This is a genomic window from Streptomyces sp. NPDC004284 (genome assembly GCF_042874035.1).
In the GTDB taxonomy this organism is placed as follows: domain Bacteria; phylum Actinomycetota; class Actinomycetes; order Streptomycetales; family Streptomycetaceae; genus Streptomyces.
The window spans coordinates 224,732-447,792 of sequence record NZ_JBIAMJ010000001.1 but is presented as its reverse complement, the minus strand read 5'-3'; the positions used below and the strand labels follow the sequence as shown (position 1 = coordinate 447,792).

213 protein-coding genes (2 of these 213 running past the window's edge) are annotated in these 223,061 nt (G+C 72.4%); 96 read left to right on the top strand and 117 right to left on the bottom strand.

What is annotated here, in order from left to right; all coding sequences use genetic code 11:
• The 3 genes from ACFYUS_RS02125 to ACFYUS_RS02115 form a co-directional block, all read left to right on the top strand.
• Positions 1-1,185, top strand: the 3' portion of a protein-coding gene (locus tag ACFYUS_RS02125; RefSeq protein WP_388844614.1) for a class II fumarate hydratase. The gene continues 216 nt to the left of window position 1, outside the view; the window shows 1,185 of its 1,401 coding nt (coding positions 217-1,401); its start codon lies beyond the left edge, outside the window; its stop codon occupies positions 1,183-1,185.
• 102 nt (positions 1,186-1,287) lie between these two features.
• Positions 1,288-1,953 (top strand): DUF402 domain-containing protein, encoded by a 666-nt coding sequence (locus ACFYUS_RS02120; RefSeq protein ID WP_388844612.1) that lies wholly within the window; start codon positions 1,288-1,290, stop codon positions 1,951-1,953.
• Positions 1,954-2,264: 311 nt separating this feature from the next.
• Positions 2,265-4,280: a SpoIIE family protein phosphatase gene (locus ACFYUS_RS02115; RefSeq protein ID WP_388844611.1), complete on the top strand. Its 2,016-nt coding sequence runs from the start codon at positions 2,265-2,267 to the stop codon at positions 4,278-4,280.
• A gap of 61 nt (positions 4,281-4,341) precedes the next feature.
• Here the strand turns inward: ACFYUS_RS02115 and ACFYUS_RS02110 are convergent, their stop codons facing one another.
• A complete protein-coding gene (locus ACFYUS_RS02110) occupies positions 4,342-6,561 on the bottom strand; it encodes a transglycosylase domain-containing protein (protein ID WP_388844609.1) in 2,220 nt (739 codons plus the stop codon).
• A 286-nt stretch (positions 6,562-6,847) separates the two neighbouring features.
• Here ACFYUS_RS02110 and ACFYUS_RS02105 point away from each other — a divergent pair, with 286 nt between their 5' ends.
• From ACFYUS_RS02105 to ACFYUS_RS02095, 3 genes are read left to right on the top strand one after another with little or no spacing between them, the layout of a single operon-like run.
• Positions 6,848-7,372, top strand: a complete 525-nt coding sequence (locus ACFYUS_RS02105) for a PadR family transcriptional regulator (RefSeq protein WP_030692793.1) — start codon at positions 6,848-6,850, stop codon at positions 7,370-7,372.
• Positions 7,369-8,052, top strand: coding sequence for an ABC transporter ATP-binding protein (locus ACFYUS_RS02100; protein ID WP_388844608.1), 684 nt, complete (start codon positions 7,369-7,371; stop codon positions 8,050-8,052). Before ACFYUS_RS02105 ends, ACFYUS_RS02100 begins: the two co-directional genes overlap by 4 nt.
• The gene (locus ACFYUS_RS02095; protein ID WP_388844606.1) at positions 8,049-10,418 is read left to right on the top strand and encodes an FtsX-like permease family protein; all 2,370 of its coding nucleotides are present in this window, start codon (positions 8,049-8,051) and stop codon (positions 10,416-10,418) included. Before ACFYUS_RS02100 ends, ACFYUS_RS02095 begins: the two co-directional genes overlap by 4 nt.
• Positions 10,419-10,445: 27 nt before the next feature.
• On the opposite strand, the gene ACFYUS_RS02090 is transcribed toward ACFYUS_RS02095, so the two are convergent.
• The gene (locus tag ACFYUS_RS02090; RefSeq protein ID WP_388844605.1) at positions 10,446-11,396 is read right to left on the bottom strand and encodes a LysR substrate-binding domain-containing protein; all 951 of its coding nucleotides are present in this window, start codon (positions 11,394-11,396) and stop codon (positions 10,446-10,448) included.
• Positions 11,397-11,527: 131 nt separating this feature from the next.
• Between ACFYUS_RS02090 and ACFYUS_RS02085 the strand changes: the two genes are divergently transcribed.
• Both ACFYUS_RS02085 and ACFYUS_RS02080 read left to right on the top strand, forming a co-directional pair.
• A complete protein-coding gene (locus tag ACFYUS_RS02085) occupies positions 11,528-12,082 on the top strand; it encodes a peroxiredoxin (RefSeq protein ID WP_388844604.1) in 555 nt (184 codons plus the stop codon).
• Between the two features lie 13 nt (positions 12,083-12,095).
• The gene (locus tag ACFYUS_RS02080; RefSeq protein WP_388844602.1) at positions 12,096-12,629 is read left to right on the top strand and encodes an alkyl hydroperoxide reductase; all 534 of its coding nucleotides are present in this window, start codon (positions 12,096-12,098) and stop codon (positions 12,627-12,629) included.
• Positions 12,630-12,681: 52 nt separating this feature from the next.
• On the opposite strand, the gene ACFYUS_RS02075 is transcribed toward ACFYUS_RS02080, so the two are convergent.
• The 5 genes from ACFYUS_RS02075 to ACFYUS_RS02055 all read right to left on the bottom strand — a co-directional run bounded on the left by ACFYUS_RS02075 (position 12,682) and on the right by ACFYUS_RS02055 (position 18,431).
• Entirely contained in the window at positions 12,682-13,365 is a 684-nt protein-coding gene (locus tag ACFYUS_RS02075; RefSeq protein WP_388844601.1) for a hypothetical protein, read from the bottom strand.
• Entirely contained in the window at positions 13,362-14,804 is a 1,443-nt protein-coding gene (locus ACFYUS_RS02070) for an AI-2E family transporter (RefSeq protein WP_388844599.1), read from the bottom strand. The genes ACFYUS_RS02075 and ACFYUS_RS02070 overlap by 4 nt, the downstream gene beginning before the upstream one ends.
• Before the next feature lie 115 nt (positions 14,805-14,919).
• Positions 14,920-15,642 carry a lytic transglycosylase domain-containing protein gene (locus tag ACFYUS_RS02065; RefSeq protein ID WP_388844597.1) on the bottom strand — a complete coding sequence of 241 codons (723 nt, stop codon included), beginning with the start codon at positions 15,640-15,642 and terminating at the stop codon, positions 14,920-14,922.
• A 376-nt stretch (positions 15,643-16,018) separates the two neighbouring features.
• A complete protein-coding gene (locus ACFYUS_RS02060) occupies positions 16,019-17,344 on the bottom strand; it encodes a PhoH family protein (RefSeq protein ID WP_388844596.1) in 1,326 nt (441 codons plus the stop codon).
• Between the two features lie 325 nt (positions 17,345-17,669).
• A complete protein-coding gene (locus ACFYUS_RS02055) occupies positions 17,670-18,431 on the bottom strand; it encodes an isoprenyl transferase (RefSeq protein WP_388844594.1) in 762 nt (253 codons plus the stop codon).
• A gap of 111 nt (positions 18,432-18,542) precedes the next feature.
• Between ACFYUS_RS02055 and mgrA the strand changes: the two genes are divergently transcribed.
• A complete protein-coding gene (gene mgrA, locus ACFYUS_RS02050; RefSeq protein ID WP_388844593.1) occupies positions 18,543-19,580 on the top strand; it encodes an L-glyceraldehyde 3-phosphate reductase in 1,038 nt (345 codons plus the stop codon).
• 292 nt (positions 19,581-19,872) lie between these two features.
• Here the strand turns inward: mgrA and ACFYUS_RS02045 are convergent, their stop codons facing one another.
• On the bottom strand, positions 19,873-21,357 hold the full coding sequence (locus ACFYUS_RS02045; RefSeq protein WP_388844591.1) for a DUF2079 domain-containing protein: 1,485 nt from the start codon (positions 21,355-21,357) through the stop codon (positions 19,873-19,875).
• A 25-nt stretch (positions 21,358-21,382) separates the two neighbouring features.
• Positions 21,383-22,120: a prepilin peptidase gene (locus ACFYUS_RS02040; RefSeq protein WP_388844589.1), complete on the bottom strand. Its 738-nt coding sequence runs from the start codon at positions 22,118-22,120 to the stop codon at positions 21,383-21,385.
• 40 nt (positions 22,121-22,160) lie between these two features.
• On the opposite strand from ACFYUS_RS02040, the gene ACFYUS_RS02035 reads away from it, so the two are divergent.
• Positions 22,161-22,547 carry a DUF192 domain-containing protein gene (locus ACFYUS_RS02035; RefSeq protein WP_388844588.1) on the top strand — a complete coding sequence of 129 codons (387 nt, stop codon included), beginning with the start codon at positions 22,161-22,163 and terminating at the stop codon, positions 22,545-22,547.
• 27 nt (positions 22,548-22,574) lie between these two features.
• On the opposite strand, the gene ACFYUS_RS02030 is transcribed toward ACFYUS_RS02035, so the two are convergent.
• Both ACFYUS_RS02030 and ACFYUS_RS02025 read right to left on the bottom strand, forming a co-directional pair.
• On the bottom strand, positions 22,575-23,738 hold the full coding sequence (locus ACFYUS_RS02030) for a hypothetical protein (RefSeq protein ID WP_388844586.1): 1,164 nt from the start codon (positions 23,736-23,738) through the stop codon (positions 22,575-22,577).
• A 31-nt stretch (positions 23,739-23,769) separates the two neighbouring features.
• Complete coding sequence (locus ACFYUS_RS02025; RefSeq protein WP_388844584.1) at positions 23,770-24,114, bottom strand: hypothetical protein; 345 nt, start codon at positions 24,112-24,114, stop codon at positions 23,770-23,772.
• 176 nt (positions 24,115-24,290) lie between these two features.
• Between ACFYUS_RS02025 and ACFYUS_RS02020 the strand changes: the two genes are divergently transcribed.
• The 3 genes from ACFYUS_RS02020 to ACFYUS_RS02010 all read left to right on the top strand — a co-directional run bounded on the left by ACFYUS_RS02020 (position 24,291) and on the right by ACFYUS_RS02010 (position 28,047).
• Positions 24,291-25,211 carry a hypothetical protein gene (locus tag ACFYUS_RS02020; RefSeq protein WP_388844582.1) on the top strand — a complete coding sequence of 307 codons (921 nt, stop codon included), beginning with the start codon at positions 24,291-24,293 and terminating at the stop codon, positions 25,209-25,211.
• 114 nt (positions 25,212-25,325) lie between these two features.
• A complete protein-coding gene (locus tag ACFYUS_RS02015) occupies positions 25,326-25,766 on the top strand; it encodes a hypothetical protein (RefSeq protein WP_388844580.1) in 441 nt (146 codons plus the stop codon).
• Entirely contained in the window at positions 25,744-28,047 is a 2,304-nt protein-coding gene (locus tag ACFYUS_RS02010) for a tetratricopeptide repeat protein (protein ID WP_388844578.1), read from the top strand. The genes ACFYUS_RS02015 and ACFYUS_RS02010 overlap by 23 nt, the downstream gene beginning before the upstream one ends.
• A 480-nt stretch (positions 28,048-28,527) precedes the next feature.
• Here the strand turns inward: ACFYUS_RS02010 and ACFYUS_RS02005 are convergent, their stop codons facing one another.
• The 12 genes from ACFYUS_RS02005 to ACFYUS_RS01950 form a co-directional block, all read right to left on the bottom strand.
• Positions 28,528-29,157 (bottom strand): OmpA family protein, encoded by a 630-nt coding sequence (locus ACFYUS_RS02005; RefSeq protein ID WP_388844576.1) that lies wholly within the window; start codon positions 29,155-29,157, stop codon positions 28,528-28,530.
• 9 nt (positions 29,158-29,166) lie between these two features.
• Positions 29,167-29,751: a hypothetical protein gene (locus ACFYUS_RS02000; protein WP_388844574.1), complete on the bottom strand. Its 585-nt coding sequence runs from the start codon at positions 29,749-29,751 to the stop codon at positions 29,167-29,169.
• 28 nt (positions 29,752-29,779) lie between these two features.
• Positions 29,780-30,400, bottom strand: a complete 621-nt coding sequence (locus tag ACFYUS_RS01995; protein ID WP_388845959.1) for a pilus assembly protein TadG-related protein — start codon at positions 30,398-30,400, stop codon at positions 29,780-29,782.
• Positions 30,401-30,405: 5 nt separating this feature from the next.
• A complete protein-coding gene (locus ACFYUS_RS01990; RefSeq protein ID WP_388844572.1) occupies positions 30,406-30,618 on the bottom strand; it encodes a Flp family type IVb pilin in 213 nt (70 codons plus the stop codon).
• Positions 30,619-31,004: 386 nt separating this feature from the next.
• Positions 31,005-31,895 carry a DUF5936 domain-containing protein gene (locus tag ACFYUS_RS01985; protein WP_388844570.1) on the bottom strand — a complete coding sequence of 297 codons (891 nt, stop codon included), beginning with the start codon at positions 31,893-31,895 and terminating at the stop codon, positions 31,005-31,007.
• 11 nt (positions 31,896-31,906) lie between these two features.
• Positions 31,907-32,851 carry a type II secretion system F family protein gene (locus ACFYUS_RS01980; RefSeq protein ID WP_388844568.1) on the bottom strand — a complete coding sequence of 315 codons (945 nt, stop codon included), beginning with the start codon at positions 32,849-32,851 and terminating at the stop codon, positions 31,907-31,909.
• Between the two features lie 256 nt (positions 32,852-33,107).
• Positions 33,108-34,454, bottom strand: coding sequence for a CpaF family protein (locus tag ACFYUS_RS01975; RefSeq protein WP_388844567.1), 1,347 nt, complete (start codon positions 34,452-34,454; stop codon positions 33,108-33,110).
• Positions 34,451-34,849: a TadE/TadG family type IV pilus assembly protein gene (locus ACFYUS_RS01970; protein WP_388844565.1), complete on the bottom strand. Its 399-nt coding sequence runs from the start codon at positions 34,847-34,849 to the stop codon at positions 34,451-34,453. Before ACFYUS_RS01970 ends, ACFYUS_RS01975 begins: the two co-directional genes overlap by 4 nt.
• Positions 34,846-35,211: a TadE/TadG family type IV pilus assembly protein gene (locus tag ACFYUS_RS01965; protein WP_388844563.1), complete on the bottom strand. Its 366-nt coding sequence runs from the start codon at positions 35,209-35,211 to the stop codon at positions 34,846-34,848. Before ACFYUS_RS01965 ends, ACFYUS_RS01970 begins: the two co-directional genes overlap by 4 nt.
• A gap of 3 nt (positions 35,212-35,214) precedes the next feature.
• On the bottom strand, positions 35,215-36,465 hold the full coding sequence (locus ACFYUS_RS01960; protein WP_388844562.1) for a CpaE family protein: 1,251 nt from the start codon (positions 36,463-36,465) through the stop codon (positions 35,215-35,217).
• 6 nt (positions 36,466-36,471) lie between these two features.
• Entirely contained in the window at positions 36,472-37,179 is a 708-nt protein-coding gene (cpaB, locus tag ACFYUS_RS01955; RefSeq protein ID WP_388844560.1) for a Flp pilus assembly protein CpaB, read from the bottom strand.
• A gap of 70 nt (positions 37,180-37,249) precedes the next feature.
• Entirely contained in the window at positions 37,250-38,191 is a 942-nt protein-coding gene (locus ACFYUS_RS01950) for a hypothetical protein (RefSeq protein ID WP_388844558.1), read from the bottom strand.
• 355 nt (positions 38,192-38,546) lie between these two features.
• Between ACFYUS_RS01950 and ACFYUS_RS01945 the strand changes: the two genes are divergently transcribed.
• Positions 38,547-40,253, top strand: coding sequence for a chitinase (locus ACFYUS_RS01945; RefSeq protein WP_388844556.1), 1,707 nt, complete (start codon positions 38,547-38,549; stop codon positions 40,251-40,253).
• A gap of 155 nt (positions 40,254-40,408) precedes the next feature.
• On the opposite strand, the gene ACFYUS_RS01940 is transcribed toward ACFYUS_RS01945, so the two are convergent.
• A complete protein-coding gene (locus ACFYUS_RS01940) occupies positions 40,409-41,692 on the bottom strand; it encodes a serine/threonine-protein kinase (protein ID WP_388844554.1) in 1,284 nt (427 codons plus the stop codon).
• A gap of 156 nt (positions 41,693-41,848) precedes the next feature.
• Between ACFYUS_RS01940 and ACFYUS_RS01935 the strand changes: the two genes are divergently transcribed.
• Positions 41,849-43,201: a M14 family metallopeptidase gene (locus ACFYUS_RS01935; protein ID WP_388844552.1), complete on the top strand. Its 1,353-nt coding sequence runs from the start codon at positions 41,849-41,851 to the stop codon at positions 43,199-43,201.
• A gap of 55 nt (positions 43,202-43,256) precedes the next feature.
• On the opposite strand, the gene ACFYUS_RS01930 is transcribed toward ACFYUS_RS01935, so the two are convergent.
• From ACFYUS_RS01930 to ACFYUS_RS01920, 3 genes are read right to left on the bottom strand one after another with little or no spacing between them, the layout of a single operon-like run.
• A complete protein-coding gene (locus tag ACFYUS_RS01930; protein WP_388844550.1) occupies positions 43,257-43,664 on the bottom strand; it encodes a RidA family protein in 408 nt (135 codons plus the stop codon).
• Positions 43,661-44,434 (bottom strand): IclR family transcriptional regulator, encoded by a 774-nt coding sequence (locus ACFYUS_RS01925; protein ID WP_388844548.1) that lies wholly within the window; start codon positions 44,432-44,434, stop codon positions 43,661-43,663. The genes ACFYUS_RS01930 and ACFYUS_RS01925 overlap by 4 nt, the downstream gene beginning before the upstream one ends.
• Positions 44,431-45,525, bottom strand: coding sequence for a sugar kinase (locus ACFYUS_RS01920; protein ID WP_388844546.1), 1,095 nt, complete (start codon positions 45,523-45,525; stop codon positions 44,431-44,433). Before ACFYUS_RS01920 ends, ACFYUS_RS01925 begins: the two co-directional genes overlap by 4 nt.
• Before the next feature lie 122 nt (positions 45,526-45,647).
• On the opposite strand from ACFYUS_RS01920, the gene ACFYUS_RS01915 reads away from it, so the two are divergent.
• Both ACFYUS_RS01915 and ACFYUS_RS01910 read left to right on the top strand, forming a co-directional pair.
• Entirely contained in the window at positions 45,648-46,922 is a 1,275-nt protein-coding gene (locus ACFYUS_RS01915) for an alanine racemase (RefSeq protein ID WP_388844545.1), read from the top strand.
• Between the two features lie 17 nt (positions 46,923-46,939).
• Positions 46,940-48,523, top strand: a complete 1,584-nt coding sequence (locus tag ACFYUS_RS01910; protein ID WP_388844544.1) for an amidohydrolase family protein — start codon at positions 46,940-46,942, stop codon at positions 48,521-48,523.
• Here ACFYUS_RS01910 and mptB read toward each other — a convergent pair.
• Positions 48,497-49,954 carry a polyprenol phosphomannose-dependent alpha 1,6 mannosyltransferase MptB gene (gene mptB, locus ACFYUS_RS01905; RefSeq protein ID WP_388844542.1) on the bottom strand — a complete coding sequence of 486 codons (1,458 nt, stop codon included), beginning with the start codon at positions 49,952-49,954 and terminating at the stop codon, positions 48,497-48,499. The genes ACFYUS_RS01910 and mptB overlap by 27 nt on opposite strands.
• 73 nt (positions 49,955-50,027) lie before the next feature.
• Positions 50,028-50,513: a hypothetical protein gene (locus tag ACFYUS_RS01900; protein WP_388844540.1), complete on the bottom strand. Its 486-nt coding sequence runs from the start codon at positions 50,511-50,513 to the stop codon at positions 50,028-50,030.
• A 126-nt stretch (positions 50,514-50,639) separates the two neighbouring features.
• Here ACFYUS_RS01900 and ACFYUS_RS01895 point away from each other — a divergent pair, with 126 nt between their 5' ends.
• Both ACFYUS_RS01895 and ACFYUS_RS01890 read left to right on the top strand, forming a co-directional pair.
• Positions 50,640-51,851, top strand: coding sequence for a pyridoxal phosphate-dependent aminotransferase (locus ACFYUS_RS01895; protein ID WP_388844538.1), 1,212 nt, complete (start codon positions 50,640-50,642; stop codon positions 51,849-51,851).
• Between the two features lie 90 nt (positions 51,852-51,941).
• A complete protein-coding gene (locus ACFYUS_RS01890) occupies positions 51,942-52,337 on the top strand; it encodes a hypothetical protein (protein WP_388844536.1) in 396 nt (131 codons plus the stop codon).
• A gap of 68 nt (positions 52,338-52,405) precedes the next feature.
• Here ACFYUS_RS01890 and ACFYUS_RS01885 read toward each other — a convergent pair whose 3' ends face one another.
• Complete coding sequence (locus ACFYUS_RS01885; protein ID WP_388844534.1) at positions 52,406-52,828, bottom strand: hypothetical protein; 423 nt, start codon at positions 52,826-52,828, stop codon at positions 52,406-52,408.
• Positions 52,829-52,930: 102 nt separating this feature from the next.
• On the opposite strand from ACFYUS_RS01885, the gene ACFYUS_RS01880 reads away from it, so the two are divergent.
• The 4 genes from ACFYUS_RS01880 to ACFYUS_RS01865 are packed head-to-tail and all read left to right on the top strand — an operon-like array spanning position 52,931 to position 57,543.
• Positions 52,931-54,067 (top strand): hypothetical protein, encoded by a 1,137-nt coding sequence (locus ACFYUS_RS01880; protein ID WP_388844533.1) that lies wholly within the window; start codon positions 52,931-52,933, stop codon positions 54,065-54,067.
• A complete protein-coding gene (locus ACFYUS_RS01875; protein ID WP_388844531.1) occupies positions 54,064-55,275 on the top strand; it encodes a toxic anion resistance protein in 1,212 nt (403 codons plus the stop codon). Before ACFYUS_RS01880 ends, ACFYUS_RS01875 begins: the two co-directional genes overlap by 4 nt.
• Positions 55,272-56,966 carry a substrate-binding domain-containing protein gene (locus tag ACFYUS_RS01870; RefSeq protein ID WP_388844529.1) on the top strand — a complete coding sequence of 565 codons (1,695 nt, stop codon included), beginning with the start codon at positions 55,272-55,274 and terminating at the stop codon, positions 56,964-56,966. Before ACFYUS_RS01875 ends, ACFYUS_RS01870 begins: the two co-directional genes overlap by 4 nt.
• Positions 56,953-57,543 carry a hypothetical protein gene (locus tag ACFYUS_RS01865; protein ID WP_388844527.1) on the top strand — a complete coding sequence of 197 codons (591 nt, stop codon included), beginning with the start codon at positions 56,953-56,955 and terminating at the stop codon, positions 57,541-57,543. The genes ACFYUS_RS01870 and ACFYUS_RS01865 overlap by 14 nt, the downstream gene beginning before the upstream one ends.
• Before the next feature lie 127 nt (positions 57,544-57,670).
• Here the strand turns inward: ACFYUS_RS01865 and ACFYUS_RS01860 are convergent, their stop codons facing one another.
• Positions 57,671-59,488, bottom strand: coding sequence for a phosphoenolpyruvate carboxykinase (GTP) (locus ACFYUS_RS01860; RefSeq protein WP_388844525.1), 1,818 nt, complete (start codon positions 59,486-59,488; stop codon positions 57,671-57,673).
• 198 nt (positions 59,489-59,686) lie between these two features.
• Here ACFYUS_RS01860 and ACFYUS_RS01855 point away from each other — a divergent pair, with 198 nt between their 5' ends.
• Together ACFYUS_RS01855 and ACFYUS_RS01850 are read left to right on the top strand one after the other, a co-directional pair.
• Positions 59,687-60,373: a hemolysin III family protein gene (locus ACFYUS_RS01855; protein ID WP_388844523.1), complete on the top strand. Its 687-nt coding sequence runs from the start codon at positions 59,687-59,689 to the stop codon at positions 60,371-60,373.
• Between the two features lie 18 nt (positions 60,374-60,391).
• Positions 60,392-60,997, top strand: a complete 606-nt coding sequence (locus tag ACFYUS_RS01850) for a TetR family transcriptional regulator (RefSeq protein ID WP_388844521.1) — start codon at positions 60,392-60,394, stop codon at positions 60,995-60,997.
• Here the strand turns inward: ACFYUS_RS01850 and ACFYUS_RS01845 are convergent.
• From ACFYUS_RS01845 to ACFYUS_RS01835, 3 genes are read right to left on the bottom strand one after another with little or no spacing between them, the layout of a single operon-like run.
• Complete coding sequence (locus ACFYUS_RS01845; protein ID WP_388844519.1) at positions 60,960-61,982, bottom strand: glycoside hydrolase family 26 protein; 1,023 nt, start codon at positions 61,980-61,982, stop codon at positions 60,960-60,962. The two genes, ACFYUS_RS01850 and ACFYUS_RS01845, sit on opposite strands and share 38 nt — an antisense overlap.
• Position 61,983: 1 nt before the next feature.
• Positions 61,984-62,631: a vitamin K epoxide reductase family protein gene (locus ACFYUS_RS01840; RefSeq protein ID WP_388844517.1), complete on the bottom strand. Its 648-nt coding sequence runs from the start codon at positions 62,629-62,631 to the stop codon at positions 61,984-61,986.
• A gap of 18 nt (positions 62,632-62,649) precedes the next feature.
• The gene (locus tag ACFYUS_RS01835; protein ID WP_388844515.1) at positions 62,650-63,153 is read right to left on the bottom strand and encodes a DUF5949 family protein; all 504 of its coding nucleotides are present in this window, start codon (positions 63,151-63,153) and stop codon (positions 62,650-62,652) included.
• 150 nt (positions 63,154-63,303) lie between these two features.
• On the opposite strand from ACFYUS_RS01835, the gene ACFYUS_RS01830 reads away from it, so the two are divergent.
• Both ACFYUS_RS01830 and ACFYUS_RS01825 read left to right on the top strand, forming a co-directional pair.
• Positions 63,304-63,720: a tyrosinase family oxidase copper chaperone gene (locus tag ACFYUS_RS01830; RefSeq protein ID WP_388844513.1), complete on the top strand. Its 417-nt coding sequence runs from the start codon at positions 63,304-63,306 to the stop codon at positions 63,718-63,720.
• On the top strand, positions 63,704-64,570 hold the full coding sequence (locus tag ACFYUS_RS01825; protein ID WP_388844511.1) for a tyrosinase family protein: 867 nt from the start codon (positions 63,704-63,706) through the stop codon (positions 64,568-64,570). The genes ACFYUS_RS01830 and ACFYUS_RS01825 overlap by 17 nt, the downstream gene beginning before the upstream one ends.
• 64 nt (positions 64,571-64,634) lie before the next feature.
• On the opposite strand, the gene ACFYUS_RS01820 is transcribed toward ACFYUS_RS01825, so the two are convergent.
• The 6 genes from ACFYUS_RS01820 to ACFYUS_RS01795 all read right to left on the bottom strand — a co-directional run bounded on the left by ACFYUS_RS01820 (position 64,635) and on the right by ACFYUS_RS01795 (position 68,852).
• Positions 64,635-64,922 carry a chaplin gene (locus tag ACFYUS_RS01820; RefSeq protein ID WP_388844509.1) on the bottom strand — a complete coding sequence of 96 codons (288 nt, stop codon included), beginning with the start codon at positions 64,920-64,922 and terminating at the stop codon, positions 64,635-64,637.
• Between the two features lie 299 nt (positions 64,923-65,221).
• Positions 65,222-65,698: a hypothetical protein gene (locus tag ACFYUS_RS01815; protein ID WP_388844507.1), complete on the bottom strand. Its 477-nt coding sequence runs from the start codon at positions 65,696-65,698 to the stop codon at positions 65,222-65,224.
• A gap of 140 nt (positions 65,699-65,838) precedes the next feature.
• Positions 65,839-66,741 (bottom strand): hypothetical protein, encoded by a 903-nt coding sequence (locus ACFYUS_RS01810; protein WP_388844505.1) that lies wholly within the window; start codon positions 66,739-66,741, stop codon positions 65,839-65,841.
• A 234-nt stretch (positions 66,742-66,975) separates the two neighbouring features.
• Positions 66,976-67,257 (bottom strand): hypothetical protein, encoded by a 282-nt coding sequence (locus tag ACFYUS_RS01805; RefSeq protein ID WP_388844503.1) that lies wholly within the window; start codon positions 67,255-67,257, stop codon positions 66,976-66,978.
• A 224-nt stretch (positions 67,258-67,481) separates the two neighbouring features.
• Positions 67,482-68,336 (bottom strand): hypothetical protein, encoded by an 855-nt coding sequence (locus tag ACFYUS_RS01800; protein WP_388844502.1) that lies wholly within the window; start codon positions 68,334-68,336, stop codon positions 67,482-67,484.
• 276 nt (positions 68,337-68,612) lie between these two features.
• Positions 68,613-68,852 (bottom strand): chaplin, encoded by a 240-nt coding sequence (locus ACFYUS_RS01795; RefSeq protein WP_352023774.1) that lies wholly within the window; start codon positions 68,850-68,852, stop codon positions 68,613-68,615.
• Positions 68,853-69,436: 584 nt separating this feature from the next.
• Here ACFYUS_RS01795 and ACFYUS_RS01790 point away from each other — a divergent pair.
• From ACFYUS_RS01790 to ACFYUS_RS01755, 8 genes are all read left to right on the top strand, one after another.
• Positions 69,437-70,573, top strand: a complete 1,137-nt coding sequence (locus tag ACFYUS_RS01790) for a glycosyltransferase (RefSeq protein WP_388844500.1) — start codon at positions 69,437-69,439, stop codon at positions 70,571-70,573.
• Complete coding sequence (locus ACFYUS_RS01785) at positions 70,570-72,021, top strand: exopolysaccharide biosynthesis polyprenyl glycosylphosphotransferase (protein ID WP_388844498.1); 1,452 nt, start codon at positions 70,570-70,572, stop codon at positions 72,019-72,021. Before ACFYUS_RS01790 ends, ACFYUS_RS01785 begins: the two co-directional genes overlap by 4 nt.
• 2 nt (positions 72,022-72,023) lie before the next feature.
• Positions 72,024-73,331, top strand: a complete 1,308-nt coding sequence (locus ACFYUS_RS01780; RefSeq protein WP_388844497.1) for an O-antigen ligase family protein — start codon at positions 72,024-72,026, stop codon at positions 73,329-73,331.
• A gap of 505 nt (positions 73,332-73,836) precedes the next feature.
• Positions 73,837-75,549, top strand: coding sequence for a lipid II flippase MurJ (locus tag ACFYUS_RS01775; protein WP_388845956.1), 1,713 nt, complete (start codon positions 73,837-73,839; stop codon positions 75,547-75,549).
• The gene (locus ACFYUS_RS01770; protein ID WP_388844495.1) at positions 75,449-76,249 is read left to right on the top strand and encodes a polysaccharide deacetylase family protein; all 801 of its coding nucleotides are present in this window, start codon (positions 75,449-75,451) and stop codon (positions 76,247-76,249) included. Before ACFYUS_RS01775 ends, ACFYUS_RS01770 begins: the two co-directional genes overlap by 101 nt.
• Positions 76,246-77,379 carry a glycosyltransferase gene (locus ACFYUS_RS01765; protein WP_388844493.1) on the top strand — a complete coding sequence of 378 codons (1,134 nt, stop codon included), beginning with the start codon at positions 76,246-76,248 and terminating at the stop codon, positions 77,377-77,379. The genes ACFYUS_RS01770 and ACFYUS_RS01765 overlap by 4 nt, the downstream gene beginning before the upstream one ends.
• Positions 77,380-77,392: 13 nt before the next feature.
• Positions 77,393-78,070, top strand: a complete 678-nt coding sequence (locus ACFYUS_RS01760; RefSeq protein ID WP_388844491.1) for a lipopolysaccharide biosynthesis protein — start codon at positions 77,393-77,395, stop codon at positions 78,068-78,070.
• The gene (locus ACFYUS_RS01755) at positions 78,067-79,191 is read left to right on the top strand and encodes a GNAT family N-acetyltransferase (RefSeq protein WP_388844490.1); all 1,125 of its coding nucleotides are present in this window, start codon (positions 78,067-78,069) and stop codon (positions 79,189-79,191) included. Before ACFYUS_RS01760 ends, ACFYUS_RS01755 begins: the two co-directional genes overlap by 4 nt.
• Positions 79,192-79,218: 27 nt before the next feature.
• Here the strand turns inward: ACFYUS_RS01755 and ACFYUS_RS01750 are convergent, their stop codons facing one another.
• The gene (locus tag ACFYUS_RS01750) at positions 79,219-80,766 is read right to left on the bottom strand and encodes a glycoside hydrolase family 26 protein (protein WP_388844489.1); all 1,548 of its coding nucleotides are present in this window, start codon (positions 80,764-80,766) and stop codon (positions 79,219-79,221) included.
• Positions 80,767-80,923: 157 nt separating this feature from the next.
• Here ACFYUS_RS01750 and ACFYUS_RS01745 point away from each other — a divergent pair, with 157 nt between their 5' ends.
• Positions 80,924-82,234: an ATP-grasp domain-containing protein gene (locus ACFYUS_RS01745; RefSeq protein ID WP_388844487.1), complete on the top strand. Its 1,311-nt coding sequence runs from the start codon at positions 80,924-80,926 to the stop codon at positions 82,232-82,234.
• Positions 82,235-82,355: 121 nt separating this feature from the next.
• Here the strand turns inward: ACFYUS_RS01745 and ACFYUS_RS01740 are convergent, their stop codons facing one another.
• A complete protein-coding gene (locus ACFYUS_RS01740) occupies positions 82,356-82,589 on the bottom strand; it encodes a chaplin (RefSeq protein WP_388844485.1) in 234 nt (77 codons plus the stop codon).
• Positions 82,590-82,765: 176 nt separating this feature from the next.
• Complete coding sequence (locus tag ACFYUS_RS01735) at positions 82,766-83,179, bottom strand: rodlin (protein ID WP_388844483.1); 414 nt, start codon at positions 83,177-83,179, stop codon at positions 82,766-82,768.
• Between the two features lie 219 nt (positions 83,180-83,398).
• Between ACFYUS_RS01735 and ACFYUS_RS01730 the strand changes: the two genes are divergently transcribed.
• Positions 83,399-83,809, top strand: a complete 411-nt coding sequence (locus tag ACFYUS_RS01730) for a rodlin (protein ID WP_388844481.1) — start codon at positions 83,399-83,401, stop codon at positions 83,807-83,809.
• A 69-nt stretch (positions 83,810-83,878) separates the two neighbouring features.
• Here ACFYUS_RS01730 and ACFYUS_RS01725 read toward each other — a convergent pair whose 3' ends face one another.
• Entirely contained in the window at positions 83,879-84,028 is a 150-nt protein-coding gene (locus tag ACFYUS_RS01725) for a hypothetical protein (RefSeq protein WP_388844479.1), read from the bottom strand.
• Between the two features lie 174 nt (positions 84,029-84,202).
• Between ACFYUS_RS01725 and ACFYUS_RS01720 the strand changes: the two genes are divergently transcribed.
• Positions 84,203-85,243: an LCP family protein gene (locus tag ACFYUS_RS01720; RefSeq protein WP_388844477.1), complete on the top strand. Its 1,041-nt coding sequence runs from the start codon at positions 84,203-84,205 to the stop codon at positions 85,241-85,243.
• A gap of 94 nt (positions 85,244-85,337) precedes the next feature.
• Positions 85,338-85,745: a rodlin gene (locus ACFYUS_RS01715; protein ID WP_388844475.1), complete on the top strand. Its 408-nt coding sequence runs from the start codon at positions 85,338-85,340 to the stop codon at positions 85,743-85,745.
• Positions 85,746-85,820: 75 nt separating this feature from the next.
• On the opposite strand, the gene ACFYUS_RS01710 is transcribed toward ACFYUS_RS01715, so the two are convergent.
• From ACFYUS_RS01710 to mca, 3 genes are all read right to left on the bottom strand, one after another.
• Positions 85,821-87,842: a thioredoxin domain-containing protein gene (locus tag ACFYUS_RS01710; RefSeq protein ID WP_388844473.1), complete on the bottom strand. Its 2,022-nt coding sequence runs from the start codon at positions 87,840-87,842 to the stop codon at positions 85,821-85,823.
• 97 nt (positions 87,843-87,939) lie between these two features.
• Entirely contained in the window at positions 87,940-88,179 is a 240-nt protein-coding gene (locus ACFYUS_RS01705; protein ID WP_388844471.1) for a hypothetical protein, read from the bottom strand.
• The gene (gene mca / locus ACFYUS_RS01700; protein WP_388844469.1) at positions 88,172-89,053 is read right to left on the bottom strand and encodes a mycothiol conjugate amidase Mca; all 882 of its coding nucleotides are present in this window, start codon (positions 89,051-89,053) and stop codon (positions 88,172-88,174) included. The genes ACFYUS_RS01705 and mca overlap by 8 nt, the downstream gene beginning before the upstream one ends.
• A gap of 98 nt (positions 89,054-89,151) precedes the next feature.
• On the opposite strand from mca, the gene ACFYUS_RS01695 reads away from it, so the two are divergent.
• The 4 genes from ACFYUS_RS01695 (at position 89,152) to ACFYUS_RS01680 (ending at position 95,100) form a co-directional block, all read left to right on the top strand.
• Positions 89,152-89,553: a DUF4307 domain-containing protein gene (locus tag ACFYUS_RS01695; protein ID WP_388844467.1), complete on the top strand. Its 402-nt coding sequence runs from the start codon at positions 89,152-89,154 to the stop codon at positions 89,551-89,553.
• 190 nt (positions 89,554-89,743) lie between these two features.
• Positions 89,744-90,241 carry a transcription elongation factor GreA gene (greA, locus tag ACFYUS_RS01690; protein WP_388844465.1) on the top strand — a complete coding sequence of 166 codons (498 nt, stop codon included), beginning with the start codon at positions 89,744-89,746 and terminating at the stop codon, positions 90,239-90,241.
• A 106-nt stretch (positions 90,242-90,347) separates the two neighbouring features.
• Positions 90,348-92,807 (top strand): protein kinase, encoded by a 2,460-nt coding sequence (locus ACFYUS_RS01685; RefSeq protein ID WP_388844463.1) that lies wholly within the window; start codon positions 90,348-90,350, stop codon positions 92,805-92,807.
• Positions 92,808-92,811: 4 nt separating this feature from the next.
• The gene (locus tag ACFYUS_RS01680) at positions 92,812-95,100 is read left to right on the top strand and encodes a protein kinase (RefSeq protein WP_388844461.1); all 2,289 of its coding nucleotides are present in this window, start codon (positions 92,812-92,814) and stop codon (positions 95,098-95,100) included.
• 16 nt (positions 95,101-95,116) lie between these two features.
• Here ACFYUS_RS01680 and ACFYUS_RS01675 read toward each other — a convergent pair whose 3' ends face one another.
• Positions 95,117-95,971, bottom strand: coding sequence for an ABC transporter permease (locus ACFYUS_RS01675; RefSeq protein ID WP_388844459.1), 855 nt, complete (start codon positions 95,969-95,971; stop codon positions 95,117-95,119).
• Positions 95,968-96,987, bottom strand: a complete 1,020-nt coding sequence (locus ACFYUS_RS01670; protein ID WP_388844457.1) for an ATP-binding cassette domain-containing protein — start codon at positions 96,985-96,987, stop codon at positions 95,968-95,970. The genes ACFYUS_RS01675 and ACFYUS_RS01670 overlap by 4 nt, the downstream gene beginning before the upstream one ends.
• Before the next feature lie 212 nt (positions 96,988-97,199).
• Here ACFYUS_RS01670 and ACFYUS_RS01665 point away from each other — a divergent pair, with 212 nt between their 5' ends.
• Positions 97,200-97,736, top strand: coding sequence for a helix-turn-helix domain-containing protein (locus tag ACFYUS_RS01665; RefSeq protein ID WP_388844455.1), 537 nt, complete (start codon positions 97,200-97,202; stop codon positions 97,734-97,736).
• Between the two features lie 145 nt (positions 97,737-97,881).
• On the opposite strand, the gene ilvA is transcribed toward ACFYUS_RS01665, so the two are convergent.
• Entirely contained in the window at positions 97,882-99,111 is a 1,230-nt protein-coding gene (ilvA, locus tag ACFYUS_RS01660; protein ID WP_388844454.1) for a threonine ammonia-lyase, read from the bottom strand.
• Between the two features lie 149 nt (positions 99,112-99,260).
• On the opposite strand from ilvA, the gene ACFYUS_RS01655 reads away from it, so the two are divergent.
• From ACFYUS_RS01655 to ACFYUS_RS01645, 3 genes are all read left to right on the top strand, one after another.
• Positions 99,261-99,788, top strand: coding sequence for a MarR family winged helix-turn-helix transcriptional regulator (locus ACFYUS_RS01655; protein ID WP_388844452.1), 528 nt, complete (start codon positions 99,261-99,263; stop codon positions 99,786-99,788).
• 31 nt (positions 99,789-99,819) lie between these two features.
• Positions 99,820-100,305, top strand: a complete 486-nt coding sequence (locus ACFYUS_RS01650) for a sigma factor-like helix-turn-helix DNA-binding protein (protein ID WP_388844450.1) — start codon at positions 99,820-99,822, stop codon at positions 100,303-100,305.
• 162 nt (positions 100,306-100,467) lie between these two features.
• Positions 100,468-100,719 carry a hypothetical protein gene (locus ACFYUS_RS01645; protein ID WP_388844448.1) on the top strand — a complete coding sequence of 84 codons (252 nt, stop codon included), beginning with the start codon at positions 100,468-100,470 and terminating at the stop codon, positions 100,717-100,719.
• 34 nt (positions 100,720-100,753) lie between these two features.
• Here the strand turns inward: ACFYUS_RS01645 and ACFYUS_RS01640 are convergent, their stop codons facing one another.
• Positions 100,754-101,908, bottom strand: a complete 1,155-nt coding sequence (locus ACFYUS_RS01640; protein ID WP_388844446.1) for a cystathionine gamma-synthase — start codon at positions 101,906-101,908, stop codon at positions 100,754-100,756.
• 72 nt (positions 101,909-101,980) lie between these two features.
• Here ACFYUS_RS01640 and ACFYUS_RS01635 point away from each other — a divergent pair, with 72 nt between their 5' ends.
• On the top strand, positions 101,981-103,090 hold the full coding sequence (locus ACFYUS_RS01635) for a hypothetical protein (RefSeq protein ID WP_388844444.1): 1,110 nt from the start codon (positions 101,981-101,983) through the stop codon (positions 103,088-103,090).
• A 165-nt stretch (positions 103,091-103,255) separates the two neighbouring features.
• Positions 103,256-103,915 carry a peptide-methionine (S)-S-oxide reductase MsrA gene (gene msrA / locus ACFYUS_RS01630; RefSeq protein ID WP_388844442.1) on the top strand — a complete coding sequence of 220 codons (660 nt, stop codon included), beginning with the start codon at positions 103,256-103,258 and terminating at the stop codon, positions 103,913-103,915.
• Between the two features lie 64 nt (positions 103,916-103,979).
• On the opposite strand, the gene ACFYUS_RS01625 is transcribed toward msrA, so the two are convergent.
• From ACFYUS_RS01625 to ACFYUS_RS01605, 5 genes are all read right to left on the bottom strand, one after another.
• Positions 103,980-104,648, bottom strand: coding sequence for a hypothetical protein (locus ACFYUS_RS01625; protein ID WP_388844440.1), 669 nt, complete (start codon positions 104,646-104,648; stop codon positions 103,980-103,982).
• Between the two features lie 12 nt (positions 104,649-104,660).
• Positions 104,661-106,379 (bottom strand): Hsp70 family protein, encoded by a 1,719-nt coding sequence (locus ACFYUS_RS01620; RefSeq protein ID WP_388844438.1) that lies wholly within the window; start codon positions 106,377-106,379, stop codon positions 104,661-104,663.
• A gap of 4 nt (positions 106,380-106,383) precedes the next feature.
• A complete protein-coding gene (locus ACFYUS_RS01615; RefSeq protein WP_388844436.1) occupies positions 106,384-107,529 on the bottom strand; it encodes a hypothetical protein in 1,146 nt (381 codons plus the stop codon).
• A 119-nt stretch (positions 107,530-107,648) separates the two neighbouring features.
• Complete coding sequence (locus tag ACFYUS_RS01610; RefSeq protein WP_388844435.1) at positions 107,649-108,029, bottom strand: DUF1330 domain-containing protein; 381 nt, start codon at positions 108,027-108,029, stop codon at positions 107,649-107,651.
• Between the two features lie 74 nt (positions 108,030-108,103).
• Positions 108,104-109,156 carry an NAD(P)-dependent alcohol dehydrogenase gene (locus tag ACFYUS_RS01605; protein ID WP_388844433.1) on the bottom strand — a complete coding sequence of 351 codons (1,053 nt, stop codon included), beginning with the start codon at positions 109,154-109,156 and terminating at the stop codon, positions 108,104-108,106.
• Positions 109,157-109,284: 128 nt separating this feature from the next.
• Here ACFYUS_RS01605 and ACFYUS_RS01600 point away from each other — a divergent pair, with 128 nt between their 5' ends.
• Positions 109,285-110,151 (top strand): helix-turn-helix transcriptional regulator, encoded by an 867-nt coding sequence (locus tag ACFYUS_RS01600; protein WP_388844431.1) that lies wholly within the window; start codon positions 109,285-109,287, stop codon positions 110,149-110,151.
• 54 nt (positions 110,152-110,205) lie between these two features.
• Here the strand turns inward: ACFYUS_RS01600 and ACFYUS_RS01595 are convergent, their stop codons facing one another.
• Together ACFYUS_RS01595 and ACFYUS_RS01590 are read right to left on the bottom strand one after the other, a co-directional pair.
• Positions 110,206-111,474 (bottom strand): Ig-like domain-containing protein, encoded by a 1,269-nt coding sequence (locus tag ACFYUS_RS01595; protein WP_388844429.1) that lies wholly within the window; start codon positions 111,472-111,474, stop codon positions 110,206-110,208.
• A gap of 182 nt (positions 111,475-111,656) precedes the next feature.
• A complete protein-coding gene (locus tag ACFYUS_RS01590) occupies positions 111,657-111,995 on the bottom strand; it encodes a hypothetical protein (RefSeq protein ID WP_388844428.1) in 339 nt (112 codons plus the stop codon).
• Positions 111,996-112,106: 111 nt separating this feature from the next.
• On the opposite strand from ACFYUS_RS01590, the gene ACFYUS_RS01585 reads away from it, so the two are divergent.
• A complete protein-coding gene (locus ACFYUS_RS01585; protein ID WP_388844426.1) occupies positions 112,107-112,376 on the top strand; it encodes an LAETG motif-containing sortase-dependent surface protein in 270 nt (89 codons plus the stop codon).
• A 72-nt stretch (positions 112,377-112,448) separates the two neighbouring features.
• Here ACFYUS_RS01585 and hutH read toward each other — a convergent pair whose 3' ends face one another.
• The 5 genes from hutH to ACFYUS_RS01560 form a co-directional block, all read right to left on the bottom strand.
• Entirely contained in the window at positions 112,449-113,990 is a 1,542-nt protein-coding gene (gene hutH, locus ACFYUS_RS01580) for a histidine ammonia-lyase (RefSeq protein WP_388845953.1), read from the bottom strand.
• 80 nt (positions 113,991-114,070) lie between these two features.
• Entirely contained in the window at positions 114,071-115,240 is a 1,170-nt protein-coding gene (locus ACFYUS_RS01575) for a diguanylate cyclase domain-containing protein (protein ID WP_388844424.1), read from the bottom strand.
• Between the two features lie 101 nt (positions 115,241-115,341).
• Positions 115,342-116,130 (bottom strand): enoyl-CoA hydratase/isomerase family protein, encoded by a 789-nt coding sequence (locus ACFYUS_RS01570; RefSeq protein ID WP_041130938.1) that lies wholly within the window; start codon positions 116,128-116,130, stop codon positions 115,342-115,344.
• Positions 116,131-116,192: 62 nt separating this feature from the next.
• The gene (locus tag ACFYUS_RS01565; protein ID WP_388844422.1) at positions 116,193-117,341 is read right to left on the bottom strand and encodes an adenylate/guanylate cyclase domain-containing protein; all 1,149 of its coding nucleotides are present in this window, start codon (positions 117,339-117,341) and stop codon (positions 116,193-116,195) included.
• Positions 117,342-117,509: 168 nt separating this feature from the next.
• The gene (locus ACFYUS_RS01560; RefSeq protein ID WP_388844420.1) at positions 117,510-118,355 is read right to left on the bottom strand and encodes a biotin--[acetyl-CoA-carboxylase] ligase; all 846 of its coding nucleotides are present in this window, start codon (positions 118,353-118,355) and stop codon (positions 117,510-117,512) included.
• Between the two features lie 134 nt (positions 118,356-118,489).
• Between ACFYUS_RS01560 and ACFYUS_RS01555 the strand changes: the two genes are divergently transcribed.
• Positions 118,490-120,082, top strand: coding sequence for an acyl-CoA carboxylase subunit beta (locus ACFYUS_RS01555; RefSeq protein WP_388844418.1), 1,593 nt, complete (start codon positions 118,490-118,492; stop codon positions 120,080-120,082).
• 30 nt (positions 120,083-120,112) lie between these two features.
• Positions 120,113-120,325, top strand: a complete 213-nt coding sequence (locus ACFYUS_RS01550; protein WP_388844416.1) for an acyl-CoA carboxylase epsilon subunit — start codon at positions 120,113-120,115, stop codon at positions 120,323-120,325.
• A gap of 80 nt (positions 120,326-120,405) precedes the next feature.
• On the opposite strand, the gene ACFYUS_RS01545 is transcribed toward ACFYUS_RS01550, so the two are convergent.
• Entirely contained in the window at positions 120,406-121,800 is a 1,395-nt protein-coding gene (locus ACFYUS_RS01545) for an MFS transporter (protein WP_388844414.1), read from the bottom strand.
• A gap of 37 nt (positions 121,801-121,837) precedes the next feature.
• Between ACFYUS_RS01545 and ACFYUS_RS01540 the strand changes: the two genes are divergently transcribed.
• The 3 genes from ACFYUS_RS01540 (at position 121,838) to ACFYUS_RS01530 (ending at position 123,388) form a co-directional block, all read left to right on the top strand.
• On the top strand, positions 121,838-122,506 hold the full coding sequence (locus tag ACFYUS_RS01540; protein ID WP_388844412.1) for a TetR/AcrR family transcriptional regulator: 669 nt from the start codon (positions 121,838-121,840) through the stop codon (positions 122,504-122,506).
• 103 nt (positions 122,507-122,609) lie between these two features.
• A complete protein-coding gene (mmpB, locus tag ACFYUS_RS01535; RefSeq protein ID WP_093874383.1) occupies positions 122,610-122,738 on the top strand; it encodes a morphogenic membrane protein MmpB in 129 nt (42 codons plus the stop codon).
• Between the two features lie 44 nt (positions 122,739-122,782).
• Positions 122,783-123,388, top strand: a complete 606-nt coding sequence (locus tag ACFYUS_RS01530; RefSeq protein ID WP_388844410.1) for a nucleoside triphosphate pyrophosphatase — start codon at positions 122,783-122,785, stop codon at positions 123,386-123,388.
• A gap of 2 nt (positions 123,389-123,390) precedes the next feature.
• On the opposite strand, the gene ACFYUS_RS01525 is transcribed toward ACFYUS_RS01530, so the two are convergent.
• Positions 123,391-123,828, bottom strand: coding sequence for a hypothetical protein (locus tag ACFYUS_RS01525; protein WP_388844408.1), 438 nt, complete (start codon positions 123,826-123,828; stop codon positions 123,391-123,393).
• Positions 123,829-124,224: 396 nt separating this feature from the next.
• On the opposite strand from ACFYUS_RS01525, the gene ACFYUS_RS01520 reads away from it, so the two are divergent.
• Complete coding sequence (locus ACFYUS_RS01520) at positions 124,225-125,979, top strand: acetyl/propionyl/methylcrotonyl-CoA carboxylase subunit alpha (protein ID WP_388844406.1); 1,755 nt, start codon at positions 124,225-124,227, stop codon at positions 125,977-125,979.
• 76 nt (positions 125,980-126,055) lie between these two features.
• Positions 126,056-126,601 (top strand): TetR/AcrR family transcriptional regulator, encoded by a 546-nt coding sequence (locus tag ACFYUS_RS01515; protein WP_388844404.1) that lies wholly within the window; start codon positions 126,056-126,058, stop codon positions 126,599-126,601.
• 166 nt (positions 126,602-126,767) lie between these two features.
• On the opposite strand, the gene ACFYUS_RS01510 is transcribed toward ACFYUS_RS01515, so the two are convergent.
• Both ACFYUS_RS01510 and ACFYUS_RS01505 read right to left on the bottom strand, forming a co-directional pair.
• A complete protein-coding gene (locus ACFYUS_RS01510; protein ID WP_388844403.1) occupies positions 126,768-127,694 on the bottom strand; it encodes a DeoR/GlpR family DNA-binding transcription regulator in 927 nt (308 codons plus the stop codon).
• Positions 127,695-127,928: 234 nt separating this feature from the next.
• The gene (locus ACFYUS_RS01505) at positions 127,929-129,368 is read right to left on the bottom strand and encodes an NAD(P)H-quinone dehydrogenase (protein WP_388844402.1); all 1,440 of its coding nucleotides are present in this window, start codon (positions 129,366-129,368) and stop codon (positions 127,929-127,931) included.
• 217 nt (positions 129,369-129,585) lie between these two features.
• Between ACFYUS_RS01505 and ACFYUS_RS01500 the strand changes: the two genes are divergently transcribed.
• The 4 genes from ACFYUS_RS01500 to ACFYUS_RS01485 all read left to right on the top strand — a co-directional run bounded on the left by ACFYUS_RS01500 (position 129,586) and on the right by ACFYUS_RS01485 (position 134,344).
• Positions 129,586-130,023, top strand: coding sequence for a gamma-glutamylcyclotransferase (locus ACFYUS_RS01500; protein ID WP_388844400.1), 438 nt, complete (start codon positions 129,586-129,588; stop codon positions 130,021-130,023).
• Between the two features lie 253 nt (positions 130,024-130,276).
• A complete protein-coding gene (locus tag ACFYUS_RS01495) occupies positions 130,277-131,080 on the top strand; it encodes a purine-nucleoside phosphorylase (RefSeq protein ID WP_388844398.1) in 804 nt (267 codons plus the stop codon).
• Between the two features lie 334 nt (positions 131,081-131,414).
• The gene (locus tag ACFYUS_RS01490; RefSeq protein ID WP_388844396.1) at positions 131,415-133,067 is read left to right on the top strand and encodes a phospho-sugar mutase; all 1,653 of its coding nucleotides are present in this window, start codon (positions 131,415-131,417) and stop codon (positions 133,065-133,067) included.
• Positions 133,068-133,192: 125 nt separating this feature from the next.
• Positions 133,193-134,344 carry a mannosyltransferase family protein gene (locus ACFYUS_RS01485; protein WP_388844395.1) on the top strand — a complete coding sequence of 384 codons (1,152 nt, stop codon included), beginning with the start codon at positions 133,193-133,195 and terminating at the stop codon, positions 134,342-134,344.
• A 6-nt stretch (positions 134,345-134,350) separates the two neighbouring features.
• Here the strand turns inward: ACFYUS_RS01485 and ACFYUS_RS01480 are convergent, their stop codons facing one another.
• The 12 genes from ACFYUS_RS01480 to ACFYUS_RS01425 form a co-directional block, all read right to left on the bottom strand.
• Positions 134,351-135,163, bottom strand: a complete 813-nt coding sequence (locus ACFYUS_RS01480) for a phosphate ABC transporter ATP-binding protein (RefSeq protein ID WP_388845950.1) — start codon at positions 135,161-135,163, stop codon at positions 134,351-134,353.
• Between the two features lie 131 nt (positions 135,164-135,294).
• Positions 135,295-136,170, bottom strand: a complete 876-nt coding sequence (locus ACFYUS_RS01475) for a sortase (protein WP_388844393.1) — start codon at positions 136,168-136,170, stop codon at positions 135,295-135,297.
• The gene (locus ACFYUS_RS01470; RefSeq protein ID WP_388844391.1) at positions 136,167-137,399 is read right to left on the bottom strand and encodes a hypothetical protein; all 1,233 of its coding nucleotides are present in this window, start codon (positions 137,397-137,399) and stop codon (positions 136,167-136,169) included. The genes ACFYUS_RS01475 and ACFYUS_RS01470 overlap by 4 nt, the downstream gene beginning before the upstream one ends.
• Positions 137,400-137,515: 116 nt before the next feature.
• Positions 137,516-138,490: a hypothetical protein gene (locus tag ACFYUS_RS01465; protein ID WP_388844390.1), complete on the bottom strand. Its 975-nt coding sequence runs from the start codon at positions 138,488-138,490 to the stop codon at positions 137,516-137,518.
• A 130-nt stretch (positions 138,491-138,620) separates the two neighbouring features.
• Positions 138,621-141,167, bottom strand: a complete 2,547-nt coding sequence (locus ACFYUS_RS01460) for a hypothetical protein (RefSeq protein ID WP_388844388.1) — start codon at positions 141,165-141,167, stop codon at positions 138,621-138,623.
• Positions 141,164-142,963 (bottom strand): phosphate ABC transporter substrate-binding protein PstS, encoded by a 1,800-nt coding sequence (gene pstS, locus ACFYUS_RS01455; RefSeq protein WP_388844386.1) that lies wholly within the window; start codon positions 142,961-142,963, stop codon positions 141,164-141,166. The genes ACFYUS_RS01460 and pstS overlap by 4 nt, the downstream gene beginning before the upstream one ends.
• Positions 142,960-144,162: a phosphate ABC transporter permease PstA gene (pstA, locus tag ACFYUS_RS01450; protein WP_388844385.1), complete on the bottom strand. Its 1,203-nt coding sequence runs from the start codon at positions 144,160-144,162 to the stop codon at positions 142,960-142,962. The genes pstS and pstA overlap by 4 nt, the downstream gene beginning before the upstream one ends.
• A 13-nt stretch (positions 144,163-144,175) precedes the next feature.
• Positions 144,176-145,183, bottom strand: coding sequence for a phosphate ABC transporter permease subunit PstC (gene pstC / locus ACFYUS_RS01445; protein WP_388844383.1), 1,008 nt, complete (start codon positions 145,181-145,183; stop codon positions 144,176-144,178).
• 385 nt (positions 145,184-145,568) lie between these two features.
• On the bottom strand, positions 145,569-145,940 hold the full coding sequence (locus ACFYUS_RS01440; RefSeq protein WP_388844381.1) for a DUF1508 domain-containing protein: 372 nt from the start codon (positions 145,938-145,940) through the stop codon (positions 145,569-145,571).
• Between the two features lie 142 nt (positions 145,941-146,082).
• Positions 146,083-146,754: a PH domain-containing protein gene (locus tag ACFYUS_RS01435; protein WP_388844379.1), complete on the bottom strand. Its 672-nt coding sequence runs from the start codon at positions 146,752-146,754 to the stop codon at positions 146,083-146,085.
• Positions 146,755-146,788: 34 nt separating this feature from the next.
• Positions 146,789-147,406: a class F sortase gene (locus ACFYUS_RS01430; RefSeq protein ID WP_388844377.1), complete on the bottom strand. Its 618-nt coding sequence runs from the start codon at positions 147,404-147,406 to the stop codon at positions 146,789-146,791.
• A 206-nt stretch (positions 147,407-147,612) separates the two neighbouring features.
• Positions 147,613-149,091, bottom strand: coding sequence for a hypothetical protein (locus tag ACFYUS_RS01425; protein WP_388844375.1), 1,479 nt, complete (start codon positions 149,089-149,091; stop codon positions 147,613-147,615).
• 256 nt (positions 149,092-149,347) lie between these two features.
• Between ACFYUS_RS01425 and deoC the strand changes: the two genes are divergently transcribed.
• The 4 genes from deoC (at position 149,348) to ACFYUS_RS01405 (ending at position 154,115) form a co-directional block, all read left to right on the top strand.
• Positions 149,348-150,307 carry a deoxyribose-phosphate aldolase gene (gene deoC, locus ACFYUS_RS01420; protein WP_086831825.1) on the top strand — a complete coding sequence of 320 codons (960 nt, stop codon included), beginning with the start codon at positions 149,348-149,350 and terminating at the stop codon, positions 150,305-150,307.
• Positions 150,308-150,312: 5 nt separating this feature from the next.
• Complete coding sequence (locus tag ACFYUS_RS01415) at positions 150,313-151,749, top strand: aldehyde dehydrogenase family protein (RefSeq protein WP_388844373.1); 1,437 nt, start codon at positions 150,313-150,315, stop codon at positions 151,747-151,749.
• Positions 151,742-152,632: an aldehyde dehydrogenase family protein gene (locus tag ACFYUS_RS01410; protein ID WP_388844371.1), complete on the top strand. Its 891-nt coding sequence runs from the start codon at positions 151,742-151,744 to the stop codon at positions 152,630-152,632. Before ACFYUS_RS01415 ends, ACFYUS_RS01410 begins: the two co-directional genes overlap by 8 nt.
• A 79-nt stretch (positions 152,633-152,711) precedes the next feature.
• Positions 152,712-154,115: a TerD family protein gene (locus ACFYUS_RS01405; RefSeq protein WP_388844370.1), complete on the top strand. Its 1,404-nt coding sequence runs from the start codon at positions 152,712-152,714 to the stop codon at positions 154,113-154,115.
• 15 nt (positions 154,116-154,130) lie between these two features.
• Here the strand turns inward: ACFYUS_RS01405 and ACFYUS_RS01400 are convergent, their stop codons facing one another.
• Entirely contained in the window at positions 154,131-154,529 is a 399-nt protein-coding gene (locus ACFYUS_RS01400) for a hypothetical protein (RefSeq protein ID WP_388844368.1), read from the bottom strand.
• A 52-nt stretch (positions 154,530-154,581) separates the two neighbouring features.
• Here ACFYUS_RS01400 and ACFYUS_RS01395 point away from each other — a divergent pair, with 52 nt between their 5' ends.
• Complete coding sequence (locus ACFYUS_RS01395; protein ID WP_388844366.1) at positions 154,582-155,271, top strand: uridine kinase; 690 nt, start codon at positions 154,582-154,584, stop codon at positions 155,269-155,271.
• A 155-nt stretch (positions 155,272-155,426) separates the two neighbouring features.
• Here the strand turns inward: ACFYUS_RS01395 and ACFYUS_RS01390 are convergent, their stop codons facing one another.
• Positions 155,427-156,149 carry a SigE family RNA polymerase sigma factor gene (locus ACFYUS_RS01390; RefSeq protein WP_388844365.1) on the bottom strand — a complete coding sequence of 241 codons (723 nt, stop codon included), beginning with the start codon at positions 156,147-156,149 and terminating at the stop codon, positions 155,427-155,429.
• Between the two features lie 168 nt (positions 156,150-156,317).
• On the opposite strand from ACFYUS_RS01390, the gene afsQ1 reads away from it, so the two are divergent.
• The 5 genes from afsQ1 (at position 156,318) to ACFYUS_RS01365 (ending at position 160,014) form a co-directional block, all read left to right on the top strand.
• A complete protein-coding gene (afsQ1, locus tag ACFYUS_RS01385) occupies positions 156,318-156,995 on the top strand; it encodes a two-component system response regulator AfsQ1 (protein WP_017239746.1) in 678 nt (225 codons plus the stop codon).
• Positions 156,992-158,524: an ATP-binding protein gene (locus tag ACFYUS_RS01380; protein WP_388844363.1), complete on the top strand. Its 1,533-nt coding sequence runs from the start codon at positions 156,992-156,994 to the stop codon at positions 158,522-158,524. Before afsQ1 ends, ACFYUS_RS01380 begins: the two co-directional genes overlap by 4 nt.
• Complete coding sequence (locus ACFYUS_RS01375; RefSeq protein ID WP_388844361.1) at positions 158,521-159,120, top strand: hypothetical protein; 600 nt, start codon at positions 158,521-158,523, stop codon at positions 159,118-159,120. Before ACFYUS_RS01380 ends, ACFYUS_RS01375 begins: the two co-directional genes overlap by 4 nt.
• Positions 159,121-159,189: 69 nt before the next feature.
• Positions 159,190-159,723 (top strand): VanZ family protein, encoded by a 534-nt coding sequence (locus ACFYUS_RS01370; protein WP_388844359.1) that lies wholly within the window; start codon positions 159,190-159,192, stop codon positions 159,721-159,723.
• A gap of 90 nt (positions 159,724-159,813) precedes the next feature.
• A complete protein-coding gene (locus ACFYUS_RS01365; RefSeq protein WP_388844357.1) occupies positions 159,814-160,014 on the top strand; it encodes a PspC domain-containing protein in 201 nt (66 codons plus the stop codon).
• A gap of 77 nt (positions 160,015-160,091) precedes the next feature.
• Here the strand turns inward: ACFYUS_RS01365 and ACFYUS_RS01360 are convergent, their stop codons facing one another.
• Entirely contained in the window at positions 160,092-160,472 is a 381-nt protein-coding gene (locus ACFYUS_RS01360; RefSeq protein WP_388844355.1) for a hypothetical protein, read from the bottom strand.
• Between the two features lie 181 nt (positions 160,473-160,653).
• Positions 160,654-161,808, bottom strand: coding sequence for an adenosine deaminase (locus ACFYUS_RS01355; protein WP_388844353.1), 1,155 nt, complete (start codon positions 161,806-161,808; stop codon positions 160,654-160,656).
• Positions 161,809-161,900: 92 nt separating this feature from the next.
• Between ACFYUS_RS01355 and ACFYUS_RS01350 the strand changes: the two genes are divergently transcribed.
• Together ACFYUS_RS01350 and ACFYUS_RS01345 are read left to right on the top strand one after the other, a co-directional pair.
• Positions 161,901-162,674, top strand: coding sequence for a GNAT family N-acetyltransferase (locus tag ACFYUS_RS01350; RefSeq protein ID WP_388844352.1), 774 nt, complete (start codon positions 161,901-161,903; stop codon positions 162,672-162,674).
• Positions 162,675-162,762: 88 nt separating this feature from the next.
• Positions 162,763-163,539: an alpha/beta hydrolase gene (locus tag ACFYUS_RS01345; protein ID WP_388844350.1), complete on the top strand. Its 777-nt coding sequence runs from the start codon at positions 162,763-162,765 to the stop codon at positions 163,537-163,539.
• Here the strand turns inward: ACFYUS_RS01345 and ACFYUS_RS01340 are convergent.
• On the bottom strand, positions 163,525-164,496 hold the full coding sequence (locus ACFYUS_RS01340) for a LysR family transcriptional regulator (RefSeq protein WP_388844348.1): 972 nt from the start codon (positions 164,494-164,496) through the stop codon (positions 163,525-163,527). The two genes, ACFYUS_RS01345 and ACFYUS_RS01340, sit on opposite strands and share 15 nt — an antisense overlap.
• A gap of 62 nt (positions 164,497-164,558) precedes the next feature.
• On the opposite strand from ACFYUS_RS01340, the gene ACFYUS_RS01335 reads away from it, so the two are divergent.
• From ACFYUS_RS01335 to ACFYUS_RS01325, 3 genes are all read left to right on the top strand, one after another.
• Complete coding sequence (locus tag ACFYUS_RS01335) at positions 164,559-165,818, top strand: MFS transporter (protein ID WP_388844346.1); 1,260 nt, start codon at positions 164,559-164,561, stop codon at positions 165,816-165,818.
• An 82-nt stretch (positions 165,819-165,900) separates the two neighbouring features.
• A complete protein-coding gene (locus ACFYUS_RS01330; protein ID WP_388844345.1) occupies positions 165,901-166,608 on the top strand; it encodes a L,D-transpeptidase family protein in 708 nt (235 codons plus the stop codon).
• 84 nt (positions 166,609-166,692) lie between these two features.
• On the top strand, positions 166,693-167,664 hold the full coding sequence (locus tag ACFYUS_RS01325; protein WP_388844343.1) for a sigma-70 family RNA polymerase sigma factor: 972 nt from the start codon (positions 166,693-166,695) through the stop codon (positions 167,662-167,664).
• On the opposite strand, the gene ACFYUS_RS01320 is transcribed toward ACFYUS_RS01325, so the two are convergent.
• Positions 167,653-167,928: an STAS domain-containing protein gene (locus ACFYUS_RS01320; RefSeq protein ID WP_388844341.1), complete on the bottom strand. Its 276-nt coding sequence runs from the start codon at positions 167,926-167,928 to the stop codon at positions 167,653-167,655. The genes ACFYUS_RS01325 and ACFYUS_RS01320 overlap by 12 nt on opposite strands.
• Positions 167,929-168,143: 215 nt before the next feature.
• Here ACFYUS_RS01320 and ACFYUS_RS01315 point away from each other — a divergent pair, with 215 nt between their 5' ends.
• Entirely contained in the window at positions 168,144-168,800 is a 657-nt protein-coding gene (locus ACFYUS_RS01315; RefSeq protein ID WP_388844339.1) for an HAD family hydrolase, read from the top strand.
• 33 nt (positions 168,801-168,833) lie between these two features.
• Here the strand turns inward: ACFYUS_RS01315 and ACFYUS_RS01310 are convergent, their stop codons facing one another.
• The 11 genes from ACFYUS_RS01310 to ACFYUS_RS01260 form a co-directional block, all read right to left on the bottom strand.
• The gene (locus tag ACFYUS_RS01310) at positions 168,834-170,111 is read right to left on the bottom strand and encodes a thymidine phosphorylase (RefSeq protein ID WP_388844337.1); all 1,278 of its coding nucleotides are present in this window, start codon (positions 170,109-170,111) and stop codon (positions 168,834-168,836) included.
• 82 nt (positions 170,112-170,193) lie between these two features.
• Positions 170,194-170,589 (bottom strand): cytidine deaminase, encoded by a 396-nt coding sequence (locus ACFYUS_RS01305; protein ID WP_388844336.1) that lies wholly within the window; start codon positions 170,587-170,589, stop codon positions 170,194-170,196.
• Positions 170,586-171,848: an ABC transporter permease gene (locus tag ACFYUS_RS01300; RefSeq protein WP_388844334.1), complete on the bottom strand. Its 1,263-nt coding sequence runs from the start codon at positions 171,846-171,848 to the stop codon at positions 170,586-170,588. Before ACFYUS_RS01300 ends, ACFYUS_RS01305 begins: the two co-directional genes overlap by 4 nt.
• Entirely contained in the window at positions 171,845-172,960 is a 1,116-nt protein-coding gene (locus tag ACFYUS_RS01295) for an ABC transporter permease (RefSeq protein ID WP_388844332.1), read from the bottom strand. Before ACFYUS_RS01295 ends, ACFYUS_RS01300 begins: the two co-directional genes overlap by 4 nt.
• The gene (locus ACFYUS_RS01290) at positions 172,957-174,669 is read right to left on the bottom strand and encodes an ABC transporter ATP-binding protein (RefSeq protein ID WP_388844330.1); all 1,713 of its coding nucleotides are present in this window, start codon (positions 174,667-174,669) and stop codon (positions 172,957-172,959) included. The genes ACFYUS_RS01295 and ACFYUS_RS01290 overlap by 4 nt, the downstream gene beginning before the upstream one ends.
• A gap of 117 nt (positions 174,670-174,786) precedes the next feature.
• On the bottom strand, positions 174,787-175,848 hold the full coding sequence (locus tag ACFYUS_RS01285) for a BMP family protein (protein ID WP_388844328.1): 1,062 nt from the start codon (positions 175,846-175,848) through the stop codon (positions 174,787-174,789).
• A gap of 373 nt (positions 175,849-176,221) precedes the next feature.
• Positions 176,222-177,442, bottom strand: a complete 1,221-nt coding sequence (locus tag ACFYUS_RS01280) for an amidohydrolase (protein ID WP_388844327.1) — start codon at positions 177,440-177,442, stop codon at positions 176,222-176,224.
• A 116-nt stretch (positions 177,443-177,558) separates the two neighbouring features.
• On the bottom strand, positions 177,559-178,647 hold the full coding sequence (locus ACFYUS_RS01275; protein WP_388844325.1) for a hypothetical protein: 1,089 nt from the start codon (positions 178,645-178,647) through the stop codon (positions 177,559-177,561).
• Entirely contained in the window at positions 178,644-179,537 is an 894-nt protein-coding gene (locus tag ACFYUS_RS01270; protein ID WP_388844324.1) for an N-acetylneuraminate synthase family protein, read from the bottom strand. The genes ACFYUS_RS01275 and ACFYUS_RS01270 overlap by 4 nt, the downstream gene beginning before the upstream one ends.
• Positions 179,538-179,548: 11 nt before the next feature.
• Positions 179,549-180,733, bottom strand: coding sequence for a cytidylyltransferase domain-containing protein (locus tag ACFYUS_RS01265; RefSeq protein WP_388844322.1), 1,185 nt, complete (start codon positions 180,731-180,733; stop codon positions 179,549-179,551).
• Positions 180,733-182,022: a DUF6716 putative glycosyltransferase gene (locus ACFYUS_RS01260; protein WP_388844320.1), complete on the bottom strand. Its 1,290-nt coding sequence runs from the start codon at positions 182,020-182,022 to the stop codon at positions 180,733-180,735. Before ACFYUS_RS01260 ends, ACFYUS_RS01265 begins: the two co-directional genes overlap by 1 nt.
• 220 nt (positions 182,023-182,242) lie before the next feature.
• Here ACFYUS_RS01260 and ACFYUS_RS01255 point away from each other — a divergent pair, with 220 nt between their 5' ends.
• Together ACFYUS_RS01255 and ACFYUS_RS01250 are read left to right on the top strand one after the other, a co-directional pair.
• Positions 182,243-183,262, top strand: a complete 1,020-nt coding sequence (locus tag ACFYUS_RS01255) for a glycosyltransferase family 2 protein (RefSeq protein ID WP_388844318.1) — start codon at positions 182,243-182,245, stop codon at positions 183,260-183,262.
• Positions 183,259-184,584, top strand: a complete 1,326-nt coding sequence (locus tag ACFYUS_RS01250; protein WP_388844317.1) for a polysialyltransferase family glycosyltransferase — start codon at positions 183,259-183,261, stop codon at positions 184,582-184,584. Before ACFYUS_RS01255 ends, ACFYUS_RS01250 begins: the two co-directional genes overlap by 4 nt.
• An 81-nt stretch (positions 184,585-184,665) precedes the next feature.
• Here the strand turns inward: ACFYUS_RS01250 and ACFYUS_RS01245 are convergent, their stop codons facing one another.
• From ACFYUS_RS01245 to ACFYUS_RS01235, 3 genes are read right to left on the bottom strand one after another with little or no spacing between them, the layout of a single operon-like run.
• Entirely contained in the window at positions 184,666-185,487 is an 822-nt protein-coding gene (locus ACFYUS_RS01245) for a MerR family transcriptional regulator (RefSeq protein ID WP_388844315.1), read from the bottom strand.
• 37 nt (positions 185,488-185,524) lie between these two features.
• Complete coding sequence (gene leuE / locus ACFYUS_RS01240; RefSeq protein ID WP_388844313.1) at positions 185,525-186,178, bottom strand: leucine efflux protein LeuE; 654 nt, start codon at positions 186,176-186,178, stop codon at positions 185,525-185,527.
• A gap of 60 nt (positions 186,179-186,238) precedes the next feature.
• Positions 186,239-187,819, bottom strand: a complete 1,581-nt coding sequence (locus tag ACFYUS_RS01235; protein WP_388844311.1) for a methylmalonyl-CoA mutase — start codon at positions 187,817-187,819, stop codon at positions 186,239-186,241.
• A 153-nt stretch (positions 187,820-187,972) separates the two neighbouring features.
• Between ACFYUS_RS01235 and ACFYUS_RS01230 the strand changes: the two genes are divergently transcribed.
• Complete coding sequence (locus ACFYUS_RS01230) at positions 187,973-188,809, top strand: L,D-transpeptidase family protein (RefSeq protein WP_388844310.1); 837 nt, start codon at positions 187,973-187,975, stop codon at positions 188,807-188,809.
• Positions 188,810-188,974: 165 nt separating this feature from the next.
• Here the strand turns inward: ACFYUS_RS01230 and ACFYUS_RS01225 are convergent, their stop codons facing one another.
• Together ACFYUS_RS01225 and ACFYUS_RS01220 are read right to left on the bottom strand one after the other, a co-directional pair.
• On the bottom strand, positions 188,975-190,126 hold the full coding sequence (locus tag ACFYUS_RS01225) for a hypothetical protein (protein ID WP_388844308.1): 1,152 nt from the start codon (positions 190,124-190,126) through the stop codon (positions 188,975-188,977).
• Positions 190,126-190,815 carry an RNA polymerase sigma factor gene (locus tag ACFYUS_RS01220; RefSeq protein ID WP_388844307.1) on the bottom strand — a complete coding sequence of 230 codons (690 nt, stop codon included), beginning with the start codon at positions 190,813-190,815 and terminating at the stop codon, positions 190,126-190,128. The genes ACFYUS_RS01225 and ACFYUS_RS01220 overlap by 1 nt, the downstream gene beginning before the upstream one ends.
• Before the next feature lie 438 nt (positions 190,816-191,253).
• On the opposite strand from ACFYUS_RS01220, the gene ACFYUS_RS01215 reads away from it, so the two are divergent.
• Positions 191,254-191,994, top strand: coding sequence for a Clp protease N-terminal domain-containing protein (locus tag ACFYUS_RS01215; RefSeq protein WP_388844305.1), 741 nt, complete (start codon positions 191,254-191,256; stop codon positions 191,992-191,994).
• 249 nt (positions 191,995-192,243) lie between these two features.
• On the opposite strand, the gene ACFYUS_RS01210 is transcribed toward ACFYUS_RS01215, so the two are convergent.
• From ACFYUS_RS01210 to ACFYUS_RS01200, 3 genes are all read right to left on the bottom strand, one after another.
• Positions 192,244-192,804, bottom strand: a complete 561-nt coding sequence (locus ACFYUS_RS01210) for a hypothetical protein (protein WP_388844303.1) — start codon at positions 192,802-192,804, stop codon at positions 192,244-192,246.
• A gap of 66 nt (positions 192,805-192,870) precedes the next feature.
• Complete coding sequence (locus ACFYUS_RS01205) at positions 192,871-193,515, bottom strand: DUF4328 domain-containing protein (RefSeq protein ID WP_388844301.1); 645 nt, start codon at positions 193,513-193,515, stop codon at positions 192,871-192,873.
• A gap of 87 nt (positions 193,516-193,602) precedes the next feature.
• Positions 193,603-195,234, bottom strand: coding sequence for a glycoside hydrolase family 20 protein (locus ACFYUS_RS01200; RefSeq protein ID WP_388844299.1), 1,632 nt, complete (start codon positions 195,232-195,234; stop codon positions 193,603-193,605).
• A 138-nt stretch (positions 195,235-195,372) separates the two neighbouring features.
• On the opposite strand from ACFYUS_RS01200, the gene ACFYUS_RS01195 reads away from it, so the two are divergent.
• From ACFYUS_RS01195 to ACFYUS_RS01170, 6 genes are all read left to right on the top strand, one after another.
• On the top strand, positions 195,373-195,966 hold the full coding sequence (locus ACFYUS_RS01195) for a 2-oxo-4-hydroxy-4-carboxy-5-ureidoimidazoline decarboxylase (RefSeq protein ID WP_388844297.1): 594 nt from the start codon (positions 195,373-195,375) through the stop codon (positions 195,964-195,966).
• 192 nt (positions 195,967-196,158) lie between these two features.
• Positions 196,159-196,539 (top strand): succinate dehydrogenase, cytochrome b556 subunit, encoded by a 381-nt coding sequence (sdhC, locus tag ACFYUS_RS01190; protein WP_041130883.1) that lies wholly within the window; start codon positions 196,159-196,161, stop codon positions 196,537-196,539.
• An 8-nt stretch (positions 196,540-196,547) separates the two neighbouring features.
• Positions 196,548-197,024, top strand: coding sequence for a succinate dehydrogenase hydrophobic membrane anchor subunit (locus tag ACFYUS_RS01185; RefSeq protein WP_388844295.1), 477 nt, complete (start codon positions 196,548-196,550; stop codon positions 197,022-197,024).
• Between the two features lie 25 nt (positions 197,025-197,049).
• The gene (gene sdhA, locus ACFYUS_RS01180; protein WP_388844293.1) at positions 197,050-198,804 is read left to right on the top strand and encodes a succinate dehydrogenase flavoprotein subunit; all 1,755 of its coding nucleotides are present in this window, start codon (positions 197,050-197,052) and stop codon (positions 198,802-198,804) included.
• On the top strand, positions 198,804-199,562 hold the full coding sequence (locus tag ACFYUS_RS01175; protein ID WP_388844291.1) for a succinate dehydrogenase iron-sulfur subunit: 759 nt from the start codon (positions 198,804-198,806) through the stop codon (positions 199,560-199,562). Before sdhA ends, ACFYUS_RS01175 begins: the two co-directional genes overlap by 1 nt.
• A gap of 120 nt (positions 199,563-199,682) precedes the next feature.
• Positions 199,683-200,168, top strand: coding sequence for a hypothetical protein (locus tag ACFYUS_RS01170; RefSeq protein ID WP_388844289.1), 486 nt, complete (start codon positions 199,683-199,685; stop codon positions 200,166-200,168).
• A gap of 6 nt (positions 200,169-200,174) precedes the next feature.
• On the opposite strand, the gene ACFYUS_RS01165 is transcribed toward ACFYUS_RS01170, so the two are convergent.
• Genes ACFYUS_RS01165 through ACFYUS_RS01155 form a run of 3 tightly spaced genes read right to left on the bottom strand, consistent with a single transcriptional unit; the run spans position 200,175 to position 203,503 of the window.
• Positions 200,175-202,619 carry a DUF4132 domain-containing protein gene (locus ACFYUS_RS01165; protein ID WP_388844287.1) on the bottom strand — a complete coding sequence of 815 codons (2,445 nt, stop codon included), beginning with the start codon at positions 202,617-202,619 and terminating at the stop codon, positions 200,175-200,177.
• A gap of 4 nt (positions 202,620-202,623) precedes the next feature.
• Positions 202,624-202,920, bottom strand: a complete 297-nt coding sequence (locus ACFYUS_RS01160) for a hypothetical protein (RefSeq protein ID WP_388844285.1) — start codon at positions 202,918-202,920, stop codon at positions 202,624-202,626.
• Positions 202,921-202,969: 49 nt separating this feature from the next.
• Positions 202,970-203,503: a MarR family winged helix-turn-helix transcriptional regulator gene (locus ACFYUS_RS01155; protein WP_388844284.1), complete on the bottom strand. Its 534-nt coding sequence runs from the start codon at positions 203,501-203,503 to the stop codon at positions 202,970-202,972.
• 85 nt (positions 203,504-203,588) lie between these two features.
• Here ACFYUS_RS01155 and ACFYUS_RS01150 point away from each other — a divergent pair, with 85 nt between their 5' ends.
• Together ACFYUS_RS01150 and ACFYUS_RS01145 are read left to right on the top strand one after the other, a co-directional pair.
• The gene (locus tag ACFYUS_RS01150) at positions 203,589-204,812 is read left to right on the top strand and encodes an MFS transporter (protein ID WP_388844282.1); all 1,224 of its coding nucleotides are present in this window, start codon (positions 203,589-203,591) and stop codon (positions 204,810-204,812) included.
• Between the two features lie 32 nt (positions 204,813-204,844).
• A complete protein-coding gene (locus ACFYUS_RS01145) occupies positions 204,845-207,322 on the top strand; it encodes a DUF4132 domain-containing protein (RefSeq protein ID WP_388844280.1) in 2,478 nt (825 codons plus the stop codon).
• Here ACFYUS_RS01145 and ACFYUS_RS01140 read toward each other — a convergent pair.
• Positions 207,297-208,088 (bottom strand): alpha/beta fold hydrolase, encoded by a 792-nt coding sequence (locus ACFYUS_RS01140; RefSeq protein ID WP_388844278.1) that lies wholly within the window; start codon positions 208,086-208,088, stop codon positions 207,297-207,299. The two genes, ACFYUS_RS01145 and ACFYUS_RS01140, sit on opposite strands and share 26 nt — an antisense overlap.
• A gap of 133 nt (positions 208,089-208,221) precedes the next feature.
• Here ACFYUS_RS01140 and ACFYUS_RS01135 point away from each other — a divergent pair, with 133 nt between their 5' ends.
• Genes ACFYUS_RS01135 through ACFYUS_RS01125 form a run of 3 tightly spaced genes read left to right on the top strand, consistent with a single transcriptional unit; the run spans position 208,222 to position 209,838 of the window.
• Positions 208,222-208,653: a hypothetical protein gene (locus ACFYUS_RS01135; RefSeq protein WP_388844276.1), complete on the top strand. Its 432-nt coding sequence runs from the start codon at positions 208,222-208,224 to the stop codon at positions 208,651-208,653.
• 17 nt (positions 208,654-208,670) lie between these two features.
• Positions 208,671-209,096, top strand: a complete 426-nt coding sequence (locus tag ACFYUS_RS01130; protein WP_388844275.1) for a thiol-disulfide oxidoreductase DCC family protein — start codon at positions 208,671-208,673, stop codon at positions 209,094-209,096.
• Between the two features lie 10 nt (positions 209,097-209,106).
• A complete protein-coding gene (locus ACFYUS_RS01125) occupies positions 209,107-209,838 on the top strand; it encodes a TetR/AcrR family transcriptional regulator (RefSeq protein ID WP_388844273.1) in 732 nt (243 codons plus the stop codon).
• 138 nt (positions 209,839-209,976) lie between these two features.
• On the opposite strand, the gene ACFYUS_RS01120 is transcribed toward ACFYUS_RS01125, so the two are convergent.
• The 3 genes from ACFYUS_RS01120 to ACFYUS_RS01110 form a co-directional block, all read right to left on the bottom strand.
• Positions 209,977-210,387: a hypothetical protein gene (locus ACFYUS_RS01120; protein WP_388844272.1), complete on the bottom strand. Its 411-nt coding sequence runs from the start codon at positions 210,385-210,387 to the stop codon at positions 209,977-209,979.
• Positions 210,388-210,629: 242 nt separating this feature from the next.
• Positions 210,630-211,397, bottom strand: a complete 768-nt coding sequence (locus ACFYUS_RS01115) for a GntR family transcriptional regulator (RefSeq protein WP_388844270.1) — start codon at positions 211,395-211,397, stop codon at positions 210,630-210,632.
• Positions 211,397-211,942, bottom strand: coding sequence for a UTRA domain-containing protein (locus ACFYUS_RS01110; protein WP_388844268.1), 546 nt, complete (start codon positions 211,940-211,942; stop codon positions 211,397-211,399). Before ACFYUS_RS01110 ends, ACFYUS_RS01115 begins: the two co-directional genes overlap by 1 nt.
• Positions 211,943-212,701: 759 nt before the next feature.
• Between ACFYUS_RS01110 and ACFYUS_RS01105 the strand changes: the two genes are divergently transcribed.
• Complete coding sequence (locus ACFYUS_RS01105; RefSeq protein ID WP_388844266.1) at positions 212,702-214,690, top strand: transposase; 1,989 nt, start codon at positions 212,702-212,704, stop codon at positions 214,688-214,690.
• 15 nt (positions 214,691-214,705) lie between these two features.
• On the opposite strand, the gene ACFYUS_RS01100 is transcribed toward ACFYUS_RS01105, so the two are convergent.
• On the bottom strand, positions 214,706-216,259 hold the full coding sequence (locus ACFYUS_RS01100; RefSeq protein WP_388844265.1) for an ABC transporter substrate-binding protein: 1,554 nt from the start codon (positions 216,257-216,259) through the stop codon (positions 214,706-214,708).
• Between the two features lie 194 nt (positions 216,260-216,453).
• Entirely contained in the window at positions 216,454-217,695 is a 1,242-nt protein-coding gene (locus ACFYUS_RS01095; protein ID WP_388844263.1) for a metallophosphoesterase, read from the bottom strand.
• A 116-nt stretch (positions 217,696-217,811) separates the two neighbouring features.
• Between ACFYUS_RS01095 and ACFYUS_RS01090 the strand changes: the two genes are divergently transcribed.
• Positions 217,812-218,048 (top strand): SCO4848 family membrane protein, encoded by a 237-nt coding sequence (locus tag ACFYUS_RS01090; RefSeq protein WP_388844261.1) that lies wholly within the window; start codon positions 217,812-217,814, stop codon positions 218,046-218,048.
• Positions 218,049-218,096: 48 nt separating this feature from the next.
• On the opposite strand, the gene ACFYUS_RS01085 is transcribed toward ACFYUS_RS01090, so the two are convergent.
• On the bottom strand, positions 218,097-219,017 hold the full coding sequence (locus tag ACFYUS_RS01085) for a hypothetical protein (RefSeq protein ID WP_388844259.1): 921 nt from the start codon (positions 219,015-219,017) through the stop codon (positions 218,097-218,099).
• A gap of 263 nt (positions 219,018-219,280) precedes the next feature.
• Between ACFYUS_RS01085 and ACFYUS_RS01080 the strand changes: the two genes are divergently transcribed.
• Positions 219,281-220,618 (top strand): D-alanyl-D-alanine carboxypeptidase family protein, encoded by a 1,338-nt coding sequence (locus tag ACFYUS_RS01080; RefSeq protein WP_388844258.1) that lies wholly within the window; start codon positions 219,281-219,283, stop codon positions 220,616-220,618.
• Here ACFYUS_RS01080 and ACFYUS_RS01075 read toward each other — a convergent pair.
• From ACFYUS_RS01075 to ACFYUS_RS01065, 3 genes are all read right to left on the bottom strand, one after another.
• Positions 220,590-221,450, bottom strand: a complete 861-nt coding sequence (locus tag ACFYUS_RS01075; protein ID WP_388845947.1) for a YihY/virulence factor BrkB family protein — start codon at positions 221,448-221,450, stop codon at positions 220,590-220,592. The two genes, ACFYUS_RS01080 and ACFYUS_RS01075, sit on opposite strands and share 29 nt — an antisense overlap.
• 64 nt (positions 221,451-221,514) lie before the next feature.
• Positions 221,515-222,438, bottom strand: a complete 924-nt coding sequence (locus tag ACFYUS_RS01070; RefSeq protein WP_388845944.1) for a decaprenyl-phosphate phosphoribosyltransferase — start codon at positions 222,436-222,438, stop codon at positions 221,515-221,517.
• Between the two features lie 23 nt (positions 222,439-222,461).
• Positions 222,462-223,061, bottom strand: the 3' portion of a protein-coding gene (locus ACFYUS_RS01065) for a phosphatase PAP2 family protein (protein WP_388844257.1). It continues 3 nt past the right edge of the window; 600 of the gene's 603 nt are visible here — the last part of the coding sequence; its start codon lies beyond the right edge, outside the window; its stop codon occupies positions 222,462-222,464.

The following is a 223,061-nucleotide window of genomic DNA, read 5'->3' as shown; positions in this document are numbered from 1 at the left end:
GCGGAGGCGATCGGATCGGCCGCCGAGGAGGTCGCGGAGGGGCGCTGGGACGAGCACTTCCCCGTGGACGTCTTCCAGACCGGCTCGGGCACCTCGTCCAACATGAACACCAACGAGGTCATCGCCACCCTCGCCACCGAGCGGCTCCCCGAGGGCCGCGAGGTCCACCCCAACGACCACGTCAACGCCTCGCAGTCCTCGAACGACGTCTTCCCCTCCTCCATCCACATCGCGGCCACCGCCGCCGTCACCCGCGACCTGATCCCCGCCCTCGATCATCTGGCCGCCGCCCTGGAGCGAAAATCAGCCGAATTCGCGACGGTGGTGAAGTCCGGCCGTACGCATCTGATGGACGCCACCCCGGTCACCCTCGGCCAGGAGTTCGGCGGCTACGCGGCCCAGGTCAGGTACGGCGCCGAGCGGCTGCGGGCGGCGCTCCCCCGGCTCGCCGAACTCCCCCTCGGCGGCACGGCGGTGGGCACCGGCATCAACACCCCGGCCGGCTTCTCCGCGGCCGTCATCGCCGAGGTCGCCCGCGCCACCGGACTGCCGCTGACCGAGGCCCGCGACCACTTCGAGGCCCAGGGCGCCCGCGACGCCCTGGTGGAGACGTCCGGGCAGCTCAGGACCATCGCCGTCTCCCTCACCAAGATCGCCAACGATCTGCGCTGGATGGCCAGCGGCCCGCGCACCGGCCTCGCCGAGATCAACCTCCCCGACCTCCAGCCCGGCTCCTCGATCATGCCCGGCAAGGTCAACCCGGTGATCCCCGAGGCGGTCCTGATGGTCGCCGCGCAGGTGACCGGAAACGACACCACGGTGGCGGTGGCGGGCGCGGCCGGGAACTTCGAGCTCAACGTGATGCTGCCGGTGATGGCCAAGAACCTCCTGGAGTCCGTACGGCTCCTCGCCAACGCCTCCCGGCTGCTCGCCGACCGCACGGTCGACGGGATCACCGCGAACGTGGAGCGCGCCCGCGAGTACGCCGAGTCCTCGCCGTCCGTCGTCACCCCGCTGAACAAGTACATCGGGTACGAGGAGGCCGCCAAGGTCGCGAAGAGGTCCCTCGCCGAGCGGAGGACCATCCGCGAGGTGGTCCTCGACTCCGGCTACGTCGAGCGGGGCGACCTCACGGTCGAGCAGCTGGACGAGGCGCTGGACGTGCTGCGGATGACGCACCCGTAGCGGCGGCGGTCCAGGTGACCGGCCGGTAGCGACCGGCCGGTAGCCGTCCCCTCCGTGACCTGTGCCGCAGCGGTCGTGGGAGCGCGCCCCTAAGATCTGCGCATGACAGGATCGGACGGCTCTCAGCACTGGGCGCCGGGGGATCACATCCTCTGGCGCTACCGCGGCAACGGCACCGGCGCGGTGCACATCTGCCGGCCGGTGACGGTCGTGCAGGACACGCCGGAACTGCTCGCGGTCTGGATGGCGCCCGGCACCGAGTGCGTCCGGCCCGTGCTCGCCGACGGCACGCCCGTCCACGACGAGCCGCTCGCCACCCGCTACACCGCCCCGCGCACCACCGAGCGCGCGCGCTGGGCCGGCAGCGGGGTGCTGAAGCTGGCCCGGCCCGGCGAGCCGTGGTCGGTCTGGCTGTTCTGGGAGCGCGGCTGGCGCTTCCGCAGCTGGTACGTGAACCTGGAGGAGCCCCGGGTCCGCTGGTCCGGCGGCTTCGACTCCGAGGACCACTTCCTCGACATCTCCGTCTACCCCGACCGCAGCTGGCTGTGGCGGGACGAGGACGAGTTCGCGCAGGCCCAGCGGTCCGGCCTGATGAGCCCGGAGCAGGCCGAGCGGGTGCGGGCGGCCGGGGAGCGGGCGGTGGAGCGGATCAAGGCGTGGGGGACGCCGTTCGCGGACGGCTGGGAGGACTGGCGGCCCGATCCGGAATGGCGAGTTCCCGAACTGCCGTCGGACTGGGATCGCACTCCGGCGCACACGGCGCCGTGAGACCCTTGATACGCCCCCGGGGTTCAAACGTAGGATCGTCCTCCGCACGGCACAGACGCACCGAACACCACGTCAGACCGACCGAACAGCACGTCAACGACTCAGCACAGCGCAGGACCTGACCAGAAGTCATCCACGAGGGGGAGAGCAGTGCCGGACGTGCGCCCGGGTGTTCCGACCCCTGCCGTTGCCGCAGCTCGCGGAACGTCGACATCCGCTGCATACGAGGGGTTTACCCCCGCCGAAGGCGCGGCATCGGCGAGAAGAGCGAGTGCATCGCACCACCGGCCCGGACGGACGGAACCCCACGCGTGACGGAGCATCCCACCTCCCACGAAGGCCGGCAGCCCCTGGCTGCCCGGTCGCAGGAACGCGCGCGCCCTCGCCAGGAGGCGGCGGCCGGCCTGCCCTCCGACCTGCCCGCCCAGCCGGGCGGCCCGGCATCCCCGGCCCCGGCGCCGGCCCCGGAAGTCCCCGCCCAGCCGACGGGCCCGGACGCCCCCGGCGGCACCGACCACCCGGCCACGCCCGGGGGTACGAACCACCCGGACGCTCCCGGCGCCGGCCACCCCGGCGGGCCCGGTGCCGTGGCCGTGGCCGTCTCTCCGCAGCACCCCGGCGGCGGGGACGCGACGGCGCGGCGGGAGGGTGACCGGCTGCGGTTCGTCGGGGCCGCGACCCGGCGGATCGCGCGCGGCATCGACCTGGACGAGATCGTCCTCGGGCTGTGCCGGGCCACCGTGCCGACCTTCTCCGACGAGATCCTGGTCTACCTCCGCGACCCGCTCCCGGTGGGCGACGAGCGGCCGGTGGCGCCGTTCGTGCTGCGGCTGCGCCGCACCGACCGGCTGCGGTTAAGCGATCTGGAGGGCGAGGAGCTGGTCCTCGTACCCGATCCGGATCCGACCCCCGCGGCCGAACTCTGCGAGGTGCGGAACGGCGGGGCGCTCGCCGAGGTGCTGCGCGGGGTGCGGCCGGTCTTCGGCGACTCCGCGGCCGCCAAGGCGGCGCTGACCGAGCTGCTCGGCCCCGAGCACCCGCTGCCCGGCGGGCTGCGCGCGGTGCTCGCGCCGCTGCGCGGCCGGCGCCGGGTGATCGGCGCCGCCGTGTTCCTGCGCCGCCCCGAGCAGCCCGCCTTCGAGCCGAACGACCTGCTCGTCGCGGCGCAGCTGGCCACGCACACCGCGCTGGGCATCGACAAGGCCGTCCTCTACGGCCGCGAGGCGTACATCGCGGACGAGCTCCAGCGGACGATGCTGCCGGACTCGCTGCCGCAGCCGACCGGCGTCAGGCTGGCCTCGCGCTATCTGCCGGCGGCGGAGACGGCGCGGGTCGGCGGCGACTGGTACGACGCGATCCCGCTGCCCGGCAGCAGGGTCGCCCTGGTCGTCGGCGACGTCATGGGCCACTCCATGACCTCGGCGGCGATCATGGGCCAGCTGCGCACCACCGCGCAGACCCTCGCCGGTCTCGACCTGCCGCCGCAGGAGGTCCTGCACCACCTGGACGAGCAGGCGCAGCGGCTCGGCCAGGACCGCATGGCGACCTGCATGTACGCGGTGTACGACCCGGTCTCGCACCGGATCACCGTGGCCAACGCGGGCCACCCGCCGCCGATACTGCTCCACCTGGGCGGCCGTGCCGAGGTGCTGCGGGTGCCGCCCGGCGCCCCGATCGGGGTCGGCGGGGTGGACTTCGAGGCGGTCGAGCTGGACGCCCCGGCGGGTGCCACGCTGCTGCTCTACACGGACGGTCTGGTCGAGTCCCGGCTGCGGGACGTGTGGACCGGGATCGAGCAGCTGCGGGAGCGCCTCGCGGCGACCGCGCAGCTGACGGGCCCGGACCACTCGCCGCCGCTGGAGGCGCTCTGCGACGACGTCCTCGACATGCTGGGTCCGGGCGACCGGGACGACGACATCGCGCTGCTGGCGGCCCGCTTCGACGGGATCGCGCCGAGCGACGTGGCGTACTGGTTCCTGGAGCCGGAGGACGCGGCCCCGGGGCGGGCCCGGCGGCTCGCCCGGCGGGCGCTGGCCCGCTGGGACCTGGAGGAGCTGACGGACTCGGTCGAGCTGCTGATCAGCGAGGTCGTGACGAACGCCGTGCGGTACGCGGAGCGGCCGGTGACCCTGCGGCTGCTCCGTACGGACGTGCTGCGCTGCGAGGTCGGCGACGACTCGCCGCAGCTGCCCCGGCAGCGGCGGGCGCGGGACACGGACGAGGGCGGGCGCGGGCTCTTCCTGGTGAACCGGCTGGCACGGCGGTGGGGGGCGACCCGGCTTTCGGGCGGCAAGGTGGTCTGGTTCGAGCTGGCGACCCGTAGCTGAGCCCCGTCCCGTACGGCAGAAGGCCGGACCCCTGCGAGGGGTCCGGCCTTCTGCCGTGTCGTCAGCCCTTCGGTCCTGCGGCGCTGTTCGCGCCCGGGTCGCCGCCGGCGTCCGGCGGCTGGACGGACGTCGGCGGGGCCGTCGGGACCGTGGGGGGCGTCGTCGGCTCCTGGGTGGACTCCGGCGGCGTGGTGACGGGGTCGCTGGTCGGCGGCGGCGTGGTGCCCGTCGTGGTCGGCGGGGCCGTCGGGGCGGTGGTGGCCGTGGTCGGCTCCTGGGACGGCTCCTCGGTCGCCGGGGCCTCGGTGGTCGGGGTGGGGTCCGGCAGCGTGCCGTCCGGGGCGGCGCCGTCGGTCTCCAGGTCGAAGGTGGCGTCCGAGCCGCCGTCGAGGGCGCGCTCGGTGTAGTCGCCCCAGATCTCGGCGGGCGTCTTGCCACCGTTGGCACGGCCCTGGTTGATGGTGTCGGTGAGGGTGACCTGGTTGCCCTTGGCGTCCTCGCCGAAGAGGCCGACGGCGGTGACGAGCTCGGGGGTGTAGCCGACGAACCAGGCGGAGCGGTTGTTCTCCGAGGTGCCGGTCTTGCCGGCGGCCTCGTAGTCGCCGGCGGCGCGGACGCCGGAGCCGCTGCGGACGACGCCCGTCATGGCCTGGGTGGCGGTGTCGGCGGCCTCGCGGCTGATGACCTGGTCGCCGATCGCCTGGACGCCCTTGACCGTGCGGTCCTTGTGCTCGGCGGTCTTCACCAGGGTCGGGGTGACCTTCTTGCCGTGGTTGTCGAGCGTGGCGTAGGCGCCGGCCATGTCCATGGTCGAGGCGCCCATGGTGCCGAGGGAGATGGCGGGGGTCTCGGGGAAGCCCGCGCCGTCCTTCATGCCGAGGGCGAGGGCGGTCTTCTTGGCCTTGGCCGGGGTGACGTCGACGATCATCTGGGCGTAGACCGAGTTGATCGAGCTGTTGGTGGCCTTCTGGACGGTGACGGGACCGTAGCTGCGGTCGTCCTCGTTCTCCGGCGCGAACTCGATGGGGCTGCCGACGACCGGTCGCTGGCTGGTGCCGTCGTAGACCGTGCCGAGGCCGATCTGGCGGCCGTCCTGGGTGACGGCGTGGTTGTCGACGGCGGAGGCGAGGACGATCGGCTTGAAGGTGGAGGCGGGCTGGTAGTCGCGGCGGGTGGCGTTGGACATCCAGTGCTCGGTGGCGCCGACGCCGCCGTACAGGGCGACGACCGCGCCGGTCTTCGGGTCGACGGAGGTGGCGCCGGCCTGGACGGTGGCCTGCTTCTTGTCGCCCTTGCGGTCGAGCTTGTCCTCCAGCTGCTTGTCGACCGCCTTGACGAGGTCCTTCTGCTTCTTCTCGTCGATGTTGAGGGTGATCGTCCAGCCGCCGGCCTTGATGTCCTCCTCGCTGATGCCCTGGCGCATCAGCTCCTGGTTGGCGGCCTCGACGATGTAGCCGGTCTGGCCCTCCATGCCGGGGAGCGGCTTGGGCTTCTGCGGGACGGGGAACTTCATGCCGGCGCGCTCGGAGGGGCTGAGCCAGCCCTCGCCGACCATGTTGTCGAGGACGTAGTTCCAGCGGTCCTCGACGAGCTTGCGGCCGGTGGCGTTGGCGGAGGTCCAGTCGTACTGGTTGGGGGCCTGGAGCAGCGAGGCGAGGTAGGCGCCCTGGGCGGTGGTCAGCTGGGTGGCGTCGACGCCGTAGTACGAGCGGGCGGCGGCCTGTATGCCGTAGGCGCTGCGGCCGTAGTAGCTGGTGTTGATGTACCCGGCGAGGATCTCGCTCTTGGACGACTTCTGGTCGACCTTGATGGCGATGACCATCTCCTTGAGCTTGCGCGTCGCGGTCTGGTCCTGGCTCAGGTAGAAGTTCTTGACGTACTGCTGGGTGATCGTCGAGCCGCCCTGCTTGCCCTTGCCCGTGATGGTGTTCCAGGCGGCGCGGGTGGTGCCCTTGATGTCGACGCCGTGGTCCTTGTAGAAGGTCTTGTTCTCGGCGGCGACGAAGGCCTTCTGGACCGGCAGCGGGATCTTCTCCAGGCCGACGATCTCACGGTTTATCTCGCCGGTGCGGGCGAGGATCTTGCCGTTGGAGTACTTGTAGATGTTGCTCTGCATCGTCGCCTCGGCGTTGGCCGACGGCACCGGGACCATCAGGTAGACGACGTAGAGAGCGCCCATGCCGAGCAGGCAGAACACGAAGAAGGTGCCCAGGATCTTCTTCCAGGTGAAGAGGCGGCGTATGCCGCGCTTCTTCGCCTTGCCGTTGTCCGGTCGGCCCATGTGTCCCGTCGCTCCTCGTCGTGTGTCCGGCGCCCTCGGTGCTGAGCCCGTTCGCGCCGGATCAGCTCAGACAGCTAACACCGGCGAGACGGACAAAGGACAACCGATCACGTCTTTTCCGGACGTGAGAATCAGCACCCACGCCCAGAGGAACCGACGCTCGGACAGACCGGATGGTTGCGTGAGAGCTGGATTCCGCTTAACGGGCGGGAGCAGGCCCATGGGCGGCCGACCCGGCCGGGCCCGGCTATACATTGCGCGTATACACCCCGTGTATAGTGAGGTCATGTCCATCGGTCACACCCTCCTCGGGCTCCTGGAGTCCGGACCGCGCCACGGCTACGACCTCAAGCGCGCCTTCGACGAGAAGTTCGGCCAGGACCGGCCGCTCCACTACGGCCAGGTCTACTCGACCATGTCCCGGCTCCTGAAGAACGGCCTGGTCGTCGTCGACGGCATCGAGGCCGGCGGCGGCCCGGAGCGGAAGCGGTACGCGATCACCGAGGCCGGCATCACCGATGTCGCCCAGTGGCTCGCCACCCCCGAGAAGCCGGAGCCGTACCTCCAGTCCACGCTCTACACCAAGGTCGTCCTGGCCCTGCTCACCGGCCGCGGGGCCGCCGAGATCCTCGACACCCAGCGCGCCGAGCACCTGCGCCTGATGCGCGAGCTCACCCGGCGCAAGCGGGACGGCGACCTCGCCGACCAGCTCATCTGCGACCACGCCCTCTTCCACCTGGAGGCGGACCTGCGCTGGCTGGAGCTGACCGCCGCCCGCCTCGACGCGCTCGCCGAGGAGATCCGCCGATGAGCTCCACCCCGCTGCTGAGCGCCACCGGCCTCGACAAGGCCTACGGCCCGACCCCGGCGCTCGCGGGCGCCGACTTCGCCCTCCGGGCCGGCGAGGTCGTCGCCGTCATGGGCCCCTCCGGCTCCGGCAAGTCGACGCTCCTGCACTGCCTGGCCGGCATCGTGCGCCCCGACGCGGGCACCATCACCTACGACGGACGCGAGCTCACCGCGCTCTCCGACGGCGCGCGCAGCTCCCTGCGCCGCACCGACTTCGGCTTCGTCTTCCAGTTCGGCCAGCTCGTCCCCGAGCTGACCTGCGTCGAGAACGTCGCCCTCCCGCTCCGCCTGAACGGCGAGAAGCGGAAGGCCGCCGAGGCCAGGGCCGCCGAATGGCTCGCCCGCCTGGAGGTCGACGCCGTCGCGGCCAAGCGCCCCGGCGAGATATCCGGCGGCCAGGGCCAGCGCGTCGCCGTCGCCCGCGCCCTCGTCACCTCCCCGCGCGTGATCTTCGCCGACGAGCCGACCGGCGCGCTCGACTCCCTCAACGGCGAGCGGGTCATGCGGCTCCTCACCGACGCCTCCCGGGACACCGGCGCCGCCGTCGTCCTCGTCACCCACGAGGCCCGGGTCGCCGCGTACTCCGACCGCGAGGTCGTCGTCCGGGACGGTTCCGTACGGGACTCGGAGTGGGCGGCATGAGCCTCGGCACCTGGGCCCGCGACCTGACGCTCGGCGCCCGGTTCGCGGTCACCGGCGGCCGCTCCGGCCTGCTCCGCACCCTGCTGACCGCGACCGGCGTCGGCTTCGGCGTGGCCCTGCTGCTGCTCGCCGCCTCCTTCCCGAACATGCTCTTCCAGCGGGAGGTGCGGGAGGCGGTCCGCGCCGTCGACGGCAGCGAGCAGATCGACTCCCCGCGGCCCGACAGCTTCCTCCACCTCGGCCAAACCACCGTCTACCGGGACGACGCCGTCAGCGGCCTGCTGCTGCGCCCCGAGGGCGACGCGCCCCCGGTCCCGCCGGGCGCCGCGAAGTTCCCCGGGGCCGGCGAGATGCTCGTCTCCCCCGCGCTGGGGGAGCTGCTCGACTCCCCCGAGGGCGCCCTCCTCAAGAAGCGGCTGCCCTACAAGACCGTCGGGACGATCGGTCCCGCCGGACTCATCGGACCGGCCGAACTGCGCTACGTCGCCCACGTCGACTTCCTCGACACCGAGAACTACGACGGGCGCGGCACGCGCTACGGCTGGTCGGTGCCCGGGGAGCCGATGAACGCGTTCCTCATCCTCCTCGTCGTCGTCGCCTGCGTCGTCATGCTCCTGCCGGTCCTCGTCTTCATCGCGACCGCCGTCCGCTTCGGCGGCGAGCAGCGCGACCGGCGGCTCGCGGCCCTCCGGCTGATCGGCGCGGACACCGCCATGACCCGGCGGATCGCGGCCGGCGAATCCCTCGCGGGCGCGCTGCTCGGCCTCCTCGTGGGCCTCGGACTCTTCATGGCGGGCCGGCAGTTCGCGGGGGCCTTCACCATCTGGGACGTCAACGCCTACCCGTCCGACGTCGTGCCGATGACCGCGCTCGCCGTCCTCGTCCTCGCCGTCGTCCCGGTCGCCTCGGTCGTGGTCACCCTCTTCGCGCTGCGCGGGGTGGCGATCGAACCGCTCGGCGTCGTACGGGCCTCCACCCCGCGCCGCCGCCGGCTGTGGTGGCGGCTGCTGCTCCTCGCGGTCGGCGCGGCCTTCCTGGTCCCGCTCATCGGCGAGATCCAGATGGCCCAGACCAGCATCGACACCGTGGGGGTCGTGGCCGGCACCGCGCTCTCCCTGATCGGCCTCACCTCGCTCCTGCCGTGGCTCGTCGAGGCGGGTGTGAAGCGGCTGCACGCCGGTCCCGTGGCCTGGCAGCTCGCGGTCCGCAGGCTCCAGCTGAGCAGCGGCACGGCGGCCCGCGCGGTCAGCGGGATCGTCGTCGCGGCGGCCGGGGCGATCGCGCTCCAGATGATGTTCCAGGCGATGGAGAACGACTTCACGCTGCCCACGGGCGAGGACACGTCCCGCGCCCAGCTCGTGGTCGACGCCGACACCAGGACCGCCGACGAGGCCCGCGGGGTGATCGACCGCATCGGGCGGACCGAGGGCGTCGCCGGCGTGAGCGGCGTCGTCGAGTCCACCGTGTGGCGGCCCGGGCCCCTCAAGGGCGGCGAGGAGTTCTCCCCGATGGCCTCGCTCCGGGTCGGCGACTGCGCCTCCCTCCGGGAGTTCGCCACGCTCCCCTCCTGCGCGGACGGCGACGTCTTCGTCTTCCTCGCGCGCGGCAAGCAGGGCAACCCGGACGACTCCTTCGTCGAGAAGGTCGCACGGCCCGGCGCCGCGGTCGCCCTGCGCGACCCGCATCCGTACCCGGGGGCGCCGAAGCCCCCGAAGGGGCCGCTGCCGCAGTGGCGCATCCCCGCCGACGCCCGGATCGTGGACTCCCGGCCGGACCCGACGGGCATGTACGAGTACGGGGTCCTCGCCACCCCGAAGGCGATCGGCACCGCCCCGCTCGACACGCCCGAGGCGCAGGCCATGGTCCGGCTCGATCCGGCCGTGCCCGACGCCGCCGACCTCGTACGGAACACGGCGGCGGCCATCGACCCGACGTCCATGGTCCGCACCCTGAAGGACACCCAGCGCGACGCGGCGTTCTCCAGCGTCCGCACCGGCATCCTCGTCGGCTCCACCCTGACGATGCTCCTGGTGGCGGCCTCGCTCCTGGTCGCGACCCTGGAGCAGCTCAGGGACCGCAAGCGGCTGCTCTCCTCGCTCGTCGCCTTCGGCACCCGGCGCTCGACCCTGAGCTGGTCGGTGCTGTGGCAGACGGCGGTGCCGATCGTCCTCGGGCTGGTCCTCGCCGTGGCGGGCGGTCTCGGCCTCGGCCTCGTCCTGCTGCAGACCAGCGGGCAGCCGGTCACCGACTGGTGGGTGTTCCTGCCCGTCGTCGGGATCGGCCTCGGTCTGATCGCGGCCGTGACGCTGCTGAGCATGCCGGTGCTGTGGCGGCTGATGCGGGCGGACGGGCTGCGCACGGAGTAACCCTCCGTTCGCGTGTGCGAGGGGGTCTCAGATCCCCTCGCACATCCGTACCGGAAGCTCCTCCATCGCCCCGCGCAGGGCCTCCGCCAGCTCCTCGAACTCGGCGTGCCGCGCCGCGCCCGTCCGCATCGCGAGGGCGATCCGCCGGGAGGGCGCCGGCTCGGCGAACCCCCCGGTCCACAGGGCGGTGTTACGGGCGGTCTCGACGGTCACGGCGGTGCGGGGCAGCAGGGTCACCCCCAGGCCGCCGGCGACCAGCTGGACCAGGGTGGCGAGCCCGGCGGCGGTGGTGGTGACCTCGGCGCCGTCGGTGCGCCCGGCCTCGCGGCAGATGTCGAGGGCCTGGTCGCGCAGGCAGTGCCCCTCGTCGAGGAGCAGCAGCCGCAGCTCCCTGAGGGCCTCGCGCGGGATGTCGTCCCGCCCGGCCAGCGGGTGCCCCTCGGGGGTGACCAGGACGAAGTCCTCGTCGAAGAGCGGGATTTCGGTGACTCCGGGCACACCGAGGGGCACGGCGAGCAGCAGCAGGTCCAGCCGCCCGGCGGCGAGCCCCTCCAGGAGCGAGGAGGTCTGCTCCTCGTGGACCTGGAGGTCGAGCTCGGGATAGCGGCGGTGGACGAGCCGCAGGACGGTGGGCAGCAGATACGGCGCCACGGTGGGGATCACGCCGAGCCGGAGGACCCCGGTGAAGGGCGCCTGGGCCGCCTCCGCCTCCTCCATCAGCTCCGCCACCGCGTCGAGGACCGTCCGCGCGCGGACCGCGAGCCGCTCCCCGGCGGGCGAGAGCAGCACTTTTCTCGTCGTACGCTCGAGGAGCTGGACACCGAGTGCCTCTTCGAGAGCCGAAACCGCGCCCGAGAGCGCGGGCTGGCTCATGCCGATGGCGGCCGCCGCATCACGGAAGTGCAGATGCTCGGCCACCGCCGCGAAGGCTCTGAGCTGCGAGAAGCTCGGCTGCTTCGTGCGCCGGACGGAAACCACTGATAACCACCTTCGATCAACACGACCGAGTCTAGCTATTTCACTGATCAATGCACCCCGTGCCAGTATGTGAGACGTCCAACCCCCACGGAAGCCCCCAAAAGGGACCCTTCCTGTTGCAAGGAGAGCGCGTGCTCACTGTCGGTGACAAGTTCCCCACCTACGACCTGACCGCCTGCGTGTCGCTGGAGAGCGGCAAGGAGTTCGCGCAGATCGACCACAAGGCCTACGAGGGCAAGTGGCGCGTGGTGTTCTTCTGGCCGAAGGACTTCACCTTCGTCTGCCCGACCGAGATCGCCGCGTTCGGCAAGCTGAACGACGAGTTCGCCGACCGTGACGCCCAGATCCTCGGTGTCTCCGGCGACTCCGAGTTCGTCCACCACGCCTGGCGCAAGGACCACGCCGACCTGCGTGACCTGCCCTTCCCGATGCTGGCCGACTCCAAGCACGAGCTCATGCGCGACTGCGGCGTCGAGGGCGAGGACGGCTTCGCCCAGCGCGCCGTCTTCATCGTGGACCCGAACAACGAGATCCAGTTCACCATGGTGACCGCCGGCTCCGTCGGCCGTAACCCCAAGGAGGTCCTGCGGGTCCTCGACGCCCTGCAGACCGACGAGCTCTGCCCGTGCAACTGGAACAAGGGCGAGAACACCCTCGACGCGGCCGCGCTCCTCGCCGGCGAGTAAGGGCTGACCTGACATGGCTCTCGACGAACTGAAGTCCGCCATACCGGACTTCGCCAAGGACCTGAAGCTGAACCTCGGTTCGGTCATCGGCAACAGCGACCTCCCGCAGCAGCAGCTGTGGGGCACCGTCCTCGCCTGCGCGATCGCCTCGCGCTCGCCGAAGGTGCTCAAGGAGCTGGAGCCCGAGGCCCAGGCGAACCTGAAGCCCGAGGCGTACCAGGCCGCCAAGTCCGCCGCCGCGATCATGGCGATGAACAACGTCTTCTACCGGACCCGGCACCTGCTGTCGGACCCCGAGTACGGGACGATGCGCGCCGGCCTGCGGATGAACGTCATCGGCAACCCGGGCGTCGAGAAGGTCGACTTCGAGCTGTGGTCGCTGGCCGTCTCCGCGATCAACGGCTGCGGCCAGTGCCTGGACTCGCACGAGCAGGTCCTGCGCCAGGCCGGTGTCGACCGCGCCACGATCCAGGAGGCGTTCAAGATCGCCGCGGTGATCCAGGCGGTCGGCGTCACGCTCGACGCGGAGGCCGTGCTCGCCGAGTAGGGCCGCGCCGCACGAGAAGGGCCCCGGGGTGTCACACCCCGGGGCCCTTCCGTCACTTCTTGAGCGCCTCCATCAGCGCCAGCACGTCCTGGGTCATCGGGACGTCGATCCCGGAGAGGTCGACGGGTTTGGCCTCCTCGAGCGGTTTCCCGTTCTCGTCGGTGTTGACGTACCGGTAGAGGCGGAACTGGATCTCGACCTGGCCGTCGAGGACCCGGAGCTCTCCGCCCTCGCCGCCCACGTCGTCGAAGAGGGCCCGCTCCCCCAGACCGCCGATCGGCGTGGTGATCTCGGCGTGCTCGGCCCGCGCCGCGAACTCGGGCTCCGGGTCCGTCACCTTGTGCAGGGTGTACGTGAGGTCGGCGCTGTACCCGGTGTTCGGACCGCCGAAGGTCATCGAGCAGGACGCCTCGTACACGGCCGGATCGTCGATCTCGGGCCCGTGGCCGTCCTCGCTCCGCCTGCCGAGGATCCCGCCGAGCGCCTTCAGCTTCGCCGTCCTGCAGAGCTCGCCTTCCTCCTTCAGCGTCCGGTACCCGCCCAGATCCGGGCCCGGGTCCTCCCGCTGCCCGTACGCGTACAGTCCGCCGCCCCACACCGCCGAGGCGAGCACCGCGCCGCCCAGCGCCCACAGCCAGGGCCGGGGGGCCCGGGGCGGGCGCGGCGGCGGGGCGTCGGTGAGGACCTCGGGGGCGTCGAACTCCACCCCGCCCACGAGCTCCGGCTCGGATATCACGCGCGGTCCCCCTCGACGCTGCCCGGCGCCGGTACGGGTGCCACGGCGAAGGCCGTGGCACCGCGCGGTTCCGGCGTGCTGAGGAGGGCCTGTTCGGTGCTGTAGGCGCGCAGGTAGCCGACGACCGTGTTGGCGACGGCGACCAGCGGGACGGCGACGACGGCTCCGCCGATGCCGGCGGTCAGTCCGCCGGCGGCGACGGCGAGGACGACGGCGAGCGGGTGGACGCGGACGGCCCGGCCGAGGATGAAGGGCTGGAGGATGTGGCCCTCGATCTGCTGCACGGCGAGGACGACGACGAGCACCATCAGGGCGGTGAACACGCCGTTGGTGACGAGGGCGACGACGCAGGCGAGGGCGCCGGAGAAGACCGCGCCGACCAGCGGGATGAAGGCGAAGAGGAAGATGAAGACGGCCAGCGGCACCGCCATCGGCACGTCGAGGAACCAGAGTCCGATGCCGATGAAGACGGCGTCGATGAGGGCGACGAGGACCGTGCCGCGCACATAGGCGGTGAGGGTGCGCCAGGCGCGCGGGCCGGCGCCGGCGACGCCCGGCCGGGCCTGGGCGGGCACCAGCTTGAGCGTCCACTCCCAGACCTTCTTCCCGTCGTAGAGCAGGAAGAGCGTCGAGAACATGGCGAGCAGGATGCCGGTCATGGCCTCGACGACGACGGTGACGCCCTGGAGTCCGACCTGGGTTATCTGTTCGGCGTTGGCTCCGACGGAGTCGCTGAGGTTCTTCGCGATGCCGTTGATCTGCTGCTCGGTGACGTGGAAGGGGCTGTTGAGGAGTCCTCGCTTGAGCTCCTCGATGCCGTTCTTGATCTGGTCCGACAGGTTGTCGATGTTGTCCATGACCTGCCAGACCACGAACCAGCCGACCAGGCCCATGACGACGAAGCCGGAGACGGCGGTGACGGCGGTGGCGAGTCCGCGGGGCAGGCCCTTGCGGCGGAGCAGGGCCACGGTGGGCTGGAGCAGGGCGGTGACGAGGAGCGCGGCGACGAAGGCGAGGACGACCAGCTGCACGGAGCTGATCACCTTCATCAGCACCCAGACCGTGCCGGCGAGGACGAGCAGCCGCCAGCCCGCCTCGGCGGCCACGCGCATGCCCCAGGGGATGGCGGCGACGGGGTCGGGGCGGGCGGCGACGGCCGGCGCGTACGAGGGGGGTGCGGGGACGGAGCGGCCCGGCTCGGCGGCCTCGGCCCCCGGGAGGGGCGCGGCGGTGTCGGCGGGGGCGGCGGCCGGCCGCGCGGGGGCGGCGGCCGTGCGCGGTGCCTCGTACGGGACCTCGTAGGCGGCCTCGTAGGCGGGCTCGTACGGCGGTCCGAGCGGATCGCCCCGTTCCGCCTCGGCCCGGCGCTCGTCGAGGCGTTCGCCCATGCGGCTCAGGCTCGCGCCGATACCGGACAGCCATCCCGGCACTCTGGACATCGCTTTCCCCTTCCCCCGCAGGTCCCGCCCCGCCGTTTCCTCCTCGCGAACCTACACGCAAGAAGCCCCCCACCGTAGGACGGTGAGGGGTTCTCGGAGGTTGAGCGCGCTGGGACTAGTACCAGCGGTTGGCCTGCCAGAACGACCAGGCGCCGCACGGGCTGCCGTAGCGGCCGTCCATGTAGCTGAGACCCCACTTGATCTGGGTGGCGGGGTTGGTCTGCCAGTCGGCGCCGGCCGAGGACATCTTGGAGCCCGGGAGGGCCTGCACGAGGCCGTAGGCGCCCGAAGACGGGTTGGAGGCGCGGTAGTTCCAGCCGGACTCGTGGTCCACGATGTTGCTGAAGCACTGGAACTGGTCCGAGGCCATCATCGACCGGGCCATGGCCTTGATCTCGGAGACGCTGTAGGAGCCGCCACCCCCCGCGGGGGCCGAGAAGGACGAGACGTCGCGGGCGGCGGAGCGGTTGGCGCGCTCCTCGGCCTCCTTGCGCTCCTTCTCGGCCTTGGCCTCGGCGGCGGCCTTGTCGGCGGCCTCCTTCTTCGCCTCGGCGTCCTTGGCGGCGCGGATGCGGGCCGTCTCCTCCGCGGACTTCTTCGCGGCGGCGTCGGCGGCGGCGGCCTGGACGTCGGCCTGCTCCGAGAGGGACGAGACCTGTACCTGGGCCTGCTCGCCCGCGGGGATGTCCGCGAGCAGCGTGGTGTCGGCCGCGGTGGCTTCGAAGTTGGCGTCCGAGGCCTGGGCGGCGTTGCCCGTGGCAACACCGGCGATGGCGCCGACAGTGGTGACCGCAGTGGCCGAAGCCACCGCGAATCCCCGGACCGAGATCCGGCTCACACGGTTTCCTTCCAGCACGTCCGCACAGGTGACCACGCGGGCGAAATCTTGCCCCTGGCACTGGTCTCCGACGTACGGGGTCACAGAAGACACGGGCCCGTGGTGCTGTGGGCGGCATACGGCTACGGCTGTGGAGTTGTGTGGTGCGGTGCGCACCCCTGAGGGTGCACGTGTGCCGTATGCGGGGCCTGACGGAAGCAAGACTCTGCCGGACGGCGGCGGCGCAAGGCAATTCTGGGCCGCGTGTGAAAGCTCACACCTGGGTGGACGCAGGTGTTTTGACGGATACGAGGACAGCGCGACGCCGCCCGGCTAAGCTCCTGCGCTTTGCCGGGCGGCGCCAACTGCCTTACCCGTACAGACGGGTACGAAGCGGTCAGATCTGGCCGTCCTCCAGCATCTCCGTCACGAGCGCGGCGATCTGGGAGCGCTCGGAGCGGGTGAGGGTGACGTGGGCGAAGAGCGGATGCCCCTTCAGCTTCTCGACGACGGCGACGACTCCGTCGTACCGGCCGACCCGGAGGTTGTCGCGCTGGGCGACGTCATGGGTCAGCACGACCCGCGAATTCGCCCCGATACGGGACAGAACGGTCAACAGGACGTTCCGCTCCAGGGACTGGGCCTCGTCCACGATGACGAAGGCGTCGTGGAGCGAGCGGCCCCGGATGTGGGTGAGCGGCAGGACCTCCAGCATCCCGCGCCCGAGCACCTCCTCGATGACCTCGCGGCTGGCGACCGAGGACAGGGTGTCGAACACCGCCTGGGCCCACGGGCTCATCTTCTCGGACTCGCTGCCCGGCAGGTATCCGAGCTCCTGGCCGCCGACCGCGTACAGCGGACGGAAGACCATCACCTTCTGGTGCTGCCGGCGCTCCAGGACCGCCTCCAGGCCCGCGCAGAGCGCGAGCGCGGACTTGCCGGTGCCGGCCCGGCCGCCCATGGAGATGATGCCGACGTCCGGGTCGAGGAGCAGGTCGAGCGCGATCCGCTGCTCGGCGCTGCGGCCGTGCAGCCCGAAGGCCTCCCGGTCACCCCTGACCAGCCGTACGTTCCCCTCGGCGGTGACCCGGCCGAGCGCCTTGCCGCGCTCGGACTGGAGCACCAGGCCCGTGTGGACCGGAAGCTCGGCGGCCTCCGGCACGTACAGCGTGTGCTGCTCGAAGAGCAGGTCCACCTGCTCGCCGGAGAGCGCGAGCTCGGACATCCCGGTCCAGCCGTTGGAGTCCGTGATGGCGAGCTCGGCGCGGTACTCCTCGGCGAGGAGCCCGACCGAGGAGGCCTTGATGCGCAGCGGCAGGTCCTTGGAGACGACCGTGACGTCGTACCCCTCCGCCTGGAGGTTGCGCGCGACCGCGAGGATCCGTGAGTCGTTGTCCCCCAACCTGTAGCCGGCGGGCAGGACGCCGGGGTCGGAATGGTTGAGTTCGACACGCAGGGTGCCGCCCAGGTCCCCGATGGGGAGCGGGGCGTCCAGGCGCCCGTACCGGACCCGGAAGTCGTCGAGCAGGCGCAGCGCCTGCCGGGCGAAGTAGCCGAGTTCGGGGTGGTGCCGCTTGGCCTCCAGCTCCGTCACGACGACGATCGGGAGCACCACCTCGTGCTCCTCGAAGCGCGAGAAGGCGTTGGGGTCGGCCAGCAGGACGCTGGTGTCGAGAACATAGGTGCGCCGGTCGGAAAGGCGGCGCTTCGTGCTGGTCACCACGGAAGGACAGACCCCCTTGAAAGACCCCTGTGAGGTCGGGGTGCGACGGAACCGGTGTCGCTGCGGAATGGGACCGGGCTCAGGCCGCGATGCGCGGGCCGAACCACGGCCCTCCGCTTCTCCCGTACGTGTCCCGCACGGTCGTCCTGGTGCAAGGGGCCTCCCGGGTGGCGGTCTCCGTGCCGCTCACTTCACCAGGGGTATGCCCTCGAACGCCCCTTGCCATGCCATGGCATATGACGACGTGTTCATGAACACGAGGTGATCGGTTCCGACCGGGAATGTCCGGGTGGGGTCTCGGGGGTCTCGGGGGTCTCGGGAAGGGTCAGGCCCCGTAGCGCCGGTGCCGGGCCGCGTAGTCCCGCAGCGCCCGCAGGAAGTCGACCTTGCGGAAGGCCGGCCAGTGGACCTCGCAGAAGTAGTACTCGGAGTGGGCGCTCTGCCAGAGCATGAAGCCCGACAGACGCTGCTCGCCGCTGGTGCGGATCACCAGGTCCGGGTCGGGCTGCCCGCGCGTGTACAGGTGCTCCGAGATGTGCTCGACGTCGACGATCTCGGCGAGCTCCTCGAAGCTCGTCCCCCGCTCCGCGTGCTCCAGGAGCAGCGAGCGGACCGCGTCCGCGATCTCCTGCCGGCCGCCGTAGCCCACGGCGACGTTCACGAGTATCCCGGTGTTGGTGCGGGTGGCCTCCTCGGCCTCCTTGAGCACCGTCTGCGTACGGGAGGGCAGCAGGTCCATCGTGCCGACGTGGTGGACCCGCCAGCGGCCGTCGGCGGCCAGCGACCGCACGGCGTTCTCGATGATGCCGAGCAGCGGGACGAGCTGCTCCTCGGGGCGGTTCAGGTTGTCCGTGGAGAGCATCCAGAGCGTGACGACCTCGACGTCCGTCTCGGCGCACCAGCCCAGCAGCTCCTGGATCTTGTCCGCTCCGGCCTTGTGTCCCTGCTCGGGGGTCCCGCCGGACGCCTTGGCCCAGCGACGGTTCCCGTCGAGGATGACCCCGATGTGCTTGGGCACCTGGGTGTGGTCGAGGCGGCCTTCCACCCGGCGTGCGTAGAGCCCGTACACCAGGTCGCGCAGGTTCACTGTTCTTTACCCCTCCATGCAGTGTCGGCCCCCCGAAGCCGCCACATTACTGCGGAGGGGTAACGAGCTCCCAGCCCGGGACTGTCACAAGTCCGTGATAAGCAGAGATACGTGACTGATTCCCCCCTCTACCGCGCCGCAGCGGAGCGATACGACTCCATGGAGTACCGCCGCTCCGGCCGCAGCGGTCTCAAGCTCCCCGCGATCTCCCTCGGCCTCTGGCACAACTTCGGCGACGACCGCGCGCTCGACACGCAGCGCGCGATCCTGCGCCGCGCCTTCGACCTCGGCGTGACCCACTTCGACCTGGCGAACAACTACGGGCCGCCGCCCGGCTCCGCCGAGCTGAACTTCGGCAAGCTCTTCGCCCAGGACTTCGCGCCCTACCGCGACGAGCTGATCGTCTCGACCAAGGCCGGCTACGAGATGCACCCCGGCCCGTACGGCGAGTGGGGCTCCCGCAAGTACCTGATGTCCTCGCTCGACGCCTCCCTGAAGCGGATGGGCCTCGACTACGTCGACATCTTCTACTCGCACCGCTTCGACCCCCACACCCCGCTGGAGGAGACGATGGGGGCCCTGGCCTCCGCCGTCCAGCAGGGCAAGGCGCTGTACGTCGGCGTCTCCTCGTACGACAGCGAGCAGACCGCCGAGGCCGCGCGGATCCTCCAGGACATGGGCGTCCGGCCGCTCATCCACCAGCCCTCGTACTCCATGATCAACCGGTGGACCGAGGAGGACGGCCTCCTCGACACCCTGGAGGCGGCCGGCATGGGCTGCATCTCCTTCGTGCCGCTGGCGCAGGGGCTGCTCACCAACAAGTACCTGAAGGGCATCCCGGAGGGCTCGCGGGCCACCCAGGGCAAGTCCCTCGACCCGAACCTGCTCTCCGACGAGGTGCTGCGGCGCCTGCGCGGCCTCGCGGACATCGCCGAGCGGCGCGGGCAGTCCCTCGCCCAGCTGGCGCTGTCGTGGGTGCTGCGGGACGAGCGGATGACCTCGGCGCTGATCGGCGCGTCCAGCGTCGCCCAGCTGGAGGAGAACGTGGCCGCGCTCGCGGGCGCGCCGCTGACGGACGAGGAGCTCAAGGAGATCGACTCGTTCGCGGTGGACACCGCCGGCGCGAACATCTGGGCCGGCCGGGGCTGACCCGTTCCCGGTGGAAAGAAAACGGGCCGGTCCGTGGGGGGGATACGGACCGGCCCGAGGGGGGGTTTCCACCATAACCCTTCGATAGTCGTGTTGCGTGCCACGTGCGCCGAACAAAGCGTGTCGGATGCGCCGGATCCCAAGCGACACAAGGGCTCCGGGGCCCTGTGGCGGGTTTGCGCCCCGGCGTGGCGGCGGGGTTCCGTCCCTCCCAAGGGGGACCGGCCCGCAGGGGCGCGGCGTTGACGTCCGCGGGCGGCTTCCCGGCAGGTGCGGGCGGCTTCCCGGCAGGTCAGGCGTCGGATCGCCGGTGCAGCAGCGTGATGCCGTCACGCCGGGCGACGACCTCGTAGCCGTACGTCCGGACCGCGGCCTCCAGCTCGGCCCGCTGCCGCTCCAGGGGGTAGGGCCAGTGCCCGGAGGGGTACGGCCAGGCCTCGGGCGCCCGCTCGTCGTGGACGATCCATTCGGCGGTCGGCGCCGGGATGCGCGGGACGTCGTAGCGGTAGAGCTCGCCGCCCACCGGGAACGTGGGGAAGAGGACGACCGTGCAGCGGGCCGTGAGCTGCGGTGCGAGCCGGTTGGAGGCGGCGACGGTGGTGCCGTCGGGGATCCGGGCGAGCAGCGCGCGGGCCGCCTCGATGTGCGGCGTGGTGTGCCAGGTGGCCCGCTGGGCGAGCTGGGCCAGCGGGAAGGACGGGAGCAGCACGACGGTCACGGCGAGGACGGTCGCGAGGACGGCCCTCAGCTCACGCCTTTCGGGGGCCCGCCGGCCGAGCGCGTCGACGAGACCGGCGAAGACGACCGGCATGAGGATCGCGCTGTAGTGGAAGGCCGTGCCCCAGTGGAAGCCGTTCTCGGAGAGCAGCCGCCAGCCGAGCGTGGGGACGGCGGTCAGCGCGAGCGGTGACCGGAGCGCCAGGAACGCCGACGGGGCGAAGACCAGGACCAGGGTGACCGCCTTCACCTCGGGGCGCAGCAGGTCGAGCGGGGCGTGCGCGAGGGCGGAGAGCAGGGAGCCCTGCGCGTCGGCGAGGTTCCCGCCGTGGGCGTATCCCCCGCCGGGATTGAAGGCCGGCAGCAGGACCTTCACCTCCAGGAGCGAGCCGAGGACCCCGGCGGCGGCGGTGACGAGCCCGAGGCGGCGGGGCCCCTTGATCGCGACGTACGCCCCCACGGCGGCCAGCGTGAACCCCAGGTCCTCCTTGACCAGCAGCAGCGGCGCCGCCCAGCCGACGGCCTGCCGCCAGCGCCGCCCCGCCAGCGCTTCGAGGGAGAAGGACAGCAGCGGGACGGCGAGCGCGACCTCGTGGAAGTCGAAGGCGGCGGCGGAGGCGATCCCCCAGCTCAGCCCGTACCCGGCGGCGACGGCATGCGCGGCCGCCGGTCCGAGGACGACCCCGGCCCGGCGCGCGAGCGGGACCACGGCGAGGGCGAGCAGCGCGGACTGGGCGAGGAGCAGACAGAGCGGGGACGGCCAGATCCGGTAGAGGGGCGCGAGGACCGCGAGCAGGGGGTGGAAGTGGTCGCCGAGGAGGTCGAACCCCTCTCCCCGCAAGGGGACGACGGGCGCCCGCAGTTCGGCGTAGGCACGGACGGCCTGCTCGAAGATGCCGAGGTCGTAGCCGGTGGTCCGCAGGAGCTGGTGGCGGCGCACGGCGACGGTCGCGTAGAGGAGGAAGAGCCCGAGGGCCCAGGCCCAGGGGACGAGGGACCGGCGGGTCGGGGGCGCGGACGCCTTGCCCTTTACGGGTGCTTCGCTCGCAATTGTCAGCATGTGCGGCGATGCTAGGGGCGGGCTTTCAGGGAATCGCGGTGAACGCGCCGAGGAGGAGGCCGAGCAGCGCGCCGGCGAGCATGAAGGGCCCGAAGGGGATCGCCGAGGAGCGGTCGGCCCGGCGCAGCAGGACGAGGCCGAGACCGTACAGCGCGCCGAGGAGGAACCCGGCGAAGGCCCCGGCGAAGAGCACCCCCCAGCCGTACCAGCCGAGCGCGGCGCCCAGCGGGACCGCCAGCTTCACGTCGCCGAAGCCGAGCTGGCTCGGGCTGATCAGGAACAGCACCAGATAGGCCCCGCCGAGGACGAGCCCGCCGAGCAGCGCGTGGATCCAGGATCCACCCTCGTACGGGAGGAGTTCGGCGCCGCCGAGGAGCAGCGGGACGGCGACGGCCAGCGGCAGCGTCAGACCGTCCGGAAGCCGGTGCACGCGCGCGTCCACCGTGGCGAGGAGGACGGCGAAGGGCGCGCCGAGCAGCCAGACCGCCAGCTCGGGCCGGGGCCCGCCGGTGGCGGCGGCGAGCGCGGCGCAGACCAGGGCGGTGAGCAGCGGCGCGAGGAGCGGGCTCCCGGTGGTCGCGCAGTCCTGCCTCCCGGGGCCACCGAGCCAGCCGCGCCCCGGCCCGGCGAGCACGTGCCCTGCGGGGCAGCGGTCCCGCCACGGCTCCTCCGGCTCCACGGAGAACCGGTACGCGGCCCGGGGCACGAGCAGCCCGACGGCGGCCCCCCACAGGGCGGCGACGGCGATCAGCGTGACGTACACGGACGAGACCCTAGGCGCCGGGGCCGCTACGGTCTGCCGCATGGGAGAACGGGCGGGGAAACGGGCGGGGAAATGGGTGGACGGGACGGGGACGTTGGCGGTGGGCGCGCCCGCTCGGGAGGTCCCGCTGGAGGTGGCGGCCTCGTACCGGGCACGGCGGCGGGGACTGCTGGGCCGGGACGGCATCACGGGGGCGCTGCTCATCGTGCGGACGAACAGCGTGCACACCTTCGGCATGCGCTTCCCGATCGACGTGGCCTACCTGGACGGCTCCCTCACGGTCCGGTCCGTGGTGACGATGCGGCCGGGGCGGCTCGGCATGATCCGGCCGCGCGGCCGGCACGTACTGGAGGCGGAGGCGGGCGCGATGGCGGGGTGGGGACTGGAACCGGGGGTACGCGTGCGCGTGGACCTCACGGGGGACTGAAACCGGGGGTACGCGCGCGTGTGGACCTCACGGGGGCCCCGAACCGAGCAGGGTGAAGGCCCCGTAGACGCCGGAGGCGAGGGCGAGCCCGGCGAGGACGGGAACGGCGGTGCGGGTCCGCACGCGCGCGAGGGCCGCGGCGGGCGGGAGGAGCAGCCCGAACGCGGGCATCATCAGGCGCGGCCGGGAGCCGAAGTAGGCGGCGCCGACGAGCGAGACGAACACGACGCCGATCGTGTACACGAGCAGCGGCAGCGGCTGCCGCTGCCGCACGCACAGCGCGACCAGCCAGCCGAGCAGCGCGAGCGCCGCGCACAGCCCGAGGGCGGCGGGCCACGGCAGGCCCGCGATGAACAGGGCGAGGGCGACACCGAAGTCGATGGAGTTGCCCCAGGCGGCCTGGACGTCGAAGTAGGCGGTCGGGCCGCCCTCGCGGACCCCGACGTAGGCGACGTACGCGAGCCAGCCCAGCGGCGCGATCAGCACCCCGGCCACCGTCCGCGCGGGCAGCCGCCGTTCCCGTACGAGGGTGACGAGGGCCGTGATGCCGAGGGCGGCGATCAGCGCGGCGGCCGTCGGCCGGGTGAGCCCGGCGACCGCGCACAGGACCCCGGCGAGGATCCAGCGCCCGCGCAGCACCGCGTACAGGGACCAGGCGGCGAGCGCGGTGAACAGGGTCTCGGTGTACGCCATCGACTGCACGAAGGCGGTCGGGTACACCCCCCAGAGGACGGCGAGGAGCACGCCGGCCCTTCTTCCGGCGACGTGGGCACCGCACGCGTGGATCCCCCAGGCGGCGGCGAGCCCGGCGGTCCAGGAGACGAGCAGCCCGGCGGTGGGCGCGTCGACGGGGAGGAGGGCGGAGAGGCCGCGCTCCAGGGCCGGGAGGAGCGGGAAGAAGGCGAGGTCGGAGTGGACGTCGCCGTTCGGCAGGGTGACCTGGTACCCGTAGCCGTGCTCGGCGATGCGGACGTACCAGACGGAGTCCCAGCGACCGTTGAGCCGGTGCAGCCCGTCCTTCCCGGTGGCACCGGCCGCGACGGCGAGGACGACGAGCCCGACGAGTCGGGTGGCGGCGTACCCGCCGAGGGCGGCGAGGACGGAACGGTCGGGCCGCAGGGGCAGGGCGGATCGGCCGGGTCGATCGGGCCGGTCGGGTCGGTCGGGTCGGTCGGGCCTGGTCAGGGGCATGCGCCCGATTATCCGGGGCCGCCCCCAGGGCTCATCCGAGGGGCCTTATCCGGACGAACTTCGCGGCCATGACGGGACCGAGCTGCTCGACGATGGCGTGCCCGGGCTCGTGCGGCGAGGGCAGGTCGCCGAGGAACGACGTGACGATGACCTCGTCGATGCCGATGACCCCGCGCGCGCTCTGCTCCTCCAGGAAGTCGAGCGTGCGGCGCCAGTCGGCCGCGCCGGGGGCCTCGCCGAGGAAGGACCGGACGGTGTCCTGGACGACGTCCCAGAAGAACACGTGCGGCAGGACTCCGCCCTGATGGAAGACATGGGTCTCGTACGCGCCCCGGAACTCCGGGATGCGGGTGACGAGGTCACTGACCAGTTGCACGCTGGGAGTCGCGCCGGGATTCACGCTCGGGGTCGCGCTCGGGCTCGCCGTCATCTGTCCAGAATGCTCCTGCCCGGAGCGTACGTCTCGCCATATTTACGCTTTCCTGGCGACACCTTTCGGGAGGTTTTCCACAGGGGGTGCGAAGTGTCCCTCTTCCGTGGATCGTTGGGCGTATGTACGAGTTGGCGATCCTCGCCAGGGGCGGGGTACTCCTGACGGTCTGGGCGGTCGCGGCGGGCTGGCCCCCGGGCCGCCTGGCCGGCCGCCTGCGCCGTGACGGCTGGCAGCGGATCTGCCGGGGCGCCTGGGCGGCCCCGGGGAGGGAGCTGGACTGGCGGCTGAGAGCGACCGCCCTCCAGTTCCTGCGCCCTGAACTGGTCTGCAGCCACGGCACGGCGGCGCGACTGCACCGCATCGAGCGGCTGGGAACGGCGGCCGCGGACGACCCCCTGGAATTCACGGCCCCGGCCCCGGCCCGGTCCGCGCCCGGCGCGGCCGTACGGATCCACGGCACCACATTCCTGACGCCCCACGACCGGTCGATACGGCGCGGGCTGCGGACGACGACCCCCGCACGAACGGTCGGCGACCTGATACGAACCTCCGCGACCCGCGAGGAGGCCGTGGTCGTCGCGGACTCGGCCCTCGCCCACCGGGCCGTCGCAGGCGTACGGCGCGAGGCCGTCGTCCGCTACGAGGAACTGGCCGCGGAACTCGCCGCACCCCGGCGAGGCGGAGGTCGCGCCCGCGCCTGGCTCCCCCTGACCGAACCGGCATCCGGCTCCCCTGCCGAGACGGTGGCCCGCCTGCGGATGGGCGACGCCGGCCTCTTCGCCGAGTCCCAACCGGCGGTCCGGACACCGGAGGGCCGGACCCTGCGCCCGGACTTCCTCTTCCGGGCGGCGGGTCTGGCGGTCGAGATCGAGGGATACGCGTTCCACGGCACCCGCCGGGCCCACGAGCGGGACGTCGCCCGTTTCAACGCGCTCCAGTCGTGCCCGGAGGTCCGCCGGGTGCTGCGGTTCACGGCACGGGAGGTGTTCCAGCACCCGGCGCGGATGGTGGCGACGGTGAGGGCGGCGCTGAGCCTCTGACGGCGCGGAACCCGGCGTGCGAGAAGGCCTGTTACGGGGGCGCGCGAGCGGGAAAGAGGGGAACTACGTACGGGGCCCAAGGGGGAACCACGTACAGGGACCAAGGGGGGTCGGATGTCGTCTCGTCCGATGCGGTGGACGGTGGCCGTGGTGGCGGCGGCCGTGACGTTCTGGGTGTGCTTGTGGGCGGCCCGGGCGATGTCGTGGGGGTGGCTGCCGAAGGGGGAGGAGACGCGGTTCGCGGTGGCGATCGCGTTCGCCACCGTGGCGGCGACGGTGGTGGCGGCGGGGATCGGCTGGTGGGCGGGGCGGGAACAGCCGCCTGCGCCCGCACTCACGCCTGCGCCCGGGCGCACGGTGACGCAGCGGGCGACGGCGACCGGCGACGGCCAGGTCATCCAGGTCGGCGGCAGCCGGACCCCCACCCCCGCGTCCGCCGCCCCTGACCGGGTGGAACAGCAGGCGGAAGCATCCGACCGGGGAAGCGTCACCCAGGTCGGCGGGGATCAGCACGTCAACGGAGCGGGGGCCGATGACCAGTCGACACGACCCTGAGCACGTCACACAGCAGGCCGACGCCTCCGGCAACGCCCGGATCATCCAGGCCGGCCGCGACGTGCACTACTGGGAGTCGGGCGGCGGGCCCGCGCCGCAGGCCCTGGACGCCCTGCCTCCGGCGCCGGAGCTGATCGGTCGTACGGCGAAGACCGACGAACTCCTCGAGGCGCTCGCCCCCGGCGGAACGGGGTCGGGCGTGACGGTGGTGACGGGCCTCCCGGGTGTCGGCAAGACGGCCCTGGCCCTGCACACCGCCCACCGGGCCGTCGCTCTGGGCCACTTCCCCGGCGGAACGCTCTTCGTCCACCTGCGCGGCTACGTCCCGACCGGCGCGGTCGGCCCCGACCAGGCGCTTGAGGCACTGCTGCGGGCCCTGGGCGTACGGACCGAGGACCTGCCGCCGACGGTCGAGGAGCAGGCCGGCCTGTACCAGTCGGAGCTGGCCCGCCGCGCCAGGGACCACGGCCCGGTCCTGATCCTCGCCGACGACGCCTCCTCCCCCGCCCAGTTGCTCCCCCTGGTCCCGGCACACCCGGGCCACCGGCTCCTCGCCACGTCCCGCGACGCCCTGACCGCGCCCGACTTCCGGCCCCGACTCGTCCCCCTGGACGAGCTGGACACCACGTCGGCCATCGCGCTGATCGCCGACTCCCTCACCCAGGTCCACTCGGACGACGAGCGGGCCAGGGCGGAGCCCGAGGCACTGGAGCAGGTGGCCGGCCACTGCGGCCGCCTGCCGCTGGCCCTGACCATCGCCGCCGCCCTGCTGATCGACGACCCAGGACTCCGGATCGCCACACTGGCGGACGAACTCGCCGACGCCCACACCCGGCTGGAGTCGCTGCAGCACGAGGACGTCACCGGACGCACCTTGGCGGTCCGCGCCGCGTTCGACCTGTCGCACCGGCGTTTGAAGGAACGGGAGGCCCGACTCTTCGCGCTGCTTCCCCTCAACCCGGGCCCCGACCTGTCGACCGAGGCCGCCACCGCCCTGAGCGGCCGACCCGTCCGAGAGACCCGCAGAAGTCTGGCCTCCCTCACACGGTCCTGCCTGATCAGCGAAGATCCGGTCGGCTCCGACCGCTGGCGGATGCACGACCTGATCCGCCTGTACGCCGTCGAACTCCCCCCTCAGCAGGACGAGAGCCAAGCCCTGGAACGACTCCTCACGCACTACCTCGTCACCTGCGACGCGGCCGACGACCACCTACGCGCGCTGCCGGGCCACCCGGTGCCCGAGCTCTTCCCCGACCGGGCCGCCGCCCTGACCTGGCTGGACGCCGAACGCGCCAACCTCATCGCCACGGTCTCCCGCACCACTGCCGACGCCCCCTCCACGGCCCTGCGCCTGGCCGAATGCCTGAACGTCTATCTGCATCATCGCCGCCGCTTCCACGACATGCTCGCCATCGGCGAGCACGCCCTCACCGCGGCCCGCCAACTCGGCAACCGTCACAGCGAAGCCATGGCGCTCAGCGCACTCGGCAGCGCCCTGCGGGAAGTCCGACGCTTCGACGAAGCCATCACCGCCCACACCCGAGCCATCGCCATCTGCCGCGAACTCGGCGACCACCGCAACGAAGGCCAGTGCCTCACCAACCTCGGCAACGACCTGGAGGAAGTCCGACGCTTCGACGAAGCCATCACCGCCCACACCCGAGCCGCCCACATCTTCCACGAACTCGGCGACCAGCACCGCGGAAGCCAGGCACTCGGCAACCTCGGCAACGCCCTACAAGCAGCACAACGCTTCGACGAAGCCATCATCGCCCACGCCGCAAACCTCACGATCTGCCACGAACTCGGCGATCGCCACGGCGAAGCCATGGCGCTCGGCAACCTCGGCATCGCCCTGTGGAAAGTGCAACGCTTCGACGAAGCCATCACCACCCACACCCGAGCCGCCCACACCTTCCACGAACTCGGCGACCACCACAGCAAAGGCCAGGCACTCGACAACCTCGGCGTCGTCCTGTGGGAAGTACGACGCTTCGACGACGCCATCACCACCCACACCCAAGCCGCCCACACCTTCCACGAACTCGGCGACCACTACCGCGAAGGCGCGGCACTCAACAACCTCGGCAACGCCCTGAGAGAAGTACGACGCTTCGACGAAGCCATCATCGCTCTCACCACGGCTGTCGGCTTCTTCCGAGCGCTCGGCGACCAGCACAACGAAGACCTCGCCAAGGCAAACCTCGACGACACCCTGCGCGAGAAGCGAGAACAGCGGCGCTGGTTCCGGCGCGGCGGAACAGGTCGACCCGAAGCTTGAGCCGCAAGCTTCGAGCCCTGCTCCTACGGAAGGGGCATCGCTGACGCCGATCTCAGTGATGCCCTCCCCCTCGCCGGCCCGGGATACGGAAAGCACTGCACACCGCACCAGGAGCCGCGCGACCCTCAGGACTTCGCCCACCTTCCGGCCCGCGACGCCGCCATCACCGCGCACACCGACCGGTTGCCCGAGGACAGCGACCCCTCGGTGAAGACGCCGGCCACGCGGACGCCGCGCAGACGCCGTACGGCCAGTGCGTCCTGGGCACCGCGCTCGACCGCATCCAGTGGGCCGGTCGTCTGCGGCGCGGACGCGAGTGCCTGGGCGGGCGACGGACGCCCTCAAGGACGGCGACCGCGCCCCCTGCCGGGGCGCACACCCCACGCCCCCGGGTCCGCGCACCCTCCCCGTCTCCCAGACCCGGGCCCGAACCCCCGCCGTCCGGGAGCCGCTGGAGGAGCTACGCCGCCAGCCGAACGCTCACGGCGTGCTGGGTGCGCTGGACGTGGTCCGGGGGAAGGAGATCTCCACGCGCCGGTTCTTCTTCCGGCCCTCCTCGGAGCGGTTGTCAGCGATCGGATAGTCCTCGCTGTACCCGCGCACGTCGTAGCTCGTACCGGGATCAAGCGTCCGCGCCAGCACCTGCTGCACGGCCACCGCCCGCTCCTTCGACAGCTTCAACCCGTGCTCGTACGTCCCCAGGTTGTCGGTGAACCCGAAGACCCGCACCCGCCCGGACCCCATCTTGTTGATCTCTGCGGCGATCGCGGCGATACGGCTCGTCGCGTCGGGCGACAGCTTCGCGCTGTTCTTCGGGAACAGCACCTCGGCCTGCAACGCGAACGTCACGTCCACGTTGGTGTCCTGGCGGCGCTCCTGCCCGCCCTCGTCTTCGACGATCTGCTTGATGTCGAGGACCTTGGCGGAGGCAAGGGTGGCGCCGTCGGGCAGCATCAGCCCCGGCGAGTTCGGGTCGATGACGGGGGCGGGCGAAGAGGTGCCGGCGGGCCCGGGCGGGTTGTCGGCGTAGGCGGTCGGGGCGGCGAGCGGCCAGAGCGCGACGGAGGCGAGGGCTAGGGCGGCGAGGCGGCGGTTTTTCGTCGTCGTCATGTCGTCGCCTCAGGAGAGCTTGAGGGTGGCGGGTTCGAAGGTGGGGAGTTGGAAGGAGACCTCGGTGGTGGAGGCGGGGGGTGCGGGGAATTGCATGAAGACGTCGACCGAACTGCCTGCCGAGACGATCCCCAGACCCGTAGTGGTCAAAGGTCTCCCGTCCGTGTCCCGCAGAACGTAGTAACGCTTCTTCCCCACACCGTCCACGAGGGTGGCTCCGCCGAGAGATGTGCCGTGCTTCAGCACCTCCGTCTCGTCTCCTCTCACGATGTCGGGAACAGCACGCCCCTTGTCAGAGGTGTTCTTCAGAGCCCCTTTGAGAGTCAAGAAGCCACCGGCATCGCGCACTGCCGAATTGATGACCAGCTCAAACCCGTCCTGCCCCTTGACGACCGCCAGTGTCTCTGTAGGTTCCTCGGCCGCCGGCGAGCCCTGGGTGGCTGATGCTCCTTGCTGGGGCGCGGCACTCGTTGAGGCGGGCTTGTTCTCGCTGGGCTTCTCCTCGGCGCCGCACCCGGCCACGAAGAGTGCCACGGACGCGATCGCGACGGCGACCACCCCTCTGCGGGTCTTCCTTGTGTAGCGCGCGTTCATGAAGCGTGCTTCCTTTGCTCGTCGCGGGTCAGTTCAACAGTCGGACTCTGAAGAGATCTGCGGCACTGGGAAGGCTCGGGTTTTCCATATCGATCACCCACGGCTCGCCACCACACATGAGGTCAACCTCGGGATCCTCGTCGTCAGGCTCCTCTTCGCCCTCGCCGGGGCTCGGGGACGGAGACTCTGGAGGCACCGGCGGATCGAAGGAGCAACGCGATTCGATCACGGCTTCAGCCGACGCCGTTGCACGATACGACTCTCGGCCCGTTGTACGTACGGTCACCTTGAAACCGTGCTCCCCTGTAGCGAGAGGCACACATCCATTGTCGCCCGCTAGCGACGCCTCGTTCCGAGCCGCAAACTCCTCCGCCTGCTGGCACGGGGAGTCACCGGTGTCCACCTCGCCCTGAAGGAACCTGTTCCACTGCCCTGGATCGAGGATCACTTCGATCCAGCCGTCACGCAGCTGCTCTCGGGCATCCTGAGCCGCTGCTAGGGCTGCTGCGTCCGCAGCAGTCTGGGCGCTGTTCCGCGTCAATGCAGCCTGGCCCACCAAGAAGTAGGCGAACGCCAGAAACAAGAGCCCGGCAATGACCGCGATGTAAACAGGGAACGCTTGCCCTGCGTCACTGCCTCTTTCGCCCAGCAGAACTATCCGGTCAACTCGGCGATCTTGTTCTTGATCGCCGTCATGATCGTGCTCCCGATGTCCGTACCCGTGATCGCAATGACAATCGCCACCACCACCACAATGATCCCCAAATACTCCACCGCCGTCTGCCCGCGGTCCCGCGCCTGCCCCTCCAACCGGTCGGCAAGCTGCATACGTACCTTGGTCAGGGCCTTCAGCATCGCGTCGTTCATCGTGGTCCCCTCCGCGTTCAGACGCCTGCGCTTGGGCACGGTACGCCGACGGGCGGGTCGGCGGACAGGGCCCGTGGGGCCTGGTGTGGGCCCCGGTCATCGGGTGGGCCTGGTGCCCAGGAAGGAGGCTATGGCCTCGGTGCGAGTGGGGGGGGTGGAGTTCGGCGAAGATGCGGCTGGTGTGGTGGTGGGCCGTCGTCTTGGTGAGGACGTAAGTCGCGGCGACCTGCCGGTTGTTCGGGCCTGTGGCGGTCAGGTCCATCACACCACCCCTCTCACACTCGGTTCGCACTCTGTCACATGCGGTTGTGTGAGCGAAGGGGGATCCTCAACATGAGGTGAGATCGAGACAGTTGTGGACGTCCGTCGCGGAAGGGCCGGGGTGTTCACTGTCCGCCCGTCACCGAGCCGAAGTCCGTGCCCGTGCCCAGGAAGAGGCCCGCGCCGAGGAGGATCATCGTCGCCGGGACCATGAGGGTGGTGATCACCATCGTGGCCTTCGGGACCGCCTTCGCGGCCTTCCTCCGTGCGTTCTGGGCGTCCGTGCGGCGCATGTCGTTGGCGATCTGGATGAGGGTGTCGACGATGGGGGCGCCGAGTTCCTCGCCCTGTTGGAGGGCTGTGACGAACTGGGCGACCTGTTCGGAGTCGTTGCGGCGGCGGAGTTCGTCGAAGGCTTGGCGGCGGCTGACGCCCATGTCCATCTGGCGGAGCGTGATGCGGAGTTCGTCGGCCCAGGGGCCCTCGTACTTCTCCGCGACGCGTTCCAGTGCCTGTCGGAAGCCCAGGCCTGCCGACACGACGACCGCCAGGACGTCGAGGAAGTCCGGGAGGGTGCGTTCGATCTGGTCCTTGCGGATGCGGACGGCGGACCAGATGCCGACCTCCGTCCAGAAGGCGCCGAAGGCGAGGAGGAGGAGGGCCGTCACGTACGAGCCCTTGCTGAGCATCACGAGGCCGCCGAGACCGCCGAGGAAGCCGTAGACCGCTCGTCTCGCCCCGTAGCGGTCGATGGTCAGGCCTCCCGGGTTGCCTGCCAGGTCGATGCGGCGGCGGACCGCGTTGACGCGCTTCGGGCCCATCAGGCGCAGTACCGCCGGGGACCAGCGCATGCCCAGGCGGTCGACGGCCGAGTCGACGGCGCCGGTGCGGGTGGCGCCGACTTCGAGGGCGAGTTCGAGGTCGTCGGGGAGTTTGGCGTCGGCGCGGTAGAGGCGTAGGCCGTAGGCGAAGCCCGTGACGGCGAGGCCGGCCAGGAGGGCGAGGAGGAGGTCCACGGCGGCGGTCCCTATACGTCGATCTTCGAGAAGCGGCGGATGGCGGCGAAGCCGACCACGTACAGCGCGAACGCGGCGATGACGGCGAACTGTCCGATCGTCGAGCCGGTCATGCGGTCGAGGGCGCCGGGCTGCAGGTTGTCGATGAGGAGGAGGGAGCCGACGCCGATGACCGGGACGGAGTACGCGGTCATGCTCACCTGCGAGAGCTGGGTGCGGACCTCGCGCCGGGTCTCCTTGCGCTCCTCCAGGGTCTCGGTGAGGTTGCGGAGGGAGGAGACGACCGTGCCGCCGGCCCGGTTGGCGAGGACGAGGGTCGTGACGAGGACGACGAGTTCGCGGGAGGGGAGGCGTTCGGCGAGCTCCCCCAGGGCGTCGTCGAGGGACGTGCCGACGGCCAGCTGCTGGGCCACCTTCTCCAGTTCGTCTCCCGCCGGGGCCTCCAGCTCGTCGGCGGCGAGGCTGAGGGCCATGCGGAGGGCGAGGCCGGCCTGCGTGGCGTTGGCCAGGATGCGGGAGAGCTCCGGGAGCTGGTTGATGAAGCGTTCGATGCGCTTCTGGCGCTGCCAGTTGAGGTAGCCGAGGGCGACCCAGATGCCGAGGAGTCCGCAGATCGGGCCGAAGAACGGGGACAGCGCCGCCTGCCCCACCACCCAGAGGACCGCCACGGTCGCCGCGAGCGCCACCGTGAACTCGCCGGGCGTGACGTCGAGGCCCGTCGCCGCGATCCGCAGCTCCAGTCTCCGGCCGAGGGCGGTCTTCCGTACGCGCTTGTCGACGCCCCGGAAGCGGCGCCTGCGGCGGCCTGTCACGGCCTCCGGCTCGCCGCTCTCGTCCAGGCGGGCGACGAGGGCCGCGTGGCGGCGGGCCCCGTTCGCGTACGTCTGCACGCCGACGACGCCGAGGACGCAGGCGAGCAGCGCCACGCCGGTCGTCAGCCAGAAGGGGTCCGTCATCGCTGTGCCCCCTCGGCGTTCCGGGTGGGGTCGTCCGTCATCGCTGTGCCCCCTCGGCGTTCCAGGTGGGGTCGTCCGTCATCGGTGTGCCTCAGGGGTCCAGGTCGGGGCCGTCATCGCTGTGCCTCAGGGGTCCACGTCGGGTCCGTCGTCGCCGCCCGCTCCGTGCCCGGTCGCCAGGTCGGGTCGGCGGCCGCCGTCGCTCCGCCTCCCGGGCGCCACGTGGGATCGGTCGTCGCCGTGCGAGCGTTCGTCATCATTCCGCCTCTCGGGTGGCCAGGTGGGCGTCCGTCGCCGCCACTCCGAACGCCTGCGGGATGGGCTGGCCCGCCAGGTAGAGGCGTTCGGCGACGCGCCGGGGCAGTGGGTGGTACGTGAACCGGCCGTACACCCGCCCGTCGGCCGCGACCGGCTCGGCCTGGAAGCGGCAGACCGTGGCGAGCAGGAACCGTTCCCGGCCGTGCGAGGCCAGGACGGAGATCTCGGTGATGCGGCGGGTGCCGTCCGGATGCCGGGTGAGCTGGACGAGGACGTCGACCGCGCTGTTGATCTGGTCGCGGAGCGCCTCGAACGGCACCTTGACCTCCGACATCGACGCGAGGGTCTGGAGCCGCATCAGGGCGTCCTCGGCCGAGTTCGCGTGGACGGTCGCCAGCGAGCCGTCGTGGCCCGTCGACATCGCCTGGAGCATGTCGAGCGTCTCGCCGCCGCGGACCTCTCCGACGATGATGCGGTCGGGGCGCATGCGCAGGGAGTTGCGGACGAGGTCGCGGATGGAGATGGCCCCGCGGCCCTCGATGTTCGGCGGGCGGGCCTCCAGGCGGATCACGTGGGACTGCTGGAGCTGGAGTTCGGCCGAGTCCTCGATGGTGATGATCCGCTCGCCGTCCGGGACGAGGCCGGACAGGGCGTTGAGGAGGGTCGTCTTCCCGGTGCCCGTGGCGCCGGAGACGATCAGGTTGAACTTGGCTTGAACCAGTCCCGACAGCAGGAGCAGCATCTGCTCGTCGAGGGAGCCGAGGCCGATCATCTCGTGGAGCGTGTACGCGCGGGGGAAGCGGCGGATGGTGAGGGTCGCGCCCGTGAGCGAGAGCGGCGGGATGATCACGTTGACGCGCTCGCCGGAGGGGAGCCGGGCGTCGACCATCGGGTTCGACTCGTCGACGCGCCGGTTGACCGTGGACACGATCCGCTCGATGGTCTGCATCAGCTGCTCGTGGGAGGCGAAGCGCAGCGGGAGCAGTTCGACGCGGCCGCCGCGCTCGATGAAGATCTGGTCGGGGCCGTTGACCATGATCTCCGTGATGGAGGCGTCTTCGAGGAGCGGTTCGAGTACGCCGAGGCCGAGGGCCTCGTCGACGACCCGGCGGATCAGCTGGGACCGCTCGGCGGTGGAGAGGACCGGGCCCTCGCGGCTGATGATGTGCCCGAGGACGCGCTCCAGGCGGGCCCTCCGCTCGGCCGCCGCGAGCGCCGACATCTCGGTGAGGTCGATCTCCTCCAGGAGCTTGGCCCGGAAGGCGGCGACCAGGTGGCCGTCCTCCCTGGCGGCCGCGCTGCCGCCCTTGTCCTCGGGGGCGTTGATCCGGGCGCGCAGGCTCATGGCAGGTCCTCCTCGTCGGGCGTCTCGGGCAGTGGCATGGTGGCGGTCTTCTGGACGGATCCGAAGTCGTTCCAGAAGGGCACGACGGAGGGGATCTTGACCGTGACGGTGACGGTCGCTTCGCCGGCGCCCTCCTGAGGGCCATCGACCTGGGGCTTGATCCAGCCGCTCACCGCCGCGTCGGCGGCCGCCGCCGGACTGGGCCCGTCCTCGTCGTCGCTGCTCGCCGCCCGTGCGGCCGCCCGCGCCGCCGTGCCCGCCTGCTGGGCCGCGTACGCCGCGATGCCGAGCTGGAGGCCGGCGAGGCCGACGATGAGCAGGATGGGGAGGAAGCCGAGGTACTCGATGGCGGCCTGCCCGCGGTCGCGGGGCCCCTTGCCCGTACGCGTACTCATGAACTCGGCACCTCCAGCACCGCGCCCGCGTCCGCCGTGACCGGGAACAGGCCCCCGAAGCCCGGGACCAGGGCCGGGACCTCGACCTTCACCTGGACGTGCACCATGCCGCCGCCCTGGACGCACCCTCCACCCGAGACGCTCCACGCCCCGTCGATGTGGCGTCGGGCGGCCGCTTCCCCGTCGTCGCCGACGGCGCACGCCCGCGCCGCCTCGTCCGCCGCGTTCCCCGCCAGCGTGAACGTGTACCCCACCAGGACCACCTGCCACAGCAGGGCCAGCGTCAGCAGGATCACCGGCACCATGCCGAGGAACTCCACCGCCACCTGCCCCCTGTCGTCGTCCCGGTACGCCGCCCGCATCGGTCAGCGCCCTCCCCCACGCCGTCGGAGTCCCAGGGAGCCCCGGTCGCTGGCGCGGGTGAGTTCCTTGCCGGGCTGTGCGGCGGCCTGGACGAGGCCCAGTTCGCCGGCGAGGGCCCACAGGGACTGTTTGACCGTGGACTTGGCGTCGAGTTCGTGGAGGCGGCCGGCGTCGACGACCGCGGCGAGTTCCTTGAAGTTGGCGGGGACGGCGGTGCCGGCGATGCGGGTGCCGGTGATCTTCTGGACGAGGGGCGGCTGGATCTCGCTGGTGCGGTGGTGGCGGTTGACGAGGGTGACGATCTCCTCGGCCTTGCGGACCTGGAGCCGTTCCCACATCCGTACGGTTCGTTTGGCGGCGCGGACCGCGATGACGTCCGGGGTGGTGACGAGGAGCGCGGTGTCGGCCATCTCGATCGCGGCGGCGTTGGCGCTGTCGAGCCGGGAGCCGCAGTCGAGGACGACGACCTCGTGCCGGCCGCGCAGGGCGCTGACGACCTGGCGGGCGGAGCGGTCGGTGACCTCCTCGCCGCGCTCGCCCTCCGCCGGGGCGAGGAGCAGGGAGAGGCCGGTCTCGTGGACGTACACGGCGTCCTGGAGGACGCGGGGCGAGATGTCGGTGATGGTGGCGAGGTCGGCGACGGAGCGGCGGAACTGGACGTCGAGGTAGGAGGCGATGTCGCCGCTCTGGAGGTCCATGTCGACGAGGGCGACGGTCCGTCCGGAGGCGCGGGCCGCGAGGGCGAGGTGGACGGCGGTGACGGTGGTGCCGACGCCGCCCTTGGCGCCGCTGACGGTGACGACGGTGCCGCCGGGGCCGGTGATCCGCTCGGCGCCGGTGCCGAGGTGGCGGCGGACGCCCAGGGACCACTGGGCGGCGGCCTGGACGCGGCTGGCGAGTTCCTCGTAGCCGAGGGGGAGGGTGACGAGGCCCCGGGCGCCGGAGTCCATGGCGGCGGAGAAGAGGACGGGGCTGGCGTCGGCGGTGATGAGGACGACGCCGACGGCGGGGAAGCGGAGGGCGACCTCGCGGACGAGTTCGAGCGCGGGGACGGGTCCGATCCGCTCGTGGACGAGGACGACCTCGGGGAGTTCGTCGAGGGAGGCGGCGGCGAGGCGCGCGAGGGTGTCGACGAGCTGGGTGGAGTCGGTGACCGGCTGGGCGGGTTCGGCGTCGGGGAGCTGGCTGAGCAGCGTGCTGACGGACCGGGCCGCGTCGGGGTCGCCGACGGCCGGCAGGATCCTGGTGGTCATCCGGCCTCACTTGTCCTTGTCGAGCGTGTAGGTGCGGTCGCCCTTGTCGGCCGGGGAGCCGGCCGTGGTCGGGGCGACGAGGGCGAGGCGTACGTGCTCGGCGAAGGACTCGGCGTACGCGACGCGCTGGGTGTCGAGGGTGGAGAGCGCGAAGGTGACGGGGACGGTGGTGGTGGCCCGGCCGGCGCGGTCGTTGCTCTCGGCGGCCGGGGTGAGCTTGCCGATGTCGAGGACGCGGGCGCCGGCGACGATCATCCGGGACTGGTCGGGGTCGCCCTTCTTCTCGCCGGCGAAGGTCGCGTAGATGTTGACGGTGGCGCCGGGGGTGATCTTTCCGGCGACGCCGGTGGCGGCGTCGATCATGATGGCGATCTCCTGCTGGCCCGGCTGGAGTTCGGGCTGGTCGACGATCATGTCGGTCTGGAGGAGGGAGCCGGACTTGAGCGGGGTGACGGCGGTCTTGCCCTCGATCTGGCGGAGGTCGGTGACGGCGGTCGACGGGAGCCAGCGCTTGGGCATGGAGATCTTCTCGAAGTCGCCCGCGTTCAGGTTCCTGTAGGGGACCACGTCCCTCTTGAGCCGGTACGCCGTGGTCTCCGGGCCGACCTTGGAGTTCACGTCGCTGATGACGGCGAGCACGCCGGCGAAGGCGCCGAGGGCGCACAGGACGGAGAGCAGCAGCAGGATCACGCCGCGGCGCTGGCGGGAGTTCATGGCCGTTGTTCCTCGATCGGAGACGTGGGTACGAGCGGGCGGAAGCGGGCGGTCGGCGGCGCGGGGTCGTTCACGGCAGGGTGGCGCGGGCCGCGTGCGCGCCGGGTCCGAGGGCGCGGGTGCCGTGCGCGCCGGCCTGCGCGCCCGGACCGAGGGCGCGGCTGCCGGGACCGGGGGGCGGCGGGCCCCCCACGGTCAGCGGCGCGGCGCAGAAGCCGCAGCGGTCGCCGATGAGTTCCATCCCGCACCAGTGGCAGGTCTCCCGGCGTACGGAGGAGACGAGTTGGTGGAGGACGGGCAGGTCGGGCAGGTACGCGGCGAACTCGACGAGTTTGCCGGTGCCCCACCAGCCGGGCGAGGACGCGGGCAGCGGCGCCTCGTGGACGGGGCCGGGGATCCGCCACCGGGGTACGAGGGCGGTGGTGGGCCAGTCGGTCTGGAGCTGGCCGCGGGCGAGGAGGAGTTCGGTGGCGAACTCCGGTCCGGCGAGCGCCGTTTCTCCCGTGCCGACCCGGACGATCTGCGGTGTCGGTCCGGCGAGGACGGCGAAGTGGGCGCCGGGGAGCCAGCTCTTGAGGTGGGAGCCGAGGCTGACGGGGACGCGGTCGAGCCGGGAGACGGAGCCGAGGACGGCGCCGGCGTAGATGTAGTGGGCGAGGAGCCGGGCGGCGGAGGCGAGGACTCCGGGGCTGAAGTCGCAGCCGGCGAGCTGCCGCAGCTGGCGGACGAGGACGGCCGCGCCGAGCGGCGGCAGGTCGGTCCTGACCAGGGCGATCCGGTCGCTCTCCAGGAGGGCTCGGACGGCGTGCAGGCGGTGTTCGACGGCGGTCGGCGCGGAGGTGGGGCAGACGACGACCACGTGTCCGTACCGGGCGAGGAGCTGCTGCATGTCGGCGAGGGAGGCGTCGAGCGGGCGGGTCTCGGGGGGCGGGAGCACGGCGGCCTGCGGGGTCCCGGGATCGGTCGGCGGCAGCACCAGGTCGGCGCTGGTGACGGCGATCGCTGTCGGCACGTCGGACCCCCCGTCCCCTCCGGCCTCCGGTGTCCCGGGGGCCGCGGATCACTTACCGCGTTCGCGGCGTCACCGCAGGGTGCCGCCGTCTCTGCACCTTATCCACGTCCCCCGGGGTGGTGAACACACAATCCGCCAAGCTGCCGCCATTAATTCGGGTCCCGCGATCCGGGTTCCGGGCGGCTCGGCCGAACGCCCTTCGCCGCGCGGGGTATTGACAACGCGATTGGTCTGGACCAACTTGTTGCGACAGCGGTGGCCGCCGCAGGTACCCCCGTACCCGCACCCCCTCCGTACGACGGCGTACGGCACCTCCACATCCCCACTTCCCCCACTCCCCCACCGGAGGATGCACGTGGACCGCACCACCACCCGCCCGCACGGACGCCGCACGCTCGGCGGAGCCCTCGCGCTCGCCGTCGGCTCCGGGCTCGTCCTCGTCGGCGGAGCCGGCACCGCACAGGCGGCGGACGTCAACGTCGCCAAGAACGCCGGATTCGAGAACGGCCTCACCAACTGGTCCTGTTCCGCCGGGAGCGGCGCCGCCGTCTCCTCCCCGGTCCGCACCGGGACCGGCGCGCTCAAGGCCACCCCGGCCGGTCTCGACTACGCCCAGTGCGCGCAGACCGTGGCCGTCAAGCCCAACTCGACGTACATGCTGAGCGCCTGGGTCCAGGGCGGCTACGCCTACCTCGGCGCCGACCACACCGGGACCGGCACCGGCACCGTCTCCACCTGGACGCCCGACAGCCCCTCCTGGAAGCAGCTCACCACCACCTTCACCACCGGCGCGAGCACCACCTCCGTCGAGATCTGGACCCACGGCTGGTACGGCACCTCCCCCTACCTCGTCGACGACGTGAGCGTCTTCGGGCCCGACGGGGGCGGCGGCCAGGACCCCGACCCGACCGCCCCGGCCGGCCTCGCCGCCGGCACGGTCACCACGAACTCCGTCGCCCTGAGCTGGGGTGCGGTCACCGGCGCCACCGCCTACAAGGTGTACCGGGACGGCGCCAACCCGCAGACCGTGACCGGCACTTCGACCACCGTCACCGGCCTCGTCGCCGACACCGCGTACCAGTTCCAGGTCTCCGCGACGAACTCCGCGGGCGAGTCCGCGAAGTCCGCCGCCGTGACGGCCCGCACCTCCAAGGCCACCGACCCGGGCCCCGGCCCCGCCGTGCCCAAGCACGCCGTCACCGGCTACTGGCAGAACTTCGACAACGGCGCCGCCAAGCAGAAACTGCGCGACGTCCAGGCCGCGTACGACATCATCGCCGTCTCGTTCGCCGACTCGACCGCCACGCCCGGCCAGATCACCTTCAACCTCGACCCGGCCGTCGGCTACGCCTCCACCGCCGACTTCAAGGCCGACATCGCCGCCAAGAAGGCGGCCGGCAAGTCCGTGATCCTCTCCGTCGGCGGCGAGAAGGGCAACGTCACCATCAACAGTGACGCCACCGCCACCGCCTTCGCCGACAGCGCGTACGCCCTGATGCAGGAGTACGGCTTCAACGGGATCGACATCGACCTGGAGCACGGCGTCAACGCCACCTACCTCACCAAGGCGCTCCGCCGGCTCTCCGCCAAGGCGGGCTCCTCCATGGTCCTGACGATGGCCCCGCAGACCATCGACATGCAGAACACCGGCTCGGAGTACTTCAAGACCGCCCTCGCCGTGAAGGACATCCTCACGGTCGTCAACACCCAGTACTACAACAGCGGTTCGATGCTCGGCTGCGACGGCAAGGTCTACAGCCAGGGCTCGGTGGACTTCCTCACCGCGCTCGCCTGCATCCAGCTCCAGGGCGGCCTCGACCCCTCGCAGGTCGGCCTCGGCGTCCCCGCCTCCACCCGGGGCGCGGGCAGCGGCTACGTCGACCCGCAGATCGTGAACAACGCGCTGGACTGCCTCGCCAAGGGCACCGGCTGCGGCACCTTCAAGCCCGCCCAGACCTGGCCGACGCTCCGCGGCGCCATGACCTGGTCGACCAACTGGGACGCGACGGCCGGCAACGCCTGGTCGAACGCCGTGGGCGCGCACGTACACGCCCTCCCGTAACCCCTCGGGGTCCCGTCCCGCAGCGCCGCCGCTCCCCCGGCGGCGCTGTGCCGTCTCCTCAGACGGGTCTCACACGGGGCCCGGCGGGTCTCACACGGGCCCAGGTGGGTCTCACGCGGACCCCACGCGGGCCTCACGCGGACCTCACCCGGGTCTCACGCGGGCAGATAGTGCCGCAGCACCCAGTCCAGCAGCCGGATCCACTCGTCGACCCGGCCCGCCCGGCGGCCGTCGACCTCGCAGTCGTAGGCCGAGCCGTCGTAGAGGGTGACGACGACGCGCAGCACCCGGTCGCGCCGGATGCGCTCGTACCGTACGGCCCCGATCTCGCTCCAGAGGAAGTCGGCCTCCTCGCCGTAGAAGTGCAGGGACACCCCGCTCCCGTCCACGGCGATCCCGGAGTTCCGGTCGGCGGCGGCGAAGTCCGGCGCGGGCACCGGCGGCGCGAGGGGAGGCGGGGGTACGTAGAGGGTGGCGGGGTGCGGGGGTCCGAAGGCGGGTACGGCGTCCTGGACGTCGGCGGGCGCGGGGACGACCGGTACGGGCACGGCGTCGGCGGGCGTGTCCCGAGGGGCCGGAGCCGGGGCCACCGGAACCGGAACCGGAACCGGAACCGGAGGCACAGACGCAGACACGGACACAGGCGCGGGCCCGAGCTCCTGCGGAGCCCCCGTCAGCTCGTCCATGAGGGCGTCCGGAGTGGGTCGTTCGGCCGGGTCCTTGGCGAGGCAGCGTCCCACGAGGTCGCGCAGGGCCTCCGGTACGGCGCCGAGGTCGGGGGGCTCGTGCACCGACCGGTACATGAGGCCCATCGGCGTGCCCTCCCCGAAGGGCTTCCCGCCGGCCGCGGCGACGAGGACGGCGCCGAGGGCGAAGACGTCGGCGGCGCCGGTCACCTCCTCGCCGAGGGCCTGTTCGGGGGCGAGGTAGCCGGGGGTGCCGAAGGCGTTGCCGGTGGCGGTGAGCCGGGTCGACTCCAGGGCGCGGGCGATCCCGAAGTCGAGGACGCGGGGCCCGTCGGAGGCCATGACGATGTTGCCGGGCTTGAGGTCGCGGTGGACGAGCCCGCAGGCGTGGATCGCCTCCAGGGCCTCGGCGAGCGCGGCCCCGAGGGAGCGGAGCCGCGGCTCGTCCATGGGGCCCTGGGCGCCGAGGAGTCCGGAGAGGGTGGGGCCGGGGATGTAGGCGGTGGCGAGCCAGGGGGCCTCCGCCTCGGGGTCGGCGTCGACGACCTGCGCGGTGTGGAAGCCGCCGACCTGCCGGGCCGCGGCGACCTCGGCGCGGAAGCGGGCGCGGAAGGACGGGTCGGAGGCGAGTTCCGGCCGGGCGACCTTGACGGCGACGGCGCGCCCGCCGCGCGATCGGGCCAGATAGACGGTGCCCATGCCGCCTTCGCCTAGCTTGTGCTCGATGACGTATCTACCGATGAGGGTCCCCACGCGGGACAGTATGGCCGAACTCCCCACCTTGACCGGTCCATGACATAGCCGGACCATGTGCCCCGGACGCTCATGTGCCCGGACAGCGCCATGTGCCCGGACACCCGCACGACTCGACTCGGTCGCACTCCCCCACACTCCCACCCAGGAGACAGCATGCGACGTCCCCTCCGCGGCAGAAGGTCCGCCACCCTCGCGGCCCTCGTGGCGTTCGCCCTCGCGGCGCCCCTCTCCGCCCTCACCACCCCCGCCGGGGCCGACCCGGCGCCGACCGCCGCCCGTATCGCCTCGGGCGCCGAGGAGGTGATCCGGCAGTACGAGATCGCCGGACCCTCCACCGTCGCCGCCCGCAACGCGCTGACCGCCACCGGCGTCTCGATCGACGAGGTCGACGCCCGCTCGGTCGTCGTCAGCGCCAACACCGCACAGCTCGCCCGCCTCAAGGCGCTCGGCTACAGGCCGGTCGCCCTCCCCGGCCCGCCGGACCGCCGCACGGACGCCGACAAGACGGCCGGCCCGCTCGACTTCCCCTCCGCGGACGCGAAGTACCACAACTACGCCGAGATGAACGCGGAGATCGACCAGCGCCTCGCCGCCTACCCCTCGATCATGAGCAAGCAGGTCATCGGCAAGACGTACCAGGGCCGGGACATCGTCGCCATCAAGATCAGCGACAACGTCGCCACCGACGAGAACGAGCCCGAGGTCCTCTTCACCCACCACCAGCACGCCCGCGAGCACCTCACCGTCGAGATGGCGCTCTACCTGCTGCGCGAGTTCGGCGCGGGCTACGGCACGGACTCCCGCATCACCAACATGGTGAACAACCGCGAGATCTGGATCATCCCCGACCTCAACCCGGACGGCGGCGAGTACGACATCGCCGGCGGCTCCTACCGCAGCTGGCGCAAGAACCGCCAGCCCAACGCCAACTCCTCCTACATCGGCACGGACCTCAACCGCAACTGGGACTTCAAGTGGGGCTGCTGCGGCGGCTCCTCCGGCACCAAGAGCTCCGAGACCTACCGCGGCGCGGCCCCCGAGTCCGCCCCCGAGGTGAAGGTCGTCTCCGACTTCGTCCGCTCCCGGGTCATCGGCGGCAAACAGCAGATCACCGCCGCCATCGACTTCCACACGTACAGCGAACTGGTCCTCTGGCCCTTCGGCTGGACCACCGCCGACACCGCCACCGGCATGACCCAGGACGACCGCGACGCCTTCGCGACCGTCGGCCGCTCGATGGCCGCGAGCAACGGCTACACGCCCGAGCAGTCCAGCGACCTGTACATCACGGACGGCTCGATCGACGACTACCTGTGGGGCACCCAGAAGATCTTCGCCTACACCTTCGAGATGTACCCCTCGAACGGCGGCGGCGGCTTCTACCCGCCCGACGAGGTCATCGACCGCGAGACGGCGCGCAACCGGGACGCCGTCCTCCAGCTCCTGGAGAACGCGGACTGCATGTACCGCTCGATCGGCAAGCAGGCGCAGTACTGCGCGGCCTGACGGTCCGTACGCGAAGAGGTGCCCCGGCGGTCGTCCGCCGGGGCACCTCTTGTTCCTACAGGACCGCGAGCGCGTCGATCTCGATCAGGAGCCCGGCCGGGAGGCCGACGTAGACCGTCGTGCGGGCCGAGGCCGGGGCCTTGAGGTTCTGGTCCTCGAAGTACTGGTCGTAGATCTCGTTCATCTCGGCGAAGTGGTCCACGTCCGTGAGGTAGACGCGCATCATCATCACGTCGTCCCAGCTCGCGCCGCCCTCCTCCAGGATCGCCTTGACGTTGGCGAAGGTCTGGAGGGTCTGCTCGCGCAGGGTCGGGCCCGCGACCGTCGGGGCCTGGCCCTCGACGGCGGGCAGGAAGCCGACCTGGCCGGCGACCTGGAGGATGTTGCCCTTCCGCACGCCGTGCGAGAACTTCGCGGGCGGGGCGGTGTGGGTGGCGGGGGTGAGGGCGGTCTTCTCGGTCATGCGGTCGGTTCCTCTGTTTCCTTCGTCGGGGCGGTACCGGAGTAGTCGCGGCTGATGGCGTCCGCGGTGCTGCGCACCTGCGGGAGGAGGGTGAGGAGCTCCTCGGCGGTGACGACCACATTGGGCGCCGAGACCGACATGGCGGCGACGACCCGCCCGTCGGCCCCGCGGATGGGCGCGCCGACGCAGTTGATGGACTCCTCGTGGCCGCCGAGGTCGGTGGCCCAGCCCTGTTCGCGTACGGTCGCCAGCTCCTTGAGGAAGGCGGCGGCGTTCGGTGTCGAACGGGGCGTGTACGGGGGGTAGTCCAGCCTCGCGGCGACCGCGCGCCGCTCCGGCTCGGGCAGGTCGGCGAGGAGCAGCTTGGCGACGGCGGCGACGGTGATCGCGACGGGCTTGCCGATGCGCGAGTACATGCGGACCGGGTAGCGGCTCTCGACCTTGTCGATGTAGACGACCTCGCCCTCCTCGTACACCGCGAGGTGGATCGTGTGCCCGATCCGCTCGTTGAGGGCGGCGAGGTAGGGGTGGGCGATCTCGCGGACGTCCAGGTTCTCCACGGCCTCCTGCGCGAGCGCGAACAGCCGCGCGCCCAGGCGGTAGCGCTGGTCCTGCTGCCGGTGCACGAGCCCGTGCTCGTGCAGCGTGCGCAGCAGCCGCAGCGCCGTGGACTTGTGCACGCCGAGCCGCTCGGCCACCTGCCCGAGATCGGCCGGCCCCCGGGCCAGCAACGGCAGGATGCTGAGCGCCCGGTCGACGGTCTGGCTCATGGCGTACGTACCTCCTGGTCGTCCCCCGTCCAGCCGGGGGCGAGGTGAAGTGTGCCCCAGGCCGCGGTGTCGAGTGCGGCGAGCCGGTCGGCGCGGGCCCGCTGCGGCGGCGTCGCGATGTCCCCGGGGACGGTGAGCGCGGCGGCGGCCACGAGATGCCCGTGCCTCAGCCGCGCCCTCATGTCGAGGCCGCGGAGGGTCCCGGAGAGGAAACCGGCGGCGAAGGCGTCGCCGGCGCCGACGGGGGAGACGACGGTGACGTGGGGGGCGGGGGCGTGGGTGAGGGTGTCGGGGACGCCGGAGACGCCGGTGTCGGGCGCGGAGCCCCGTGCCGGTACAGGCCGGGTTTCAGCCGCGCAGCGCTCGAACGCCACCGCCCCGTCCCCGCCCAGCTTCACCACCAGTACCGCCGGCTCCCCCAGCACCGCCCGGATCGCCTCCGGATCGGCCGCTCCCCACAACCGCTCCGCCTCGTCGGCGCCGACGAGGACGAGGTCCGCCCGGCGGGCGAGTTCGAGGAGCACCTCGGGGGCGCCGCCGTCGCGCCACAGCCCCGGCCGGTGGTTGACGTCGAAGGAGACGAGCGGGCGCCCGGGCCGTGGTGCGGTGAGCTCCCGCATCAGGGCCAGGCAGTCCGCGGAGAGCGCGGCGGTGATGCCGGTGAGGTGGAGGATCCGGGCGTCGGCGACGGATGCGTACGGGACGGTGGCGGGCGACATGGCGGAGGCGGCGGAGCCGGCCCGGTAGTAGACGACCTCGTGGGCGTCGGTGGCCCGGTCGTCGTCGGTGCGGAAGTAGACGCCGGTCGGCCGGTGCGGGTCGCGGCCGACGGCGGTGACGTCGACGCCGTGCGCCGCGATCGTCTCGACGAGGTGGTCGCCGAAGCCGTCGCGGCCGACGCGGCCGACCCAGCGGACGCGGTGTCCGGCGGCGGCGAGGGCGCAGGCGACGTTGGACTCGGCGCCGCCGATCGCGCGGGTGAAGGAGGGGACGTCGGCGAGGCGGCCCGGCCGGGAGGGCAGGAAGGTGACCATGGACTCGCCGAGGCAGACGAGTTCCGGGGCCGCGTCCGCGGGCGCGTGTCCGCTCACTCTGGGGCTCCCTGCGGCTCGTACGGGTCCATTGACCCGGCCTTGGCCCGGATGTTAGACAGCCTTGAGCACTATGCGCAACGAGCGTTGCACATCTCGCAACGCCCCGACGAGGAGGCCTCATGCCGCGAACGCCCGATCTGGCGAACGAGCGCGTCGACCACCGATTCAAGGCCCTGCCCCCGGATGCCGAGGGGCTGACCGTCGGTGAGCTCTCGGCGCAGCGGCGCAGCCTCTTCACCGGGGGGTACACGACCCCGGTCCTCGCGCTGTCCGCCGAGTCCGTCGAGCACAACCTGCGCCTTCTGGAGACGTACTCGGAGCGGCACGGTCTGGCCTTCGCCCCGCACGGCAAGACCTCCATGGCGCCCCAGCTCTTCGACCGGCAGTTGGAGTACGGCGCCTGGGGCATCACCGCCGCCGTCCCCCACCAGGCCCGCGTCTACCGCGCCCACGGCATCGCACGGATCTTCCTGGCGAACGAGGTCGTCGACCCGGTCGCGCTGCGCTGGCTCGCCGCCGAGCTGGACGCCGACCCGGACTTCCACCTCATCTGCTACGTCGACTCCGTGCGCGGTGTCGAGCTGATGGACGAGGCCCTGCGGGCGGCCGGCGCGAGCCGCCCCGTGGACGTCGTCGTCGAGCTGGCCGCCGGCGCGACCGGGCGGACGGGGGTGCGGACCGAGGCGGAGTGCGCGGCCGTCGCCGACGCCGTCGCGGCCGCCCCGACCCTGCGGCTCGTCGGCGTCGCCGGGTACGAGGGGACGATGCCGGGCGCCGACGCCGCATCGGTGCGCGCATGGCTGCACCGGCTCGTCGCGCTCGCCGCCGACTTCGACAAGGCCGGCCGCTTCGACCCCGCCCTCGGCGAGATCGTGGTGAGCGCGGGCGGCAGCGAGTGGTTCGACACGGTCGCCGAGGTCTTCGCGGAGATCCCCGGGCTCTCCCTCCCGGTCCTGAAGCTGCTGCGCTCCGGCGCGTACGTCTCCCACGACGACGGCCAGTACCGCAACCGCACCCCCTTCAACCGGATCCCCGAGGAGGGCGCGCTCCAGCCCGCGTTCCGGCTCTGGTCGCAGGTGGTCTCCCGGCCCACCGCCGAGCAGGCCTTCACCAACGCGGGCAAGCGGGACGCGGCCCACGACCTGCACCTCCCGGAGGCGCAGGTGGTCCGCGACGCCCGCACGGGTGAGGTCCGCCCCGCGGAGGGCATCACCGTCACGGGCCTCTCCGACCAGCACGCCTGGCTCGCCACCGGACCGGAGGCGGACCTGGAGGTCGGCGACTGGGTGGGGATGGGCCTTTCCCACCCCTGCACGATCTTCGACAAGTGGCAGCTCATCCCGGTCGTCGAGGCGGACGGCACGGTGGTCGACCACATCCGCACGTTCTTCTAGGAGCAGGGGGCAGGGACATGGACCTCGTCTTCCGTGACGCGGAGGTCGTCGACGGCAGCGGCGGCGATTCCTACCGGGCCGACGTCGGCGTCGAGGGCGGCCGGATCGTCTCGATCGTCAAGGAGGCCGCGGCCGCCGGCTGCCAGCGCCCGACCGCCCGCCGCGTCCTGGACGCCGAGGGCCTCGTCCTCTCCCCCGGTTTCATCGACATGCACGCCCACAGCGACCTCGCGCTGCTCCGCGACCCGGACCACAGCGCGAAGGCCGCGCAGGGCGTGACCCTGGAGGTCCTGGGCCAGGACGGACTGTCGTACGCCCCCGTCGACGACCGCACGCTCGACGGGGTCCGCCGGGCGATCACCGGCTGGAACGGCGACGGTTCCGACGTCGACCTCGACTGGCGCACGGTCGGCGAGTACCTGGACCGGCTGGACCGGGGGATCGCGGTGAACGCCGCGTACCTGATCCCCCAGGGCACGGTCCGCATGTACGCGATGGGCTGGGAGGACCGTCCGGCGACGGGGCCCGAGCTCGACCGCATGCGGCGGCTGGTGGCCGAGGGCCTGGAACAGGGCGCGGTCGGCATGTCCTCCGGCCTCACCTACACCCCCGGCATGTACGCGCCGGACTCCGAGCTCACCGAGCTGTGCCGGGTCGTGGCGGAGCACGGCGGCTACTACTGCCCGCACCACCGCTCGTACGGGGCGGGGGCGCTGCGCGCGTACGAGGAGATGGTGGCGCTCACCCGGGAGGCGGGCTGCGCCCTGCACCTGGCCCACGCCACCATGAACTTCGGCGTGAACGAGGGCCGGGCCCCCGAGCTCCTGGCCCTCCTCGACGCGGCCCTCGACGCGGGCGCCGACATCAGCCTCGACACGTACCCCTACACCCCGGGCAGCACGACCCTGCTCGCGCTGCTCCCGAGCTGGGCGAGCGAGGGCGGCCCGGAGGCGGCCCTGGCCCGCCTCCGGGACGACACGACGGCCGAGCGCATCCGGCACCACCTGGAGGAGCTCGGCTCGGACGGCTGCCACGGCGTCCCGGTCGACTGGGCGACGATCGAGGTCTCGGGAGTCACCGCGCCCGCCCTGACGGAGCACGTGGGGCGCCGGGTCGACGGCTGGGCCACCGCCCGCCGGCTCCTCCTCGACGACCGGCTGGGCACGACGATCCTCCAGCACGTGGGCCACGAGGAGAACGTCCGGACGATCATGCGCCACCGGGTGCACACGGGCGGCTCGGACGGCATCCTCCAGGGCCTCAAGCCGCACCCGCGCGCGTACGGCACGTTTCCCGAGTACCTGGGGCGGTACGTGCGCGAGCTCGGCGTCCTCTCCCTGGAGGAGTGCGTCGCCCACCTCACCTCCCGCCCGGCGGCCCGCCTCCGCCTCCCGGACCGGGGACTGGTGCGCGAGGGCTACGTGGCGGACCTGGTCCTCTTCGATCCGGCGACGGTCGCCTCGGGCGCGACGTACGAGAACCCGCGCACCCTCCCGGTGGGCATCCCGCACGTCCTGGTCGACGGGAGGTTCGTCATGGAGGACGGCCGGAGGACCGATGTGCTGGCGGGCCGCTCAGTGCGGAGGACGCAGGCCCGCTGAGTCGCGGGCCACCGCCGGTCGCGGCCCGTGGGCGCGCTGAGGCGGAACGGCACCTTCCTGCCCGAGGGCCCACGGCTCCCGCCGCACCCACACCAGACCGGCCGCCAGCACGACCCCCGCCAGCACGAACCCGTACCAGGGCGTGTGCCCCGAGGGCTGCGTCTCGTACACGAGCGCGGCCGACAGCACGGCGAGGACCTGCCCCGCCCGGCTCCGCCAGGCGACCGCCGCGACCACGACCGTCCCCCACAGCAGGTACCACGGCTGCACCATCGGCGAGAGCGCGACGAGCGCGACCAGCGAGAGCCCGAGGCCGAGGACGGGGTCGAGCCGGCCCCGGTACGCCCGCCAGGCGAGGGCCGCGATGAGCGCGACGGCGAGCAGCAGCCCCAGCTTCTGGACGACGCCCTTCACGGGCTCGGCCTCGCCCCCGAGGAGCAGTCCGAGCCCCAGGCCGAGGTCGCTCGTGAGGGACAGCGGCGTGTGGATGGCGGCGGCCACGCTCTGGGTCCGCAGCCATCCGAAACCGGTCCCGGCCAGCACCGAGGCCCCGGCCGCCACCGCCCCCGCGACGGCCCCGGGCAGGACGAGCCCCTTCAGCAGGCCCCGGGCGCCGCGGCCGCGCGCGAGGAGCACGCCGATGAAGAGCAGGGCCACGGCCGCCGGGGACTTGATCATCATCGCGAGGCCGACGAGGACGCTGCCGAGCACCCACCGCCCGCGCGTGGCGAGCAGGACGCCGCCGAGCATGAGGCCGATCATCAGCCCGTCGTTGTGCATGCCGCCGACGACGTGTACGAGGAGCAGCGGGTTGAGGGCGGCGAGCCAGAGCGCTCCGCCCCCGCCGCCGAGCCCCCGGACCGCCCACACGACGAGGGCGAGCGCGCCGAGGGCGATCAGCCGCATGCCGAGGACGGCGGGCACGACCGCCCCGCCGGTCAGCTTCACGACGCCGGCGGCGAGCAGCAGGAAGGCGGGTCCGTACGGGGCGGGGGTGTGGGTCCAGTTCCCGCCGACGCTCGCCGCCGCGTCGGCGCCGAGGTCGCCGGGGCCGAGGACGGCGGGCCCGGCCCCGTACACGTCGTGGCCTTCGAGGACCATCGCGCCCTGGGCGATGTAGCTGTAGACGTCGGCGCTGTGCAGCGGCGGGGCGAGGAGCAGCGGCGCGGTCCAGCAGGCGAGGGTGGCGAGCACCCCGTCCCGCAGGCCGCGGGCGAGGAGGACGCCGTACCGCCACCAGGCGGCGACGAGCAGGGTCAGGCCGAGGTACGCGAGGACGGCGCCGGCGAGGGTGAGCGCGGAGCCGCGCGGCTCCCACAGCGGCCCGCCGCCGAGTACCGGCAGGGTGCCGGCCGCGTACCCGCCCACGGCGACAGCGAGCGACCCGCCCGCACCCAGCCACCGGCATCCGGAAGCGCTGAAGACCCACATGACGTGCCAACCTATCCCGACCGCCCGGGGTCCCCCGATTCGCGGCCGGAACCCCCGGCGTACGAGAGCCCCGCTACCTGGGCCGCTTGGTCGCGCCCCGGCCCTTCCCCGGCTTGCCCGGGCGGCCGCCGTCCGGGGCGGTGGCGGTGGCGGACGGGGCGGCCGTCGGCGAGGTGCCCGGGGCGGCGGTCGCGGCCCCGGACGGAGCAGCGGTGGCCTTGGTCTTCGCGGTGGGCGACGCGGAGGGGTTCGTACCGCCGGGCACGGACGTGGCGCCGCCGCCCGGGGTGCCCGGGGAGGCGGAGGAGCCCGAGGTGCCGGAGGTGCCGTCGGACGGGTCGGCCTGGATCATCGCGGGCGGTCCGTCCGCCCCGCCCTCGACGGGGGGCCGTGAGCCGCCGCTCTTGCCGAGACCGCCCGCGAGCAGGGCGGCGGCCAGTCCGAGGACGGTGACGCCGCCGCCGGCGAACAGCCACACCGCTCCGCGGCCCCGGCGGGCGGGGGCGTGGCGGCGGCGGGCGCGCCGGGGTCCGGAGGCTCCGGAGTCGTGGTGGCTCATGGGCCGGATTGTAGGGAGCACGACACCGGTGATGCGATTCGGGTCACACCTCGCTCGGCGGGCCTTCCTGTCCGACGTGTCACAGAACACGCCGCGTCGCGGCCGCCCCCGCCGTAAGCTCTCGTCATGCAGGTGATCCAGTCCACGAAGCTCGCCAACGTCTGTTACGAAATCCGGGGTCCGGTGCTCGAAGAGGCGATGCGGCTTGAGGCTGCGGGTCATCGCATCCTCAAGCTGAACACGGGCAATCCGGCCGCCTTCGGCTTCGAGTGTCCGCCCGCCATCCTCGAGGACGTGCTGCGCAACCTCTCCGAGGCGCACGGCTACGGTGACGCGAAGGGGCTGCTCTCGGCCCGCCGGGCGGTGATGAGCCACTACGAGACGAAGGGCATCCCGCTCTCCGTCGAGGACATCTACCTCGGCAACGGCGTCTCGGAGCTGATCCAGATGTCGATGCAGGCGCTGCTCGACGACGGCGACGAGGTGCTCGTCCCGGCCCCGGACTATCCGCTGTGGACGGCCTCGGTGTCGCTCGCGGGCGGTACGGCCGTGCACTACCGCTGCGACGAGCAGGCGGACTGGATGCCGGACCTCGCGGACATCGAGCGGAAGATCACGGACCGCACCAAGGCGATCGTGATCATCAACCCGAACAATCCGACGGGTGCCGTCTACGACGACGAGATGCTCCGCTCGCTGACGGAGATCGCCCGCCGCCACAACCTGGTGGTCTGCTCGGACGAGATCTACGACAAGATCCTCTACGACGGCACCACGCACACGCCGACCGCCGCGATCGCCCCCGACCTCCTCGTCCTGACCTTCAACGGGATGAGCAAGAACTACCGGGTGGCCGGTTTCCGCTCCGGCTGGCTCGCGGTCTGCGGCCCGAAGCACCACGCGTCCTCGTACATCGAGGGCCTCACGATCCTCGCCAACATGCGCCTGTGCGCGAACATGCCGGCGCAGCACGCGGTGGCCGCCGCGCTCCAGGGCCGGCAGTCGATCGAGGACCTGGTGCTGCCGGGCGGGCGGCTCCTGGAGCAGCGGGACACGGCGTACGAGCTGCTGACGCAGATCCCGGGCGTGACGTGCGTGAAGCCGAAGGGCGCGCTGTACCTCTTCCCCCGCCTCGACCCGAACGTCTACAAGATCAAGGACGACCGGCAGATGGTCCTGGACCTGCTGCGGGCCGAGAAGATCATGGTGGTGCACGGGACGGGCTTCAACTGGCACGAGCCCGACCACTTCCGGATCGTCACGCTGCCGGCGGCCGCGGACCTGGCGGACGCGTGCACCCGGATCGGCCGGTTCCTGGACGGCTACAGCCAGCCCTGACCCCTGGTACCGGGCACCACTCGGACAACACTCAACTTTAGATTGAATCTAAGCTAGGATGGCCGCAGAGCACCTCAGGAGGCCATCCCCATGTACGAACCGATCCGCTCCAAGTCGGTCCACCGGATGGCCGACGACGCCCGGACCACGTACCCGCACCGCTCCCGCGAGGAGGAGCTGGACATCCAGCTCGCCGGACACCTCGCCGCCCTGCTCGCCGTCACCGACGAGCTGGGCGAGACGGAAGCCGGCGAGCTCATCGCCCGGCAGGTGGCGCGGCTGCGTGGCGCACCGCCCGCGCGGCACGCGGGACTGAGCGGCTCGTCCGCTCAGGAGCTGCACCGCAGGGCGCACGCCCTCGCGGGCCGCGCACTGGTCGTCGCCGCCTCCCGGGCCGACACGGCCGCCGCGATCCTCGCCGCAGGGCGCATGGACGCGCACACCGCGGCGCTGGCCGGGGACACCCCCCTGGTCGCCGCCCCCTGACGGCCCCGGTCCGCGCGGCACGAACCGCGCGGACCGGGCGCCACCCAGAACCGTCCGACGGGCCGCCCCTAAGGCGTCGCGGTCGCCACCGGCTTGGTCGACTTGAAGTAGGCGTCGTGGACGACGCACACCGGCTCACCCTCCGCGTACGCCTCAGCGCCCACGACCACCGTTCGGCCGGTCGCCCCGACCGCCAGGTCCTTCACGACCCCGGTGCCCTGCTCGACGGCCTTCTCCCGATCGTCCTGGAACTCCACCGTCACCGTGTAGGTGCCCCTGCGACCCGCCTGGCTGGTGACCGACAACTCCGCCACCGGCCGCTTGGACACCGGGTCGAGGCCGCACCGCGCCACCGTCACGTCGTCGGACGGGAACCGCAGGTTCTTGTGGTTCTCCCCCATCGCGTACACGTACGCGACGATGCCCCCGATCGGCACCAGCACCAGGATCACCCCGAGCATTACGAGCACCACGATCGTTCCACGCGACATGCCGTCACCACCCCCGTGTCGGAGCGGCTCACGGTACACCCCGCTCCGGTTCGGTAACGGGATCGCTCCTTCACCCGCCGTACACCCGACTCCCCCTGGAATGTGGGTTTCCGCGAGCACGCTGCCCGCGTGAGACGCATCCTGGGAATCGTCCTGGCCGTCCTGCTCCTCGGCGGCGTGGCCGCCGTCCTCGTGACGGGCGGCGACAAGGACACGGGCACGGCAACGAAGACCGTGCGAGGAGTCATCGGATCGGAGAAGGCCGAGTTCTTCGCCGATCCGCAGGTGGTGAAGGCCCTGGCGGCCAAGGGCTTCACCGTGACCACCGAGACCTCCGGGTCCTGGGACATGGAGGAACTGCCCCTCGACGGCTACGACTTCGCCTTCCCCTCCTCCAAGGGGCCGGCCGACGAGATCCGCGCCAAGGCGCAGCGGAAGGCGAAGGACAAGGCGCTGTCGGCGCCGCTGCGGCCCTTCTACTCGCCGCTCGTCGTCGTCGCGCACAGCGCCGCCGCCCAGGTCCTCGCCGCCAACGGCCTGGCGACCCTCGGCCCGCGCGGCACCAGCGGCACCCTGAAGATGGACGCCTACCTCGCGGCGGCCCGCGCCGACCGGACCTGGCAGCAGCTCAAGGGCTCGGCCGGACACGCCGAACTGAGCGGCACCCTCTTCATCACCTCCACCGACCCGGTCGCCTCCAGCTCCGGCGCGCTGTACCTCGCCGCCGCGAGCTACGTCGCCGACGGCGGGCGGGTCGCGGGCGACAGGGCCGCCGTCACCCGCACGGCCCCGCTGCTGCGCAAGCTGGTCCAGGTGCAGGGCGCCCAGCAGTCCGGCTCGGACGCGCCCTTCCGGGACTTCGTCAGCGGCGTCGGCAACCCGCTCGTCCTCGTGTACGAGTCGCAGGTCGCCGCCCAGCTGCTCGCCGGGCGCCCCATGGGCGACCTCGTCGTCCTCTACCCGGACACCACGGTCAACAGCGACCACACCCTCGTACCGCTCACCGAGAACGGCCGGGCGCTCGGTGAACTCCTCTCCACCGACCCGGAGTTGCGCAAGCTCGCGGTCCGCCACGGCTTCCGGCCGCAGGGCGCGGCGAGCGAGTTCACCGCCGCGACCGACGGCCAGACCGCCTACCTCAACCAGACGCTGACCGGAGTCCGCCAGGCGCCCGTGCCCACCAGCAAGGTGCTGCACGAGATGGCGCTGCGGGCCCGCGACCAGGGGGACACCGCATGACGACGCCGAACGATCCGAGAAGGACGATGGCCCTGACACCGCCCGAGGACGACGCCCCGCTCGTCCTCACCCCGCCCGAGCCCGTGCCCGCCGTCCGCGCCGAGCAGGCCTCCGGCCTGGTGCCGCTGGACGAGTCGGTCCGCGCGGAGATGTCCCGCCGGGCCGAGGAGTACGTCGGCTCGCTGTCCGGACTCGACCCGCGCTCCCCCGAGTTCACCGGCCGCGTCGACGAGATCGCGGCGCTCGGCTCGGGCGAGATCCGCTCCGCCGCGCAGCAGTCCAACCGGATGCTGGACCGCACGGTCCGCTCGCTCGGCCGGGGCGGCGCCGACGCGCAGGTCCGGGTCGGCTCCTCGCTCGTCGAACTCCGGCGCACGGTCGAGGACCTGGACCCCCTCGACACCCCCGCCAAGGGGTTCAAGGGGCTGCTCTCGAAGCTCCCCGGCGGCAACCGGCTGCGCGACCACGTCGCCAAGTACGCCTCCTCGCAGGCCACTTTGAACCGGATCGTCGACGCACTGCTCAGCGGCAAGGACGAGCTGAGCCGCGACAACGCCGCCTTGCAGACCGAGCGCTCCCGGCTGTGGAAGACGATGGGCAAGCTCCAGGAGTACGCGGTGCTCACCGAGGCCCTCGACGCGGCCGTGGAGGAGCGCATCGCCCTCACCCCGGACCCGGCCCGGGCGGACGCGCTCCGCGCCGACGTCCTCTTCCCGGTCCGGCAGAAGCACCAGGACCTGCTGACCCAGCTCGCCGTCTGCGCGCAGGGCTATCTGGCGATGGACGTGGTCCGCCGGAACAACGAGGAGCTGATCAAGGGCGTGGACCGGGCGGCGACGACGACCCTGTCCGCCCTGCGGATCGCGGTGATGCTCGCCTCCGCCCTCGACAACCAGCGGAAGGTCACCGAGCAGGTGACCGTGCTGCGTTCGACCACCGAGAAGCTGATCCGGGGCAACGCCGACATGCTGGACCAGCAGGCCGGGGAGATCCAGGCCCTGGCGGCGGACCCGGCGGTGGGCGCGGAGACGCTCCGCACCGCCTTCCAGCAGATCTACCGGACGCTCGACGCCATCGACACGTACAAGGTGCGGGCGACGGAGTCGATGGCGGCGACGGTCGAGTCGCTGACGGCCGAACTCCAGGAGGCGAGCGTCCACTTGGAGCGCAGTCGCCGCACCGGATCCCTCGAAGGCGGCCTCGGATGAACCGCGGCACCGCCCCCCGCCGCGTCACCGCGCGGCTGCGCCGCACGGCGGCCGGCGCCGTCGCCCGCCTCGCGGGCGGCCGGGACCGCTCCCGCGCCGGGACCGCCGCGCGCGCCACCCGCGCCGCGACCGCCGTCCTCGCGCTCGCCGTCCTCGCCACCGCCTGCTCGGGAAGCGACGGAAGCGGCGGCGGAGAAGGCGGCGACCGGCCCGAAGCGCGGAGCACCGAGTACAGGACGGGCACCCTCCGGGTCCTCGCCTCCTCCGAGCTCGCCGACATGGGCCCCGTCCTCGACGAGGCCGCCAAGGCGACCGGGGTCACCGTCCGCCCCACCTACGCCGGCACCCTGGACGCCGTCGGGCGCATCGCGTCCGGCGAGGCGGACAAGGCGTACGACGCGGTCTGGCTCTCCTCGAACGACTACCTCCGGCTCCGCCCGGACACCGCGAAGAAGATCACCAACGAGACGCCGATCATGGCCTCGCCGGTGGCCGTCGGCGTGCGGCCCGCGGCCGTCGCCCGGCTCGGCTGGAACCCGGCGAAGGTCACCTGGTCGCAGCTGCACCGGGCGGTCGCCGACGGGAAGCTGACGTACGGCATGACCGACCCGAAGCGCTCCAACTCCGGTTTCTCCGCGCTCGTCTCGGTCGCCTCCGGGCTCTCCGGCGCCCAGTCCGCACTGACCGAGGCGGACGTGCGCAGGGCCACCCCGAAGCTCAAGGAGTTCTTCACCGGCCAGAAGCTGACCTCGGGCTCCTCCGGCTGGCTCGCCACGGCCTACGCCCGCCGCACCGACGTCGACGCGCTCGTGAACTACGAGTCCGTGCTGCTGTCCGCGCCCGAGAAGCTGACCGTGATCCGCCCGTCCGACGGCGTCGTGACCGCCGACTACCCGCTCACCCTGCTCACCTCCGCCCGCCCCGAGGCGAAGGAGGCGGCGGGCCGGCTCACCACCTGGCTGCGCACCCCGGACGCCCAGCGGCGGATCACCGAAACGACCCTGCGCCGCCCGGTGGTCGCCGGGGTCCGCCCGGCCCCGGCGCTCGCCCGGGACCCGCGCCGCGAACTGCCGTTCCCGGGCAGCCGGGCCGTCGCCGACGGGCTGCTCGACGCGTACGACAACACCCTGCGCAGGCCCTCCCGCACGGTGTACGTGCTCGACACCTCGGGCTCCATGGAGGGCGAGCGGCTCGACCGGCTGAAGTCGGCGCTCACCGAGCTGACCGAGGACTTCCGGGACCGGGAGGAGGTCACCCTGATGCCCTTCGGCTCCTCGGTGAAGCAGGGCGAGGTCCGTACGCGCACGGTCGACCCGGCCTCCCCGAAGGCGGCGCTCGAAGCGATCCGCTCCGACGCCGGGAAGCTCTCGGCCTCCGGCGGCACCGCGATCTACTCCAGCCTCCAGGAGGCCTACCGCTTCCTCGGCCGGACCCCGGGCGACGACACCTTCACCTCGGTCGTCCTCATGACGGACGGGGACAACACCGACGGCGACCCGGCGTCCGCCTTCGACGCCTTCTACCGCGCCCTCCCGGCCGGGCAGCAGCGCACCCCGGTCTTCCCGATCCTCTTCGGGGACTCCGACCGGGGCGAGCTCGACCACATCGCGAGCCTGACCGGCGGCAAGCTCTTCGACGCCACCAAGGGTTCGCTCGACGGCGCCTTCGAGGAGATCCGTGGGTACCAGTAACCGGCTGCTCCGGTACGCCGAGTCCCGCAAGAACCTCACCGGCAGCGTCTGCGGCCTCGTCGGCGTCGGGATCTCCCTGACCGGCGCGGCCGGCGGACTGTGGCCGCTGGTGGTCGCGGGCCTGTACGCGGCGGGGGCCCTGATCGCCCCGCCCGAGCGCCCCGACACCCCGCGCTTCCCGGACGCGGGCGAGCAGCTCGACGCGCTGCGGGCCGACTTCGCGACCCTGCGCGCGTACCTCACCGAGGTGGAGCTGCCGCCGTCCGCCCGCGAGAAGCTCACCGAGCTCGCCACCCTCGTCGAGGCCCTGCTCGAACCGGGCTGGGTGAGCGACCCGGCCCACCTCCACGTCCTGGGCCGCGCGGTGCGGCAGGACGTTCCGGAGGCCGTCGACACCTTCGTACGGACGCGGTGGTGGTCGCGGTTCACGCCGGGCGCCGAGCCCCCGGAGAGCCACCTCGAACGGCAGCTGGCCGCGCTCCACGAGGAGGCGACGGCGATCGCGGCCGCCCTCCGGGACGCGGAGGCGATCCGCCAGGAGACCCACACCCGCTACGTGGAGGAGCGCGGAAACTGAGCCGCGGACATGCGCCGGCCCCCAGAGCCTGAGGGGGCTCCGGGGGCCGGTTGCGTCGTGATGGACCGTCGTGACCCCACTGGTCAGGGCGGTGTTTCGGGGCAGCCCACCACGAGTTCGAGGGGGACTAGCCGAGGCGCTCCACGAGCGCGTTGTACTGGTCCCACAGCTCCTTCGGCGTGTGGTCGCCGAAGGTGTTCAGGTGGTCGGGGACGAGGGCGGCCTCTTCGCGCCACACGTCGCGGTCGACCTTGAGGAGGAACTCCAGGTCCTCGGCCGGCAGGTCCAGGCCGTCGGTGTCGAGGGACTCGGCGGTCGGCAGGATGCCGATCGGGGTCTCGACGCCCTCGGCCTTGCCCTCGAGGCGCTCGACGATCCACTTCAGGACGCGGCTGTTCTCGCCGAAGCCGGGCCAGACGAACTTGCCGGCGTCGTTCTTGCGGAACCAGTTCACGTAGTAGATCTTCGGGAGCTTCGCCGCATCGGCGTCGGCGCCGACCTTGACCCAGTGGGCCATGTAGTCGCCCATGTTGTAGCCGCAGAACGGCAGCATGGCGAAGGGGTCGCGGCGCAGCTCGCCGACCTTGCCCTCGGCGGCGGCGGTCTTCTCGGAGGCGACGTTCGCGCCGAGGAAGACGCCGTGGTTCCAGTCGAAGGACTCGGTGACCAGCGGGACGGCGGAGGCGCGGCGGCCGCCGAAGAGGATCGCCGAGATCGGCACGCCCTTCGGGTCCTCCCACTCCGGCGCGATGATCGGGCACTGCCCGGCCGGGACGGTGAAGCGGGCGTTCGGGTGGGCGGCCGGGGTCTCGGACTCCGGCGTCCAGTCGTTGCCCTTCCAGTCGATGAGGTGCTTGGGCGCCTCTTCGGTCATGCCCTCCCACCACACGTCGCCGTCGTCGGTGAGCGCGACGTTCGTGAAGACGGAGTTGCCCCACATCGTCTTCATGGCGTTGGCGTTGGTGTGCTCGCCGGTGCCGGGCGCGACGCCGAAGAAGCCGGCCTCGGGGTTGATCGCGTAGAGGCGGCCGTCCTCGCCGAAGCGCATCCAGGCGATGTCGTCGCCGATGGTCTCCACGGTCCAGCCGGGGATGGTCGGCTCCAGCATGGCGAGGTTGGTCTTGCCGCAGGCCGACGGGAAGGCGGCGGCCACGTACTTGGCCTCGCCCTGCGGCGGCGTCAGCTTCAGGATGAGCATGTGCTCGGCGAGCCAGCCCTCGTCACGCGCCATGACGGACGCGATGCGCAGCGCGTAGCACTTCTTGCCGAGCAGGGCGTTGCCGCCGTAGCCCGAGCCGTACGACCAGATCTCGCGGGTCTCGGGGAAGTGCGAGATGTACTTGGTGGAGTTGCAGGGCCACGGCACGTCCTCCTGGCCCTCCTCCAGGGGGGCGCCGAGGGTGTGGACGGCCTTGACGAAGAAGCCGTCGGTGCCGAGCTCGTCGAGGACGGCCTGTCCCATGCGGGTCATGGTGCGCATGGAGACGGCGACGTACGCGGAGTCCGTGATCTCGACGCCGATGGCGGAGAGCTCGGAGCCGACGGGGCCCATGCAGAACGGGACGACGTACATCGTCCGGCCCTTCATGGAACCGCGGAAGATGCCCTTCTCGCCCGCGAAGATCTCCTTCATCTCCGCCGGGGCCTTCCAGTGGTTGGTCGGGCCCGCGTCCTCCTCCTTCTCGGAGCAGATGAAGGTCCGGTCCTCGACGCGCGCGACGTCGGTCGGGTCGGAGGCGGCGTAGTACGAGTTCGGGCGCTTGACCGGGTCGAGCTTCTTGAAGGTCCCCTTGGCGACGAGCTCCTCGCACAGGCGCTCGTACTCGGCCTCGGAGCCGTCGCACCAGACGATGCTGTCCGGCTGGGTGATCTCGGCGATCTCGGTCACCCAGGAGACGAGCTCCTGGTGCTGGGTGGGAAGGGGAGCCGCGTTGTCGCGCGCCACGATTGCTCCTTGTTGAGGGGTGTATTCCGCTGTATGCCCCGTGGGGGCTGCGACCCGGATGCGTCGTAGCTGCTCATCCGGTGCCGACCGCACTCATTTGATCATCCGACGGATTCGCCCATATGTCCAGGGGGGTGCACACGTGAGCATCGCCACTCATATCCACTACCTACGGAGGCGTAGCTAGGATTCCGTCTCATGACTGCAGCCATGCCGGAAGCGCCCCCGATCGAGCTCACCCCGCCGCTCCCGGCGAAGCCCCGGCTCAGAGGATGGCTGCACGCGGGCATGTTCCCCGCCGTGATCGTCGCGGGCCTCACCCTCGTCGCCCTCTCCGACTCGCCCCGCGCCCGCATCGCCTGCGGGATCTACGTCCTCACCGCCTGCCTGCTCTTCGGCATCAGCGCGCTCTACCACCGCGGCAACTGGGGCCCGCGCGGCGAGGCCGTGCTCCGGCGCCTCGACCACGCCAACATCTTCCTGATCATCGCGGGCACCTACACCCCGCTCACCCTGCTCCTCCTCCCCGACTCCACGGCGAAGCCGCTCATGTGGGCGGTCTGGGCCGCGGCCGCCGCCGGCATCGCCTTCCGCGTCTTCTGGGTCGGCGCCCCTCGCTGGCTGTACACGCCCTGCTACATCGCGATGGGCTGGGCCGCCGTCTTCTTCCTGCCCGACTTCATGCGCACCGGCGGCATCGCCGTCCTCGTCCTCGTCATCGTCGGCGGACTGCTCTACAGCGCGGGCGGCGTCATCTACGGCATCAAGCGCCCGAACCCCTCCCCGCGCTGGTTCGGCTTCCACGAGGTCTTCCACTCGCTGACCCTCGCGGCCTTCATCGTCCATTACGTCGGCATCTCGCTGGTCGCCTACCAGCACTCCTGACCTGGGACGATAAGGGTCATGAACGACCGACCCGGCCTCCGCGAACGCAAGAAGGCCAAGACCCGCGCGGCGATCCGGAAGGCCACCTACCGGCTCGCCGCCGAGCAGGGCTGGGACGCCGCCACCACCGACCGCATCGCCGCGGCCGCCGAGGTCTCCCCCTCCACCGTCGTCCGCTACTTCCCCGTCCGGGAGGACATCCTCCTCAGCGACGAGAACGACGACCTCCTCGAAGCCCGGCTGCGCGCCCGCCCCGCCGCGGAGGAGCCGCTCGAATCGCTCCGGGCGGTCGTCCTCGAAGCCGTCCGCACCGCCCTCGACACGGAGCCCGAGGAGACCCGGCTGCGCGCCCGGCTCATGGTGGAGATCCCCGCCGTCCGCGCCCGGCTCACCGAGACCACCGCCACGACCGGCCGCCGCCTCGCCCGCGCGATCGCCGACCGCACCGGCCTGGACGCGGACGGCCTGGAGGTGCGGATCTTCACGGCGGCGGTCCTCGGCGCACTCCGCGAGGCGACCGTCCACTGGGCCGAACGCGGCCGCACCGACGACCTCGTCGCCCTTCTGGACCGCACGGTCGACACCCTCAAGACCGGTCTGACGCCGCCCCCAGCGCACCCCTGACGATCCGCGCCGACGCCGGATTGTCCGCGCACCCCCACACCCCGTGCGGGCAGTAGTCGGTGACGGTCTGGTAGACCGGCCGGTGCGCCGCGAACCAGTCCAGCATCCCCCGCACGTACGCCGGATCGTCCCCGTTCCTGAACAGCCCCCACTCCGGGTACGAGACGGGCTTGCCGTGCGCCGCCGCGAAGCGCACGTGGTGCGCGAGCCCGTACTCCTCGTCGACCTGCTCCTCGAAGGAGAGCCCGGCCGGCTGGTCGTACGCGTCCATCCCGATGATGTCGACGACGTCGTCGCCCGGATAGCAGTGCGGCCAGGGGATGGCGTCACGGCCCCGGCTCGGCGTGAAGTCGAGCCGGAACCGCTGCCCCGGCACCCCCCGCAGCACCCCCGCCACCCGCCGCCAGTACGCCTTCCAGGCCAGCGGGTCCGGGCGGCAGCGATGGCTGTACGTGGTGCCGTTCATCTCCCAGCCGAGCACCAGGACCGCGTCGCCGAGCCCGTGCGCCACGAGCCGCTCCCCCAGGGTCCGGAAGTGCCCGTCGTACGCGCCGGCCGCGCCCCGCCGCAGCCCCGCCCGCACCTCGGCGTCCGGCAGCCCGGCCTCGTTGCGGTCGAGCAGCGGCACGTTCAGCACGAACAGGCGCCCCGGCCGCTCGGCCTTCCAGCGCGCCCAGGGCCCGAACAGCGCCGGATGCCCCTCGATGTTGGACCAGCGGTCGCCCGGCAGATACGTGTGGCCGACGGTCAGGGAGTCGCCGCCGAGCCACTCCTGCACCTGCGCGATCCGGCGCACCCCGGCCTCGTCGGAGCCGGTGAAGAAGCCCGAGGGGACACCCGTCAGCGGCTCCGGCTCCGCCTCGGGCGCGGTCCGCGTCCCGCTGCGTTCGGTCACGAGCAGGCACACGGCGACGGCCGCGAGCAGCACGGTCAGTGCGGCCCGCGGCCAGGTGAACCGGGGGAGCCGGTCGGGGAGTCGGCTCACGTCAGCTCGTCCAGAAGTCCCACCAGCGGGTCAGGATCAGCATCCCGATGATCCCGATGTGCAGGACGGGCAGGGCGAAGGCGAACTCGCCGAAGAAGGTCCGCAGCCCCGCCGGGGCGGGCAGGACCCGCTCCCGGACGTTGTGCGCGGTGACGTACCAGAACATGACGATGGTCGCGGTCCAGGCCAGACAGCACCACAGGCACAGCGCGTTGATCTCGTACAGCGACTGGTACATCAGCCAGGTGCAGAAGCCGACCCCGAAGAGCGTCCCGGCGTTGAGGCCGAGCCAGAACCAGCCCCGGTAGCGGGCCCCGGCGAGGAGCCCGGCACCGACGGCGACGACGACGGCGTACGTGACGAGCCCGAGCATCGGGTTCGGGAAGCCGAACACCGCCGCCTGCTCGCTCTTCATGACGCTGCCGCAGGACACGACCGGGTTCAGGCTGCACCCGGGCTGGAAACCGGGGTCTTCGAGGAGCTTGAACTTGTCGATCGTGATCACCCAGCCGGCGAGGACGCCCGCCGCCCCGGTGACCACCAGCAGCCAGGCCAGGGCCCGGCTCGCGCCGATCGTCCCGTCGGCCTCCCGCGCGGCCTCGTCCCGCCGCTGCCCCGGCACCCCGCCCCGTACGCCCACCGTCGCCATGGCCGGCCCCCTTCCCGCTCAGCCCTGGATGCGGCGGACCGGCAGCAGGACGTGGGCGCTGTCGGCGAGCATCTCCTCGTCCGAGACGAAGGCCCGCAGCCGCGCCTCGTCGACGGGCCGTCCGGGCACGCCCTCGGCCCAGGGGCGCACGGAGCAGATGAAGTACACCTTGCCCTGCTCGCGCGCCGCCGCCTGCCACTCGTCCGGCACCGGGCACTGCACCTTCAGGAAGGGCAGGGTGAGGACGGCCGAACCGGCCTCGACGAGCAGCGAGGCGTTGATCCCGGCGTCCTTCTCCAGATCGAAGAGCCGGTCGCCGACCGTGAGGCCCATCGTCTCCAGGGCCGTGCGCATCGCCTGCTGACCGGCCTCCGGCCCGTCCCGGCCGTCGCCGAGCGAATACGCCATCAGGAACGGCGTTCCCGCCGATTCGGCGGAGGGCTCGCTGGACCACGGAATCACCGTGAGAGTTCCCAGCGGAGAGGCGCTGCGCGTCGCGGATTCGACGTTGGAAGTGGTCATGAATCGGGATGCTAGTGCTCCAACCACCCGTTCCCCGAGCCGAATTCACTCGAACGGCCGACATTCACGCCGCTGCCATTTCCGCCGCAACGAACGCGGGTTTTCATCGTTGTGCCCTGAGGGCATAAGCCGACCACCAGGAGATCACTGATGATCGTCCCGCGCCGCGTCGCACTGCGGTCCCTGTTCGCCCTGGCCGTCACCGCCTTCACCGGCGGTGCGCTCGGCCGTATCGCGGACCGGCCGGAATCGGCCTTGCCGGAATCGGGGGGTACGCACGATCCGCACGCCTTCGACGAGATGTACCGGGGCCGCCGGCTCCTGGGCTTCTCCGGACCCGGGGGCGAGCCGACGGCCCTCGTCGACGACCGGCCGCTGCATCTGATGCGCTGCGCCGACGGCGGCTACGTCACCCCGATCGACCACTACGAGTCCTGCCCGACGCCCCTGGCGGCCACCCGCGCGGCCGTGGACGAGCTGGGCACGGCCCGGCTCTCCCCCCTCGCGGGCGCCCACGGCGTCCACACCGACCCGACGGGAGGGAGCCCGCGTGGTGTACACGCGTAAGAACCAGCGCGATCTGACCGGCACCGAGCGCCGCAAGTTCGTCGCCGCCGTCCTGGAGCTCAAGCGCATCGGCGCGTACGACCGCTTCGTCCGCACCCACATCGACTACTACTCGGCCGACGGCGAGGGACGGCTCCGGATCGCGCACATGACGCCGAGCTTCCTGCCCTGGCACCGCAAGTTCCTGCTCGAATTCGAGACGGCCCTGCGCCGGATCGACCCGACGGTCTCCGTCCCGTACTGGGACTGGACCCGGGACAACTCCCCCGCCTCCTCGATCTGGCGCGAGGACTTCATGGGCGGCAACGGCCGCCGGGCCGACTTCCAGGTGATGACGGGCCCCTTCGCGGCCTCCGCCGGACGCTGGACGATCACCCAGTCCATGACCGACATCCGGTATCTGACCAGGGACTTCGGCCGCCCCCGTGACCCGATCACGCTCCCCACCCCGGCCCAGCTCGACGAGGTGATGCGCGAGCGGGTGTACGACGCGGCGCCCTGGAACTCGACGAGCTCCACCGGCTTCCGCAACGCCCTGGAGGGCTGGGCGCCGGGCCGGGGCAACGAGCGCTTCCGCGTCCACAACCGGGTGCACCGCTGGGTCGGCGGCCTGATGCTCGGCGGCGGCTCCGTGAACGACCCGGTCTTCTGGCTGCACCACTCCTTCGTCGACCTGATCTGGTCGCGCTGGCAGCGGCAGAACCCCGGCGCCGCCTACCTGCCGGCGGAGCCGCCGCCGCTGGGGGACTCCCAGTACCGCAAGGTCGCCGGCCGGCACGAGCCGATGGCGCCCTGGGGCGTGACCCCGGCGTCGATGTTCGACCACAGCCGGATCTACCGGTACGTCTGAGCCCCGCATACGGATGTCCCCCCGGCCGCCGGGCCGGGGGGACATCCGTGTGGAGCGGGGGCGATCAGTTGCCGTAGCCGCCGTAGCCGCCGTCGCCGTGCCCGTGGCCACCGTCGACGTTGGCGCAGGTGTTGCCGAACGCCGGGTTCAGCAGACCGATGACGTTCACGGTGTTGCCGCAGACGTTGACCGGAACGTGGACCGGGACCTGCAGGACGTTGCCGGAGGCGACACCGGGCGAGTGGGCGGCGACGGCCTCGGCGCCCGAGTCGGCGACGGCCAGGCCGGCTCCGCTGAGGGCAACGGCACCCGTGCCTGCGAGAACAGCGGCAGCCTTCGCGATGCGAGACATCAAGAACTCCTTGGACTGGAAAGCGACCGCAGGAATCACGGCCGTCACTTCCGTTCAACGCCCATCCATCCGCCCGGTCACGGGCATTGGGCCGAACGGGAAGAAGGAAAACCGAAAAAATGGCCCGCGGACCCGGACGCCGTCCGCCGCCGGATACGACGGGACGCCTCCGGTCCGCGGGCCGCGGCCATGCGACAAGCCTTCTCTTGCAACGACCGAAAGCCCTTGGGGTGGCGGGGAAGAATCGTGCCTTCACCCGCCCGGACAAAGGTCGTACGAATGATCGGTACGCGGCCGCGTCAGCCCGCGTCCGGCGTCAGCCCGAGCTGGGGGTCGAGGGCTCCGCTGAGCACCGGGGTGAGGAGCCCGAGCTGAGGCTTCGCCAGATGCGGGATCCCGGCGAGCCCGTTGCCGCGCGGGGCCTCCACCGGGGTGCCGAGGACGGCGCCGGGGGTGGACGCCCTCATCTCCGAGTGCGGGCTGCTGAGCCCGGCACTGCCGGGCTCGCTGCCCCTGAGGAGCTCGGGCAGCGGCGCGTCCACGACGGTCCCCGGCAGGGTGCCGGCGAGCGGCACGCTGGGCAGGGTCACGTCCGGGAGCGCGCCGACACCCTTCTGGAAGCCGGTGGGCGCGCCGGGCATCGGGACGGGAACACCGGTCGCCACGGTCGGCGCGTCCATCGGCAGAACCGGCTCCAGGCCCTGGAGCGGGACGATCACCGGCGCCTCGACGGCGGCGGCGGGAGAGGCCAGGGCGGCGGAGGCGATTGCGGTCATGAGAAGTCCCATGCCCGCGTGAGAACGCAGAGTCATATGAGGAGAACGAGCCCCTTGGCCGAAACGTCGCGGGACTAACCCATGTGCAGCAACGCCCAGGGCCCTCACCGGTGAAAGTGAGGGCCCTTGTTGACGCCGGATCAGTGCCGGCGGGCGATCCGTCCACCCCGCATGTAGACGACACTGCCGCCGATGATCAGAGCGGCACTGACCGCGGCCGCCCCCATGAGCAGGGGCTCACTGCCGGTGTGCGGCAGCTCCCCACACCCATGCGGCCCCTCACCGGGCGCGGGCTGCTCACAGGTGGGCTGACCGGTGGGGTGGTCGGTCGGGTAGCCCGTGGGGTGATCGGTCGGGTAACCGGTGGGGTGGTCCGTCGGGTAACCGGTGGGGTGATCGGTCGGGTAACCGGTGGGGTGGCCCGTCGGGTGCCCCGTGGGGTGGCCTGTGGGATGACCGGTGGGATGACCGGTCGGGTGGCCCGTCGGGTGACCGGTCGGGTGTCCCGTGGGGTGTCCGGTCGGGTGGCCCGTCGGGTGACCGGTCGGGTGTCCCGTGGGGTGTCCGGTCGGGTGACCCGTGGGGTGGCCTGTGGGATGCCCGGTCGGGTGACCCGTGGGATGACCGGTCGGGTGACCCGTCGGGTGCCCGGTGGGGTGGCCTGTGGGATGCCCGGTCGGGTAACCGGTCGGGTGACCCGTGGGATGACCCGTCGGGTGACCGGTCGGATGTCCCGTCGGATGCCCCGTCGGGTGACCCGTGGGATGTCCCGTCGGGTGGCCCGTCGGGCCCTGCCCGTTGTCGCCGTAGCCGTCGGGTTCCTCCGTCGGCCGGCCGCAGAGGTCGCCGACGGCCGCCGCGACGTGGCTGTTGCCGCAGACGTCGGCCGGCAGGGGTGCCTGGACATGGCCGGCCGTGCCGGGACCCGGGCCGTCGCCCGCACCGGAGTGGGAGTTCGCGGCCAGGGCGAATCCGCCGCTCAGCGACAGGATGCCGGTCGCTGCCGCCGCGGTGAGTACTTTCCTGCTGATGATGGACCGCATACCGCTCTTCCTCTGGAGAAAGGGAGAGACCGGCGAGGATCCCCCCTCGCTCCGACCGGCCTGATCCACAACGCCGTTCATGTGGGATTGGCCAGAGGGTATGGGTCGGCACCCGGCGTGAAGCCGGGGCCACACGGCAGCTGATCAGAAAATCATTCGATCAGCCGACCGTGAGGAACAGCGGCCCGGAGGCCCGCCGTAAGTACCCGTGGGGACCGGGGTACTGAGGTGGTGTCAGCCGCCCAGCGGGAGACCGCCGGGGACCGGGAGGCCACCGAGCAGCTGGGCGCCCTTGGTGGCGGTGTTCAGCTGGTCGGCCGCCTTGGTCACGGTCTGGACCGGGGAGCCGTCCGTGGTGCTGCTCAGCATGTCGCTCTTCAGCCCGTTGGCGGCGATCGCTTCGAGGCCACCGTTCAGGCTGGTGGGGGTCAGCGCCTCGGAGGCCATGGCGGGCGCGGCGGCGCCCAGGGCCATCAGCGAACCGGCGACGACCGCGGCGACCTTGGTGGGCTTCATGGAGTGGGTCCTTCCTCTGTTCTTTCAAGTCACGTTCCGCACAGGGTTCTTGACCGAATCCCGTACGTCGTTCTGCTTCTGTAACGAGGAGTGAGCGCCCCGGAAACTCCGGGAGGAAGGATTTCTCGGTACTGCACCCGATCGATGCGGGCCGGTGCTATTTGCCGATCGCACACGCCCGTACCGGCCCGGTGAAGACCGGGCCGGTACGGGCGTGCGGGGTGCTACCGGGCGGGCGGCGGGGGCTCGACCGGCAGCTCGGGCGCGGTGACCGGCGGGTCGACCGGCAGCTCGGGCGCGGTGACCGGCGGGTCGACGGGCAGCTCGGGCGCGGTGACCGGGAGCGTCGGGAGCGCGGGCAGGCCGGCCAGGTCCGGCGCGGGCAGGCCGCTGCCGAGGACGGTGGAGACGGCCAGGTTGACCAGTGAGGTCAGCGTGGAGGTGACCTGCGGTACGACTCCGCCGGCGTCGCCGGAGGTGACGGCGGCGAGCAGGGCGGCGACCGCCTTCTCGACGCTCGCGAGGGCGTCGGACACGACGTCCGCGGGGGCGGTGGCCTTCGCGCCGGCCGCGACGGGCAGGCTCACGGGCGGCTTCACCGGAAGCCCGGCGGCGGGCGGGGTGACGGGCAGGTCAGCGGACGGCGGGGTCACCGGGAGGCCGGAGGCCGGGGGCGTCACCGGCAGGTCGGCGGCGGGCGGGGTCACCGGGAGTTCGGCGGCCGGGGGTGTCACCGGGAGGTCCGCGGCAGGAGGAGTGGCCGGGGCCGGGGCGGTGGACTTCGCCTCGTCGACCGCGGCGGCGATCTTCGCCTTGAGGGCCTCGGCGTCGGCCGCGGCCAGCTGCCCGGAGTCGGCCTTGAGGGCGGCCGTGACGAGTTCGGCGACGGGAGCGGTCACCGAGCCGAGCTCGCCGAGCGCTTCGGCCTGGGCGAGGAGGGCGGCGGTGTCCGGGAGGGGTGCGCGGACGGCGGCGGTGGAGGGGTGGTGTTCGCCGGCGAGGGCGGGTCCCGCCGTGCCGAGGGTGAGGGCGGCGGATATCGCCAGGGCGCTGAGACGGCCTGTGGCCAGGAGACGCATATGTGTTCCTTTTCCTTATGCGTCGGACAACTTCCCTCTCACGGTGCCTGCGGTTATAGCCCTCCGCAACCGATGAGTCACTGAGCGCCACGTCTCCGTTCGAGTGAATCCACCCCCGCGGCCTGCCCCCCGAAGGGGCGTACGCCGTTGCACCGAACGGCGCACGAGCGTGCGTCCGAACGAGTACCGGACCAGCGGCGGCAAGGGGAAAGCCGGTGCGCCCGCCCCGGCGGGGTGGGCGCACCGGCTTCGGAAGGACCGATCAGGCGTGGCAGATCAGGCGTTGACGCAGGTGTTGCCGAAGGCCGGGTTCAGCAGACCGATGACGCTGACGGTGTTGCCGCAGAGGTTGACCGGGATGTGGACCGGGACCTGGACGACGTTGCCGGAGAGGACGCCGGGAGACTTCACGGCCGCAGCCTCGGCGCCGGCGTCGGCGGAGGCGGCACCGGCGGTTCCGGCGACAGCGGCGGCGGCACCCACGGTCAGGACAACGGCCTTGGCGATACGGGACATGGGGAGGTGCTCCTCGATCGAATTCATCCAACTCGGACTGCGCGGACTGTTCGGCCCGGCTCCCTCAACAACGCCCCCGGTTTTCATCGGTTGCTCTCCCGAACGGGTGACGTTCAACCGATCTTTGGGCCATAGGAGGGCCATTCGAGCGACTGGGCGTGGAATGGCGCAACACGCTCAACGAGGAACCTGCCGCGCAGATACGGGAGTTAGCGTTTCCGGGCATCTAATGCGTACTATCGCTCCGCATCGGGGTTATAACGTTCCCGAACGTTGCTTCCGGGCCCGCCGCGCGTTCACCCATTTCGTGCGGACGACACCTTCTCCTCCCCCGGCCTTCTCGGGTCTTCCCTCCCTTCTCTCATCAAAGCGGAGATCCTGTATGCGGAATTCAGCGGTTCTTGCTGCGCGTCGCAGCGTGGTGTGCGCCTTGCCGTGTGCGGCCCCGTCCCGCTCGAAGAGCACTCGTCTCTCCGATTCCGCCAATTCCGCGGACGACGTACGGAACTCCGTCATCACCGAATTCGGGGCCGGCCGGGCCGATCGTACGACCAGCCTCGGATACGACTCCGTCCGGCGCTGACGTGCGGTCACCACTCGACACGGACCTCACGTCCGTCACCGTCCTGCACGCGGTCCAGCCCGGCGACGGCGGGGTCGCCCGTGTCGTCGTCGACCTGGTCCGCGCCCAGCGCGCCGCCGGTCTGCGCGTCGCGGTCGCCTGCCCGCCCGGCACCGGGCTCTCCGCCGCCGTCCGCGCCGAGGGCGCCGAGACCCATGACTGGCGGGCCGGCCGCGACCCCGGTACCGCCGTGCCGCGCGAGACGCGGGAGCTGGCCCGGGTGATCCGTACGGTCCGGCCCGGGATCGTCCACGCGCACAGCGCCAAGGCCGGGCTGTGCGCCCGACTCGCCGTGCGGGGAAGGATTCCGACGGTGTATCAGCCGCACGCCTGGTCCTTCGAGGCGGTCGAGGGGGCGACCGCAGCGGTCGCCCGGAGCTGGGAGCGGTTCGGCGCCCGGTGGACGGACCGGATCCTCTGTGTGAGCGAGGCCGAGCGGCGTACCGGCGAGGAGGCCGGGGTCGTGGCGGACTGGTCGGTCGTCCACAACGGCGTGGACACGGCCCGGTTCACGACCGACGGACCGCCCGGCAACCCCGCGCCCACCGTCGTCTGCGTGGGACGGCTCTGCCGCCAGAAGGGGCAGGACGTCCTCCTCGACGCCTGGCCGGCCGTCCTCGCGGAGATGCCCGCGGCCCGGCTCGTGCTGGTCGGCGACGGCCCCGACGAGGAGGCGCTGCGCGCCGGCGCCGGTCCTTCGGTGCGGTTCACCGGGGCCGTCGAGGACACCGTCCCCTGGTACCGGGCCGCCGACGTGGTCGTCCTGCCGTCCCGCTGGGAGGGCATGGCCCTCGCGCCCCTGGAGGCCATGGCCGCCGGCCGGCCGGTCGTCGTCAGCGACGTGGACGGGGCGCGCGAGAGCCTGCCGCCCGCCCATGAACCCCTGTGCCTGGTCCCGCCCGAGGACCCGGCCGCGCTCGCCGCCGCTCTGGTCCGCCTCCTCGGCAGGCCGGAGCTCCGGCACCGCCTGGGCCGCGAGGCCCACGAGCACGTCCTCAGCAGATTCGATGTCCGGCGCACCGGCGCGGCCGTCGCGGACGTCTACCGCGAGCTGGCCGGAGTGCGGGGGGCCGAGCACAGAGAGCCGATTGCGCAGTGACCACGGAAAGCACCAGCGTTCCCCCCTCCCCGGGCCCCTGGCCCACGGCCGGCCAGGCCCTCGGCCTCGCCTCCCTCGCGCCGCGCCGCGGGGCGCCCGGCCGGCTCGCGCTGCCGCGCCACCGCCGGGTGCGGCAGCGGTCCGGCGTGGCGGCGCTCGTGGCGGTCGACGCCCTGGCCGTCCTCGCCGCCGCGTCGGTGCTGAGCGCGGCGCACCACGACGTCCGGCTCGTCCTGCCGGTCGTGGCGCTCGTCCTCGTACTCGACGGGCAGGCGGGGCTCTACCGGCCGGCCGCGCACGTCCGGGCCCTCGACGAACTGCCCGCGCTCGGCTCGCGCGCCGGGTTCGCCTGGTGCCTGGCGGCGGCCTCGGTCGCCGCGTACTCCCCCGCCCTGGCGATCGGGCCGCTGCGGCTCTGCGCCGCCTACCTCACGCACGTCGCCCTGGTGTGCCTGGTCCGTGCCGCGCTGCTCGGGCGGCGGCGCCGGATCGCCCGCGAGCGGCCCCGGTCGGCGCTCGTGATCGGCGGGACGGGGGCCGCGCGCCGGTTCGCCGCGGCGGCCGCCCAGCACCCCGAGTACGGGATGCGGCCGGTCGGGATCGTGGGCGTCCCCGAGCAGGGCGGGATCCCCCGGGCGGCCGGGGAGTCCGGGCTTCCGGTGCTCACCACGACCGAGGAGATCCACCGCGCGGTCATCCAGAACGCCGTGCGCGACGCGGTGTTCCTCGACGACGAGCCGGGCCTCGTGTCGCTCTTCCAGCAGTACGGCTGCACCACCTGGCGGGCCGGCGGCCGGCAGCAGGACGGGCCGATGGGCGCCCACATGTGGGGGTACGCCTGGCAGCCCGTCGTCCCGCTGCGCGAGCGGCGCGGGCGGGCCGCGAAGCGGGCCCTCGACATCGCGCTCGCCGCGCCCGCGCTCGCGCTCGCGCTGCCGGTGCTGCTGCTCTGCGCGCTGGCCGTGCGGCTCTCGGACGGTCCCGGGGTGCTCTTCCGGCAGGAGCGGGTGGGCCAGCACGGGCGCCACTTCACCCTGCTGAAGTTCCGTACGCTGCGTCCCTCCGACGACACCGAGTCGGCGACCCGGTGGAACGTGGCGGGCGACCGGCGGATGAGCGCGGCCGGGAGCTTCCTGCGGAAGTCCTCGCTCGACGAGCTGCCGCAGCTGTGGAACGTGCTGCGCGGGGACATGAGCCTGGTCGGGCCACGGCCCGAACGCCCGTACTTCGTCGCCCAGTTCAGCAAGATCCACACGGGGTACGCGGCCCGGCACCGGATGCCGGTGGGGCTCACGGGACTGGCGCAGGTGCACGGGCTGCGCGGCGACACCTCGATCGAGGACCGCTGCCGCTTCGACAACCACTACATCGACCACTGGTCGCTCTGGCAGGACGTCTGCATCCTGCTGCGCACGGCGGCCGGCCTCGTCCGACCCACGGGGAGCTGAGGATGGCCACGGCCGTGACGGTGCCGGCGGCGCCCGACGTACGGGACTGGGCCCGCCGGACCGGGGCGCTGTCCCCGGTCCTCGCCGTGATCGCGCTGCTGCTCGTCCCGGGCGGCGGCGGCGCGCAGGGCGGCACCGGCGGCACGGGGACGGTCGCCGACGCGGCCTCCGGACTCCTGGTCCTGATCTGCCTGGTGCGGGTGGTGCGCGGCGGGGCCCGGCCGCTGACCCGTGCGGCGGCCTTCGTCCTGGGCCTGCCGGTCCTCGGGATCTGCCTGTCCGCGATCACCTCGCACGACCCGGCGGCGAGCCTGCCGGGCGTCGCCCGTTACGTACAGGTCTTCGTCCTCGTCCCGGCGGCCGTGCTCCTGACGATCCGCGACCGGCGGGACTTCGCCGTGGTCGCCTGGGGTCTGGTCGCCTTCGCGCTGCTCCAGGGCGCGGTCGGCGTCGCCCAGTACCTGACGGGCACGGGGGCCTCGTACCAGGGCGAGGACATCCGGGCCGTCGGCACCTTCGGCGCCACGGACGTGATGGGCATGGCGACGGTCGTGGCGTACGGCCTCGTCGTCGCCGTCGGGATCGCGCTCGGCAGCGGCCCGGGCCGGGTCCGCACGGCCGCGATGGTCTGTACGGGCCTCCTCTTCGTCCCGCTGGTCCTGTCGTTCAGCCGGGGCGCGTGGATCGCGACCGTGCTCACCTGCGCGCTCCAGCTGCTGCTCGCCGGGGTCCGGCGGGCGGCGCGGGTGGCGCTCGTGGCGGCCGCGCTCGGGGTGGTCCTCGTCGGCGGCCTCGGGATCGGCTCGGAGATGGTGGAGGAGCGGGCCGCCAGCATCACGCAGGTGGCGGCCGCGCCGGACCAGTCGGTGACGGACCGGTACACGATGTGGGCGGCGGCCGGGCGGATGTGGCGCGCGGAGCCCGTCACGGGCGTCGGCCTCAAGGGCTTCCCCCAGTACCGCGATTCGAACGCCTCGCTCGCGCTGTCCTCCGGCAGCGACACCGCCGGGGCGGGCGCCGCCTTCGCGCGCCAGCCGCTGCTGTCCCCGCACAACATGTACCTGCTCGTGCTGAGCGAGCAGGGCCTCCTCGGTCTCCTCGCCCTGGCGGGCAGCTGGGTGGCGCTGCTCGTCGGCGCGCTGCGGCGGCAGCGGCTCGGCGCGGACTGCGCGCTCGTCGCGACGGGGCTGCTCGTCTGGCAGCTCGTCGACTTCTTCTACGCGGACATCGGCGGCCCCTCGACGGTCCTGATGTCGGTCGTCTTCGGTCTCGCGGCCTGGTGGTCGCTGGCGGAGGTGAGGCGTGCGTGACCCGTGGGCCGGGGAACCGGAGCCCACGGACGCGCCGTGGGCCGACGGTTCGCCCCCCTCGCCCCGGCCGCCCTGCGGCACCCCGCTGACCGACCCCTGGCCGGCCTCGCCTCCGGGCCCCACGGACTCCCCGTGGGCCCCGGGGGCCGTCGTGCTGCCGGGGACGACGCCGTCCGGGACGGACGCGGGGGCGGTCACCGGCCCGGCCGCCCCCGTCGCGGGCGCCCGGGCCGCGCGGACCACCACGACCGCCGGGCCGCGCCCGGGATCCGAGCCCGGATCCGTCGAGGCCGCCGGGGCCGGTACGGGATCCGGCCGGGCCGGTGGCGGGGACGACGCCTGGACCGGTGCCGGGAACTCCCGTACCGGTGCCCCGAACTCCCGGGCCGACGCCGGGGAGTCCCGGGCCGGTGGCGGGGGCTCCCCGGAGTCCCGGGACGCCCGGCTGGTCGCCGGGGCCCGGTGGGTGGCGCGTCGTCCCGTCGGGGCTCCGGCCGCTCGGAGCCTGGCTTCGGTCGCCCCGCCCGTGGGGCGGCGGGCGCATGCCCGGGTGCGCCGGGACGGGGCGGCCGGCGGCGGGTTCCTCGCGAAGGCGGCGGCCGTGACCGCCGGGCTGACGGCGGTCGGGGCGGTGCTCGGGCTCGTACGGGACCAGATCATGGCCGGGTACTTCGGGGCGGGTGCGGGAACCGACGCGTTCCTGGTGGCGTGGACGGTGCCCGAGTTCGCCTCGACGCTGCTCATCGAGGACGCGATGGCACTGATCATGGTGCCCGCCTTCTCCCGGGCCCTGGCCCGCCGTTCGGGCGCCCTGTCCGAGGATCCGGTGCACGCCCTGGTGCGCGGCACCCTCCCCCGTATCGTCCTCGCCCTCGGGATCGCCGCCGTCGTCCTGATCGTCGCCGCGCCGCTGCTCGTGGCCGCGCTCGCGCCGGGTCTTCCCGATCCGGCGCTCGCCGTCGACTGCACGCGGCTCACCGGGACCTGCGTGCTGTCCTTCTCCCTGGTCGGGTACTGCTCGGCGGCGCTGCGCGCGCACGGCCGGTTCCTGCCACCGGCGGCGATCTACGTCGCGTACAACGTGGGGATCATCGGCACGATCCTGGTCCTCCGCGCACCGTGGGGGGTGCGGTCCGCCGCCGCCGGGGTCGCCGTCGGCGGGGTCCTGATGGTCCTCGTGCAGGCCCCCTCGCTCCTGCGGGAGCTGCGGGCACCACGACAGCGGGGGCCGGCCGCGCCCCTGCCCGCCTCCACGGGCGAGGGCCGCGTCCTGGCCCTCGGGCTCGTCGCGCCCGTCGTCGTGTTCTCGCTGTGCCGCCAGTCCCAGACCCTGATCGAGCGGTTCCTCGCCTCGCCGCTGCCCGCGGGCGCCATCTCGCATCTGAACTACGCGCAGAAGGTCGCGCAGATGCCGATGATCCTCTCCCTGATGCTGTGCACGGTCAGCTTCCCGGTGGTCGCCCGCGCGCTCGCGGCGGGCGATCCCGAGGCGGCCCGGCGCCGGGTCGAGCGGGACCTGCTGCTCGCCGCCGTCGTCGTGCTCGTCGGCTCCTCGACGGTGATCGCCACCGCCCCCCGGATCGTCGAACTGCTCTTCGAGCGCGGCGAGTTCACCGGCGCGGACACCAGCGCCACCGCCGCCGTCATGCGGGTGTACGCGCTCGGGCTGCTCGGCCAGACGATGGTCGGCGCCCTCGTCCGCTGCTACTTCTCCGCCGCCCGCCCCCTCTGGTACCCGGCCGCCGCCATGGCCGCCGGACTCGCCACGACCGCCGCCGCCGGAGTCCCCGGCGCCCACTACTGGGGCGCCGTCGGCATCGCCGCCGCCAACGCCCTCGGCATCACCCTCACCGCCGTCCTGCTGCTGCGGGGCGCGCACCGCCAGGCCGTCCCGATCCACGTCGGCCGGCTCGGCGAGGGACTGCTCCGGCTCTCCACCGCCGGCGCCTGGGCCACCGGCGCCGCCTGGCTCTGCCAGCTGGCGATCGGCCCCGCCGTCCTCGCCGTCGCCGTCGCCGGCCTGGTCGTCGTCGGCGTGTTCCTGCTCTTCATCGCCTGCGCCGCCAAGGCTCCCGAGATCCCGCCCCTGCCCAGCTCCGCCTTCCGGAGGACCCCCCATGCCCGCCGCCACCGCGCTGCGCCGCCTGCTGCCGAAGCCGCCCCTGTGGAAGCCGCCCCTGTGGGTGGCGATGTACCACTCGATCACGGACACCACTGACGATCCGTACCGGGTGACCGTCTCCCCCGTGCGCTTCGCCCGGCAGCTGCACTGGCTCGGCGACCGGGGGCTGCGCGGGGTCTCGGTGCGGGAGCTGCTCGCCGCCACCGCCGAGGGGCGCGCCCAGGGGCTCGTGGGCCTGACCTTCGACGACGGGTACGCGGACTTCCTCGACTCGGCGCTGCCGCTGCTGCGCCGGCACGGCTTCACGGCGACGGTGTACGTCCTGCCGGGCCGCCTCGGCGGCGAGAACGGCTGGGACGCGGACGGGCCGCGCAAGCCGCTGCTCGACGAGCACGGCATCCGGCGGATCGCCGAGGCCGGCATGGAGATCGGCTCGCACGGCCTGCGGCACGTCCCGCTCACCGAGGCCGACGACGCGGAGCTCGCCGCCGAGACCCGGCGCAGCCGTGAGCTCCTGGAGGAGATGACGGGCCGGCCGGTGGAGGGCTTCTGCTACCCGTACGGGCGGGTCGACCCGCGCGCGATCCGCGCCGTGCGCAAGGCCGGCTACCGCTACGCCTGCGCGATCGACCCGGGCGAGCACACCGGCGCGTACGCCCTGCCCCGCGTCCACATCGGCGAGAACGACACCCCGTGGCGGCTCACCGCCAAGCGCGTCCTGCACCCGCTGCGCCGCCGCCACCCCGCCGATCTGTTCCCCGCCCCGTACGACCCGGCCTCGGTCGGTGCCCCGTGAAGGTCCTGCACGTCATCACCGGCCTCGGCATCGGCGGCGCCGAGCAGCAGCTGCGGCTCCTGCTGCGGCACCTCCCGGTGTGCGGCGAGGTCGTCACGCTCACCAACCCCGGCGCGGTCGCCCTGGGCATCGAGGCCGACGGCACGCCCGTCACCCACCTCGGCATGACCGGGAACCGCGACCTCGGGGCGCTGCCCCGGCTGGCCCGCGTCGTCCGGCAGGGCGGCTACGACCTCGTGCACACGCACCTCTACCGGGCGTGCGTGTACGGCAGGGCGGCGGCCCGGCTCGCCGGGGTGCGCCGGGTCATCGCCACCGAGCACTCCCTCGGCGAGACGCAGATCGAGGGCCGGCCGCTCTCGGCGGCCACCCGCGCCCTCTATCTGGCGTCCGAGCGGCTCGGCACGTCCACGGTCGCCGTCTCTCCCAGCGTCGCCCGCCGCCTCACGGACTGGGGCGTGCCCCCGGAGCGCGTCCGGGTGGTGCCGAACGGCATCGAGACCGGCCGGTTCGCCTTCGACGCGCGCGGCCGGCGCCTCGTCCGGGGCGTGCTCGGCATCCCCGAGGACGCGTACGTCGTCGGCGGGGTCGGGCGGCTCACGCCCGGGAAGCGGTTCGACCGGCTCGTCCGGGCGGTGGCCTCGGTGCCGGAGGCCCGGCTGCTGCTCGTCGGCGAGGGCGAGCAGCGCGAGGAGCTGCTGCGGACCGCCCGGGAGTGCGGGGCGGGCGGCCGGATCCTGCTCTTCGGGGCCTGCGAGGACCCGCCGACCGGCGGGCCGCTCGGGCCCACGCTGCCCGAACTCCTCTCCGTGATGGACGTCTTCGTGTCCACCTCCCCCGACGAGACCTTCGGGCTCGCGGTCGTCGAGGCGCTCGCCGCGGGCCTTCCCGCGCTGTACGTGGCCTGCCCGGCGATCGACGACCTGTCCCCGGACGCGGCGCCGGGGGCGCGCCGGATCGGCGAGTCCGTGCCCGAGCTGGTCTCCGCGCTGCGCGGCATCCAAGGCGCCCGGCTCGCCCGGCTCCCGGTCCCGGCGGCCGCCCGCCGCTACGACATCGCGCACAGCGCACGGCAGTTGATGTCCCTCTACGACCAGGCCGTCCACGGCACCCCCTCTCCCGCGAAGTGAGTGAGCCCGTCCCATGAACAGCACCCCACCCCGTGCCCTCCTCCCCGCCGGCCTGCGTTCCCCGGGCCGCTGGGCGGTCCTCCCGGCGGCCGTCCTCGCCGGCGCGGTCCTCGGCGGCGGCTACGGAGTCCTGAAGGCCCCGGAGTACGCGGCGACCAGTTACGTCATCGTCGTGCCGGCCGAGAAGTCCGACCCCTCGGCGGCGCTCGGTTTCGCGCAGGCGTACGGGCGGGTCGCCACCGACATCGCGGTGACCGGCGACGCCCAGGTGTGGGCGGGGGTCACCGCCGACACCCTGCGGAAGAACGTGCAGGCGGCGACCTCCCCGGACGCGCCGATGATCTCGATCACCGCGCGGTCGGCGAAGCCCGCCCAGGCGGTCTCGATGGCCGACGGGGTGGCCCGCGCGCTCGTCCTCGACAGCTCGCACGTCGCCGGGAACACCGGGGTGAAGGTCGTCCAGTTCTCCCGCGCCACCAAGCCCCTCACCCCCGTCTCCCCCTCGGCGCCGCTCTCCGCGCTCGTCGGCGGCTGCGCGGGCGGCCTCCTCGGCGGCCTGGTCCTCCTGATCCGCCCGAAGCGCGCCGCCGCGCGCGACGGGGCCCGGCACTCCCGGCAGGCGAGCGCCCCGGCCCCGACCGCCTCGGTGCCCGCCCCGGCGGTCGCCTCGCACCAGCCGGAGGCGGTGTGAGCCCGAGATCTCTGCGGACCGAGGTCTGCCGTGACGAGGAGGAGTTCGGGCGGCTCTCGGCCGAGTGGACGGCGCTGTACGGCCGTTGCTCCTCCGCCACCCCCTTCCAGTCCCACTCCTGGCTGTACTCCTGGTGGCTCTCGTACGGTCGGCCCGGCGCGCTGCGGGTGGTGCTCGTACGACGGGAGGACGGCGGACTCGTCGCCGCCGCGCCCCTGATGCGGGCCCGCGGACCGCTGCCCGTCCTCACCCAGCTCGGCGGCGCCATCACCGACTTCACGGACGTCCTCCTCGACGACGACTGCCCCGAGGCGGCGCCCGCCCTGGCCGGGGCCCTCGCGCGGGCCGCCCGCGGCGCGGTCCTCGACCTGCGGGAGGTCCGCCCCGGGGCGGCCGTCGAACGCGTCTTCGCCCACTGGCGCGGCCCGCGCCGCCGACTGCCCGACTCGCTCTGCCTGGAGCTGCCCGCCGTCCCCATGGAGGGGCTCCTCGAACGCATCCCGTCCGGGAAGGCCCAGCGGGTCCGCGCCAAGCTGCGGAAGCTGGACGCGCTCGGCATCGACGCGCACGTGGTGTCCGGCGAGGAGGTCCCCGCCGCCCTCGAACGCCTCCTGAACCTCCATCAACTCCAGTGGCAGGGGCGCGGTGTGACCGCCGAGCACACCAGCGAACGCTTCGCCCAGCACCTCACCCGGGCCGTCCGGCCGATGGTCGAGCACGGCGACGCGATGGTCACCGAGTTCCGGCTCGCCGGGGACGTCGTCGCCGCCGACCTGACCCTGATGTCCCCCCGGCTCGCGGGCGGCTACCTGTACGGCGCCGACCCCGCGCTGCGCGCCCGCAAGGTCGACGTGGCGACGATGCTGCTGCGGCACGGGGCCCGCGAGACCAGTGCGGGCGGGCGGGCCACGCTGAGCATGCTGCGGGGCAGCGAGCCGTACAAGCAGCACTGGCGGCCCGAACCCGTCCGCAACCGCCGCCTCCTCCTCACCGGGCGCGGTACGGCCCCCCTCCTCTGGCTCCGCGCCGGCGCGGCCGACGCCCGGCGCTGGGCGGCCCGGCAGGCCCGCGAACGGCCCTGGGTCGCGCGGGCCCTCCGCCGCGGCGGCGCCGGCGCATGAGCTCCGCCACCGCCGCCGCGACTCCCGTCAGAAGGGCCAGACCTCCTTCAGCGCGTCCTTCCAGTCCAGGTCGATCTCGTCCTTCCAGTTCCCCTTCGGGACACAGACGCCCCCACCGATCCAACTGTTCACCCACGAACCGAGGTCCACGGTCCAGCAGTCGGGCTTCGGCTCGGGCTTGGGTTCCGGCTTCGGCTCGGGCTTCGGTTCCGGCTTGGGCTCAGGCTTCGGTTCCGGCTTGGGCTCGGGCTTGGGTTCGGGCTTGGGTTCCGGCTTGGGCTCGGGCTTCGGTTCCGGCTTGGGCTCGGGCTTCGGTTCCGGCTTGGGCTCGGGCTTCGGTTCCGGCTTGGGCTCAGGCTTCGGTTCCGGCTTGGGCTCGGGCTTCGGTTCCGGCTTGGGCTCAGGCTTCGGTTCCGGCTTGGGCTCAGGCTTGGGCTCAGGCTTCGGTTCCGGCTTGGGCTCAGGCTTCGGTTCGGGCTTCGGCTCCGGCTTCGGTTCCGGCTTCGGTACAGGGACCGTCGGGTCCGTCGGGTCCGTCGGGTCGACCGGGTCCGTCGGGAGTTGCGGTTCCTGCGCGCCGTACAGCATCTGGCGGAAGACCAGCGAGGACCGGGGATTGTCGTCACACTGCCAGACGCCGTGCGGGCAGTAGTCGGTGATGGTGTGGTACAGCGGCTTGTGCTGCCGCATCCACTCCAGCATGCGCCGCATGTATTCCGGGTTGTCGCCGTTCCGGAAGAGCCCCCATTCGGGATAGGAGATCTGCTTTCCGTGCTCGGCGGCGAAATCGACCTGCTTCTGGAGCCCGTACGGCTCGCTGACCTGCCGGTCGAAATCGACGCCGCGCGGCTGGTCGTACGAATCCATGCCGATGATGTCGACGACGTCGTCGCCCGGGTAGCACTCGGTCCAGGGAATCGCGTCGAGGCCGCGGCTCGGGTTGAAGTCGAAGCGGAACTTCTGGCCCGGCACGGAGCGCATCGCGGTGACGATCCGGTTCCAGTACCGCTTCCACGCGACGGGATCGGGGGCGCACCGGTGGCTGTAGGTGGTGCCGTTCATCTCCCAGCCGAGGACGACGACGGTGTCCCTGGCGCCCGTCTCGACGAGCCGCTCCGCGAGGGTCGTGAAGTGGTGGTCGAAGTAGCCGGCGGCGCCGAGCTGGAGCTGGCGGCGGACCTCGCGGTCGGGGAGGTGGTCCTCGTTGCGTTCCAGCATGGGCACGTTGAGGACGAGCATGCGGTGGACGCGCTCGTTGCGCCAGTCGGCCCAGGCGTCGAGGAAGCCGGGGGGTCCCTCGATGTTCTTCCAGAGGTCGCCGGGCAGGTAGGTGTGGCCGACGCGCAGTTCGTGGCCGCCGAGCCAGCGTTCGAGCTGTCCGATGCGGGCGACCCCCCGGTCGCCCGAGTCGAGGAAGGCTCCCATGGCGGTGGCGAGGGCCGGTCCGGGGTCTTTCGCCGGCACGGATTCGGTGGCGTGGGCGGGGGACGAGAGCACGACTGAGCCCGTGACGAGGAGACCTGCGGTGAACACCCCCAGCCATCTTCTCGGTGCTCTCCGATGTGCAGGTTCCATGGCCGCTCCTCCGCGCCGTACTCCCATTGACGAACCGTCAATCCGATGTTCCGAAAGTATTCCTAATGAGCCGATCGTGAACTCGGCTTCCCTCCGCTCCGTAGTCCATTAGAGGATTTCATCGCCCAGTTGGGGCACCCGAGATGAAAGGCATACCGTGCCGCGCCGTCAGTGTTTCGACACCAGCGTCCCCACCGTCCTCGTGCGGCTCGACCGGAATCCCTTCCATCACGGCACGCTCGGCGCCACGCGTTCGCTGGGCCGGGCCGGAATTCCGGTGCACGCCGTCATCGAATCGAGCAGCAGTCCGGTCGCCCGCTCCCGCTTTCTCCGCTCGGCCCGGGAGCGCCCCTGGACGGACTCCTCCGCCGAGCTCTCCGCCCTCCTGACCCGCATCGCCGACGAGATCACCGACGATCCGTCACTTCCCGTCCTCGCCGTGCCGCTGGACGACGTCAGCGCCCTCGCCCTGGCCCGTCGCCGCACCGAACTCGTCCCGCGCTTCCTGCTGCCCGAGCAGTCCGAGGAGCAGCTGCTGCGGGTCGCGGACAAGGCGGAACTCGCCGAGACCTGCGCGGGTCTGGGCCTGCCCCATCCCCGTACCGAACTCCCCGGGGGCGCCGACGAGGCCGCCGCCATGGCGTGGTCGATCGGCCTCCCGGTGGTCGCCAAGTGGAGCCGGCCCTGGCTGCTCCCGGCCGGCGGCGGACTGCGGAGCACCACGATCGTGCGTTCCCTGGCCGAGGTGCGGGAGCTGTACGCCCGCACCCCGGAGGCCGGCAGCCGGCTGCTGCTCCAGGAACTGCTGCCGGCGGGCCGCGACCTCGACTGGTTCTTCCACGGGTACGTGGACTCCGCGGGCCGCTGCTCGACCGGGGCGACCGGGCGCAAGGAGCGCTCCTGGCCGGACGGGGCCGGGCTCACCGCCTCCGGCCGCTGGACGGCGAACCCGACCGTCGACCGCACCGCCCGCGAGCTCCTCGACGCGCTGGACTACCGGGGCGTGTGCGACCTGGACTTCCGGCTGAACAGGGCGACCGGCGCGTACCACCTGCTCGACTTCAACCCCCGGCCCGGCGCGCAGTTCCGGCTCTTCGCCGATCCGGACGGCCTGGACGTGGTGCGGGCGCTGCACCTGGACCTCACCGGCCGCCCGGTGCCGCCGCACTCCCCCGCGTACGGCCGCCGGTTCCTGGTCGAGAACTACGCGGCGCTCTCGCTGCTCGCCTCCCCGCGCCGCCGGTACGCGCCCGAGCCCGGCGCCGCGCGGGGGCGGACCGAGTGCGCCTGGTTCGCCGCGGACGATCCGCTGCCCGCGCTCGCCATGGGCCGCGCCTGGCTGGCGCACCAGCTGCGCAAGGCGCCGGCCGCGCTGCGCCGCTCGCTCCGATCCCGCCGCGCGGACCCGGCCGTCACGGCCACGGCGCCCCCGGCCCGTACCTCCCCCGACCAGCTCACCCCCCGATGAACCCCCCACGGTGACCCCCCGCGATGCCCGGGGAAGGCGCCGGTCACGGCATGACGGAGGGCCGGTCCCGGGAAGCGGATGCTTCCCGGGACCGGCCCTCCGTGCCTGCGCGCGCCGGAGATCAGGCGTTGATGCAGGTGTTGCCGGCGGCCGGGTTCAGCAGGCCGATGACGTTCACGCTGTTGCCGCAGACGTTGATCGGGATGTGGATCGGGACCTGCACGACGTTCCCGGAGAGGACGCCGGGCGAACCGACGGCCACACCGGTCGCGTCCGCGTCCGCGAAGGCGGGCGACGCCACACCCATGGCCAGGACGATACCGGCGACGACGGCCGCGGCCTTCTTGCAGTTCATTTCGACTGGATCCTTTCCTCGGCGGAATGAATTTCCGCTGCACACCTCACAACGAACATCCCGCACAAAGGAAACCGAAATAACAGCGACACCCGCTGTTTCACTCCATTGCCCGCAACGAACAGGGCCGGAGGGAACGTGGACGTTCCCTCCGGCCCTGCCGTGCGCGCGCCGGATCAGCTGTTGCCGATGCCGTTCCCGGAGAGGACCGGGATGTCCTCGACGAGGTGCGACAGCGGCTCGTCGCCCTTGGCCTGGGTGGAGTTGTCGGCGCACTGCTGGTTCTGCGGGGACGACAGGACGTTGACGTCCTGGACGGCGACCGGGACCAGGACACCGATCAGCGAACCGGCGTTGGCCTTGACCGGGACACCGAGGCAGAGCTTGTTCAGCGAGCCCTGGACAGCCGTGACCTGGGGGCTCATGTCGCCGTGGGTCTTCGAGTTGCCGAACTCCTGGTGCGAGTGGTTCCCGCTCAGCGAGGTCGTGCCGCCGTCGTCGGCGATGGCGAGCGCCGGGGAGGCCGCCGCAGCGGAAGCGCCGACAACAGAGGCCGTCACAGCGGCGGCCGCCATAATCTTCTTGATCACGGTGATTCCGTTCCTGTTCCCACCAATCGACCTGATTGATGCGACGGGATCAACTGCGGTCGCGGGCTTTGGTTCCGGCGCTTCACTCGTTCGACTGGGTCCGCGTTTCGCGCTGCCGCGCGCGCTCCGCCAAGGGGGTGACACAGCGGAACCCCGGCATCCGAGGGCCTGTTGATCAGGTCGCTCCCTGCACGGAGCCGGTTCTAGAAGGGAACTACCGTGATCAAGAAGGTTATGGCCACCGCGGCCGCAGCCGTCTCCATCGTCGGCGCCACCGCCGCCGTGGCCTCCCCGGCGCTCGCCATCGCCAACGACGGCGGCACCACGTCGCTCTCCGGCAACGGCGCGCACCAGGAGTTCGGCAACTCCGCCACGTACGGCAACATGAGCCCGCAGATGGCGCTCATCCAGGGCTCGCTGAACAAGCCCTGCATCGGCCTCCCGGCCAAGGTCAACGCCGGTTCGCTCATCGGCGCCATCCCGATCGCCGTCCAGGACATCAACGTCCTGTCCTCCCCGCAGAACCAGCAGTGCACCGAGAACTCCACCCAGGCCAAGGGCGACGAGCCGCTGTCGCACATCCTGGACGACATCCCGGTCCTGTCGGGCAACGGCGTCGGCAACCACTGACGTTCCGCCTGAGCACGACGACGTTCACACGTCAGGGGCCGCCCTCCGGGGCGGCCCCTTTCGTCTCCCCTACCAGGTCGGCCAGACCGGCGCCGCCATCAGGCGCTCCCACTCCCGGTCGGGCATCCCCGGCACCGCCCGCCCCGCCTGCACCCACTGGGCGACCAGTGCGGAATAGACGGGGAACGGAGTGCGGTCGGCGGGGGGCGGGTCACTCACATATCGGCTCTTCGGAATGAAGGCCATCCGTTCCCATTTTCCGGGATCCGGCGCCATTTTCGCTCCTTCCGCTGCGATTCCCGCATCATTACACAGGCGCCGCAGGAGAGTGATTCGTCCTGTTCATGTCGCGTCGCGTACCTGTGTGCGAGCGGCTCGAAATACGGTGCGGAGATGAAATTCCCGCGTCTTCGGCCGGCCCGGCGTCCGCTGCTCGCCGCGGCGGCTCTCGCCGCCCTCGCCGCCCTCGCCCCGGGGGCCCTCGCGCTCGCCCCCACCGGCCTCCCCGCCCCGGAGAAGGGGCTGAACCTGCTGGTCGTCGGCCTCGACAGCCGCAAGGGGATCACCGAGGAGGAGAAGGAACGTTTCCACCTCGGCGGCCAGGCGTGCGACTGCACGGACGCGATGATGCTCGTGCACGTCTCGGCGGCGAACGACCGCGTCGAGGTCGTGAGCCTGCCGCGGGACTCCCTCGCCTCCTTCCCGGCGGGACACCGCGACCGGCGCACCGGACAGGTGCACCCCGCCCACCCCGAGAAGATCAACAACGCCTGGGCGGAGGGCGGTTCCGCCTTCGCGGTGCGGACGGTCGAGGCGATGACGGGGCTGCCCGTCCACCGCTACCTGGAGATCGACTTCCGGCGCTTCATGGACACCGTGGACCGGGTCGACGGCGGTGTCCCGGTCTGTACGGCGCAGCCGCTCAAGGACCCGTCCACCGGCATCGACCTCCAGCCGGGGACCAAGTGGGTCGCGGGCGGCGAGGCGCTCCAGTACGTGCGGTCGCGGAAGGCCGACGGGCAGATGGACTTCGGCCGCATCCAGAAGCAGCAGAAGTTCGTGGTGAACACCCTGGGCCGGCTCCACGACGGCATCCTCGACGACCCGGAGCGGCTGAAGGCCTTCGCGGCGACCCTGCGCGGGACGGCCGCGGCCGAGCGGGGGATCTCGACGGCGGAGCTGCTGACGCTCGCCGCCCGGCTGCGGGATCTGCCCCCGGAGCGCATGGAGTTCGCGACCGTGCCCGTACGGGGGTTCCACCCGGACATCGAGGGCGTGGGATCCACGCTCGACTGGGACGGGGAAGGGGCCGCGGAGGTCTTCGGGCGCCTCGCCGAGGACCGGCCGCTGCCGGCCGCCGGAGCGGTCGCGCCGAGCGAGATCCCGGTGGGCGCGTACCGGCCCGCCCGGGGGTCTTCGCTCATCTGCCCGTAGTCCGTCCGGTGGACTTTCCGGAACCTCCGGTTCTCCGGCCAGTTGATCAGTGCGGCTCGGCACTCAGCGGGCCAGTATCCGAAAGGCCTCAACAATGAAGAAGCTCTTGGCGACGGCCGCTGTGGCCGCGTCCGTGCTCGGCACGACGGCGGCGGGTGCCGGTCAGGCGCTCGCGATCGCCGATGACGGTGGCACCACGTCGCTGTCCGGCAACGGCGCCCACCAGGAGTTCGGCAACTCCGCCACGTACGGCAACATGAGCCCGCAGCTCGCGCTCGTGCAGGGCTCCCTGAACAAGCCGTGTGTCGGCCTCCCGGCCAAGGTCAACGCCGGTTCGCTGATCGGTCTCATCCCGATCTCGGTCCAGGACGTCAACGTCCTGTCCTCCCCGCAGAACCAGCAGTGCACCGAGAACTCCACCCAGGCCAAGGGCGACGAGCCGCTGTCGCACATCCTGGACGACATCCCGGTCCTGTCGGGCAACGGCGCCGGCAACAGCTGATCGGCGACGCCCAGCCGGACGCGGCCCCGCCGCCCCTCTCCGGAGGGGTGACGGGGCCGCGTGCTTTCCCGGGGCTCAGAGCTTCTTGCGCAGCTCCGCCGGGTCGGTGACCGGGGCGTCGCAGGTGAAGTGACGGCACACGTACGCGGCGGGCGCCCCGGCCACGAGCGGCCGGTCCGCGAGGAGCGGGAACTCCTCGCCGCCGGGGGCTCCGGTGGCGAGGACCGCTCCGGGGGTGGTCGCCGCCAGGGCCGTACGGCGCAGCTCCCGGAAGGCCGGGTCGGCGGGGTCGCCGACGACGGCGATCTCGCGGGGCCCGTCGAGGAGGGCCTCCGCGACGGCCAGGCCCCAGCCGATGAAGCGGGGCGCGCGCGGGCCGAGGGCCTTGACCACGCCGAGGGCTCCTTCGGCGGCGGCGCGGTGGGCCTCGGAGCCGGTGTGCGCCGCGTACGACAGGAGCGCTCCGGCGGCGGCGGTCCAGCCCGACGGGGTGGCGTTGTCGGTGGGGTCCTGGGGGCGCCGGATGAGGGTCTCGGCGTCGTGGGCCGTGTCGTACAGCGCCCCGCCCTCGGCGGTGAAGCGGTCGAGGACGATGTCCAGGAGGAAGCCGGCGAACTCCAGCCAGGCGCCCTCGCCGGTGACGGCGGCGAGGGCGAGGAACCCCTCGGCGACGTCGGCGTAGTCCTCCAGGACTCCGGCGTTCGTCCCGGCCCTGCCGTCCTTGGAGGTACGGGTCAGGCGGGCCGACTCGTCCATGTGGACGCGGACGAGGAGGTCGGCGGCCTCGGTGGCACGCTCGACCAGATCGGGGCGGTCGAAGAGGGCGCCGGTCTCGGCGAGGGCGGCGATCGCGAGGCCGTTCCAGGCGGCGACGACCTTGTCGTCGCGGCCGGGGCGCTCGCGCTCCTCGCGGGCGGCGAGGAGCCGGGCCGCGATCGAGGCGATCCGGCCGGCGTCGGCGGGGCCCGCCTCCTGCGGGAGCTGGAGGACGGAGCTGCCGTGCTCGAAGGTGCCGTCCTCGGTGACGCCGTAGTGGGCGGCGGCGAGGGCGGCGTCCTCCGCGCCGAGGACCTCGGTCAGCCGCGCGGGGGTCCACACGTAGTAGGCGCCCTCGACGTGCGTACCGCTGCCGTCGTCGGAGTCGGCGTCGAGCGCGGAGGCGAAACCGCCCTCGGGCGTGCGGAGTTCACGGACCAGGAAGTCGGCGGTCTCCAGGGCGACCCGGCGGGCCAGGTCGCTGCCGGTGGCCCTCCACAGATGCGCGTACACCCGGCACAAAAGGGCATTGTCGTAAAGCATCTTCTCAAAGTGGGGCACAACCCACGCCCGGTCCACGGCGTAGCGGGCGAAGCCTCCGCCGAGCTGGTCGTAGATGCCGCCGCGGGCCATCGCCTCACAGGTGTCGGCGGCCATCTGGAGGGCGCCCTCGGAGCCCGTACGGGCGTGGTGGCGGAGCAGGAACTCCAGGGCCATCGACGGCGGGAACTTGGGGGCGCCGCCGAAGCCGCCGCGGGTCGCGTCGTACTCGCGGGTGAGGCCCAGGAGGGCGCCCGCGAGGTCCTCCTCGCCGGGGACGCCCGCACCGCCGTACGCCAGGGAGCGGCCCGCGAGGTCCTTCACGATGCGGTCCGCGACCTCGGCGACCTCCTCGCGGCGGCCGTCCCAGGCCTCCTTGACCCCGGTGAGGACCTCGGGGAAGGAGGGCATGCCGTGACGGGGCTCGGGCGGGAAGTACGTGCCGAAGTAGAAGGGCGCGGCGTCCGGGGTGAGGAAGACGGTCATCGGCCAGCCGCCCTGACCGGTCGCCGCCTGGACGGCCTCCATGTAGACCGCGTCGACGTCGGGGCGCTCCTCGCGGTCGACCTTGACGGCCACGAAGTGGTCGTTGACCAGGGCCGCGGTGGCGTCGTCCTCGAAGGACTCGTGCGCCATGACGTGGCACCAGTGGCAGCTCGAATACCCGACGCTGAGCAGCACGGGGACGTCGCGGCGCCGGGCCTCCTCGAAGGCCTCGGCCGACCACGGCCACCAGTCGACCGGGTTGTCGGCGTGCTGCAGGAGGTACGGGGAGGTCTCATGGGCCAGTCGGTTCGCCATGGCCCCATCCTGCCGCAGGCACGGCCTCCGGTCCCGGGAGGCGCCGCGCGGGTACGCCAGGACGGCCCGGACCGCGGGGGGCCGGGCCGTCCGGTGGCTACTTGGCCGGGGTGGCCTTCGGGGTGTCCGGGCCGGCGGCGGCCGGGTCCGGGGCCTCCTCGAAGGTGATCTTGCCCATGTGGCGGTTCATCGACTTCATCAGCATCCAGACCGCGAGGGCCAGGGCCGCGAAGACGACGAAGCCGAGGACGCCGGGGGTCACCTTGTTCTTGTCCAGCTCTTCGGCGGCGAAGGGGACAAGCTGGGTCAGTGCCAGGTGTGCGCTCATGTCAGGCATTGTCGCGGATGCCCGCGAAGAGATCTTCCTCGGGGAGGGAGGTCGGGACCAGCGCCTTGCTGAGCTCGTACTCCTCCGTCGGCCAGACCTCCTTCTGGATCTCCATCGGGACCCGGAACCAGCCGCCGTCGGGGTCGATCTGCGTGGCGTGCGCGATCAGCGCCTTGTCGCGGGTCTCGAAGAAGTCCGCGCAGGGCACGTGGGTGGTGAGGTTGCGCGGCTTGCCGCCGAACTCGTCCCAGCGCTTGAGCCAGTCCCCGTACGGCGACTCCAGGCCGCGCGCCAGGAGGGCCTCGTGCAGCGCCTCGGTGCGGGGGCGGTTGAAGCCCTGGTTGTAGTAGAGCTTCAGGGGCTGCCAGACCGGGCCGAACTCGGCCTCCGGGTACTTCTCGGTGTCGGTCGCGCCGTCGAAGGCCACCATCGTGATCTTGTGGGTCATGATGTGGTCGGGGTGCGGGTACCCGCCGTTCTCGTCGTAGGTCGTGATGACCTGCGGACGGAAGGAGCGGATCTCGCGGACCAGCGCCCCGGCCGCGACGTCGACGTCCTCCAGGGCGAAGCAGCCCTCGGGGAGCGGGGGCAGCGGGTCGCCCTCGGGCAGGCCCGAGTCGACGAATCCGAGCCAGTGCTGGGAGACGCCGAGGATCTCGCGGGCCTCGTCCATCTCCTTGCGGCGCACCTCGTGGATGTTCGCCTCGATGTAGGGGTCGCCCTGAAGACGGGGGTTCAGGACCGAGCCGCGCTCGCCGCCCGTGCACGTCACCACCATGACGTCCACCCCCTCGGACACGTACTTGGCCATCGTGGCCGCACCCTTGCTCGACTCGTCGTCGGGGTGGGCGTGAACGGCCATCAGTCGCAGCTGCTCAGTCAAAGCTCGATCCTCAGTGATTCGACGCGGAGGGTGGTCTCTATAGTGACGGAATCGGGGGGACGAAAATTCCGCCACCCCCGGCTTCGAGAGGATGTTCCATGAGCGCGGCGCGAGAGCAGCTGCCCGAGGGGCGCTACGGGCGCACCGCGGACGAGCGGGCAGACCGCAAGCTCAGGATCACCGGAGCGGTGCTCGGCGTCCTCTTCCTCGGCGTGATGGGCTGGTTCGGCTGGCACTACGTCGTCGACAACAAGATCAGCGCAGAGTTGATCAAGTTCGACGTGGTGAGCGCCGACGAGGTCCAGGTGCACCTGGAGATCCGCAAGGACGAGGGCGTCAAGGGCGTCTGCACGCTGCGCTCGCGCTCCGAGGACGGGTCGGAGGTGGCCCGCAAGGACGTCCGCGTCGACGACGACGCCGCCCGGGTCGACCGCGTCTTCTCGCTCCGCACGACCGCCCGCGCGACGAGCGCCGAGCTCATCGGGTGTACGGCCCGGTAGCGGTGGGTAGGGACGGGGTGACGAGTCCCGGCGGGTCGCCTCGGTGACCTGGGGTGACGCCATCTTGATGGTTTATGTCCTCCCGCTTTTCGCCACTCATTGTTAGGCTCGTGGTTTCGCCCGCCCGGGACAGCACAGCTTTTCCGTGTAGGGCGATGCTTTGTATTCCCAGTACCTACGAGGAGCACCTGTGACCCAGACCAGCGACAACGTCACCTGGCTCACCCAGGAGGCGTACAACAAGCTCAAGGACGAGCTTGAGTACCTGTCTGGTCCCGCGCGTACCGAGATCGCGACGAAGATCGCCGCGGCGCGCGAAGAGGGGGACCTGCGCGAGAACGGCGGGTACCACGCGGCCAAGGAGGAGCAGGGCAAGCAGGAGCTCCGGGTCCGCCAGCTCACCCAGCTGCTCCAGCACGCCAAGGTCGGCGAGGCGCCGGCGGACGACGGCATCGTCGAGCCCGGCATGGTCGTCACGATCGCCTTCGACGGCGACGAGGACGACACGATGACCTTCCTGCTCGCCTCCCGCGAGTACGCGAGCGGTGACATCGAGACGTACTCGCCGCAGTCGCCGCTCGGCGTCGGCGTCAACGGCAAGAAGGCCGGCGACGACGCGGAGTACGAGCTGCCGAACGGCAAGAAGGCCACGGTGAAGATCCTCAGCGCGAAGCCGTACACCGGCTGAGCCGCACTCCTTGAGCGAAGGGCCGGCCCCCGTGGGGGCCGGCCCTTCGTCCTGCATGCACATGCAATGATGCGGCCTGACGTCGCGTCATCAGGGGGAGGACGAGGTGCTGGGACCGCTGCGCGTGGACGCGCCGCGCCGGATCGGACCGTACGAGGTGCTCGCCCGGCTCGGGGCCGGCGGCATGGGCGAGGTGTTCCTCGCGCGGGCCGACGGGGACACCGTGAGCGACGACTTCGTCGCCGTGAAGACCGTGCGCCGCGACGTCGCCGGAGATCCGGCCTTCCGGGACCGCTTCCGGCGCGAGATCAAGGTCGCCGGGCTCGTCGACAGCGCGTACGCCGCCGCGCCCGTCGGCGGCGACGCCGACGCCGAGACGCCCTGGCTGGCCACCGCGTACGTCCCCGGGCCCAGCCTCTCGCAGGCCGTGCGGCGCGGCGGGCCGCTGCCCGTCGCCGCCGTCCGGGCGCTCGGCGCGGACGTCGCCCGGGCCCTCGCCGACCTGCACCGGACCGGGGTCCTGCACCGGGACCTCAAGCCCGGCAACGTCATGCTCTCCGTCGCCGGCCCCCGGCTCATCGACTTCGGCATCGCCCGCAGCAACACCGCCACCACCATGACCGCGACCGGGCTGATGGTCGGCACGCCCTCCTTCATGTCCCCCGAGCACGTCGCCGGCGCCCGCCGGGTCACGGCCGCCTCCGACGTCTTCTGCCTCGGCTCGCTGCTCTGCTACGCGGCGACCGGCGAGGACCCCTTCGGCGACGGACCGCTCGCGGCCGTCCTGTACCGCGTCTCCCAGGCCGAGGCCGACCTGAGCCGGGTCCCCGAGGAGCTGCGCGGGACCATCGCCGCCTGCCTGGCCGTGGACCCTGCGGACCGGCCCACGCCGGAGGCGCTCGTCGAACTGCTCGGCACCGGGGCCCCGAAGCTCTTCCCCTGGCCGGAGGGCGTACGGGACCACATCGGCGAGTACGGCAGGGAGCTCGCCCAGCTCGTCGCCTCGGGCGGGCCGCTCCTGGAGGCGCCGTCCGCGCCGGCCACCGGTCCCGTGGTCGCCCCGGCCGTCCCCGGCCTGCACTCCGTACCGACGCTCGCCCCGGTGTCCGCGCCCACCGTGCCCGCCGCCGAGGCGCCCCGGAAGCGGCGGAGGGGGCTGCTCGCCGCCGTCCTCGCGCTCGCGGTCGTGGCCGGCGGCCTCGGCGCCTACCTGCTGTGGCCCGAACCCGCGCCGCCGGAGGCCCCCGCGAAGGCGGCCCCGCCCGCGGGGCCCCGCGTCCCCGGCGTGGACGCCCAGGGCCCCGCCGACGCCTCGGGCGTCGTCGCGCAGAACGCGGCGCAGCGCCCCGCCGGCTGGAAGCCCTGGCGGGCGAAGCTGACCGCCCCCGCCTTCGGCTGCTCGGCGGGCGAGAAGGCGCTCGTGTGCCGGACGACGGACGGACGGTACGAGGCGCTGGACCCGGCGAGCGGGAAGCCGCTGTGGACCGCGGACCTGGTGGCGGACCCCCGGGACGACTCCAGCACCATCGGACCCACCGGCGGGATCTTCGTCGCGGGCGGCACGAACGTCCCCGCCGTCCACGGCGACTCCGTCGTCCTGCTCTCCGGCAAGCGCCTCCAGGTCCGGGACGCCCGCAGCGGCGCCGTGCGCTGGGAGCAGAAGGACCCCGCGCAGGCCAAGCTGGACACCCAGCCGATCGTGGGCGACGGCACGGTCTTCGTCCGGTCCGGCGAGGAGAGCGACCAGGTGGCGGCCTTCGCCCTGGCCGACGGCCGCCGCCTGTGGTCCACCTCGCTCACCAACAACGACCCCTCGCGGTCCGGGTTCCGCGACTTCGAGCCCGTCGCCTACGCGAACGGCCTCGTGTACGCGCTGAGCGACGGCGGTTTCGTCGCGCTCGACGCGAAGACCGGACAGCAGCGCGGCCAGGTGCCGTCGGAGGCCGAGGAGTGCGGCGGCCTCGGCGTCCAGGGCCGGTACGCCTACTGCGCACCGCTCGACGCGACGGCCGCGGCCCCGCTCGCGCTGTACCGCCTGGACGCCACGACGCTCGCCCCGGTGGGCGCCGGCCGGCTCCCGCTGGCCGCCGACGTCACGAAGTCGGGGGCCCGGCCGACCGCCGTGTCCGCCCGGACCGCCGTCGTCGTCGACCGGGGGCCGCTGCCCTGGACCGACTGGGGCAACACCGGAAAGCCCGACGGCGTGTTCGTCCTCGACCCGGCCACCGGCAAGACCCTCGGCCACTACCCGGTCCCCCCGCTCACCGGCGCCGACGGGAGGAAGCAGTACGTCTCCAGCCCGCTGATCGCCGGGGACACGCTGCTCTACGCCGACTTCTCGGCCCTGCACCTGGTGCCGCTCGGCCGGAACGGCGCCCCCGGCAAGGAGCGCGTCGTGCCGGTGCCCGGCGCCCCGGGGCCGCGCGCCAAGGACCCGTACGAGCGGGCGAACGGCACCGACATCGGCCGGGAGATCCGCCCGCCGGAGGTGCTGCCGCTCGGCGGTGTCGCCCACGTCGTGTACGACACCGGAGTCGTCGCCTCCGTCGCCCTGCCCGAGGAGTAGTCCCTTGCTGGAAGCCCTGCCGCCGGGACAGGCCCCGCGGCTCCTCGGCCCCTACCGGCTGCTCGCCCGCCTCGGCGCCGGCGGCATGGGAGAGGTCCACCTCGCCTGCCGGGCGGACGCGCCGACGGCCGATCCGTACCGGATGGTCGCCGTGAAGACCGTACGGGAGGACCTGGAGGTCGACGGGGACTTCAGGACCCGCTTCCGGCGGGAGATCGCGGCCGCGCGGACCGTGGACGGGCCGGGCGTCGCGCGGCTCGTGGACGCGGACGCCGACGCGCCGTCGCCCTGGCTGGCGACCGAGTACGTGCCGGGCCCCTCGCTCGCGGAGGCGGTCGTACGGTCCGGGGCGCTGCCCGTCGGGTCCGTCCGGGCCCTCGGGACCGCCCTCGCGCGGGCCCTCGCGGGCGTGCACGCGGTGAAGGTGCTGCACCGGGACCTCAAGCCGGCGAACGTCCTGCTCGCCGCCGCCGGGCCCAAGCTGATCGACTTCGGCATCGCGCAGGCCTTCGAGGCGACCGCGCTGACCTCGACCGGTCTGGTCGTGGGCTCCCCCGGCTTCATGTCGCCGGAGCACCTGGTGGGCAGCCGGGCGGTGGTGCCCGCCTCGGACGTGTTCTGCCTGGGCGCGGTCCTCGCGTTCGCGGCGAGCGGCCGGGGGCCGTTCCACGACGACGAGATGGCGGCCGTGATCTACCGGATCAGCCGGGCCGAGGCCGACCTCGACGGCGTTCCGGAGGAGCTGCGGCCGGTCGTGGAGCGGTGTCTGCAGCTCGACCCGGACCGGCGGCCGTCGGCGGCGGAGCTCGCGGAGCTGCTGGGCGGCGGTTTCGCGTCCGAGGTGTTCCCGTGGCCCGGCCCGGTGCTCTCGCTGCTCGCCGAGTACGGGGAGGCCGCCCGGAGCGCCGGGGAGGCGGCGGCCTCCGGCGCGGGCGTCGCCGACCTGCCGACGCTCGGCCCGGTCGTGCCGTACTCCCCCACGGCGATGACCGCCCGGCCGGTGGCCCCCGCCGCCCCCGCGGAGCCGCGCCGCCGCCCCTGGGGCGCGGTGGTCGCGGGCGCGGTGGCGGTGGCCCTGGTGGCGACGGTCGGCGCGGTCCTCCTCGACCGGACCGGCGGGCAGGACGGTACGGCCACGGGCGGGGTCGCGGGGCCGACGAACAGCGGCCCGGCGACCGGCACCACGGCGCCGGTCGCCGCGCTGAGCCAGGTCGTCCTGCCGTACGGCGGCAAGGGCCACGGCAACGACTTCGGCACGGCCGCCACGGACCACGGCCACCGCCCGGCGGGCTGGGCGCCCTGGACCGCCGAGGTCGAGCAGGGCGTCGGCAGCTGCGCGCTCTCCCCGAAGGTGCTGGTCTGCCCGGGGTCCGGCGGCGCGGTCACCGGGCTGAGCGCGGCGGACGGCAAGGAGCTGTGGAAGGTCCCGGGCCGGGGCGAGGGGCTGCCCGGCGGGCCCCAGTACCCGGCGGTCGTCGGCGACACGGCGTACGTGACGGGGCCGGACGGGATCGTCGCGTACGGGGTCGGGGACGGCAAGGAGCGCCGGCGCTTCCCCGCGCCCGGGACCGACTGGGCCGTGAAGGGCACCGATCTGCGGGACGGCGTCCTCTACTCGACGTACGTGAACATGCGCGACGAGCGGACGGGCCTGGCGACCGCCGTGCGCCTCGCCGACGGCGAGGAGCTGTGGCGGACGCCGCTCGACGCCCTGCCGGAGGAACCGGTCGCGGCGGCGGGCCGGGTCCTGGTGCCGCTGGGGGTCGTGCCGGTGGCGCTGGACGCCCGTACCGGCGAGGAGGTGGCGCGCGGGGCGGCGGGCTGCCAGCGGTTCGTGGTGCACGAGAAGAGCGGGAGCGTGCTGTGCACGGGCCCCTCGGACGGGTCCGTGACCGTCCTCGACGGGACGACGCTGAAGCGGAAGCGGTCCTTCGGCGCCGGGGTGACCGCGGGTCCCGCGGTGAACGCGGACGGCCTGGTCGTGGTGGCGAGCGGCCCGCTCGTGAGCGCCTACGACCTGGCGAGCGGCGATCGGCGCTGGTCCCTGGTGCCCACCCTGACCGAGGGCCCCGCGCAGGAGGTGTACTTCGCGGGGGACCGGGTCCTCGTCGCCGCCAAGAACGAGATGGTGTCCCTCGCGGCGGCGGGTCCCTCCTCCGACGGCGACAAGCGGTTCGAGGCGAAGCTCCCCGACGGCTTCAGGATCCAGGCCGGCGGGAAGCCGCTGGCCGCCGGAGGAGCGGGCTTCGTCTCGTTCCCCGACGGCCTCGTCATCTCCGGCTACCTGCCCTGAGGCCCCGGGGCGGGCATCACGCCGTCGCCGAGCGGTACTTCCGTACCGACAGGGTCCGGAAGACCACGATGATCAGGACCGACCAGAGGAGCGACGCCCACACCGGGTGCTGCATCGGCCAGGCGTCGGAGGTCGAGACGCCGGGGTTGCCGAAGAGGACGCGGCAGGCCTGGACGGTCGCGCTGAACGGGTTCCACTCGGCGATGGGCTGCAGCCAGGAGGGCAGGTTGCTGGAGTCCACGAACGCGTTCGAGATGAACGTGACCGGGAAGAGCCAGATCAGCCCGCCCGAGGTCGCCGCCTCGGGGGTGCGGACGGAGAGGCCGATCAGCGCCCCGATCCAGGAGAAGGCGTAGCCGAGGAGGAGCAGCAGGGCGAAGGCGCCGAGCGCCTTGGGGACGCCCTCGTGGATGCGCCAGCCGACGAGGAGGGCGACGATCGCGAGGACGACCAGGGTGAACGTCGTCTGGACCAGGTCGGCGAGGGTGCGGCCGGTGAGGACCGCGCCGCGGGCCATCGGCAGGGAGCGGAAGCGGTCGATCAGGCCCTTGTGCATGTCGTCGGCGATGCCCGCGCCCGCTCCGGCGGTGGCGAAGGTGACGGTCTGGGCGAAGATGCCGGCCATCAGGAACTCGCGGTAGACCTCCGGCGAGGTGGAGTCGCCGATCTGCATCGAGCCGCCGAAGACATAGCTGAACAGCACCACGAACATGATCGGCTGGACCAGCCCGAAGATGATCACCTCGGGAATCCTGGACATCTTGATCAGATTGCGGCGTGCGATCACGAGCGAGTCGCCGACCGACCGGGCGACCGCCCCGCGCGGGCGCGGAGCGGCCGGCCGTTCGGCCGAACCCAGGACAGCGGTCACTTCACGGCCTCCTTCCGGCCCTTCCCGCCCCCGGCCGCCCGCTCGCCCTCCTCCTCGCCCCGGTCGGCCACGTGGCCCGTGAGGGAGAGGAAGACGTCGTCGAGGGTCGGGCGGCGCAGGCCGATGTCGTCGATCTCGGCACCGACGGCGTCCAGGTCGCGGATGACCTCGGCGAGGAGCTTGGCGCCGCCGGTGACGGGGACGGTGAGCTTGCGGGTGTGCTCCTCGACGGAGACCTCGCCGTGGCCGATCCCCTCGGCGCCGTAGCGGGCGAGGACGTCCCGCGCGCCGGCGATCATCTCCGGTTCGTGGACGACGACCTCGACGCGCTCGCCTCCGGTCCGGGCCTTGAGCTGGTCGGAGGTGCCGCGGGCGATGACCCGGCCGTGGTCGACGACGCAGATGTCGTGGGCGAGGTGGTCGGCCTCCTCCAGGTACTGGGTGGTGAGGAGCAGGGTCGTACCGCCGGCGACGAGCTCCTTGACGACCTCCCAGAGCTCCTGGCGGTTGCGCGGGTCGAGGCCGGTGGTCGGCTCGTCCATGAACATGACCGGCGGGGAGACGACGAGGGCCGCCGCGAGGTCGAGGCGGCGGCGCATGCCTCCGGAGTACGTCTTGGCGGGCCGGTCGGCGGCGTCGGCGAGGTGGAACCGTTCGAGCAGCTCACCGGCCCGCGCCTTCGCCGCCTTCGCCCTCATCTGGTAGAGCTGTCCGACCATCGTGAGGTTCTCGCGTCCGGTGAGGTACTCGTCGACGGCCGCGAACTGGCCGGAGAGGCCGATCGAGCGGCGGACCTCGTCGGGCCGCCCGAGGACGTCGATCCCGGCGACGAAGGCCCGTCCGCTGTCGGGTCTGATGAGGGTCGTCAGGACCCGCACGGCGGTCGTCTTGCCCGCGCCGTTCGGGCCGAGCAGGCCCAGGACGGTGCCCTCCGGCACGTCGAGGTCGACCCCGTCCAGAGCTCGTACGTCGCCGAAGGTCTTCACCAGGCCCTCGGCGTAGATCGCGCCTGGCATGTGAACGCTCCCGGGGAGATTCGGGCGTTTCCTACCGATCCTAGGAGCGCGGAGCGGCTCGCGCCCGGTGAGTCCGGCGCCCTTCCCCCGGCTGTCCCGGGCGTCCCGGGCCGGGGTGCGGGACACCCGTTGGCGTGCTGTTGGCGGGCCGTTGGCCACGGGGGCGATGCTGAGGTCCTCGCACGGAGCACGACGACGACGGGGAGCACGAGATGGCGGTCGGCACACACGGCACGGGCAGGACGAGCGGGACGGGCAGGACCGGCGGTGTGAGAGCGACGGGCGGGGCGGGGGACCAGGGGTGTTCCGGTTGCGCCGGGTGTGACACGACGACGCCCTGGGCCGAGCTCGCCGCCGAGATGCGCCGCATCAAGGGCGACACCGAGCTGAGCTACGGCAAGCTCGCTCAGCGCACCCACTACAGCCGCTCCTCGTGGGAGCGGTTCCTGAACCAGAAGCAGCTGCCGACCCGGGTCGCCGTCGAGGAGTTCGCCGCGGCCGCCGGGACCGACCCCGGCCCCCTCCTGCTCCGCCTGGAGCGGTCCCTCGCGCACGAGACGGCCGCCCGCGCCGCGGCCACCGCCCAGGACGCGGAGCCCGCGCCCACCCCCGCGGTCCCGGCCGCCCGTCGGACGTCCGGCCTGCCGGGCCTCGGCCGGCCCCTGGGCCTGCTCGCGGCGGGCGCCCTGGTCGGCGGCGGCCTGGTGACCGTCCTCCACCGGGCGGCCCGGCTCCGTCGCGGCAGGTGAGACGGAATCCGTGACGGCGGGTGAGGATCCGTAAGAGCAGGTGAGACGCGGAGGGGGAGGCGTACGCGCGGACGACGGTCGAGCCCGGCGCACCCGGTGCGCCCCGCGTTTCCCGCGGGCGCGCGGGCGCGCGGGCGCGCGGGGGTCAGCCGATGACCGTGTATCCGGCGTCCCGCAGCGCCTCCTCCACCTCGCGGCAGTGCTCCGGGCCCTTCGTCTCCAGGTGCAGGTCGACCTCCGCCTCCGTCAGGCCGAGGCGCGGATCGGTCCGTACGTGGCTGACGTCCAGGACGTTCGCGTCGACCACGGTCAGGACCGCGAGCAGCGTCGCGAGCGCCCCCGGCCGGTCCGTGACGCGCAGCCGCAGGCTCAGGTAGCGGCCCCCGGCGGCCATGCCGTGGCGCAGGACCCGCTGGAGCAGCAGCGGGTCGACGTTCCCGCCGGAGAGGACGGCCACGACCGGCCCCCGGAAGGACTCGGGGTCGGTGAGGAGGGCCGCGACCGGGCTGGCGCCCGCCGGTTCGACCACGAGCTTCGCCCGCTCCAGGCAGAGCAGCAGCGCGGAGGAGAGGGCGTCCTCGGAGACCGTGCGGACCTCGTCGACGTACTCCCTGATCAGGTCGAACGGCACGTCGCCCGGGCGCCCGACCTTGATCCCGTCGGCCATCGTCACCGGCGACTCGATCACCACCGGGTGCCCGGCGGCCAGCGAGGGCGGGTAGGCGGCCGCGCCCTCCGCCTGGACGCCGATCACCTTCACGTCCGGGCGCAGCGACTTCACGGCGAGCCCGATGCCGGCGGCGAGCCCGCCGCCGCCGATGCCGACGACGATCGTCCGCACCTCGGGGCACTGCTCCAGGATCTCCAGGCCGACCGTGCCCTGTCCGGCGATGACGTCGGGGTGGTCGAAGGGGTGGATGAAGACCGCGCCGGTCTCGTGGGCGTACTCCTCCGCCGCCGCGAGCGTCTCGTCGACGACGTGCCCGTGCAGCCGGACGTCCGCGCCGTACTCCCGGGTCGCCGCGACCTTCGGCAGCGGGGCGCCGACCGGCATGAAGACGGTGGCGCGCACCCCGAGCAGTTTCGAGGCGAGCGCGACGCCCTGCGCGTGGTTGCCGGCGGAGGCCGCGACCACCCCGGCCGCCCGCTCCTCGGGCCGCAGCCCGGCGATCCGTACGTACGCCCCGCGGAGTTTGAAGGAGCCGGTCCGCTGGAGGTTCTCGCACTTGAGGTGGACCGGGGCTCCCACCAGCGAGGACAGATGACGGCTGCCCTCCATCGCCGTCACCCTGGCGACCCCGGCCAGCATCTTCTGCGCCCCCCGCACGTCGTCGAGCATCAGCCGGTGCAAGGGGTGTGGCATACGGAAGCTCATGACAGCAAGTCTCGCAGCTCACGGCCCTCGTGGCCGCCCGGCGGGCGGGTCGCCGGACGGGTTTGCGCAGCGCAGGTACGGACCCCGGCGGGGCCGCGTACTCTGTCCCCCACCGACCGACCACCCCCGCACGAGAGAGACCCACAGCCATGCCCCATTCCCAGGACATGACGACTGCGCTCGACCCCGGTCTCCTCGATGCCCTCCAGCACCAGGTGGCCGTCTTCGCCCGCCGGGCCGAGCAGACCCGTCTCGGCGGCACCGGTCAGCTCCGCAACTCGATGGACCGCGCGGCCTACCTCCTCCTCAACCGCCTCGACCAGGAAGGGCCGATGGGGGTGAAGGCGCTCGCGGCGGGCATGGGGATCGACTCGTCCACGGTGACCCGTCAGGTCGCCCCGCTCGTCGACACCGGCCTGGTGAAGCGGACCTCGCACCCGGAGGACGGGCGGGCGGTCGTCCTCCAGCTCTCGCCGCGCGGCCTCGCGCGCCTCGAAGAGGTCCGCGCCTCGCGCCGGCAGCTGATGGTGGAGGTCACGGAGGGCTGGACGCCGGACGAGCGGGAGTCCTTCTGCACCCTGCTCACCCGCTTCAACTCCGCCCTGTCCGCACGACAGTCGGCGCACGCGGGCCAGGTGCCGGCCACGACCGGGAGCGAGTCCGCGCAGACCTCTTGACCCCGCACCCGCACTGTCCTCAGATGAGGAGGTGCGAGAGCGGCAGAGCGGGCGGAGCACCGAACACGCCCGCCGCACCCGGGAGTTCGACGCGTTCGTGGCCGGGGCGGCGGGCCGGCTGCTGCATGCCGCGACACTGCTCACCGCCGAGACCCGCGCCCACAACCCGTACGCCCAGGCCCTGTTGACCGCCGCCCTCGCTCATGCCTACGCGGTGTGGGACCGGTTGCGCGACGAGGACCCGTACGACCTCGCCCGCCGCGACCTCGCCGCCCGCTTCGCCCGCACCGCCTGGCGCCACCGCGGCGACGGCCAGGGCGGGGCGCTCGCCGTGCTCTCCCCCCAGGAACGGCTCGTCGTCGTCCTGCGCCTGTACGAGGGAGTCGCGGAGGAGCAGGTCGCGGCCCTCCTCGGCCTGTCGGAGCCCCGCGTCCGCGCGATCTGCGCCCGCTCGGTCGCGACGCTGAGGGCGACGGCGCGGGGCGGCGCGGGGGCCGGGGCCGGGGCCGCCGCGTGAGCCGGTACGAGGGCGCCACGCGGCGCCGACGCGAGGGCTCCGCGGGGAGCCGACCGGAGGCCACGGCATGAGCCCGTACGAGGGCGCCGCACGGAGTCGGCGCACGGCCGTCGCGTACGGCAGGCGCACGCCCGCCGCGCGGAACCGGCGCGAGGCCGGCTCATGAGCCGGTACGAGGACAAGGAGGCGGCGGTGCGGCGGCTCCTCGACACCCCGCATCCGCCGGTGCCGCGCGACCTCGCGCTGCGGGCCGCCGAGCGCGGGGTCCGGCTGCGCCGGCACGCCCGGCGGGTGCGGCGCGCGCTGTGGGTCCTGGGCGCGGTCGCCGTGCTCGCCTTCGTGGTGTGGGCGTCGCTGACGCGCCCGTGGGAGGTCCCGCCGGCGGCGACGACGCCGCCGCTCGACGGGCTGTGACGGCCGGGAGGCCCGGCCGTCACGGCGCGCGGGACTAGCCCAGCGCCTGGCGCAGGTCGGCGAGCAGGTCCTCGACGTTCTCGATGCCCACCGAGATGCGGACGAGGTCGGCCGGGACCTCCAGGGCGGAGCCCGCGACGGAGGCGTGGGTCATCCGGCCCGGGTGCTCGATGAGGGACTCGACGCCGCCGAGCGACTCACCGAGGGTGAAGAGCTTCGCGCGGTTGCAGACCTCGACCGCCGCCTCCTCGCCGCCCTGCACGCGGAAGGAGATCATGCCGCCGAAGGACCGCATCTGCTTCGCCGCGATCTCGTGCCCCGGGTGCTCCGGGAGGCCCGGGTAGAGGACCTGGGTGACCTTGGGGTGCTGGGTGAGCATCTCGGCGATCTTCGTGGCGTTCTCGCTGTGGCGGTCCATGCGCACGGCGAGGGTCTTGATGCCGCGGAGCACGATCCACGAGTCGAAGGGACCGGCGACCGCGCCCATCGCGTTCTGGTGGTAGGCGAGTTCCTCGCCGAGCGCCTCGTCGGCCGTCACCAGGGCGCCGCCGACGACGTCGGAGTGGCCGCCCATGTACTTGGTGAGGGAGTGCACGACGACGTCCGCGCCGAGCGCCAGCGGCTGCTGGAGGTAGGGCGAGGCGAAGGTGTTGTCGACGACGAGCTTCACGCCGGCCTGGCGGGCGACGCCGGCGACGGCCTCGATGTCGGTGATGCCGAGGAGCGGGTTCGACGGGGTCTCGACCCAGATCAGCTTCGTACGGTCGTTGACCGCGGCGCGCACCGACTCGACGTCCGAGGTGTTCGCGACGGAGAAGTCGACGCCCCAGCGCTGCACGACCTTCGCGAAGAGCCGGAAGGTGCCGCCGTAGGCGTCGTTCGGGATGACCACGTGGTCGCCGGGCACGAGGAGCGTGCGCAGCAGGCAGTCCTCGGCGGCGAGGCCCGAGGCGAAGGCGAGACCGCGCCGGCCGCCCTCCAGGGCCGCGAGGTTCTCCTCCAGGGCCGTACGGGTGGGGTTGGCGCTGCGGCTGTACTCGTAACCGCCGCGCAGCCCGCCCACGCCGTCCTGCTTGTAGGTGGACACCTGGTAGATGGGCGGGACGACCGCGCCGGTCAGCGGGTCGGCGGTGTTGCCCGCGTGGATCGCGCGGGTCTCGAAGCTCTGATGGGAGTGCTGGTCGCTCATGGGTCAGGAGCGTAGTCCCGTACGCCTCCCGTCGCTTCACACGTCTCACCGGGTGTCCTGGACAATGGACACATGGACATTCTCTGGTTCCTGATCGCACTCGGCCTCCTGTTCGGCGTCCTCGGCCCCTACGTGCTCCGCCGGCGCGGCGGCGCGGGGATCCGGCAGGTCGCGCCGGGGACGCCGGACGCGGCGGACCCGGAGGCGTACGACTTCGTGCGGCAGGAGGACCAGGACGTACGGCTGCCGGGCGCCGACGACGAGCTCCTGCACGTCCTCGACGTCGTCCAGGCCACCCAGGACTGGCGTCCGGCCTCGCGGCTGCTCGCCGCCACCGGCAAGGACGGCGAGGTGCGCTGGCAGCGCGTCCAGGCCTTCGCGGGCGCCGCCTCCCTCGAACTCCAGGAGCGTCCCGGCGTCGGCGGCGCATGGCTGCGGACCTGGCGGGCGGAGGCCCCGAAGGACGCGGGCGGCGCGGCCGTGCACGCCGAGTTCCTGGTGCAGCAGGCCTGGCGGTCGTCCTCCGCCGGGACCGACGACTTCCGGATCATCCTGGAGGAGGCCCTGAAGGTCACCGAGGAGGCGGCGCTCCTCGCCCCCGGCGACCCGGTCCCGTACATCACGCGGCTCGCCGTGGCACGCGGACTCGGCTACGACCACGAGCAGTTCGACCAGGCGTGGGCCCAGGTGATCGACCGCGCCCCGGAGCACATGGGGGCGCACCTGGCCGCCCTGCACTACTGGTGCGAGAAGTGGCACGGCTCCCGCGAGGAGGCCGACCACTTCGCCACGACGGCCGCGGCACGCGCGCCCCGCGGTTCGCTGCTCGCCGCCCTGCCCCTGTTCGCGGTCTTCGAGCACGTCCCCGACGTGGTGCTCGTCCAGGACTTCTGGCGTACGGCAGTCGTCTCCAAGGCCGTGGACGGCGCCCTGTACGCCGTCCACTCCGCCCACCCCGACGACCCGATGCTGGCGCACGTCCGCCACCTCCTCGTCTGGTTCCTCGTCCGCTCCCAGCGCTGGGCCGAGGCCATGCACCAGCTCGTCCGGGTCGACGGCCACGTGGGCGCCGTCCCCTGGACCCTGCACGACGACCCCGCGGCGGAGTACACCGTCTTCCGGAACCTCGCGGTCGCGGGCTACGAGGCGAACGGCGGCAGCCCGGCGACGCTGCCCCGCTGAGGCCGGACGCCGGCACTCCTCCCGGCGCGGGCGACCTGCCAGGTCTCCGGCCGGCCGCGCAGGGCCTGCTCAGGGGGGAACGGGTACGGGGCACGGGCACGGCCGGGAATCGCTCCCGTCCCCCGACTGTTGACACTCCTGCCGACCGTCGAGGAGAGATGCAGCATGTTCCTGTCCCGCACCCCCGTCCTCCCCACCCCCGAGCAGGCCCTGCGCGGCCGTCCCGAGCCGGAGTTCTCCGTGCCCGAGCGCCACACCGTCCTCGGCAACCCGCTCCTCGGCCCCTACCCGGAGGGCCTGGAGGTCGCCGACTTCGCCCTGGGCTGTTTCTGGGGCGCCGAGCGCAAGTTCTGGCAGACCGACGGCGTCTGGACGACCCTCGTCGGCTACCAGGGCGGCCACACGCCGAACCCCGCGTACGAGGAGGTCTGCTCCGGCCTCACCGGGCACACCGAGGTCGTCCGCGTCGTCTTCGACCCGTCGAAGGTCTCGTACGACTCCCTCCTCAAGCTCTTCTGGGAGTCCCACGACCCCACCCAGGGCTTCCGCCAGGGCAACGACGTGGGCACCCAGTACCGCTCCGCGGTCTACACCCACTCCCCCGCCCAGGCCGACCAGGCCGAAGCCTCCCGCCAGGCCTACCAGCAGGTCCTCACCACCTCCGGCTACGGCGAGATCACCACCACGCTCCTCCCGGCCGACGACCGCCCCTTCTACCCGGCGGAGGCCTACCACCAGCAGTACCTGGACAAGAACCCGGCGGGCTACTGCGGCATCGGCGGGACGGGCGTCTCCTGCCCGATCGGGGTCGCGAAGGCCGAGTAGGGCCCCCTGGGCGACCGGGCCCCGTTGCCCGCCGGGTCCGATCCCATCGATCGGACCCGGCGGTTCAGGAAGCGGATGTCCGGACGCGCTGCCGGCAGTAGGTCGTGCCACCGGCCACGTATGCCGGCGCCACCACGAACTCCACCGGGTCCGATGCGTCGCACCGTGCCCATGCCTGCTGCCGGCTCGCGTCCAGAGGAGCCCCCGGGATGTGGTCGAACTCCCAGAACCCTCTGGTCTTCATGCGATTCGACTCGGCCATGATCCCTCGCGCCTGTGTGACCACCCGCTGGACGCCCTGAGCCAGTTCGTGCTCGGCCCTGATCCCCAGAACGCGGCGGACACGCCGTTCGCTGACGTCAGCCCGTCCGAACAGTTCGTTGCACAGCGCTGCCACCATACGAGCCGTCTTGTCCGGCGGAAGATCTCCGTACTTCTCCTTCACGGCCTTCCGGGCAACACCGTAGAGACTCTGCTCGACGAAATTGACATAGCGGTCGGCCAGGGCCCGGTGCGACTCGGCTTCCTCCGTCTCGAGGTCCGTCCGGAACGCGGTCCAGCTCGCCGCCATTTGATCGAGACGCGCTTCCAACCCGACTACGGTCTGCCTCAGTTCATCGGTCTCCACGCGCATGGATTCGATGTACGCACGGAGATCCGTCGTGTCTCCGGCCACCGAGTCCAGCATCGCTTCGAGCCGGCCGAACCGTCCCTCGTACGTTTCCTCGTGCACGATTCCCCCTGCTCAGGCCAGCGGCTCGAAGGCCAGGACCGCTTCTACCTTCTCCCCCGACTCCTGCAGGACGGCAGTGACCTGGATTTCCGTCTCGCCGAACTGAAGGGACACGTCGACCCTTCGTCGGCCGAGCGGTAGATGCATGACGGATGTGAGGTCCACATCAAGACTGCCGATCTTTTGAGACCCTTTGTCCGTGGTGTATCGAATATATCCTCCGCGAGCCGCATAGACTTTCAGAGAAATCGAGCTCTGATTCTGCCAGATCGGCCCACAATTATGCGTCACCCACTTTCCGACAGGAATCGACTCACCGCTCCGCACAAACACCAGGAACCGGTTATCGCACAGGGGGTATTCAGGTCCATCGATTCTGTGTTCCACCGGGTCCACGCCCGGACGGAATCGATCCGCCATGGCGATCCCGTAGGTCATCCGAGCCCGACGAGCCCGGATCTGCGGGCTGCACGCATAGTGGACCGCCCCGAAGAGAACCGCCGCCTGCGGGTCGGGCGGGACGATCAGGTCGGCCCGTCCTTCGAGATGCTCCTGCAGTCTGCGTCTCAGATAGGGTGAATTACCGAATCCGCCCACCAGGACGACGAGCTCCTTGCCCGCCGCGTTCCTGCGCTGGGTCCGCATCTCGCCGAGCTGCTTGTCCACCAGGGACAGGATTCCGGGGACGACCTCCTCGAAGAGCTCCTGCGCTTCCTTCGAAGTGATGACGATCTCTTCGGTGACGCCGTCCTGGAGGTCCGCCAGCGACTTCCGCGCCTCTTCGTCCAGGCAGCGGTCGACGCTCACCGGGATCGGGATGATGATCTCTTCGTCGTGCTCGGCCGAGAAGTGGAGCTTCGCTTCCTCCCACTTCTCGATGATCCCCAGGAGGGCGGCCGGCTGCTGATCGTTGATGCGATCGATCGCGTCGTAGGACCCGAAGCGAGGAACGAGCACCTTCTCCAGGAACGCCCGATTCACGTATTCGGAGCCGAACTTCCCGCCGCATTCCCGCCCGATCTCCTCGAGCTTGTTACCGGACACGGCGCGGTACGCGGTGATGTCAACGGTTCCGCCACCGCAGTCGGCCACCAGGAAACGGGACCCCACCGACATGAGGCTCGCCCTTTTCCCGGTGAACTGAGCCGTTCGGGCACCCGACACTCTGGCGTGGTGAGCCGCCACTTCGGGTTCATAGGCGAGGAGCAGCCGTTTCGTGTCGTCCGGAAGTCCCGCGTCGACCGCCGCCTCCCTCATCAGCTGCTTCTCGTAGTCTCCCCAGATGGCGGGGACCGTGAGGCACCACCGGATCTCGTCGGCGGTGAAGCCGCTCGCGGCCACCTCTTCGACGGCCAGACGGGAGATCTGCTTCAGGTAGAGGGTGACGAGGCGCTTCGCCTCGTCGACGGCGAGGGAGGCGGCGGTCAGTTCGCCCGCCGCGACGCCCTCGGTCGACGCGGGCGCGAGGGACATCTTGAAGGCCTTCAGGTACCGGGCGTCGGGGCCGGCGGCACGGGAGTTGAAGCGGCGGCGCGCTTCGTACCCCCAGGCGAGCACCTCTCCCTCGCCGTCGAGGAGAAGGGCCGTGAGGTTCTTCGCGGTGGGGGCGGGCTGGTCCTTCCACCGCATGTACGGATGGATCTGACGCTTGTCGTCATCGATCAGAGCCCAGGCGTACCCCGTGCCGTGGGTCCCGAAGTCGATGGCCACAGCCACCTTCTGCTTCTTCACGTCGTCACCATCCAAGCGACCGCATCGTCGAACGACGGGCGGCTTCCTCCAGAAGCCGGCCGGCCACCGCAGCCTGATCAGGAGTTCCGACCTCCGCGACGACATCACGCAATCGGCGCAGGACGTCGGGGGCCAGGTGCTCGGCCTGCTCGGCCGCGCCGGGAGCGATGACGCTCATGGCCGCGCTTCTGGCTTCACCGTGCAGTCCCGCCGCCCGGAACAGCGCGGCCTGCTCGGCCCTGGCCTCGTGCACGGAGATGCGACCCCGGTCGACCGCGACCTCGTAGGCGGCCGTGAGGCCGAGCGCCGCGGCCCGCCGCTCCAGTCCGCGGTCGGCCGGGAGGGTTTCGTGAAGACGCGGCCGCCGCCCGTACCGGGCCAGATGGAACCACTCCGCGAGAACGGCGACCGTGACGGCGGTCGACTCCCCCAGTTCGTCCTCGAAGGCGAGCCTGCTGGAACGGCGGGCCTCCTCGTCCGCGGACTCCACGGGGAGCGAGAGATGCGGGAAGTTGATGTGGATGGACCGGAAGTCCTGGGCTTCGACCATGTTCCACGCGACGAGGGTCGGCCAGACCCTGCGCCCCGTCTGTACATCCCCGTAGACGAGAATGACCGGCAGGTCCCGCAGCGCCCGCTGCAGGAGCAGGATGTCGGCGTCCTCATTGCGCAGGGGCCGCTTCATGGCCCCGTCGAAACAGGCGACGTCCCCCGCCCAGGGGGAATTCAGCCACGCCCGTCTGATCGCGACCCGGAAGGCCTGCGGGCCGTCGTCGTTGGCTTCGCTGTTCTTCTCGTCATCGAAGTAGGGGGCCACCAGCAGCACAGGCCGCGAGCCACCGCCTGATTGCTCCAGAACCACGTCGTGCAGCTCTTCCGGAGAGTACGAGAACGGGGAATTCTCAAAGCTCCGGTCCAGCCGGTCCTGCTCCGCTTTCACATGGACGCTGATCTGGGCCTGCCGCCAGTCCCGCGCTATCTCGTATTCGTTGGCGCGCTCCGCCTCCTCGGCCCGCACGGAAAAGGCTCGCCCCTCACGTTCGACGGCCCTGTTCTCTGCGGTCGCGGCCTCTTCCTCACGCAGCAGGTGAAGAAACTGCTGCTGGTCGAAGTAGCTTCCGTCGCGTCGCAGCTTGTACAGCTCGAGCATGCGGCCGCTCAGGTCATTGATGCCACGAAACATTCCGGCGGACAGCAATACGCCCCCCACGTCCTCCCCGTCAATCAGGCGATACTACGCGGTCTCGTGGCATAGACCAGGAGCACGCGTCAGTCTTTGTCAGGTCGGAGGCCCTCGGCCGCGCGTGCCCGCGTGCCCCGCAGGTGGGCCGCCGTCGTCGCCGCCTCGTACCCCTCCGGCACCCCGTCGATCAGGAGGACGTCGCCGGTCATGTGGCGGGTGCGGAGGGGGATCAGGGCCTGGTAGGGCTCGGAGGAGTACCAGGAGAGGGCGTCCTCGTAGGTCGGGAAGCCGATGATGACGAGGGCGCCGGGCCAGGTGCCTTCGGGGACTTGGCGGGTGGGGGCGCCGTGGACGAGGAAGTGGCCGCCGAAGGGGTCGAGGGTGGCTTGGATGCGCTCCATGTAGGTGAAGACCTCCTCGTCGAGGACGGGCTTCGGGTGCAGGTTTCCGATGGCGTATGCGGTCATGGGGCAAGCGTGCCGGGGCATGGCGGGCGGGGTCGATTACCCCGGACGTCATGCCCCGGCGCACGGGGGGCGGGTCAGATGGTCGCGGTGTCGATGACGAAGCGGTAGCGGACGTCGCTCGCGAGGACGCGTGTGTACGCTTCGTTGATCTGATCGGCGCGGATCAGTTCGATCTCGGCGCCCAGGCCGTGTTCGGCGCAGAAGTCGAGCATCTGCTGGGTCTCGGCGATGCCTCCGATCATGGAGCCGGCGAGGGTCTTGCGGCCGCCGATGAGGGAGAAGAGGCCGATCTTGACGGGCTCCTCGGGGGCGCCGACGTTCACGAGGGCGCCGTCCGTCTTGACGAGGCTCAGGTAGGCGTCGAAGTCGAGCGGTGCGGAGACGGTGGAGACCACCAGGTCGAAGGTGCCCCGGAGGGCGGTGAAGGTCTCCGGGTCGTTGGTGGCGTGGTAGTGGTCGGCGCCCAGTTCGAGGGCGTCCTCCCGCTTCTTCAGGGACTGGCTGAGGACGGTGACCTCGGCGCCGAGCGCGTGGGCGATCTTGACGCCCATGTGGCCGAGGCCGCCGAGGCCGACGATCGCGACCTTCTTGCCGGGGCCGGCCTGCCAGTGGGCGAGCGGGGAGTAGAGGGTGATGCCGGCGCAGAGCAGCGGGGCGGCCTCGTCGAGGCCGATGCCCTCGGGGATGCGCAGGGTGTAGTTCTCGTCGACGACGATGTGCGTGGAGTAGCCGCCGTAGGTCGGCTCGCCGTTCTTGTCGAGCGAGTTGTACGTGCCGGTGCCGCCGGTGACGCAGTACTGCTCCAGGCCGCGCAGGCAGTACGCGCACTCGCGGCAGGAGTCGACGAAGCAGCCGACGCCGACCCGGTCGCCGACCTGGAACTTCGTGACGCCGGGGCCGACCTCGGCGACGACGCCGGCGATCTCGTGGCCGGGGACCATCGGGAAGATGCCCTCGCCCCAGCCGTTGGTGGCCTGGTGGATGTCGGAGTGGCAGATTCCGGCGTACTTGATCTCGATGAGGACGTCGTGCTCGCCGACGGGCCGGCGCGGCACGGTGGTGCGCTCCAGCGGGGCGTCGGCGGCGGGTGCGGCGTACGCGGGGACGGTGGTCACGTTCGTGGTCATGCGGCCAGCCTGCCGGGGCGCGAGGGCCTTACCCAGACACCTGTTCTGCCTACGACCGGTGTGCCTACCACTGGCAGGGTCAGGAACGTCCGCCCGTCCGTGCGGTCCGGAAGCGATAATGGGGCGGTATGGACCTCAGTACCGAACTCGGTGAATTCCTGCGTTCCCGCAGGGCCCGGCTGAAGCCGCAGGACGTGGGCCTGCCCGAGTTCGGGCGGCACCGGCGGGTCCCGGGCCTGCGGCGCGAGGAGCTGGCGCAGCTGGCCGGGGTGTCCGCGGCGTACTACACCCGGCTCGAACAGGGCCACGGCCGGAACGTGTCCATGGAGGTGCTCGACGCCATCGCGCGGGCGCTGCGCCTCAGCGACGCCGAGCGGGCCCATCTGACGCATCTGGCGAAGCCGACGGTGAAGAAGCGGCAGCGGGCGGCGATCGCGCGGCCGCAGCGGGTGCGCCCCGGGATCCAGCACCTGCTGGACGCGATGGAGGGGCTGCCGGCCTTCGTCCTGGGCCGCCGGGGCGACGTCCTGGCCTGGAACCGGATGGCGCGGGCCCTGATGGGCGATTTCGAGGCCCGGGAGCCGGGTGACCGGAACATGGCCCGGATGGTCTTCCTCGACCCGAACACGCGCGACCTCTACGTCGACTGGGGGTGCAAGGCGGTCGAGGTCGTGAGCACACTGCGGCTGTACGCGGGGCGCTACCCGGAGGACAAGGAACTGCTCGCGCTGGTCGGCGAGTTGTCCGTGCGCAGCGAGGAGTTCCGCTCGCTGTGGGCGGCGCACACGGTGACCGACAAGGGGCACGGGCGGAAGCGGATACGGCATCCGCTGGTGGGCGAGATGACGCTGTTCTACGAGGCGCTGAAGGTGCCCGGCGACGATCCGGACCTGATGCTCGTCACGTACCAGGCGGAGCCGGGGTCGGCCTCCGCGGACGCGCTGCGGCTGCTCGCGCAGTGGGGCGTGGACGAGCCCGTGGACGCGCGGAAGTGACGAGAAGGCCCCCTCCCGGTGCGGGAGGGGGCCTTCCGGTCGCTCGTGGGCGGGTCAGACCGCCGAGCCGGCCTTCCACTCCGACCAGCTCATGTTCCAGCCATTGAGGCCGTTGTCGGGCTTGATCGTCTTGTCGTTGGAGTTCTTGACGATGACGACGTCGCCGATGAGCGAGTGGTCGAACAGCCAGGCGGCCATCTGGTTCGGGTCGCCGGCGCCCTTGACGTCGGCGAGGCCGACGCAGCCGTGGCTGGTGTTCACGCTGCCGAAGATCGACCGCGCGCCCCAGTAGTTGCCGTGGATGAAGGTGCCGGAGGTGGACAGGCGCATGGCGTGCGGCACGTCCTTGATGTCGTACTCGCCCTTGCCGTCGTCGTCGGTGAAGCCGACGGTGGCGCCGTTCATCCGGGTCTCCTTGAACTTCTCGGAGATCACCATCTGACCGTTGTAGGTGGTGTTCTCCGGGGAGCCGGCGGAGATCGGGATGGTCTTGATCGTCTTGCCGTCCTGCTGGACCTTCATGGTCTTGGTGGCGACGTCGACGACGGAGACCTGGTTGCGGCCGACCTCGAAGGTGACGGTCTTCTGCTGGACGCCGAAGACGCCGTCCGCGCCCTCGACGCCGTCCAGGTTCAGCTTGAGGGTGACGGTCGAGCCCTCGGTCCAGTACGCGTCGGGGCGGAAGTCCAGGCGCGTCGAGCTGAACCAGTGGCCGACGACCTCCTGGCCGGAGCTGGAGGTGACCGTGATGCCGCTCTGGACGGCCTTCTGGTGGGTGATCGCCTTGTTGAAGTTGATCGAGACCGGCATGCCGACGCCGACGGTCGAGCCGTCCTCGGGCGTGAAGTTGCCGATGAAGCTGTTGGCCTGCGAGACGGTGGTGAACGAGGAGTTCTCGTGGGCCTCCAGGCCCGCCGCGTCCGTGGCGGTGGCGGCGATCTTGTAGACCGTGGCGCGCTTGAGCGGCCCGCTCGGCTTCCAGCTGAGCCCGTCGGCCGCTATTTCACCCTGGACCGAGGCGCCCTCGGCGGAGGTCATGGTGACCTCGGTGAGCTTGCCCTCGGTGACGGTGACCTTGGCGTCGTTGTTGATGGAGGCGTTCTGCGCGCCGTTCTTCGGCGAGATGGTGATCTGCGCCTTGGAGGTCTTCTGCGCGGCCGCCTCGTCGACCTGGGCCTGCGACTGCGGCGAGGCGGAACCGGAGGCGCTGCCGCCCTTGTCCCCGTCGTTGCACGCCGAGAGCACGAGTACGCCACCGAGCACCGCGGCGGCCGCCGCCAGACTCCTGCGGCGCTTGCCGACCGTCATCACACGCTTCTCCATCGTCGCCGGTTCCCTGCCAACTTCTTCTAATGAACGCCATGACACCCCACACGGTTTCGTTACCGGAGGGTTTGTGGGGAACACCACTGATCCACACGCACGGGCGGGCCGTCCGGTTCCCGGTTCCGCGGAAAGGCCCCGGGACGGCGTCCCGGGGCCCGCGGGCAGGGCGGATACCGGCCCTACGACTGGTCGTGGCCTTCCTCGGCACCATCTTCCTCGCCGAGGTCCCACTCCAGCGCATCGGGGTCGTACTCGATCTCCTCGCTGCTCCAGGAGGCCTGGACCATCTCGATCCCCGGGACGTCGCGGATCAGGTCGAAGGGCTCGACGAGATAGGCCAGCGCCTCGGCGCTGTCCTCGCGCGCGGCCTCGCGCGCCTGCACCCGCTCCTCCTCGGGCATGAACTCGTCGCCGTCGATCCGGGCCTCGGCGGCCTCGGTCAGCTCGGCGGGACCGTCGATCTCCAGGACGACATCGACGCGAAGGCGGACATAGCGCGTGGTCTCAGAAGTACTCATGGGTCGGAGCGTAGGGGGCCGGGGGGCCTCGGGTTTCCCGCGACCCGCTGTGTTCCGTAGCATCGACGCACCGACCAATTCACGGTTTCCGCAAGGGGGATCGAAATTTCCGTGTCCGTCGCCCGACGCCCACTGCTGACCGCCATCGCCTCGGGGACGCTGCTGTGCGCCCTGTGGTTCGTGCCGTCCGCGAACGCCACCGACGAGCAGGGCGGGGCGCGGATCGGGGTGACCCAGGACGGTCCCGTCGCGGACGGCGGGGACCTCGCCGAGACCGGGGGCCGGGACAGCACGCCGTATCTGCTCGGCGGGACGGGGTTCCTGGGGGTCGGGGCCGGTTTCGTGGCTCTCGCGATGCGGCGCCGGGGCCGCGCCTCCTGACGCCGTGCGTACGCGCGAGGGGCCGCCCCCGGGATGCCGGGGGCGGCCCTTCCGTGTCCGTGCTCCTCGTCGTTACGCCAGCGGGCCGGTGACCGGCTCCACGGCGGCGACCAGCTTCCCTTCGCGCACGAAGGCGTCGGCGGCCGCCAGGTCGGGGGCGAGGAAGCGGTCCGGGCCGGGGCCCTCGACGCCGGCCGCGCGCAGGGCCTCGATGGCGGCCTGCGAGGCGGGCGCCGGGGTCAGGCCCTCGCGGAGCTCGATGCCCCGGGTGGCGGCGTACAGCTCGACCGCGAGGACCCGGTTGAGGTTGCCGATCGCGGTGCGCAGCTTGCGGGCGGCGGACCAGCCCATGGAGACGTGGTCCTCCTGCATCGCGGAGGACGGGATGGAGTCGGCGGAGGCCGGGACGGCGAGCCGCTTCATCTCGCTGACCAGGGCGGCCTGCGTGTACTGGGCGATCATCAGGCCCGAGTCGACGCCGGCGTCGTCCGCGAGGAAGGGCGGGAGGCCGTGCGAGCGGTTCTTGTCGAGGAGCCGGTCGGTGCGGCGCTCGGCGATGGAGCCGAGGTCGGCGGCGGCGATCGCGAGGAAGTCGAGGACGTACGCGACGGGGGCGCCGTGGAAGTTGCCGTTGGAGCGGACCTCGCCGCTGGGCAGGACGATCGGGTTGTCGACGGCGGCGGCGAGCTCGCGCTCGGCGACGAGCCGGGCGTGGGCCATGGTGTCGCGGCCCGCGCCGGCGACCTGCGGGGCGCAGCGCACCGAGTAGGCGTCCTGGACGCGGGGGGCCTCGCCCGCCTGGGCGTGGCCGGTGAGGCCGGAGCCCTTGAGCACGGCCAGCATGTTGGCGGCGGAGGCGGCCTGGCCGGGGTGCGGGCGGACGGTGTGCAGCTCGGGTTCGAGGACCTTCTCGGTGCCGAGGAGGGCTTCGAGGGAGAGCGCGGCGGTGATGTCGGCCGACTTGAAGAGCGTGTCGAGGTCGGCGAGGGCCATGACCAGCATGCCGAGCATGCCGTCGGTGCCGTTGAGGAGGGCGAGGCCCTCCTTCTCCTTGAGCTCGACGGGCGCGATGCCGGCGGCGGCGAGGAGCTCGCCGGCGGGCTTGACGACGCCGTCGGGGCCCTCGGCGTCGCCCTCGCCCATGAGCGCGAGGGCGCAGTGGGAGAGCGGGGCGAGGTCGCCGGAGCAGCCGAGGGAGCCGTACTCGTGGACGACGGGGGTGATGCCGGCGTTGAGGACGTCGGCCATCGTCTGGGCGACCTCGGGGCGGACGCCGGTGTAGCCGGAGGCCACGGTCTTCAGGCGGAGGAACATCAGGGCGCGGACGACCTCGCGCTCGACGCGCGGGCCCATGCCGGCGGCGTGCGAGCGGACGATGTTGCGCTGGAGCTGGGCGCGGAGCTCGTGGCTGATGTGCCGGGTGGCGAGCGCGCCGAATCCGGTGGAGACCCCGTAGACGGGCTCGGGCTTGGCGGCGAGCGCGTCGACGATGTCACGGGCGGCGGCCAGGGCGGCCACGGCCTCGGTCGACAGCTCGACGCGGGCGCCGTGGCGGGCGACGTCGATGACGTCCTGCGGGGTCGTGCCGGACGTGCCGAGGACGACTGTCTGCATATCCATATTCAGCACCCTACGGATTGAAGACCGACATGTCACTAGGTGATTTCGTCACCGTCCCTCCAGGGGGCGGCCCCTTACGCGGGTGGGTCCCCGTCGACGTGCGCCGGCAGCGGATCCGCCGGCGGCGGACCCGCCGTCGGCGCGTCGCGGAAGCGGCGGCGGTCGCGGGCTCCCGGGGGAGCGTCGGCCAGGCGGATGACCGTGCCGTCGCGGCCCGCGACGACGGGCTTCGACGAGCGGTCGGCCTTGGCCTGGTACTGGGCGGCGTCGGCGAGCCGGAAGAGGCGGCGGGCCGACCTGAGGGGGCCGATGGGGTCGCCGGTGGACGCGACCCCGCAGGCCACGCCCTCGCCGAGCTCCAGCTCCGCCGCCCGTACGCACAGCTCCCCGGCGACCGCGACGACCTCGTCCGCCGTCGGGCCGACGGTGAGCAGGCAGAACTCGTCGCCGCCCAGGCGGGCCGCGAGGGCGCCGGGGAGCATGGCGCCGCAGCGGGAGAGGACCGAGCCGAAGCGTTCGAGGAGGCGGTCGCCGACGGCGTGGCCATGGGTGTCGTTGACGCGCTTGAGGCCGTTCAGGTCGCAGACCATCAGGCTGACCACGGAGCCGTCGGCCCGGTAGCGCTCGATGGCCTCGTCCAGGCGGGTGTCGACGGCCCGCCGGTTGGCCAGGCCGGTCAGGGGGTCGGTGAAGGCCAGCTTGCGGACCTCCTCCAGACGCTCGGCCTGGGCGATGCCGGCGGCGACGACCGCCGCCAGGACGGTCGCGAAATCGGCGTCCGCGCGGGTGAAAGGTTTCTTCTCCGGTGGGCGGGCCACGTACAGCTCGCCCCACGCGCGCCCGTGCAGCACGATCGGAGCGACCACGCAGCAGCCGCGCCCCCGCCGCCGCAGGCCCGTCACCCGGCCCGTGGGGACGGGGTCGGCGGCCGTCTCCACCCAGGCGTCCGGCTCGCCGCCGCCCGCCCACTGCTCGTGCAGGAACTCGGTGATCTCGGGGAACTGGTGCACCGGATACGTCTCCGAGTCCGGGAACTCCTCCTCGCCCACGGCCCGGTCCCCGGCGTTCACCAGGACCTTCAGGCGGCCGTGGTCCCGCTCCCAGACGGACAGCGCGGCGAAGGTCCCGTCGAGGCCCTCGCAGGCCCCGAGCGCCGCCGCCCGCCAGAACTCGCGCGGAGTGTGCGCCGCCGCGATCCCCTGCGCCAGCGCCACCACGGCCCGCAGCCGCACATCCTCACCCATTCCTCCAGCTTAGGGAGGTTTGATCCGTTTTCCCCACCGAGACGTCACGTTAAGTCACATTTGATACAAAACGGTAAAACCTGACGGGCGGGAGTCCGGGGTCACTCCCCCGGCCAGTTCGGCTTCCGCTTCTCGTTGAAGGCCGCCACGCCCTCCGCCCGGTCGCCCGAGAAGGCCACCGAACGCCAGGCCGCGTCCTCGACCTCGAGGCCGGCCCGCAGGTCCAGGCCCTGGCCGAGGCGCATCGCCTTCTTCGCGGCGCGCAGGCCGACCGGCGAGTTCGCCGCGATCCGCCCGGCCAGCTCCAGGGCCGCCGTCCGCGCGTCCTCCTCCAGGAGGTCCACGAGGCCCAGCTCGCGGGCCTCGGCCGCCTCGACCCGGCGGGCCGTGAAGACCAGCTCGGCGGCGCGCGCCGCGCCCACCCGGCGCGGGAGCAGCTGCGTACCGCCGCCGCCGGGGATGACGCCCACGGAGACCTCGGGGAGGCCGACGACGGCGGTCGCGTCGGCCACGATGACGTCGCAGGCGAGCGCCAGCTCGAAGCCGCCGCCGAGGGCGAAGCCGTGCACGGCGGCGACGGTCGGCATCGGCAGCTCCAGGACGCCGGTGTAGCAGGCGCGGGCGGTCGGGCGCTGGCGGACGAGCTCGGCGTCGGTGAAGGAGTTGCGCTCCTTCAGGTCGGCGCCGACGCAGAAGGCGCGGTCGTTCGAGGAGGTCAGGACGGTGACGCGGACCTCGGGATCGGCGGCGAGGGCGTCGCAGGCGGCGCCGATGGAGCGGGCCATCTCGGAGGAGACCGCGTTCATGGCCTTGGGCCGGTCGAGGACCAGTTCCGCGACGTGACCGTCCTTCCGGACCACCACGAACTCACCAAAGCGCTGCTCGGACATGACCGCACACCCTCCCGGTTCAGGCCCGTCAACGGCTGTTAACGGGCGTTCACCGGGAGATCCTAAGTCGGGCGGCGGCTCAGGAGCCAGGGTTCGACGACGCCGACGCCCCGGACCGAGCGCTGGTACGTCGGCTGGAGCGCGAAGCGGTACGTGACCGGCCGCCGGCCCTCCTCCTCGGCGCGGGCCGCCTCCTCGGCCGCCGCCGTCTCCGAGACGGGCGCCTCGCCGGTGCGGGTCAGCTCCTCCGCGAGGGCGTCGTCGACGAGGACGGCGTCCTTCGGGGCTATCGAGGTGAGGCGGCTGGCCAGGTTCACGGTGGTGCCGAAGACGTCGCCCATCCGGGTCGTCACGGTGCCGAAGGCGATGCCGACGCGCAGCGCGGGCATCGTCTCGTCGTGGCCGAGGGTCTCGATCAGCCGCAGCGCGATCTCGGCGGCCGTGCCCGGGTCGTCGGCGCAGTACAGCACCTCGTCGCCGAGGGTCTTGATGAGCCGGCCGCCGTGCGCGGCGACGAGGTCGGCGCAGGTGGTCTCGAAGGCCTCGACGAGCTCGCCGAGCTCCTCCTCCTCCAGGCGGCGGGTCAGCCGGGTGAAGCCGACGAGGTCCGCGAAGCCGACGGCGAGCCGACGGTCGACCATCTCCTCGTCGTCGGCGGCCTGGACGACCCGGCCGGTGGCGGCGGCGAGCTGCCGGCGCCACACGTAGATCAGGAACTCCTCCAGCTCCGGCAGGAGCAGCTCGACCAGGGGGTACGTGACCTCGGTGCGGGTCATGCCGGGCTCGGGCGGCTCGGTCAGGCCCTCCAGGAAGGAGTCGATCTGCCACTCGGCGAGCCGGGCCGTGGTCTGCCCCGTGGAGCGGGCCACCTGCACGGCCATCGGCTCGCTGAGCAGCCCGGCCTCCACGAGGCCGGCGAGTCGCCGCAGGGCGAGGACGTCGGCCTCGGTGAGCGCCTTGGCCTGGCCGATGTCGGCGAAGCCCATGGCGCGCCAGAAGCGGGAGGCGAGCTCCATGGAGACGCCGGCGGTGCGGGCCGCCTGGAACGGGGTGTAACGGCGGTCGGCGCCCAGGATGAGCTGTTCCAGGCGGATCGCGAGGGGGTCGTGGGTCGGCTCCACCGTGTGGTCGACCTCGTGGTGGGGGGTGGGATACGTGGGCCGCTCGGCCGGTTCGGCCCTGCCGCCCGCGCTCGCGTCGTCGACGGTCACCGGCCGCCTCCTGCCCGTTCCCTGCCGCTGCCCACTTGCCCTGCCGATCTGTCGCCATGGATCGCGTCCACGATACGACAGGTGTGTGCTGGCTCACGCGCGAACGGCCGCCACCCGGGTCCCGGGGCGTGCGCCCTCCAGGCGAACGGCCTGGAGGGCGCACCCCGGTCAGGTCCGCAGGTGGACGATGTCGCCCGCACCCACCGCCTCCGTACCGCCGCCCTCCGTCTCGACGACCAGGCGGCCGTCCCCGTCCAGAGCGACGGCGTCGCCCTCCAGCATCCGCTCGCCGGGAAGTTCCGCGCGGACACGGCGGCCGAGAGTGGCGCAGCCGGCCGCGTAGGCCGCCTGGAGGCCGGAGGCGGCGGGATCGCCGTCGGCCCTCACCCACGTGCCGTACCACTCGTCGAGGGAGCGCAGGACGGCCCGCAGGAGGGTGTCCCGGTCGGTGGAGCCGGCACCGGCGAGAAGGAGCGATCCGGCGGTCGGCACGGGCAGCTCCTCCTCACGGAGGGTGACGTTGATCCCGAGGCCGACGACGATCGCGTCCGCCCCGGCCCGCTCGGCGAGGATGCCGCCGGTCTTGCGCTCCTCGCCCCCGACGGAAACCAACAGGTCGTTGGGCCACTTGAGCGACGTGTCGACGCGCGCGGCCTTCGCGAGACCGGTGGCGGCGGCCACCCCGGTGAGCAGCGGGAGCCAGCCCCACCGGTGCACGGGCACATGGGGCTTGAGCAGAACCGAGAGGAACAGCCCGGACCGGGCGGGCGCGGTCCACGTACGGTCGAGCCGGCCACGCCCCGAGGTCTGCTCCTCGGCCACGAGCACGGCCCCTTCGGGCAGTTCGTCGGCCCGCGCCGCGAGGTCGCTGTTGGTGGAGCCGGTGGCGGTGACCACGTCGAACGAGGTCCACAGTCCGTCGGGGAGAACGAGCGCCCGGCGCAGCGCGGGGGCGTTCAGCGGGGGCCGGTCGAGGTCGGACCAGGGTCCGCCGGAGCCTTGAGAGGACGTCATGCAAGCCACACTAGGTGTGGCAAAGACCGCAGTGCCGAACCGTATCGCCGTCGATACGCTACGGGGCAGTAGGCCAGCAGTAGCCCATTCGTAGTCAACGAACCCCCCGTGACCAGGCAGGGAGCCGCATCCCGATGTCCGAGCCGGCAGAGCAGTACGAGATCGACATTCACACGACCGCGGGCAAGATCGCGGACCTCAAGCGCCGTATCGACGAGGCCACGCATGCCGGCTCGGAGCGGGCCGTGGAGAAGCAGCACGCCAAGGGCAAGCTGACCGCGCGCGAGCGGATCGGCCTGCTTCTCGACGAAGGGTCGTTCGTCGAGCTGGACGAGCTGGCGCGCCACCGCTCGACCAACTTCGGCCTTGAGAAGAACCGGCCGTACGGGGACGGGGTCGTCACCGGGTACGGCACGGTGGACGGGCGTCCGGTCGCCGTGTTCTCGCAGGACTTCACGGTCTTCGGCGGGGCGCTCGGCGAGACGTACGGCCAGAAGATCATCAAGGTGATGGACTTCGCGCTGAAGACGGGCTGCCCCGTCATCGGCATCAACGACTCCGGCGGTGCCCGCATCCAGGAGGGCGTGAGCGCGCTCGGGATGTACGGCGAGATCTTCCGGCGGAACACGCACGCGTCGGGCGTGATCCCGCAGATCTCGCTGATCGTCGGTCCGTGTGCGGGCGGTGCGGTGTACTCCCCCGCGATCACCGACTTCACGGTGATGGTGGACCAGACCTCGCACATGTTCATCACGGGTCCGGACGTCATCAAGACCGTGACGGGCGAGGACGTGGGCTTCGAGGAGCTGGGCGGCGCCCGGACGCACAACTCGACCTCGGGTGTGGCGCACCACATGGCGGGGGACGAGAAGGACGCGATCGAGTACGTGAAGTCGCTGCTCTCGTACCTCCCTTCGAACAACCTGTCCGAGCCGCCGGCCTTCCCGGAGGTCGCGGAGACCGAGGTGACGGACGAGGACCGTGAGCTCGACACGCTGATCCCGGACTCGGCGAACCAGCCGTACGACATGCACAAGGTCATCGAGCACGTCCTGGACGACGGCGAGTTCCTGGAGACGCAGGCCCTGTTCGCGCCGAACATCCTGACCGGCTTCGGTCGCGTCGAGGGCTTCCCGGTGGGTGTCGTCGCGAACCAGCCGATGCAGTTCGCCGGCTGCCTCGACATCAACGCCTCCGAGAAGGCCGCGCGGTTCGTGCGGACCTGCGACGCCTTCAACATCCCCGTGCTGACCTTCGTGGACGTGCCGGGCTTCCTGCCGGGTGTGGACCAGGAGTACGGCGGCATCATCCGGCGCGGCGCGAAGCTGATCTACGCGTACGCGGAGGCGACGGTCCCGCTGATCACGGTCATCACGCGGAAGGCCTTCGGCGGCGCGTACGACGTCATGGGCTCCAAGCACCTGGGCGCCGACCTGAACCTGGCGTGGCCGACGGCGCAGATCGCGGTCATGGGCGCGCAGGGCGCGGTCAACATCCTGCACCGGCGGACGATCGCCGAGGCGGAGGACCAGGAGGCCGAGCGGGCGCGGCTGATGCAGGAGTACGAGGACGCCCTGCTCAACCCGTACATCGCGGCCGAGCGCGGCTACATCGACGGCGTGGTCCTGCCGTCGGACACGCGGCCGCAGATCGTGAAGGGCCTGCGTCAGCTGCGGACGAAGCGGGAATCCCTTCCTCCGAAGAAGCACGGCAACATCCCGCTGTAGGCCCCCGTACGAGCGCTGTAAGGAGCCGTTGTGATCAAGGTCGTACGAGGCAATCCGACGCCCGAGGAGCTGGCCGCCGCACTGGCGGTCGTTCAAGCCCGGGCCGCGGCCACGGCGGCGGCGTCCGCCGGGGCGGGCGGCCCGGCGGTGCCGGAGGGCTGGTCGGACCCCTCCCGTATCGCGCGGACGGTGCGGCACCGGCCGGGCCCGCGGGCCTGGGCGCGGTCGTACTGGCCCGTGTAGGCGTCGTAGTCGGCGCGGCGTGACGAGAAGGCCGGGCCCCTTGTGCGGGGGGTCCGGCCTTTCGCGCGCCCGCGTGCCGGTCACGTGCGGCGGAGGAAGACGCCCGACAGCACGGCTCCGGCGGCGACGATCGCGGCGTTGACGAGCACCGCGAGGCCGATGCCGTCGAGGAGCACGGGCGCGGTGACGACGACGGCGCTCATGACCGGGGTGCCCATGGTGATGCCGACCTGCTGGGTCATGGTCGCGAGCCCGGTGGCCATGCCCTGCTCGCCGTCGGGGAGGCCCGAGGTGGCGGTGACCATGAAGCCGACGATCGCGAGCATGTTGCCGACGCCGCCGGCGAAGGTCGCGGCGAGGAGGAGGGCGAGGCCGCCGCGGTCGTCGCCGAGTCCGTACAGGGCGAGGGTGGCGGCGGCCTGGAGGAGCCCGCCGGAGACGAGGGCGGCGCGGGCCCCGAAGCGGCCGATGAAGCGGGAGGCGGCCACGCCGCCGAGGATCGTGCCGGCGCCGAGGACTCCGAAGGAGAGTCCGGCGGCGAGCGGGGAGAAGCCCAGGACGTCCTGGAGGTACAGGGTCATCAGGAAGACCAGCGAGGTCTCGGTGACGAAGGCGACGAGCCCGGCGAGGTTGCCCCAGACGACGGTGCGGCGCCTCAGGACGTGGATCGGGACGAGGGGCGAGGCGGCCCGCCGTTCGACGAGGACGAAGGCGGTGAGGAGCGCGGCGCCGGCGGCGAGGGCGGTGAGCGCGGTGGGGTCGGGCCGGCCGTGCGCGCCGGTGACGGTCAGGCCGTAGACGAGGGCGAGGAGTCCGCCGGTGACGGTGACGGCGCCGGGGACGTCGAGGCGGGGGCGGACGGCCGGGCGGCTCTCCCGGAGGACGGCGGGGGCGACGAGGAGGACGGCGAGGACCACCGGCACGTTGACGAAGAAGGCCCAGCGCCAGGAGAGCAGGTCGGTGAGGACGCCGCCGAGGATCGCGCCGGTGGTGAAGCCCGCGGACATGAGGGCGCCGTTCAGTCCGAGCGCCTTGGCGCGCAGCGGGCCCTCGGGGAAGGAGGAGGTGAGCAGGGAGAGGCCGGCGGGGGTGACGGCGGCGGTGGCGAGGCCCTGGGCGACCCGGGCGGCCATGAGCGTCCCGGGGCCGGTGGCGAGCCCGCCCGCGAGGGAGGCGAGCCCGAGGACGGCCATGCCGCCGAGGAAGAGCCGGCGGCGGCCGATCAGGTCGGCGACACGCCCGAAGAGGAGGGTGAATCCAGCGGCGGCGAGGGCGAAGGCGGTGGCGATCCACTGGAGGCCGCCGAGGGTGAAGCCGAGTCCCCGGCCGATGACGGGCAGGGCGACGTTCAGGATCGAGAAGTCGACGGCCAGCATGAACTGGGCGAGGAGGAGGACGACGAGGACGAGCCGCATCCGGCCGGTCATCCGGTCGGGGCGGGTGGGCGAGGTGGTGGGGAGATCGAGGGCGACCATGCGCGAGACCCCTTAATGGGAATCCAGTTCCGTTAAGATGTCCCGTACCGTAGCAGAGTCGATGGCGTTAATGGAACAGGAGACCCGTTTGACTGAGAGCCGGCCGGCCACGCCCGGCACCACGCGTCCCGGCGGCCGCACCGCGAAGGTCCGCCGGGCGGTCCTCGACGCCACCCTGGACGCCCTCGCCGACACCGGTTTCCACACGCTGAACATGGACCGGATCGCCGCGGGCGCCGGCGTCGGCAAGACCACCGTGTACCGCCGCTGGGGCTCCCCCGTCGGCCTGGTCACCGACCTCCTGCACGACATGGCCGAGCAGTCGCTGCCCGCCTCCGACACCGGCAGCCTCCCGGGCGACCTGCGGGCCAACGCCGAACTCGTCCGGGCCACCCTCGTGGACCCCCGGATGGGCGCCGTCTTCCGCGCGGTCATCGCCGCGGCGGCCTGCGACGAGGAGTGCGCCCGCGCCCTCGCCGGCTTCTACCGGACCCGGCTCGCCGAATGGGCCCCCGTCGTCACCAGGGGCGCGGCGCGCGGCGAGATCCCGGCGGGGACCGACCCCCTCGAACTCCTCCGCGCCGTCTCCGCCCCGCTCTACTACCGCTTCGCGGTCACCCGCGAGGAGCTCGACGGAGCCGTCGCGGAACGGGCCGTGACGGCGGCGCTGGCGGCGGCGCGGGACGGGGTGTTCGTACGGGCGTGAGGCCCGCGCCCGTACGACGCGCTCCGCGAATAGTCCTTCGACACGGGGGCGCCTGAGTATCCGTACTCAGGCGCCGTTCGAGCCCCGCCCGGAGGATTTGGGCATGCTGTGGTCCGACCCGAAGAACCAGCCGCCGAAGTTCCTGCGGGACATGCAGGCGATGCTCCGCCGCACCGGTGTGCTCCTGGCGCTGGCGATGGTGGTGGCGATGTTCGTCGCCAGCGCGCGCTGACCACGCGCGCGCGTACGGGCGTCCGCACTGGCTACGCTGCCCCCATGACTGCTGATCCGCGCCGTGTCGTGCTCGCCTCCGCCTCCCCCGCCCGGCTCGGCCTGCTCCGGCAGGCCGGACTCGCTCCCGAGGTGATCGTGAGCGGCGTCGACGAGGACAAGGTCCACGCCCCGACCCCGGCCGAACTCGCGCTCGCCCTCGCGGAGGCGAAGGCCGCCCACGTGGCCGCCAAGCCGGAGGTGTCCGGCGCGCTCGTCATCGGCTGCGACTCGGTCCTGGAGCTGGACAAGCAGGCGCTCGGCAAGCCGGCCGACGCCGAGGAGGCCACCGCCCGCTGGAAGTCGATGCGGGGCCGGGTCGGCATCCTCCAGACCGGCCACTGCGTCTACGACACGACCGCCAAGCGCTTCGAGTCGGCGACGGCCTCCACCGTGGTCCGCTTCGGCGAGCCGACGGACGAGGAGATCGCCGCGTACGTGGCCAGCGGCGAACCGCTCCACGTGGCGGGCGCGTTCACCCTGGACGGCCGCTCCGCCCCGTTCATCGACGGCATCGACGGCGACCCGGGCAATGTGATCGGCCTGTCCCTGCCGCTGCTGCGCCGGCTCCTGCGCAAGCTGGACGTCGAGATCACCGACCTCTGGGCCTGAGCTCAGCCGGCGGCCGGCGCCTCCCCGGGGGCGTCGGCGACCGCCGCGCGCCCCTCCCCGTACGCCACCAGGGTGAGGACGATCAGTCCGAGCACGGCCACCAGGAAGGCGAAGGCGGTCCAGCCGATGAGGGCGGCGGCGACCGCCCCGAGGACGCCGTGGACGATCGCACAGCCGATGAGGAGCCCCCGGCCGAGAAGGCCCGGACGGCGGTCGCGGACGCCCGCGACGAGGGCGACGAGGCCACAGAGGACGAGGGCGACGCCGGAGCCGATGCCGAGTCCCCAGGTTCCGGCGACCATCGCGTCGGGGTCCATGCCGGCGAGGGACATCGACTGGGCCTCCTGGAAGCCCGCCATGACGGCGTTGATCGCGACGATGCCGGGCGCTTCGAGGAAGAGCACCGCGGCCGTCACGAGGGCTATCGGTCTGCGGGCCACCTCGGCCACCCCCTGGGTTCATCTGTTACCGGCAGTACGGTCGGCAGCGCGAAGGCTACTGGCCGGTAAACACCTGGACAAGACCGCGCGCACGGCGGGCGACGGCGCGCCGTCACTTGAGGACCGGTCGAGTCCCACCGCAAAGAATCATCGAGTCATTCGTAGGGATTGAACAAAGAAACCCGAATGGCCCCTGGTCGCAAGAACAGAGACCTGCGCCACACATCAGAGCTACTGTGCCGTCGAGGAACCCTGCGTACCGTGGTGCGATAAGGGAATTCACGACCCGAGCAGGCCCGGCGTCACACTCCGTGTGGGCAAGCTCACTAGTGGGGACGGGTCGAACGAACGTGTCGGCAGTCCCTAAACTCGGCTTGTTTCAAGGAGGGAGCCATCGTGCGCAAGGTGCTCATCGCCAACCGTGGCGAAATCGCTGTCCGTGTGGCCCGGGCGTGCCGGGACGCCGGCATCGACAGCGTGGCCGTGTACGCCGATCCGGATCGGGACGCCCTGCACGTCCGGGCGGCTGACGAGGCGTTCGCTCTGGGCGGTGACACTCCGGCGACCAGTTACCTGGACATGGCCAAGGTGCTCCAGGCCGCCAAGGACTCGGGCGCGGACGCGGTCCACCCGGGATACGGGTTCCTTTCCGAGAACGCGGAGTTCGCGCAGGCGGTCCTGGACGCGGGTCTGACGTGGATCGGTCCGCCGCCGCAGGCGATCCGGGACCTGGGTGACAAGGTCGCCGCCCGTCACATCGCGCAGCGCGCCGGCGCCCCGCTCGTCGCGGGCACGCCGGACCCGGTGTCGGGTGCCGACGAGGTCGTGGCGTTCGCGCAGGAGCACGGGCTGCCGATCGCGATCAAGGCCGCCTTCGGCGGTGGCGGTCGCGGTCTGAAGGTCGCCCGCACGCTCGAAGAGGTTCCGGAGCTGTACGACTCCGCCGTCCGTGAGGCCGTCGCGGCCTTCGGCCGGGGCGAGTGCTTCGTCGAGCGCTACCTCGACAAGCCGCGTCACGTCGAGACCCAGTGCCTCGCCGACACCCACGGCAACGTGGTCGTCGTCTCCACCCGTGACTGCTCGCTCCAGCGCCGCCACCAGAAGCTGGTCGAGGAGGCCCCGGCGCCGTTCCTGACGGAGGCGCAGAACGCGGAGCTGTACGCCGCGTCGAAGGCGATCCTGAAGGAGGCCGGCTACGTCGGCGCCGGCACGGTCGAGTTCCTCGTCGGTGTCGACGGCACGATCTCCTTCCTGGAGGTCAACACGCGTCTGCAGGTCGAGCACCCGGTGACCGAGGAGGTCACGGGCATCGACCTGGTCCGCGAGATGTTCCGCATCGCCGACGGCGAGGAGCTCGGCTACGGCGACCCGGAGATCCGCGGTCACTCCTTCGAGTTCCGCATCAACGGCGAGGACCCGGGCCGCAACTTCCTGCCGGCCCCCGGCACGGTCACCGTCTTCAGCCCGCCGACCGGCCCCGGTGTCCGCCTCGACGCGGGCGTCGAGTCCGGCTCCGTGATCGGCCCGGCCTGGGACTCGCTCCTGGCCAAGCTGGTCATCACCGGCGCCACCCGCGAGCAGGCGCTCCAGCGGGCGGCCCGCGCGCTGGCGGAGTTCAAGGTCGAGGGCATGGCGACGGCGATCCCGTTCCACCAGGCCGTCGTGGTCGACCCCGACTTCACCGCCGACCCCTTCCGGGTCCACACGCGCTGGATCGAGACGGAGTTCGTCAACGAGATCAAGCCGTTCGCCCCGGGCGGTGCCGAGGCGGACGAGGACGAGACGGGCCGCGAGACGATCGTCGTCGAGGTCGGCGGCAAGCGCCTCGAGGTCTCCCTGCCGTCCTCGCTGGGCATGACGCTGGCGCGCACGGGCCTGGCGGCCGGTGCGAAGCCGAAGCGCCGCGCGGCGAAGAAGTCCGGCCCGACCGCCTCGGGCGACACCCTCGCGTCCCCGATGCAGGGCACGATCGTGAAGGTCGCGGTCGAGGAGGGCCAGGAGGTCAAGGAGGGCGATCTGATCGTCGTCCTGGAGGCCATGAAGATGGAGCAGCCGCTCAACGCCCACCGCTCCGGCACCGTCAAGGGCCTGAGCGCGGAGGTCGGCGCCTCCGTGACGTCCGGCGCCGCGATCTGCGACATCAAGGACTGACGTCGTAGCCAGTAGGTGAGGAAGGGCCCGCAGGCAGTCGCCTGCGGGCCCTTCGCCGAGGGGAGGGGCCGTACTCATGCGCGCCGACGCACGCCGCAACCACGAGCGACTGCTCGTCGAGGCCCGCGCCGCCTTCGCGCGGCAGGGCGCGGACGCGCCCCTGGAGGAGGTCGCGCGCCGCGCGGGCGTCGGGATCGGCACCCTCTACCGCCACTTCCCCACCCGGGCCGATCTGCTGAACGCGGTCTTCCAGGAGGCGCTGGCCGAACTCCTCGACCGCTCGCGGCAGCTGTCCGAGGCGGACGCGCCCTGCACGGCGCTCGTGGAGTGGCTGCGGGCGCTGATCGCCCACGCGGGCGAGTACCGGGGACTCGCGCACGCGCTGATGTCCGCCTCGTACGACCGGAGTTCGGCCCTGGCACGGTGCAGCGACCCGCTGCGCGCTGCGGGCGAGCGGCTGCTCGGGCGGGCCCGGGAGGCGGGGCAGGTGCGCGCCGACGTGTCGATCGGCGACCTGATGCAGCTCACCAACGCGATCGCGCTGGCGGCGGAACAGTGCCCGGAGGACCCGGAGTTGGCCGACCGCCTGCTCGCGCTGACGCTGCGGGGCCTGAAGAACTGAGGGGCTTGAAGGACCGAGGGGTGCCGGGAGTCGGCGTGGGACCCCTGGGGGAGGGTCCCTCGGGTACCGCGGCTGACGTACTGACGTCCGACGCACCGACCGGCTGACGTACCGGCGTCCGACGTGCCGGTGCCTGACGCACCGACGTCTGACGTACGTACCGACGTCAGCGGCGGCGCATGTCCGCGACCCGGGCCGTGCGCTCCAGCGTCTCCGCGGCCATGCCGCCGCCCGGTCCCCGGAACTGACCGGCCGCCATCCGCCCGCGCTGGACGGGGAGCGGCATGTCACGGCGGGGCCGGGCGCCCGGGGGGAGCTGCTCGCCGCCGGAGGGGCCGGCCGCCGCGCCCGTACCGGCGACGGCGATCTGGACGCCCTGGTCGGCGAGGGCCTGGAGCTCGGTGGCGGCCCGCTCGTCGTGGGCCGGGGGCTCGTCGGTCACCAGGCGGGTGATGACGTCCGTCGGCACCGTCTGGAACATGGTGTCCGAGCCGAGCTTGGTGTGGTCGGCCAGGACCACGACCTCGGCCGCCGCCTGGACGAGCGCCCGGTCCACGCTCGCGGAGAGCATGTTGGACGTGGACAGGCCGCGCTCGGCGGTCAGGCCGCTCCCGGAGAGGAAGGCCCGGGAGACCCGGAGCCCCTGGAGCGACTGCTCGGCCCCGCTGCCCACGAGGGCGTAGTTGGAGCCGCGCAGGGTGCCGCCGGTCATGACGACCTCGACCCGGTTGGCGTGGGCGAGGGCCTGGGCGACGAGCAGGGAGTTGGTGACGACGGTCAGTCCGGGCACGCGGGCGAGCCGGCGGGCCAGCTCCTGCGTGGTCGTCCCGGCGCCGACGACGATGGCCTCGCCCTCTTCGACGAGGCCGGCGGCGACGTCGGCGATGGCCGTCTTCTCCGCTGTGGCGAGATGGGATTTCTGCGGGAAGCCGGATTCTCGCGTGAATCCGCCCGGCAACACCGCACCGCCGTGGCGGCGGTCGAGGAGTCCTTCTGCCTCAAGGGCCCGTACGTCTCTCCGTACGGTCACTTCCGAGGTCTGGACGACGCGGGCGAGCTCGCGGAGCGACACGGCCCCATTGGCTCGCACCATTTCGAGGATCAACTGACGACGTTCTGCAGCGAACACGAAACTGACAGTAACGTGACCGGCCGATAGTTTTCAGCACTATGCGCCGAATTGCAGAAGATGCGCACAGACGGGGCCTCCAAGTGGTATGGGAGGCCCCGTCGTTGATCGTTCCATGTCCCCCTTGCCGGGGGTTGTCCGAGTCGGCGAACCGTTCCCGCAGGCGGGAGGCGGGCCGGGCCGGGCCGGAGCGGGGTGTTACGCCTCGCCCGTCGCCTTTCGGGTGTGCAACTGCCGTGCCACTTCCGCGATCGAGCCCGACAGGGAGGGGTACACGGTGAAAGCATTTGCGATCTGTTCGACCGTCAGATTGTTGTCGACCGCGATCGAGATCGGATGGATCAGCTCGCTCGCCTTCGGCGCGACGACACAGCCGCCGACCACGATGCCGGTGCCCGGACGGCAGAAGATCTTCACGAAGCCGTCCCGGATGCCCTGCATCTTCGCGCGGGGGTTGCGCAGCAGCGGCAGCTTGACGACCTTGGCGTCGATCTTGCCCGCGTCCACGTCGGCCTGGGTGTAGCCGACGGTGGCGATCTCCGGGTCGGTGAAGACGTTCGAGGAGACCGTCTTGAGGTTGAGCGGGGCCACCGCGTCGCCGAGGAAGTGGTACATCGCGATCCGGCCCTGCATGGCGGCGACCGAGGCGAGCGCGAACACGCCCGTGACGTCACCGGCCGCGTAGACGCCCGGGGCGCTCGTACGGGAGACCTTGTCGGTCCAGATGTGACCGGAGTCCTTCAGCCTGACGCCGGCCTCCTCCAGGCCCATTCCGGCCGAGTTCGGGATGGCGCCGACCGCCATCAGGCAGTGGGTGCCGGAGATGACCCGGCCGTCGGCGAGGGTGACCTCGACGCGGTCGCCGACCCGCTTGGCGGACTCGGCGCGGGAGCGGGCCATGACGTTCATGCCGCGGCGCCGGAAGACGTCCTCCAGGACGGCGGCGGCGTCCGGGTCCTCGCCGGGGAGGACCCGGTCGCGGGAGGAGACGAGGGTGACCCGGGAGCCGAGCGCCTGGTAGGCGCCGGCGAACTCGGCGCCGGTGACGCCGGAGCCGACCACGATGAGCTCCTCGGGGAGCTCCTTGAGGTCGTAGACCTGGGTCCAGTTCAGGATGCGCTCGCCGTCCGGCTTGGCGTCGGGCACCTCGCGCGGGTGGGCGCCGGTCGCGATCAGCACCGCGTCGGCGGTCAGCGTCTCCTCGGTGCCGTCGGCGGCGGCGACGATCACCTGGCGGGAGCCGTCCACGGCCTGCCGGCCGGAGAGCCGGCCGCGGCCGCGCAGGACCCGGGCGCCGGCCCGGGTCACGGAGGCGGTGATGTCGTGGGACTGGGCGAGCGCGAGGCGCTTCACCCGTCGGTTCACCTTGCCGAGGTCCACGCCGACGACACGGGCGGCCTGCTCGAGGGGCGGGGTGTCGTCCGCGACGATGATGCCCAGCTCCTCGTAGGAGGAGTCGAAGGTGGTCATCACCTCGGCGGTGGCGATCAGGGTCTTCGAGGGGACGCAGTCGGTCAGGACGGACGCGCCGCCGAGGCCGTCGCAGTCCACGACGGTCACCTCCGCGCCGAGTTGGGCGCCCACCAGGGCCGCCTCGTATCCGCCGGGTCCGCCGCCGATGATCACGATCCGGGTCACTGGGATCTACGCCTCGCGCTCTCGTTCTGCCGGGGGGTCCCCCCGCTGGGCTGCAGTGCGTACGCCATTGTCCCGCACGCTTCAAGTGCGTAGCCCATTGTCCCGCACACCGGGCACTGCCTCGCGCCGGGGGCTCGGATGCCCCTCGTACGGCCCCCGTACGGCCCCCACCTCGGCGTTCACCGGGCACCCCGTCCCCTCCCGTACCCTCGGTCCCATGTCGCTCTACGCCGCTTTCGCCGGCAACCTCGACGCGCGGCTGATGAGCCGCCGCGCACCGCACTCCCCGCTGCGCGGCACCGGCTGGCTGAACGGCTGGCGGCTGACCTTCGGCGGCGAGCAGATGGGCTGGGAGGGAGCGCTGGCCACCCTCGTGGAGGCCCCCCGCTCCCAGGTCTTCGTGGCGCTGTACGACATCGCGCCGATGGACGAGGACTCCATGGACCGCTGGGAGGGCGTGGGCCTCGACATCTACCGGCGGATGCGGGTGCGGGTGCACACCCTGGACGGCGAGGAGCCGGCCTGGGTGTACGTCCTCAACGCGTACGAGGGCGGGCTGCCGTCCGCGCGGTACCTCGGCGAGATCGCCGACGCGGCCGAGTCGGCGGGCGCGCCGCACGACTACGTGATGGAGTTGCGCAAGCGCCCCTGCTGATCGGGGACCGGGCCGACCGGGCCTTGCTGATCAGCCCTGCCGATCCGGCCGGGACGATCCGGCCGGGACGATCCGGCCGGGGCGATCCGACCGGGTGGCCGGAATCGCCCGTTCGTCGGAAACGACAAGACAACGATCGCATGTCCGTCAGCATCGTCATCTACGCGCGTAGGAATTCTCCGGCTACGCTGCTGCGCGTAACAAATCCGTCCGGGGCTCCCCTCGGACCCCCCTCCCCGAGGCGAGAGAGTCAGTGAACGCAACTGCCACCCCGTACGAGGCCGCCGAGGCCGCTGCCGCACGCCTTCGCGAGCTGACCGGTGTCGAGAACCACGATGTCGCCCTGGTCATGGGCTCCGGCTGGGCCCCCGCCGTCGACGCCCTCGGCGCCCCCGAGGCCGAGTTCCCGGTGACCGAGCTCCCCGGCTTCCCGCCGCCGGCCGTCGAGGGCCACGGCGGCAAGGTCCGCTCGTACAAGATCGGCGAGAAGCGCGCCCTGGTCTTCCTCGGCCGCACCCACTTCTACGAGGGCCGGGGCGTCGCCTCCGTCGCCCACGGCGTCCGCACCGCCGTCGCCGCCGGCGTGAAGACCGTCATCCTCACCAACGGCTGCGGCGGCCTCCGCGAGGGCATGCGCCCCGGCCAGCCGGTCCTCATCAGCGACCACATCAACCTCACGGCCGCCTCCCCCATCGTCGGCGCCAACTTCGTCGACCTCACCGACCTGTACTCGCCGCGCCTGCGCGCGCTGTGCAAGGAGGTCGACGAGACGCTGGAGGAGGGCGTGTACGTCCAGTTCCCCGGCCCGCACTACGAGACCCCGGCCGAGATCAACATGGTCCGCGTCCTGGGCGGCGACCTCGTCGGCATGTCCACCGTCCTCGAGGCCATCGCGGCCCGCGAGGCCGGCGCCGAGGTCCTCGGCATCTCCCTCGTCACCAACCTGGCGGCGGGGCTCTCCGGCGAGCCGCTGAACCACGAGGAGGTGCTCCAGGCGGGGCGCGACTCGGCGGCGCGGATGGGCGAGCTGCTGACGCGGGTCCTGGACCGCATCTGAGTTCTTCCCGCGCCCCTCGCGCCGTGCGGCCCCCAGGGGACCGCACGGCCACGCGGCGGCCCCCCGCCCCTCCCCCTACGCCTGGCGGCGTGGGGGGACCCCCGCTTCCCGAACCGGGGGAGAGCCCCCAGGCCCCCGTACGCCCTTCGGGCGTGTGCTCAAACGCCGGACGGGCTGGATTTCAGCCCCGCCCGCGCGTGAGGCGCGGGGTCCGGGGCGGAGCCCCGGTTACGGGAAGGGGCGGGGTGGGGAAAGGCTCCGCGCAGCGGTCCACCCACCCGCACTCTCCCGACCATCCCGCCCGCAACCGCCCCGCACCCCCGAAAGGCACACCGTGACGCAGGACGACCTCCTCACCCGGGCCCAGGCCTGGCTCGCCGAGGATCCCGACAGTGAGACCCGCGAGGAGCTCGCGCGGCTGATCGAGGCCGGCGCGACCGACGAGCTCGCGGCCCGTTTCAGCGGCACGCTGCAGTTCGGCACCGCCGGCCTCCGCGGTGAGATCGGCGCCGGGCCCATGCGGATGAACCGCTCGGTCGTGATCCGGGCCGCCGCCGGCCTGGCCGCGTACCTCAAGGCCAAGGGCCAGGAGGGCGGCCTCGTCGTCATCGGCTACGACGCCCGCTACAAGTCGGCGGACTTCGCCCGCGACACCGCCGCCGTGATGACCGGAGCCGGGCTGCGCGCGGCCGTGCTCCCGCGCCCGCTGCCGACGCCCGTCCTCGCGTACGCCATAAGGCACCTGGGCGCCGTCGCCGGTGTCGAGGTGACCGCGAGCCACAACCCGCCGCGCGACAACGGCTACAAGGTCTACCTGGGCGACGGCTCGCAGATCGTGCCGCCGGCCGACGCGGAGATCGCCGCCGAGATCGCGGCCGTGCGGTCGCTGCACGACGTGCCGCGACCCGAGAGCGGCTGGGAGACGCTCGGGGACGAGGTCCTGGAGGCGTACCTGGAGCGTACGGACGCCGTCCTGACCCCCGGCTCCCCCCGCACCGCGCGGACCGTCTACACGGCCATGCACGGCGTCGGCAAGGAGGTCCTGACGGCCGCGTTCGGCCGGGCCGGCTTCCCGCCGCCCGCGCTCGTCGCCGAGCAGGCCGACCCGGACCCGGCCTTCCCGACGGTCGCCTTCCCGAACCCGGAGGAGCCGGGCGCCATGGACCTGGCCTTCGAGGCCGCCCGGGCCGTGGACCCCGACATCGTCATCGCGAACGACCCGGACGCCGACCGCTGCGCCGTGGCCGTGCCGGACGCGCACGTCGAGGGCGGCTGGCGGATGCTCCGCGGCGACGAGGTCGGCGCGCTGCTCGCCGCGCACCTGGTGCACAAGGGCGCCACCGGCGTGTTCGCCGAGTCGATCGTGTCGTCCTCGCTGCTCGGGCGGATCGCCGAGGCGGCCGGGGTCGGGTACGAGGAGACGCTGACCGGCTTCAAGTGGATCGCCCGCGTCGACGGCCTGCGGTACGGCTACGAGGAGGCGCTCGGCTACTGCGTCGACCCCGAGGGCGTCCGCGACAAGGACGGCATCACGGCGGCGCTGCTCGTCACCGAGCTGGCCTCGGTGCTCAAGGAGCAGGGCCGGACGCTCACCGACCTCCTCGACGACCTGGCGGTGGCGCACGGGCTGCACGCCACGGACCAGCTGTCGGTGCGGGTCGAGGACCTGTCGATCATCGCGAACGCGATGGCCACGCTGCGCGAGCGGCCCCCGGTCCGGCTCGCGGGTCTGACGGTCGTCTCGGCCGAGGACCTGACGAAGGGCACGGAGTCGCTGCCGCCGACGGACGGGCTGCGCTACCACCTGGAGGGCGCCTACAGGGCCCGGGTGATCGTCCGCCCCTCCGGCACGGAGCCCAAGCTCAAGTGCTACCTGGAGGTCGTCGTCCCGGTCGGCGACGGCAGCGAGCTGGCGACGGCCCGCGCGACGGGCGCCGAGGTCCTCGCCGCGATCAAGCGGGACCTGTCCGAGGCCGCCGGGCTGTAGGACACCGGCGCGAGGGCCGGTACGGATTCCCTTCCGTACCGGCCCTCGGCCGTACGGGTGAACCCCCCGCGACACGTGACGCAAAGCGTGGACCGTGAGCCGGGGACGCGCGCCAGGGTGACCCGGTGTCCGTCACCCCCGTGCCGTACGTCCCCGCCCCCCGTACCTCCGCCCCCGGGGCCACGGGGCGCGGCGCGCTGCGGCACGCGGCCCCGGCGCTGCTCGGTTTCCTGGCGGTACGGCTCCTGGGGCTGGCGGTGCTCGCCCGCTGGGCGCATCTGCGGGGGCACGGGCTGTGGCCGCTGCTCGCCCGCACGTGGGACTCGCTCTGGTACCTGGACATCGCCGGGCACGGATACACGGCCCAGCCGGGCTACCCCCGGAACCTCGCCTTCTTCCCGCTCTTCCCCGGGCTCGTCCGGGCGCTGTCGGCGGTCCTGCCCGGCTCGCGCGCCTCGGTCGCGCTCGGGCTCGCCGTGGTGGGCTCGCTGGCCGCCGCCTGGGGGGTGTTCGCGGTCGGCGACCGGCTGCACGGGCGCCGGACCGGCACGGTCCTCGCCGTCCTGTGGGGCGCCTCGCCGGTGGCCGCCGTGCAGTGGATGGGGTACACGGAGTCGCTGTTCACGGCGCTGGCCGCCTGGGCCCTGTACGCGGTGCTCGCCGGGCGCTGGGCGTGGGCGGCGGGGCTCGCGGCGGCCGCCGGGCTGACCCGGCCGACCGGGCTCGCGGTCGCGGCGGCGGTCTGCGCGGCGGGGCTGCTCGCCGCCGCCCGGGGCGAGCGGCGGGCCCTGGCCGCCGCCCTGACGGCGCCGCTGGGCTGGCTCGGGTACGTGGGGTGGGTGGCGCTCGTACGGGGGCGCTGGGACGGCTACTTCGAGGTGCAGCGGCGCTGGGGGAACGCCTGGGACGGGGGCGCGGAGACCCTGCGGGAGCTGCGGCGGTACCTGGTCCACAGCCCGGCGCCGTCGTTCTTCCTGGCCGTCGTCTCGGTGGTGCTGCTGCTGTCCGCCGGGCTGTACGTGTGCGCCGTCGCGGACCGGCAGCCGGTGCCGCTGCTCGTGTTCACGGGGGTGCTGCTGCTCGTCGTCCTCGGCAGCGACGGCGTCTGGTTCCCCCGCGCCCGCTTCCTGCTGCCGGGCTTCCCGCTGCTGCTGCCGCTCGCCGTGGGGATCGCCCGCGCCCGCCGGCACGTCGCCGCCCTCGTCCTCGCGGGGGCGGCGCTGTCCTCGGCGTGGCTGGGCGGCCACATGCTGCTCGTGTGGGGCGGCGCCCCGTGAACGGGCTCAGCCGAAGCGGCCGTTGACGTAGTCGGCCGTGCGCGGGTCGCTCGGGGAGCCGAACACCGTCTCCGTCGGGCCGTGTTCGACGATCACCCCGGGGGTGCCCTGCTCGGCGAGGAAGAACGCGCAGGAGTCGGAGACGCGGGCCGCCTGCTGCATGTTGTGGGTGACGATCACGACGGTGACCTCGGCCTTCAGTTCGGCGATGGTCTCCTCGACGCGCCGGGTGGAGGTCGGGTCGAGCGCCGAGCAGGGCTCGTCCATGAGCAGGACGCGGGGGCGGACGGCGAGCGAGCGGGCGATGCAGAGCCGCTGCTGCTGGCCGCCGGAGAGCGCCCCGCCGGGCTGCCGCAGCCGGTCCTTGACCTCGCGCCAGAGCCCGGCCCTGGTGAGGCACTCCTCGACGAGGTCGTCCTTCGCGGCCCTGTCCGCCCGGATGCCGCCGAGCTTCAGGCCGGCGAGGACGTTCTCGTACAGGGACATCGCGGGGAACGGGTTCGGCTTCTGGAAGACCATGCCGATCTCGCGGCGGGCGTGGGTGATGCGGCGGCCCCGGTCGTAGATGTCGGCGCCGTCGAGGAGGACCCGGCCGGCGAGGGAGGCGGTGCCGGTGAGTTCGTGCATCCGGTTGAGGATGCGCAGGAAGGTCGACTTGCCGCAGCCGGAGGGGCCGATGAGGGCGGTGACCTCGCGGGCGGGCATGGCGAGCGAGACCCGGTCGAGGACCTTGCGGTCGCCGAACCAGGCGGAGACGGCCTCGGCCTCGAGCGCGGCGGCCCGGGACGGGACCGGGGTGCCCGCCGGTACGGGCGGCAGGGTGACGGTGTCGGCGAGATCGGTCACGGGGTGACTCCCTTGCGGTCGGCGGGGGTTCGGGAGCTCGCGGGGCGGGACTCCCTTGCGGTCGGAGGAGGTCGGAGAGCTCGCGGGGCGGGACTCCCCCACGGTCAGAGGAGGTTGGGGAGGAGCCGGGTCAGCTGGCCCGAGACGACGACGCCGAGGGCGACGAGGACCGGGACGGCCGTGACCCAGGTCTGCCGGGAGCCCCAGCGGCGGCGGGCGGCGACGGTGAGCAGGGCGGCGGCGAGCAGGCCCTGGACGCCGAGGAAGATCCCGGGCCAGACGTCGGTCTCCCCGGCGAGCGGCTCCTCGGCGGCGGTGATCCAGCCGGCCTTCAGCGGCCGGGGCGGGCTGGGCTGCGCGGCGGAGAGCAGCTTCGCGTCGACCCGGACGACGCCCTCGGGGGTGTACGCGCCGCCGCTCGCGGTCAGCAGGGTGAGCCGGCCCTCCCCCGGGCCGAGGCGGGCGGGCAGCGGGTCGCCGGGGCGGCGGACGGCCGTCACCTCGTACACGGCCTTCCCCTGGCCGGTCGTCACCTCGACGCGGGCGCCGGGCGGGAGCCGGTGCACATCGAGGAAGGGGCTGCCGTAGCCCCACTGGCGTCCCATGATCACGCTGACTCCGGGCTGGCCGGGCAGCGCCGTGTCCCGGCGGTGGCCGGGGCCGGACATGAGGACCTCGGAGGTGGTGCCCTCGGCGACGACCTCGCGCAGACCGAGCGCGGGGACGCGCAGGAGGGCGACGGGGGCGCCGGGGGCGACCGGCTTGCCGTCGTAGGTGGACTGGCCCACGGGCGCGGTGCCGAGGGCCAGTTGCTCGCGCAGCTCGTCGTAGGCGGTGGACTGGTCGCGGGCGTGCTGGAGGTGGCCGACGACCGTCAGGTTGGCCGCGAAGCCGATGAGCAGGGCGGCGAGGACGCACAGGGCCGCCCCGGCCAGGGCGAGCCCGGCACGGGGGGCGGCGGGGGGCGGCGCGGTCGTCATGGACGCCGGGCCTTGCGACGGCGGGTCTGGATCACGGCGGCCGCGCCGAGGAGGCAGAGGGCGAGCGAGCCGAGCGCGGCGGAGGCGGCGGTGGTGCCGGTGGCGGCGAGGCTGCCGGAGCCGCCGTTCGTGGTGGTGCCGGTGGAGCCTCCGCCCGTACCGCCCGTACCGCCCGTGTCTCCGCCACCGCCGGAGCCGCTGGAGCCGGAGGAGTCGGAGCCGCCGCCGGTCGTGCCCGTGGTGTCGGTGGAGGCGGTCGGGGTCGTGGTGGGCGAGGCCGTTTCGCCGGGCTCGTCGGTCGGGTCGTCCGTGGGCGCGTCGGTGGGGTCGTCCGTCGGGCTCCCCGTGGGCGTCGGGGTGTCGGTGCCGGTCGGGGTCGGCGTCGTGGAGCCCGTCGGGGTGGGCGTGACGGCCGGGCCCGCGTAGAAGCTGGTGAGCTGGGACGAGGCGGTGTACGCGGCCGGGTCGGCGGGCGTGTACTGCGCCAGGACGGGGAACTCGGCGTTGACCGTGTCGCGCATGGTGGCGCCGATGTCCGCCTTGCCGTTCACCAGGTCCTTCGTGCCGAGCTCGACGACCTCGTCCTCGACGAGCGTGAGGAAGGTGATCGTGCCGGCGGCGGTGGCCGGCTGGACCTCGGCGGTGATCGTGAAGGGGCGGCCGACGGGCGGGTCGGCGCTGTCGGCGGTGACGCTCAGGTTGGTCGCCTGCTGGTCGATGGCGGCCCAGTTCTCGCCGGTGACCTCGATCATCCGGGAGAAGTACTCGGCGCGCGCCTCGCCGTCCGCCGTCTCGCAGGAGAGCCGCAGCTCGTAGCGGCCGTCGAGGGGCCCGGAGGGCACGATCTCGCGCAGCCGGTCCTGGAGCGTGGCGTAGCCGGCGCCGGTGCCGCCGAGCGGGCCGGACATGGGGGTGGTGCCGAGCGGGCCGCCGGGGACGACCTCGGCGACGGGCGCGGTGAGGGTCGGGTCGCCGGGGTTGACGAGGACGAGGACGCCCTTGACGTACGGCTTGTCCGGGGCGGCGGGCGCCGGGCAGGCGGCGGCCGCGGTGACGGCCGTCGGTCCGGCGGAGACCGGGCCCGAGGCGGGGGTGAGGGTGAAGGTGCCGTGCCGGGTGGCGGCGCCGGCGGGCGTGGACACGGCGAGGACGATCGCCAGGGTGCCGCAGAGGAGGGCGAGTGCCGTGAGCAGTGCCACGGGTGATCTGAGCTGTGCGACCGGGTTCATGGGGCGGGGTTCCTCCGGGGCGGATGACGAGGAGTGGGCCGGGGTGGGCGGGGTACGCCGTGGGGCCGGGCACCACGGGGGTGCCCGGCCGGTGTGCGGTCAGGAGGGGGCGGTGGTCAGCGCTCGCCCTTGATGGCCGTGGCGCCGCAGGCGGTGCCGAGGGTGCCGAAGCCGTAGTTGGTGATGGTGGTGCCGGCGGCGCAGACCTTGGAGGAGGAGCCGACGAAGGTCGACGCGATCGTCGAGTTGGTCAGCTTGGCGGTCGGGACGACGTTGTAGACGTCACGGGTGAAGGGGAAGGCGAGGTTGAGCGTCTTGTCGGTGTTGCGGGGCGCGACGGTGCCGACGGAGCCGAGGACGGCGGCGCCGCGGCGGTCGGTGACGACGGCCTTCTCCTGCGCCGTGTACTGGGCGACGGAGTACGGGGCGATGTCACCGGCGGAGTCGAGGACGGTGCCGTCGTTCTCCTGGACGCCCTGCTGGACGCAGGCGCCGGGCGCGGTCACGCCGATGGAGGCGAGGAAGAAGGCGCGGGTGCCGGAGTTGGACTGCGGCAGGATCGGGGTGAGCGCGACGCCGTTGAGGGAGGTCGTGGTGCACTCGTAGATCGCCTTCAGCTGCGCGGCCGTCAGGTCGGACGGCAGGGCGCTGTCGGAGCGCTTCACCCAGGACACCGCGTCCTTGGCGAAGGGGATCCAGGTCAGGTCCGTGGTGCTGGTGTCGGCCGGGCCGCGCGAGGAGCGGGCGAAGTCGAGGCAGCCGGAGTTGGTGTCCACGGCGTTGCGCAGGGCGTCGATGCCGGCCGAGGAGCCGTTCGGGCGGTTGATGACGCAGCCGGTCGCCTTGGTCTTGATGGTGGCGGTGCCGGTGGCGTCCCAGGAGGCGATGACCTTCTGGCCGAGGGCATTGACGACGACGTTGCCGAGGCCGTTCACGACGTCCTGGGTCGTGTCGGAGCCGACGCCGGCGAGCGTGCGGTACTGGGTGACCGGGCTGGGGTCGGCCTGCGCGGCGGGGGCGAGGGCGACACCGAGACCGAGGGCGGCCACACCGAGGGCGGCACCGATACGAGCGCGGGACTTGACGTTCACTTCTGATCTCCTCCGCGAAAACGGATGACATGGAATGGACGCACAAGCAGAATCCGGATTCTTTATCCGGCCGGTCCGTCGACCGGCCGGGAACTACGATTCCTTACGGGCCGCGGGGCGACCACAACGTTCAGCCGCTCTTTAGGTGACGAATTCCTGTCCTAGGTGAATCCTGGGGAATCCGGCGACGGCCCGCGATTCTCAGGAACGCGGGTCCGGCGAGCCCGGCGAGACCGCCGGCGACCAGGACGGAGAGCAGCACCCAGCGGATGACGCCGAGGACCTGGGAGGGGGTGCTGCCGGTGCCGGCCAGCTGCCGGGCGGGGGAACCTCCGTCCGCGCCCCCGCCGGAGGCCGGGGCCGGGCCCGCGGACGGCGAGGCCGTGCCCGTACCGGCGCCCGTGCCCCCTCCCGCACCGCCGCTCGCTCCCGCGCCGGAGCCGCCGGCACCCGTACCGCCGGAGCCCGAGCCGGAACCGGAGGCGGAGCCCGGGCCGGAGTCCGCCCCGGACGCCGATCCCGCCCCCGTGCCCGCGCTCGTTCCGCCGTCGGATCCGGTGGGGCCGGGTCCCGCCGGGGCCCCGTGCTCCAGGCGGTCGGCCGCGGCGGCGGCCTGGGCCTTCAGCTTCGCGGGCAGCGGGGCGTACCCGAAGGGCAGTTCGCCGGGGGCGGTGCCCTGCCGCTGGCCGGGCCCGGCCGCGTACCGCAGCACGCGCGCGTAGTCCCTGCGGGCGTCGGCCGGGAGGGCGGTGGAGGAGACGGCGTAGGTCACCGTCGTCAGCGGGTAGGCGCCGTTCCTGGCGCGGGCCGGATCGGGGGCGAGGACGCCGGGCACGGCCGAGTCCTCGAACTGCTCGACCGCCTTGAGCAGGGACGTCGTGGTGGGCCGCACGTAGGCGCCGTCGGCGTTCCGCAGGGCGGCGATCTGGAGCTGGTAGCGGGACGCGGACGCGGTGTCGGTGATGCCGTAGGCGTGCCGCTGGCCGATCAGGACGTCCCGGCCGACGAGCTTCGGCCCGTTGGTCACGGGGTCGTACTGTGCCTGGTCCTTCGCGTTGTTCGTGCCCCGCCGCACCCAGCGGGCGGCGTCGTGCATGTCGAGCGCGTAGGGCGAGCGGTCGATCATGCCGTACCTGATGGTCTTGTCGTTCGAGACGAGTTCGGTCTCCGTGGGGTCCGCCTTCATGAATTCGTCGGCGCCGTTCGCGGCGAGCCCGAGTTCCTTGAAGTACGGGTTGACCCGCATCCCCCAGGGGTCTTTCTTTCCCTCCAGGAAATCTCGCGCTTCCTTGTCGGACCGCAGATAGTCCCAGACGATCCGGGCACTGTCGGAGCGGTCGGCGGCGAGGAGGATTCCGCCGGGGTAGACCTGGGGCGCCTGCGGGGAGCGCTGGAATTCCGGATTCAGTTCCAGGAATTCCGGGTCGCGGACGATGGATTCCGGGTTCCCCTTCAGGTGGTCGGGGACGGGGGCGGTGTCGGTGAGGTACCGGACGTCGTACGGGTACGAGGCGGTGAGCAGCTTCGCGAGGAGGCGGGGGCTCAGCCTGAGGTCCTCGACGAGGCCGATGCCGCCGGCCTCCCAGAAGAAGCCCACGGTGAGTCCGTCGACGGCGACGGGCGCGTGCACGAAGCCGGTGCCCTCCACCGGTCGGACGGTGAAGGCGAGGCCGGGCGAGGTGGACGTCGGGTTCAGCAGGCCGCTGCGGGCCAGGTCCTCGCCCCGCTGGGTGAAGGTGAAGCGGCTGGTGCCGTCGGCGCAGAGGGCCGACTGCCAGGACGTGACGGCGTCGGTGACGAGTTCGGAGCCGGTCATGCGGCGCTCGGCCTTGTCCGTGGGGCAGGGCTCGCGGACCGGCAGGAAGTCGAGCGGGAAGACGATCCGCCGGTCCCAGTTGGTGGTGGAGAACGGGGAGGTGTTCGGCCGGTGGTTGTTGCCGGTCGTGCCGTCGGGCTCGTGGGAGCCCCGGGGCACCACGACGAGCCAGCAGCCCCGGCCGCGCGCCTGCGCGCCGGTGCCGATCGGGTCGCCGCAGCCGAGGTGCGGGGCCTCCCTCGTGGTCTGGAGGTCGAAGGCGGTCTCGCCGGTGCCGTCGGGCTGGGTGGCGACGAAGAACTGCTCGTTGGTGTCGCCGGAGCTGAAGTAGGTCCAGTCGGTGACCTTCTTCGTCGGCGGCCCCGACACGGGCGTGAAGGGCACGAACGGGCTGGTCAGCTGCCCGGGGACGTCGGGGTCGGGGATCGGCTCGGCGTACTCCTTCTCCAGTGGGTCGGTGCCGGGCACGAGCTCCCGCCGGGCGATGTGGGTGCCGAAGTTGCCGCCGCTGGTGACCCCGGCGCCGAACTGGCACTGCTCGCGCTTCGGTCCGGCCGGGTCGTCGCCCCAGCACTGCATGATCTGGAGGTAGTCGGTGTTGAAGCCCTGGGTCGGCCTCCCGCCCTTCCAGGTGACCCGCAGGCCCTGCGCGCGCAGGTTCCTCGTCTGGTGGACGGTGACTTCGAGGTCCGAGAAGTCGTCGTACGGCCCCTTGGAGCCGCGCTTGGTGACGGCCGAGCTCCCGCTCTCGGCGGCCGCCGCCTCGGGGCCCGGCGCCGGCGGGAGCAGGGCGAGCAGGACGGCGGCGAGGAGGGCGCCGACGCCGACGGCCTTGCGGCGTACGCCGGTACGCGTCCTCATCGGGTGCCTCCGGTGCGCTGGGCGCGGGCGGCGAGGGCGCGGCCGACGAGCGGGGGTCCGACGACGGTCGCGAGGAGCAGGACGGCCGAGAGGGCCATGAGCAGTCCGCGCAGTCCGCCGCCCGTGTCGGCGGCGAGGGTGACCGGGGTGCCGGCGATCCCGACGGCGCCGGGGTCCCCGCCGCCGCCCTGGCCGCCGCCGGAGCCCGTACCGCCGGCCGCGTCGCCGCTGATCACCTCGCCGGTGTCGGGGTCGACGGCCCCGCCGCCCCCGGTCGCGGCGCCGGCGGAGCCCGTGCCCCCGCCGCTCGCGGAGGCGCCGGAGGCGGCGGCGGAACCGGAGCCCGGGCCGGCGGCGGAGCCCGTACCGCCGCTCGCGCCGGAACCACCGGAGGAGCCGGCCGAGGTGCCCGGGGAACCGTTCGCCGAACCACCGCCGGAAGCGGACCCGTTGCCCGATCCGGAGGTCGAACCTCCCTGGTTCACCTGTGTGTTCGTGCCGCGCGCGCCGCCCGTGCCGTCGGCGCACTGGGTCGTCCCGCGCTTGTCGCAGTCCTTCGGCATCGGAGCGTTCTTGGCGAGGGTGTTGGTGCCGTCCGCCGAGAAGGTGGGGTTGCGGCAGTCGGACAGGTCGACGGCGCCGGTGGGCGCCCCGGGTATCCGGCGGACCTGCTCGAAGCCCGCCTGGACGAGGTTCCTCGGCAGCGGCGAGTAGCCGAGCTCCTCGGCCTGCTGCTGGCCCTCGCAGAGGAAGTAGCGGGCGAAGGTGCCGAGCGAGCGGCCCTTCTCCTCGGTGTGCGGGGCGGCCGTGCTGGTGGGGACGATCATGTAGCTGTAGCTGGAGAGCGGGTAGCTGCGCCTGTCGGTGGAGCGGTAGACGCCGTCGAGGATCTGCGTGAGGTAGTCGGTGGAGTTCCTGTCGTCGTTGATCCGGGCCTTCAGCAGGGCCACGGCGACACTGGAGGCGGTCGGTTCGACGTAGTACCCGGCGGCGTTGAGGACCTTGACGACCGGGAAGTGGGCGTTGACGGCGTACGAGTACTCGACGTAGGTGATGGCGCCCTCGCCCTGCGGCTGCCGGACGTGCGCGGAGACGCCGAGCGAGCCGGACTTGGCGACGGTGGTGGTGCCGGGGACGACGGGGAAGTACGAGGTCATCCCGCAGGGCGTCTGGCGGCCGGCGCGGCGGCAGTAGTCGTTCCAGACGTCGCCGTGCTCCTTGGCGAGCCAGGTGGTGAACTGGGCGGTGGTGCCCGAGCCGTCGGAGCGCACGACCGGGACGATGCGCCGGGCGGGGAGCGTCAGGCCGGGGTTGTCGGCCTTGATCTCGGGCGCGTTCCACATGGTCAGCCGCCCGGTGAAGACCTTCGCGAGGACGGGCCCGGAGAGGCGCAGGTTGGTGACCTGGCGACCGCCGATGCGCAGGTTGTACATGAAGGAGGTGCCGCCGGCGACGATCGGCATGTAGGCGTAGCCGCGGCTGGGCGGGACGTCGGTGGCGTTGCCGTCCCTGAGGCCGTACGGGATCTCGGAGACGGCGAAGTCGACGGTGCCGTTCTTGAACTGCTCGCGGCCCTGCGAGGAGCCGTTGGCGTTGAAGTTGACCGTGAGGCCGACGTTGGCGCCGATGTTGCGGCGCCACTGCTCGACGGCGTTGGAGCTCCAGGTGGAGCCGGAGCCGGTGATCTTGGTGTAGCCGGCGGCCTGCGCGGCGGGCGGCCGGACGAGGAGGGCGAGCAGCGCGCACAGGACGGCGGCCGGGCCCAGGAGGGTGCGGGTGACGGACACGGGTCTCACGGCGTACTCCTGGAAGGTACGGATCGCTCTGCGGCGTCGTATCGGGCGGCGTCGCGCCTGGACGCCTCGGCCCGGCGCCGCTCCTGGCGCTTCGTCAGCTGCCCGGGCCCGCGCCCGCCCGCGATCCGGGCGAGGACGAAGAGGAGCAGGACGAGCAGCATGAGGACGGCGGCGGTGCCGAAGCCGCGGGCGATCATGTTCGGTTCGGGCGACTTGACGAGCTCGAAGGTGGCGAGCGGCAGGGAGACCTGGGCGCCGGAGGTCGGCAGGGCGTTCAGTTCGGCGGTGAAGCCGGCGGTCAGCAGCACCGGCGAGGTCTCCCCCACCCCGCGCGCGGTGCCGAGGATGACGGCCGTGGTGAGCCCGGAGCGGGCGGTCGGCAGGACGACGTGCCAGACCGTGCGCCAGCGCGAGGACCCCATGGCGTACGAGGCCTCCCGCAGCGTCCCGGGGACGAGCCGGATGACGACGTCGGCGGCGCGGATGATGATCGGCAGCATCATCACGGAGAGAGCGAGCGAGGCGGCGAGGCCGGAGCGCTCCATGCCCAGGGCCAGGATGACGGTCGCGTAGACGAACAGGCCCGCGACGATCGAGGGCAGTGCGGTCATGGCCTCGACGACCGTGCGGACCAGGCGCGCGAAGGGGCCCGGCACCTCGGTGAGGAAGACCGCGCAGACGATCCCGGCGGGCACGGTCAGCACGAGCGCGATGCCGACCTGTTCGAGGGTGCCGACGACGGCGTGCAGGATGCCGCCGACGTCGAGGGGTTCGAGGGGCCCGGCGAGGCCCATGTCCTCGGTGAAGAAGTTGAGGTGGACGAGGGCCTTGCGCCCCTCCCAGAGGGTGAAGGCGACGACGAAGACGAGGACGGCGAGGAGGACGAGGCCCAGGGTGCGGACGACGACCCCGGCGAGCCGGTCGCGGACGGCGGGCCCGTCCTCGTCGAAGGAGACCAGCAGCGCGTAGAGCCCGAGGAAGAGGGCGTACGCGACGAGGACGAAGCCGACGGTGCCGCTGAAGGGCAGCAGGCGGGCGAAGAGCAGCCAGGTGAGGGCGAGGGCGGCGGCCGCGGCGCCGAGCACCGCGTACACGTCGGAGGCGCGCAGGGTGCCGGTGGCGCGCCGCCGCTCGGGTCCTGGCGGCGGGGCCTGCTCGGCGGGCGGTCGCAGCGCCGGCCGCTCCGGGGCGATGGTCATGGGTTCCCCCTGGTTACGCGTCGCTGGTGGCGCCGGAGCGGCTGCGGGCGACGATGGACGAGGCGGCGAAGTTGACGATCAGGGTCATGACGAAGAGGGCGAAGCCGGCCGCCATCAGGGCGGACATGCCGAAGGGGGTGGCCTCGCCGTAGCGCAGGGCGATGAGGGAGGACACCGAACTGGTGCCGGTCTGCAGGACGTGCCACTGGATGGTGAAGACCTGCGAGATGACCATGTAGACGGCGATGGTCTCGCCGAGGGCGCGGCCGAGGCCGAGCATCGTGCCGCCGATCATGCCGCCCTTGCCGAAGGGCAGGACGACGCTGCGGATCATGCCCCAGCGGGTCGCGCCCAGCGCGTAGGCGCCCTCGCGTTCGCCCGCCGGGGCCTGGGAGAAGACCTCGCGCATGATCGAGCAGATGATCGGCGCGACCATCATGGCGACGACGAGCCCGGCGACGAAGGTCGACGAGGTGTAGACGGTGGGCGGGGCGAGCGGGTCGTCCGGGTCGGCGCCGTCGACGCGGAGGAAGGGGATCCAGCCGAGGTACGTGGCGATCCAGCGGGCGATCGGGAGGATCGACTCCTCCAGCCAGAAGACGCCCCAGAGGCCGTAGACGACGGACGGCACGGCGGCCATGAGGTCGACGGTGGAGATCAGGGTGCGGCGCAGCCGGGGCGGGGCGTACTCGGAGATGTAGAGCGCGGCGCCGGTGGCGAGCGGGACGGCCACGGTGATCGCGACGAGGGCGATCAGGACGGTGCCGAGGAGGACGGCGGCGATGCCGAAGCGCCCGGCGTCCGGCTCCCAGCTCTCCGTGGTGAGGAAGGACGGTCCGGCGCGGTCGAGGGCCTGCCAGGCGCGGTGCAGCAGAAAGCCGCCGACGAGGAGCATGACCGCGAGGACGAGCCCGCCGCCGGTGCGGGCGACGGTGCGGAAGACCCGGTCGGGCAGGCCGGGGTCGGCATGGAGCCGTCTCGGGGTGTCCGCGGGCCGCTGGTCAAGGGTCTCGGTCGTCACGGGAAGGACGTAAGTCCGGCCCGGTTTCCTCGCGCGCGACGCGATGTGAACGAGGGGAGTGCGCGGGGCAACTTCCGTTCACCGTAGGCCGGTTGAGTGCGGACCGGGCCACCGACGCGAGGCGCGCGGCAGGCACCGGGACCACCGGCGCGAGGCACCCAGCAGGCACCGGGACGGCCACCACCGCAAAGCACTCGACAGGCACCGGGACCACCGAGGCGAGGCACCCAGCAGGCACCGGGCCGCTGACGCAAGGCACCCAGCAGGCACCGGGACGGCCACCACCGCAAAGCACTCGACAGGCACCGGGACCACCGGCGCGAGGCACCCAGCAGGCACCGGGCCGCTGACGCGAGGCGCTCGACAGGCGTCGGCCCCTTCACCTTCACCGTAAGGCGGTCGAGGCCCATCGGGTGCCCTCCACGGCGATCAGGGCACGGAAGCGCTCGTAGGCGGTGCGGCAGGTGGAGTGGCGTTCGTAGGAGCGGCCGGAGAGGGCGGTGGTGCGGCCCTCGGCGTCGCGGAGGAGCCAGACCCAGCCGTTGCCCCCGGCGGTGTGCTGCACCCCGCCGGCCATGGCCGCGTGTCCCGCGCAGAGCGCGGTGAAGGCCTCGCGGCAGCCGTCGTGGTCGTCGTAGCAGCCCCCCGACCGCGCGACGACCCTTCCGTTCTGGGCGACGAGTCGCCATCCGTACCGTCCGTCGGCCCCCATGTCGACCAGACAACGCGTCCCGGACACACCGGTGTCCTTGGTCATCGCCCCCACCCCCACAGTCTCGGCAGGGGCAATCTATGGAGACGGCCGTGACAGTTGGGCGCTAAACCATGTGACGGTCGCACACTTCACCGGGCCGTTGCCCCTCGGACATCCGGCCCGGCGACCCGGCGACCCGTGCGGCTCAGCCGGTGGCGAGCAGGATCACGAGGAGCAGCAGCCCGGCCACGGCGGGGCCGACGATCTCGTACGCCCAGCGCACCTGCGGCTCGCCCTGCGCGCCCGGGGCCCCGCTCCGCAGCTCGGCGAGCTCGCGCAGGTCGGCGACGGTCTTGTCGCTGGGCGCGATCCGGGAGGCGCTGTCCCGGACGTCGGCGGTGACGGAGGTACGGCCGTGCGGATCGTCCTGGGAGGCGCGGGCGGCCTGGCGGGCGGCCTTCTTCCGCTGGCGCAGCGAGACGGGGATCGCCCACAGCTGGTACTTGGCGCCCTCCTGGGTGAAGACCTCGCTGGAGTAGCCGGCGCGGACGTCGGCGACCGCGGCCCAGGGCAGCGTGATCGACCGGAACGGGTTGCGGATCCGGAGCCGGTCGTCCTCGGCGTACACGGCGGGCCGGATCGTGAAGGCGATGATCAGCGGGACGGCGAGGACGAGGCCCGCGAGCGCGAACCAGGGCGTGCGGCCCTCGCCCCGGACCATCGCGTCCCCGGCGAACAGGGCCGCGAGGAGCAGCAGGAAGACCCCGCTCGCGATGCCGAGGGGTGACCGGAAGACGGTGGCGGCGGACGGCTGCGCGGGGGTCGACTCGCGGCTCGGCTCGTGGCTGGGCTCGGGGGTCGGCTCGGGGGTCGTCATGCCGCCGATTGTGCCTCAGCGGCCGGGGGACGGCTCAGGCGGCCCGCGCGGCCACGAGATCCGCGTACACGATGATGTTGTCGGGGCGGTGGCCGTCGACCAGCTCCCCGCCGCAGGTGACGAGGCGCAGCTCGGGGCGCTCGGTGTTCCCGTACACCTTGGTGGTGGGGAAGGCGTGCTTGTCGACCTGCTCCAGCTCCCGGACCCGGAAGACGGCGGTCGTGCCGTCGGCGCGGGTCACGGTGATCTCGTCGCCGACCCGGACCTTGGACACGTTCTTGAGGACGGCCGGGCCGCGGACGGTGTCGAAGTGGCCGATGAGGACGGCGGGGCCGGTCTCGCCGGGCGTGACGCCCTTGTCGTACCAGCCGATCCGGTCGGCCTCGGCGACGGAGGGCACCTCGACGGTGCCGTCGGCGTTCAGGCCGAGGTCGAGGATGCCCCGGGCGTCCACGGCGGCCGAGGGCAGCTGGACCCGCACGGGCAGCGAGCGGGCGAGCGGCTTCACGGGCGCGGCGGAGGCGGTGGGGGCCGGGGCGGTGGCTTCCGCGATCCGGGCGGGCGGGGTGGTGGCGGTCGGACCGGCCTGGGCGGAGCAGCCGGTGAGGGCGGCCAGGAGGAGGACGGCAGCGGTGAGGGTACGGCGGCGCATGCGGGGGCTCCGGGACGACGGGGTGCGGCCGGGGGGGGGGGGGGGGGGGGGGGGGGGGGCCGCGGGGGGGGGGGGGGGGGCGGGGGGGGGGGCGGCCCGCCGCCCCCCCCCCCCCCCCCCCCCCCCCCCCCCCCCCCCGGGGGTGGGGTGACGTGCTCCGGGCTCGGGTCAAGGGGCGGGGAGCGGGGTACGACGGGCGGTACGGGTCAGACGCGGGCCGCGGCGGAGCGGCGGCGCAGCACCATGAAGCCGAGCCCGGCGGCGGCCAGCGAGGCGGCACCGGCACCGGCTGCGACCAGCGCGCCGGAGCCCTCCTCGGCACCGAACTCGGCACCGGCCGCGACGCCGCCCTGCGGGACGACGGAGGTCTGGCCGCCCTGAGGGGTGGAGCCGTTGGAGCCCGCGGACGCCGGGGCGGGGGCGGTGGACGCGTCGCAGCCCTTGGGCAGCGCGGGGAAGTCGTTGTAGCGGTACGGCGTGTCGCCGCCCTGAGTGCGCTGCCCGAAGCGCGGGGTGGTGGTGTTCGCGCCGTCGATGCGCAGGCCGTTGACCGTGTCGACGGGGTGGACGCGGTCGACCCTGGAGACGACGTCGTGCTGGGGGTTCTTGAGCACGGCCCAGGGGCCCTTGGCCAGGTCGTTGGTGATGACGAGGAGCCAATCCTGGCCGAAGGAGGACTGGATCTCCTCGGTGACCGTGCACTTGCCGATGACGAACGGGCCTTCCAGGACCTTCGCCGGCGGCGGGGTCGTGACCGTGGGGGCGATCGGCTGCGGCGCGGCCTGCTTGGCCTGGCCCGGGACGTACGCGGCGAAGCTGCCGGACGACTCCAGGACGACGACGGCCTTGCCGTAGAACCAAACCTTGCGGTTGCCGCCGCGGAGGTAGGTGAAGCCGCGGCCCTTGCCGGTGGCCGGGTCGATGAGCTGGAGGCCGTAGTAGCCGTCCTTCTCACCGACCTCCAGGATCGTGCCGTCCGCGAGGCGGTAGTGGCCGGGCTTGGTGGGGGCGGAGGTCCCGATCCAGTTGTAGGTGGTGCCGTCCGGGTTCAGGACGAAGTACTCGGTGCTGGGGTCCCAGTCGGCGACGGACTGGACCGCCGAGTGGAGCTCGCCGACCTTGCGGCCGTCGCGGAACAGCTCGGCGAAGTAGATGCCCTCCTGGAGCTTGTAGATCTTGGCGGTCCTGCCGGTGACCAGCTTCTCGGTGCGGATCAGCGTGGCGTGCTCGGGGCCGGGCTCGGCGGAGGTCACCTTGCCCTCGGCGTCCAGGGTGACGACGTAGCCGTAGAAGAGCCCGGAGACCTTGGCACCGTAGCCGCCGCCCGCCTTCAGCTCGCCCAGCACGTGGGTGCCGCGCAGGACGGTGGCGGTGAAGTAACGGTGCTGGGTGCCCCGGTTGTACACCTTGGCGGTCAGGCCGCCGTCGAGCTCGACGGTGCGGACCAGGACGTCGGCGTCGGGGGCGGCCTCGGCGGCCGGCGCGGTGGGCTCGGCCGTGGGCTTGGTGGTCTCGGTCGCGGGCTTGACGGCAGCCGGGCCGGCGCCCTTCGCAGGGGCACTCGCGGTGGCCGTCGGCGCCGGGGCCGTACCGGCGGCGAAGGCGCTGCCGGCCGCGAGGGCCGGGGTGGCGACGACGCCGGCGACGAGCGCGGTGGCGAGGGCGGTGCGAAGGGCGGTGCGCATAACGACTCCTGAGGCAAGTCAGAGGTGGATGAAGAAGAGCCGCATGCCTGGCTGACGTCTCGTTCGGGAAGGGCCGGTGAGGTCTGGCTGGCTGCTGATAAAGAATTTAAAGATCTTGTATGAGGGACCTGTCCGCTCCATGTCACGAGCGTGTGACAGGGGTCACCACGCCGCCGGACCCCGTGTGACCTCGGGCTCCACGAAGGGGCTCCCCTGTACAGGTCGCTACGCGCGTAGATATGCTCGACTGGTGACCATGCCCACCACTGCATCCGCAGCATCCGCTTTCGCCGACGTGACCGCGTCCGACAGTGCGCTGCGCCGCTTCCTCCACGGGCTGCCCGGCGTCGACGCCGTCGGCCTGGAGGCGCGCGCCGCGTCCCTCGGCACCCGCTCGATCAAGACCACGGCCAAGGCGTACGCCATCGACCTGGCCATTTCCATGATCGACCTGACGACGCTCGAAGGCGCGGACACCCCGGGCAAGGTCCGGGCGCTCGCCGCCAAGGCCGTCAACCCCGATCCGACCGACCGCACGACCCCGAAGACCGCCGCCGTCTGCGTCTACCCCGACATGGTGGCCACCGCCAAGGCCGCCGTCGCGGGCTCGGGCGTCAAGGTCGCCTCGGTCGCCACCGCCTTCCCGGCCGGACGCGCCGCGCTCCCCGTGAAGCTGGCCGACACGGCCGACGCGATCGCCGCCGGCGCCGACGAGATCGACATGGTCATCGACCGTGGCGCCTTCCTCGCCGGCCGGTACATGGAGGTCTTCGAGCAGATCGCCGCGATCAAGGCGGAGTGCGGCGACCGCGCCCGCCTCAAGGTGATCTTCGAGACCGGCGAGCTCTCCACGTACGACAACATCCGCCGCGCCTCCTGGCTCGGCATGATGGCCGGCGCGGACTTCATCAAGACCTCGACCGGCAAGGTCGCGGTCAACGCCACCCCGGCGAACACCCTCCTCATGCTGGAGGCCGTGCGCGACTTCCGCGCGCAGACCGGCGTGCAGATCGGCGTGAAGCCGGCCGGCGGCATCCGCAACACCAAGGAAGCGATCAAGTTCCTCGTCCTCGTCAACGAGACCGTGGGCGAGGACTGGCTGGACAACCACTGGTTCCGCTTCGGCGCTTCCAGCCTGCTCAACGACCTGCTGATGCAGCGCCAGAAGCTGGCGACCGGCCGTTACTCCGGCCCCGATTACGTGACGGTGGACTGATCAACATGGCATCTGCATTCGAGTACGCGCCGGCACCGGAGTCGCGCTCCATCGTCGACATCGCGCCGAACTACGGCCTGTTCATCGACGGCGAGTTCGTCGACGCCGCCGACGGCAAGGTCTTCAAGACGGTCTCCCCGTCCTCCGAGGAGGTCCTCTCCGAGATCGCCCAGGCGGGCGCCGAGGACGTCGACCGCGCGGTGAAGGCGGCCCGCAAGGCCTTCGAGAAGTGGTCCGCGCTGCCCGGCTCCGAGCGCGCCAAGTACCTCTTCCGCATCGCCCGGATCATCCAGGAGCGCAGCCGCGAGCTGGCCGTCCTGGAGACCCTGGACAACGGCAAGCCGATCAAGGAGACCCGCGACGCGGACCTCCCCCTGGTCGCCGCGCACTTCTTCTACTACGCGGGCTGGGCCGACAAGCTCGACCACGCGGGCTACGGCGCGAACCCGCGCCCGCTGGGCGTGGCCGGCCAGGTCATCCCGTGGAACTTCCCGCTGCTCATGCTGGCGTGGAAGATCGCCCCGGCGCTCGCGACCGGCAACACGGTCGTCCTGAAGCCGGCCGAGACGACCCCGCTCTCCGCGCTGTTCTTCGCGGACATCTGCCGCCAGGCGGGTCTGCCGAAGGGCGTCGTCAACATCCTCCCCGGGTACGGGGAGACGGGCGCGGCCCTCGTGGCGCACCCGGACGTGAACAAGGTCGCCTTCACCGGTTCGACCGCCGTCGGCAAGGCCATCGCGCGCTCCATCGCCGGCACGGACAAGAAGGTGACCCTGGAGCTGGGCGGCAAGGGCGCCAACATCGTCTTCGACGACGCCCCCATCGACCAGGCCGTCGAGGGCATCGTCAACGGCATCTTCTTCAACCAGGGCCAGGTCTGCTGCGCGGGCTCGCGCCTCCTGGTCCAGGAGTCGATCCAGGACGAGCTGCTCGACAGCCTCAAGCGCCGCCTGTCGACGCTCCGCCTGGGCGACCCGCTCGACAAGAACACCGACATCGGCGCGATCAACTCCTCCGAGCAGCTGGCCCGCATCACCTCCCTCGTGGAGCAGGGCGAGGCGGAGGGCGCCGAGCGCTGGACCGCCGCGTGCGAGATCCCGTCGGCCGGTTACTGGTTCGCCCCGACGCTCTTCACGAACGTCACGCAGGCGCACCGCATCGCCCGCGACGAGATCTTCGGCCCCGTCCTGTCGGTGCTGTCCTTCCGTACGCCCGACGAGGCCGTCGCGAAGGCCAACAACAGCCAGTACGGCCTGTCGGCCGGCATCTGGACGGAGAAGGGCTCCCGCATCCTCGCGGTCGCCAACAAGCTCCGCGCGGGTGTCGTCTGGGCCAACACGTTCAACAAGTTCGACCCGACCTCGCCCTTCGGCGGCTACAAGGAGTCGGGCTTCGGCCGCGAGGGCGGCCGCCACGGTCTGGAGGCCTACCTCGATGTCTGACACGACTCGTCTTGGCGTCTTCAAGACCTACAAGCTGTACGTCGGGGGCAAGTTCCCCCGCTCCGAGAGCGGCCGGGTGTACGAGGTGACGGACTCGAAGGGCAAGTGGCTGGCGAACGCGCCGCTCTCCTCCCGCAAGGACGCCCGTGACGCGGTCGTCGCCGCCCGCAAGGCCTTCGGCGGCTGGGCGGGCGCGACCGCGTACAACCGCGGCCAGATCCTCTACCGCGTCGCCGAGATGCTGGAGGGCCGCCGGGACCAGTTCGTCCGCGAGGTCGGCGAGGCCGAGGGCCTGTCGAAGTCGAAGGCGGCCGCGGTCGTCGACGCTGCGATCGACCGCTGGGTCTGGTACGCGGGCTGGACCGACAAGATCGCCCAGGTCGTGGGCGGCGCGAACCCGGTCGCGGGCCCGTACTTCAACCTCTCCACGCCCGAGCCGACGGGCGTCGTGACGGTCGTGGCCCCGCAGGACTCGTCCTTCCTGGGTCTGGTCTCGGTGATCGCCCCGGTGATCGCGACGGGCAACACGGCCGTCGTGATCGCGAGCGAGAAGTCCCCGCTCCCCGCCCTCTCCCTGGGCGAGGTCCTGGCCACCTCCGACCTCCCCGGCGGCGTGGTCAACATCCTCTCCGGCAAGGCCTCCGAGATGGGCCCGCACCTGGCGGCCCACCAGGACGTCAACGCGATCGACCTGACGGGCGCGGACACCGACCTGGCCCGCGACCTGGAGATCGCCGCCGCCGACAACCTGAAGCGCGTCCTGCGCCCCCGTACCGAGGACTTCGCCGAGTCCCCGGGCACGGACCGCATGACCGCCTTCCTGGAGACGAAGACGGTCTGGCACCCGACGGGTTCGCTGGGCGCGAGCGGCTCCGCGTACTAGTCCCACCGCGCAAGGCCCCCGGGCAGCAGCACTGCCCGGGGGCCTTGCGCATCCCCGTGATCGATCGCAGGATCCGCTCATGCTGACGGGATTGATCAAGGGAGACAACGCCTTCGTGCCGACGGCCGCGCTGCGCGTCGCCATCCGGAGCGGGGTGGACGTCGCGGCGCTGCTCGTGACGGAGCAGGGCAGGGTCCGGGGGGACGCCGACATCGTGTTCCACGGCGCTCCGGCGCACTCGTCGGGCGCGGTACGGCTGTCCCGCGGCGCGGACGGCGACGAGGAGGGCACGGTCCGGCTGGACGCCGACCTCACGGGCGTCGAGGAGGGGATCGCCCGCGTCCTCGTCGTCGCGTCGACGGAGGAGGGCGCGCTGCGGGACGCGCACGGCCTGTCCGTGGAGGTCTTCGGGCCGGACGGCGAGACGGTCGTGGCGTACGAGGTCACCGACGCGGGCTCCGAGACGGCGATGGTCCTCGCGGAGCTGTACCGCCGCTCGGGCGGCTGGAAGTTCCGTGCGGTCGGCCAGGGGTACGTGGACGGGCTGACGGGCCTCGCGGTGGACCACGGGGTGGACGTGGGCGAGGGACCGCGGGAGGACCCGGAACGGATCCCGGCCCCTGCCGCGCCCGCCGCCCCGCCCGCCGCTCCTTCCGGCGCCCCGGCCCAGGGCATGCGCCTCACCCGGGACCAGCTCCTGGACATGACCCCGGACCAGATCCGCGCCCTGGCCCGGAACCGGACCCAGGCCCAGGCCGAGGCCCCCGTGGCGGCGTCTCCCCCGCCCGCGTCGCAGCCCGACCCGTCGGTCTGGACGTGCGGGCCGGTCTTCGCGCCGCGCACCGTCACCGGCCGGGACAACGACGTGATCACCGTGAAGGACCTCCCGCCCGGCCCCGTCATGGTCGAACTGGCCGTGAAGGGCGGTGGTTACACGGGGCTGTGGCCCCTCGACGACTCCAACGCCAAGGGGCGCGCGGTCGTCAACAGCACGGAGAAGGACTTCCGGGGCCGGGTGATCGCCTCCGTCCCCGAGCACGGGCGTCTGCGCCTGCGGCTGGAGGCGAGCGGGACCTGGCAGGTGCGGATCCTGCCGCTTTCGGAGGCCCGGCGGCTGACGGAGGACCGGCTGGAGAACTGGGGCCCCGACGTCCTGCTCCACACCCGGGGGACGGCCGACGTCGCGTTCCGCTACAAGGGCAGCAGCAACTTCATCGTCCACGTGTACGGACTGGCGGGGCACACGGACCCCACCACGCTTCCGAGCCCCGGAAGAGCCGCCGTCAACGAGATCGGCGCACGCAGGGAGACCCTGCCGCTGCCCGAGGGCCCGCTCCTCGTCTACCTGTCCGTGGCGGAAGGCCCCTGGGACGCGCGCCTGAAGGACGTGCGGCCCCACAGCGGCGGCCAGGACGCCGGCAGCCCGACGAAGCTGCCCGCGCCCCGCGGGGCACTGGACCGGCTGCGCCGAGCGAAGCGCTGAGCGGCGCCCTCGCTCCTACGGAAGCAGCCCCTGGGTCAACGGCCCGGCCAGCGGCAGATCGGCCACCGCCCCGCCCTTCGTGACGTGGTCGGTGACCAGGTTCGTGCCGACCGGCTTGAAGTCGGAGACCTGGGTGCCGAGGCCGTTGTCGAGGGGGTCGACGCCGGTGTTGGCCAGCGGGTCGAGCTGGAGCCGGGTCAGCGGGCCCGCGCCGTGCAGGACGCCCTCCAGCGCGCCCGCCCCGGCCGCGCCGGCGTCCGTCCTGCTCAGCGAGTCGACGGGCAGCGGCACCGGCGCGACGGCCTGCGCCCCGGCACCCGCGCCGAGCATCGCGGCGCCCGCCGCCGTGACGGTGAGACCGGCCTTGAGGAGGGCGCTGCGGCGGGGGGTCCGGGGGGCTGCGTGACGCGCCATGGAGATCCTTCCAGGGGGTGAGCGGGCGGGCACCGACAGTAGTCGAGGTGTGATGCTCGATACCAACGGCCTTCCTCGGTGGTCCCCTGGACGGGGGAATGCCTCACACTGGTGTTCCGTGAGTTCCCAACCGATCCCGACCCGGGTCGTCCTGCTCGCGGGCCCCTCCGGCTCCGGCAAGTCGTCCCTCGCCGCCGTCACCGGCCTCCCGGTCCTGCGCCTCGACGATTTCTACAAGGAGGGCGGCGACCCGTCGCTCCCGCTCGTCGAAGGCTCCACGGACATCGACTGGGACTCCCCACGGTCCTGGGACGCGGACGCCGCCGTCTCCGCGATCGTCGAGCTGTGCCGCACGGGGCGGACCGGCGTCCCCGTGTACGACATCGCCACCAGCTCCATCAAGGGCCGTGAGCCGCTCGACATCGCGCGGACCCCGCTCTTCGTGGCGGAGGGCATCTTCGCGGCCGAGATCGTCTCCCGCTGCCGCGAGCTCGACGTCCTCGCGGACGCGCTGTGCCTGCGCGGGCGCCCGTCGACGACGTTCCGCCGCCGGCTCCTCCGCGACCTCCGCGAGGGCCGCAAGTCCGTCCCGTTCCTGCTGCGCCGCGGCTGGCGCCTGATGCGCGCCGAACGCGCCATCGTCGCCCGCCAGACCGCCCTGGGCGCCCACCCCTGCGCCCAGCCGGAGGCCCTGGGCCGCCTGGCCGCCGCGGCGGCGGGCCGCCACCGCACCCCGGTCTAGCGCACGACGCACGAAGCGGGCCGTACGAGACCCCCCGGACTCGTACGACCCGCTTCGTGTTTCCCCGTACCCCCGTACGGTTCCCCCGTGTTCCCCCGTTCCCGGCGGCGGCCCCGTTTCCCCCGTGGCCCCCGCAGGGTGCGTCCCCCCGACCTTCAGGCCACCAGCTCGCCGAAGGACTCCTCCTCGTCACGGCCGAAGCTCAGCACCTCGTCCTCGCGCAGTCGCCGCAGCGAGCGCCAGATGCTCGACTTCACCGTGCCGACACTGATGTCCAGGATCTCCGCGATCTCCGGATCGGTCCGGCCCTCGTAGTAGCGCAGCACCAGCATCGTCCGCTGGAGCTCGGGCAGGCGGGCCAGGGCCTGCCACAGGACCGCGCGCAGCTCGGTGCCCCGCATGGCGTCCGTCTCGCCGACCGTCTCCGGCAGCTCCTCGGTCGGGTACTCGTTGAGCTTGCGCCGGCGCCAGGCGCTGATGTGCAGGTTCGTCATGGTGCGACGCAGGTAGCCGCCGACGGCCGCCTTGTCGCTGATCCGGTCCCAGGCGCGGTACGTGGAGAACAGCGCGCTCTGGAGCAGGTCCTCGGCCTCGAAACGGTCACCGGTGAGGTGGTAGGCGGTGGCGTACAGGGAGGCACGACGCTCCTGCACGTAAGCCGTGAACTCGGCTTCCGAGCAGCTCGTGCGTTCCCCCGTGACCTCCCCGTACGCCGCTCCCCCGTCAGCAACGGCCACCATGTACGGCGCCTTGCGCTGACGCCCGACGGTTCGAACGCACCCCCGCCCGTTCACACCGCCGGACTTCTCGTTGCTCCGCACGACGTCATGGAGACGCGTGACAACTGCGCTTGAGGTGGTGCCGTGCAGTGCGTTCATCTTGCGCCCCCCGTCGGTTGGAGTGTGTTTCGGTCCGTGTGCCAAGAAGCTTGCCCGCCGGACTTCATGGCGTTGTCCGCCGACTGTCACAGCCGTGTCACAGGGGACGGAACAGAAGCGAGTCGAAGAGCGGTCGATCTCGGACGGCCCATGCGCCAGAATGACGACGTGCCTTTTCTGCTGCTGATCGAGGACGACGACGCCATCCGCACGGCCCTCGAACTCTCCCTGTCCCGGCAGGGTCATCGGGTGGCCACCGCCGCGACGGGCGAGGACGGTCTCCAGCTGCTGCGCGAGCAGCGGCCGGACCTGGTCGTCCTCGACGTCATGCTGCCCGGCATCGACGGCTTCGAGGTCTGCCGGCGCATCCGCCGGACCGACCAGCTGCCGATCATCCTGCTGACCGCCCGCAGCGACGACATCGACGTGGTCGTCGGCCTGGAGTCCGGCGCCGACGACTACGTCGTGAAGCCGGTGCAGGGGCGGGTGCTCGACGCCCGCATCCGGGCCGTGCTGCGGCGCGGGGAGCGCGAGTCGACGGACTCGGCGACGTACGGCTCGCTGGTGATCGACCGTTCGGCGATGACGGTCACCAAGAACGGCGAGGACCTCCAGCTCACCCCGACCGAGCTGCGGCTGCTCCTGGAGCTGAGCCGGCGGCCCGGACAGGCGCTGTCCCGGCAGCAGTTGCTGCGGCTCGTGTGGGAGCACGACTACCTGGGCGACTCGCGGCTCGTCGACGCCTGTGTGCAGCGGCTGCGCGCCAAGGTGGAGGACGTGCCGTCCTCGCCGACGCTGATCCGTACCGTCCGCGGGGTCGGCTACCGACTGGACGTTCCTGCGTGAGCAAGGGGATCTACGCACGGCTGCGGCTTTCGAGCCTGCGGCTCCGGCTCGTCATCGTCTTCGCCCTCGTCGCGCTCACCGCGGCCGTCGCCGCCTCCGGCATCGCGTACTGGCTGAACCGTGAGGCGGTGCTGACCCGCACCCAGGACTCGGCGCTCAACGACTTCCGGCAGGAGATGCAGAACCGGGCGGCGACGCTGCCGCTCCGGCCCACCCAGGACGACCTGCGGCGGACCGCCGAGCAGATAGCGACGGGCAGCGCCGCGAACTACCAGGTGCTGCTGCTCGGCGAGCGGGCCGCGGGCAAGCCGATCGTGGGCGCCTCGGACCCGGACGACTTCACGCTGGCCGACGTGCCGCGCTCGCTGCGGGTGGCCGTGGACACGAAGCGGCCGGTGACGGACGCCAACCCGTACGCGTACCACCTGTTCTGGCAGCGCACGGAGCGGAACGGGACGCCGTACCTGGTCGGCGGGACGCGGATCGAAGGCGGCGGGCCCGCCGGGTACATGTTCAAGTCGCTGGCGGCGGAGAAGGCCGATCTGAACTCGCTCGCCTGGTCGTTGGGGATCGCCACCGCGCTCGCCGTGGCCGGCTCGGTGCTGCTCGCGCAGGTCGCGGCGACGACCGTGCTGCGCCCGGTGCACCGGCTCGGCGAGGCGGCCCGGCAGCTCGGCGAGGGGAAGCTCGACACCCGGCTGCGGGTCACCGGCGCCGACGAACTGGCCGATCTTTCCCGTACGTTCAACAGCGCGGCCGAGTCGCTGCAGAAGCAGGTCGCGGACATGAGCGCGCGGGAGGAGTCCTCCCGGCGGTTCGTCGCCGACATGTCGCACGAGCTGCGGACCCCGCTGACCGCGCTGACGGCCGTCACCGAGGTCCTGGAGGACGAGCAGGACTCCCTGGACCCGATGATCGCCCCGGCGGTGGCGCTCGTGGTGAGCGAGACCCGCCGCCTCAACGACCTGGTGGAGAACCTGATGGAGGTGACCCGCTTCGACGCGGGCACCGCGCGGCTCGTCCTCGACGACGTGGACATCGCCGACCAGATCACCGCGTGCATCGACGCGCGGGCCTGGCTGGACGCGGTGGAGCTCGACGCCGAGCGCGGGATCGTCGCGCCGCTCGACCCGCGCCGCCTCGACGTGATCCTCGCGAACCTGATCGGGAACGCGCTCAAGCACGGCGGTTCGCCGGTGCGGGTCTCGGTCCGCACGGAGGACGACGAGCTGGTCATCGCGGTCCGCGACCACGGCCCCGGCATCCCCGAGGAAGTGCTCCCCCATGTCTTCGACCGCTTCTACAAGGCGAGCGCGTCCCGGCCGCGGTCCGAGGGCAGCGGACTCGGCCTGTCGATCGCCATGGAGAACGCGCTGATCCACGGCGGTTCGATCACGGCGTCGAACTCGGTCGGCGAGGACGGGACGGTCGACGGCGCGGTGTTCGTGCTGCGGCTGCCGCTGGACGCCTCGGCGATCACCCGCGAGGTGCGGACCCGCAGCAGCCAGGGCGAGGTGGAGGAAGCGTGAGGCGTCGTGCCCTTGTCCCGGCGGTCGCGCTGACCGCACTGCTCGCCGGCTGCGGCATCCGGACCACCTCGGTCCCGGTCGACGCGGGCGCGGCCCCGTCCCGGGTCCCGTGCAGCGTGACCGACGACGGCACGACGCAGACGGCGGCGCAGGGCGTGCCGGTCCGGGTGTTCCTGGTCTGCGGCTCGCAGCTGGAGGCGGTGGACCGCCGCTCGCCGCTCCCGGAGGAGAAGGCCGGCGGCGACCCCGTCCGCACGGCCGGCGGCCTCCTCGCGCAGCTGCTCGCCGAGCCCTCCGAGGGCGAGCGCCAGGCCGGTTTCACCACCGAGGTCCGCGGACCGCTGACGGTCGGCGGCGCCCGCCCGGGCGACCCGGCCGGCACCCTGCGGCTGAGCCGCCAGCCGGAGGACCTGGCTCCGAAGGCCCTGTCCCAGCTCGTCTGCACCTTCGCGGAGAGCTCGGCGGGCGCCGGCGGCCACACGGTCCTCCTCGGCGGTCCCGGCACATACCCCCCGAAGCGCTACCGCTGCACCCCGGACCTCCGCGAACGCCCGGACTCCGCCCCGCCGACGGCTCCGCCGGTCACCACGGGCTGACCCCGCCGCCGCGGGTGGGCGCCCGCACGCTGCGGAACCGATTCCGCCGTGCGGTGCGTCTTGGGGGGCGTGCAGCGTCAAGGTTCGGGCGGCCAGGCCGCCGTGGTGGTCCGCGTGGCGGGGTTCGTCCTCCTCGTCGCGCATCTGCTGCTCGTCGCGTGGGTCGGTCTGCGCCCACGGGACGTGGCGTGGGTGACCCCGCCGAACACGATCCCGCTGCACGGCCTGCGGGCGGATCTCGCGCTCGGGGGCGCCGAGGCCGCGCGCCTGATCGGCGAGGGCCTGCTGCTGCTGGCCCCGCTCGGGGTGCTGCTCCCGATGGCCGACGGGCGGCTGCGGGTCTCCGGGTGGGCCTCCCTGGCCCGTACGACCGCCGCGGGGGCGCTCGTGTCGCTGGCCGTGGAGCTGCTCCAGACCGCGGTTCCGGGGCAGGTCGTGGACGTGGACTCCGTACTCCTGAACACGGCGGGCGTCGCGCTCGCGCATCTCCTGGTGGTTCCGGCCGGCCGGACCTGGCTGCGCCGCAGGGGGGAGGCGGGGCGTCCGGCCTCCGGTTCTCAGGGGGCGACCCCGAAGATTTCCAGGGTCCCGATCGCCCCGTAGTCGGATGCTTCGTCCCCCTTCGCGACGGCAGTATGGAGTCATCGGGAGCCCGGAGGAGCGGCTCCCGGACCGACTCCGAAGGAGCCCACCATGGCCGCACTGACCCGCCCCCGTGACGGACGCGTGCTCGGCGGAGTGTGCGCGGCGCTGGCCCGGCGCTTCGGCACCACCCCGTGGACGATGCGCCTGATCTTCCTGGTCTCGTGCCTGCTGCCGGGACCGCAGTTCCTGATCTACCTGGGCCTGTGGATCTTCCTGCCCGCGGAGAAGACCGCGACCTCGGCCTGGTAGCGGCCGCTCGTACGGACGCCGAAGGGGCGCGTACCCGGAGTTCCGGGTGCGCGCCCCTTCGGCGTGTACGGGGGGGGTCAGCCGAGCGGCAGACCGTTCAGCGGCAGACCGTTCAGCGGCAGGCCGCCGAGGAGGCCTCCGAGCGGGGTGGAGCCGAGGGCGCCGGTCGCGGCACCGAGCGGAGCGTTCTGGGTGGCCTGGCCGGCGGCGGCCGGGAGGGTCTTCACGCCCTGGTCGAGGCCCTGGCCGAGGGCGCCCTGTCCGGCTCCGAGGGACTCGGTGGCGCCGTCGGGGAGCGTGGTGAGGCCGTCGCCCAGCGGGACGGCGTTGGTCACCGTGCCCAGCGCGTCGGCGTCGAGCGGCAGGGACGACGCCGCGGAGGCCGTACCGGCGGCGGTGACGGCGAAAGCGGCACCGAGAGCGGCGACACCGAGCTTCTTGGCGGCAGACTGCTTCATCTGAAAATCTTCCTTGGGGAATCCGGGGGCTTCGGGGAAAGCCGGGAGGGGAAATCCTGTGGAACCTGGGAATGCAGAGCGGCTCTGCAAACTAACCAGTGAACGTCGCCTCCGCAAACACCGGAAAGCGGCCGGGTGTCGCACCGGCCCGGCCGCTCCCCTCCCCTCCGCGGGGCGCCTCTCAGCCCTCCGCCGGGGAAGACTCCCTGGTCGTGGCCGTCTGCTGGAACAGCCATTCGGACTTCAGCTCGGCATAACCGGGCTTGATCACCTCGTTGATCATGGCCAGTCGTTCATCGAAAGGAATGAACGCTGATTTCATCGCATTGACCGTGAACCACTGCATGTCGTCGAGCGTGTAGTCGAATGCCTCGGTCAGCAGCTCGAATTCCCGGCTCATGCTCGTCCCGCTCATGAGCCGGTTGTCGGTGTTGACCGTGGCCCGGAAGTGGAGCCTGCGGAGCAGGCCGATGGGGTGCTCGGCGAACGAGGCGGCGGCGCCGGTCTGGAGGTTGGAGGAGGGGCACATCTCCAGCGGGATCCGCTTGTCGCGGACGTAGGCCGCGAGGCGGCCGAGGCGGACGGAGCCGTCCTCGGCGACCTCGATGTCGTCGATGATCCGCACGCCGTGGCCGAGCCGGTCGGCGCCGCACCACTGGAGCGCCTGCCAGATCGAGGGCAGCCCGAAGGCCTCGCCCGCGTGGATCGTGAAGTGGTTGTTCTCCCGCTTGAGGTACTCGAAGGCGTCGAGGTGACGGGTGGGCGGGTAGCCGGCCTCGGCGCCGGCGATGTCGAAGCCGACGACGCCGGTGTCGCGGTAGCGGTTGGCGAGTTCGGCGATCTCCAGGGCGCGGGCGGCGTGCCGCATGGCGGTCAGCAGGGCCCCGACCCTGATCCGGTGGCCATTGGCCCTGGCCTGCCGCTCGCCCTCGCGGAAGCCCTCGTTGACGGCCTCCACGACCTCTTCGAGGGTGAGGCCGCCCTCCAGGTGCTGCTCGGGGGCGTAGCGCACCTCGGCGTAGACGACGCCGTCCTCGGCCAGGTCGACGGCGCACTCGGCGGCGACGCGGAAGAGGGCGTCCCGGGTCTGCATGACGGCGCAGGTGTGCGCGAAGGTCTCCAGGTAGCGCTCCAGGGAGCCGGAGTCGGCGGCTTCGCGGAACCAGATGCCGAGCTTGTCGGGCTCCGTCTCGGGGAGCTGCCCGTAGCCCTGCTCCCGGGCGAGTTCGATGATCGTGCCGGGGCGCAGTCCGCCGTCGAGGTGGTCGTGGAGCAGCACCTTCGGGGCACGGCGGATCTGGTCCGCGGTGGGGACGTTGGGGGTCTGGCTCGTCATTTCCGCACTCTAGCCCCTACGCGCGTAGAACGGCGGTCGTGGCGCAGGATTTCTCATGGCGGCATGGCGCCGGTCCGCCTAGTCTGCCGCCCATGACCTCCACCACGCCCGCGTCCGAACTGCCGCGGATCCACGGCTTCCTGACCGACTTCCACCGCCGCCAGGCGGCCCGCACCGTCGAGTTCCCCGGCGCCGTCGCGGTGCTCGACGACGCCTATCACCACTCCCGGGGGAACAACCACGTGCTCGCCTACGGGGCCGTGGACCCGGAGGCGCTGGCCGGCTACACGGACGAGGCGCAGAGCCATCTCCCGTACCGCTTCGCGTACGTCCTCGACGAGACCGTCGCCGCCTCCTGCGTGGCGCCCATGCGGCGGGCCGGCTTCCGGCACGCCACCACGCTGGTCATGGCGCACACCGGCCCGGCGCCGGAGCACGGCGGGGCGCGCGAGGTGGACTTCGACGAGCTGCGCGGCCCGGTCACCGAGTCCTGGCCCCGGTTCATCCCGGACCTGACGCCGGAGCAGATCCACCACCTGGTGGAGCGGCGGCTCGCGCGCAGGCGCGGGGCCGACGTCGTGCGGTTCTTCGCCGCGCACACCCCGGAGGGCGAGGTGGCCGCCTGGGTCGACCTGTACATGAACCCGACGACCGGGATCGCGCAGATCGAGGACCTGGTCACCGTGGAGGCCCATCTGAAGCAGGGGTACGCCGGCAAGGTCCTGGACACCGCGCTCCACGAGGCCGCCGCCGCGGGCTGCGGGACCCGCTTCCTCACCGCCTTCTCGGGCGACTGGCCGCACACCTGGTACGGCCGCAGGGGATTCACGCGGGTGGGGTCGGTGGCCCGGTTCGAACGGGTATAGGAACAAGGGTCGTTCGCTCAGCGGACGATACGTAACAGAGACCGCGCGTACGGCTGGCGTACACCTCCGCTTCTGAGACTGTTCTGCCATGGCGCACTACGCACTCGTAGGACCGTCCGAGACCCGGCGACCCCGGCTCGGACGCCCCGTTGGTGTTTCCCGGACGTCGGCGGCGGTGGGCGGCGTGGTGCTGCTCCTGCCGGACGGGGATCCGGTGTCGGCTCGGCGGGCGTCCCCGCGGGCGCACGCGGCGATGCTGCCGCTCGGGCGGGAGCTGGCGCGGGCGGGGCGGTCCGAGGGGCTCGCCGTGCACGTGGTGCACTACCGGGCGCGCGGCTGGAACGGGACGGACGCGGCCCTCATGAGGGACACCACCTGGGCGATCGCGGAGGCGGTACGGCTCTACGGCGACGTCCCCGTCTGCCTCGTCGGGCACGGCATGGGGGCGCGGGCGGCGCTGCGGGCGGCCGGGCATCCGGCGGTCGGCTCGGTGCTCGCGCTCGCGCCGTGGCTGCCGGAGGACGACGTGGCGGCGGAGCCGGAGCCGGTGCGGCAGCTGGTGGGACGCAAGGTGCTGCTCGTGCACGGCACGAACGACGCGCGGACGGACCCGGAGCTGTCGTTCCGGTTCGCCGAGCGGGCGAAGAAGGCCAACCGGGACACCTGCCGCTTCGAGGTGCACTCGGACGGTCACGCGCTGCGCCAGTACGCGTCCGAGGTCCGGGCCCTCGCCGCGGACTTCGTGCTCGGCGCCCTCTTCGCCCGGCCGGTCACCCGCCCGGTGACCGACGCGATGGCCGCTCCCCCGCCGATCGGCCTGCGGATGCCGCTGGCGGCGGGTTTCGGGAGCTCACGCCGGGGGTGACGGCTCCTTCGGGAGCAGGTGGCCCCGGCGGCCGAGCAGGAACTTCTTGAAGGCGGCCACCGGGGCCGTGTCCGGGTGGCCGTCCAGCCAGGCGACGCCGATCTCCCGGACCGCGCGCGGCGCGGTGACGGTGAGCTCGACGACGCCGGGGCGGGGCACGGCGGGCGGGGGCAGCAGGGCGACGCCGAGCCCGGCGGCGACCAGGCCGCGCAGGGTCTCGGCCTCCTCGCCCTCGAAGGCGACCCGGGGCTTGAACCCGGCCTCCGCGCACAGGTCGTCGGTGATGCGGCGGAGCCCGTACCCCGGCTCCAGGGTCACGAAGGTCTCCTCCGCGGCCTCGGCGAGGCGGACCCGCTTGCGGCCGGCGAGCCGGTGGTCGTCCGGGACGACGAGCCGCAGCCGCTGCTCGTCGAGGCGCCGGGCCACCAGGTCGGGGGCGTCGGGCACCGGGGAGGTCAGGCAGAGGTCGAGGTCGCCGGCCCGCAGCCGCTCGATCATGGCCTCGCCGTAGTTCTGGACGAGGGTGAAGCGGATCCGGGGGTGGTCGACCCGGAAGGCGCGGATGAGCCCGGGGACGGTCTCGGAGCCCATCGTGTGGAGGAAGCCGAAGGCGACCCGCCCGGCCGTCGGGTCGGCGTCGGCCCGTACGGTGTCGGCGGCCCGCTCCACCTCGGCGAGGGCCCGCTCGGCGGCGGTGAGGAAGCGGCGGCCGGCCGGGGTGAGGGAGACCGTGCGGCCGCGCCGGGCGAAGAGGGTGACCCCGAGGTCCTGTTCGAGCCGGACCATCGCCCGCGAGAGCGTCGACTGCGGCACGCCCATCTCGGCCGCCGCGCGGGTCACGTGCTCGTGCCGGGCGACGGCGGCGAAGTACGCGAGCCGCGGCGCGAGCAGCAGTCCCATGTCTTCTTCGTTACTGTTCGGTGACAGGCGAGGCTGTGACCTGTACTCATGCACCATGGGAACGATTACAGCAGTTCCGTGCATTGGACGCATGAAACGGACCGTCCTACGTTCGTGGCATGCCTTCCGCCAGTACCAAGGCGGCCGCCACCACCGCGGCCGCCGACACCCGCCTCGCCCCCGGCGCCCCCGGCCACCGCCGGATGAGCCTCGCGCTCTTCGCCGCCGGACTGGCCGCCTTCGCCCTCCTCTACTCCACGCAGGCCCTCCTCCCGGCCATCTCGGCCGAGTTCGGCGCCACCGCCTCCGCCGCCTCCTGGACGGTCTCCGCCGCGACCGGCGCCCTCGCCCTGTGCGTCCTGCCGTTCAGCGCCCTCTCGGAGCGCTTCGGGCGGCGTGCGACGATGACGGCCTCCCTCTCGGTCGCGGTCGCCGTGGCGCTCCTGGTGCCGCTCGCCCCGAACCTGGAGTCCCTGATCGCGCTGCGCGCGGTCCAGGGCGCCGCGCTCGCCGGACTCCCGGCCTCGGCGATGGCGTACCTCGCGGAAGAGGTGCGGCCCCGGGCGCTGATCTCCTCGATCGGCCTGTTCGTCGCGGGCAACTCGATCGGCGGCATGAGCGGCCGCATCGTGACCGGCTGGGTGGCGCAGATGTGGGGCTGGCGCGCGGGTCTGGCCGCCGTCGGCCTGACCTCCCTGGTGTGCGCGCTCGCCTTCCGGGCGCTGCTCCCGAAGGCCCGGCACTTCACCCCCGGCACGCTGAACCCGAAGGCGCTCGCCCGGACGGTCCGCGGCCACCTCGCGGACCCGCTCCTGATGCGCCTGTACGCGATCGGCGCGCTGTTCATGACGGTGTTCGGCGCCGTGTACACGGTGATCGGCTACCGCCTGGTGGAGGCCCCGTTCTCGCTGCCGCAGGGCGTGATCGGCTCGATCTTCCTGGTCTACCTGGTCGGCACGGTCTCCTCGGCGGCGGCCGGCAAGCTGGTCGGCCGTCTGGGCCGGCGCGGCGCGCTCTACCTCGCGGTCTCCACGACGGCGGCGGGCCTGCTGCTCTCCCTCTCCGACTCCCTCGCCCTCGTCCTCGCGGGCCTGGTCCTGATCACCGCCGGTTTCTTCGCGGGCCACGCGGTCGCCTCCTCCTCGGTGAGCCGCACGGCGAAGACGGGCCGCGCGCAGGCCTCGGCGCTCTACCAGTCGGCGTACTACCTGGGCAGCAGCGCGGGCGGCACGCTCGGCGCGATCGCCTTCCACGCGGGCGGCTGGGCGGGCACGGTCCTCGTCGGCCTGGTCGCGGTCCTCGGGGTCGTCTCGCTCACCCTGTACGGCTCGCACAGCGCCCGCGTCGCGGCGCGGCAGCTGCACCCGGCGGCGGCGTAGGCGGTCTCCCGCTCCCGGCCCGCAACCGCCAGACTCCCCCTGACGTCCTCAAGCACAGGGACTCTAGGGGGAGTTGACGATCATGAAGCGAATCACGCAACGGACAGGCAGAAGGGCGGGCATCGCCGCCGGCATCACCTCGCTCGTGGTGCCGATGACGATCGCGCTCGGTACGGCCCCGGCGCAGGCGGCGTCCTGCAACGTGACGACGGGGCCGTACCAGAAGCAGGTGGAGAAGTTCCTCGGGCGGACCGTCGACGGGCGCCAGTCGCTCGGCGACTGTCAGGCCATCCAGGCCTTCCAGGCCAAGCACGGCATCACCCCGGCCATGGGGTACGCCGGGCCGGTCACCTGGCGCACCATGAACACGATGATCCAGCAGAGGGCGGCCGGCACCAACCCCAACCGCGCGGGCACCTGCCCGACCAACCGCGGCCGCATCGCCTGCGTCGACCTGACCCGCCAGCTCAGCTGGATCCAGGACGGCGCGCGCCTCACGTACGGCCCGGTCCCGGTCCGCACCGGCAAGGACGGCACCGAGACCCGCACCGGCTCCAAGAAGATCTACTGGCGGAGCATCAACCACTGGTCGACGCTCTACCACGTCTCCATGCCGTACTCGCAGTTCTTCGACGGCGGCCAGGCCTTCCACTCGACCACCAAGTCCATGTGGAACCCGCCGGGCTCCGGCGGCTGCGTCAACATGCGGCCGGCGGACGCGAAGGCGTACTGGAACCTGCTCAGGAACGGGGACGACGTCTTCGTCTACGGGCGCAAGCCGGGAACCTGACCCCCACTGTCAGTGCGCTGCGGTAGCTTCCCTCTCACCGGCACCGAACGGGGGCCGGTGAGGGGTGAGTGGGGTGTGGACCCGATGAGTGACACAGCGACCGCGACGACCGAGGACCTCGACAAGTACCGCAGGGAGCTGACCGGTTACTGCTACCGGATGCTCGGATCCTCCTTCGAGGCGGAGGACGCGGTGCAGGACACGATGGTCCGCGCCTGGAAGGCCATGGACTCCTTCGAGGGCCGCTCCTCGCTGCGGTCCTGGCTGTACCGGATCGCCACGAACGTCTGCCTGGACGCGCTGAACGCGGGGAACAGGAGAGCACGGCCCATGGACCTGACCGGGCCGACGCCCGTCGCGCAGGCGCAGCTCGTCAAGCAGCCGGAGATCACCTGGCTGGAGCCGATCCCGGACGGGCGGGTCATGCCCTCGGCCGGGGACCCGGCGGAGACGGCGCTGTCCCGCGAGTCCGTACGGCTCGCGTTCGTGGCCGCGCTCCAGCACCTGCCGCCCAAGCAGCGGGCCGTGCTCATCCTGCGCGAGGTGCTCGCCTGGAAGGCCGGCGAGGTCGCCGAGCTCCTCGACACCACCGTCGCCTCGGTCAACAGCGCCCTCCAGCGGGCCCGCGCGACCATCGCCGAGCAGGCGCCGACCGCCTCCGACGCGGCGAACCCGCTGGACGAGGAGCAGCAGGCGCTCCTGGAGCGGTACGTCGCCGCCTTCGAGGGCTACGACATGAAGGCGCTGACCGCGCTCCTCCACGAGGACGCGACGATGTCCATGCCGCCGTACGACCTGTGGCTCCAGGGCCACGAGAACATCGTCGGCTGGATGCTGGGCGTCGGCGAGGTCTGCGCGGGCTCGAAGCTGGTGCCGACCGTGGCGAACGGCTCGCCGGCCTTCGCCCAGTACCACCCGGACCCGGCGGGCGGCTTCAGCCCGTGGGCGCTGATCGTCCTGGAGCTGCGGGACGGCAAGGTCGCCGGGATGGACTTCTTCCTGGACACCGAGCGCTGGTTCCCGCTCTTCGACCTTCCGGCGCGGCTAGAGGCCTAGGGTCCCCTCCAGGCCGCTGAGAATGAGCAGGGCCCGCAGCTGGGGCCTCGCGCCCTCGAAGCGGATCCGGTGCCCGCGCCGGCGGGCGGCGAGCTTCAGCCGGGCGAGGGCGTCGACGGCGGCGAGATCGGCGCTCGCAAGGGCGCTGATCTCGCAGACGACCTCCCCGGGCGGGGCGGCGGCGAGCAGGGCGCAGAGCCGTGCGACGTCGTCGGGGGCGGGCGGCCCGGAGAGCCGCAGTTCGAGGGCAGGAGAGGTGTTCACGACAGGGAGACGGGCGCCGCGCCCGTAACTCATCGGACGCGGCCCGTCGGACCGGCATGCCGCTCGCCGAGCCGCGGTTCCCGGACGCCCGCCGGAAGCGCCTGGAGGAGTGCCGTCCGGTCGTCGCGCGGGAGGTCGGCGTGTGCGCCGAGCACCTCGCGCGCGGTGGGGCCGAAGGCCTCCGGGCTCGAACGCCTGGTCGCTAGGCTCTGCCCATGACTCATGATCGCGTCGAACTGGTGATCTTCGACTGTGACGGTGTCCTGGTGGACAGCGAGCGCATCTACTGCCGGGTGGACCGGGAGGTGTTCGCCTCCCTCGGCGCCGAGTTCAGCGAGGCGGAGATGGCCGAGCTCTTCATCGGCTCCTCGCACGAGATGCTCACCGCGATCGTCGAGGAGCGGCGGGGCCGCCCCCTCGAACCCGGCTGGGAGGCGCCCTTCAGGCAGCGGTACGAGGACGCCCTGGACGCGGAGCTGACGGCCGTCGAGGGCGTCACCGAGGTCCTGGACGCCCTCTCCGTCCCGTACTGCCTCGCCTCCAACGGCAGCCACTCCAGCATCCGCAAGAACCTCGGCCGCACCGGGCTCCTCCCCCGCTTCGAGGGCCGCGTCTTCAGCGCCCGCGACGTCCCCCGCGCCAAGCCCGCCCCCGACCTCTTCCTGCACGCCGCCGCCACGATGGGCGTCCCGCCGGAGCGCTGCGCCGTCGTCGAGGACAGCCCGTACGGCGTCCAGGCCGCCCGCGCGGCCGGCATGCGCGCCTTCGGCTACTGCGGGGGCCTGACGCGGGCGGACCGGCTCATGGGCCCGCGGACGGTGGTCTTCGACCACATGCGGGAGCTGCCGGGGCTGCTCGGGGAGCCGGCGTAGTCCTCGCACCGGCTCCCGTCGCGGGCCGGGGCCTCAGGCGATGCGGTCCAGGACGATCGGGTTCGGGGTGAACTCCGTGCCCGGAGCCGCGATGTCCCAGGCGTCCGTCAGGGACTTCAGGGCGTAGTCGAACTTCTCCGGGGTGTCCGTGTGGAGGGTGAGGAGGGGCTGGCCCGCCGTCACCGTGTCGCCGGGCTTGGCGTGGAGCTCGACGCCGGCACCGGCCTGCACCGGGTCCTCCTTGCGGGCGCGGCCGGCGCCGAGGCGCCAGGCGGCGATGCCGATGTCGTAGGCGTCGAGGCGGGTGAGGACACCGGTCGACGGGGCCGTGACGACGTGCTGCTCGCGGGCGACCGGGAGGGTCGCGTCCGGGTCGCCGCCCTGGGCCGCGATCATGCGGCGCCAGACGTCCATCGCGGAGCCGTCGGCGAGGGCCTTCGCCGGGTCGGCGCCCTTGATGCCGGCCGCGTCGAGCATCTCGGCCGCGAGGGCGATCGTCAGGTCGACGACGTCCTTCGGGCCGCCGCCGGCGAGGACCTCGACGGACTCGCGGACCTCCAGGGCGTTGCCCGCGGTGAGGCCGAGCGGGGTGGACATGTCGGTGAGGAGGGCGACCGTCTTGACGCCGCTGTCCGTGCCGAGGCCCACCATCGTGCGCGCCAGCTCGCGCGCGTCCTCGATGTTCTTCATGAAGGCGCCGGTGCCGACCTTGACGTCCAGGACCAGGGAGCCGGTGCCCTCGGCGATCTTCTTGGACATGATCGACGAGGCGATCAGCGGGATCGCCTCCACCGTGCCGGTCACGTCGCGGAGCGCGTACAGCTTCTTGTCCGCGGGGGCCAGGCCGTCGCCCGCCGCGCAGATGACCGCGCCGGTGGTGTCGAGGACGTGCAGCATCTCCTCGTTGGAGAGCAGCGCGCGCCAGCCGGGGATGGACTCCAGCTTGTCGAGCGTGCCGCCGGTGTGGCCGAGGCCGCGGCCGGAGAGCTGCGGCACGGCCGCGCCGCAGGCGGCGACGAGCGGGGCGAGCGGGAGGGTGATCTTGTCGCCGACGCCGCCGGTGGAGTGCTTGTCGGCGGTCGGGCGGGAGAGCGAGTCGAAGTTCATGCGCTCGCCGCTCGCGATCATGGCGGCGGTCCAGCGGGCGATCTCCGTGCGGTTCATGCCGTTCAGCAGGATGGCCATGGCCAGGGCGGACATCTGCTCGTCGGCGACCACACCGCGGGTGTACGCGTCGATGACCCAGTCGATCTGCTCGGGGCTCAGCTCGCCCTTGTCCCGCTTGGTGCGGATGACGGAGATGACGTCCATGGTGTGCCTCTTTCTACGCGCATAGAGGGGGGAGGAAAGGGGAGCGACCCTCCCATCGTGCCGGAAGGGTCGCTCCGAGGTGCTACTTGGCGAGGTGGTCGGGCCCGAAGGCCTGCGGAAGCATGTCCGCCAGGGTGACGAACCCGGCGGGCGTCTCCAGGACCAGTTCGGGGCCCCCGAACTCGTACAGGAGCTGCCGGCAGCGCCCGCACGGGACCAGGGACTCGCCCCGGCCGTCCACGCACACGAAGTGCGTGAGCCGCCCGCCGCCGGTCGCCTGGAGCTGCGAGACGAGCCCGCACTCGGCGCACAGGCCGAGGCCGAACGAGGCGTTCTCCACGTTGCAGCCGGAGACCGTCCGCCCGTCGTCCACGAGGGCCGCCGCGCCGACCGGGAAGTCGGAGTACGGGGCGTACGCGTGCGACATGGCCTCGCGCGCCGCGGCCCGCAGGGCCTCCCAGTCGGGGGCCGTCGTCACTTGCCCTCGCCCTTGCGGTACGGCAGGCCGTCCGCCTTGGGCATCCGCAGGCGCTGCGACGAGAGGGCGAGCACGAGCAGGGTGGTGATGTATGGGGCGGCGTCGACGAACTGGCTCGGGACCTGGTCGGTCAGCGCGTACCAGAGGAAGAAGGCCGCGGAGAACGCCGCGGAGATGGCCGCGACCACGTACTTCTTCCTGTACAGCTGCCACGCGGCGGCGATCACCAGGAGCAGCGCGACGAGCAGCAGCAGCGCGTGGACGTTCTCGGCGCCACCGCGCAGCTTGAGGCTGTCGGTGAAGCCGAAGAGGCCGGCGCCCATGGCCATGCCGCCGGGCATCCAGTTGCCGAAGATCATGGCGGCGAGACCGATGTAGCCGCGGCCGCCGGTCTGGCCCTCCTGGTAGATGCCGGTGGAGACGATCGCCAGGAAGGCGCCGCCGAGGCCGGCGAGGCCGCCGGAGACGACGACGGCGATGTACTTGTACTTGTAGACGTTGACGCCCAGGGACTCGGCCGCGACCGGGTTCTCACCGCAGGAGCGCAGCCGCAGGCCGAAGGCCGTGCGCCAGAGGACCCACCAGGTGGCCACGATGAGCAGGGCGGCCACGATCGTCAGCAGCGACAGGTCGGTGACCAGGCCGCCGAGGATGCCCGCGATGTCCGAGATCAGGAACCAGTGCTTGCCGTGGAGGTCCGCCAGCCAGTCGGACAGCCCCGGGATGGTGATGTCGGTGATCTGGTCGATGCGCGGGGACTGCTTGGAGGAGCCGCCCTCGGCCTTGTCGAAGGTGAAGTTCGACAGGTACTGGGTGAAGCCGACCGCGAGGATGTTGATCGCCACACCGGAGACGATGTGGTTCACGTTGAACGTGACGGTGATGATCGCGTGCAGCAGGCCGCCGAGCGCGCCGCCGAGGATGCCGACGACGACACCCGTCCACGGGCCCCACTGGTAGCCGGCCCAGGCGCCGAACCAGGTGCCGAGGACCATCATGCCTTCGAGGCCGATGTTGACGACGCCCGCGCGCTCGGACCACAGACCGCCGAGACCGGCCATGGCGATCGGCACGGCGAGCTGGAGCGCGCCGGAGATCTGGCCGACGGAGGTGAGGTCGTCGGCCCCGGAGATGACCCGGACCAGCGAGAAGAGAACGAGACCGCCCGCGACGATCAGCAGGATCCAGGGCCAGGTCAGCTTGCGGCGGCCGGCCTTCATGGGCGCGGCGCTCGGCTTGGCAACGGTGCCGGTGCTCATGCCGCCACCTCCTTGTCGGTCTTGATGGCGCCGCCGGCGGCGAGCTGCTCGCCGACCTTCTGCTGCTGGCGGCGGAGGCCGTAACGGCGGACGAGCTCGTAGGAGACGACCACGGCGATCACGATGATGCCCTGCATGATCTGGGTGATCTCCTTCGGGTAACCCGCGATGTCAAGGCTGGAGGACGCCTTGTCGAGGAACGCGAAGAGGAGGGCGGAGAAGAGGATGCCGACCGGGTGGTTGCGGCCGAGCAGGGCGACGGTGATGGCGGTGAAGCCGACGCCGACCGGGAAGGCGAGGCTGTACGTGTGCGACTCGCCGAGCAGGATCGGCATGCCGGACAGACCGGCGAGACCGCCCGAGATCAGCATCGCGGTGAGGATCATCTTCTTGGCGTCGACGCCGCTGGCCTGGGCCGCGGACTCGCTCTCACCGGTGGCGCGCAGGTCGAAGCCGAAGCGGGTGCGGTTGATGACGAACCAGTAGACGACGCCGAGCGCGAGGGCGACGAAGGTGAAGCCGTAGATCTGGCCGCCCTCGCCCATGTCGATGCCGGGGAACCAGCCGGACTCGGGGATCTGCCCGGTGGTGAGGTCGTTGGAGCCGGCGGGCTGGACGCCGAAGTTCTTCGGCAGGATCAGCCAGGCCACCAGGGAGGTGGTGATGGCGTTGAGCATGATCGTGGAGACGACCTCGGAGACGCCCCGGGTGGTCTTCAGGATGCCCGCGATGCCGGCCCAGAGGGCACCGGTCAGGATCGCGACGAGCACGATGACCAGGATGTGCAGCGGACCGGGCAGGTCGATGGCGGCACCGACCAGGGCCGAGACCATGGCGGCGAGGCGGTACTGGCCGTCGACGCCGATGTTGAAGAGGTTCATCCGGAAGCCGATGGCCACGGCCAGGGCCGCCAGGTAGTAGATCCCGGTCTGGTTGACGATCAGCACCTGGACGTCGGAGTACCCGGCGTTGTCGATCATCAGGCGGATCGGCTCGATCGGGTCAAGACCCGTCGCGGCCAGCACCAGCACGGTGAGCACGAAGGACGTGACCAGGGCGAGCACGGGGCCGGCGGCCCCGATGATCAGCTTGTCCTTGTCGATTTTCATCATCGGGCGTCACCGTCTTCGGACTGCTCTTCGGTGCCTTCGAGGCGGCCGGTGGCTGCGCCGGTCATGGCGGAGCCCAGCTGCTCGGGCGTGATGGTGGCGGGATCGGCGTCCGCGACGAGCTTGCCGCGGTACATGACCCGGAGGGTGTCGGAGAGGCCGATCAGCTCGTCGAGGTCGGCGGAGATCAGCAGCACCGCGAGGCCCTCGCGGCGGGCGTCCCGGATCGCGTCCCAGATCTGCGCCTGCGCGCCGACGTCCACACCGCGGGTGGGGTGGGCGGCGATCAGGAACTTGGGGCCGTGGCTCATCTCGCGGCCGACGATCAGCTTCTGCTGGTTGCCGCCGGAGAGGGAGGCCGCGGTGACGTCGATGCCGGGGGTGCGGACGTCGTACTCGCGCACGATCCGCTCGGTGTCCTTGCGGGCGGCCTTCGGGTCGAGGACGCCGCGCTTGGAGTTGGGGGCCTCGGTGACGTGGCCGAGGATGCGGTTCTCCCAGAGGGGGGCCTCCAGGAGCAGGCCGTGGCGGTGGCGGTCCTCGGGGATGTAGCCGATGCCGCCCTCGCGGCGCTTGCGCACGGGGAGCTTGGAGATGTCCTCGCCGTCGAGGCTGATGACGCCCGCGTCGGGGGTGGCCATGCCCATGAGGGCCTCGATGAGCTCGGTCTGGCCGTTGCCCTCGACGCCGGCGATGCCGAGGATCTCGCCCTTGTGGATGGTGAGCGAGACGTCGTCGAGGAGCTTGCGGCCGACCGCGACCTCTTCGTGGACGGTGACCGCGGCGGACGGGTCGGCCGGGGCGGCGGTGGTCAGCGGGGCGCCGGCGGCGCCGCTCTCCAGGAGCGTCAGGTTCTCGACCGTGAGCATCGGGACGTCCGTGACCGTCGACTCGCGGGTCTCCGGCGAGGGCAGCTCGCTGCCGACCATCAGCTCGGCGAGCTGCTTGGTGGTGGCGGTCTTCGGGTCGGCGGTGCCGACCGTGGTGCCCCGGCGGATGACGGTGATGTCGTCGGCGACCTTCAGGACCTCGCCCAGCTTGTGCGAGATGAAGATGACGGTCAGGCCCTCGGACTTGAGCTCGCGCAGGTTGTCGAAGAGCGCGTCGACCTCCTGCGGGACGAGGACGGCGGTCGGCTCGTCGAGGATGAGGATCCGGGCGCCGCGGTAGAGGACCTTGAGGATCTCCACGCGCTGCCGGTCGGCGACGCCGAGGTCCTCGACGAGGACGTCGGGGCGGACCCCGAGGCCGTACGCGTCGGAGATCTCCTGGATCTTCTTCCGCGCCTTGGCGCCGATGCCGTAGAGCTTCTCGCCGCCGAGGACGACGTTCTCCAGGACGGTGAGGTTGTCGGCGAGCATGAAGTGCTGGTGCACCATGCCGATGCCGCGCGCGATGGCGTCACCGGGGCTGGAGAAGGTGACCTGCTCGCCGTCGACGGCGATCGTGCCCTCGTCCGGCTTCTGCATGCCGTAGAGGATCTTCATGAGGGTCGACTTGCCGGCGCCGTTCTCGCCGATGAGGGCGTGCACGGTGCCCTTGCGGACCGTGATGGCGATGTCCTTGTTGGCGACGACGCCGGGGAAACGCTTGGTGATGCCGTGCAGTTCTACGGCAGGGGGGCTGGACGCGTTGATGACGCACTCTCCTTGGCCGGAAGGAGTGGGAGCGGGAGGGCAGGGCGGGGCGAAGTTATCGTGCCAGGGAGACATCTACACGCGTAGCGCTGCCGAAAAATGAAAACCTGTGCGGGAAAGGTGCCGGGGCCCGGCGTCCGGTGGGGGTGCCACCGGACGCCGGGCCCGGGCTCAGGTCGTGACCTGGGGTCCTTACGGAGCGGTCTTGACCGTGATCTTGCCGTCGACGATGTTCTTCTTCGCGGCGTCCACGGCGGCGATGACGTCGGTCATCTTCTGGTACGCCGGGTTGGAGTCGGCCAGGCCGACGCCGTCCGTGGCGAGACCGTAACGGACCTCACCGGACTCCGGCTTGCCGTCCTTGACCGACTTGATCAGGTTGAAGACGGAGCCCGAGACGTTCTTGGTGACCGAGGTCAGGATGTGGTCCTTGTACTTGGCCAGACCCGCCTGGTTGTACTGGTCGGAGTCGACGCCGATGGCCCACTTGCCGGCGGTCGCGGCGGCCTCGATCGAGCCGGAACCGGCCAGACCGGCGGCGGCGTAGATCACGTCGGCGCCCTTGTCGAGCTGGCCCTGCGCGGCGGCCTTGCCCAGGTCGGGCTTCGAGAAGCCGTCGAAGTTCGGCGGCTGGGTCAGGTACTGGGTGAGCACCTTCGCCTTGGGGTTGGTGTCCTTGACGCCCTGCGTGAAGCCCGCCTCGAACTTCTTGATCAGCGGAACCTCGACGCCGCCGATGAAGCCGACCGTGCCGGTCTTCGAGGTCTTGGCGGCGGCGACGCCGGCCAGGTAGGAGCCCTGCTCCTCGTTGAAGACGAGGTTGGCGATGTTCGGGGCGGTCACCGACGTGTCGTCGATGAGGCCGAACGTGGTCTTCGGGAAGGACTTGGCGACCTTCGCGATGGCCGGGGCGTAGGAGAAGCCGACGCCGATGACCGGGTTGTTGCCGGCGCGGGCCAGGGAGGTGAGGCGCGCGACCTTGTCGGCGTCGCTCTCGCCCTGCGAGGGCTCGGCCTCGGCACCCTTGACGCCGAGCTCGTCCTCGGCCTTCTTCAGACCCGCGTAGGCGGCGTCGTTGAAGGACTGGTCGCCGCGGCCGCCGATGTCGTACGCGATGGCGACCTTGACGGCCTTCGAGCCGGAGGTCGAGCTGGAGCTCGAGCCCTCGTTGGACGACTTGCCGCACGCGGTGGCGGACAGGGCGAGCGCCGCGGTGGCGATGCCCACGGTCGTGATCCTGGTGATCCGGCGCAAGAGGAGGGTCCCTTCGAGACTGACCGAAAGCGCCTCTTCCGGCGCTGGTTTCGCCGCGATCGTAACGCGCGTAGATGTCAGTTAAAGACCCGTTCATGAGTCGTTATCGGATCGTCGCGAACCGGCCAGGAGAGGCGACCGGGGGCGTTCGGCCCGGTACCGCCGGTTATACAGGCCGGTACGAGCGTTGGGGAGGCCCCGGGCAAAGACACGCCGGGGCCGTGGGCCGGACGGCTGAGTGAGCGGTCCGGCCGGATTTCAACGCTTTCGGAGTGGCGTTGATCACCGCCGGGAGGTGGCGATGATCACTGCCCGGTGCGGCGGCCGGCGGTGCTCCGGAGCGGTGCCCGCCGGCGCTCCCGCGCGGTGGCCGTCAGCGCTCCGGCGCCGCGTCGAGCAGGGCCGCGGCCGTGAAGAGCTCCACACCGGTCTCGATGCACCGCTCGTCGACGTCGAAGTCGCCGGCGTGGAGGTCGCGGACCCGGGTGTCGCCGGGGGTACGGACGCCGAGGCGGGCCATGGCGCCGGGGACGTGCTCCAGGTACCAGGAGAAGTCCTCGCCGCCGAGGCTCTGCTCGGTGTCCTCGATCGCGTGCGGTCCGCGGCGGGCCGCCATGGCCTCGTGGAGCAGTTCGGCGATCGCCGGGGCGTTGACGACCGGGGGGACGCCGCGGACGTAGGTGACGGTCGACTTGGCCCGGTGCAGGGTCGCGACCTCGTCGATCGCCGCGTGGACCAGGTCGGGCGCGTCCCGCCAGGTCGGCAGGTCGAGGCAGCGGACGGTGCCGGAGAGCTCGGCGTGCTGCGGGATGACGTTCGGGGCGTGGCCGGACTCGATGCGGCCCCAGGTGACCGAGAGGCCCGAGCGGGCGTCGACGCGGCGGGCGAGGACGGCGGGGACGTCGGTGGCGACCCGGGCGGCGGCGGTGACCAGGTCGGTGGTGAGGTGCGGGCGGGCGGTGTGGCCGCCGGGGCCGTCGAGGGTGACCTCCAGGCGGTCGCAGGCGGAGGTGATGGGGCCGACCCGGAGCCCGATCTTCCCGGCGTCGACCCGGGGGTCGCAGTGGACCGCGATGATCCGGCCGACGCCGTCCAGGACCCCGGCCTCGACGAGGTCGGCGGCACCGCCGGGCAGGACCTCCTCGGCGGGCTGGAAGATCAGCCGTACGGCGTTCGGCAGGAGGCCGTGGCGGTCGAGCTCGGCGAGGACGAGTCCGGCGCCGAGGACGGTGGTGGTGTGGACGTCGTGCCCACAGGCGTGGGCGCGATTGGCCACGGTGGAGCGGTACGCGACGGTCTTCACGTCGGGGATGGGCAGCGCGTCGATGTCGGCGCGGATCGCCAGCATGCCCCGGCCCGATTCCCGGCCGCCGATGTCACAGAGGAGCCCCGTGCCGCCCGGGAGGACCTTCGGCGCGAGGCCGGCCGCCTCCAGGCGGGCCTTGAGCGCGGCGGTCGTACGGAACTCCTGGTTCCCGAGCTCGGGGTGCATGTGCAAGTCCCTGCGGAAGGCGACGAGTTCGGCGCGCAGGGAGTCGGACAGCGTTCCGGGCAGGGTGACGGAGCCTGGCTCACGGGACTTCAACTGGTTCACCCTTTGAAGGGTAGGCCCGTGGAAGGGTCAACTGCCCGTTGATCACGAGAATTTCAGCCCCTTAGGGGAAAGATTCTCGGTTTGGCAGGCATGAAGCTCACTCCTTGTGGGTACGCTCAGCCGAATTCCAGCCGGTCGGTCGGATGGGCCGCGCGGGCGGTGAGCCGGTCGACCTCGTGCGCCGCGGTGCCCGTGATCCCGGACAGGAAGCCCTGGGCACGCGGTGAGGCCGTGGCCCGCAGCCACTCGGGCGCTATGTCGATGACGGCGACCTTCACCCCCGTGCCGGCGAGGGCCAGTGGCAGGGTGTGCACGACCGTGGACGGAAAGCTGACGACCGTACGCCCGATGGGGCCGCGCCGGGCGATCAGCTCCAGGGGCAGCTCGGGCCGGACCACCTGGAGGCCCGTCTCGACCGCTATCCGGTGCAGCTTCTCGGCGCTCTCCCTGCGGTGCGCGAAGTAGCGGGTGGCGCCGTGGGCGCGGGCGAGTTCGCTCACCACGCGCGCGTAGTGGTCGGCGTCGACGACGCCCGTCTCGACCAGAGAGGTGCCGACCAGGTCCGCGCCGCCCGTGAGCAGCGGCGGGCCGAAGGTGTCCCGGGTCCAGGCGTACGTGTTCTCGGTGACCGTGACGCCCGGCGGGGCCTCCACGGGCAGCGAGGTGAAGATCTCGACGGTGCGGCCCCGGGAGGGGGCGAGCTTGCGCCGGGCGAGCGTGGTCACCGGGGCGAGGACCAGCTCGCGCGGGCCCAGGTTGCCCTTGCGGTGCCAGCGGACCAGGCGCTCGCCGCGGCCGAGCTGGGCGGCGAACTCCATGGTCGCGGTGCCGTCGTCGACGACCGTCAGGTGCCGGGGGGCGAAGAGGGTCAGGAGGAGCTGGACGTACCGGGAGAACGGGTCCCCGATGATCACCCGCTCCGCCGAGCGCAGCGGCCGGGCGAGCTCCCGCAGGGTGCGGACGAGCGCGCCCCGGCCGCCGCGGGCCTCCTGCCAGTGCACGGTGAGGCCCTGGTCGCGGGCCAGCTGGGCCATACGGCGCAGCTGGCCCCGCGACATGGGGTCGGTCGGCGAGAGGACGACGACCGTGAGGGGCGGGGTGGCGTCCGCCTCCGTGGCGGACACACCGGGTGTCCGCGTGTGCGCCCACTCCAGGACGTTCAGAAGCTGGACCGGGCTCTCGACGAACGCCAGCTGCCCGGTCATGCGGCGACGGTGTCCTGGACCCGGCGGAGCTTCTTCATCGGGCCGAGCTCCGACTCGTACACCTTCTTGATGCCGTCGCCGAGCGCGGTCTCGATGGTGCGGATGTCGCGGACGAGGCGCTGGAGGCCCTGCGGCTCGACGGAGGCGGCCTGGTCGGAGCCCCACATGGCGCGGTCGAGGGTGATGTGGCGCTCGACGAACGTGGCGCCGAGGGCGACGGCGGCCAGGGTGGTCTGGAGGCCGGTCTCGTGGCCGGAGTAGCCGATCGGGACGTTCGGGTACTCCTCCTGGAGCGTCTGGATGACGCGCAGGTTGAGCTCCTCGGCCTTGGCCGGGTACGTCGAGGTGGCGTGGCAGAGCAGGATGTTGTCGCTGCCCAGGACCTCGACGGCGTGGCGGATCTGCTTCGGCGTCGACATGCCGGTGGAGAGGATGACCGTGCGGCCGGTGGCGCGCAGCTCGCGGAGGAGCTCGTCGTCCGTGAGGGAGGCGGAGGCGACCTTGTGGGCGGGGACGTCGAACTTCTCCAGGAAGGCGACGGCCTCGGTGTCCCACGGGGAGGCGAACCAGTCGATGCCGCGCTTCTTGCAGTGCTCGTCGATGGCGCGGTACTCGTCCTCGCCGAACTCCACGCGGTGGCGGTAGTCGATGTAGGTCATCCGGCCCCAGGGGGTGTCGCGCTCGATGTCCCACTGGTCGCGCGGGGTGCAGATCTCCGGGGTGCGCTTCTGGAACTTGACGGCGTCGCAGCCGGCCTCGGCGGCGATGTCGATGAGCGCGAAGGCGTTGTCGAGCTCGCCGTTGTGGTTGATGCCGATCTCGCCGGTGATGTACACGGGCTGGCCGGGGCCGGCGGTCTTGGTGCCGAGGGTGCGCAGACGGGTGTTCACGGTGCTGTTCCTTACGGGTTGGGGGTGTTCAGCTCGGGTCCGAGGAGCCAGGCGGCGATCTCCCGGATCGCTCCGGAGCCGCCCGGGGTGACGGTGACCGCGCGGGCGGCGGCCCGTACGGAGTCGTGGGCGCTGCTCACCGCGACGGGCCAGCCGACGAGGTGGAAGCAGGGCAGGTCGTTGACGTCGTTGCCGGCGTAGAGGACGCGCTGCGGGTCGATGCCCTCGGCCTCGCACCACTCCTTGAGGGCGCGGTCCTTGCGGTCGATGCCGTGCAGGACGGGGATCTTGAGCTTGCGGGCGCGGGCGGCGACGACGGCGTTCTGTTCGGTGGAGAGGATGAGGACGGGCAGTCCGGCGCGGCGCAGGGCCGCGATGCCGAGGCCGTCGCCGCGGTGCGCGGAGACGAATTCGCGGCCCTCGGCGTCGAGGTGGACGCGGTCGTCGGTCTGGGTGCCGTCGAAGTCGAGGACGACGGCGTCGACGTCGGCGAAGCCGGGCGTGACGGGCTCGTCGAGGAGCGGCGCGAGGGCCTTGGCGCGGGCGAGGTCGTGCGGGTCGTCGATCTCCAGGACCCGGGCGGGGTCGGTGACGACGAGCGCGGTGCGGCCGAAGAAGCGGTGCCCGTGGGTGCGGAAGCCGGCCGCGTCCATCGCGTAGACGGCGCCGGTCTCCAGGTACTCGGGCTCCCGGTCCTGGCGGCGCGGGCGGTACGCCTTGTCGTGGTTGACGCCCTCGGCGCCCGTCTCGGTCTCGCGCCAGAGGAAGCCGTGGGTCGGGGCGGCCGTGAAGGCGGTGTCGGCGGCGCCCGAGGTGATCCGCCCGGCGGTCTCGGCGACCTCGGCGGAGGTCAGGAAGGGGCTGGTGCACTGGACGAGGAGGACGACGTCGGCCGGGCGGCCGTGGGTGGCCTCGAAGGCGTCCATGGCGTGCAGGACCGCGGCCTCGCTGCTGGCCGTGTCGCCCGCGATCTCGGCGGGCCGCCGGACGGCCTCGGCCCCGGCGGAGCGGGCCGCCGCCGCGATGGCCTCGTCGTCGGTGGACACGACGACGTGCGTGACGTGGCGGGCCCCGAGGCAGGCGCGGACGGCCCGGGAGACGAGCGGGACGCCGGCCACGGGGGCGAGGTTCTTGGCGGGCACGCCCTTGGAGCCTCCCCGTGCGGGGATGACGGCGAGCACGATCGGGGACGACATCAGAGTTCTCCCAGGCGGCGGATGACGGGGGCGACGCGCTGGACGCCGTGGCGGTACGCGCCCCGCGCGGCCTCCCGGACGACCCGGCGCATCCCGCTCTCGCGGGGCTCGGGCGCGGTGACGTCCAGGCGGTGGCGGGCGAGGATCCCGGGCAGGTAGCCGGGGGCCGTCTCCGCGGTGTAGTAGGGGCTGATCGGGGGCAGCGCGGGGAGCGCGAGGAGCTCGGCGACCCGGTCGCGGGCGGCGTCGAAGGCCTCCCCGTACGAACCGTCGGAGGCGACGCCCTGCCGGGCGAGCCAGGTCTCGTCGGGCTCCGGCGCGTCCCCCTTGTCGAGCCGGTCGAAGGAGGTCAGCAGGCCGGAGCCGACGAAGTGGTGGTTGCCGAGCGCCTCGCGGACCCCGAGGTCGGTGAGGATCGCGGTGGGGATCCGGCGGTGGAGCGCTTCGAGGGCGGCCGTGGAGGAGACGGTGACGAGGAGGTCGGTGCGGTCGAGGACCTCGCCCATGTGCCCGTACACGAGGCGGAAGTTGGCCGGCGGGTCGAGCTCGCGGACCAGCTTCTGGAAGGGGTACTCCTCCAGGTGCGTGGTGTGTTCGCCCGGCTTGGAGCGGAGCTTGAGGAGCACCTCGCGGCCCGGGTGGAGGCGGGCGTGCTCGATCAACCGCCGCAATACGTAGGTCCGTTCGGCCCGGGTCGCGGGAACGGAGGGCTGGGCGGCGAAGACCAGGGTGTCGCGGCCGGCCTCGGGGGCGTGCGGGGCGCCGCCGAGGAAGGGCAGCGCGGCCTCGACGACCGAGTCGGCTCCGGCGCCCACGCCCTCGTAGACGGCGCGGAAACGCTCGGCGTCGTGGCGGGAGTTGGCGAGGACCACGTCGGCACCGTGGCGCAGCAGGAGGCCGTCGGTCAGCTTCTCGTACACGACGCCGACGTAGCCGGTGACGACGACGGGGCGCCGTTCGAGCGCCAGGTCGGCGAGACCCTGGAGGACGGCGCGGACGGTGCCGCCGACCAGGGCGAGCACGAGGACGTCGTATCCCTCGCCGCGCGCCTCCGCGTCCCGTACCGCGCGCAGGAACTCCGCGCCCGTCACCTCGCGCGGGGCGACCCGGGACACCCCGGTCTCGGCGAGCTGGCGTGCGGTGGGCGTGGCCCGTCCGCGCAGGACGAAACCGGTGGGTTCGGCGGTCGCCGTGGTGATGCGGCGCGCGGTGAGGGCGCCCCATTTCCACCGGGTGTCGGAGTCGGCGAGTACGGCGATCCGTACTGCTCCTCTGGTACTTGCTGGCACGTCGAGGACGCTAGAAGGGCATTCCCCTTTCCGGCCCAACTGAGCCACAACAAACGGTGAACAGAGCCTCTCCGCCCGTTGAAGCGGGTCGTTTACCGGACAGGGGGAGGCCGATTCCCCCCGTAGGGAAAGGCGGTTAATCGGCCCGCCGCTTGGTGTTCACCGAAAGGCTGCCCGGCGGTCGGTGGGAATGCCGGGGACGGCGCCTAGCGTCGGCCGCGTGGTCAAGCTCTCCGTCGTCGTGCCGTTCTTCAACGTGCAGACATACGCCCCCGACACCCTCACGAGCCTGCGGGCCAACGCCCGCGAGGACTTCGAGTTCCTCCTTGTCGACGACTGCTCGTCGGACGGGACCCCGGAGATCCTCGAACGGGCCGCGCGCGAGATCCCGGGCGCCGTCCTGATCCGGCACGAGCGCAACGAGGGCCTCGCCACGGCCCGGAACACCGGCCTCGACGCGGCCCGCGGCGAGTACATCGCCTTCCTCGACGGGGACGACTGGCTCGCCCCCGGCTACTACGAGCGCCTCGTCGCCGCCGCCGAGGAGCTGCGCTGCGACTTCCTGCGCACCGACCACGTCACGGTCACCGGCCGCAACCGCGCGGTGCGCCGGGTGCCCGTCCCCCGGCGCGGCGAGGTGCTGCGCCCGCGGGACGCGATCCTGCCGTCGCACCGGACGACCTCGGTCGACTACCCGTACGCCTGGGCCGGGATCTACCACCGGCGGCTCCTGGACCGGGGCCTGCTGCACTTCCCGCACGGCCTCCGCACGGCCGAGGACCGCCCCTGGATCTGGAAACTCCACCGCGAGGCGGAATCGTTCGCCGCGATCGGGGAACTCGGCGTGTTCTACCGGCGCGGAGTGGCCACTTCGCTCACTCAGATCGGCGACGTCCGGCAATTGGATTTCATCCGCGCCTTCGACCAGGTGATCGAGGAAACGGCGAAGGACGAGGACGCCGCTCTCCTCCTTCCGAAGGCCGTCCGCACGTATTGCGCGGTGATTTCCCATCACATCGGTTCGATCGAGCGGTTCGAGCCCGAGGTGGCGCGCCGGTTGAAGGCGATGAGCGCGGGCGCGCTGCGGCGGATGCCGCAGGAGGTCCTCGACGAGGCCCTGGCCGCGATGGGCGGGGACCGTGCGACGCTGCTGCGCCGGCTGCGCAGGCGCCGCCCCGCTCCCCCGCCGGCGGAACCCGTCCGTTCCGGCTCCGCCGACTCCCCGGAGGTGGCCGCGTGAGCGCCCGCCGGACCACCCAGATCTTCTGCGCCTCCACCCTCTACGGCGCCGTGACGCTCGCCGCCGCGATCGACAGCGGCTGCTTCGGCCCGGCCGACCGCCGGATCCTCCTCGTCACCAACAACGCGGCCGTGCCGGAGACGACGCCCGCCCTGGACGAGGCCGAGGGCTTCGCGCGGGTGCGCGGCCGCTTCGACTCCGTCCTGTCCTGGAACGAGACGATCTCCCCGCTCCACCCGGGCGGCTGGACGCCCCGCGCGAGCGATCTGCCCATGCTCCAGCGCCATCTGCGCAAGCTCTGGGACCTCGGCGACGACCGGGTCGAACTCGCCCTGGAATCGATCCAGGTGACGCCCGCGCTCGCCATCGCCCAGCTGCTTCCCGAGGCGCCGGTCACGGTGTACGCGGACGGTCTGATGAGCTACGGGCCCACCCGCAACAAGATCGACCCGCTGATCGGCGGGCGCGTGGGCCGGCTGCTCCACCTGGACCTCGTCCCCGGCCTGACGCCGCTGCTGCTCGCCGAGTTCGGCGCGGTGCCGGAGCCGGTGCCGACGGAGGCGTTCACGAAGGTCGTCGAGGAGCTGGCGGCGCCGGCTCCGGCCCCCGGTTCGGAGGAGGGCCCCGCGCTGCTCCTCGGCCAGTACCTGGCCGCGCTGAACCTGCTGACGGCCGCCGAGGAGGAGGAGCTGCACCTGCGGATGGTCCGGGGCGCGATCGCCCGCGGCCACCGGCGGCTGGTCTTCAAGCCGCACCCGATGGCCCCGGACGCCTGGTCGCGGTCCCTCGTGGAGGTGGCGGAGGAGCTCGGCGCCGCGCTGACCGTGGAGGACCGGCCGGTCCTCGCCGAGGTGCTCTTCCGCGAGCTGCGGCCGGCGCTCGTCGTCGGCTGCTTCTCGACGGCGCTGCTCACGGCGTCGACCTTCTACGGGCTGCCGGTCGCCCGGGTCGGCACGCGCGCCCTCCTGGAGCGGCTCACCCCGTTCCAGAACAGCAACCGGATCCCGCTCACGGTCGTCGACGCCGTCGTCCCGCCGCTGGAGCCCGGGGCGGAGGGCGACGCCGGCGAGGTCGGTACGGAGGAGCTGAACGACCTGGTCGCGGCGGTCGGCTTCGCGATGCAGCCGAAGATACGCCCGGAGCTGCGGGAGCCGGCGGTACGGCACCTCTCGGGCCCGCTCGCCGAGCGCACCCGGCACCACTTCACCCGGCGCCGCCTCACCGTCCTGGACCTGCCGGGCGGCCTGCCGATCCCCCGCCACCCGAGGGTCCGCCGGCTCGCGCGCCGCGCGCTGCGGCTCCGCAAGGCCCTGAAGAAGTAGGAGACCCCGCCGAGAGACCCACCGAAACGGCGGGCCCGGGAACCCGTGCGGGGGTCCCGGGCCCGCAGCGCCCTCGGGGGATCAGGCGCGGACGATCGGCTCCTGGATCTCGGTGACCCAGCCGGCCGGGTCCTCCGGGCCCTCCAGGTACAGCTCACGGGCGAAGCCGCCCGACGTGTAGCCGTTGGTGTCGATCCAGGCGGCCAGGTTCTGCACGGTCGGCAGGATCTCGTCCATCGAACCGCGGTGGACGATGGTGGCCGCCTCCTCGATGCCGGGCAGGACGTGCACCTCGACGCCCTCCACGACCGTGCCCTCGGGCACGGTCGTCGCCGCGTGCACGAGGACCGAGCCGTCCCCCCTGCCCGCGTCCTCGTAGTACGCGATGGCCGGGCCGAAGCCGGTGACGCCCGCCCGCTCCAGGCGGCCGCACAGCTCCTCGTACAGCGGCCCGATGACCGGCGTGATGTCCTCCGGTCCGTAGCTCGCGGCGACCCCGCTCAGCTCGGCGACCCTGACGGCGGGAACCTTCTTGACGACGACGTCCTGCGTGGACATGCGTCCCTCGCTCTCGATGGCGTGGAGCCTCGCACCGACCTGGGCGAGCCGGGCCCGCGCCGCCTCCAGCGCCGCTTCCAGCTCGGCCTGACGCAGCCGCAGCATCCCCCGCAGCTCCTCCGCGCCGATCTCGTCCCGAAGGATCGCCCCCACCTGTTCCAGGGTGAAGCCGAGGTCCTTGAGCGCGATGACACGGTTGAGCGGCGCGAGCTGGTCCGCCGTGTAGAAGCGGTAGCCGCTGTACGGGTCGACGTGGGCCGGGCGCAGCAGTCCGATGGCGTCGTAATGGCGCAGCATCCGGACCGACACCCGCCCGTGCCGGGCGAAGTCTCCGATGGCAAACATGACGCCCCCTACGGAACGGCCTCACACGGTGTGAGGGTCAAACACCGGCCAGGGAGAGCTTCACGGCGAAGCCGAGGAAGAGGGCGCCGGCGGCGGTGGTGGCGCCGGCGGAGAGCCGCTTGCGGCGCCGGAAGGCCGCGGCGAGCCGCGTCCCGCCGAATATGAGGGTCGTGAGGTAGAGGAAGCTGCCGAGCTGGAGCAGGGTGCCGAGGACCAGGAAGGAGAGCGCCGGATAGGCGTAGGACGGGTCCACGAACTGCACGAAGAAGGAGATCAGGAAGAGGATCGCCTTCGGGTTGAACAGGCTGATGATCAGCGCCCGGCGGTACGGGTGCTCGGACGGCCCGGCGTCCGGCTCGGCGGCGGACTCGGTGACGGGCTCGTGCCGGGTGCGCCACATCGCCAGGGCGGCGCGCAGCATCCCGTACGCCATCCAGGCCAGGTACCCCGCGCCCGCGTACTTCACGATCATGAAGAGCAGCGGGGTGGTCTGGAGCAGCGAGGCCGCGCCGAGCGCGGCCAGCGTCATGAGGACCGTGTCGCCGGTGAACACCCCGGCGGCGGCCTTGTATCCGGTCCGGGTGCCCTTGCGGGCGGCGACGGACAGCACGTACAGCGAGTTCGGCCCCGGGAGGAGGATGATGAGGACGAGCCCGGCGAGATAGGTCGGCAGATCGGTGACACCCAGCATGAAGCGGAGTGTCGCACACCGGTACGACAGTCCGCTTTAGGTTTCAACAGCTGGAATCGGTCAGAACGCGTCGGTCGGGACGTACGTGCCCCAGACGGCGCGCAGGGCGCCGCAGACCTCGCCGACGGTGGCGCGGGCCTTGAGGGCCTCCTTCATCGGGTGGAGGACGTTGTCCGTGCCCTCGGCGGCCTTCTTCAGCGCGGCGAGGGCCGCCTCCACGGCGGGCCGGTCGCGTTCGGCGCGGAGCCGGGCGAGGCGTTCGGCCTGCTGGGCCTCGATGGCGGGGTCGACGCGGAGCGGCTCGTAGGGCTCCTCGACGTCGACCGTGTAGCGGTTGACGCCGACGACGACCCGCTCGCCGCTGTCGGTCTCCTTCGCGATCCGGTACGCGGATCGCTCGATCTCGTCCTTCTGGAAGCCGCGCTCGATCGCGGCGACCGCGCCGCCCATCTCCTCGACCCGGCCCATCAGCTCCAGGGCGGCGGCCTCGACGTCGTCCGTCATCTTCTCGACGACGTAGGAGCCGGCGAAGGGGTCGACGGTGGCGGTGACGTCCGTCTCGTACGCCAGGACCTGCTGGGTGCGCAGGGCGAGGCGGGCGGACTTGTCCGTCGGCAGGGCGATGGCCTCGTCGAAGGAGTTGGTGTGCAGCGACTGCGTGCCGCCGAGGACGGCCGCGAGGCCCTGGACGGCGACCCGGACGAGGTTGACCTCGGGCTGCTGGGCGGTGAGCTGCACGCCGGCGGTCTGGGTGTGGAAGCGGAGCATCAGCGACTTGGGGTTCTCCGCGCCGAACTCCTCCTTCATCACCCGCGCCCAGATCCGGCGGGCCGCCCGGAACTTCGCGACCTCCTCCAGGATCGTCGTGCGGGCCACGAAGAAGAAGGACAGGCGGGGCGCGAAGTCGTCGACGTCCATGCCGGCGGCGACGGCCGTGCGGACGTACTCGATGCCGTCGGCCAGGGTGAACGCGATCTCCTGCGCGGGCGAGGCACCGGCCTCGGCCATGTGGTAGCCGGAGATCGAGATGGTGTTCCACTTCGGGATCTCGGTCCGGCAGTACTTGAAGACGTCCGCGATCAGCCGCAGCGAGGGCTTCGGCGGGAAGATGTACGTGCCCCGCGCGATGTACTCCTTGAGCACGTCGTTCTGGATCGTGCCGGTCAGCCGGTCAGCCGGGACGCCCTGCTCCTCGCCGACGAGCTGGTAGAGGAGCAGCAGGAGCGCGCCGGGCGCGTTGATCGTCATCGACGTGGAGACCTTGTCGAGGGGGATCCCGTCGAACAGGACCCGCATGTCGTCGATCGAGTCGATGGCGACACCGACCTTGCCGACCTCGCCGTGCGCGATCGGGGCGTCGGAGTCGTGCCCCATCTGGGTCGGCAGGTCGAAGGCGACCGACAGGCCCATGGTGCCGTTGGCGATGAGCTGCTTGTAGCGGGCGTTGGACTCGACGGCGGTGCCGAAACCGGCGTACTGCCGCATGGTCCAGGGCCGCCCGGTGTACATCGAGGGGTACACACCGCGCGTGAAGGGGTACGCGCCCGGCTCGCCCAGCTTCTCGGCGGGATCCCAGCCGTCCAGGACGTCCGGCCCGTACACCGGCTCGATGGGCAGCCCCGACTCCGACTCGCGCGCCATGTGGTGTGCCTCCCTGTAGACCTGTCGCCAGAGACCTGTCGCTGAGAACAGGATGCGCAGTCCGTGCCTCAGGTGCGCAACCGCACGCGCGCGGGAAGCATCCCTACGTACACACGACATACTTCGGGGGAAATCATGAAGCGGCATTCGTCCGTGATACGCAGAGTGGTCCTGGCCGCGGCGGCGGTGGCACTCGCCGCCGGCTGCACGCCGGACGCGTCCGGCACCGGTCCGGGTACGGGCACGGCTCCCGCGCCGAGTTCGGCCGCGCCCAGCGCCACGCCCACCACGGACGCCAAGCCGCCGTCGCCGTCCTCCACCGCCCCCTCCGCCACGCCCTCCTCGGAGAAGCCCGCGTCGAAGCCCCTCATGGGCGACGGGGACGAGAACGAGCAGGTCCGCGAGCTCCAGGCGCGGCTGCGGCAGCTGGACTTCTTCGACCGGGCCCCCACCGGTTTCTACGGGACGATGACGGCGGGCGCGGTGAAGAAGTTCCAGGCGCGGCGGGGGCTGCCGGAGACGGGTTCCGTCGACGGGACGACCTGGCAGACGCTGCTCTCCGCGACCCGGAAGCCGACCGCCGACGAGCTGAAGCCGTCGACGACGAACAAGCTGGACACCCCGGACCCGCGGTGCATGACCGGCCGGGTGCTGTGCATCAGCAAGGAGAGCCGGACGCTGGCCTGGATGATCGACGGCAAGGTCGTCTCGTCGATGGACGTCCGCTTCGGCTCGGAGAACACGCCGACCCGCGAGGGCCTCTTCAAGGTCGAGTGGAAGGCGCGGGAGTGGACGTCGACGATCTACCACACGCCCATGCCGTACGCGATGTTCTTCAGCCGCGGCCAGGCCGTGCACTACTCGGCGGACTTCGCGGCCCGCGGCTACGCGGGTGCCTCCCACGGCTGCGTCAACGTCCGGGACCGGTCCAAGCTCTCCGCGCTCTTCGACCAGGTGAAGGTCGGCGACAAGGTCGTCGTCCACTGGTAGCGGTGAGGGGGCCTCGACGGGAGGAAGAAGGGGCGCGGGTGGGACCGGGGGAACGTGTCCCACCCGCGCCGGGTGCGCGGAGCCGTAGGTACGGGGGGAACCCCGGCTCTCTGCGCGGCCGATGACCAGTCGGCATTTCTTACTGCGCCGACGGGCCGAGAAGTGTTACACCCCGAACGGGAGGCGTGCCTCGGCGGTGATTCCGGCGGGCAGCGCGAGGGTGACTCCGGCCGGGGAGCCGGGCTCGGGGGTGCTGCTCGCGGCCCGGTTCCCGGCGTCGCCGTCCTGGTCGCCGCTTCCGGGGACGCCGTTGGACGTGCCGTTCGAGGTGCCGTTGGACGTGCTGTTCGAGCCGCCCTTGTGGCCGCCGTCGGAGGTGTCCCCGGAGTCGTCCTTGCCGCCGCCCTTGCCGCCGGCCGAGGAACCGTCCTGGCCGTCCTCCGTGCGCGTGCCGGTGTCGCCGGAGAGGATCCGGTCGCAGTAGCCGCGCAGGGTCTCGCCGTTGCGCAGGGTGCCCGTGAGCTGCTGCCGGCCGGCGGCGTCGAGCCGGCCGGTCCGGTAGGCCCGGCAGGCCTCGAGGGCCTTCTCGCGGGTGTTCGGCACGCCGGTGCCGGCCGTGTCGCCCCGGCCGTCGGAGCTCCTGCCCGGCTTCGGGGTGCCCGGACCCGTGGTGATCGTGCCGCGCCCGTCCGGGGTGCGCGGGGTCGGGGCGGTGGACCAGGAGTCGGCCGAGGGGGACGAGCCGGGCGTGGGCTCGCCGCCGCCCCGCCTCGTCGGGGACGCCTCGGGGTCCTGGCGTATGCCGGGCCCCTCGGAGACCTGCGGGTCCGTCGTCCGTTCCGCCGTGACGGAGCCGGCGGGCGCCGGGCCGATCAGCGGCAGCACCCCCGTACCCGCCGCGACGGCGACGCCGCCGACCGTGACGGCGGCGACCGCGGCGGCCAGTCCGTACCGCACGGAGCGTCCCCAGCGGCGCGCCGGGGCGGTGACGGGCGCGAGCCGCACCCGGCCCGGTGCGGCGGCGCCGGTACGGCCGGTGGGCCCGGACGCGGCGGCTGCGGACGCGGACGTCGCCGCGGACGCGACGGCAGCAGTGGCGGCGGCGGCGCGCTCGGCGTTGGCCGTGCGGAAGGCGGCGAGCGCCGCGGCCTCGCCGGGCAGTTCCGTGCGGGCGGACGGCGGGACGGCCGTGCCGAGGGCCTCGGCGAGGCGCTCCGCCTGGACGCGCGCGCGGTCGTCGACGGCCTCGATCGGTTCGCCGCGGAGCAGCCGCTCCGCGGCCTCCTGATCGAGCCACTGGTACCGCTCGTCGGCCATCACATGTCCTTCTGCGTACGCGGACGTGATTGCGTCACACCGCCGGGGGCCGCGGACCCCTGCACGCGACCGCGTTGCGGAGGGACTCCGTCCAGCGGGACGACGGCCGCGCCGACGCCGTCCGGCCCGCCCTGTCCGCCGTCGACCCCGAGGAGCTCGGCGAGCTTCTTGAGGCCCCGGTGCGCGGCGGTGCGCACGGCGCCCGGGCGTTTGCCGAGGGTGTCGGCGGCGCTCTTGGCGTCGAGGCCGACGACGACGCGCAGGACGACGGCCTCGGCCTGGTCCTGCGGGAGCTGGGCGATCAGATGCATGGTGTCGCCGGTGGCGAGGGCCTCCAGGGCTTCGCCGGCCGTGTCGGAGTCGGCGGGCTTGTCGGCGAGTTCGGTCTCGTCGCCGCCCATGGCGGGGCGGCGGCCGCGCATCCGGATGTGGTCGAGGGCGCGGTTGCGGGCGATCCTGGCCGCCCAGCCGCGGAACCGGTCCGCGTCGCCGTCGAAGCGGTCGAGGTCGCGGGCTATCTGGAGCCAGGCCTCGGAGGCGACGTCCTCGGCGTCCCCGTCGCCGACCAGCGTGCGTATGTAGCCGAGCAACCGGGGATGCACGGCGCGGTACACAGCACGGAAGGCGTCTTCGTCCCCGTCCTGAGCAGCGAGCACCGCGGCCGTCAGCTCCGCGTCGTCCCCCAGCACTCCCCAAACCCTGTTCGTCGGTGACGTGGTCGCGCCCCGCGTCATCGCGGCTGGTCACGACCGCCACGCAGCCTCGCGCACCTGCACGCTACGTGGTGTCGCCGCATCGCGTCCACGCGGTCCGGGGTCTTTGTACAACTTGCAACCTCCGAGTGGCCGGAAGGGTGTCCGAGAAGGCGCGCGGGAGGGTGTGACAGAAACCGCACCACTGGCGCTGTTAGGAGTACGGAGTCGTGCTGCGGCTCCGCGGACGACGACCGGGGCCTCTCCTGTGGGGGGTGGCGGCCCCGGTCGTCTCCCATTTCCCCCTCTTCGCGCCCCTCTCGCGCCTCGCCCTTCTCACTCTTTCTCGCGACCTCTCGTCCGCCGGGGAGAAGTACGTCCTTCGAGTGTCAACCGACCGTTGACAGTGGAGGACTGTCAACCTACGGTTGCCTCATGACGAATCCAGTCGGTCTGAATGTCCCTGTCCGTCTCGACGAACTCATCGAAGCCATCAAGAAGGTCCACCCGGACTCCCTGGAGCAGCTCTCCAGCGCGGTCATCGCGGCGGACCACCTCGGCGACGTCGCCGACCACCTCATCGGCCACTTCGTGGACCAGGCCCGGCGCTCCGGCGCCTCCTGGACCGACATCGGACGCAGCATGGGGGTCACCCGCCAGGCGGCCCAGAAGCGCTTCGTCCCCAAGGATCCGGACGCGGAGAAGACGGACCCGAACGCCGGGTTCAACCGCTTCACCCCCCGCGCCCGGAACGTGGTGGTGGCCTCGCAGAACGAGGCCACCATCGCCCGGAACGACGAGATCCTCCCCGCCCACCTGGCCCTCGGCCTCCTCGCCGAGCCCGAGGGACTCGCCGCGCACTGGATCACCTCGCGGGGCGTCACCCTCGACCAGGTCCGCGAGGCGGTCACGGCCACCCTGCCGCCGGCCGCCGACGAAGTGCCCGCGCTCATCCCGTACGACGCGGCCGCGAAGAAGGTCCTGGAGCTGACGTTCCGCGAGGCCCTGCGCCTCGGCCACAACTACGTCGGCACCGAGCACATCCTGCTCGCCCTCCTGGAGCACGAGGACGGCCAGGGCGTACTGAGCGGGCTCGGCCTGGACAAGGCCACGGCGGAGCGGGAGATCGCCGAGACGATCGCCTCGGTCGCGATCCAGGCGCCCGAGTCGGAGTAGGTCGGGGCTCCGGGTTCGGAGTGGATCCAGGATCCAGAATCCGAATTCGGAGTGGATCCAGGATCCCGGATCCGGTTTCCGAGTGGAACCAGGATCCAGGATCCGGATTCCGAGTGGATCCAAGATCCAGAATCCGGATTCCGAGTGGATCCAAGATCCAGAATCCGGATTCCGAGTGGATCCAGGATTCTGGATCCAGGATCCGGAGCAGCGGCCCTCAAGCGGTGCGGGCCCGGGGCACTGGCGCGGTCAGGCGGTGCGGGCCCGGCGGGAGACGACCGCGCGCAGGACCCGGCCGCCCTCGACGGAGAGTTCACGCGCCCGGCGCAGTCCGGTCGGGCCGTGGGCGGCCGTTTCGAGGACGGCCTGTTGGCGGCGGAGTTCTCCGGCGAGCAGCGGGCCCGCGCCGTCCGCGTTCCCGGCGCGGCAGCGCTCGACGAGACCGTCGGGCGCTTCGGCCGCGTCGTACCGCCCGTGCAGGGCGAGCGCGGCGACGGAGCAGTCGGTGGCCCAGGCGCGCAGGGCCTCGGCGGTCCAGGCCTCCGGGGCCTGCGCGAGCATCCGGCGTACGGCCTCGGCGTCCTCCGTGCCGTCGACGTCGAGTTCGACGCGGGCCTTGGCGACGGCCTCGCCCCAGGCGTTCCCGTCGCCGCGCGCGACGGCGGCCCACACGGGGCGCAGGGCGTCGGCCCGGTCGGGGGCGAGCAGCGGCAGACAGCGGTCCAGGCAGGCGAGTCCGGCCGCGGCCAGCCCTCGCTCGTCGGCACCGCCGATCAGTTCCAGCAGGCTCCGGCCGTTCACCGACGTCATCGACGCCTCCTCGCCACCCGATGCGGACGCAGTACTTCCCCTACTGCGCCGAGGGGCGTTTTTTCGTCACTGCGCGGCCGGAATCATGCCAGTGGCCTTGGCGTGCTGCATAGAGGTCAGACGGCGGACGACGAGGATCGCGAGGACGGCGGCGACGAGGTTGACGGCGTAGCCCGCGAGGGACCAGGCGGCGGCGTCGTCGTAGGCCTCCGGCGTATCGGCCCCCTTGTACAGCAGCGTGCCGACCCTGTCCACGACCCAGTCGGCGATCCAGAACACCCACCAGACGTTCAGGAGCGTCAGCTCCCGGGCGCCGTCGGCGGCGTACGGCTGCCGGCGGCTGGCCCGCCAGATGTCGACGGCGATCACCCGCGGGATCCAGATGTTGCCGATCGGGACGAACCAGCCGCCGATGGCCCAGCCGGGCTTCCGGCCCTGCAGGTCACCGGCCCACACCTCGGCGTTCTGCCGCAGTCGGTGGAACCAGATGATGAAGACGACGACGGTCGCCACGAACAGCGTGAAGGACATGCCGTACGCCACGTTCAGGTCGACCGAGCCGAACACGGCCGGATCGAAGGTGTAGGGCATCGCGTCGGCCATCAGCCAGCGGGCCTCGACCAGACCGAGCAGGACGTCGAAGAAGATGTTTCCGGCCAGCAGGGCCACGACGGCTCTCGCGAGGCCGTTCGGGTTCTTGAGCGTGAGCAATGGGTTCCCCCCAGGAACGTGCGGCGGCCGCTCGGCCGCCGCCGGGGGAACGTACGTGATCCGGACCGATCGCGTCCACGGCGGAAGTCAGGTCACCTTCGCCGCGAGCGCCTTGAACTGTTCCCAGGTCAGCGCCGGTTTCGCCGGGTCCCAGAGCTTCTGCGCGAGGGCGGTGAGGGGGAGGCGGATGCCGTCCGCCACCTGGGCCTGGGTCTGGGCCCTCGGGAAGTCGCCCCAGACGGCGAAGCGGGCGCCGAGGATCTGGGAGTCGTACCGCGCCGGCACGGGGGTGGTGCCGCGGACGACGAGCGGGGTCCACTCCTCGTAGATCCGGCGGCCGGTGGGGTAGGTGAACTGGTTGGGCTGGCCGAGGACGTAGTAGAGGTACAGGTCGTTGAGGTTGACCAGCTCGCGGCCCGCGCTCAGGTACGAGACGGGCTGCCGGGCGCCGATCTCCTTGCCCGTCCAGTACTCGACCTGGATGTCCTTGGCGGCGGTCGTCACCCCGCCCGTGAAGAAGCCGTCGTTCCACGCCTTGGGGGTCTTGCCGGCGGCCTGGACGACGGCCGCGCGGTCGTTGAGCCAGCCGGTGGCGAGGTCCTGGACCCGGCCGGAGGGCCCGTACTTCGCGACCGCGGCCCGCGCGAGGCCCGGGTAGCTCGCCTCGGGGTTCTTCGACATGAGGGCGACGTATTCGTCGGCGCCGACGTGGAAGTACGCCCCCGGGAAGAGCCGGGCGTACTCGCGCAGCAGGTCGTCGACGATCCGGGCCGCGGCCGGGTTCGCGATGTCCACGGCCCCGCGCGGGGTCCGGCCGCTCGCGCTGACGAGCTGGAGGTCCGGGTGGGCGGCGATGACGGCGCCGAGGTGTCCCGGGGAGTCGATCTCGGGGACGACGGTGACGTGGCGGCTCGCCGCGAGGGCGAGGATCCGGCCGACCTCGGCCTTGGTGAGGTGCTGGGCGGAGACGACCTCGGGGTGGCTCTCGGACTCGATCCGGAAGCCCTGGTCGTCGGAGAAGTGCAGGGCGAGCTGGTTGAGCTTGAGGTCGCCCATCTCGCGGATGCGGTCCTCGATCCAGTCGGCGGTGAAGGGCTTGCGGGCGATGTCGAGGTTGAGTCCGCGCTGCGGCTTCGCGGGCCGGTCGGTGACGGTCCCCTCGGGCATGGCGCCGGTGGCCCGGACCGACTGCTTGAGGGTGCGGGTGCCGTAGAAGACCCCGGCCTCGTCGGGTCCGGCGATCCGGACGCGGCCGTCGCCGACCGTCAGGGTGTACGACTCGGGGGCGCCCGTCCCGCCCAGGGCCAGTTCGACGTCCCCGGGTCCGGCCGCGGCGGCGCCGCGGTACGGGATGCCGAGCTCCCCGGCGAGCAGCCGCCCCTCGTCGGCGAGGCCCTCGCTGTGCGCGGCGAGGACGACCCCGCCGGTGGGCGCGGGCTTCCAGCCGGGGCCGCGGGCGGCCTCGTGGGCGCGGACGGAGGGGACGGTGCGCGGCGCGCTGGAGAGGGGGTAGCTCTTCGTCGGGGTCGGGGTCGGCTTCGGGCTGGGCGGCGGGGTGCTCGTCGGCCTGGCGCTCGTGGGCGCGCCCGTGGAGGAGGGGCCGGCCGGGCCCGACGGGGAGCCGCCGGAGCAGGCCGCCACGGTGGTCAGGGCCACCGCGGTCGCCAGGGCGTACCGCAGGGAGCGTCGGGGGGAGTGCCGAAGGGAGTACCGCATCATCCGGAATCCTCCCGTACGGGTGACGGTCCGGCCAATCGGGGGAAACGGAGGCCGGTGGTCCATCAAGTGTTCCGAAACTCTCCCTTCCGGGTGAAATTCGTGCATCCGTCGGACACTTCCCTCATCCCGTCGATAACGTTGAGTCACGCCCACCCCACCCGTCCCGGAGTACCGGAGCCCACGCTGAGCAGCGACACCCACGCCCCCTGCCGGAACCCGGGCTCCACGGACACGCCTGCCATACCTGCCCAGCAGGGCGCCGCCCGGCACCTCTCCGGCCTCGTCCGCTTCAACGCCGCCCCGCCCGGGGACGCCGAGGCGTTCCTGCTGGACTGCTGCGCGAGCGGCCGCTGGGCCGAACGGGTGAGCGCGCACCGCCCGTACCCGACGCTCGACGCGCTGCTCGCCGCCGCCGACGAGGCCTCCTACGACCTGTCGCGGGCCGAACTGGACGAGGCGCTCGCCGCCGAGTCCGCCACCACCCCGCACCCCGACGCCCCGCCGGCGGCCCTCACCGCCCTGCGCGCCGCCCACGCCGCGTACGAGAGCCGCTTCGGGCACGCCTTCGTGATCAGCCTGGACGGAGTCCGGCAGAACGAGCGGCTCGACCGGTTACTGGCCGGTATCCGGTCACGTCTCGGCAACGAACCGGAGGAGGAACGAGTCGTGGCCGCCGACGAACTGCGTCGGCTCGCCCGCGCCCGGCTCGCCTTCGGCCTCACCGCGGCGTAAATTCGTCCGGAATACGGCGTTTCGTTCCCGCTCGATAGCCCGTCCGTGCCTGTTTGATCACACTGACGGACCCCGCGCGAGCGAACCGACGAGTCGTCGCTACGATGACCGGGGCCGGTGGACCGTACCCGGCCGGGCCAGACCGACAGAGAAGCCGGCCGGCCCTGATCCCCGCTCCCGGAGGGTTTTTCCGTGCCGGCTGGAACGCTGTACCGCGGCCGGGAAGGAATGTGGTCCTGGGTGGCTCATCGAGTCACCGGCGTCCTCATCTTCTTCTTCCTGTTCGTACACGTGCTGGACACCGCTCTCGTCCGCGTCTCCCCCGAGGCGTACGACGAGGTCGTCGCGACCTACAAGACGCCGATCGTCGCTCTTCTCGAGTACGGCCTGGTCGCCGCCATCCTCTTCCACGCGCTGAACGGCCTCCGGGTCATCGCCGTGGACTTCTGGTCCAAGGGCCCGCGCTACCAGAAGCAGATGCTCTGGACCGTCGTGGGCGTCTGGGTCGTGCTGATGGCGGGTGCCGTCTACCCCGTCCTCAACCACGCCGCACGTGAACTGTTCGGGAGCTGACGCCACTCATGTCTGCTGACACCTCCACCGCGATCGGCCCCGTCGAGGGCGGCGCGCACTACGACGTGGACAACCCCGCGCCGTACATCGAGGCCCCCCGCAAGCGCACGGGCAAGACCCCGCGCGCGACCCGCGGCAACTTCGAGATGGCCGCGTGGCTCTTCATGCGCCTCTCGGGCGTGGTCCTCGTCGTCCTGGTCATCGGCCACCTCATCATCCAGCTCGTGCTGGACGGCGGCGTCTCCAAGGTCGGCTTCGCCTTCGTGGCCGGCCGCTGGGCGTCCCCGTTCTGGCAGGTCTGGGACCTGCTGATGCTCTGGCTCGCCATGCTGCACGGCGCCAACGGTCTCCGTACGGTCATCAACGACTACGCGGAGCGGGCCAACACGCGCCTGTGGCTCAAGGGCCTGCTGTACACCGCCACGGTGTTCACCATCCTTCTGGGCACGCTGGTGATCTTCACCTTCGACCCGAACATCCGCTAGGCACGGGGCTGAGGTAATCCACGTCATGAAGATCCACAAGTACGACACCGTCATCGTCGGCGCCGGCGGCGCCGGCATGCGCGCGGCCATCGAGTCGACGAAGCGCAGCCGCACCGCCGTGCTGACGAAGCTGTACCCCACCCGCTCCCACACGGGCGCCGCGCAGGGCGGCATGGCCGCCGCGCTGGCGAACGTGGAGGAGGACAACTGGGAGTGGCACACCTTCGACACGGTCAAGGGCGGTGACTACCTGGTCGACCAGGACGCCGCCGAGATCCTGGCGAAGGAGGCCATCGACGCCGTCCTCGACCTGGAGAAGATGGGCCTGCCGTTCAACCGGACGCCCAACGGGACGATCGACCAGCGCCGCTTCGGCGGTCACTCCCGCAACCACGGCGAGGCCCCGGTCCGCCGGTCCTGCTACGCCGCGGACCGCACCGGCCACATGATCCTCCAGACGCTGTACCAGAACTGCGTCAAGGAGGGTGTCGAGTTCTTCAACGAGTTCTACGTCCTCGACCAGCTCATCACCGAGGTCGACGGCGTCAAGCACTCCGCGGGCGTCGTCGCCTACGAGCTGGCCACCGGCGAGATCCACATCTTCCAGGCCAAGGCCGTCATCTACGCCTCCGGCGGCACCGGCAAGTTCTTCAAGGTGACCTCCAACGCCCACACCCTGACCGGTGACGGCCAGGCCGCCTGCTACCGCCGCGGTCTGCCCCTGGAGGACATGGAGTTCTTCCAGTTCCACCCGACGGGCATCTGGCGCATGGGCATCCTGCTGACGGAGGGCGCCCGCGGTGAGGGCGGCATCCTCCGCAACAAGGACGGCGAGCGCTTCATGGAGAAGTACGCGCCGGTCATGAAGGACCTCGCGTCCCGTGACGTCGTCTCCCGCTCCATCTACACGGAGATCCGCGAGGGCCGCGGCTGCGGTCCCGAGGGCGACCACGTCTACCTGGACCTGACGCACCTCCCGCCGGAGCAGCTCGACGCCAAGCTCCCGGACATCACCGAGTTCGCCCGTACGTACCTCGGCATCGAGCCGTACACGGACCCGATCCCGATCCAGCCCACCGCGCACTACGCCATGGGCGGCATCCCGACGAACGTCGAGGGTGAGGTCCTCTCGGACAACACCACCGTCGTCCCGGGCCTGTACGCGGCCGGCGAGGTCGCCTGTGTCTCCGTGCACGGCGCCAACCGCCTCGGCACCAACTCGCTGCTCGACATCAACGTCTTCGGCAAGCGTTCCGGCATCGCCGCCGCCGAGTACTCCGCCAAGCACGACTACGTCGAGCTGCCGGAGAACCCGGAGGCCATGGTCGTCGCGCAGATCGAGAAGCTGCGCAACTCCACGGGCAGCGAGCGGGTCGCCGACCTGCGCCGCGAGCTCCAGGAGACGATGGACGCCAACGTGATGGTGTTCCGCACGGAGCAGACCATCAAGACGGCCGTCGAGAAGATCGCCGAGCTGCGCGAGCGCTACGAGAACGTGTCCATCCAGGACAAGGGCAAGCGCTTCAACACCGACCTCCTGGAGGCCATCGAGCTGGGCAACCTGCTCGAACTGGCCGAGGTCATGGCCGTCTCGGCCCTGGCGCGCAAGGAGTCCCGCGGCGGTCACTACCGCGAGGACTACCCGAACCGCGACGACGTCAACTTCATGCGCCACACCATGGCGTACCGCGAGGTCGGCGAGGACGGCTCCGAGACCGTCCGTCTCGACTACAAGCCGGTCGTGACGACCCGCTACCAGCCGATGGAGCGTAAGTACTGATGGCTACCCCCGTACTGGACAAGGTCGAGGCGGAGTCCGCCGCCTCTCCGTACATCACGGTCACGATGCGGATCCGCCGCTTCAACCCCGAGGTGTCGGACGCCGCGGTCTGGGAGGACTTCCAGATCGAGATCGACCCGAAGGAGCGTGTCCTCGACGCCCTTCACAAGATCAAGTGGGACATCGACGGCACGCTGACCTTCCGTCGCTCCTGCGCGCACGGCATCTGCGGCTCCGACGCGATGCGGATCAACGGCAAGAACAGGCTCGCCTGCAAGACGCTGATCAAGGACATCAACCCGGAGAAGCCGATCACGGTCGAGGCCATCAAGGGCCTCACGGTCCTCAAGGACCTCGTGGTCGACATGGAGCCGTTCTTCCAGGCGTACCGGGACGTCATGCCGTTCCTGGTCACCAAGGGCAACGAGCCGACGCGCGAGCGTCTGCAGTCCGCCGAGGACCGCGAGCGCTTCGACGACACCACCAAGTGCATCCTGTGCGCCGCGTGCACGTCGTCCTGCCCGGTCTTCTGGAACGACGGCCAGTACTTCGGTCCGGCCGCGATCGTCAACGCGCACCGCTTCATCTTCGACTCGCGTGACGAGGCGGGCGAGCAGCGCCTGGAGATCCTGAACGACAAGGACGGCGTGTGGCGCTGCCGCACGACGTTCAACTGCACCGACGCGTGCCCGCGTGGCATCGAGGTCACGAAGGCCATCCAGGAAGTCAAGCGCGCGCTGATCACGCGTCGCTTCTGACAGTCCGCCCGGCCGGAGAGCCCGCTTCTGTACGCTTCTGCGTGCGGGAGCGGGCTTTTCCATGGCACGCCGCTCTTCCAGGGCGCGACGCTTTTCCAGGGCACAGAGAATCGGGGACCGATGAGCGAGCCGAACCCTTACGCGGACGGTGAGTACAAGTGGGGGCCTGGGCAGCAGGGCGGGGCGCCGGGGTACGGCTATCCGCAGGACGCGGTGCCCGGGTACGGCTACCCGTCGCCGCAGCACGCGGCGGCGTTCGGCGCGGTGCCGCTGCTGATCCTCGGTGACATCACCGTGGTCGGCGACCAGATCATGACGCCGGGCGGTCCGATGCCCCTGAAGGGCGCCGTGTGGAACGCGATGGACATGTCGCGGACCGACGAGGTCATCCCCACCGTGGCGATCGTCCTCGCGATCGTCTTCGCCCTCCTCTGCCTGCTCGGTCTGCTGTTCCTGCTGATGAAGGAGAAGCGGACCACCGGCTACATCCAGGTCACGGTGAGCAGCGGTGGCCGGCACCATTCCACGTTCGTCCCGGCCACCACGCCCGACACCTTCTTCTGGGTGATGGGGCAGCTCAACTACGCCCGGACGCTCAGCGTCTGACCCTCGTCATCCGAGCTGGCTCAGGATCGTCGGGTCGGTGATGGCCGTGTCGTCGGCCAGCAGCATCGCCTTGCTGAGGACGATCGCGAGCATGCCGTCGCCCTCGTAGGGCAGCGGGCCGGCCGCGTCCGCCGCCGCGGAGGCCCGCTTCGGGACGATGCACAGGTACCGGTCGTACGGCGCGATCAGCACGTTTCCCGAGCCGAGGTGGACGCGGTACGTGTGGAGGTCGCCCCGCACCTCCAGGAACCGGCCCTCGACCGCGCACCGTTCGGCGATGGCGAGCCGGGGCACCAGGCGGGCGAGCAGCTCGCGGCGGGTCTCGGCGCTCTGCGAGAGCTCGCCGAAGCCGTACCGCTGCCAGTAGTCGCGGTGCCGGCCGCCGGGGCCGCCGTCCTGCCACGTCGGATCGTTGCCGACGCTGGCGACGCCGACGAACAGGTCGACGTCCCGCAGGACTTCGGAGAGCACCTGCTCGGGGATCTCGCGCAGGGGCACCGGCTGGGACCGGACGGTGTACGCGCCGCCGCCCGCGTGCGCCCAGTTCTGCTCGGCGTCGATCCGGTGGAAGCGGACCTGGTCGGTGGTGACCTGGGCGTAGGCGTACGAGCCGGTGAGGTCGCCGTCCTGGTCGCCGCCGACGCCCTCGACCCAGTACTCGGCGCGCAGCCCCCACTCGGGGAGTTCGCGGGACAGCGGCGGGTACGAGTCGTCCACGGCCAGCCGCAGCTTCGCCGTCCAGCCGCGCTGCACGGCGAGGGCGTTGAGCTGGTACTGGCGCAGGATGTGCCCGGCGAAGCGGTTGGAGTACGTGGCGGTGGTCCGCTCGGCGTCGGTGAGCGGGTACGTCTCGCGGTGGGCCTGTTTGAACGGCTGGGTGACGCCGAGCCGTTCGAGCCGCTCGCGGACGGCCAGGATCTCGGCGGCGGGGCGGCCGACGGGGTGCCAGAGGGTGACGGTCGCGGTGGGCGACGCGCACACCGGTTCGCCGTCGAGGGTGCGCAGGTCGGTGCCGTCGAAGAGGACCGGGGTCTCGCCGCCGAGGGCCCAGACCAGCCGGCGGGCGAGGGTGCCGACCAGGGGGTGGTCGAGGATCCGCTCGCGCCAGGTCCGGAGGTTCCAGCTGCGGCGGGCGAGGAACTGGCGGTCCAGGCGGTCGCTCTGGGCGCCGAGCATCTTCTCGATGTCCTTGGCGGAGGCCTTGAGCTCCTTGAGGGCCTCGGCGTGGTCGCGGCGGACCTCGGCGGGGACGGCCGCGACCCGCTTGCCCTTGGCGTTGGTCCAGGTCAGCTTCGTCTTGGCGCCGTGCACCTCCAGGAGCCCGTGGGAGTCGCCGAGCCGGATCTCGCGACGGCCGACCTCGGCCAGCCCGTACGCGGGGACGGCCAGTTCCTCGATCTCCTCGCGGCCGACGCCGAGTGCGGCCGCCTTGGCGTCGAGGGCGGCGGTGAGCTGCTTGAGGGTGCCCTTGTAGGTGACCTTGGCGGAGAGCCGGGCGAGTTCGCCGAGGGCGGCCTCGTGGTCGGTCCGGGCGAGGGCGAGCACGGCCGCGTTGGCGACCTTGGGGCTGTGCGGGCCGATGCCGGGGACCTTGCGCAGGGAGGTCTCGACGAGCCTGCCGAGGGCCCGTACGGCGGCCGGGTCGGGCGGCAGCAGGGACACCAGCCAGGCGAGGCCCTTGAGCGCGTCGGCGTTGCACGGGTCGTAGGTCTTGTTGTGGTCGGCCCAGCCCTCGTGCACGTACAGCTCGATGGTGCGCGGCGCGCCGACGAGCCCGAGCCAGCGGGCGGCCGTGTCGCGCAGGGCCTCGGGGCTCTCCGCCGCGGCGGCGAGCGCGAGGGCCTTCTTGTCCCAGGCGGCGGTGGGCCGGGCTCCGGTGGCGGTGAGCAGGTGCGCGAGGAGCCCGGGCGGCGCCTCGGCCATGGCCTGTTCGGCCCAGGGCTCGCCGGGGTTGAGGACGGGGTCGTCGATGCGGCCGAGGATCCTGCCGAGCGTCTCGTCCGCGAGGTACGCGGTCTTCTGGCAGCGGCGCAGCATGGCGACGAAGCCGCCGGGCAGGGGGCGGCCGGCGTCGAGCTCGCCGCGGGCGAGGGTGACCAGTTCGCCGTCGGCGGCGTACCCGTACGCGTACTGCGTCTGGAGCTCCTCGATGCGCTTCAGGCGCTCGGTGGAGAGCTGGTCGCCGGGGAGGTCCCGGCCGATGATCCCGGCCAGCGTGAGCACCACCGCGCGGACGTTCTCGGCGTCGGTGCCGCGCTGGAAGCGCGCGACCCAGGCCGTGGTGAGGCGGGTGCGCTCGTCCTCGGGGAGATCCCGGACGAGGGCGAGCATCCCGGCCCGCTCCCGGTCCCACCTGTTGTCGCCGAGGGTGCCGATCCGCACCAGGGCGTCGGCCAGTTCACCCATGTTCCCGCGGGCCACGATCTCCTCGACCGTATCGATCGCCTGCATTCCGTCAGCCCCCCACCAGCGGTACGAGCTTGAGGAACGTGACCTCGACGCCCGGGCCCAACTCGACCTCGTCGTCGAGCTCCTCGACCTGACGGTCCCCCACGAGGACCAGGAAGCCGTTCCGTCCGAACGCCTCGACCGCGCGGGCGAACTCGTGCCCGGCCGTCCCCGGGGCGGCCTCCTGCTCGACCCGGCGGCGGATCAGCTCGCGCAGCGCGAGGCGTTCCTCGGCGACGGAGAGGCCGCCGGCCTCGGTCCGCGCTCCTGACGTCGTCTCGTCGACGAAGGTCACCATTGCCATGCGGAGCAGCGTAGGAGAGGCCTCTGACAACGGGCCGTCGCGGGGTGCGTCAGGCGTGCCAGTGCTGGGAGACGCCCTCCTCGGCGAGGAGCATGACGCGCCGGAGCATGTCGTTGAGCCGCGTCAGTTCGTCCTTGTCGAGGATGCCGAGCAGCCGCTCCTCCTCGTGTCCGAGGACGTCCATCGCGCCGAGCCAGGTCTCGCGGCCGGAGGCGGTGAGTTCGACGACGACCCGGCGCCGGTCGGTCGTGGACGGGGTGCGGCGGACGAAGCCGCGCTTCTCCAGGGCGTCGAGGCGGCCGGAGACGGAGGCGGGGGCCAGGTCGAGGTCCTGGGCGAGCTCGGAGGGGGCGGCGCTGCCGCCGCGGCCCGCGAGCTTGTGGAGGGTGTCGAACTCGTGGCGTTCCAGGTCGAAGTCGACGAGGGACTGCTCCCTGACCCGGCGCAGATGGACCGAGAGCTTCTTCATCCGGGTGACGGCGCCCTCGACGACGGGGTCGAGGCCGGGCAGGACGGGCTGCCAGCGGGCGACGTGCTCGTCGGTCCAGTCGCGCGGTTCCTGCTGCTCATCGGGGTGCCCCATGGGGAGATCGTACGTCGGGAGTCCGCTCTTCTCACGAGAAGTATTTCGTTGACGAATTATTCGGTACCGAAATACTCTGCGTCCCATGTCCACCGCCCCCGCGCGCCCCGCCGCGCCTCCGGCAGTCCCCCACCCCCTCCGCACCCGCCCCTTCCGCCTCCTCTTCACCGGCCGCGCCCTCTCCCTCCTCGGCGACGCCGCCATCCCCGCCGCCCTCGCCCTCGCCGTCCTGGAGGCCACCGGCTCCTCCTCGGCGCTCGCCCTGGTCCTCGGCTGCGCGATGGTCCCCAAGCTGCTCCTGCTGCCCGTGGGCGGGGTCGTCGGCGACCGCTTCGACGCCCGCACGGTCGCGCTCACCACGGACCTCGTGCGCTGCGCCACCCAGCTCCTCGTCGGCGTCCAGCTGCTCGGCGGCACCCCCAGCCTCGCCGTCCTCGCGGTCGCCGAGGCCCTCGGCGGCGCGGCCGGGGCCTTCGCCATGCCGACCGGCTCGCCCCTGATCAAGGGCACGGTGGAGCCGGAGGCGCTGCACCGGGCCAACGCGGCGATGGGCGTCGCCCAGAGCGGCACCCGCCTCGCCGGCCCCGCGCTCGCCGGCACCCTCGTCCTGACCATCGGCCCCGGCTGGGCGTTCGTCCTGGACGCGGCCACCTTCGCCGTCAGCGCCCTGCTCCTGACCGCCGTACGGGTGAAGCGGATCCCGATCCCGCGCCGCTCGCTCCGCGCCGACCTCGCCGAGGGCTGGCAGGAGGTCCGCTCCCGGGACTGGTACTGGACCAGCCTCGTCGGCCACAGCGCCTGGAACGGCGCCGCCGCCGTCCTCATGACCCTCGGCCCCGCCATCGCCGTGCAGCGGCTCGGCGGCGGCACCACCTGGATCGTCTTCCTCCAGGTCGGCGCCGTCGGCTTCCTCCTCGGGGCGCTGCTCGCCGACCGGGTCCGCCCCCGCCGCCCGATCCTCACCGCGAACCTCGGCCTCGCCACGTACGCGCTGCCGCTGGTCCTGCTCGCCCTCGCCGCGCCCGCGTGGCTGACGATCGCGGCGTACGGGCTCGCGCAGGCGGGCCTCGGCTTCCTCTCCCCCGTCTGGGAGACCGCCGTCCAGCGCGCGGTCCCCGCCCACGCGCTCGCCCGCGTCACCTCGTACGACTGGCTGCTCTCGCTGGCCGCCATGCCCCTGGGCTACGCCCTCGCCCCGCTCGCCGCCTCGGCCTGGGGCCCCCGGGTGCCGCTGCTCGCCGCCGCCGTGGTGGTGGGCGGGTGCTGCCTGGGGACGGCGCTCGTGCCGGGGGTGAGGCGGTTCAGGTAGGGCTGTCAGTGGGGTCCTCTACCGTCGGGAGCATGGTGGGGATCACGGGCAGGGAAGTGAACGAGGCGCTGGCGGAAGGTCCGGAGGTGGTAAGCGAGTTGATCGGCTCCCTGGGGGCGGAGGGGCGCCGGGAGTGGGCGCTCGCGCTGCACCTGCGGGCCTGCGGCGGAAGGCCGGACCAGGTATCGGCGCTCCTCGACGACCTGTCCCGGCAGGAGTTGGGCTGGGGCACCGAGGAATCCGACAGACTCCTGGCGCGGCTCGCCGGCCAGGACGCGGCGGCCTCCGGGTACGAGCTGCGGGGCTCCTTCATGACCCTGGTGCCGATCGCCCTGTCGGCGGCCGAGCAGGCCCCGGAGTTCGACCGGGCCCGGGTCCGGGCACTGCGCCGGACGGCCGAGTCGCTGCGCGCGTACCGGAGCGGCGAGTTCGCCGGGTTCGCCGCGATACGGGACCGGATGGACGTCCTGCTGCGCCGCGAGGCGACGGCACCGCCGGGCAGGCTCCCCCGCCACGTCCTCGACGACCTCGACGAGTACGGCCCGGCGATGCGCGCGGCGCACGGGGAGCTGCTCGCGGGGGCGGGCGTGGCGGCCCTCCTCGGGCACTGCGCCCTCCTGGACAGGCCCAGGGCGACCCGGGTGTGGCGCCGACGGGCGGCGGCCCTGCTCGCGGCGACCGACCGGGGAACGGACGTCGTACGCCTCCTCCTGGAGGGAATCGCCGCACAGGTCGAGCACCGGATCGACGACCTCGGCGAGTACGGCATGAACCATTGGGGTCTCGCGGGCGACCCCAACACCTGCCTGGTGCGGGGCCTGTTGTGGGTGGCGCTCGACGCCGACGCCGACTGGGCCGTGCCGCTCGCCGGGGCCGTCGCGCTGAACGCGGGGACGGGGCTCGGGGGTTCCGGCGGGTTCTGCCGCAGCCAGCCCCTGGCCACGACGGCCGTCGCCGTGCTCGGCGCGTGCGAGGGGGCGCGGGCCGGGGAGGCCGCGCAGTGGCTCGGCCGGCTGCCGAAGAAGGTCAAGAACCGCACCGTCAACAAGGGGATCGTGAAGGCCCTGGAGGCGGTCGCCGCCCGCGCCGGGCTCACGCCGTCGATGCTCAGGGAGCGCGGGATCGCGACGCTCGGTCTGGACGGGCGCGGGATCCGGGAGGTGCCGCTCGGGGCGTACACGGCGGAGCTGGCGGTACGGGAGCCGGGCGCGGTCGCGCTGTCGTTCCGGGGCCCGGAGGGGAGGCTCCTGAAGGCGGCACCGAAGGAGGTCCGGGAGGCGCGCGGGGAGGAGTGGAAGGAGGTCAGGGCCGGGCTCAGGGAGCTGAAGGCGCTGGTCGCCGCCGAGCGGTCCCGGCTGGAGGAGCACCTCGCGGCGGGGACGGTCTGGCCGGCGGAGGACTGGCAGCGGTACTACGTCGACCACCCGGTGACGGGGGCGGTCGCCCGGGCGCTGCTGTGGGAGGTCGCGGAGGGCGAAGGGTGGACGGCCGGCGTCCCGGAGCGGGCGGGCGGCGGCTGGGCCCTCGCCGGGCACGACGGGACGGCGCGGCCGGTCGGCCCGGGTGCCCGGCTGCGGCTGTGGCATCCGCTGCGGGCCGGCGGCGAGGAGGTCGCCGAGTGGCGGGCGGCGGTCGCGGAGCGGGAGGAGCGGCAGCCGTTCAAGCAGGTCTTCCGCGAGGTGTACCCGCTGACTCCGGCGGAGCTCGCGACCGGTTCGTACTCCAACCGCTTCGCGGGGCACGTCCTGCGGTACGGGCAGGCGCGGGCGCTGATGGCCGAGCGCGGCTGGACGGGGAACCACCTGGGGTACTTCTCGGACGGCTACGCGGCGGAGCTGGTGAAGGAGCTGCCGGCGCCGGGCGAGCTGCCGGCCGGCGAGGGGGCGCGCTGGCGGGCCCGGTTCTTCGTGGAGATGGTCGACGAGGGGTCGCGCGGGGACGGGGTGGCCCGGCTGTGCTCCACGGACCAGGTCCGGTTCGAGAGGAGAACGGGCGCGCGGGGCGCCTGGGAGGCCGTCGCGCTGGCCGACGCACCGGCGCTGGTGCTCTCGGAGGCGCTGCGGGACGTCGACCTGTTCGTGGGGGTGGCGTCGATCGGGGCGGACCCGCAGTGGCGGGACCGCGGGGAGGACCGGGCGTACGACGCGTACTGGGAGAGCTGGTCGTTCGGCGCGCTGACGGAGTCGGCGGTGATCCGGCGCGAGACGCTGGCCCGGCTGCTGCCCCGGACGCGGATCGCGGACCGGGTGGAGCTGACGGACCGCTTCCTGCGGGTGCGGGGCGAACTGCGCGCGTACCGGATCCATCTGGGCTCGGGGAACGTGCTGATGGAGCCGGACGACTCGTACCTGTGCGTCGTGGCCGACCGCGCGCGGGACCGGGGGAAGGTGTTCCTGCCGTTCGAGGAGGACGGCGGGCTGCTGTCGGTGATCCTGTCGAAGGCGCTGCTGCTGGCCGCCGACGACCGGATCACCGACCCGACGATCACCGCGCAGATACGCCGGGGCTGAGCTCGGAGGTCTCGGCCAGGAACGCGACGAGGAGCCGGGCGGTCTCGTCCGGGCGTTCCAGGGCGGGGAGGTGGCCGGCCCAGTCGAGGTCGACCCGGCGGGCGGCGGGCAGGAGGCCGCCGAGCTCGTCGGCGACGGCCCGGAAGTCGGGCAGGTCGTGGGCGCCGGAGGCGACGAGGGCGGGGGCCTGGATCCCGGCGAGGTCGTCACGGGTGACCTCGGGGGCGACGGGGTGGTTCTCCTCGGGGGCGGCGAGCTGGAGGTCGAAGGCGCGCCGCTGCCCGTCCCGTACGAGGGCGCGGGCGTCCTCCCCCGCCTCCGGCCCGAGCCAGGTGTCGACGTTGAGCTCGACGGCCGCGTCGAGGTCGCCCGCTTCGAGGAGCGCGTCCTCGCGGGCGCCCCAGGCCCGCAGCTCCGCGCTGGGCGCCATGCCGGGGATGCCGGAGGCGAGGAGGGCGAGCGCGGAGACGCGTCCGGGGTGGAGGGCGGCGAGTTCGAGGGCGACGCGGCCGCCGAAGGAGGAGCCGACGACGGCGGCGCGCTCGGCTCCGATGTGGTCGAGGAGGGCGCGGACGTCCTCGGCGTGGGTGTGCGGGGCGTCGATCGGGCTGTCGCCGAAGCCGCGGAGGTCGCAGCGGACGACGCGGTGTCCCGCCGCGGCCAGCGCGGAGAACTGTCCGTCCCACATCCGGCGGTCGCAGACCCCGGAGTGCAGCAGGACGACGGTCGAGGGGCCGGTACCGGCCAGGTCATGAGAGAGCGTCACCCGCCGACCCTAAGCGCCTCCACCCGGCGGGGCCACTCATGCGCACGCCGCACACATACGACTTGAACACGTTCAAGAGGAGGTCTACAGTCATGACCGCCAGCTTTTGAACGCGTTCAAGGGAGGGTGGGGCATGGACCTCACTGTCGTCGCGTACATCACCTACCTGCTGATCAGCGTGGCCCTCACCGTCTGGGTCGCCCGCACGCTCAGCCGCAACGGAAGGATCTTCCTGTCCGACGTCCTGCACGGGAACGAGAAGCTCGCGGACGCCGTCAACCACCTCCTGGTGGTCGGCTTCTACCTCGTCAACTTCGGCTTCGTCGCCCTCTACCTGAGCCAGGACGACGCCGTCCTCGACGCCCGGGCGCTCTTCGAGGCCCTCTCCGTCAAGCTCGGAGTGGTCCTGCTCGTCCTCGGCGTGATGCACCTCGGCAACGTGTACGCGCTCAACAAGATCCGCCGCCGCGGGGTCATGGAGCGCGAACAGGTGCCGCCGGTCGGCCCGCAGGGCTGGACCAAGGCACCCCAGGGCCCCTGGGCCCCGCCCGCGCCGCAGGCCTGACCACCGTGGCGACCCCGGTGCGCCCCACGACCCCCGTGGGACACCTGACCGTGCTGTACGACGCCGACTGCCCGCTCTGCGTGCACCTCAGGCACTGGCTGCTGCGCCAACGGCAGCTCGTCCGGCTCGACCTCGTACCGGCCGGCTCGCAGCAGGCACGGCACCTCTTCCCGGACCTCGACCACGCCGCCACGCTGCGGGAGATCACCGTGATCGGGGACCGGGGCCAGGTCTACCGCGAGACCTCCGCCTGGATCGTCTGCCTCTGGGCCCTGGCCGACCACCGGGCCAAGGCCCACTGGCTGGCCACCCCCGCGGGACAGCCCTTCGCCCGGATGACCGTCCTCGCGGCCGCGAAGTGGCGCGAGGCCCTCAAGGGACCGGGACCGGACGACCGGTCCTGCGCGGGCGGGCACTGCGAAGCTCCCGTTCCGCCCCGTTAGGCTCGACTCCGTGACGGAAGAGAAGAAGGCCCCCAAGAGCGAGCAGACCCGCACGCTCATCCTCGAAACCGCGCTCCGGCTGTTCAAGGAGCGCGGTTACGACAAGACGACGATGCGGGCCATCGCCCAGGAGGCCGGGGTCTCCGTCGGCAACGCGTACTACTACTTCTCCTCCAAGGAGCACCTCGTCCAGGGCTTCTACGACCGGATCGCCGAGGAGCACCAGGCGGCCGTCGAGCCCATCCTGAGCGGTGACGAGAAGGACCTGACCGCCCGGATCCGGGGCGTCTACCTCGGCTGGCTCGACATCGCGGCGCCGTACCACGAGTTCGCGGCCCAGTTCTTCAAGAACGCCGCCGACCCGGACAGCCCGCTCAGCCCCTTCTCCCCCGAGTCGGAGGGCCCGCGCGAGGCCGCGATCGAGGTGCACCGGCGGGTCATCTCCGGCGCCTCGGTCAAGGTCGACCCGGAACTGAAGGAAGCCCTCCCGCAGTTGCTGTGGCTCCAGCAGATGGGCCTGGTGCTGTTCTGGGTGTACGACCGCTCGGAGGGCGCGGCGAACAGCCGGCGCCTCGTCGAGCGCCTCGCGCCGGTCACCGCCCGCGCGATCTCGCTCTCCCGCTTCCGGATCCTGCGCCCGCTGGTCAAGGAGACCCACGAGCTGCTCTCCGACTTCATGCCGACGGCGGCCGGAATGGCGGCCTCGGGCAAGCCCAAGAAGAAGGCGAGCCCGAAGCCGTAGGAGAAGGCCTGAATCCGGCTGACTTGATCTTCAACCCGTGCGGCGAGGTCGTGGGGTCGTCGACTTCTTGTTCCGGGACGTGGCGGTTCCGGTTTTTCGGACTGTCTCCGACGGCGTGATTTGGCCCCACCCCTCTCGTCAGACTGCCAGCCGTGTGGGCACGGCGTCCGCCCGCCCGTAGGTGAGCACCTGCGCGAGGACCTCGCGGAACCGGATGACGTCCTCGGTCGGAGCCTCAATGACGGCCTCGATCTCACCCTCGTCCAGCCCAAGACTTTCCAGCGCCTCGGGATCCAGCGAGATGCGGAGGACGTTGCCATCCAGGACGGCTTCGCGCACGCATCCGTAGGCTGTCCCCTGGCCAGCGGTGACGAGGCAGTGCGTGTCCATTCCCAGTGTGGCCTCCTGGGCGTCGGGCTCTTCCTCGCCCGCCATGAACATCAGGATGAAGCCGCTGCCGTCCTCGCCCTCCGCAAGAGCGGCCTCGGTGAAGTAGCCGTCAGGATCGATCTCCGTGGTGGCGACGCGGGCGGTGAATCGGTACGTCATGACGAGGTTGTATCAAGGCGGTCAGACAGGATGTCCAGGAGGGGCATTGCCGTCATCACGGCCCAGGTGGAGCCACTCCAAACCGTTCCTCAGCCGGGGCCAGACGACGCCGTCGGAGCGGGGCCAAAAGAGGCTGCCCTAGACAGACCTCGGATGCGCTGCGGTAGGCGCCGTCGCCGATCAGCAGTCGGTGACCGGTGACCTGGTCGGGCATGGTCGCAGAGAGGCCGGCGAAGACGCACCTACGCCACGGGCAGCCTGTAGCGCATCCGGTAACGGTGCGCCGCCTTCGTCATCAGCGTGACCTCGATCGGACGCCGGGCGTCGGAGTAGACCACCCGGAAGGCCACCAGTACCGGCATGTCCTTCGGAAGCTCCAGCGCCACGACCTCTTCCTCCGTCGGGATCTCGGACGACAGTTCGTCCACGAACTCGCGCGGAGGAAAGCCCATCGAGTCGAGCAGCGCCGGTGTGCCGCCCCGGATCCGCTTCTTCTCCAGCACGGCCGTGCCCTCGACCAGGCCCAGCGGGTAGTACGACCTCGTGAGTTCCGTCGGCTCCTCGTCCAGGAAGAGGATCTGCTTGCGGAGTACGGCTTGCTCGCCGTCCTCCAGCTGCAGGGCTTCGGCGACTTCCTTCGGCGGGACGATGACCTCGACGGCGAGGAGCTGAGCCCTGCCGACCTGCTGCCGCTTCGCGGCCTCGGACATCCACGGGTAGGGCTCGTCCGGTCCGGCCGGCCTCATGTAGGCGATCGGTTCGACGGACTGCTGCGCGTGCTGCCGCACGTACACGCCCTTGCCCGGGAGCCCTTCGAGGAGCCCCTCGGCCTTCAACATCTGGAGGGCTTTCTGGATGGTCGTATTGGCCACACCGCCGTACTGCTCCATCAGCTCGGCCGTCGAGCCCAGCTTGCTTCCAGGAGGGAGGTCTCCGCGAGTGATCTGCCGACGAAGCTCCGCCGCGATCTTCTGGTGCGGCGATCTCGGATCCGTGAACTCCTTCGCCATCACGCGCCCTGCTTCCCGAACCGATAGGTGAGGTGCCTGTCCGCCGGCATGGTCATCAGAGAGGCCTCCATCGGTGTCCCGTCGGCGGTCAGTGTCAGGCGGAGTAGACGGAGGACAGCGCTGCCCTCCGGCAGGCCCAGGTGCTCGGCCTCCTCCGTGGCGGCGAGGGCGGCACTCACGTCCTCCACGACCTCGGCTCCGGTGTACCCCAGCTCCTTGAGCAGCGTGACGGCGCCGCCGGGCACCTTGCGCGGTTCGGCCAAGGGGGTGCCCCCGGCGATGGCGACGGGGTAGTAGGAATCGGCCAGCTCCACGGGCTGGTCGTCGAGCAGGATCAACCGGCGCCTGACGATCACGCGCTCGGCCGCCGACAACCGCAGGGCGGTGCGGACGGCTTCGGGGGCGTCCACTTCTCCCGCCTGGAGGAGCCGTTGGCCGCCACGACGTCCACGGCGAGCGGCCTCATCGGTCCACGCGTCACTCTGACCGGGCTTGCGCGGGGCCAGGTACGGCGCGGTCTCGCTGATCCATGCATCGCCCGACATGTTCCTACCTCCGACTCACTGTTGTCAGTGACCCTACTTGCTCGCTCCCACCGGGAACTTGACCTTAAGCGCTTGCGACTTAAAGTCGTTTGCGCTTAAGGTTGCCGACATGGAAGCTACGAATGCTGACGAAGCGCAGCATGGTGTTCCCGTACCGCCGGAAGGCTTGAGCCCGGCTCTCCGAGCTCGCGCCGAGGCCGGGTGGCAGAAGTTCCTCGACCGGTGGTTCGACGCCTGCGAGGATTCCGAACGGTGAATGCGTCTGGCGTCGAGGGCGGGGATGGTCACCCCCTCCTTCACCGGAGGGTTCGCGACATCGCCAGCCGAGGTGAAGGAGTGCTGACGGCCGTCGTTCACGAGTGGCACGGCGGCCGGCTCCTGCGTATCGCATACGTCCAGCCCGCCACCGGCGCCGCCTGGACGACGGCGGTCGACAACATCGGACCCGCCCTGTGGAGTGAGGCATCGCCCGCCGAGGAGCCCTCGGAAGGGGGCCCAGATTCATGACGCGCGCGAGATCCAGGGGCCTCGGCTATCCAAGAGCGCAACCAAGGGATGGGTGCCATGCGAGCCGCCACGCGCCGCCGTCACCCCAGTCGGCGGTACTCCCCTTGGCAGTACGTCAGCGGCCCGCTCCCCTCAGAACGAGGGATGGCCAGATCGGACACGAGGGGCGCGGCGGGAGCCTTCTGGAGCATGTTCGCGCGCTAAGGGCTTACAGAGCATCAACACGGCCAATTTTGAAGGGAGGTGATGGTCATGCAGTACACCCAGGCGCAGCGGATGTGCCGGGGGAAGAACAAGGCACCGAAATGGACCAGGCCCGATGACGGGATTGTGTCCGTGATGGTGCTGCCGCTGGCTGTCATCGACCCGGCAGACCTGGCCCGGCTGGAGAAGCTGTTCGGCGCGATGTGGTCGGTCAAGCGGGCCGTCCAGCGCGACGCCCGCGCCAGGGTCGACGCGTACTGGGCCGCATTCCGTGAGCGGAACGAGCAGGGAGCCAAGGCCGTACGGCAGCGCCTCGGCCTGTCCCGCGAGGCCCTGGAACGCTGCGCCTACAGGCACCTCGAATCGTCCGGGCACTTGAAGCACCACGCCTCGAAGGCCCTGGCCATGCACATGGCCGACGAGGTGTGGAACGGCGTACAGCGGCACCTGTTCGCCGACAGCACGGGAAACCGCCACGGCCGCCCCCGCGTGGGTCGCTGGTACGACTTCACCCGGATTCCGGGCCGTGCCCGCTCCCACACCATCATGAACAAGTGGGAGACCTTCCGCCTCGTCGGCACCTTCCAGGGCCACGCCATCGCCTACACCGACGGCGGCAGGCGCACCCTGATGCAGCCGCGCCGGATGCCGACACCGGCCAAGCCGGACGGCAGGATCCCCACCGACAGGGGGCCGCGCAAGGCCACCTGGTGGGATCACACCGGCCCGCTCGCCGTGGTGTTCGCGGGCGGTCCGGACGGCGGGCGCGGTGACCTCGTCCTGCCCGTCCGCATCCCGCAGGGGCCGGGCCAGGAGGACCGCGTACGGCACTTCCTTGAGGCTGATGCCCGCTGGCACAAGGTGGACCTCGTACGCCGCCGCAAGGCCAGCGCGCCAGGCGGCTGGGCGTATGAGGCGCACCTGATGGTGCTCGGCCCTGGCTATGCTTCCCCGGCCGTCCGTCAGATGCGGCAGCACGCTGCCGGGCTGGACCGGGTCGGCGGAGTGGACGGCAACGTTTCGAACCTGTCCGTCGTCTCCTTCCCCGCCAGCCTGGACCCTGCCGACGGTGCCCCGGAGTCCTCGGAGATCGTGCTGACCGAGGAGGACCGGGTGCGACTGGAGCGGGAGGCGAAGAAGCGGCGGGGTCGAGCTCGGGCGCTGGAACGGTCGCGCCGGGCGACAAACGCCGCGCAGTACGGCCTGTCCAAGCGACAGACAGCACGGGCTGAGCGCCGGGCCTCTCGGGGCTTGACGTCCAAGACCGTGACGATGCCCGGCGGTGGCCGCGATGCGCGGTCCGATGGGGTGCCGAAGCAGGCGTTCCGCCGCGACCGACTGTCCCACGGCTATCGGGAGCTGCGCGCCCGACAGGCCGAAGCAGCCGCCTCCGCGGCCGAGTGCCGGCGTCACCGCGCCCGCGCCGTCGCCCGCGAGATCGTCGCCGTCCACGGACCCCACCTCACGGTGGAGGACTGCGACATCCGTACCTGGTACCGGCTGTGGGGCAAGTGCCTCTCCCAGACCACACCCGGCATGCTGATCTCCGCCCTGGAGACCGAGTGCAAGGCCGCAGGTGGACGTCTCGCGCGCGCTTCCACCTGGTCCACCGCGCTGTCGCAGCACTGCCTGTGCGGCAAGCGCGTGACCAAGGCGCTGCGGGACCGGGAACACAAGTGCATCGCCTGCGGCCTCACCGGCAAGCGTGACCTTGTCTCCGCCGCCCTGACCGCCTTCGTGGACCTGGCCGACCCCGACGCCCCCAAGACCGCCCGGCTGGACTCCGCCCGGTCGCGACACGCACAGATCACGTACGGAGAAGGGCTGGAAGAAGCCCTGAGTGAGTCAACCACACCGTGCCAGAACATCCCTCGGGGTGCTGGTCGCGTGGCAGTCCCGCGTCAGAGCGGGGCCTCTGCTCACCGAACCGCCGAACGACGGGACCGAGCAACCCCAGATGAGCCGCGCAACACACGCGACCACGCTGGAACGCCCGGCACCCGACCGGCGTGCAGTCCGCAGCTCACCCTCTGGTGAATCATGGAACAAGTCTTAGATCCAGCTGAGCTCCCACAGGCGCCAGATGCCCGTGCCGTCCGTCAGGTACTGGGAGCCGGTGACCGCGTCCGTGGAGAGGACGTAGTCCTTCTTCTGCCACAGCGGGACGAGCGGGACGTCGACGGCGACCTGGTCCTGGATCTCCGTGAAGTCCTTCGTCGCCCGGCCCCGGTCGCCGTACTGCTGCGTCGAGGCGATCAGGGCGTCGATCTTCTTGCTGGAGAAGTCGTTGTGCAGGGTGTTCTTGGTGCCGACGAGCGGCGCGGTGAAGCTGTCGGAGTCGGGGAAGTCGGGGAGCCAGCCGACGGGGTAGGCGTCGTAGTCGCCCTTCGCGTACCCCTTCTGGAAGCTCTGCCAGTCGGCCTCGACGACCTTGACCTTGAAGAGGCCGGTCTCCTCCAGCTGCCGCTTGATCTCGGCGGCCTCGGCGGCGTACGTGGCGTCCTTGCGGAAGCCGTACGTGAACTCCACCGGCGTCCGGATCCCGGCCTTCCGCAGGAGGGACTCGGCCTTCTCCTTGCTCGGCTCCGGGTAGACGTCGTAGAAGGCCGTGCTGTGGCCGACGAAGCCCTGCGGGATGAGGGAGTAGAGCGGCTCGACCGTGCCCTTGTAGGCGCCCTCGGTGATCGCCGGCCGGTCGATGACGGCGGCGACGGCCTGGCGGACGGCCTTGCTCGCCATGGGCGAGCCGGGCCGGACGTTGAAGTTGAGGTTGCGGATCTCGGCGCTCTCCGCCTCGGTGATCCGGGTCCCGTCCTTGGTCTCCAGCGACGAGATGAAGTTCGGCGGGAGCTGCCGGTGCGTGACCTGGACCTCCTTCGCCTTCCAGGCGGCGGCGAGCTGCTCGGACTGGCCGTAGTACTTCACGAGGACGGTGTGGGCGGCCTTGGTGATGGCGCCCTTGTACTTCGGGTTGGGCTCCAGGAGCGCGGACTCGCCCTCCTTGTACTGCTTGAGGAGGTACGGCCCCGAGCCGTCCACCGCCGTGCCGGTCCGCAGCCTGTCGGCCGGGTACTGGTCCTTGTCGACGATCGAGCCGGCGCCCGTGGCCACCTTCAGCGGGAACGTGGCGTCACGGCCGCTCAGGTGGAAGGTGACGGTACGGCCCTCGGCCGACACGTTCTTCAGCATCGGGAAGAGCGGCTGCGGACCGACGTCCGTCTTGATGCGCAGCATCCGCTCGAAGGAGTACTTCACGTCCTCGGCGGTGATCTTGCGCCCGCTGGCGAAGGACAGGTCGTCGCGGAGCGTGCACTGGTACGTGGTGAGTTCGGAGCCCAGGAACTTGCAGCTCTCGGCCGCGTCCGGAACCGGCTGCGTGAGGCCCGGCTTGAACGTCAGAAGTGACTGGAAGACGTTGCTGTACATCGCCCAGGAACCGGCGTCGTACGCGCCGGCCGGGTCGAGCGATGTCACCTCGTCGGTCGTTCCGATCGTGATCGGATCGGTCCGGGCCGCGTCGGAGGGCAGAAGTTGCCAGCCCCCCACTCCGGCGGCCACCAGTACTCCACAAGTGATGAGGATCCGCAGACGGACCGTCGACCGCATTGCCGTGCTTCCTTTTTTTGGTACCACCCCAGATGCGACGGCCCCCGGAAACGCCGCGATGGCTGAATCTCATCACACGGGTTTCACAGGGGGAAGGGAAAACTTTCACATCACAGGTATATGTCCGGGATATGAGATTTTAAGTCGATGAGCAGCACGTATCGGTCTCTACGCGGGGAGTGACATCGTCCGTTTCAGGCCTGTTTCGACGCGAGTTCGACGATCGTGATGTCGGACGGCGCCCCCACCCGGACCGGCGGCCCCCAGGCGCCCGCACCCCGCGACACGTACAGCTGGGTGTCCCCGTACCGCTCCAGCCCCGCGACCGTCGGATTGGCCAGTTCGGCGAGGTAGTTCCCCGGCCACAGCTGGCCGCCGTGCGTGTGCCCGGACAGCTGCAGGTCCACGCCGTGCCGCACGGCGTCGTGCACGACGATCGGCTGGTGCGCGAGCAGCACCGCCGCACGGGCCCGGTCCCGGTCCCCGAGCGCCCGCCCGAAGTCGGGCCCCCGCCCCTCGCTCTCCCCCGCGACGTCATCGACGCCCGCGAGGTCGAAGCCGGCCGGAATCTCCACGCGCGCGTTCCGCAGCGGGTGCAGCCCGAGCTCGCGGACATGGTCGACCCAGGCGTCGGCCCCCGAGAAGTACTCGTGATTGCCGGTCACGAAGAACGAACCGTGCCGGGCACGGAGCCGGGCGAGCGGCTCGGCGGCCGGACCGAGGTTCTCCACGGTCCCGTCGACGAGGTCACCGACGACGGCGATCAGATCGGGCTGGGTGGCATTGATGCTGTCCACGATCCGCTGGGTGTGGGCGCGGCCCAGGATCGGCCCGAGGTGGATGTCGGACACGACGGCGATCCGATACCCGTGCGCGGCCCGCGGAATCTTCGCGAGCGGCACGGTGACCCGCTTCACCCGCGGCCCGCGCAGCACCCCGTACGTCCCGTACCCGACGGTCCCGACGGCGACGGCGGCCGCGGAACCCGCGACGACCCGCGAGACGAACAGCCGCCGGGAGACATCGGCGGGGGCGGCCTCCACGGCCTCGGCCCGCCCTTCGCCCTGTTCTTCCCCGGCTGCGGGCACGGTCACGGGTACGGGCGCAGGCACGGGCGCCACCGCTCGCCGCGCCGCCCAGGTCCGCAGCAACGGCCGGACGGCCTCCCCGACCAGCAGCGCCAGCACCAGGTACAGGAGCACGGCGAGCCAGAGGAACCCCGGCCACGCGACCGCCTGCTGGACCACGAAGGGCGCCCCCAGCTGCGAGGACACCAGCGCCCCGACCGAGAGCAGCGGCAGCGCCACGACGACGCCCGTACCGATCCGGCGCCCCCGGCTCCGGGGCTCCGTGACGTCCCTCACCAGACGCCGCCACACGTACCAGTGCACCGCACCGAGCAGCACGAGCGCCACGACCAGAAACACCAGAAACACGACTGCGCCGCCTTCCCCCTCGCTCCAGCCGTAGCGTACAGAGGCCCGCCTGCAGGGCCCGGCGGGGACGGTTCGATACTGGCTGGAAAGAACTCGCCCACTCCGAAGGACCCCCCATGAAGCTCAGCCGCCGCGCCTCCTGGTTCCTGCTCGCGTTCGGCGTCTGGTCCTGGGTGATCTGGGTGACCTTCGCGAAGAACCTCTGGAAGGACGGAAGCGGTCTCGCCTTCGACGACGCGGGAGACCCGACGGCGTACTTCTGGGTCCACCTCGCCCTCGCGATCACGTCGTTCGTCCTGGGGACGGCCGTCGGCGTGATCGGCCTCCGGGGCGTCCGAGCGGGCAGGAAGTAGGCCCTCGGCCGTACGCCACGGGACACGGCCCGCGGACGGGGCCCGGGGTCACCGGCCGTACGTGTCGCGATACCCGCGCAGCCCGGGGGCGCGTACGGCGGGCAGTCCGGCCAGGGTGTCCCTGAAGGCCCCGTGATGGGGCGTCAACGGGTGCCGCGGCAGCGGATAGTCGTCGCGCAGGACGCCCTCCGGGAGCACCCCGGTCGCGGGCATCGGCGAGGTCTCGCCCGGGTGGGCGAGGTACGCCCAGACCCCGCTGTCCAACGGCACCGCCTCCCCCTCGTCGCCGGGCGGGCGCCAGGGCGCACCCGTGAGGGGGTGGCGGGGGACGAGGAGGAGGTCGGGACGGGGCCGGGGCGTGCGGATCCCTGGGCCGGCCAGCCCCACGGACCGGCCTCCGGGCCCGGCGGGGAGGTACCGGTCGACGGCGTGGCCGAGCAGTTCGGCGACAGGACCGGCGGGGAGGATCGCCGGGCGGCCCTCGGCGGCCACCACGAGGTGGGCCAGCGCGACCCCGACCGCCGCCTGCCAGCGGCGGCTCCACGACCCGTCGGGTTCGACGGGCGGGACGCGGTGCCCGGCACGTTCCAGGTCGTCCCAGCCGGGCGCCGGACCGGCCGGGAGCCCCGAGGCGCGGCGTACCACCGCGGCGGGCTCCGGCCACACCGCCTGCCACACCCCGCAGTCGTCCAGGCGGGTCGCCACCGCCCGCCCGCACCCCTCGCACGCCAGGTTGGGCCCGGCCCGGCCGTCCACACCCTGGCAGTGGCCCTCGCACTTGTCGGGGATCAGGGCGATGGACCGGGAGTCGCCGGGGGCGACGACGATCCTGTTCCGCGCGCCGAAGGAGACGGAGGGCACCGGGGCGTACACGCCCTGCCGGGCGGCCGCTTCCTCGCCGACCTCCTCCCACGGCCGCCGGGGCGGTCCGGTGGGCCGGGGATCGACGGCGTACGTCGCGGGCTCCATCAGCGGAGGGTGGAGTTCCTCCCCTCCCCCGTGGTGGGTGTGGTCGGGGAGGGCGACCCGTGACACCGGCGCCGTCAGCACCGTGCCGCACCCGGCACACGCGAACACGTCCGATCAAGCTCCCCCTCGCTCCGGTTCCCCGCCGGATCGTGCCCCGCCGTCGGCGGAGGAACCAGGAGGACCCCCGCGTCCGGGTGGACGGCAGGAGGGCGAACCGCCTGCCGGGGTTCGGATCGGTTGGGTGGGCCTGTACGTTCTCGATCGTGTCTGCTTCGAAGAAGACCGCTTGGGCGGTCGCTGCTGCCGTGTTTCTACCGCTCGTCGTTGCCGCGCCCGCGGCTCATGCGGACGGGAAGGACGGGAAGGACAAGCAGCCCAAGCCTCCCGCCATGATGTCGAAGGTGGGCGGGGCGCTGCTCAGCAAGCCGGGGACGCAGGTGCGGCTGGGGGCGGGGGCTCCGGTGCTGCCGAAGGAGTTGTCGGGGCGGTCGTGGATCGTCGCGGACGCGGAGAGCGGGGAGGTGCTGGCGGCGCACAACGCGCACTGGAGGCTGGCGCCGGCGTCGACGTTGAAGATGCTTTTCGCCGATACGTTGCTGCCGAAGTTCCCGAAGACGCAGAACCATCTGGTGACCAATGCCGATCTGGCGGGGATGGGGGTCGGGTCCAGTCTGGTGGGGATCAAGGAGAAGCAGACCTACAGCGTCCATGATCTGTGGCTCGGCGTCTTCCTCCGGTCCGGCAATGACGCCGTGCACGTGCTGACCAGCATGAACAACGGGATCCGGCAGACCGTGAAGGACATGAACGACCACGCGGCCGAGCTGCAGGCCCTGGACACCAACGTGGTCTCGCCGGACGGGTACGACGCCCCGGGGCAGGTCTCCTCCGCGTACGACCTGACACTCATCGCCCGCAACGGGATGCGGAAGGCGGACTTCCGCGAGTACGCCGCCACGCCCCGGGCCGCCTTCCCCGGTGAGGCCAAGCCGGGGAAGAAGCGGGAGACCTTCGAGATCCAGAACACCAACCGGCTCCTCACCGGCGACATCGGCGTCGCCCCGTACCAGGGCATCGCCGGGGTCAAGAACGGCAACACCACGCACGCGGGTGCCACCTTCACCGGGGTCGCCGAGCGCAACGGCAGGGTCCTGCTCGTCACCGTCATGAACCCCTCCTCGAAGGAGCAGCACGCGGTCTACAAGGAGGCCGCCCGGCTGCTCGACTGGGGCTTCGCGGCCTCGGGGAAGGTGACGCCGGTGGGCGAGCTGGTGCCGCCCCGCTCGGAGCGCACGACGCCCACCGCCCCCGACGACGGCACGGCCCCCGCGCCCGGCAAGAACGCCCCCGAGGGGCCGGTCCACGCGACGGCCGCCGCCGAGAAGTCGGGCGGGGTCGGGATCGCGCTGGCCGTCGCGGGCGGTGTGCTCGTCCTCCTGGCCGGGGCGGTCTTCCTGGTCAACCGCCGCTGGCCGCTGGCCGGGGCGGCGGCTCGGGGTCGCCGTCCCGGGGACTCCCCGGAGCCGGAGCCGGAGCCGGAATCGGGGTCGGGGTCGGAGTCGGAGCCGGGGTCTAAGTCGTCCTCCGACGTGACTCGGTAGCCGTCCACGCCGAGCAGAACAGCAGCAGTTTCGCGGTGAAGTTGATCCAGAGGAGCAGGGCGACCGGGACGCCGAACGCCCCGTACATCGACTTCGCCGCGACCTCCTTCATGTAGCCGCCGAGGAGCAGCTTCAGGAGTTCGAAGCCGACCGCGCCCATCAGCGCGGCCACCACGAGGTCCCGGCGGCGCGGTTCGACGCCCGGCAGCAGCGTCAGCACGTACAGCAGGATCAGGAAGTCGGCGACGACGCCGACGAGGACGGCGGCGGCCTGGAGCAGGTAGCCGCCCGCGCCCTCGCCCGAGATGCCGAGGCGGTCGGCGCTCCAGCCGACGGCGGTGGAGCCGAGCCAGGAGGCGGCGAGCGAGGCGAGGGCGACGCCGCCGAGGCCGAGGAGGATCAGCGCGTCCTTGCCCTTGAGAAGGATCGGGTTGCCCTCGATGGCGTCGAGTCCCCAGACCGCGCGCAGGCACTCCCGCATCGAGCCGATCCAGCTGATGCCCGTGAAGAACAGGATGACGCCGGCGACGAGCCCGATGGTGCCGGCGTTCGCGACGAGCCCGCCGATGTCGAGCTGGTCGGAGATGCCGGGCACCTGGTCGGCGATCTTCGTCTCGATCTTGTCGAGCTGCTCCTTGCTGAGGAGCGCGGCGCCGATCGCGGCGGCGACCGTGATCAGCGGGAACAGGGCGATGAAGGAGATGAAGGTGATCGCGGCGGCGAGCCGGGTCCAGTGCGCCTCGTCGAGGGTCTCGTAGGCGTGCCAGGCGTGGGTCCGCATGAGGCGGGCGACCCACGGGCCGATGACGGGGAGCTTGGTCAGCCAGTCCATGTCGTACGTTCCGTCCATTCCTCGCGCCGTCGGATCACCCGGTACGAGAATCCCCCGGCGGAGCTCACAGACCCGCGACCGACATCCCGTACAGCACGGCCCATGCGCAGCCGATGACGGCGAGCGGGCGGTCGCGCAGCACGACGTCCTCGGGGGCGCCCGCCGTGCCGCGGTCGGCGAAGACCGCGTACCGCAGGATCCCGAGGACGAAGGCGGCCACGGAGAGCTGGCGCCAGGGCAGCGAGGTCTCCGCCGGGCCCGTCTCCAGGGCCCACAGGCAGTAGCCGAGGACGGCGGCGCCGGCCGCGAGCTGCCAGACGAAGCGCAGGTAGCCCGTCGTGTACTGGGTGAGCAGCGCGCGCGTGGCCCCCTCGGCGCCCTCCATCTGGACGGCCTCGGAGTACCGCTTGGCGGCGACCACGAACAGCGCGCCGAACCCGGTCGTGATGAGGAACCAGCGGGACAGCGGGATGCCGAGCGCCACCCCGCCGATCATCGCCCGCATCAGGAAGCCGGTGGCGACGACGGCGAGGTCGGCGACGAGGACGTGTTTGAGGCGCAGGCAGTACGCGACCTGTATGACGAGGTACGCGACGAGCAGGGCGGCGGTCAGCGGGCCGCACAGGAGCGCGGCGGCGGTGGCGGAGCCGAGGGCGAGGAGGGCCCCGGTGCCGGTGGCGAGGGCGACGGGCACCTGCCCCGAGGCCACGGGGCGGTGGCGTTTGGCCGGGTGGGCGCGGTCGGCCTCGGCGTCGCGCGCGTCGTTGAGGAGGTAGACGGCGGAGGCGGCGGCCGTGAACAGGGCGAAGACGAGGGCGAGTCGGGCCCCGGTCTGCCAGGAGCCGAGCCGTCCGGCGGCGGCGGGCGCGGCGAGGACGAGGACGTTCTTGACCCACTGCCGGGGCCGGGCGGTCCGCACCAGCCCGAGCGCCCACCCGCGGTGCGCACGCGCGCGCGTGTCCCGTACGGCGGCGGGCGCGTCGAGCACGGCGGCCGCCCCGGTGCGCCCGCTCACGTGGGGACGTCCCCACGCGCGCGCGTGGCGGTCAGGAGGCGGCGGCCCGCCACCGCCGTGGCGGCGCCCAGGAGCGCGCCGGCGGCGACGTCGCTCGGATGGTGCACGCCCACGACCAGCCGGGAGAGGCACATCGCGCCCGCCAGCGGGGCGGCGAGCCGGCCTGCGGCCGGGTGCAGCGCGCCGAAGGCGACGGCCGCCGCGGCGGCCGAGGTCGCGTGCGAGCTGGGGAAGGAGTGCCGGCCGGCCGTACGGACGAGGGGCTCGTACGTCTCCGGGGCCGGCCTGGGCCGCCGTACGAGGCGCTTGACGCCCATGCTCGCCAGGTGTGCCCCGGCGATCAGCGCGGTCCCCCGCAGCCAGCCGCTCCGGCGCGGGCGGTCGAAGGCGGCGCCGGCGAGCCCGGCCGCCAGCCAGAGGGCGCCGTGCTCACCGCCGAGGGAGAGGCCCCGCGCGGCGACGGCCACGGCGGGCCGGTGCCCACAGGCCCGCAGGGAGCCGAGCAGCCGCCGCTCGGCGGAGACCCAGCGGGGCTCGCACCCCCGCTCGGCAGAGGCCCCGCCGGGCCGCTCGGGGGCGGATGGTTCTGGGTTGCG

Coding starts and splice junctions, on each gene's coding strand:
- ACFYUS_RS02120 (WP_388844612.1), top strand. CDS start 1,288: ATGACAGGATCGGACGGCTCTCAGCACTGGGCGCCGGGGGATCACATC.
- ACFYUS_RS02110 (WP_388844609.1), bottom strand. CDS start 6,561: ATGGGCCGACCGGACAACGGCAAGGCGAAGAAGCGCGGCATACGCCGC.
- ACFYUS_RS02105 (WP_030692793.1), top strand. CDS start 6,848: ATGTCCATCGGTCACACCCTCCTCGGGCTCCTGGAGTCCGGACCGCGC.
- ACFYUS_RS02100 (WP_388844608.1), top strand. CDS start 7,369: ATGAGCTCCACCCCGCTGCTGAGCGCCACCGGCCTCGACAAGGCCTAC.
- ACFYUS_RS02095 (WP_388844606.1), top strand. CDS start 8,049: ATGAGCCTCGGCACCTGGGCCCGCGACCTGACGCTCGGCGCCCGGTTC.
- ACFYUS_RS02080 (WP_388844602.1), top strand. CDS start 12,096: ATGGCTCTCGACGAACTGAAGTCCGCCATACCGGACTTCGCCAAGGAC.
- ACFYUS_RS02070 (WP_388844599.1), bottom strand. CDS start 14,804: ATGTCCAGAGTGCCGGGATGGCTGTCCGGTATCGGCGCGAGCCTGAGC.
- ACFYUS_RS02045 (WP_388844591.1), bottom strand. CDS start 21,357: ATGCTGACAATTGCGAGCGAAGCACCCGTAAAGGGCAAGGCGTCCGCG.
- ACFYUS_RS02035 (WP_388844588.1), top strand. CDS start 22,161: ATGGGAGAACGGGCGGGGAAACGGGCGGGGAAATGGGTGGACGGGACG.
- ACFYUS_RS02030 (WP_388844586.1), bottom strand. CDS start 23,738: ATGCCCCTGACCAGGCCCGACCGACCCGACCGACCCGACCGGCCCGAT.
- ACFYUS_RS02020 (WP_388844582.1), top strand. CDS start 24,291: ATGTACGAGTTGGCGATCCTCGCCAGGGGCGGGGTACTCCTGACGGTC.
- ACFYUS_RS02015 (WP_388844580.1), top strand. CDS start 25,326: ATGTCGTCTCGTCCGATGCGGTGGACGGTGGCCGTGGTGGCGGCGGCC.
- ACFYUS_RS02010 (WP_388844578.1), top strand. CDS start 25,744: ATGACCAGTCGACACGACCCTGAGCACGTCACACAGCAGGCCGACGCC.
- ACFYUS_RS02005 (WP_388844576.1), bottom strand. CDS start 29,157: ATGACGACGACGAAAAACCGCCGCCTCGCCGCCCTAGCCCTCGCCTCC.
- ACFYUS_RS02000 (WP_388844574.1), bottom strand. CDS start 29,751: ATGAACGCGCGCTACACAAGGAAGACCCGCAGAGGGGTGGTCGCCGTC.
- ACFYUS_RS01990 (WP_388844572.1), bottom strand. CDS start 30,618: ATGAACGACGCGATGCTGAAGGCCCTGACCAAGGTACGTATGCAGCTT.
- ACFYUS_RS01980 (WP_388844568.1), bottom strand. CDS start 32,851: ATGACGGACCCCTTCTGGCTGACGACCGGCGTGGCGCTGCTCGCCTGC.
- ACFYUS_RS01975 (WP_388844567.1), bottom strand. CDS start 34,454: ATGAGCCTGCGCGCCCGGATCAACGCCCCCGAGGACAAGGGCGGCAGC.
- ACFYUS_RS01970 (WP_388844565.1), bottom strand. CDS start 34,849: ATGAGTACGCGTACGGGCAAGGGGCCCCGCGACCGCGGGCAGGCCGCC.
- ACFYUS_RS01965 (WP_388844563.1), bottom strand. CDS start 35,211: ATGCGGGCGGCGTACCGGGACGACGACAGGGGGCAGGTGGCGGTGGAG.
- ACFYUS_RS01960 (WP_388844562.1), bottom strand. CDS start 36,465: ATGACCACCAGGATCCTGCCGGCCGTCGGCGACCCCGACGCGGCCCGG.
- cpaB (WP_388844560.1), bottom strand. CDS start 37,179: ATGAACTCCCGCCAGCGCCGCGGCGTGATCCTGCTGCTGCTCTCCGTC.
- ACFYUS_RS01935 (WP_388844552.1), top strand. CDS start 41,849: ATGCGACGTCCCCTCCGCGGCAGAAGGTCCGCCACCCTCGCGGCCCTC.
- ACFYUS_RS01930 (WP_388844550.1), bottom strand. CDS start 43,664: ATGACCGAGAAGACCGCCCTCACCCCCGCCACCCACACCGCCCCGCCC.
- ACFYUS_RS01925 (WP_388844548.1), bottom strand. CDS start 44,434: ATGAGCCAGACCGTCGACCGGGCGCTCAGCATCCTGCCGTTGCTGGCC.
- ACFYUS_RS01915 (WP_388844545.1), top strand. CDS start 45,648: ATGCCGCGAACGCCCGATCTGGCGAACGAGCGCGTCGACCACCGATTC.
- ACFYUS_RS01910 (WP_388844544.1), top strand. CDS start 46,940: ATGGACCTCGTCTTCCGTGACGCGGAGGTCGTCGACGGCAGCGGCGGC.
- mptB (WP_388844542.1), bottom strand. CDS start 49,954: ATGTGGGTCTTCAGCGCTTCCGGATGCCGGTGGCTGGGTGCGGGCGGG.
- ACFYUS_RS01900 (WP_388844540.1), bottom strand. CDS start 50,513: ATGAGCCACCACGACTCCGGAGCCTCCGGACCCCGGCGCGCCCGCCGC.
- ACFYUS_RS01895 (WP_388844538.1), top strand. CDS start 50,640: ATGCAGGTGATCCAGTCCACGAAGCTCGCCAACGTCTGTTACGAAATC.
- ACFYUS_RS01890 (WP_388844536.1), top strand. CDS start 51,942: ATGTACGAACCGATCCGCTCCAAGTCGGTCCACCGGATGGCCGACGAC.
- ACFYUS_RS01885 (WP_388844534.1), bottom strand. CDS start 52,828: ATGTCGCGTGGAACGATCGTGGTGCTCGTAATGCTCGGGGTGATCCTG.
- ACFYUS_RS01875 (WP_388844531.1), top strand. CDS start 54,064: ATGACGACGCCGAACGATCCGAGAAGGACGATGGCCCTGACACCGCCC.
- ACFYUS_RS01870 (WP_388844529.1), top strand. CDS start 55,272: ATGAACCGCGGCACCGCCCCCCGCCGCGTCACCGCGCGGCTGCGCCGC.
- ACFYUS_RS01855 (WP_388844523.1), top strand. CDS start 59,687: ATGACTGCAGCCATGCCGGAAGCGCCCCCGATCGAGCTCACCCCGCCG.
- ACFYUS_RS01850 (WP_388844521.1), top strand. CDS start 60,392: ATGAACGACCGACCCGGCCTCCGCGAACGCAAGAAGGCCAAGACCCGC.
- ACFYUS_RS01840 (WP_388844517.1), bottom strand. CDS start 62,631: ATGGCGACGGTGGGCGTACGGGGCGGGGTGCCGGGGCAGCGGCGGGAC.
- ACFYUS_RS01835 (WP_388844515.1), bottom strand. CDS start 63,153: ATGACCACTTCCAACGTCGAATCCGCGACGCGCAGCGCCTCTCCGCTG.
- ACFYUS_RS01830 (WP_388844513.1), top strand. CDS start 63,304: ATGATCGTCCCGCGCCGCGTCGCACTGCGGTCCCTGTTCGCCCTGGCC.
- ACFYUS_RS01820 (WP_388844509.1), bottom strand. CDS start 64,922: ATGTCTCGCATCGCGAAGGCTGCCGCTGTTCTCGCAGGCACGGGTGCC.
- ACFYUS_RS01815 (WP_388844507.1), bottom strand. CDS start 65,698: ATGACCGCAATCGCCTCCGCCGCCCTGGCCTCTCCCGCCGCCGCCGTC.
- ACFYUS_RS01810 (WP_388844505.1), bottom strand. CDS start 66,741: ATGCGGTCCATCATCAGCAGGAAAGTACTCACCGCGGCGGCAGCGACC.
- ACFYUS_RS01805 (WP_388844503.1), bottom strand. CDS start 67,257: ATGAAGCCCACCAAGGTCGCCGCGGTCGTCGCCGGTTCGCTGATGGCC.
- ACFYUS_RS01800 (WP_388844502.1), bottom strand. CDS start 68,336: ATGCGTCTCCTGGCCACAGGCCGTCTCAGCGCCCTGGCGATATCCGCC.
- ACFYUS_RS01795 (WP_352023774.1), bottom strand. CDS start 68,852: ATGTCCCGTATCGCCAAGGCCGTTGTCCTGACCGTGGGTGCCGCCGCC.
- ACFYUS_RS01780 (WP_388844497.1), top strand. CDS start 72,024: ATGGCCACGGCCGTGACGGTGCCGGCGGCGCCCGACGTACGGGACTGG.
- ACFYUS_RS01770 (WP_388844495.1), top strand. CDS start 75,449: ATGCCCGCCGCCACCGCGCTGCGCCGCCTGCTGCCGAAGCCGCCCCTG.
- ACFYUS_RS01760 (WP_388844491.1), top strand. CDS start 77,393: ATGAACAGCACCCCACCCCGTGCCCTCCTCCCCGCCGGCCTGCGTTCC.
- ACFYUS_RS01750 (WP_388844489.1), bottom strand. CDS start 80,766: ATGGAACCTGCACATCGGAGAGCACCGAGAAGATGGCTGGGGGTGTTC.
- ACFYUS_RS01740 (WP_388844485.1), bottom strand. CDS start 82,589: ATGAACTGCAAGAAGGCCGCGGCCGTCGTCGCCGGTATCGTCCTGGCC.
- ACFYUS_RS01720 (WP_388844477.1), top strand. CDS start 84,203: ATGAAATTCCCGCGTCTTCGGCCGGCCCGGCGTCCGCTGCTCGCCGCG.
- ACFYUS_RS01715 (WP_388844475.1), top strand. CDS start 85,338: ATGAAGAAGCTCTTGGCGACGGCCGCTGTGGCCGCGTCCGTGCTCGGC.
- ACFYUS_RS01710 (WP_388844473.1), bottom strand. CDS start 87,842: ATGGCGAACCGACTGGCCCATGAGACCTCCCCGTACCTCCTGCAGCAC.
- ACFYUS_RS01705 (WP_388844471.1), bottom strand. CDS start 88,179: ATGCCTGACATGAGCGCACACCTGGCACTGACCCAGCTTGTCCCCTTC.
- ACFYUS_RS01695 (WP_388844467.1), top strand. CDS start 89,152: ATGAGCGCGGCGCGAGAGCAGCTGCCCGAGGGGCGCTACGGGCGCACC.
- ACFYUS_RS01670 (WP_388844457.1), bottom strand. CDS start 96,987: ATGCCAGGCGCGATCTACGCCGAGGGCCTGGTGAAGACCTTCGGCGAC.
- ACFYUS_RS01665 (WP_388844455.1), top strand. CDS start 97,200: ATGGCGGTCGGCACACACGGCACGGGCAGGACGAGCGGGACGGGCAGG.
- ilvA (WP_388844454.1), bottom strand. CDS start 99,111: ATGAGCTTCCGTATGCCACACCCCTTGCACCGGCTGATGCTCGACGAC.
- ACFYUS_RS01655 (WP_388844452.1), top strand. CDS start 99,261: ATGCCCCATTCCCAGGACATGACGACTGCGCTCGACCCCGGTCTCCTC.
- ACFYUS_RS01645 (WP_388844448.1), top strand. CDS start 100,468: ATGAGCCGGTACGAGGACAAGGAGGCGGCGGTGCGGCGGCTCCTCGAC.
- ACFYUS_RS01640 (WP_388844446.1), bottom strand. CDS start 101,908: ATGAGCGACCAGCACTCCCATCAGAGCTTCGAGACCCGCGCGATCCAC.
- ACFYUS_RS01635 (WP_388844444.1), top strand. CDS start 101,981: ATGGACATTCTCTGGTTCCTGATCGCACTCGGCCTCCTGTTCGGCGTC.
- msrA (WP_388844442.1), top strand. CDS start 103,256: ATGTTCCTGTCCCGCACCCCCGTCCTCCCCACCCCCGAGCAGGCCCTG.
- ACFYUS_RS01615 (WP_388844436.1), bottom strand. CDS start 107,529: ATGCTCGAGCTGTACAAGCTGCGACGCGACGGAAGCTACTTCGACCAG.
- ACFYUS_RS01610 (WP_388844435.1), bottom strand. CDS start 108,029: ATGACCGCATACGCCATCGGAAACCTGCACCCGAAGCCCGTCCTCGAC.
- ACFYUS_RS01605 (WP_388844433.1), bottom strand. CDS start 109,156: ATGACCACGAACGTGACCACCGTCCCCGCGTACGCCGCACCCGCCGCC.
- ACFYUS_RS01600 (WP_388844431.1), top strand. CDS start 109,285: ATGGACCTCAGTACCGAACTCGGTGAATTCCTGCGTTCCCGCAGGGCC.
- ACFYUS_RS01595 (WP_388844429.1), bottom strand. CDS start 111,474: ATGGAGAAGCGTGTGATGACGGTCGGCAAGCGCCGCAGGAGTCTGGCG.
- ACFYUS_RS01590 (WP_388844428.1), bottom strand. CDS start 111,995: ATGAGTACTTCTGAGACCACGCGCTATGTCCGCCTTCGCGTCGATGTC.
- hutH (WP_388845953.1), bottom strand. CDS start 113,990: ATGCAGACAGTCGTCCTCGGCACGTCCGGCACGACCCCGCAGGACGTC.
- ACFYUS_RS01575 (WP_388844424.1), bottom strand. CDS start 115,240: ATGGGTGAGGATGTGCGGCTGCGGGCCGTGGTGGCGCTGGCGCAGGGG.
- ACFYUS_RS01570 (WP_041130938.1), bottom strand. CDS start 116,130: ATGTCCGAGCAGCGCTTTGGTGAGTTCGTGGTGGTCCGGAAGGACGGT.
- ACFYUS_RS01560 (WP_388844420.1), bottom strand. CDS start 118,355: ATGACGTCCTCTCAAGGCTCCGGCGGACCCTGGTCCGACCTCGACCGG.
- ACFYUS_RS01555 (WP_388844418.1), top strand. CDS start 118,490: ATGTCCGAGCCGGCAGAGCAGTACGAGATCGACATTCACACGACCGCG.
- ACFYUS_RS01545 (WP_388844414.1), bottom strand. CDS start 121,800: ATGGTCGCCCTCGATCTCCCCACCACCTCGCCCACCCGCCCCGACCGG.
- ACFYUS_RS01540 (WP_388844412.1), top strand. CDS start 121,838: ATGTCCCGTACCGTAGCAGAGTCGATGGCGTTAATGGAACAGGAGACC.
- mmpB (WP_093874383.1), top strand. CDS start 122,610: ATGCTGTGGTCCGACCCGAAGAACCAGCCGCCGAAGTTCCTGCGGGAC.
- ACFYUS_RS01530 (WP_388844410.1), top strand. CDS start 122,783: ATGACTGCTGATCCGCGCCGTGTCGTGCTCGCCTCCGCCTCCCCCGCC.
- ACFYUS_RS01515 (WP_388844404.1), top strand. CDS start 126,056: ATGCGCGCCGACGCACGCCGCAACCACGAGCGACTGCTCGTCGAGGCC.
- ACFYUS_RS01510 (WP_388844403.1), bottom strand. CDS start 127,694: ATGGTGCGAGCCAATGGGGCCGTGTCGCTCCGCGAGCTCGCCCGCGTC.
- ACFYUS_RS01500 (WP_388844400.1), top strand. CDS start 129,586: ATGTCGCTCTACGCCGCTTTCGCCGGCAACCTCGACGCGCGGCTGATG.
- ACFYUS_RS01475 (WP_388844393.1), bottom strand. CDS start 136,170: ATGACGACCGCGCCGCCCCCCGCCGCCCCCCGTGCCGGGCTCGCCCTG.
- ACFYUS_RS01470 (WP_388844391.1), bottom strand. CDS start 137,399: ATGAACCCGGTCGCACAGCTCAGATCACCCGTGGCACTGCTCACGGCA.
- ACFYUS_RS01460 (WP_388844388.1), bottom strand. CDS start 141,167: ATGAGGACGCGTACCGGCGTACGCCGCAAGGCCGTCGGCGTCGGCGCC.
- pstA (WP_388844385.1), bottom strand. CDS start 144,162: ATGACCATCGCCCCGGAGCGGCCGGCGCTGCGACCGCCCGCCGAGCAG.
- ACFYUS_RS01440 (WP_388844381.1), bottom strand. CDS start 145,940: ATGACCAAGGACACCGGTGTGTCCGGGACGCGTTGTCTGGTCGACATG.
- ACFYUS_RS01435 (WP_388844379.1), bottom strand. CDS start 146,754: ATGACGACCCCCGAGCCGACCCCCGAGCCCAGCCACGAGCCGAGCCGC.
- ACFYUS_RS01430 (WP_388844377.1), bottom strand. CDS start 147,406: ATGCGCCGCCGTACCCTCACCGCTGCCGTCCTCCTCCTGGCCGCCCTC.
- ACFYUS_RS01425 (WP_388844375.1), bottom strand. CDS start 149,091: ATGCGCACCGCCCTTCGCACCGCCCTCGCCACCGCGCTCGTCGCCGGC.
- deoC (WP_086831825.1), top strand. CDS start 149,348: ATGCCCACCACTGCATCCGCAGCATCCGCTTTCGCCGACGTGACCGCG.
- ACFYUS_RS01415 (WP_388844373.1), top strand. CDS start 150,313: ATGGCATCTGCATTCGAGTACGCGCCGGCACCGGAGTCGCGCTCCATC.
- ACFYUS_RS01410 (WP_388844371.1), top strand. CDS start 151,742: ATGTCTGACACGACTCGTCTTGGCGTCTTCAAGACCTACAAGCTGTAC.
- ACFYUS_RS01405 (WP_388844370.1), top strand. CDS start 152,712: ATGCTGACGGGATTGATCAAGGGAGACAACGCCTTCGTGCCGACGGCC.
- ACFYUS_RS01400 (WP_388844368.1), bottom strand. CDS start 154,529: ATGGCGCGTCACGCAGCCCCCCGGACCCCCCGCCGCAGCGCCCTCCTC.
- ACFYUS_RS01395 (WP_388844366.1), top strand. CDS start 154,582: ATGCTCGATACCAACGGCCTTCCTCGGTGGTCCCCTGGACGGGGGAAT.
- ACFYUS_RS01390 (WP_388844365.1), bottom strand. CDS start 156,149: ATGAACGCACTGCACGGCACCACCTCAAGCGCAGTTGTCACGCGTCTC.
- ACFYUS_RS01365 (WP_388844357.1), top strand. CDS start 159,814: ATGGCCGCACTGACCCGCCCCCGTGACGGACGCGTGCTCGGCGGAGTG.
- ACFYUS_RS01360 (WP_388844355.1), bottom strand. CDS start 160,472: ATGAAGCAGTCTGCCGCCAAGAAGCTCGGTGTCGCCGCTCTCGGTGCC.
- ACFYUS_RS01355 (WP_388844353.1), bottom strand. CDS start 161,808: ATGACGAGCCAGACCCCCAACGTCCCCACCGCGGACCAGATCCGCCGT.
- ACFYUS_RS01350 (WP_388844352.1), top strand. CDS start 161,901: ATGACCTCCACCACGCCCGCGTCCGAACTGCCGCGGATCCACGGCTTC.
- ACFYUS_RS01345 (WP_388844350.1), top strand. CDS start 162,763: ATGGCGCACTACGCACTCGTAGGACCGTCCGAGACCCGGCGACCCCGG.
- ACFYUS_RS01340 (WP_388844348.1), bottom strand. CDS start 164,496: ATGGTGCATGAGTACAGGTCACAGCCTCGCCTGTCACCGAACAGTAAC.
- ACFYUS_RS01335 (WP_388844346.1), top strand. CDS start 164,559: ATGCCTTCCGCCAGTACCAAGGCGGCCGCCACCACCGCGGCCGCCGAC.
- ACFYUS_RS01330 (WP_388844345.1), top strand. CDS start 165,901: ATGAAGCGAATCACGCAACGGACAGGCAGAAGGGCGGGCATCGCCGCC.
- ACFYUS_RS01325 (WP_388844343.1), top strand. CDS start 166,693: ATGAGTGACACAGCGACCGCGACGACCGAGGACCTCGACAAGTACCGC.
- ACFYUS_RS01315 (WP_388844339.1), top strand. CDS start 168,144: ATGACTCATGATCGCGTCGAACTGGTGATCTTCGACTGTGACGGTGTC.
- ACFYUS_RS01310 (WP_388844337.1), bottom strand. CDS start 170,111: ATGGACGTCATCTCCGTCATCCGCACCAAGCGGGACAAGGGCGAGCTG.
- ACFYUS_RS01300 (WP_388844334.1), bottom strand. CDS start 171,848: ATGAGCACCGGCACCGTTGCCAAGCCGAGCGCCGCGCCCATGAAGGCC.
- ACFYUS_RS01295 (WP_388844332.1), bottom strand. CDS start 172,960: ATGATGAAAATCGACAAGGACAAGCTGATCATCGGGGCCGCCGGCCCC.
- ACFYUS_RS01290 (WP_388844330.1), bottom strand. CDS start 174,669: ATGTCTCCCTGGCACGATAACTTCGCCCCGCCCTGCCCTCCCGCTCCC.
- ACFYUS_RS01275 (WP_388844325.1), bottom strand. CDS start 178,647: ATGACCGGGCAGCTGGCGTTCGTCGAGAGCCCGGTCCAGCTTCTGAAC.
- ACFYUS_RS01265 (WP_388844322.1), bottom strand. CDS start 180,733: ATGTCGTCCCCGATCGTGCTCGCCGTCATCCCCGCACGGGGAGGCTCC.
- ACFYUS_RS01245 (WP_388844315.1), bottom strand. CDS start 185,487: ATGTTTGCCATCGGAGACTTCGCCCGGCACGGGCGGGTGTCGGTCCGG.
- leuE (WP_388844313.1), bottom strand. CDS start 186,178: ATGCTGGGTGTCACCGATCTGCCGACCTATCTCGCCGGGCTCGTCCTC.
- ACFYUS_RS01235 (WP_388844311.1), bottom strand. CDS start 187,819: ATGGCGCGCGAGTCGGAGTCGGGGCTGCCCATCGAGCCGGTGTACGGG.
- ACFYUS_RS01225 (WP_388844308.1), bottom strand. CDS start 190,126: ATGGCCGACGAGCGGTACCAGTGGCTCGATCAGGAGGCCGCGGAGCGG.
- ACFYUS_RS01215 (WP_388844305.1), top strand. CDS start 191,254: ATGACGAATCCAGTCGGTCTGAATGTCCCTGTCCGTCTCGACGAACTC.
- ACFYUS_RS01210 (WP_388844303.1), bottom strand. CDS start 192,804: ATGACGTCGGTGAACGGCCGGAGCCTGCTGGAACTGATCGGCGGTGCC.
- ACFYUS_RS01200 (WP_388844299.1), bottom strand. CDS start 195,234: ATGATGCGGTACTCCCTTCGGCACTCCCCCCGACGCTCCCTGCGGTAC.
- ACFYUS_RS01185 (WP_388844295.1), top strand. CDS start 196,548: ATGTCTGCTGACACCTCCACCGCGATCGGCCCCGTCGAGGGCGGCGCG.
- sdhA (WP_388844293.1), top strand. CDS start 197,050: ATGAAGATCCACAAGTACGACACCGTCATCGTCGGCGCCGGCGGCGCC.
- ACFYUS_RS01175 (WP_388844291.1), top strand. CDS start 198,804: ATGGCTACCCCCGTACTGGACAAGGTCGAGGCGGAGTCCGCCGCCTCT.
- ACFYUS_RS01170 (WP_388844289.1), top strand. CDS start 199,683: ATGAGCGAGCCGAACCCTTACGCGGACGGTGAGTACAAGTGGGGGCCT.
- ACFYUS_RS01165 (WP_388844287.1), bottom strand. CDS start 202,619: ATGCAGGCGATCGATACGGTCGAGGAGATCGTGGCCCGCGGGAACATG.
- ACFYUS_RS01160 (WP_388844285.1), bottom strand. CDS start 202,920: ATGGCAATGGTGACCTTCGTCGACGAGACGACGTCAGGAGCGCGGACC.
- ACFYUS_RS01155 (WP_388844284.1), bottom strand. CDS start 203,503: ATGGGGCACCCCGATGAGCAGCAGGAACCGCGCGACTGGACCGACGAG.
- ACFYUS_RS01150 (WP_388844282.1), top strand. CDS start 203,589: ATGTCCACCGCCCCCGCGCGCCCCGCCGCGCCTCCGGCAGTCCCCCAC.
- ACFYUS_RS01145 (WP_388844280.1), top strand. CDS start 204,845: ATGGTGGGGATCACGGGCAGGGAAGTGAACGAGGCGCTGGCGGAAGGT.
- ACFYUS_RS01135 (WP_388844276.1), top strand. CDS start 208,222: ATGGACCTCACTGTCGTCGCGTACATCACCTACCTGCTGATCAGCGTG.
- ACFYUS_RS01120 (WP_388844272.1), bottom strand. CDS start 210,387: ATGACGTACCGATTCACCGCCCGCGTCGCCACCACGGAGATCGATCCT.
- ACFYUS_RS01115 (WP_388844270.1), bottom strand. CDS start 211,397: ATGGCGAAGGAGTTCACGGATCCGAGATCGCCGCACCAGAAGATCGCG.
- ACFYUS_RS01110 (WP_388844268.1), bottom strand. CDS start 211,942: ATGTCGGGCGATGCATGGATCAGCGAGACCGCGCCGTACCTGGCCCCG.
- ACFYUS_RS01105 (WP_388844266.1), top strand. CDS start 212,702: ATGCAGTACACCCAGGCGCAGCGGATGTGCCGGGGGAAGAACAAGGCA.
- ACFYUS_RS01100 (WP_388844265.1), bottom strand. CDS start 216,259: ATGCGGTCGACGGTCCGTCTGCGGATCCTCATCACTTGTGGAGTACTG.
- ACFYUS_RS01090 (WP_388844261.1), top strand. CDS start 217,812: ATGAAGCTCAGCCGCCGCGCCTCCTGGTTCCTGCTCGCGTTCGGCGTC.
- ACFYUS_RS01085 (WP_388844259.1), bottom strand. CDS start 219,017: ATGGAGCCCGCGACGTACGCCGTCGATCCCCGGCCCACCGGACCGCCC.
- ACFYUS_RS01075 (WP_388845947.1), bottom strand. CDS start 221,450: ATGGACTGGCTGACCAAGCTCCCCGTCATCGGCCCGTGGGTCGCCCGC.